The organism is Novosphingobium resinovorum (assembly GCF_027922145.1).
In the GTDB taxonomy this organism is placed as follows: Bacteria; Pseudomonadota; Alphaproteobacteria; order Sphingomonadales; family Sphingomonadaceae; genus Novosphingobium; species Novosphingobium resinovorum.
Genome location: NZ_BSFC01000024.1, coordinates 1 through 227427 on the forward strand (window position 1 = coordinate 1; position 227427 = coordinate 227427).

Annotated in this window: 213 protein-coding genes and 5 tRNA genes (1 of these 218 only partly in view); 108 read left to right on the forward strand and 110 right to left on the reverse strand. The window is 65.0% G+C overall.

The features are described 5' to 3' along the window. Window positions 1–398 precede the first annotated feature (398 nt). Entirely contained in the window at window positions 399–602 is a 204-nt protein-coding gene (locus tag PKE80_RS14915; RefSeq protein WP_271183187.1) for a hypothetical protein, read from the forward strand. Window positions 603–744: 142 nt separating this feature from the next. Continuing rightward, window positions 745–1533, forward strand: coding sequence for a tyrosine-protein phosphatase (locus PKE80_RS14920; RefSeq protein ID WP_271183188.1), 789 nt, complete (start codon window positions 745–747; stop codon window positions 1531–1533). A 16-nt stretch (window positions 1534–1549) separates the two neighbouring features. Here the strand turns inward: PKE80_RS14920 and PKE80_RS14925 are convergent, their stop codons facing one another. Further along, on the reverse strand, window positions 1550–2425 hold the full coding sequence (locus PKE80_RS14925) for an alpha/beta fold hydrolase (protein WP_271183189.1): 876 nt from the start codon (window positions 2423–2425) through the stop codon (window positions 1550–1552). Between the two features lie 146 nt (window positions 2426–2571). Here PKE80_RS14925 and trxB point away from each other — a divergent pair, with 146 nt between their 5' ends. After that, window positions 2572–3546 carry a thioredoxin-disulfide reductase gene (gene trxB / locus PKE80_RS14930; protein WP_036522857.1) on the forward strand — a complete coding sequence of 325 codons (975 nt, stop codon included), beginning with the start codon at window positions 2572–2574 and terminating at the stop codon, window positions 3544–3546. A gap of 130 nt (window positions 3547–3676) precedes the next feature. On the opposite strand, the gene PKE80_RS14935 is transcribed toward trxB, so the two are convergent. Both PKE80_RS14935 and PKE80_RS14940 read right to left on the reverse strand, forming a co-directional pair. Next, the gene (locus PKE80_RS14935; RefSeq protein ID WP_271183190.1) at window positions 3677–4222 is read right to left on the reverse strand and encodes a SixA phosphatase family protein; all 546 of its coding nucleotides are present in this window, start codon (window positions 4220–4222) and stop codon (window positions 3677–3679) included. Between the two features lie 23 nt (window positions 4223–4245). Further along, the gene (locus PKE80_RS14940; RefSeq protein ID WP_271183191.1) at window positions 4246–6975 is read right to left on the reverse strand and encodes an ATP-dependent DNA helicase; all 2730 of its coding nucleotides are present in this window, start codon (window positions 6973–6975) and stop codon (window positions 4246–4248) included. A gap of 222 nt (window positions 6976–7197) precedes the next feature. Between PKE80_RS14940 and PKE80_RS14945 the strand changes: the two genes are divergently transcribed. From PKE80_RS14945 to PKE80_RS14960, 4 genes are all read left to right on the forward strand, one after another. Then, complete coding sequence (locus tag PKE80_RS14945) at window positions 7198–7863, forward strand: PadR family transcriptional regulator (protein WP_008832214.1); 666 nt, start codon at window positions 7198–7200, stop codon at window positions 7861–7863. Then, the gene (locus tag PKE80_RS14950; protein WP_008832215.1) at window positions 7860–8150 is read left to right on the forward strand and encodes a DUF2218 domain-containing protein; all 291 of its coding nucleotides are present in this window, start codon (window positions 7860–7862) and stop codon (window positions 8148–8150) included. The genes PKE80_RS14945 and PKE80_RS14950 overlap by 4 nt, the downstream gene beginning before the upstream one ends. Before the next feature lie 231 nt (window positions 8151–8381). Next, window positions 8382–9977, forward strand: coding sequence for a lysine--tRNA ligase (locus PKE80_RS14955; RefSeq protein WP_271183193.1), 1596 nt, complete (start codon window positions 8382–8384; stop codon window positions 9975–9977). Window positions 9978–9992: 15 nt separating this feature from the next. Continuing rightward, window positions 9993–10511 (forward strand): DUF1003 domain-containing protein, encoded by a 519-nt coding sequence (locus PKE80_RS14960; RefSeq protein WP_271183194.1) that lies wholly within the window; start codon window positions 9993–9995, stop codon window positions 10509–10511. A gap of 593 nt (window positions 10512–11104) precedes the next feature. Here the strand turns inward: PKE80_RS14960 and PKE80_RS14965 are convergent. The 4 genes from PKE80_RS14965 to PKE80_RS14980 form a co-directional block, all read right to left on the reverse strand. Next, window positions 11105–11770 carry a 2OG-Fe(II) oxygenase gene (locus PKE80_RS14965; RefSeq protein WP_271183195.1) on the reverse strand — a complete coding sequence of 222 codons (666 nt, stop codon included), beginning with the start codon at window positions 11768–11770 and terminating at the stop codon, window positions 11105–11107. A gap of 134 nt (window positions 11771–11904) precedes the next feature. Beyond that, window positions 11905–12858 (reverse strand): RcnB family protein, encoded by a 954-nt coding sequence (locus PKE80_RS14970; protein ID WP_271183196.1) that lies wholly within the window; start codon window positions 12856–12858, stop codon window positions 11905–11907. Window positions 12859–13043: 185 nt separating this feature from the next. Next, window positions 13044–14723, reverse strand: a complete 1680-nt coding sequence (ettA, locus tag PKE80_RS14975; protein ID WP_008830987.1) for an energy-dependent translational throttle protein EttA — start codon at window positions 14721–14723, stop codon at window positions 13044–13046. 198 nt (window positions 14724–14921) lie between these two features. After that, window positions 14922–15971 (reverse strand): hypothetical protein, encoded by a 1050-nt coding sequence (locus PKE80_RS14980; protein WP_271183197.1) that lies wholly within the window; start codon window positions 15969–15971, stop codon window positions 14922–14924. 245 nt (window positions 15972–16216) lie between these two features. Here PKE80_RS14980 and PKE80_RS14985 point away from each other — a divergent pair, with 245 nt between their 5' ends. After that, window positions 16217–17596: a M28 family peptidase gene (locus PKE80_RS14985; protein ID WP_271183198.1), complete on the forward strand. Its 1380-nt coding sequence runs from the start codon at window positions 16217–16219 to the stop codon at window positions 17594–17596. Between the two features lie 160 nt (window positions 17597–17756). Here the strand turns inward: PKE80_RS14985 and PKE80_RS14990 are convergent, their stop codons facing one another. The 3 genes from PKE80_RS14990 to PKE80_RS15000 form a co-directional block, all read right to left on the reverse strand. Continuing rightward, on the reverse strand, window positions 17757–18629 hold the full coding sequence (locus PKE80_RS14990) for an HpcH/HpaI aldolase/citrate lyase family protein (RefSeq protein ID WP_271183199.1): 873 nt from the start codon (window positions 18627–18629) through the stop codon (window positions 17757–17759). Window positions 18630–18935: 306 nt separating this feature from the next. Continuing rightward, window positions 18936–19799: an SDR family NAD(P)-dependent oxidoreductase gene (locus PKE80_RS14995; RefSeq protein ID WP_271183200.1), complete on the reverse strand. Its 864-nt coding sequence runs from the start codon at window positions 19797–19799 to the stop codon at window positions 18936–18938. Between the two features lie 53 nt (window positions 19800–19852). Beyond that, a complete protein-coding gene (locus PKE80_RS15000; RefSeq protein ID WP_271183201.1) occupies window positions 19853–20500 on the reverse strand; it encodes a TetR/AcrR family transcriptional regulator in 648 nt (215 codons plus the stop codon). 132 nt (window positions 20501–20632) lie between these two features. Between PKE80_RS15000 and PKE80_RS15005 the strand changes: the two genes are divergently transcribed. Both PKE80_RS15005 and PKE80_RS15010 read left to right on the forward strand, forming a co-directional pair. After that, window positions 20633–21982 carry a hypothetical protein gene (locus tag PKE80_RS15005; protein WP_271183202.1) on the forward strand — a complete coding sequence of 450 codons (1350 nt, stop codon included), beginning with the start codon at window positions 20633–20635 and terminating at the stop codon, window positions 21980–21982. Then, window positions 21979–23394: an acyl-CoA reductase gene (locus PKE80_RS15010; protein WP_271183203.1), complete on the forward strand. Its 1416-nt coding sequence runs from the start codon at window positions 21979–21981 to the stop codon at window positions 23392–23394. The genes PKE80_RS15005 and PKE80_RS15010 overlap by 4 nt, the downstream gene beginning before the upstream one ends. 15 nt (window positions 23395–23409) lie before the next feature. On the opposite strand, the gene PKE80_RS15015 is transcribed toward PKE80_RS15010, so the two are convergent. Continuing rightward, window positions 23410–23700: a type II toxin-antitoxin system RelE/ParE family toxin gene (locus tag PKE80_RS15015; RefSeq protein ID WP_271183204.1), complete on the reverse strand. Its 291-nt coding sequence runs from the start codon at window positions 23698–23700 to the stop codon at window positions 23410–23412. Then, on the reverse strand, window positions 23693–23938 hold the full coding sequence (locus PKE80_RS15020) for a type II toxin-antitoxin system ParD family antitoxin (RefSeq protein WP_271183205.1): 246 nt from the start codon (window positions 23936–23938) through the stop codon (window positions 23693–23695). Before PKE80_RS15020 ends, PKE80_RS15015 begins: the two co-directional genes overlap by 8 nt. A 182-nt stretch (window positions 23939–24120) precedes the next feature. On the opposite strand from PKE80_RS15020, the gene PKE80_RS15025 reads away from it, so the two are divergent. The 5 genes from PKE80_RS15025 (at window position 24121) to PKE80_RS15045 (ending at window position 28504) form a co-directional block, all read left to right on the forward strand. After that, window positions 24121–24351, forward strand: a complete 231-nt coding sequence (locus PKE80_RS15025) for a biotin/lipoyl-containing protein (RefSeq protein ID WP_008830979.1) — start codon at window positions 24121–24123, stop codon at window positions 24349–24351. A gap of 41 nt (window positions 24352–24392) precedes the next feature. Beyond that, window positions 24393–24944: a peroxiredoxin gene (locus PKE80_RS15030; protein WP_008830978.1), complete on the forward strand. Its 552-nt coding sequence runs from the start codon at window positions 24393–24395 to the stop codon at window positions 24942–24944. Window positions 24945–25063: 119 nt separating this feature from the next. Further along, window positions 25064–26191 (forward strand): peptide chain release factor 2, encoded by a 1128-nt coding sequence (gene prfB, locus PKE80_RS15035; protein ID WP_036522883.1) that lies wholly within the window; start codon window positions 25064–25066, stop codon window positions 26189–26191. Window positions 26192–26301: 110 nt separating this feature from the next. Further along, complete coding sequence (locus tag PKE80_RS15040; RefSeq protein ID WP_271183206.1) at window positions 26302–27066, forward strand: class I SAM-dependent methyltransferase; 765 nt, start codon at window positions 26302–26304, stop codon at window positions 27064–27066. Window positions 27067–27097: 31 nt separating this feature from the next. Further along, window positions 27098–28504 carry an NAD(P)H-dependent flavin oxidoreductase gene (locus PKE80_RS15045; protein ID WP_008830975.1) on the forward strand — a complete coding sequence of 469 codons (1407 nt, stop codon included), beginning with the start codon at window positions 27098–27100 and terminating at the stop codon, window positions 28502–28504. 21 nt (window positions 28505–28525) lie between these two features. On the opposite strand, the gene PKE80_RS15050 is transcribed toward PKE80_RS15045, so the two are convergent. The 3 genes from PKE80_RS15050 to PKE80_RS15060 all read right to left on the reverse strand — a co-directional run bounded on the left by PKE80_RS15050 (window position 28526) and on the right by PKE80_RS15060 (window position 31515). Then, a complete protein-coding gene (locus tag PKE80_RS15050) occupies window positions 28526–29002 on the reverse strand; it encodes a DUF805 domain-containing protein (protein ID WP_271183207.1) in 477 nt (158 codons plus the stop codon). Between the two features lie 31 nt (window positions 29003–29033). Continuing rightward, on the reverse strand, window positions 29034–30320 hold the full coding sequence (locus PKE80_RS15055) for an ammonium transporter (protein ID WP_271183208.1): 1287 nt from the start codon (window positions 30318–30320) through the stop codon (window positions 29034–29036). 196 nt (window positions 30321–30516) lie between these two features. Further along, complete coding sequence (locus PKE80_RS15060; protein ID WP_271183209.1) at window positions 30517–31515, reverse strand: 2-hydroxyacid dehydrogenase; 999 nt, start codon at window positions 31513–31515, stop codon at window positions 30517–30519. An 83-nt stretch (window positions 31516–31598) separates the two neighbouring features. On the opposite strand from PKE80_RS15060, the gene PKE80_RS15065 reads away from it, so the two are divergent. Then, on the forward strand, window positions 31599–32090 hold the full coding sequence (locus tag PKE80_RS15065; protein WP_271183210.1) for an SH3 domain-containing protein: 492 nt from the start codon (window positions 31599–31601) through the stop codon (window positions 32088–32090). Between the two features lie 4 nt (window positions 32091–32094). On the opposite strand, the gene PKE80_RS15070 is transcribed toward PKE80_RS15065, so the two are convergent. Together PKE80_RS15070 and PKE80_RS15075 are read right to left on the reverse strand one after the other, a co-directional pair. Further along, entirely contained in the window at window positions 32095–34890 is a 2796-nt protein-coding gene (locus PKE80_RS15070) for a bifunctional diguanylate cyclase/phosphodiesterase (RefSeq protein ID WP_271183211.1), read from the reverse strand. Window positions 34891–35167: 277 nt separating this feature from the next. Beyond that, window positions 35168–36361 carry an acetyl-CoA C-acyltransferase gene (locus PKE80_RS15075; protein ID WP_271183212.1) on the reverse strand — a complete coding sequence of 398 codons (1194 nt, stop codon included), beginning with the start codon at window positions 36359–36361 and terminating at the stop codon, window positions 35168–35170. Window positions 36362–36780: 419 nt separating this feature from the next. Here PKE80_RS15075 and PKE80_RS15080 point away from each other — a divergent pair, with 419 nt between their 5' ends. The 21 genes from PKE80_RS15080 to trhO are packed head-to-tail and all read left to right on the forward strand — an operon-like array spanning window position 36781 to window position 56312. Beyond that, window positions 36781–37155 (forward strand): NADH-quinone oxidoreductase subunit A, encoded by a 375-nt coding sequence (locus PKE80_RS15080; protein ID WP_008833064.1) that lies wholly within the window; start codon window positions 36781–36783, stop codon window positions 37153–37155. Window positions 37156–37193: 38 nt separating this feature from the next. Further along, the gene (locus PKE80_RS15085) at window positions 37194–37721 is read left to right on the forward strand and encodes a NuoB/complex I 20 kDa subunit family protein (protein ID WP_197524448.1); all 528 of its coding nucleotides are present in this window, start codon (window positions 37194–37196) and stop codon (window positions 37719–37721) included. A 6-nt stretch (window positions 37722–37727) separates the two neighbouring features. Beyond that, the gene (locus PKE80_RS15090) at window positions 37728–38537 is read left to right on the forward strand and encodes an NADH-quinone oxidoreductase subunit C (RefSeq protein ID WP_271183213.1); all 810 of its coding nucleotides are present in this window, start codon (window positions 37728–37730) and stop codon (window positions 38535–38537) included. Window positions 38538–38539: 2 nt separating this feature from the next. Then, a complete protein-coding gene (locus PKE80_RS15095) occupies window positions 38540–39745 on the forward strand; it encodes an NADH-quinone oxidoreductase subunit D (RefSeq protein WP_036522905.1) in 1206 nt (401 codons plus the stop codon). Continuing rightward, the gene (locus tag PKE80_RS15100) at window positions 39742–40092 is read left to right on the forward strand and encodes a nuclear transport factor 2 family protein (RefSeq protein WP_271183214.1); all 351 of its coding nucleotides are present in this window, start codon (window positions 39742–39744) and stop codon (window positions 40090–40092) included. The genes PKE80_RS15095 and PKE80_RS15100 overlap by 4 nt, the downstream gene beginning before the upstream one ends. A 22-nt stretch (window positions 40093–40114) precedes the next feature. Then, window positions 40115–40318: a hypothetical protein gene (locus PKE80_RS15105; RefSeq protein WP_008833059.1), complete on the forward strand. Its 204-nt coding sequence runs from the start codon at window positions 40115–40117 to the stop codon at window positions 40316–40318. Continuing rightward, window positions 40311–40979 (forward strand): complex I 24 kDa subunit family protein, encoded by a 669-nt coding sequence (locus PKE80_RS15110; protein WP_271183215.1) that lies wholly within the window; start codon window positions 40311–40313, stop codon window positions 40977–40979. The genes PKE80_RS15105 and PKE80_RS15110 overlap by 8 nt, the downstream gene beginning before the upstream one ends. Then, window positions 40979–42289 (forward strand): NADH-quinone oxidoreductase subunit NuoF, encoded by a 1311-nt coding sequence (gene nuoF, locus PKE80_RS15115; RefSeq protein WP_036522913.1) that lies wholly within the window; start codon window positions 40979–40981, stop codon window positions 42287–42289. Before PKE80_RS15110 ends, nuoF begins: the two co-directional genes overlap by 1 nt. Then, a complete protein-coding gene (nuoG, locus tag PKE80_RS15120; protein WP_271183216.1) occupies window positions 42289–44307 on the forward strand; it encodes an NADH-quinone oxidoreductase subunit NuoG in 2019 nt (672 codons plus the stop codon). The genes nuoF and nuoG overlap by 1 nt, the downstream gene beginning before the upstream one ends. Beyond that, window positions 44304–45350 (forward strand): NADH-quinone oxidoreductase subunit NuoH, encoded by a 1047-nt coding sequence (nuoH, locus tag PKE80_RS15125; protein ID WP_036522919.1) that lies wholly within the window; start codon window positions 44304–44306, stop codon window positions 45348–45350. The genes nuoG and nuoH overlap by 4 nt, the downstream gene beginning before the upstream one ends. After that, the gene (gene nuoI, locus PKE80_RS15130; protein WP_008833054.1) at window positions 45347–45832 is read left to right on the forward strand and encodes an NADH-quinone oxidoreductase subunit NuoI; all 486 of its coding nucleotides are present in this window, start codon (window positions 45347–45349) and stop codon (window positions 45830–45832) included. Before nuoH ends, nuoI begins: the two co-directional genes overlap by 4 nt. 28 nt (window positions 45833–45860) lie before the next feature. After that, window positions 45861–46478, forward strand: coding sequence for an NADH-quinone oxidoreductase subunit J (locus PKE80_RS15135; protein WP_008833053.1), 618 nt, complete (start codon window positions 45861–45863; stop codon window positions 46476–46478). After that, window positions 46475–46780: an NADH-quinone oxidoreductase subunit NuoK gene (gene nuoK / locus PKE80_RS15140; protein WP_008833052.1), complete on the forward strand. Its 306-nt coding sequence runs from the start codon at window positions 46475–46477 to the stop codon at window positions 46778–46780. The genes PKE80_RS15135 and nuoK overlap by 4 nt, the downstream gene beginning before the upstream one ends. A 4-nt stretch (window positions 46781–46784) precedes the next feature. After that, on the forward strand, window positions 46785–48902 hold the full coding sequence (gene nuoL, locus PKE80_RS15145) for an NADH-quinone oxidoreductase subunit L (protein ID WP_271183217.1): 2118 nt from the start codon (window positions 46785–46787) through the stop codon (window positions 48900–48902). A gap of 4 nt (window positions 48903–48906) precedes the next feature. Continuing rightward, complete coding sequence (locus PKE80_RS15150) at window positions 48907–50439, forward strand: NADH-quinone oxidoreductase subunit M (RefSeq protein ID WP_037521769.1); 1533 nt, start codon at window positions 48907–48909, stop codon at window positions 50437–50439. Further along, window positions 50439–51902, forward strand: coding sequence for an NADH-quinone oxidoreductase subunit NuoN (gene nuoN, locus PKE80_RS15155; RefSeq protein WP_271183218.1), 1464 nt, complete (start codon window positions 50439–50441; stop codon window positions 51900–51902). The genes PKE80_RS15150 and nuoN overlap by 1 nt, the downstream gene beginning before the upstream one ends. Further along, window positions 51899–52597, forward strand: coding sequence for a biotin--[acetyl-CoA-carboxylase] ligase (locus tag PKE80_RS15160; RefSeq protein WP_271183219.1), 699 nt, complete (start codon window positions 51899–51901; stop codon window positions 52595–52597). Before nuoN ends, PKE80_RS15160 begins: the two co-directional genes overlap by 4 nt. Window positions 52598–52611: 14 nt before the next feature. Continuing rightward, entirely contained in the window at window positions 52612–53391 is a 780-nt protein-coding gene (locus PKE80_RS15165) for a type III pantothenate kinase (protein WP_271183220.1), read from the forward strand. Beyond that, window positions 53388–55013, forward strand: a complete 1626-nt coding sequence (locus PKE80_RS15170) for a ribonuclease J (protein ID WP_271183221.1) — start codon at window positions 53388–53390, stop codon at window positions 55011–55013. The genes PKE80_RS15165 and PKE80_RS15170 overlap by 4 nt, the downstream gene beginning before the upstream one ends. Before the next feature lie 10 nt (window positions 55014–55023). Continuing rightward, complete coding sequence (locus PKE80_RS15175; RefSeq protein ID WP_271183222.1) at window positions 55024–55314, forward strand: DUF1467 family protein; 291 nt, start codon at window positions 55024–55026, stop codon at window positions 55312–55314. 38 nt (window positions 55315–55352) lie between these two features. Then, window positions 55353–56312 (forward strand): oxygen-dependent tRNA uridine(34) hydroxylase TrhO, encoded by a 960-nt coding sequence (gene trhO, locus PKE80_RS15180; protein WP_271183223.1) that lies wholly within the window; start codon window positions 55353–55355, stop codon window positions 56310–56312. Between the two features lie 57 nt (window positions 56313–56369). On the opposite strand, the gene PKE80_RS15185 is transcribed toward trhO, so the two are convergent. Further along, the gene (locus PKE80_RS15185) at window positions 56370–59012 is read right to left on the reverse strand and encodes a coiled-coil domain-containing protein (protein WP_271183224.1); all 2643 of its coding nucleotides are present in this window, start codon (window positions 59010–59012) and stop codon (window positions 56370–56372) included. Window positions 59013–59081: 69 nt separating this feature from the next. On the opposite strand from PKE80_RS15185, the gene PKE80_RS15190 reads away from it, so the two are divergent. From PKE80_RS15190 to PKE80_RS15205, 4 genes are all read left to right on the forward strand, one after another. Next, the gene (locus PKE80_RS15190) at window positions 59082–59384 is read left to right on the forward strand and encodes an Hpt domain-containing protein (protein WP_271183225.1); all 303 of its coding nucleotides are present in this window, start codon (window positions 59082–59084) and stop codon (window positions 59382–59384) included. 89 nt (window positions 59385–59473) lie between these two features. Further along, a complete protein-coding gene (locus PKE80_RS15195) occupies window positions 59474–60655 on the forward strand; it encodes a hypothetical protein (RefSeq protein WP_271183226.1) in 1182 nt (393 codons plus the stop codon). A 35-nt stretch (window positions 60656–60690) separates the two neighbouring features. Then, a complete protein-coding gene (locus PKE80_RS15200; RefSeq protein ID WP_271183227.1) occupies window positions 60691–61626 on the forward strand; it encodes a hypothetical protein in 936 nt (311 codons plus the stop codon). Continuing rightward, window positions 61581–62996 (forward strand): sensor histidine kinase, encoded by a 1416-nt coding sequence (locus tag PKE80_RS15205; RefSeq protein WP_271183228.1) that lies wholly within the window; start codon window positions 61581–61583, stop codon window positions 62994–62996. Before PKE80_RS15200 ends, PKE80_RS15205 begins: the two co-directional genes overlap by 46 nt. 368 nt (window positions 62997–63364) lie before the next feature. Here the strand turns inward: PKE80_RS15205 and PKE80_RS15215 are convergent, their stop codons facing one another. Both PKE80_RS15215 and gltX read right to left on the reverse strand, forming a co-directional pair. Further along, window positions 63365–64648, reverse strand: a complete 1284-nt coding sequence (locus tag PKE80_RS15215) for a citrate synthase (protein ID WP_008833037.1) — start codon at window positions 64646–64648, stop codon at window positions 63365–63367. Window positions 64649–64659: 11 nt separating this feature from the next. Further along, window positions 64660–66111 (reverse strand): glutamate--tRNA ligase, encoded by a 1452-nt coding sequence (gene gltX / locus PKE80_RS15220; RefSeq protein ID WP_271183229.1) that lies wholly within the window; start codon window positions 66109–66111, stop codon window positions 64660–64662. 30 nt (window positions 66112–66141) lie between these two features. Between gltX and PKE80_RS15225 the strand changes: the two genes are divergently transcribed. Continuing rightward, entirely contained in the window at window positions 66142–68361 is a 2220-nt protein-coding gene (locus PKE80_RS15225) for a ComEC/Rec2 family competence protein (RefSeq protein ID WP_271183230.1), read from the forward strand. A gap of 194 nt (window positions 68362–68555) precedes the next feature. On the opposite strand, the gene lexA is transcribed toward PKE80_RS15225, so the two are convergent. The 10 genes from lexA to PKE80_RS15275 all read right to left on the reverse strand — a co-directional run bounded on the left by lexA (window position 68556) and on the right by PKE80_RS15275 (window position 78272). Continuing rightward, the gene (lexA, locus tag PKE80_RS15230; RefSeq protein WP_271183231.1) at window positions 68556–69248 is read right to left on the reverse strand and encodes a transcriptional repressor LexA; all 693 of its coding nucleotides are present in this window, start codon (window positions 69246–69248) and stop codon (window positions 68556–68558) included. Window positions 69249–69367: 119 nt separating this feature from the next. Beyond that, window positions 69368–70570 carry a molybdopterin molybdotransferase MoeA gene (locus PKE80_RS15235; protein ID WP_271183232.1) on the reverse strand — a complete coding sequence of 401 codons (1203 nt, stop codon included), beginning with the start codon at window positions 70568–70570 and terminating at the stop codon, window positions 69368–69370. Next, entirely contained in the window at window positions 70567–71052 is a 486-nt protein-coding gene (moaC, locus tag PKE80_RS15240; protein WP_271183233.1) for a cyclic pyranopterin monophosphate synthase MoaC, read from the reverse strand. The genes PKE80_RS15235 and moaC overlap by 4 nt, the downstream gene beginning before the upstream one ends. Before the next feature lie 16 nt (window positions 71053–71068). Beyond that, window positions 71069–71860, reverse strand: a complete 792-nt coding sequence (gene trpC, locus PKE80_RS15245) for an indole-3-glycerol phosphate synthase TrpC (protein ID WP_271183234.1) — start codon at window positions 71858–71860, stop codon at window positions 71069–71071. A 10-nt stretch (window positions 71861–71870) separates the two neighbouring features. Next, on the reverse strand, window positions 71871–72863 hold the full coding sequence (trpD, locus tag PKE80_RS15250; protein WP_271183235.1) for an anthranilate phosphoribosyltransferase: 993 nt from the start codon (window positions 72861–72863) through the stop codon (window positions 71871–71873). Further along, window positions 72860–73456 carry an anthranilate synthase component II gene (locus PKE80_RS15255; protein ID WP_008833029.1) on the reverse strand — a complete coding sequence of 199 codons (597 nt, stop codon included), beginning with the start codon at window positions 73454–73456 and terminating at the stop codon, window positions 72860–72862. The genes trpD and PKE80_RS15255 overlap by 4 nt, the downstream gene beginning before the upstream one ends. After that, on the reverse strand, window positions 73453–74244 hold the full coding sequence (locus tag PKE80_RS15260; RefSeq protein ID WP_271183236.1) for a phosphodiester glycosidase family protein: 792 nt from the start codon (window positions 74242–74244) through the stop codon (window positions 73453–73455). The genes PKE80_RS15255 and PKE80_RS15260 overlap by 4 nt, the downstream gene beginning before the upstream one ends. Beyond that, a complete protein-coding gene (locus tag PKE80_RS15265; protein WP_271183237.1) occupies window positions 74238–74792 on the reverse strand; it encodes a YcxB family protein in 555 nt (184 codons plus the stop codon). The genes PKE80_RS15260 and PKE80_RS15265 overlap by 7 nt, the downstream gene beginning before the upstream one ends. Next, on the reverse strand, window positions 74789–76300 hold the full coding sequence (locus PKE80_RS15270) for an anthranilate synthase component I family protein (RefSeq protein ID WP_271183238.1): 1512 nt from the start codon (window positions 76298–76300) through the stop codon (window positions 74789–74791). The genes PKE80_RS15265 and PKE80_RS15270 overlap by 4 nt, the downstream gene beginning before the upstream one ends. Before the next feature lie 22 nt (window positions 76301–76322). Further along, on the reverse strand, window positions 76323–78272 hold the full coding sequence (locus PKE80_RS15275) for a peptidylprolyl isomerase (protein WP_271183239.1): 1950 nt from the start codon (window positions 78270–78272) through the stop codon (window positions 76323–76325). Window positions 78273–78600: 328 nt separating this feature from the next. On the opposite strand from PKE80_RS15275, the gene tpiA reads away from it, so the two are divergent. From tpiA to pyrG, 3 genes are all read left to right on the forward strand, one after another. Continuing rightward, window positions 78601–79356 (forward strand): triose-phosphate isomerase, encoded by a 756-nt coding sequence (tpiA, locus tag PKE80_RS15280; RefSeq protein ID WP_271183240.1) that lies wholly within the window; start codon window positions 78601–78603, stop codon window positions 79354–79356. A 128-nt stretch (window positions 79357–79484) separates the two neighbouring features. Next, window positions 79485–79892: a preprotein translocase subunit SecG gene (gene secG, locus PKE80_RS15285; RefSeq protein WP_271183241.1), complete on the forward strand. Its 408-nt coding sequence runs from the start codon at window positions 79485–79487 to the stop codon at window positions 79890–79892. 142 nt (window positions 79893–80034) lie between these two features. Beyond that, window positions 80035–81669, forward strand: a complete 1635-nt coding sequence (pyrG, locus tag PKE80_RS15290) for a CTP synthase (protein WP_271183242.1) — start codon at window positions 80035–80037, stop codon at window positions 81667–81669. Between the two features lie 147 nt (window positions 81670–81816). Here pyrG and PKE80_RS15295 read toward each other — a convergent pair whose 3' ends face one another. Both PKE80_RS15295 and PKE80_RS15300 read right to left on the reverse strand, forming a co-directional pair. Next, window positions 81817–82752 (reverse strand): AEC family transporter, encoded by a 936-nt coding sequence (locus PKE80_RS15295; RefSeq protein ID WP_271183243.1) that lies wholly within the window; start codon window positions 82750–82752, stop codon window positions 81817–81819. A 196-nt stretch (window positions 82753–82948) separates the two neighbouring features. Continuing rightward, window positions 82949–83416 (reverse strand): Hsp20 family protein, encoded by a 468-nt coding sequence (locus PKE80_RS15300; RefSeq protein WP_271183244.1) that lies wholly within the window; start codon window positions 83414–83416, stop codon window positions 82949–82951. Window positions 83417–83566: 150 nt separating this feature from the next. Here PKE80_RS15300 and grxC point away from each other — a divergent pair, with 150 nt between their 5' ends. The 4 genes from grxC (at window position 83567) to PKE80_RS15320 (ending at window position 85284) form a co-directional block, all read left to right on the forward strand. After that, window positions 83567–83830 carry a glutaredoxin 3 gene (grxC, locus tag PKE80_RS15305; RefSeq protein ID WP_271183245.1) on the forward strand — a complete coding sequence of 88 codons (264 nt, stop codon included), beginning with the start codon at window positions 83567–83569 and terminating at the stop codon, window positions 83828–83830. A 4-nt stretch (window positions 83831–83834) separates the two neighbouring features. After that, window positions 83835–84674, forward strand: a complete 840-nt coding sequence (locus PKE80_RS15310) for a carbon-nitrogen hydrolase family protein (RefSeq protein ID WP_271183246.1) — start codon at window positions 83835–83837, stop codon at window positions 84672–84674. Then, window positions 84671–85168 (forward strand): DUF1178 family protein, encoded by a 498-nt coding sequence (locus PKE80_RS15315; protein WP_271183247.1) that lies wholly within the window; start codon window positions 84671–84673, stop codon window positions 85166–85168. The genes PKE80_RS15310 and PKE80_RS15315 overlap by 4 nt, the downstream gene beginning before the upstream one ends. 39 nt (window positions 85169–85207) lie before the next feature. Next, window positions 85208–85284: transfer RNA gene (locus tag PKE80_RS15320), tRNA-Arg, on the forward strand. A gap of 185 nt (window positions 85285–85469) precedes the next feature. Here PKE80_RS15320 and PKE80_RS15325 read toward each other — a convergent pair. Next, window positions 85470–86525: an NAD(P)-dependent alcohol dehydrogenase gene (locus tag PKE80_RS15325; RefSeq protein ID WP_271183248.1), complete on the reverse strand. Its 1056-nt coding sequence runs from the start codon at window positions 86523–86525 to the stop codon at window positions 85470–85472. 349 nt (window positions 86526–86874) lie between these two features. On the opposite strand from PKE80_RS15325, the gene PKE80_RS15330 reads away from it, so the two are divergent. From PKE80_RS15330 to PKE80_RS15340, 3 genes are all read left to right on the forward strand, one after another. After that, window positions 86875–88275 carry a M20/M25/M40 family metallo-hydrolase gene (locus PKE80_RS15330; RefSeq protein WP_271183522.1) on the forward strand — a complete coding sequence of 467 codons (1401 nt, stop codon included), beginning with the start codon at window positions 86875–86877 and terminating at the stop codon, window positions 88273–88275. Between the two features lie 23 nt (window positions 88276–88298). Then, window positions 88299–89558 carry a Xaa-Pro dipeptidase gene (locus PKE80_RS15335; protein WP_271183249.1) on the forward strand — a complete coding sequence of 420 codons (1260 nt, stop codon included), beginning with the start codon at window positions 88299–88301 and terminating at the stop codon, window positions 89556–89558. A 76-nt stretch (window positions 89559–89634) separates the two neighbouring features. After that, window positions 89635–90558 (forward strand): calcium-binding protein, encoded by a 924-nt coding sequence (locus PKE80_RS15340; protein WP_271183250.1) that lies wholly within the window; start codon window positions 89635–89637, stop codon window positions 90556–90558. A 3-nt stretch (window positions 90559–90561) separates the two neighbouring features. Here the strand turns inward: PKE80_RS15340 and PKE80_RS15345 are convergent, their stop codons facing one another. Both PKE80_RS15345 and PKE80_RS15350 read right to left on the reverse strand, forming a co-directional pair. Further along, the gene (locus tag PKE80_RS15345; RefSeq protein WP_271183251.1) at window positions 90562–92187 is read right to left on the reverse strand and encodes a phytoene desaturase family protein; all 1626 of its coding nucleotides are present in this window, start codon (window positions 92185–92187) and stop codon (window positions 90562–90564) included. Continuing rightward, window positions 92184–93353 carry an aromatic ring-hydroxylating oxygenase subunit alpha gene (locus PKE80_RS15350; RefSeq protein ID WP_271183252.1) on the reverse strand — a complete coding sequence of 390 codons (1170 nt, stop codon included), beginning with the start codon at window positions 93351–93353 and terminating at the stop codon, window positions 92184–92186. Before PKE80_RS15350 ends, PKE80_RS15345 begins: the two co-directional genes overlap by 4 nt. Window positions 93354–93389: 36 nt before the next feature. On the opposite strand from PKE80_RS15350, the gene PKE80_RS15355 reads away from it, so the two are divergent. Next, on the forward strand, window positions 93390–93983 hold the full coding sequence (locus tag PKE80_RS15355) for a TetR family transcriptional regulator C-terminal domain-containing protein (RefSeq protein WP_271183253.1): 594 nt from the start codon (window positions 93390–93392) through the stop codon (window positions 93981–93983). Here PKE80_RS15355 and PKE80_RS15360 read toward each other — a convergent pair. The 3 genes from PKE80_RS15360 to PKE80_RS15370 form a co-directional block, all read right to left on the reverse strand. Next, a complete protein-coding gene (locus tag PKE80_RS15360; protein ID WP_271183254.1) occupies window positions 93980–95290 on the reverse strand; it encodes an APC family permease in 1311 nt (436 codons plus the stop codon). The genes PKE80_RS15355 and PKE80_RS15360 overlap by 4 nt on opposite strands. 16 nt (window positions 95291–95306) lie before the next feature. After that, on the reverse strand, window positions 95307–97697 hold the full coding sequence (locus tag PKE80_RS15365) for a TonB-dependent receptor (RefSeq protein WP_271183255.1): 2391 nt from the start codon (window positions 97695–97697) through the stop codon (window positions 95307–95309). 124 nt (window positions 97698–97821) lie between these two features. Beyond that, on the reverse strand, window positions 97822–99612 hold the full coding sequence (locus tag PKE80_RS15370; RefSeq protein ID WP_271183256.1) for a tetratricopeptide repeat-containing sulfotransferase family protein: 1791 nt from the start codon (window positions 99610–99612) through the stop codon (window positions 97822–97824). A gap of 248 nt (window positions 99613–99860) precedes the next feature. Here PKE80_RS15370 and PKE80_RS15375 point away from each other — a divergent pair, with 248 nt between their 5' ends. Both PKE80_RS15375 and PKE80_RS15380 read left to right on the forward strand, forming a co-directional pair. Further along, on the forward strand, window positions 99861–100001 hold the full coding sequence (locus tag PKE80_RS15375; RefSeq protein ID WP_271183257.1) for a hypothetical protein: 141 nt from the start codon (window positions 99861–99863) through the stop codon (window positions 99999–100001). Between the two features lie 162 nt (window positions 100002–100163). Then, entirely contained in the window at window positions 100164–101969 is a 1806-nt protein-coding gene (locus PKE80_RS15380) for a DEAD/DEAH box helicase (RefSeq protein WP_008830304.1), read from the forward strand. Window positions 101970–102195: 226 nt separating this feature from the next. Here PKE80_RS15380 and purL read toward each other — a convergent pair whose 3' ends face one another. Continuing rightward, complete coding sequence (gene purL, locus PKE80_RS15385) at window positions 102196–104355, reverse strand: phosphoribosylformylglycinamidine synthase subunit PurL (protein ID WP_271183258.1); 2160 nt, start codon at window positions 104353–104355, stop codon at window positions 102196–102198. Between the two features lie 170 nt (window positions 104356–104525). On the opposite strand from purL, the gene PKE80_RS15390 reads away from it, so the two are divergent. The 11 genes from PKE80_RS15390 (at window position 104526) to PKE80_RS15440 (ending at window position 113903) form a co-directional block, all read left to right on the forward strand. Then, entirely contained in the window at window positions 104526–104771 is a 246-nt protein-coding gene (locus tag PKE80_RS15390; protein ID WP_008830306.1) for an exodeoxyribonuclease VII small subunit, read from the forward strand. Further along, window positions 104768–105676 carry a polyprenyl synthetase family protein gene (locus PKE80_RS15395; protein WP_051586684.1) on the forward strand — a complete coding sequence of 303 codons (909 nt, stop codon included), beginning with the start codon at window positions 104768–104770 and terminating at the stop codon, window positions 105674–105676. The genes PKE80_RS15390 and PKE80_RS15395 overlap by 4 nt, the downstream gene beginning before the upstream one ends. After that, a complete protein-coding gene (gene coaD, locus PKE80_RS15400; protein ID WP_008830308.1) occupies window positions 105676–106194 on the forward strand; it encodes a pantetheine-phosphate adenylyltransferase in 519 nt (172 codons plus the stop codon). The genes PKE80_RS15395 and coaD overlap by 1 nt, the downstream gene beginning before the upstream one ends. 112 nt (window positions 106195–106306) lie before the next feature. Beyond that, the gene (locus PKE80_RS15405) at window positions 106307–107008 is read left to right on the forward strand and encodes a peptidylprolyl isomerase (RefSeq protein WP_008830309.1); all 702 of its coding nucleotides are present in this window, start codon (window positions 106307–106309) and stop codon (window positions 107006–107008) included. Between the two features lie 215 nt (window positions 107009–107223). Beyond that, the gene (queA, locus tag PKE80_RS15410; RefSeq protein ID WP_271183259.1) at window positions 107224–108252 is read left to right on the forward strand and encodes a tRNA preQ1(34) S-adenosylmethionine ribosyltransferase-isomerase QueA; all 1029 of its coding nucleotides are present in this window, start codon (window positions 107224–107226) and stop codon (window positions 108250–108252) included. Between the two features lie 73 nt (window positions 108253–108325). Then, on the forward strand, window positions 108326–109027 hold the full coding sequence (locus PKE80_RS15415; protein WP_271183260.1) for a thermonuclease family protein: 702 nt from the start codon (window positions 108326–108328) through the stop codon (window positions 109025–109027). A 78-nt stretch (window positions 109028–109105) separates the two neighbouring features. Next, on the forward strand, window positions 109106–110080 hold the full coding sequence (locus PKE80_RS15420) for an ABC transporter ATP-binding protein (RefSeq protein ID WP_271183261.1): 975 nt from the start codon (window positions 109106–109108) through the stop codon (window positions 110078–110080). Continuing rightward, window positions 110077–110850 carry an ABC transporter permease gene (locus PKE80_RS15425; RefSeq protein ID WP_008830313.1) on the forward strand — a complete coding sequence of 258 codons (774 nt, stop codon included), beginning with the start codon at window positions 110077–110079 and terminating at the stop codon, window positions 110848–110850. The genes PKE80_RS15420 and PKE80_RS15425 overlap by 4 nt, the downstream gene beginning before the upstream one ends. Window positions 110851–110874: 24 nt before the next feature. Then, window positions 110875–111903: a DUF481 domain-containing protein gene (locus tag PKE80_RS15430; protein ID WP_271183262.1), complete on the forward strand. Its 1029-nt coding sequence runs from the start codon at window positions 110875–110877 to the stop codon at window positions 111901–111903. Window positions 111904–112072: 169 nt separating this feature from the next. Next, window positions 112073–113203, forward strand: coding sequence for a tRNA guanosine(34) transglycosylase Tgt (tgt, locus tag PKE80_RS15435; protein ID WP_271183263.1), 1131 nt, complete (start codon window positions 112073–112075; stop codon window positions 113201–113203). Window positions 113204–113219: 16 nt separating this feature from the next. After that, complete coding sequence (locus PKE80_RS15440) at window positions 113220–113903, forward strand: pentapeptide repeat-containing protein (RefSeq protein ID WP_271183264.1); 684 nt, start codon at window positions 113220–113222, stop codon at window positions 113901–113903. A gap of 12 nt (window positions 113904–113915) precedes the next feature. Here the strand turns inward: PKE80_RS15440 and PKE80_RS15445 are convergent, their stop codons facing one another. The 7 genes from PKE80_RS15445 to rpiB all read right to left on the reverse strand — a co-directional run bounded on the left by PKE80_RS15445 (window position 113916) and on the right by rpiB (window position 118313). Then, window positions 113916–114110, reverse strand: coding sequence for a hypothetical protein (locus PKE80_RS15445; RefSeq protein ID WP_271183265.1), 195 nt, complete (start codon window positions 114108–114110; stop codon window positions 113916–113918). A gap of 152 nt (window positions 114111–114262) precedes the next feature. Continuing rightward, on the reverse strand, window positions 114263–114877 hold the full coding sequence (rpsD, locus tag PKE80_RS15450) for a 30S ribosomal protein S4 (protein ID WP_271183266.1): 615 nt from the start codon (window positions 114875–114877) through the stop codon (window positions 114263–114265). Between the two features lie 217 nt (window positions 114878–115094). Continuing rightward, window positions 115095–115838, reverse strand: a complete 744-nt coding sequence (locus PKE80_RS15455) for an RNA methyltransferase (protein WP_370423995.1) — start codon at window positions 115836–115838, stop codon at window positions 115095–115097. Window position 115839: 1 nt separating this feature from the next. After that, a complete protein-coding gene (gene nrdR / locus PKE80_RS15460; RefSeq protein ID WP_271183268.1) occupies window positions 115840–116316 on the reverse strand; it encodes a transcriptional regulator NrdR in 477 nt (158 codons plus the stop codon). 14 nt (window positions 116317–116330) lie between these two features. Further along, window positions 116331–116558 carry a hypothetical protein gene (locus PKE80_RS15465; RefSeq protein WP_008831227.1) on the reverse strand — a complete coding sequence of 76 codons (228 nt, stop codon included), beginning with the start codon at window positions 116556–116558 and terminating at the stop codon, window positions 116331–116333. 4 nt (window positions 116559–116562) lie between these two features. Beyond that, window positions 116563–117861: a serine hydroxymethyltransferase gene (gene glyA / locus PKE80_RS15470; protein ID WP_271183269.1), complete on the reverse strand. Its 1299-nt coding sequence runs from the start codon at window positions 117859–117861 to the stop codon at window positions 116563–116565. Window positions 117862–117875: 14 nt separating this feature from the next. Continuing rightward, window positions 117876–118313, reverse strand: a complete 438-nt coding sequence (gene rpiB, locus PKE80_RS15475; RefSeq protein WP_271183270.1) for a ribose 5-phosphate isomerase B — start codon at window positions 118311–118313, stop codon at window positions 117876–117878. 245 nt (window positions 118314–118558) lie between these two features. On the opposite strand from rpiB, the gene PKE80_RS15480 reads away from it, so the two are divergent. Further along, on the forward strand, window positions 118559–118801 hold the full coding sequence (locus PKE80_RS15480) for a hypothetical protein (protein ID WP_271183271.1): 243 nt from the start codon (window positions 118559–118561) through the stop codon (window positions 118799–118801). 159 nt (window positions 118802–118960) lie between these two features. On the opposite strand, the gene rpoD is transcribed toward PKE80_RS15480, so the two are convergent. From rpoD to PKE80_RS15495, 3 genes are all read right to left on the reverse strand, one after another. Then, on the reverse strand, window positions 118961–120991 hold the full coding sequence (gene rpoD / locus PKE80_RS15485; protein WP_211149989.1) for an RNA polymerase sigma factor RpoD: 2031 nt from the start codon (window positions 120989–120991) through the stop codon (window positions 118961–118963). Window positions 120992–121062: 71 nt separating this feature from the next. Then, window positions 121063–122949: a DNA primase gene (gene dnaG / locus PKE80_RS15490; RefSeq protein WP_271183272.1), complete on the reverse strand. Its 1887-nt coding sequence runs from the start codon at window positions 122947–122949 to the stop codon at window positions 121063–121065. Window positions 122950–122972: 23 nt separating this feature from the next. Continuing rightward, window positions 122973–123425 carry a GatB/YqeY domain-containing protein gene (locus PKE80_RS15495; protein WP_271183273.1) on the reverse strand — a complete coding sequence of 151 codons (453 nt, stop codon included), beginning with the start codon at window positions 123423–123425 and terminating at the stop codon, window positions 122973–122975. A 183-nt stretch (window positions 123426–123608) separates the two neighbouring features. Here PKE80_RS15495 and carA point away from each other — a divergent pair, with 183 nt between their 5' ends. The 4 genes from carA (at window position 123609) to greA (ending at window position 129268) form a co-directional block, all read left to right on the forward strand. Further along, a complete protein-coding gene (gene carA, locus PKE80_RS15500) occupies window positions 123609–124775 on the forward strand; it encodes a glutamine-hydrolyzing carbamoyl-phosphate synthase small subunit (RefSeq protein ID WP_271183274.1) in 1167 nt (388 codons plus the stop codon). Between the two features lie 146 nt (window positions 124776–124921). Then, window positions 124922–125308 (forward strand): hypothetical protein, encoded by a 387-nt coding sequence (locus tag PKE80_RS15505; RefSeq protein ID WP_271183275.1) that lies wholly within the window; start codon window positions 124922–124924, stop codon window positions 125306–125308. A gap of 46 nt (window positions 125309–125354) precedes the next feature. Next, window positions 125355–128678, forward strand: coding sequence for a carbamoyl-phosphate synthase large subunit (carB, locus tag PKE80_RS15510; protein ID WP_271183276.1), 3324 nt, complete (start codon window positions 125355–125357; stop codon window positions 128676–128678). Between the two features lie 113 nt (window positions 128679–128791). Next, on the forward strand, window positions 128792–129268 hold the full coding sequence (gene greA / locus PKE80_RS15515; protein WP_008828706.1) for a transcription elongation factor GreA: 477 nt from the start codon (window positions 128792–128794) through the stop codon (window positions 129266–129268). Between the two features lie 64 nt (window positions 129269–129332). Here greA and PKE80_RS15520 read toward each other — a convergent pair whose 3' ends face one another. From PKE80_RS15520 to PKE80_RS15540, 5 genes are all read right to left on the reverse strand, one after another. Further along, window positions 129333–129554, reverse strand: coding sequence for a DUF4170 domain-containing protein (locus tag PKE80_RS15520; protein WP_008828705.1), 222 nt, complete (start codon window positions 129552–129554; stop codon window positions 129333–129335). Between the two features lie 137 nt (window positions 129555–129691). After that, entirely contained in the window at window positions 129692–130243 is a 552-nt protein-coding gene (locus tag PKE80_RS15525; protein ID WP_271183277.1) for a hypothetical protein, read from the reverse strand. Between the two features lie 18 nt (window positions 130244–130261). Then, entirely contained in the window at window positions 130262–130564 is a 303-nt protein-coding gene (locus PKE80_RS15530; protein ID WP_271183278.1) for a hypothetical protein, read from the reverse strand. Between the two features lie 18 nt (window positions 130565–130582). Beyond that, the gene (locus tag PKE80_RS15535; protein ID WP_271183279.1) at window positions 130583–130966 is read right to left on the reverse strand and encodes a phage holin family protein; all 384 of its coding nucleotides are present in this window, start codon (window positions 130964–130966) and stop codon (window positions 130583–130585) included. 35 nt (window positions 130967–131001) lie between these two features. Continuing rightward, window positions 131002–131481, reverse strand: a complete 480-nt coding sequence (locus PKE80_RS15540; RefSeq protein WP_271183280.1) for a DUF883 C-terminal domain-containing protein — start codon at window positions 131479–131481, stop codon at window positions 131002–131004. A 176-nt stretch (window positions 131482–131657) separates the two neighbouring features. On the opposite strand from PKE80_RS15540, the gene eno reads away from it, so the two are divergent. Beyond that, complete coding sequence (gene eno / locus PKE80_RS15545; RefSeq protein ID WP_271183281.1) at window positions 131658–132944, forward strand: phosphopyruvate hydratase; 1287 nt, start codon at window positions 131658–131660, stop codon at window positions 132942–132944. 116 nt (window positions 132945–133060) lie between these two features. Here eno and PKE80_RS15550 read toward each other — a convergent pair whose 3' ends face one another. The 6 genes from PKE80_RS15550 to PKE80_RS15575 form a co-directional block, all read right to left on the reverse strand. Further along, a complete protein-coding gene (locus tag PKE80_RS15550; protein ID WP_008828699.1) occupies window positions 133061–133624 on the reverse strand; it encodes a helix-turn-helix domain-containing protein in 564 nt (187 codons plus the stop codon). A gap of 182 nt (window positions 133625–133806) precedes the next feature. After that, complete coding sequence (locus tag PKE80_RS15555) at window positions 133807–133971, reverse strand: hypothetical protein (protein ID WP_271183282.1); 165 nt, start codon at window positions 133969–133971, stop codon at window positions 133807–133809. Window positions 133972–134313: 342 nt separating this feature from the next. Then, window positions 134314–134736 carry a 6,7-dimethyl-8-ribityllumazine synthase gene (gene ribH, locus PKE80_RS15560; RefSeq protein WP_271183283.1) on the reverse strand — a complete coding sequence of 141 codons (423 nt, stop codon included), beginning with the start codon at window positions 134734–134736 and terminating at the stop codon, window positions 134314–134316. Between the two features lies 1 nt (window position 134737). Beyond that, a complete protein-coding gene (gene ribB / locus PKE80_RS15565) occupies window positions 134738–136051 on the reverse strand; it encodes a 3,4-dihydroxy-2-butanone-4-phosphate synthase (RefSeq protein ID WP_271183284.1) in 1314 nt (437 codons plus the stop codon). Between the two features lie 57 nt (window positions 136052–136108). Next, window positions 136109–136912, reverse strand: coding sequence for a crotonase/enoyl-CoA hydratase family protein (locus tag PKE80_RS15570; RefSeq protein ID WP_271183285.1), 804 nt, complete (start codon window positions 136910–136912; stop codon window positions 136109–136111). A gap of 98 nt (window positions 136913–137010) precedes the next feature. Continuing rightward, window positions 137011–137841 carry a coniferyl-alcohol dehydrogenase gene (locus PKE80_RS15575; RefSeq protein WP_271183286.1) on the reverse strand — a complete coding sequence of 277 codons (831 nt, stop codon included), beginning with the start codon at window positions 137839–137841 and terminating at the stop codon, window positions 137011–137013. Window positions 137842–137865: 24 nt separating this feature from the next. Between PKE80_RS15575 and PKE80_RS15580 the strand changes: the two genes are divergently transcribed. Continuing rightward, window positions 137866–138720: a TetR/AcrR family transcriptional regulator gene (locus tag PKE80_RS15580; protein WP_271183287.1), complete on the forward strand. Its 855-nt coding sequence runs from the start codon at window positions 137866–137868 to the stop codon at window positions 138718–138720. Here the strand turns inward: PKE80_RS15580 and PKE80_RS15585 are convergent. Continuing rightward, the gene (locus PKE80_RS15585; protein WP_271183288.1) at window positions 138704–139699 is read right to left on the reverse strand and encodes a YihY/virulence factor BrkB family protein; all 996 of its coding nucleotides are present in this window, start codon (window positions 139697–139699) and stop codon (window positions 138704–138706) included. The genes PKE80_RS15580 and PKE80_RS15585 overlap by 17 nt on opposite strands. A gap of 185 nt (window positions 139700–139884) precedes the next feature. Between PKE80_RS15585 and PKE80_RS15590 the strand changes: the two genes are divergently transcribed. Genes PKE80_RS15590 through PKE80_RS15605 form a run of 4 tightly spaced genes read left to right on the forward strand, consistent with a single transcriptional unit; the run spans window position 139885 to window position 147036 of the window. After that, complete coding sequence (locus tag PKE80_RS15590; RefSeq protein WP_271183289.1) at window positions 139885–142206, forward strand: BamA/TamA family outer membrane protein; 2322 nt, start codon at window positions 139885–139887, stop codon at window positions 142204–142206. Further along, a complete protein-coding gene (locus tag PKE80_RS15595) occupies window positions 142206–146471 on the forward strand; it encodes a translocation/assembly module TamB domain-containing protein (RefSeq protein WP_271183290.1) in 4266 nt (1421 codons plus the stop codon). The genes PKE80_RS15590 and PKE80_RS15595 overlap by 1 nt, the downstream gene beginning before the upstream one ends. Beyond that, window positions 146471–146662, forward strand: coding sequence for a hypothetical protein (locus PKE80_RS15600; protein ID WP_271183291.1), 192 nt, complete (start codon window positions 146471–146473; stop codon window positions 146660–146662). The genes PKE80_RS15595 and PKE80_RS15600 overlap by 1 nt, the downstream gene beginning before the upstream one ends. 56 nt (window positions 146663–146718) lie before the next feature. Next, a complete protein-coding gene (locus tag PKE80_RS15605) occupies window positions 146719–147036 on the forward strand; it encodes a PilZ domain-containing protein (protein WP_271183292.1) in 318 nt (105 codons plus the stop codon). A gap of 149 nt (window positions 147037–147185) precedes the next feature. Here the strand turns inward: PKE80_RS15605 and PKE80_RS15610 are convergent. The 8 genes from PKE80_RS15610 to PKE80_RS15645 form a co-directional block, all read right to left on the reverse strand. Continuing rightward, window positions 147186–147261 (reverse strand) — tRNA-Lys (locus PKE80_RS15610). Between the two features lie 26 nt (window positions 147262–147287). Continuing rightward, window positions 147288–147363 (reverse strand) — tRNA-Lys (locus tag PKE80_RS15615). 25 nt (window positions 147364–147388) lie between these two features. Continuing rightward, window positions 147389–147464: transfer RNA gene (locus PKE80_RS15620), tRNA-Lys, on the reverse strand. A 102-nt stretch (window positions 147465–147566) separates the two neighbouring features. Continuing rightward, window positions 147567–148679: a rod shape-determining protein RodA gene (gene rodA / locus PKE80_RS15625; RefSeq protein ID WP_008831883.1), complete on the reverse strand. Its 1113-nt coding sequence runs from the start codon at window positions 148677–148679 to the stop codon at window positions 147567–147569. Further along, window positions 148676–150778 (reverse strand): penicillin-binding protein 2, encoded by a 2103-nt coding sequence (gene mrdA / locus PKE80_RS15630; RefSeq protein WP_271183293.1) that lies wholly within the window; start codon window positions 150776–150778, stop codon window positions 148676–148678. The genes rodA and mrdA overlap by 4 nt, the downstream gene beginning before the upstream one ends. Window positions 150779–150788: 10 nt before the next feature. Then, entirely contained in the window at window positions 150789–151337 is a 549-nt protein-coding gene (locus PKE80_RS15635) for a rod shape-determining protein MreD (protein ID WP_271183294.1), read from the reverse strand. Between the two features lie 2 nt (window positions 151338–151339). Beyond that, window positions 151340–152224, reverse strand: coding sequence for a rod shape-determining protein MreC (locus PKE80_RS15640; RefSeq protein ID WP_008831880.1), 885 nt, complete (start codon window positions 152222–152224; stop codon window positions 151340–151342). Window positions 152225–152327: 103 nt separating this feature from the next. Then, a complete protein-coding gene (locus PKE80_RS15645; RefSeq protein ID WP_008831879.1) occupies window positions 152328–153374 on the reverse strand; it encodes a rod shape-determining protein in 1047 nt (348 codons plus the stop codon). A 260-nt stretch (window positions 153375–153634) separates the two neighbouring features. Here PKE80_RS15645 and mutL point away from each other — a divergent pair, with 260 nt between their 5' ends. Further along, entirely contained in the window at window positions 153635–155443 is a 1809-nt protein-coding gene (gene mutL, locus PKE80_RS15650; protein ID WP_271183295.1) for a DNA mismatch repair endonuclease MutL, read from the forward strand. 254 nt (window positions 155444–155697) lie between these two features. On the opposite strand, the gene PKE80_RS15655 is transcribed toward mutL, so the two are convergent. Continuing rightward, the gene (locus tag PKE80_RS15655; protein WP_271183296.1) at window positions 155698–156363 is read right to left on the reverse strand and encodes a carbonic anhydrase; all 666 of its coding nucleotides are present in this window, start codon (window positions 156361–156363) and stop codon (window positions 155698–155700) included. 96 nt (window positions 156364–156459) lie between these two features. Between PKE80_RS15655 and lipA the strand changes: the two genes are divergently transcribed. Together lipA and PKE80_RS15665 are read left to right on the forward strand one after the other, a co-directional pair. Continuing rightward, window positions 156460–157419, forward strand: a complete 960-nt coding sequence (gene lipA, locus PKE80_RS15660) for a lipoyl synthase (protein ID WP_271183297.1) — start codon at window positions 156460–156462, stop codon at window positions 157417–157419. Window positions 157420–157423: 4 nt separating this feature from the next. Next, window positions 157424–157870 carry a type II toxin-antitoxin system RatA family toxin gene (locus tag PKE80_RS15665; RefSeq protein ID WP_008828555.1) on the forward strand — a complete coding sequence of 149 codons (447 nt, stop codon included), beginning with the start codon at window positions 157424–157426 and terminating at the stop codon, window positions 157868–157870. A 131-nt stretch (window positions 157871–158001) separates the two neighbouring features. Here PKE80_RS15665 and PKE80_RS15670 read toward each other — a convergent pair whose 3' ends face one another. From PKE80_RS15670 to PKE80_RS15680, 3 genes are read right to left on the reverse strand one after another with little or no spacing between them, the layout of a single operon-like run. Next, the gene (locus PKE80_RS15670; RefSeq protein ID WP_271183298.1) at window positions 158002–158502 is read right to left on the reverse strand and encodes a CinA family protein; all 501 of its coding nucleotides are present in this window, start codon (window positions 158500–158502) and stop codon (window positions 158002–158004) included. Between the two features lie 2 nt (window positions 158503–158504). Next, complete coding sequence (locus tag PKE80_RS15675) at window positions 158505–159050, reverse strand: hypothetical protein (protein WP_271183299.1); 546 nt, start codon at window positions 159048–159050, stop codon at window positions 158505–158507. Between the two features lie 27 nt (window positions 159051–159077). Next, the gene (locus tag PKE80_RS15680) at window positions 159078–160256 is read right to left on the reverse strand and encodes a bifunctional 2-C-methyl-D-erythritol 4-phosphate cytidylyltransferase/2-C-methyl-D-erythritol 2,4-cyclodiphosphate synthase (RefSeq protein WP_271183300.1); all 1179 of its coding nucleotides are present in this window, start codon (window positions 160254–160256) and stop codon (window positions 159078–159080) included. Between the two features lie 80 nt (window positions 160257–160336). Here PKE80_RS15680 and dusB point away from each other — a divergent pair, with 80 nt between their 5' ends. The 7 genes from dusB to hflX all read left to right on the forward strand — a co-directional run bounded on the left by dusB (window position 160337) and on the right by hflX (window position 169800). Next, entirely contained in the window at window positions 160337–161368 is a 1032-nt protein-coding gene (gene dusB, locus PKE80_RS15685; protein WP_271183301.1) for a tRNA dihydrouridine synthase DusB, read from the forward strand. Further along, on the forward strand, window positions 161365–162483 hold the full coding sequence (locus tag PKE80_RS15690) for a two-component system sensor histidine kinase NtrB (protein ID WP_271183302.1): 1119 nt from the start codon (window positions 161365–161367) through the stop codon (window positions 162481–162483). The genes dusB and PKE80_RS15690 overlap by 4 nt, the downstream gene beginning before the upstream one ends. Beyond that, complete coding sequence (locus tag PKE80_RS15695) at window positions 162480–163907, forward strand: sigma-54-dependent transcriptional regulator (RefSeq protein WP_271183303.1); 1428 nt, start codon at window positions 162480–162482, stop codon at window positions 163905–163907. The genes PKE80_RS15690 and PKE80_RS15695 overlap by 4 nt, the downstream gene beginning before the upstream one ends. Before the next feature lie 111 nt (window positions 163908–164018). Continuing rightward, the gene (locus PKE80_RS15700) at window positions 164019–166214 is read left to right on the forward strand and encodes a sensor histidine kinase (protein ID WP_271183523.1); all 2196 of its coding nucleotides are present in this window, start codon (window positions 164019–164021) and stop codon (window positions 166212–166214) included. 30 nt (window positions 166215–166244) lie between these two features. Beyond that, complete coding sequence (gene ntrX / locus PKE80_RS15705) at window positions 166245–167642, forward strand: nitrogen assimilation response regulator NtrX (RefSeq protein ID WP_271183304.1); 1398 nt, start codon at window positions 166245–166247, stop codon at window positions 167640–167642. 147 nt (window positions 167643–167789) lie between these two features. Next, entirely contained in the window at window positions 167790–168389 is a 600-nt protein-coding gene (gene hfq, locus PKE80_RS15710; protein ID WP_271183305.1) for an RNA chaperone Hfq, read from the forward strand. A gap of 16 nt (window positions 168390–168405) precedes the next feature. Next, complete coding sequence (gene hflX / locus PKE80_RS15715; RefSeq protein WP_271183306.1) at window positions 168406–169800, forward strand: GTPase HflX; 1395 nt, start codon at window positions 168406–168408, stop codon at window positions 169798–169800. A gap of 37 nt (window positions 169801–169837) precedes the next feature. Here hflX and mazG read toward each other — a convergent pair whose 3' ends face one another. From mazG to PKE80_RS15765, 10 genes are all read right to left on the reverse strand, one after another. After that, on the reverse strand, window positions 169838–170611 hold the full coding sequence (gene mazG, locus PKE80_RS15720) for a nucleoside triphosphate pyrophosphohydrolase (RefSeq protein WP_271183307.1): 774 nt from the start codon (window positions 170609–170611) through the stop codon (window positions 169838–169840). Window positions 170612–170654: 43 nt separating this feature from the next. After that, complete coding sequence (locus PKE80_RS15725; RefSeq protein WP_271183308.1) at window positions 170655–170840, reverse strand: hypothetical protein; 186 nt, start codon at window positions 170838–170840, stop codon at window positions 170655–170657. Then, window positions 170837–171619, reverse strand: coding sequence for an MBL fold metallo-hydrolase (locus PKE80_RS15730; RefSeq protein WP_271183309.1), 783 nt, complete (start codon window positions 171617–171619; stop codon window positions 170837–170839). The genes PKE80_RS15725 and PKE80_RS15730 overlap by 4 nt, the downstream gene beginning before the upstream one ends. Beyond that, a complete protein-coding gene (locus PKE80_RS15735; protein WP_271183310.1) occupies window positions 171616–172395 on the reverse strand; it encodes a TatD family hydrolase in 780 nt (259 codons plus the stop codon). The genes PKE80_RS15730 and PKE80_RS15735 overlap by 4 nt, the downstream gene beginning before the upstream one ends. Further along, window positions 172395–173954, reverse strand: coding sequence for a methionine--tRNA ligase (gene metG / locus PKE80_RS15740; RefSeq protein ID WP_271183311.1), 1560 nt, complete (start codon window positions 173952–173954; stop codon window positions 172395–172397). The genes PKE80_RS15735 and metG overlap by 1 nt, the downstream gene beginning before the upstream one ends. A gap of 83 nt (window positions 173955–174037) precedes the next feature. Then, window positions 174038–175012 carry a DNA polymerase III delta subunit-related protein gene (locus tag PKE80_RS15745; protein ID WP_271183312.1) on the reverse strand — a complete coding sequence of 325 codons (975 nt, stop codon included), beginning with the start codon at window positions 175010–175012 and terminating at the stop codon, window positions 174038–174040. After that, window positions 175009–175650 carry a dTMP kinase gene (gene tmk / locus PKE80_RS15750; RefSeq protein WP_271183313.1) on the reverse strand — a complete coding sequence of 214 codons (642 nt, stop codon included), beginning with the start codon at window positions 175648–175650 and terminating at the stop codon, window positions 175009–175011. The genes PKE80_RS15745 and tmk overlap by 4 nt, the downstream gene beginning before the upstream one ends. Further along, entirely contained in the window at window positions 175647–176804 is a 1158-nt protein-coding gene (locus PKE80_RS15755) for a D-alanyl-D-alanine carboxypeptidase family protein (RefSeq protein ID WP_008828664.1), read from the reverse strand. Before PKE80_RS15755 ends, tmk begins: the two co-directional genes overlap by 4 nt. A 59-nt stretch (window positions 176805–176863) precedes the next feature. Continuing rightward, a complete protein-coding gene (locus PKE80_RS15760; RefSeq protein WP_271183314.1) occupies window positions 176864–177865 on the reverse strand; it encodes an SPOR domain-containing protein in 1002 nt (333 codons plus the stop codon). Beyond that, the gene (locus PKE80_RS15765; protein ID WP_271183524.1) at window positions 177849–178856 is read right to left on the reverse strand and encodes a lytic murein transglycosylase; all 1008 of its coding nucleotides are present in this window, start codon (window positions 178854–178856) and stop codon (window positions 177849–177851) included. The genes PKE80_RS15760 and PKE80_RS15765 overlap by 17 nt, the downstream gene beginning before the upstream one ends. Before the next feature lie 161 nt (window positions 178857–179017). Here PKE80_RS15765 and PKE80_RS15770 point away from each other — a divergent pair. Then, window positions 179018–179107: transfer RNA gene (locus PKE80_RS15770), tRNA-Ser, on the forward strand. Window positions 179108–179459: 352 nt separating this feature from the next. Here the strand turns inward: PKE80_RS15770 and acs are convergent. Next, window positions 179460–181409 (reverse strand): acetate--CoA ligase, encoded by a 1950-nt coding sequence (gene acs / locus PKE80_RS15775; RefSeq protein WP_271183315.1) that lies wholly within the window; start codon window positions 181407–181409, stop codon window positions 179460–179462. Between the two features lie 257 nt (window positions 181410–181666). On the opposite strand from acs, the gene PKE80_RS15780 reads away from it, so the two are divergent. After that, window positions 181667–182128 carry a GNAT family N-acetyltransferase gene (locus tag PKE80_RS15780; RefSeq protein WP_271183316.1) on the forward strand — a complete coding sequence of 154 codons (462 nt, stop codon included), beginning with the start codon at window positions 181667–181669 and terminating at the stop codon, window positions 182126–182128. A gap of 85 nt (window positions 182129–182213) precedes the next feature. Then, complete coding sequence (locus tag PKE80_RS15785; protein ID WP_008832722.1) at window positions 182214–182531, forward strand: PilZ domain-containing protein; 318 nt, start codon at window positions 182214–182216, stop codon at window positions 182529–182531. 60 nt (window positions 182532–182591) lie between these two features. Here PKE80_RS15785 and lpdA read toward each other — a convergent pair whose 3' ends face one another. Genes lpdA through PKE80_RS15805 form a run of 4 tightly spaced genes read right to left on the reverse strand, consistent with a single transcriptional unit; the run spans window position 182592 to window position 186099 of the window. Beyond that, window positions 182592–184007 (reverse strand): dihydrolipoyl dehydrogenase, encoded by a 1416-nt coding sequence (gene lpdA, locus PKE80_RS15790; RefSeq protein ID WP_271183317.1) that lies wholly within the window; start codon window positions 184005–184007, stop codon window positions 182592–182594. Window positions 184008–184009: 2 nt separating this feature from the next. Next, on the reverse strand, window positions 184010–184390 hold the full coding sequence (locus tag PKE80_RS15795) for an acyl-CoA thioesterase (protein WP_008832724.1): 381 nt from the start codon (window positions 184388–184390) through the stop codon (window positions 184010–184012). Window position 184391: 1 nt separating this feature from the next. After that, window positions 184392–184781, reverse strand: coding sequence for an acyl-CoA thioesterase (locus PKE80_RS15800; protein ID WP_271183318.1), 390 nt, complete (start codon window positions 184779–184781; stop codon window positions 184392–184394). 1 nt (window position 184782) lies between these two features. Further along, window positions 184783–186099: a pyruvate dehydrogenase complex dihydrolipoamide acetyltransferase gene (locus PKE80_RS15805; RefSeq protein WP_271183319.1), complete on the reverse strand. Its 1317-nt coding sequence runs from the start codon at window positions 186097–186099 to the stop codon at window positions 184783–184785. Between the two features lie 172 nt (window positions 186100–186271). Between PKE80_RS15805 and PKE80_RS15810 the strand changes: the two genes are divergently transcribed. Beyond that, window positions 186272–186727 (forward strand): universal stress protein, encoded by a 456-nt coding sequence (locus PKE80_RS15810; protein WP_008832727.1) that lies wholly within the window; start codon window positions 186272–186274, stop codon window positions 186725–186727. 169 nt (window positions 186728–186896) lie between these two features. Here the strand turns inward: PKE80_RS15810 and rnr are convergent, their stop codons facing one another. From rnr to radA, 9 genes are all read right to left on the reverse strand, one after another. Then, on the reverse strand, window positions 186897–189227 hold the full coding sequence (gene rnr, locus PKE80_RS15815; RefSeq protein WP_271183320.1) for a ribonuclease R: 2331 nt from the start codon (window positions 189225–189227) through the stop codon (window positions 186897–186899). 205 nt (window positions 189228–189432) lie between these two features. Continuing rightward, on the reverse strand, window positions 189433–190017 hold the full coding sequence (locus PKE80_RS15820; protein WP_036523161.1) for a DUF805 domain-containing protein: 585 nt from the start codon (window positions 190015–190017) through the stop codon (window positions 189433–189435). A gap of 34 nt (window positions 190018–190051) precedes the next feature. Then, window positions 190052–191599 carry a proline--tRNA ligase gene (proS, locus tag PKE80_RS15825; RefSeq protein WP_271183321.1) on the reverse strand — a complete coding sequence of 516 codons (1548 nt, stop codon included), beginning with the start codon at window positions 191597–191599 and terminating at the stop codon, window positions 190052–190054. Between the two features lie 156 nt (window positions 191600–191755). After that, a complete protein-coding gene (locus tag PKE80_RS15830) occupies window positions 191756–192193 on the reverse strand; it encodes an NUDIX hydrolase (protein ID WP_271183322.1) in 438 nt (145 codons plus the stop codon). Window positions 192194–192228: 35 nt separating this feature from the next. Continuing rightward, window positions 192229–192789 (reverse strand): polyhydroxyalkanoate synthesis repressor PhaR, encoded by a 561-nt coding sequence (gene phaR, locus PKE80_RS15835; RefSeq protein ID WP_008832732.1) that lies wholly within the window; start codon window positions 192787–192789, stop codon window positions 192229–192231. A 106-nt stretch (window positions 192790–192895) separates the two neighbouring features. Then, window positions 192896–193945, reverse strand: a complete 1050-nt coding sequence (gene alr, locus PKE80_RS15840) for an alanine racemase (RefSeq protein ID WP_271183323.1) — start codon at window positions 193943–193945, stop codon at window positions 192896–192898. 52 nt (window positions 193946–193997) lie between these two features. After that, window positions 193998–194456, reverse strand: a complete 459-nt coding sequence (locus PKE80_RS15845) for an iron-sulfur cluster assembly scaffold protein (RefSeq protein ID WP_271183324.1) — start codon at window positions 194454–194456, stop codon at window positions 193998–194000. After that, window positions 194425–194952, reverse strand: a complete 528-nt coding sequence (locus PKE80_RS15850; RefSeq protein WP_271183325.1) for a CvpA family protein — start codon at window positions 194950–194952, stop codon at window positions 194425–194427. Before PKE80_RS15850 ends, PKE80_RS15845 begins: the two co-directional genes overlap by 32 nt. Before the next feature lie 12 nt (window positions 194953–194964). Continuing rightward, complete coding sequence (gene radA / locus PKE80_RS15855; protein ID WP_271183326.1) at window positions 194965–196332, reverse strand: DNA repair protein RadA; 1368 nt, start codon at window positions 196330–196332, stop codon at window positions 194965–194967. A 69-nt stretch (window positions 196333–196401) separates the two neighbouring features. On the opposite strand from radA, the gene PKE80_RS15860 reads away from it, so the two are divergent. After that, window positions 196402–198726 (forward strand): patatin-like protein, encoded by a 2325-nt coding sequence (locus PKE80_RS15860; protein ID WP_271183327.1) that lies wholly within the window; start codon window positions 196402–196404, stop codon window positions 198724–198726. A 137-nt stretch (window positions 198727–198863) separates the two neighbouring features. Here the strand turns inward: PKE80_RS15860 and dnaJ are convergent, their stop codons facing one another. After that, a complete protein-coding gene (gene dnaJ / locus PKE80_RS15865; RefSeq protein WP_008832738.1) occupies window positions 198864–199988 on the reverse strand; it encodes a molecular chaperone DnaJ in 1125 nt (374 codons plus the stop codon). Between the two features lie 81 nt (window positions 199989–200069). Next, window positions 200070–201974, reverse strand: a complete 1905-nt coding sequence (gene dnaK / locus PKE80_RS15870) for a molecular chaperone DnaK (RefSeq protein WP_036523147.1) — start codon at window positions 201972–201974, stop codon at window positions 200070–200072. A gap of 188 nt (window positions 201975–202162) precedes the next feature. Here dnaK and PKE80_RS15875 point away from each other — a divergent pair, with 188 nt between their 5' ends. Beyond that, window positions 202163–202723, forward strand: coding sequence for a copper chaperone PCu(A)C (locus tag PKE80_RS15875; protein WP_271183328.1), 561 nt, complete (start codon window positions 202163–202165; stop codon window positions 202721–202723). 14 nt (window positions 202724–202737) lie between these two features. Next, the gene (locus PKE80_RS15880) at window positions 202738–203208 is read left to right on the forward strand and encodes a vgr related protein (RefSeq protein ID WP_271183329.1); all 471 of its coding nucleotides are present in this window, start codon (window positions 202738–202740) and stop codon (window positions 203206–203208) included. 187 nt (window positions 203209–203395) lie between these two features. Here the strand turns inward: PKE80_RS15880 and PKE80_RS15885 are convergent, their stop codons facing one another. The 3 genes from PKE80_RS15885 to hrcA form a co-directional block, all read right to left on the reverse strand. Beyond that, window positions 203396–203656, reverse strand: a complete 261-nt coding sequence (locus tag PKE80_RS15885; RefSeq protein WP_008832743.1) for a YMGG-like glycine zipper-containing protein — start codon at window positions 203654–203656, stop codon at window positions 203396–203398. Window positions 203657–203796: 140 nt separating this feature from the next. Further along, window positions 203797–204363, reverse strand: coding sequence for a nucleotide exchange factor GrpE (gene grpE / locus PKE80_RS15890; RefSeq protein ID WP_036523140.1), 567 nt, complete (start codon window positions 204361–204363; stop codon window positions 203797–203799). A 17-nt stretch (window positions 204364–204380) separates the two neighbouring features. Beyond that, window positions 204381–205424, reverse strand: a complete 1044-nt coding sequence (hrcA, locus tag PKE80_RS15895) for a heat-inducible transcriptional repressor HrcA (protein ID WP_008832745.1) — start codon at window positions 205422–205424, stop codon at window positions 204381–204383. 89 nt (window positions 205425–205513) lie between these two features. Between hrcA and rph the strand changes: the two genes are divergently transcribed. The 4 genes from rph to PKE80_RS15915 are packed head-to-tail and all read left to right on the forward strand — an operon-like array spanning window position 205514 to window position 208949. Further along, the gene (rph, locus tag PKE80_RS15900; protein WP_008832746.1) at window positions 205514–206230 is read left to right on the forward strand and encodes a ribonuclease PH; all 717 of its coding nucleotides are present in this window, start codon (window positions 205514–205516) and stop codon (window positions 206228–206230) included. Further along, entirely contained in the window at window positions 206230–206886 is a 657-nt protein-coding gene (gene rdgB / locus PKE80_RS15905; protein ID WP_271183330.1) for an RdgB/HAM1 family non-canonical purine NTP pyrophosphatase, read from the forward strand. The genes rph and rdgB overlap by 1 nt, the downstream gene beginning before the upstream one ends. 12 nt (window positions 206887–206898) lie before the next feature. Further along, a complete protein-coding gene (gene hemW / locus PKE80_RS15910) occupies window positions 206899–208050 on the forward strand; it encodes a radical SAM family heme chaperone HemW (RefSeq protein WP_271183331.1) in 1152 nt (383 codons plus the stop codon). Beyond that, entirely contained in the window at window positions 208050–208949 is a 900-nt protein-coding gene (locus PKE80_RS15915) for a tyrosine recombinase XerC (protein ID WP_271183332.1), read from the forward strand. The genes hemW and PKE80_RS15915 overlap by 1 nt, the downstream gene beginning before the upstream one ends. Here the strand turns inward: PKE80_RS15915 and PKE80_RS15920 are convergent, their stop codons facing one another. The 4 genes from PKE80_RS15920 to rsmI all read right to left on the reverse strand — a co-directional run bounded on the left by PKE80_RS15920 (window position 208950) and on the right by rsmI (window position 211961). After that, entirely contained in the window at window positions 208950–209552 is a 603-nt protein-coding gene (locus PKE80_RS15920; protein WP_271183525.1) for a DedA family protein, read from the reverse strand. Between the two features lie 150 nt (window positions 209553–209702). Then, window positions 209703–210674: a glutathione synthase gene (gene gshB, locus PKE80_RS15925; protein ID WP_271183333.1), complete on the reverse strand. Its 972-nt coding sequence runs from the start codon at window positions 210672–210674 to the stop codon at window positions 209703–209705. 100 nt (window positions 210675–210774) lie between these two features. Continuing rightward, window positions 210775–211137, reverse strand: coding sequence for a YraN family protein (locus PKE80_RS15930; protein ID WP_271183334.1), 363 nt, complete (start codon window positions 211135–211137; stop codon window positions 210775–210777). Continuing rightward, window positions 211134–211961, reverse strand: coding sequence for a 16S rRNA (cytidine(1402)-2'-O)-methyltransferase (gene rsmI, locus PKE80_RS15935; protein ID WP_271183335.1), 828 nt, complete (start codon window positions 211959–211961; stop codon window positions 211134–211136). The genes PKE80_RS15930 and rsmI overlap by 4 nt, the downstream gene beginning before the upstream one ends. 41 nt (window positions 211962–212002) lie before the next feature. Between rsmI and PKE80_RS15940 the strand changes: the two genes are divergently transcribed. The 3 genes from PKE80_RS15940 (at window position 212003) to PKE80_RS15950 (ending at window position 216776) form a co-directional block, all read left to right on the forward strand. Beyond that, entirely contained in the window at window positions 212003–213190 is a 1188-nt protein-coding gene (locus tag PKE80_RS15940; protein ID WP_271183336.1) for a penicillin-binding protein activator, read from the forward strand. A 207-nt stretch (window positions 213191–213397) separates the two neighbouring features. Next, window positions 213398–215407 (forward strand): DNA topoisomerase IV subunit B, encoded by a 2010-nt coding sequence (gene parE / locus PKE80_RS15945; protein WP_271183337.1) that lies wholly within the window; start codon window positions 213398–213400, stop codon window positions 215405–215407. Between the two features lie 112 nt (window positions 215408–215519). Then, the gene (locus tag PKE80_RS15950) at window positions 215520–216776 is read left to right on the forward strand and encodes a serine hydrolase (protein ID WP_271183338.1); all 1257 of its coding nucleotides are present in this window, start codon (window positions 215520–215522) and stop codon (window positions 216774–216776) included. Here PKE80_RS15950 and PKE80_RS15955 read toward each other — a convergent pair. Beyond that, a complete protein-coding gene (locus PKE80_RS15955) occupies window positions 216745–217944 on the reverse strand; it encodes a glycosyltransferase family 87 protein (RefSeq protein WP_271183339.1) in 1200 nt (399 codons plus the stop codon). The two genes, PKE80_RS15950 and PKE80_RS15955, sit on opposite strands and share 32 nt — an antisense overlap. A gap of 126 nt (window positions 217945–218070) precedes the next feature. On the opposite strand from PKE80_RS15955, the gene PKE80_RS15960 reads away from it, so the two are divergent. The 4 genes from PKE80_RS15960 (at window position 218071) to PKE80_RS15975 (ending at window position 221600) form a co-directional block, all read left to right on the forward strand. Then, window positions 218071–218916, forward strand: a complete 846-nt coding sequence (locus PKE80_RS15960) for an AAA family ATPase (protein ID WP_271183340.1) — start codon at window positions 218071–218073, stop codon at window positions 218914–218916. 1 nt (window position 218917) lies between these two features. Further along, window positions 218918–219352 (forward strand): GFA family protein, encoded by a 435-nt coding sequence (locus tag PKE80_RS15965; protein ID WP_271183341.1) that lies wholly within the window; start codon window positions 218918–218920, stop codon window positions 219350–219352. Window positions 219353–219368: 16 nt separating this feature from the next. Continuing rightward, entirely contained in the window at window positions 219369–220253 is an 885-nt protein-coding gene (locus PKE80_RS15970; RefSeq protein ID WP_271183342.1) for a DUF817 domain-containing protein, read from the forward strand. 165 nt (window positions 220254–220418) lie between these two features. Then, the gene (locus PKE80_RS15975; protein ID WP_271183343.1) at window positions 220419–221600 is read left to right on the forward strand and encodes a vWA domain-containing protein; all 1182 of its coding nucleotides are present in this window, start codon (window positions 220419–220421) and stop codon (window positions 221598–221600) included. A gap of 4 nt (window positions 221601–221604) precedes the next feature. Here the strand turns inward: PKE80_RS15975 and PKE80_RS15980 are convergent, their stop codons facing one another. The 3 genes from PKE80_RS15980 to PKE80_RS15990 form a co-directional block, all read right to left on the reverse strand. Continuing rightward, window positions 221605–222477: a class I SAM-dependent methyltransferase gene (locus PKE80_RS15980; RefSeq protein ID WP_271183344.1), complete on the reverse strand. Its 873-nt coding sequence runs from the start codon at window positions 222475–222477 to the stop codon at window positions 221605–221607. Between the two features lie 75 nt (window positions 222478–222552). Continuing rightward, the gene (locus tag PKE80_RS15985; RefSeq protein ID WP_271183345.1) at window positions 222553–223755 is read right to left on the reverse strand and encodes an exo-beta-N-acetylmuramidase NamZ family protein; all 1203 of its coding nucleotides are present in this window, start codon (window positions 223753–223755) and stop codon (window positions 222553–222555) included. Next, a complete protein-coding gene (locus tag PKE80_RS15990; protein ID WP_271183346.1) occupies window positions 223752–224288 on the reverse strand; it encodes a DOMON-like domain-containing protein in 537 nt (178 codons plus the stop codon). The genes PKE80_RS15985 and PKE80_RS15990 overlap by 4 nt, the downstream gene beginning before the upstream one ends. Window positions 224289–224484: 196 nt before the next feature. On the opposite strand from PKE80_RS15990, the gene tyrS reads away from it, so the two are divergent. The 3 genes from tyrS to PKE80_RS16005 form a co-directional block, all read left to right on the forward strand. Further along, window positions 224485–225714: a tyrosine--tRNA ligase gene (gene tyrS, locus PKE80_RS15995; protein ID WP_271183347.1), complete on the forward strand. Its 1230-nt coding sequence runs from the start codon at window positions 224485–224487 to the stop codon at window positions 225712–225714. A gap of 130 nt (window positions 225715–225844) precedes the next feature. Then, entirely contained in the window at window positions 225845–226183 is a 339-nt protein-coding gene (locus tag PKE80_RS16000) for a PilZ domain-containing protein (protein WP_271183348.1), read from the forward strand. A gap of 132 nt (window positions 226184–226315) precedes the next feature. Next, window positions 226316–227427: the 5' portion of an MFS transporter gene (locus tag PKE80_RS16005; RefSeq protein ID WP_271183349.1), read on the forward strand. 175 nt of this gene lie beyond the right edge of the window; 1112 of the gene's 1287 nt are visible here — the first part of the coding sequence; the start codon lies at window positions 226316–226318; its stop codon lies off the right edge, out of view.

The window sequence follows — 227427 nt, forward strand, 5'->3', positions numbered from 1 at the left end:
ATGCGATCGCCTCAATCTACACCGGAAATTACACCACGAGCGCGGACGCTAACGCGAAAACGGCGAACCTACCTTGCGCAACGATTGCAGTTAGTCCCCATTTCCTAGGCTTGGGCGCGTTTTGCACCGCAATAATGCCCACTGCCTTGATGGTGCCGATATTTCACCAATCGGCACGAAAATTACCTTCTGAATGAGTATAATATCGCTGCCGCATTGGGGATTAAAATGATGTGATGCATTCGGGATATTCTGGAACAAAGCGGCGGATTCTGGTAAGAGTTGTCTCAGGAAGCAAATGGGAGTGACGTCAAAAGGCGCACCCTTTCGGGATTGATCTGGGCGAGCAGGACGCGCGGAAGCCGTCTGAGAGCCGCCTCGGCAATTGAGGATGCGTTATGAAGGTCGCTGACGAGAATATCATCCGTTTCGAGCGTATCCATGATGGTGGTCGGGATTTTCCTGCACGACTGTCTGCGGGGATGGTCTATGCCGCACAGCGCATGGACCGCGGTGAAGAGCATGACGGGCGCGGTTTGACGATCGCGATCCTGCTTTGCATGGCCTGCTGGGCGGCACTCGGATACTTCCTGCTCGCCTGATTTCGTAGCGTACCGAGGCATGGTGTGCCTTTCTGTCGCATCACTTCGGCGATCATCCGCTACCCTTGCGTACAGGTCCTCTGTTCCGAATCTCTTCTGCAAGATACGTCTGGAATATGGTATCGGCAGTACGTGAGATAGCGTGAACGTTAGCGACCGTGTCATGCGCTTTGAGGGCGTTCATAATTTCCGCGATGCGGGCGGCTACCCCCTGCAGTCGGGTGGACGGATCAGGTGCAGGACGATCTGGCGCTCTGGCCAGCATTATGGCGCCAGTGATGCGGATCTGGAACGCATCTCGGCTCTGGAACTGGCGAGTGTGTTCGATCTGCGGACCTCGAAGGAGCGCACGGTACACCCATGCCGCCGACCGGCCGGCTTTGCCGCCAGAATCGTAGTCGCGGTCGACCCTGTATTGCGGCATGCCCCGCATCTGGCGGCCGCCCGGACGACCCGTCAGCGGACCGTACAATCGACGCATGACAGCCTGAAGCGCAATTATGAGGGTATCTGCTTCCGACCGGAATTGCAGGTCATGATCCGCCAATGGTTCGACGAACTGGCTCGCGCAAGGGGCCCGAGTCTCGTCAACTGCATGGCAGGCAAGGATCGTACCGGGATCGCGGTCGCCATGCTCCATGCTGCACTTGGCGTGCATCGCGACGATATCATGGCGGACTACTTGCTGACCAACAGCGCTGGCGATGTCGAGGCACGGATCGCTTCCGGAGCGGAGACGATCAGGGCCATCACCGGTCAACTCGACGATGCCGTCCTACGCGTCCTGATGGGTGCGGATGCGGAGTATCTGCACGCGGCCTGGACGGCGATAGAAGACCGTTGCGGCAGCCTCGAAGCCTATCTTGAAGAGGCACTTACCCTTACGCCAACCAAACGCGACCGCCTGCGGGAGGTGCTGGGGGAAAATTGAAGCCGACGGCTCCGGTTCAGTCGAGGAATGCCTTCACGTCGCCCATGAACCGGTCGAACTGGTCGTGGTGCAGCCAGTGTCCGGCGTTCTCGTACTCGATCAGCCGCGCGCTGGGGAAATAGTCCATGCGCCCGTCGCCCGCCGGACTGCTGGCGAAGCTGTCCTTGCCCCACAGCATCAGCGTGGGGCAGGTGATCGCCTGCCACAGCGCGGTGACATGATCGGTCGGCAGGTCCGAGGCGGTCCAGACGTTCAGGTAATTGTCGAACTTCCAGCTCCACGTCCCGTCCTCGTTGCGGGTGGCGCCGTGGATGGTGAGGTGGCGGGCCTGTTCGTCCGTCAGGAAGCCGTTCTCCTCCTTCATGCGCTGGTAGGCGTCGCGCAGGGAGGCGTACTTGCGCACCGTGCGGCCCGAGGCCTTGCGCTTGTCCTCGATCCACTTGCGCAGCCGGTCGCCGGCGCCTTCCTCCTCCTGCTGGCGGCGCAGGCCCGGGGGCGGGCCGAGACCCTCGATGTTGACGAACTTCGTCACCTTCTCCGGATAGAGCCCGGTGAAGCGTGTCGCGATGTTGCCGCCCAGCGAGTGCGCCACGATCGTCACCTGCTCGTGCCCCAGCGTGTGGACCAGCTGCGCGAAGTCGTAGACGAAGGCGTCCATGCCGTAGTGCCCCTCCGGGCTCCACTCGCTGTCGCCGTGGCCGCGCAGGTCCGGACAGATGACGTGCCAGTCGCGGCGCAGTTCCTCGGCCACCCAGTCCCAGCTGCGGCAGTGGTCGCGCCCGCCATGCTGCAGGATCAGCGGCGGGGCATCGGAATTGCCCCAATCGACATAGTGCAGGCGCAGGCGCTGCGAGACGAAACGGTTCGAGGTGGGGCCGAGCTGGTTCTTCATCCTCGTTGGATGGGGACGCGCGCCGCGCAGGTCAATCCAAGGGCGAATTTGCGGGGATGAAAGTAATGCTTTTCCGCCGCAGCGCTTGGCGAGCGAGGCGCAAGGCCCTATCTCGCGGGCCAAGGATTTCACGCGAGAGTTACGAAATGGCGACCACGCACAAGACCCGCATGCTCATCATCGGTTCCGGCCCGGCCGGACTTTCCGCCGCCATCTACGGCGCGCGCGCGGGCATGGAGCCAATCGTCGTGCAGGGCCTGCAGCCCGGCGGCCAGCTGACAATCACCACCGACGTCGAGAACTACCCCGGCTTCCGCGAGGTCATCCAGGGCCCCTGGCTGATGCAGGAGATGGAGGCGCAGGCGGTCCACGTCGGCACCCGCATGATGTGGGACACGATCACCAACGTCGATCTGACCGGCGACACTTTCGTCGCCACCGGTGACGGCGGTGACATCTACGAGGGCGACACCCTCGTCATCGCCACCGGCGCGCAGGCCAAGTGGCTGGGCGTCCCCGGCGAGCAGGAGCTGTCGGGCAAGGGCGTCTCGGCCTGCGCGACCTGCGACGGGTTCTTCTACCGCGGCAAGAAGGTGGTCGTGATCGGCGGCGGCAACACCGCGGTCGAGGAAGCGCTCTACCTCACCAATCATGCGACCGAGGTGGTGCTGGTCCACCGCCGCGATTCGCTGCGTTCGGAGAAGATCCTGCAGGACCGCCTCTTCGCGCATCCCAAGATCACGACGGTCTGGAACAAGAAGGTCGACCGCTTCCTCGCGGGCGAGAACGGCGCCCTGCGCGCCCTCGCGTTGATCGACACCGAGACCGGCGAGCAGAGCGAACTTCTGGCCGACGGCGCCTTCGTCGCGATCGGCCACGCGCCCGCGACCGAGTTGTTCAAGGGCAAGCTGGCGATGGACGACACCGGCTACCTGATCGTCGAGCCGGGCACCCCCAAGACCGCCATCCCCGGCGTCTTCGCGGCGGGCGACGTGTCGGACCATGTCTATCGTCAGGCGATCACCGCTGCGGGCGTGGGCTGCATGGCCGCGCTCGATGCCGAGCGGTATCTGGCGCACAAGCTGCACCTCGCGGGGATTACGGAGACAGTGCAGGGGTGATCTCGAGGGAGCGTTTTCGCTCCCCCATTCGTCATTGCGAGCGAAGCGAAGCAACCCAGGGCGGCCTAATGCTGACCTGGGTTGCTTCGCTTCGCTCGCAATGACGAAAGGGTTATGCGATGACGGAGGGTTATTCCGTCAGGCTCGGCCCGAGCGAAGGATCGAGGTCGCGCGGCCGCACCAGATGCGTCAGCCGCCCGCAGCCTTCGCGAAGCTGCGACCAGCGCTCGATGTCGAGTTCCACCACCGCATAGGCTGCGGTCGGGAACTTGTCCTCCACCACGTCACGCAGGGGGCTGGATCCGTCATCCGGCACGAGGTCGAAGATCAGATCCTCAAGTCCCGGATTATGCCCGACCAGCAGGATCGAGCGCGGGTCCGTTTCCTGATCCTTCAGCACGTCGATCAGCGCCGCCGAACTGGCGAGGTAGATGCGCCGGTCCCAGGTGACCGGCGGCGTCTCGCCTGCCGCTTCCCCGGCCAGTTCGATCGTCTGCGTCACGCGCACGGCGGGCGAGGCGAGGATGTAGCGCCAGCCCACGCCGTGTTCGAGGATGTGCTTGCCCATGACACCCGCACCGACGCGGCCGCGCTTGTTGAGCGGACGGTCGAAGTCGCGCAGCCGGGCGTCGGTCCAGTCCGATTTGGCGTGACGGAAGATGCCGAGGATTTTCATGGGGCGAACTCTACAACAGCGGATCAGGATAGCGACTGCGAGTCTTCCGCCCGGTCCGCTGCGGCTCCTTGAGCATGACCGGCCACGCGCTGTAAAGCCTCCTCCAGCGTAACGCGCCGGATCGGCGTCCCCGCCGGGAAGGCGGAGAGCAGGCGCGAGGGGAACGCGGGCGAGAGCACGACGAAGTGCCCCCGGTCCTCGCGGCTGCGGATGAGGCGGCCGAAAGCCTGCGCCAGCTTGGCGCGGATCAGTGTGTCGTCGTAGGCGCTGCCCCCGCCCGCCAGGCGCCGGGCGCGGTGCAGGATCGTCGGGCGCGGCCAGGGCACTTGCTCCATGACCACGAGGCGCAGGGAGTCGCCCTGCACGTCCACCCCGTCGCGCAAGGCATCGGTGCCCAGCAGTGAGGCGGCGGGATCGTCGCGGAAGATATCGACCAGCGTGCCGGTGTCGATCGGATCGACGTGCTGCGCGTAGAGCGGCAAGCCGCCGCGCGCGAGCCGGTCGGCGATGCGGCCATAGACCGCACGCAGTCGCCGGATCGCCGTGAACAGGCCGAGCACGCCGCCGCGCGAGGCTTCGATCATGCGGCCGAACGCGGCGGAGAGGGCGGGAATGTCGCCCTTGGGCACATCGGTGACGATCAGCACTTCGGCCTGTGTCGCGTAGTCGAACGGGCTCTGGTGGATCGACAGGCGCGGCATCACCTCGATGTTCGGCGCGCCGGAGCGGGCGATGGCCTTGGCCCAGTCCTCGCCGTCGCGCAGCGTGGCCGAAGTCATGACGACGCCGTGTGCCGGTTCGAGCACGATTTGCGCGAAGGGCTTCATCGGATCGAGCCAGCGGCGGTGGATGCCGATGTCGAATTCGCGCGCTTCCGATCGATCGACGGCGAGCCAGTCGACGTATTCGGGATCGGCCGGGCCGCCCATGCGGTCGAGCAGCGATTCCCAGGCGCCGAGGGTATCGACGCGCCATGTCAGCGAATGGCGCGCGCCTTCGATGCGGGCGCGTCCCGGTCCGTCGAGCCAGTCGGGCGGCTCCTCCAGCAGCGCTTCGAGACGCATGCCGAGGCGGATCAGCGGTTGGCGCAGTTCCGCCAGCGCCGCGCGGGCGCCTTGCGCGATCTCGACGAACGAGCCTTCGAGGCTGGCCGCTTCGGTTTCGAGGCCATAGCCCGCTTCCTGCCCGCCGCTTTCGTCGCGGGCGTAGACGGTGGCGCGCACCGCCGCGAGCAGTTCCTCCAGCGGGCCGGAGGCGGCGTTCTCGGCGATGCGGCCCATCCAGCCGTCGCCGGGAAGTGCCTCTGCGGCCTCGCGCGCAGCGGCGATGGCCTTGGCGCCAGCCTCGTCGTAGCTAGCGACGTCGGCAAGGCGGGCTGAGAGGCCACGGCGGCGGCCCTTGGAGGCTTTCTCCGGACCTATCACCCAGCGGCGCAGTTCGATCGCCTCGGCGCCGGTGAGCGCTGCGGCGAAGGTGGAATCGGCGGCGTCGAAGACATGATGGCCTTCGTCGAATACCACGCGAGTCGGGCGTGAAGCGGGGTCACGTCCGCGCGCGGCATTGACCATGACGAGGGCGTGATTGCCGATCACGAGATCGGCGCCGACACTGGCGCGGGTCGCACGCTCGATGAAGCACTTCCGGTAATGCGGGCACCCGGCGTAGACGCATTCGCCGCGTCGGTCGGTCAGCGCCGCGATGCCGCGCTGGCGGAACAGGGTGCCGAGCCAGCCGGGCAGGTCGCCGCCGATCATGTCGCCGTCCTGCGAGTACGCCGCCCAGCGCGCCACCAGTTGCGCGAGGATCGCCGCGCGGCCGTTGAAGCCGCCCTGCAGCGCATCTTCGAGGTTGAGGAGGCACAAGTAGTTCTCGCGCCCCTTGCGCACCACGACCGGGCGGGTGCCGTCGGCGCGGCGCTCGGGCCAGGCGCGGCGGCTTTCGGCGCGGAGCTGGCGCTGCAGCGCCTTGGTATAGGTGGAGACCCAGACGGTGCCGCCTGCCTTCTCGGTCCACAGCGAGGTGGGGGCGAGATAGCCCAGTGTCTTGCCGATGCCGGTGCCCGCCTGCGCCAGCAGCACATGCGGACGGCCCGACCGTTCGCGTGGGGCGAAGGCGTGGGCGGTCTCCACCGCATAGGCGCGCTGGCCGGGGCGCTGCTCGGCGGTGCTGCCGGTGAGGCTGGCGAGGCGCTGCAGGACTTCCTCGTCCTCCAGCACGACCTGCCGAGGCTGGGGGACTTCGGGGGTTTCCTCCCATTCGGGCAGGCGGGTGAACAGCCAGCGCTCGGCACGCTCGGGCTTGCGGATGCGCCCCGTCAGCAGCGTGGCCCAGGGCCAGCGCATCCTCACCAGCGATTGCAACGACGTCCACGCGCCCTCGCGTTCCGACCAGGCGCCGTTCTCGCACATGTCGAGCAGGGCGCCGGCCGCTTCCTGCAGCAGGCGCGGCACATCGGAATCGCCCTCCGGCTCGGCGAGGCCGAGGGCATGGGCAAGGCCCTTGGGCGTCGGCACCACGAAGCGCGCCGGATGGACGAAGGCGTAGAGTTCCAGCAGGTCCAGCCCCGAGAGGTCCGGATAGCCCAGCCGCGTGGCCAGCAGGGGCGCGTTGAGGATCAGCAGCGGCGTGTCAGCGGCGGCCATCACCGCCTCGCCCTTGGAAAGAGGGCGGGTGCCGAGGCCGGTCAGATCCTTCTCGCGCAGCCAGCAGCCGCCATGACTGGCGTGGAGGGCAGGGAGGGGCAGGGCGGCCATGGCCTCTCATTAGGCACGGGGGGCGGAATTGGAAACGCCGGGCTCTCGCGCTCCACGGAAAAAATTACGGCTCGATACAAATTTCCCTCTTGTTGGATTTCACTCAAGTTATATCTTAAGGCCATCATGAAGCATATGGAAAGAATGATGAGCAACTCAGATTGCAACCATGGCCGCGGACGCGGCCGTCACGGTGGAGAACGCCGCTTCGGGCGCGAGGACATGATCTCTGCGATGTCCGAAGGCGCCGAAGACTTGCGCGCGATGCTTGGCCGCCACGGCGGCAGGCACGGCCTGCACGGGCTGGCCCGTGGACCGCTTGGTGGCGGGTTCGGGAAGGGCTTTCCCGGCGGCTTCGGTGGCGGCTTTGAAGGTCGCGGCGGACGCGGTGGTCCTGACGGTCCGCGCGGCGGCGGTCGTCGCAAGCGGTTGTTCGACCAGGCCGAACTGCAGACCCTGCTGCTCGCCCTGATCGTCGAGGCGCCGCGCCACGGCTATGAACTGATCCGCGAGATCGAGGCGCTTTCGGGCGGCGACTATGCGCCGAGCCCGGGCGTGGTCTACCCCGCGCTGATCTACATGGAAGAGACCGGCCTGATCGCCCCCGTCTCCGGCGACAGCGCCCGCAAGGCTTTCGAGGCCACCGCCGAAGGCCGCGCCAAGGCTGGGGCCGATGCGGAGAAGTTCGCCGAACTCAAGGGCCGCCTCGGGGCGCTTGCCGCCCAGCGCGACCGGGTCGATCCGGCGCCGGTGCGCCGGGCCTTTCACGCGCTCAAGACGGCGGTGTTCGACCGGCTCTCGACCGAAGGGGCCGACCGTGACTTCATCCTGCAGATCGCGGATGTCATCGACGAGGCCACCCGCAAGATCGAAAGGATCGAGAAGTGAGCACCATCGCCGCAACCGTGAAGACACCGAATGGCGGCAAGTACGTCCGCCAGCTCTGCAAGCACTGGAGTCACAAGCTGGAAACCGCAGTGGACGGCGATAAGGGAACGGTGACGTTCCCCAATGCCGTCACCGTGATGGACGCCGATGCGGAAGGCATCGCCATCACCATCACCGGCGAGGACCGCGACGCGGTGCAGGGGCTGACCGACGTGGTCGCCCGCCACATCGACCGGTTCGCGTTCCGCGAGGACGCGCTGGTCTACGACTGGGCATGGCGGGACTGAGCGTGCAAGGAGGGGCTGAACGCTCCTCCTCATATGCCGTCATCCCAGCGAAGGCTGGGACCGTTAGCCTGTTATTGCCAACTATCGTCAGGGCGCCCGGCCGAGGGTTGGGCTTTACGCGGCCAGCGGTCCCAGTCTTCGCTGGGATGACGGTGGGTTTTGAGGCTGGGGTACGTGAACTATAGACTCCAGCCTTGCGAAAATCGCGCATTTCGCCTTAGAGCGCGGGCCATGACCGAAAATGCCCTGATCGAAGCCGCACGTGTGTCCAAGGCCTGGCCCTTCCAGGAGGCCCAGAAGCTGCTCAAGCGGTTTCCGCAGGGCAAACCGGACGGCGCACCGGTGCTGTTCGAGACCGGCTATGGTCCCTCGGGCCTGCCGCATATCGGCACGTTCCAGGAAGTGCTGCGCACCACGCTGGTCCGCCGCGCTTACGAGGCGCTGACCGGCGGCGCGCCGACGCGGCTCGTGGCGTTCTCGGACGATATGGACGGGCTGCGCAAGGTGCCCGACAACATTCCCAACGCCGACGTGCTCGCCGCCAACCTCGGCAAGCCGCTCAGCCGCATCCCCGATCCGTTCGGCACGCACGAGAGCTTCGCGCATCACAACAACGCGATGCTGCGCGAATTCCTCGACCGCTTCGGCTTCGATTACGAGTTCGTCTCGGCCAGCGACCGCTACAATTCGGGCGCGTTCGACGCCGCGCTGGCGCGGGTGCTGGAGTGCAACCAGGCGATCCTCGACGTCATGCTGCCCACGCTGCGCGAGGAGCGCCGGCGGACCTATTCGCCGGTGCTGCCGGTCTCGCCCACGACGGGCGTGGTGCTGCAGGTGCCGGTCGAGGTTGTCGACGCGGCGACCGGCATGATCCGCTTCACCGACGAGGACGGCTCGGTCGTCGAGCAGTCGGCGTTTGGCGGTAAGGCCAAGCTGCAGTGGAAGGTCGACTGGGCGATGCGCTGGTTTGCGCTGGGCGTCGATTACGAGATGTGCGGCAAGGATCTGACCGACTCGGTCACCCAGTCGGGCAAGATCGTGCAGGTTCTCGGCGGGCGTAAGCCCGAGGGGCTGATCTACGAACTGTTCCTCGACGAGAACGGCGAGAAGATCTCAAAGTCCAAGGGCAACGGCCTGACCATCGACCAGTGGCTGACCTATGGGACCGAGGAGTCGCTCGGTTTCTACCTGTTCCGCGAGCCCAAGAGCGCCAAGCAGCTCCACGCCGGCGTGATCCCCAAGGCGGTCGACGAATACTGGCAGTTCCGCGGCAACCTCGCGGGCCAAGCGCTCGACAAGCAGCTGGGCAACCCGACCTGGCACCTGCTGCGCGCCAATGGCGACAAGGGCGGCGCGGGCGATGCGGTGCCGGTGACCTTCTCGCTGCTGCTCAACCTCGTCGGCGTGCTCGGCGCGGAAGCGACCGCGGAGCAGGTGTGGTCCTACCTCGGCAACTACGTGGCCGATGCCAGCCCCGAGGCACACCCGGACCTTGCCGAAATGGTTCGCGCCGCGCTCGCCACCAACCGCGACTTCATCGCGCCGACGCTTCAGCGCCGGGCGCCCACGGCCAATGAGGCCGCCGCACTGAAGGACCTCGACTCGCAGCTTGCGGCGCTGGGCGAGGCTTCGGCTGAAGACCTGCAGAACATCGTCTACGAGATCGGCAAGAACGAGGCTTACGGTTTCGAAAACCTGCGCGACTGGTTCAAGGCGCTCTACGAAACGCTGCTCGGTTCGCCGCAGGGGCCGCGCATGGGGAGCTTCATCGCGCTTTACGGCATTCCCGAAACGCGGCTGCTGATCGCCGAGGCTCTTTCGGCCTGACCTGACGGAGACGCGATGCACCGGACCGACCTCACGCCCGAGCAACTCTGCGAGGAACTGCTCGGGCGCAAGCTGACCGACGTGGACGCTGAGGAACGGCGCGTATTGCAGCGCATCGCCTCGGGCCAGGTCATGGGACCGGACGCGCAGGAAGAGGCATCGCTGCATGCCGGCTTCGGCGACCGGCTGGCCGACCGCGTCGCGGCGATCGGCGGTTCTTGGGGCTTCATCATCGCCTTCGGCGTGGTGCTGCTGGGATGGATGCTGGTGAACAGCCGCATCCTCGAGGACTTCGGGCTGCACCCCTTCGATGCCTACCCCTATATCTTCCTGAACCTGATGCTCTCGATGCTGGCGGCGATCCAGGCGCCGGTGATCATGATGAGCCAGAACCGCGCCTCCGACAAGGACCGCATCGCCGCGCGGCACGACTACGAGGTGAACCTGCGCACGCAGCTGGAGATCATCCGCCTGCACAAGCGGATGGATCAGCTGTTCGAGAATCTTGAGCGCCGGGCAGGCGCGGAAACCTGAAATACATAAGAGCCGTCATCCCCGCGAAGGCGGGGACCCAACTGATGCTTGTGCAACACGAGATCACTGGAGATGGGTTCCCGCCTTCGCTGGAATGACGGGTTTTGGTTTGCGCGTACCAGGGTGTGCACCGGACATGCAAAAACACCCGCTGGCGAGTGCGGGCCGTTACGCCGGGGAAATCAACGCATCCGAGAGTGAACATCGGGTCGGCGTCGGGAGCGTCCAAGCTGGGACGCAGGGTTTTGTGTTCCGCAAGCTCGGGCGAACGGCCGGGTAGCAGCGGGCAGCCCGGCTCGACCTGTATTCCATCGGAAAGTCCCATGTGGCCGTCGTTAGGGTTCGCATCGTTATCGGCCGATGGCTATCCGGGATGGTCATCCCAAGTCCTGCCGTGTGTCGCAGGAACGTATGGACGGCTTTTCCGGTAGCTCAGGGACAGTCCGGGTCTTCGAACGGACGCGTGGTTTGCGTAGCTACGGCTTGAAACCGCATCCCGGCCCACGACGCCGACCCGATACACCTCTCCAGCGTGATCATCGCCGGATCGGATGCCGGGCCATATAACCTATTTGGCGATAAATGTCAAGGCGTCACTGCCAGGTCCGCGTGCGGAACCACTTGGTTACGACATACTTCACCCCGCGTACCACCGGGCGCGCCGCATGCATGGTCCAGGGATTCGGCGTGCCATCGGGCAGGGCATTGTTCCATAGCAGCATCGTGCCGGCGCAAGGCGGGATGCTGAGCGCGACCCGGGTGAAGTCGGTCATGCCGCCTTCATCGACGCTGTTGAGATAGATCATGGCGGTCCAGCTGCGCTGCCCTCCGCAGCGTCGCTCGGTTCGCCAGTACCCGGCAGCGGTGTCGAACCAGTCGCAATGTTCGTTGAAGTACTGGCCGCAAAGGTAGCGTTGCCCTTGCGCGGCTTCTGCACATGTGGGCGCAATACCGGTCATGGCGGAAAGGCGCGCATCGAGATTGCGCACGCATTCGTCGGCTTCGTCAAGGTCGCCCGAGTAGCTGGTGCGGTAGCCGGGCCAGAGGCCTTCTTCGACAAGGCTGGAAGGGCAGGCGACGGCATCGATCAGCGTCATCAGGCGCGCACAGGTAGGCGGGGTCAGGAAACCGTCGATGGCGTAGATTTCCGCGCGATCCTCCGGAAAACGGCGCGCCGCGGGTTCTCCGGCCAGTCGTTCGCGTACCACCGCGCCCATGCGGGCGAGAGCCTTGCGGTCGGGATGTGCGGGCTCCGTCATGGCAGCTAGACTATCCGTATCCGCAGATAGTTCAATTGCCCTCGTGAAGTATCGGATTGCCGGATTTCCAGGGGTGATAAGAAAAATCCCGGAGTTTTACCTCCGGGAGTTTTCCGTATCTCTTGTCTGGCAGCTTACCAGAAGAAATCGTAGATCACGTCTACCACTTCGCCGCTATAGATATCGACCAGCATCACGTCGTCGTAGTAACGGACCCAGCGGTAGGGGCCGTAGACCGGTGGCAGGCGGTAAGCCCAAGGATCGTTGATCCAGTAGCGGTTGCCGTAGAACATCGAGCCCAGCGAGAAGCCGATGCTCAGGCGGCGGTAGGAGTAGCCGTTGTACGGCGCGTAATAGCGGCCGATGCGATAGGTGTTGCGATTGCGGTCGCGATAGCGCTGCCAGTCGTAGCGGTTGTCGCGGCGCCAGTCGTTGCGATTCCAGGACTGGTAGCGATCGCCGCGGCCGTTGTCGCGCCAGCCGTTGTTGTTGTTGCGCCAACGATCGTTGTTGTTCCGGCGGTCGTTGTCACGCCAGCGGTCGTTGTCGCCGCGACGGTCGTTGTCCGCGCGCCACGAAGGGTTGCGATCGTTGTCCGGGCGGCGGTCGTTACCTGCCTGCCCATTGCCGGGCCTGCCATCACCGGGTCGGCCATTACCATTCCGCCACGCGTTGTCGCGGTCGCGGTTGTCGTCCCGGCGGACCGCCTGACCGGCGCCGCGATCGTTGTCAGGGCGCTGGTTGTTGCCCTGCCACGACGGGCGGCCCTGCTGCTGGCCGGACGAGGGGCGCGAACCTTGCCAGTTGGGGCGGTCGTCTCCACGCCCCTGCTGCTGGGCGGGGCGTGCCTGAGGCTGGCGCTGCTGCTCGCGCATCTGGCGAAGCTGCGGGCCGATCTCGCTGCGGCCGTTGAGTCGCTGCTGCTGGGGCTGAGGTTGCGGCCGGGACTGCGGACGCTCGGCACGGGCATTGTTGCCGCGCTCACGGCCCTGGTCCTGCGCGAAGCCGGGGCTGGACATCCCCGTGATCGCAATCGCCATGGTGGCGACGGCGATCAGTACACCTGCTTTTCTGTTTTTCGTTGCCATTGTTCCGGTCTCCAAACCGAAGTGCCGGACGGCGAAGCGCGGCTCATCGTTGAACAGGGTGTACCGGATCAGCGCTGTCGCAATGGTGAATGGCGGCGTTGCTCACCGTTAAGTTTCGTAATGTTGCAGCGACAAATAAAGCCGCCGCCCGGTTTCCCGGGCAGCGGCTTTCGAAACAGCGCAAATCAGCGCGTCAGCTTCTTGTACGCCAGCGCGGTCGGACGGTCGGCGGCGTCGCCCAGACGGCGGCGCTTGTCCTCTTCGTAGGCGGCGAAGTTGCCCTCGAACCATTCGACGTGGCTGTTGCCCTCGAACGCGAGGATGTGGGTGGCGAGACGGTCGAGGAAGAAGCGGTCATGGCTGATGACCACGGCGCAGCCCGCGAAGTTCTCGATCGCCTCTTCCAGCGCGCCCAGCGTTTCCACGTCGAGGTCGTTGGTCGGTTCGTCGAGCAGGAGGACGTTGCCACCCTCCTTGAGCATCTTGGCCATGTGGACGCGGTTGCGCTCACCGCCCGACAGCTTGCCGACGTTCTTCTGCTGGTCGGCGCCCTTGAAGTTGAAAGCACCCACATAGGCGCGGGTCGAGGTGTCGTGACCGTTGACCTTCATGTAGTCGAGACCGTCGGAGATTTCCTCCCAAACGTTCTTCTTGGGGTCGAGGTGGTCGCGGCTCTGGTCGACGAAGCCGAGGTGGACGGTCGAGCCCATCTCGATGGTGCCCTCGTCAGGCGTTTCCTTGCCGGTGATGAGCTTGAACAGCGTGGACTTGCCGGCGCCGTTCGGGCCGATGACGCCGACGATGCCGCCCGGCGGCAGGATGAACGAGAGGTTTTCGAACAGCAGCTTGTCGCCGTAGGCCTTCGAGATGTTATTGACCTCGATGACCTTGCCGCCGAGACGCTCGGGCACCTGGATGACGATCTGGGCCTTGCCGGGACGGCGGCCCGACTGCGCTTCCTGCAGCTGCTCGAACTTGCGGATACGCGCCTTGGACTTGGTCTGGCGCGCGGCCGGGGTCTGGCGGATCCACTCGAGTTCTTCCTTGAGCGCCTTGGCGCGGCCGGATTCCTCGCGGTCCTCCTGCTCCATGCGCTTGGACTTCTTCTCGAGGTAGGTCGAGTAGTTGCCCTCATACGGGAAGTACTTCCCGCGATCGAGTTCGAGGATCCAGTTCACCACGTTGTCGAGGAAGTAGCGATCGTGGGTGATCATCAAGACCGCGCCCGCGTATTCCTTGAGGTGGTTTTCCAGCCATTCGACGGATTCGGCGTCGAGGTGGTTGGTCGGTTCGTCGAGCAGCAGGATCGAGGGTTTCTGGATCAGCAGGCGGGTCAGCGCGACGCGGCGCTTTTCACCGCCCGACAGGCTGTTCACCGGCCAGTCGCTCGGCGGGCAGCGCAGGGCCTCCATGGCGATCTCGAGCTGGTTGTCCAGCGTCCAGCCGTCGACCGCGTCGATCTTGCCCTGCAGGTCGCCCATTTCCTCCATGAGTGCGTCGAAATCGACGTCCTCCGGCGGGTCGCCCATGATGTTGGAGATCTCGTTGAAGCGGTCGACCAGATCGGCGGTCTCGCGCGCGCCGTCCTTGACGTTCTCGAGGACGGTCTTGGTCGGATCGAGTTCCGGTTCCTGCTCGAGATAGCCGACGGTGATGTTCTCACCGGGCCAGGCTTCGCCGGTGAAATCGGTGTCGATACCGGCCATGATCTTGATCAGGGTGGATTTACCGGCACCGTTCGGGCCGACGATGCCGATCTTGGCGCCCTGGTAGAACTGCAGCGAGATGTCGCTGAGCACCGGCTTCTGGGCACCGGGGAAGGTCTTGGTCATGCCCTTCATGACATAGGCGTATTGGGCGGCCATGCGGTTCCTCTGGATGGAATTCGAAGTCTGGAAAAGAGTTGGGGCCGCTACTACAGGCCAGAGCACGGATTGCCAAGGGTACGGCAAAGTACCCGCGTCGTCCCGGACTTGATCCGGGACCGGTGGCGGTCTTCAGGCACGAACCATCGCGCAAGGCGCGTGAAGCAACGTGGGCTGGTCAGGGCCAGCGGTCTTGGATCACGTCCGGGATGACGATGCCGCTCTGATCAAGTCACGCAGTGTCCGCGGCAGGAAGGCCAGTCCGGCCATGACGGTCGGTACGCTCAGGATCGCCCAGTAGAAGTTCACCGGCCTTGCGAAGACCGCCAGCAGCAGTGCGATCGTCGCCAGCCACGGCAGCGCGAAGCGGGCCAGCGGCGGTGGCGCTCCCAGGAACCCGAGCAGGCAGAGTAGCACGGCGAGATAGCTGAACGGAGCCGGGATCAGGTGCAGCAACGTCACGTCGGCGATGTCCTGCAGCACCGCGCGGGGCCCGCGCAGACCGTCCCAGCCTTGTGACAGCGTATCGCCGGGAAGCGAGAGCGGCACGACCGCCTGCCGGTGCAGAAGCAATACCACGGCATAGCCTGCAATCAGCGCAGCCCACGCGGCCAGTTCCCGGTATCGGCCGCTCCGCCAAGCCCAGAATGCCGCGAGCAGCACGAAGGGCAGCGCCAGTTCGCGGATCGCCAGCGCCGATGCGGCGGCGAGGAAGGCGGCGGTCGGGAAGGAGGGGGCGGTCAGGCCCTTGACCCGCAGTGCCATGGCCAGCGCCACGAGCACGCCCGCCCACAATTCATGCGACACCGAAAGCCCGGGGCTGGCGACCATCGCGCCGCCGACCAGAATGAGCAGCATGGCCAGCATCCGCTCGCGTCCACTTACCAGCGGCCGCAGCATCGCGAACCATGCGGCGGCGGTGACGGCAAGCAGCACGCAGAGGAGGACATGCACCGTGCGCCAGCCCAGCGCTGCCTCGATCCACGCCAGCGTCGGCAGGCGCACCGTCACGAAGGGGCTGGTCGGAAAGCCGTGCGCGCGCTGGAGGCGGGTGGCGGCATGGTAGTAGCCCTCGCCCCCGGCCACCGCATTGCCGATGTCGTGATAGAGCTGCACGTCGGAATAGCGCCCGTCGCCGCTGATCGCCTCACCGGACTGCGAGGCGCCGATCTTCAGCGTCGCCAGTGCGAGCACCACGAAGAGGGCGATCACGGCGAGGGCCTGAAGACGGGTGAGGGCGGCGAGCATGGCGCGGTTGTGTTCGCTCGGCTTCTCGGCGGCAAGACGAGCCTCGGATTATCCACACGAGTTGATCTGCAAAATCTTCGTCATTGCGAGCGCAGCGAAGCAATCCAGGGCAGTTTCAAGCCGCTCTGCATTGCTTCGCTGCGCTCGCAATGACGAGACTGCGGGGAGATCATCAGGGGGCCGCCGCAATTGGCAGCCGGGACGACGCTTGGCAGCGACGGATCGCTCGGTTAGCACTTGCGCATATGAGCACCCTCCCAGTCCTTCGCGCGGGGCTTCTTGCCGCCGCGCTGTCCGCTGCCGTCCCGGCTTTCGCAACTCCCCAGCAGGGCTCAGGCGTCGCCTGGGACATCGTCGAGGGCCTGACCACCGAGATCGGCCCGCGCATGGCCGGCTCCGAGGCCGAGGCGCGCGCACGCGACTGGGGTTCGGCCAAGCTCAAGGCGCTCGGTTTCCAGAACGTGCGGGTGGAGGAGTTCAAGACCCTCGCCTGGAAGCGCGGTCCCGAGAGCGCGAAGCTGACCGCGCCTTACGCGCAGCCGCTGGCGATCACCGCGCTTGGTTTCTCGGTGCCGACACCCAAGGGCGGGCTGAAGGCTCCGCTGGTCTACTTCCCGACGCTCGATGCGCTGGAAGCGGCGCCCGACGGATCGCTCAAGGGCAAGGTGGCCTTCATCGACCACGCGATGCGCGCGGCGCAGGACGGTTCGGGCTATGGCCCTTACGGCAACGTGCGCCGTCAGGGGCCGACGATCGCCTCGCGCAAGGGCGCGGCGGGCGTGGTGATCCGTTCGGCGGGCACCGACAGCCACCGCAACCCGCATACCGGCGTCACCATCTTTGCCAAGGATGTGCAGCCGATCCCGGCAGGCGCGGTCTCGAACCCCGATGCCGACCTGATCGCCCGCACCGCCGCGAGGGCTGCGGCGGGCGGCAAGCCGATGGCCATCGACTTGACGCTGGAGGGCAAGCCGTTCCCCGATGCGCCTTCGGGCAACGTCATCGCCGACCTGCCGGGGCGCGATCCCTCGTTGCCGATCATCGTTATCGCCTGTCACCTCGACAGTTGGGACCTCGGCACCGGCGCGATCGACGACGCCTCGGGTTGCGCCATCGTGACGGCGGCGGCACTCGCGGCGCAGCAGGGCGGGCAGGCTTTGCGCACGATCCGCGTGCTGTGGTCCGGCAACGAGGAAATGGGCGTCGGAGGCGGCGGCGGTGCGGCCTATGCGCGCATGCACGGGTCGGAGCCCCACGCCGTCGCGATGGAGAGCGACTTCGGCGCTGACAAGGTGTGGGCGGCGAAGTTCAACACCGCCGCCGACAACAAGCCGATGGTGGACAAGGTGAAGGCCGCGCTCTGGCCGATGGGCGTCGTCCCACATGATGGCGAGACCGAGGGCGGGGCCGACGTCGCCGCGATCATCAAGGCGCAGAATCTGGCGGTGATCGATCTCGGGCAGGACGGGATGCACTACTTCGATCTGCACCACACGCCGGACGATACGCTCGACAAGGTCGATCCTGCGGCGTTGCAGCAGAACGTCGATGCCTGGACGGCGGTTTTGAGGGTGATCGCGAATGAGCCTGGGGTGATCGGGAAAGCCGGGGCCAAGAGCGAGTAGCAGTCGGTCTCCACTCCGGTTCTTTCGACGTGCCAGCCTTAAACATTCTTCGTCATCCCCGCGAAAGCGGGGACCCATCTGATGGAACTGCAACAGGCGCCGTCAGGAGATGGGTTCCCGCCTGCGCGGGAATGACGACCCAATGAGAATGATCGTGGCCTCAAACCGAAGCCGCAATTCGCTCCGCCACCGCGACCAGCCGCCGGGCCTGCTCCAGATGCAGCAGTTCGGTCATCTTGCCATCGACCTTGATCGCGCCCTTGCCCTGGTTCTCTGGCAACGCGAACGCCGCGATCACCGAGGCCGCCCAGCCGAGGTCCGCTTCGCTCGGTGAGAACACCGTATTGCAGGGCTCGATCTGCGCGGGATGGATCAGGCTCTTGCCGTCGAAGCCGAACAGCAGCCCCTGCCGCGCCTCCTCCTCGAACACACCTAAATCGCGGAATTCGTTGCAGACGCCGTCGAGCACGGTGACGCCGTGCGCCCGCGCGGCCGCGACCGCCATCGACAGGAACGGCAGGAACGGCGTGCGCTCGGGCACCGACTGCGCGCGCATCTCCTTGGCGAGATCGTTGAGGCCCATGATCCACAGCGACAGCCGCGTCGAACGGGCCTTCGCCGCGATCGGCTCCAGTGCGAAGACGCTCGCGCAAGTCTCTATCATCGCCCAGAGCTGCAGGGTTTCGGGAGCGCCGCTCAGCGCATCCTGCAGCCGGTCGATGTCCTGCGGGCCGTTGACCTTGGGCACCAGCACCGCGTCGGCCTTCGACCCGGCGACGGCGGCAAGGTCCGCCGCGCCCCATTCGGTATCGAGGCCGTTGACGCGGATCGCGACTTCCCGGTGACCGAAGCCGCCTTCCGCGATCGCGGCGACGGCGGCAGCGCGTGCCTCTTGCTTGGCTTCGGGTGCGACTGCGTCCTCGAGGTCGAGGATCACCACGTCGCAGGGCAGGGTGCGCGCCTTGGCGAGAGCCTTGGCATTCGAGGCGGGCAGGTAGAGCGCGCTGCGGCGGGGGCGGTCGATCGAAGTCATCAGGGCAGGTTCCCGTGTCGAGTATGTCGCCGCCTCCTTGCGGCGCGCGGCGCCACGGGGTCAAGCGCGGGCGCCGTGGTTTTTAGGGTATCGACCAACCGCTACGCAAATTCCTCTAGGCCTAAAGAACAATTTGCAATCGTTTGCCTGCTATATACCCTTTATCAGCCGCAAATGGTCGCCCGCGCATCGCGGCCAGGGGCGCGGAGTCCTCTCCCTTCCTCCGCGCCCTGAGCGGTAGCCCATGCGGGTCGCAGACGTCGCCCCGTGACCTGCTCCATCAAGGATCGGGCACGGGGCACTTCCTCAGAGATCGGCGAGAATGCGCTCGCTCTCCTGCCACAACCGCGCGGCCGCCGCGTCGTCGAGCGCCTGCGGGGCCGCCGGAATCTCGGCAAGGTCATGGAAGTAGCGTCCCCCGTTCGTACCCGCCTCGGGCGCGGTGGCGAGCCAGACGATCGTGCGCGCGGACTGCTCGGGCGAGACGAGATCCTGTCCCTTGCCATAAGCCTGCAGCGAGGCTTCGCCGTGGCTCCAGAAATTCGAGCCGACCTTGCCCGGATGCATGGCCTGCGCGGTGATGCCCTTGTCGGCGAGGCGGCTGGCCAGTTCGCGGGTGAACAGCAGGTTGGCGAGCTTGGCCTGGCAATAGGCGGGACCGGTGGCGAAGTCGTCCAGCATCATCAGGTCGTCCCAGCGCATCGCTTTCGCCTGCTCATGCGCGAGCGATGAGACGGCGATCACCCGCACCGTGCCGGGAGGGCTGTCCTGCCCCGCGCGCTCCAGCAGAGGGAGCAGTTCGCGGGTCAGCAGGAAAGGGGCGAGGTGGTTGGCGGCGAAAGTCGCCTCCAGCCCCTCGGAGGACACGTAGAGCCCGTCGCGGATGCCGCCTGCGTTGTTGACGAGGACCTGGACTTTATCGGTCAGGGCCGCGATCTCGCGCGCGACGCGGCGCACGTCGGCCATTTCGGCGAAGTCGCCGCGCAGGAAATCGACTTTGCCGAAGGCGCGCAGTTCCGCTTCGGCGGCATCGCAGCGGGCTGGATCGCGTCCGGTGGCGATGACGTGCCAGCCCATGCGGGCGAACTCCGTCGCGCTGGCCTTGCCGATGCCGGAACTGGCGCCGGTGATCACGACGACGGGTTGCGGCTTCGCGGAATTATCGGACATTTCGGCATTCTCCCCTGCCGCGCCCGACCTTCGCGGGTCGCGGTGTGTCTGGTCTAGCGCGGCTCCGCCCCCTTAAGGAACAGATCGACGGCGAAGCGCACGCGCCGGTCGATGTCTGGTGCGGGCAGCATGTTTCCCGACAGAATGAAGCGCACCGGGCCGCTGACGACCATGCTCATGAACACGTTGGCCGCAAGCATCGCGTCGCCGATGGCGAGACGGCCTACCTCGGTCTCTTCCTCGAGGATCTGCGCGAGGAACCGCACGGTCGGCAGCGCGGCGATGTCGTAATAGGTCTGGAAGATGTCCGGGAAGCGGTAGCTCTCGGTATTGATGAGCCGTTGCAGCTTCGCACCCGCAGGTTCTCCCACCAGTCCGATCCGCAGCATCGCGATGGCAATGAGCGTATCCTCCAGCGTGTCCCTGCGCGTGGCGGCGATCACCTCGGCACCGACCGCGCGGGCCTCGGTGCCGTGGCGGACGGCGGCGCGGAATAGCGCGGCCTTGTCCGGGTACTTCGCATAGACCGTCCGCTTGGTCATGTTCACGTCGGCGGCGATCCCCTCGATCGTGGCGCTTTCGTATCCTTTGTCGAGGAAGTGTTCGAGCGCGGTGTCGAGCAGGGCGACCTGCCGGACCTGGGCCTGTTCGCGCGTGGGGCGTCCAGCCTTGGGGAGCGCAGGGTGCGTGTCTTCGAGCATGATCCCCATGGACCCGATTTGGCTTGCGTCGCCAAGAGGCTCGTGAATAATGAAACGCATAAGGTGTTATTAATCGAGTCGCGATGGACTGTCCAGTCCGTCGCGGCGGCAAGGGAGAGGAGTAAGGGAAGCATGGGCATTGCTGCGGACAAACTCACTGCGCTGGTCGCTGACCCGGAGCGCTTCGCGTTCTCCGCGGGCGACTTGCGCGAAACCCAGGTTGCCGCGCTGGACGAGCGGTTTCAGGAGCGCCGCGATCGGATCAGGCTGCTCGGCCTGCGCGCCCGCGACGCCGGGATCGACAGCATCGCGCGGATCGAGGACGTGGTGCCGGTGCTGTTTCCGCACACCGCCTACAAGTCCTACCCGGAAAGCTACCTGATGGACGAGCGCTGGGATCGGCTGACCAAGTGGCTCGGCACGGTGTCCGCGCATCCGATCGAGGGTATATCGCTGGACGGGATCGACGGCATCGACGACTGGATCGCGCGGCTGGCGGAGCAGGGGCATTTCATCTCCTGCTCCAGCGGCACCACCGGCAAGTCGGCGATGCTGATCGCCTCGCAGAAGGACATGGACTGGTCGCGGATCGATACCGTCAACGTCTTCGCCTGGGGCTCGGGCGTGGTGCCGGCGCAGGACCGGCTGATCATCGGCTGCGCTCCCGTGGCGACGGTGCCCAAGAACGCGGCGATCGCGCAGGCGCAGTACGAGGCTTTCGCCAATCCCGAGTGGCCGCGCTGGGCCTATCCGGTGCCGCCGATCACGGTCGGTTCGCTGACGGCGATGGTGGTCATGCGCAAGAAGATCGCCGAGGGCACCGCCCGTCCGGACGAGATCGCCGCCTTCGAGGAAACATCGGCCGAGCGCGCGCGGCTGGTCGCCGATGCGGTGCCCGCGACGGCGCAGTTCATCATCGAGAACCGTCACCGCAAGCTCCAGCTTTCGGGGCTGTGGAACGGGCTGTGGCAGGTCGCCAAGGCCGTGCGCGACGCGGGCTACGGGCGTGAGGACTTCAACCCGGACAACTCGATCTACGTCGGCGGGGGGCTCAAGCGCGCGCAGCTTCCGGCGGACTACCAGGACTATGTGTTCGAGACGTTCAACATCCCGGCGGACCGGCATTTCCAGAACTATTCGATGCAGGAACTGAACTCCGGCATGCCGAAGTGCCGAGAGGGCGGGCGCTATCACGTGCCGCCGTGGATCGTGCCGGTGCTGCTCGACAAGTCGGGTGACGAGGCGCTTCCCCATGCGGGCGGCGAACAGGAAGGGCGCGCGGCGTTCTTCGACCTCTCGCTCGACGGACGCTGGGGTGGCGTCATCACCGGCGACAGGATTTCGCTGGACCATTCCCCTTGCGCCTGCGGGAACCACGGCCCGTCGATCCGCGACGACATCGCCCGTTATGCGGATCTGGAAGGCGACGACAAGATCGGCTGCGCGGGCACGGTCGACGCTTATGTGCGAGGTGTGGCATGAACGAGATCGCACAGCCTGAGGTCAGCGAAGACCTCGTCTCCGCCCCGTTCTTCCTGCGCGGCGAGGTGCTGCACGGGACCGACGTGATCCAGACGTCGCGCGACCTCGGCGTCACGTTCGCCACGCCGCGCATTCCCTTCGATCGCGCGGTGCCGCCGCGCACCGAAGTGCCGCCGCTCCTCAACGTACCGCTGGCCGAGATCATCGACTTCCTCGTCGAGACCGGCCAGCGCCTGCTCGCCAGCGACAACGACCACATGCAGGAATGCATCGAGCGCATGTGCCGCACGCATATCCTGCCCCGCGCCGTCGTCGAGAATACCGCGCGTCATGCGGCGGCCTATCTCGACAAGCGGGTGCTGATGGCCGAAGTCGAGCAGAACTTCCCCGATCCGCGCGCGCTCGACGAATGGGTGCCGAAGCAGGACTTCACCGGCCGCAAGAGCTTCGTGCGCGCCTTCGCACCGCGCCTGATCCATGTGCTGCCGGGCAATTCTCCCGGCGTCGCGGTGAAGTCGGTGGCGCAGGGGGCGATGGTGAAGGGCATCAACCTGTTCAAGATGAGCAGCGCCGATCCTTTCACCATGGTCGCGATCCTGCGCACCATGGCGGACCTTGATCCGGCGCATCCGATCGTGCGCTCGATGTCCGCGGTCTACTGGCGCGGCGGCGACGATGCGACCGAGCGGGTGCTCTACCGTCCGCAGTACTTCGACAAGATCGTCGCCTGGGGCGGCGGGGACGCGATCAACAACGTCATCAAGTACCTCGGCCCCGGCTTCCAACTGGTGTCCTTCGATCCCAAGACCTCGATCTCGATGGTCGGGCGCGAGGCGCTGGCGGACGAGGAGACGATCGACCGGGTGGCGGACTTGTGCTCGGCGGACGTGATGACACTCAACCAGGAGGCCTGCGTCGCCAGCCGCTTCCAGTTCGTCGAGGGGGACGAGGCGGCGGTAGACCGTTTCTGCGCGCGCCTGCACCATCACGTGGCTCGCCGTGCGGCGGAAAGCGGCGACGTTCGCCCGCTCGATAGGGACATGCGCGAGGCGGTCGAATCGATGACGCTGATGGACGACGAGTACGGCGTCTGGGGCCGCACCGACGGGCGGGGCCTGGTGATCCGCTCGGATGAGCCGGTGGACTTCCACCCGATCAACAAGACCGCCAACGTCGTGCGCGTGGGCAGCCTCGACGATGCGGTGAAGTGGATCAACGTGGCGACGCAGACGGTCGGCTTCTACCCGTTCGACCGCATGGCCGCCTACCGCGACCGCCTCGCCGCCGGGGGCGCGCAGCGCATCGTGCATCTGGGAGAGGCGGGGCCTTCGACCATCGGCAATCCGCACGACGCGATGTATCCGCTCCACCGCTTCGTGCACTGGATGGCGCACGAGGACGGGCGGGGGTAGGCGCTAGATGTGGCCCTAGATGTGACGGGGCGCATCCATGCGATCGTGCAGGATGCGCATCACCGCGACGCCATAGTCGGTCGGCCGGAAATAGAGGACGTGCCTTCCCAATGCCCGTCGCCGGTACCCTGCACGGATGTGGCTGCAATCGCTCGATTGCAGGGGTGCATTTGCCAGATCGGTGCACGCCTGTTCGATCTGATCCACATAAGCGACGGCTTGGGGAACGCCCCATTCGGCAGCGGTATGGTCGAAGATCGCTTCAAGATCGCGTTGGGCTCTCGGGCTAAGCCGGAACTCAGCCATGCTCGGCGATCTTGCGCCGCTTGAAGGCTGTGAAGTCGAAGGGTTCGGGCTCACCGCTTTGTTCGGCTTCGATCAACGCGCTGCGAATGCCTTCGATTTCGCCGGACCGCTCCTGTTCGCGCCGGATGAGATCGCGGATCGCTTCGCTGTCGTTCGTATACCGCCCCGCGCGGACCTGAGAAGCGATCCAGGCATCCTGCTGATCCGTCAGCGTGATCGTCTTGCGTACCGTAGCCATATGCTTTCCGTCATACTATCGGTGCAGTTTAATGCGGGGAGCGCAGGGCTGCAAGTCTCTCTTCAAACCGCAACATCGCCGAGACGGATATGACCGCCCCTCGCTTGCCTGCTGCGGCGAGTGCGCTACCCATCGAACAAACAGCCCGCCACGCCGGGCACGCGAAGGGGATCATAACCACCATGGCCGTCGAAATCCTGCTCCCGAAGATCGGTTTCTCCATGCAGGAGGGCCAGGTCGCCGAATGGCTCGCCGCCGATGGGGCGCAAGTGACCGAAGGCCAGCCGCTGTTCTCGCTGGAGGCGGACAAGTCCACCAACGAGGTCGAATCCCCCGCCACCGGCACGCTCAAGATCGTCACGCAGACGGGCGAGACTTACGAAGTCGGCACCGTTCTCGGCTGGATCGAGTAACTGGCTGGACAGGCGCGGATCGTCGGGTCACTATCCGCGCCATGAACCGCCTTCTTACCGCTGTCGCCGCCTTCGGGCTCCTCGCCGTTTCGGGCACCGCGCATGCCAGTCTCGCGGTCGGCGCGAAGGCGCCGCAGTTCGCGGCCAAGGGCGCCAAGGCGGGCAAGGAAGTCGACTTCGATCTCGCCAAGGCGCTGAAGAAGGGGCCGGTCGTGCTCTACTTCTATCCCAAGGCATTCACGCAGGGCTGCACGCTGGAGGCCCACGCCTTCGCCGAAGCCACGCCCGAGTTCGCGCAGCTTGGCGCAACCGTGGTGGGCATGTCGGCGGACGACCTGCCGACGCTCAAGAAATTCTCGACCGAGGAATGCCGCGACAAGTTCGCGGTCGCCACCGCCAGCCCCAAGGTGACCAAGGATTACGACGTCGCACTCACCCGGCCGGGCGTCCCGGCAGGCATGACCCAGCGCGTCAGCTACGTCATCGACCAGAGCGGCCACGTCGCCTTCGTCCACTCCGACATGGACTACCGCGAACACGTCACGATGACGCTGGCGGCGGTCAAGGCGATGAAGGCCAAGCGCCCCGGTTGAACCCGGCCCCTTGCGCCGAACCGCCTGAGCGCCACTTTACAAACAGCCGTACTGCGCTAAGCGGTGCGGCTCGTTTGTTTCAGGCCGGTCGTGATCCCGGCTCATCGGAGATTTTCGCCATGCGTGCCGAGGGGCAGGCCCACATTGTCCGTATCGAGAAGGCCCTCGCGCTGGTCCGCAAGTTCCTCGACTGGGACCGCGCGCTGCGCCGGTTCGACGAGCTGAACGCGCGCGTCGAGGACCCGACCCTTTGGGAAAAGCCCAAGGAGGCCGAGGCGGTCATGAAGGAACGTCGCCGTCTCGAGGCTGCGATCGGCGCGGTGAACTCGATCAGCGCCGAGATGGCCGATGCCGTCGAGTTCGTCGAACTGGGCGAGATGGAAGGCGATGAGGAAACCATCGCCGAGGGCCTGTCGGCGCTCGCCGCGCTGGCCGAGCGCGCCGATCAGGACAAGGTCACCGCGCTGCTCTCGGGTGAGGCGGACGGCAACGACACTTATCTCGAAGTCCACGCGGGTGCCGGCGGTACCGAAAGCCAGGACTGGGCGGAAATCCTTCAGCGCATGTACACGCGCTGGGCGGAGCGCCACGGCTACAAGGTCGAACTGGTCGACTATCACGCGGGCGAAGCGGCGGGCATCAAGAGCTGCACCTTGCTCATCAAGGGCGAGAACGCCTACGGCTATGCCAAGACCGAAAGCGGCGTTCACCGCCTGGTCCGTATCAGCCCCTATGACAGCGCGGCGCGGCGGCACACCAGCTTCTCGTCGGTGTGGGTCTATCCGGTGATCGACGATACCTTCGAGATCGAGATCAACCCGTCCGACCTGAAGATCGACACCTATCGCGCTTCGGGCGCGGGCGGGCAGCACGTCAACACCACCGATTCGGCCGTGCGCATCACGCACCAGCCCTCGGGGATCATCGTCGCCAGCCAGATCGACCGTTCGCAGCACAAGAACCGCGAAATCGCCATGGGCATGCTGAAAGCGCGCATGTTCGAGGCCGAGATGCGCCGCCGCGAGGAAGCCGCCAGCGCCGAACACGCGAGCAAGAGCGACATCGGCTGGGGGCATCAGATCCGCTCCTACGTGCTGCAGCCGTACCAGCAGGTGAAGGACTTGCGCACGGGTGTGGTCTCGACCGCGCCCGACGACGTGCTCGACGGCGCCCTCGATCCGTTCATGGCCGCGGCCCTGTCGCAGCGCGTGACCGGCGAGAAGGTCGAAGTCGAAGACGCCGACTGAAACGTGGCGGCCGTCTCGTCCCGGGACAGTGGCCGGGGCGAGAGGGCATGAATGCGACGGATCTCTTTCAACCGTTTTGCCAATCGCGCGCACAGGCGCTAAGGGGCCGCATGTTTCGCGCGCATACCCTCTTTCCGGCCATGCTGGTGCCTGCTCTGTTGAGTCTGGCCGCCTGCCAGCAGCCTGCTGTCGATGACGGCCGGGAAAAGGGCGCGCCCAAGTTCCCCAAGCCCGATCGCCCCGTTGCGCAAAGCACCTCCAGCACGTTCTCCACCGAAGCCCAGCGCGACAGCGCGGGCGAGGCCAACACGGTAATGGACCTTGCAGGCGTGGCGCCCGGCATGAGCGTGGCCGATCTCGGCGCGGGCGAGGGGTACTACACCGTCCGCCTCTCGCACCGCGTCGGCAAGAAGGGCCGGGTTCTGGGCGAGGATATCGATCGCGGTGCCAACGAACGCCTCGCCACGCGCGTCATGCGCGAGGAACTGGAGAACGTCTCGATCAAGCTGGGCCGCCCGAGCGATCCCAGCCTGCCCGAGAAGAGTTTCGACCGCATCTTCCTGGTCCATATGTACCACGAGGTCGGCGACCCTTACGGTTTCCTCTGGAGGCTGCGCCCGGCGCTGCGTCCCGGCGGTAAGCTGGTGGTCGTGGATGTCGATCGCCCCGCCGGTGGGCATGGCCTGCCGCCTTCGCTGCTTTTCTGCGAATTTGCGTCGGTGGGCTATCGGTTGACGGAATTTGTTCGCAAGCCCGAATTACAGGGCTATTATGCGCAGTTTGAAGTCGCAGGGGCAAGGCCTGCGCCGGCAGATATAAAGCCGTGCCGAATTTCGGGGGTAGCGCCGCCGAAAACCAATGGATCGCAGAGCTGAGCCGCGAAAGCCTGGGGAAAGACGAGAGAAAATGAGTTTCAAGGGTCTCAAGCCGATCATCTATGGTGGCCGTGAAGTCTGGCCGCTGGTCGAAGGCGGCAAGGGCGTCGCCGCGACGAACCACATGAGTTCGGGCGCGTGGGCGGCTGCGGGCGGCATCGGCACGGTCAGCGCGGTGAATGCCGACAGCTACGACGCCGAAGGCAAGATCATCCCGCAGATCTACAACGCACTGACCCGCAAAGAACGCCACCAGGAACTGATCGACTACGCCATCGACGGCGCGGTCGAGCAGGTCCGCCGGGCTTTCGACATTTCGGGCGGCAAGGGCGCGATCAACATCAACGTCCTGTGGGAAATGGGCGGCGCGCAGCAGATTCTCGAAGGCGTTCTGGAAAAGACCCGGGGCATGGTCACGGGCGTCACCTGCGGTGCGGGCATGCCTTACAAGCTGTCCGAGATCGCGGCGCGCTTCAACGTCAACTACCTGCCGATCGTCAGCTCCGCGCGTGCGTTTCGCGCGCTGTGGAAGCGTGCCTATCACAAGGTCGCCGACCTGATGGGCGCGGTGGTCTACGAGGATCCGTGGCTGGCGGGCGGTCACAACGGCCTGTCCAACGCCGAAGACCCGCTCAAGCCCGAGGATCCGTATCCCCGCGTCAAGGCCCTGCGCGACACCATGCGCGCGGAAGGCGTGCCGGACAGCGTGCCGATCGTGATGGCGGGCGGCGTCTGGTTCCTGCGTGACTGGAACGAATGGATCGACAACCCGGAACTCGGCTCGATCGCGTTCCAGTACGGCACCCGTCCGCTGCTGACGCACGAGAGCCCGATCCCGCAGGCGTGGAAGGATCATCTGCGCACGCTGGAGCCCGGCGACGTGCTGCTCCACCGCTTCTCGCCCACCGGCTTCTATTCCTCGGCCGTGCGCAACCCGTTCCTGCGCAATCTGGAAGCACGCTCGGAGCGTCAGATCCCCTATTCGAAGGTTGAGGCGGGCGTGCACACCGTACGTCTCGACGTCGGTGTGAAGGGCAAGAACTTCTGGGTCGCCCCCAAGGATCTGGAGCGCGCGCGCACCTGGTCGGCGCAGGGCTTCACCGATGGCCTGCGTACGCCGGACGACACGATCATCTTCGTGAACCCGGCAGAGCGCGACGAAATCCGCAAGGATCAGGCCGACTGCATGGGCTGCCTGTCGCACTGCGGTTTCTCTTCGTGGAAGGACCACGACGACTACACCACTGGCCGCCTTGCCGACCCGCGCAGCTTCTGCATCCAGAAGACGCTGCAGGACATCGCCCATGGCGGTCCGATCGACGAGAACCTGATGTTCGCGGGTCACGCGGCCTACAAGTTCAAGCAGGACCCGTTCTATTCGAATGGCTTCACGCCGACCGTGAAGGAACTGGTCGATCGTATCCTGACCGGCGACTGATCGGACAGGACAACGCGGCTTTCAAGCGGCCGGTACGGAGCGATCCGTGCCGGCCATTGTCGTTTCGGAGCGGGACGGCCAGGCGACCATTGCAAGGAAGCTGGCGACGGCGGGCAAGGTCAGCAGCCAGTCGACATAGCTGAGCACGGCCTCGATCGCGCTGCGCACGCTCCATCCGGCAAGGATGCCGACGAGTTCCAGCAGCAGCATGCGGGCGACGAGGATCAGCAGAGGGGCGCTCCACCAGCCGCTTCGGCCGAGGTCGTGGAAGCGGCGGATCGACAGGGCGAACAGGGGCAGGGCGACCTTCACCTGTACGCCCAGCATGACGGCGCGCAGGACAGGGCTGGGATCGAGCCAACTCGTCGCCAGGGCCAGCACTGCGACCGGGATCTGCGAAATCAGGATGTAGGTGACGAACTCGCGGCGGTCGGCCTTGCCGCGAAAGTCCAGGGAGCGGGCGACACTGCGGCCAGCCTGCCGGAAATAGGTGATCATCGCCGCATTTCCGGTTTTGCGGGGGTGAGAGTCAATCGAAATTCCATGCCCGTTCGCCGTGGGTGGCGCCGTCCAGCCCTTCGCGCTCGGCATCCTCCGACACGCGCATGGGGAACGCCAGTGAGGCCATGAGCGCGAGGATCACCGTGCCGACGAGCGACCATACCGCGACCACCAGCACGCCTATCCCCTGCGCCGCAAGTTGCGCGACCGGATTCATGTCGTCGCCATATCCCACGCCGCCCAAGCTTTCGGACAGAAACACGGCGAGCAGCAGCGATCCTAAGATGCCGCCTATGCCCTGTATCGCAAAGACGCCGAGCGCATCGTCGATGAGCAGTTTACGTCGGACGAGCAGCGCCGCGAAGTGGCAGATGATGCCCCCCAGCGCTCCCAGCAGCAGGGCAGAGCCCGGCGATACGAAGCCGGCTGCCGGAGCGAGTGTCGCCAAACCTGCCATAGCGCCGGTCGCAAAGCCGGTCGCGGTGGACCTGCCGGCAGTCAGCCGCTCGACCAGCAACCATGTCATGGCGGCGGCGGCGGAGCCCACGTGCATCGCGATGATGGCTGCGGCGGCATCGTCGTTGGCGGCGATGGCGGAGCCGCCACTCAGCGCCAGCCAGCCGATCCACAGCAGCGCCATGCCCGCAATGGACAATGCCGGGCTCTGGGGTGCGACAACCCCTTGCGTGACGCCCTTGCGCCGCCCTAGCATCACTGCGACGACCAGCGCCGATACGCCCGCAGTCACGTTGACGACGATGCCGCCCGCCCAGTCGAGCGTCCCCACGCCGACGGCAAGCCAGCCTCCACCCCACAACCAGTGTGCGACGGGGGCATAGACGACGAGGCCCCACAGTGCGGCGAAGGTGACGATCCATCCGAACCGCGCGCGTTCCGCTCCGGCGCCGACGAACAGGGCCGGAGCGAGGGTAGCTAAGACCATCTGATACAGGGCATAGGCGCTTTCCGGAACGTTGGTTCCCGTACGCACGTTGCCCAATGAGATCAGCATCCAGGCATTGCCCTTGCCCAGCCAGCCGCCCGCCACGTCGCCGAACGCGATAGTATAGCCGACGATGATCCAGACCATCGAAGCCGCAGCGAAAATTGCCCCGCACTGGACCAGGATGGAAAGCGCGTTCTTTGCGCGCACTTGTCCCGCGTAGAAGAGTGCAAGGCCCGGCAATGCCAGCAGGGCAAGCACCGAGGCGGCGAGCATCCACGAAGTGTCGCCCCCGTCCGCGACGTCGAGTCGTCCATCCTGCGCGAAGCTGACCGTTGGTGTAAATGCGGTGCCCAAGACCGCGAAGGCCATCGATAGTGGCAAGCTGGCAGCCATTGTCGAACGCCTGATCATCGCGCCGTCATTCCCCATGAGATTCGCCGCAGCGATAGCGGGCGAACCCTTTACGGGGGGTTAGATCAGGAAACTAATTCGGTACAAGCGATTGCAATCCCGAAGTGGATTGATGCCCGGGGTTTGAAGCATTGGTACTTCAGGAATCGAGGCTTCAGGCCGGGTCGGGCAGCACCATGTCGGGCGGGCGGTGACCATCGACCCAGGAACGGATGTTGGTTACGATCTTGTGACCTGCCGCGCCGCGTCCCTCGTAAGTGGCGCTGCCGAGGTGGGGCAGGGCGACGAGGTTGGGCATAGCCAGCAGTCGCGGATCGACTTGCGGTTCGCGTTCGAAAACGTCGAGCGCCGCCGCGATGCGCTCCTGGGACAGTACTTTGACGAGCGCATCCTCGTCGACGAGACGTCCCCGGCTCGTGTTCACGAGACATGCGCCCGGCTTCATCAGGCCAAGGCGGCGGGCATCGATGAGGTGTCTGGTTTCGGGTCCGGCAGGGCAATGCAGCGTCAGGATGTCGGCCTCGGCGACGAGCCGGTCGAGATTGGGCTCGTAGCGGGCAGAGACCATGTTCTCGACCGCCGGGGGCAGCCGATGCCGGTTATGGTAACGGATTTCCAGCCCGAACGCCCGTGCACGGTATGCCACGGCCTGCCCGATCCGTCCCATGCCGACTATGCCTAGTGTCTTGCCGCTGAGGGAATGGCCCAGCATCGAAGACGGTGCCCATCCTTCCCACCGCCCTTCGCGAAGCGTCCGCGCGTTCTCGCTGAAGCGGCGGGAGACGAGTATGATCAGCGCGAGCGTCAGGTCGGCGGTGTCGTCGGTGAACACGCCGGGCGTATTGGTCACGAGAATGCGGTGGGCCCGCGCTGCGGCGAGGTCGATATGGTCGGTGCCCGCACCGAAGCTTGCGATCATGGCGATGCGCTCACCGGCACCGGCGATCATTGCAGCGTCTATCATGTCGGTGACGGTCGGCACCAGCACGTCGCAATCGTGCATAGCCGTCTCCAACTGCACCCGCGTCATCGGCCGGTCGTCGAGGTTGGGGACAAGGTCGAAAAGCTCGGCCATGCGCGCTTCGACCTCCGGCAGCAGCCGTCGCGTGACGATCACGCGGGGACGGGGCGGGAGCGGGCGCGCGGTGTCCATTTCGGGTCATGAGCTAGGCCTTCCACAGGGGCGTGGTCAAGCGCCCTTGATGGGCCTCCTCGCCGCGCGGTAAGATCGCCGCGATGAACCGTCCCGCTTTTTTTTCGTCGCCCTTGCTGCTTGCGACGGCCGTGCTCGGCCTTCTTGCCGCGCAGCCGGCGCGTGCCGCCAATGACGATAAGGTGCCCTACTGGGCCTCGATCGACGCCGAAATTGCGAATTTGCGTGTGGGGCCGGGCGATTCGTATCGCATCGACTGGGTCTATCGACGCCCGCACCTGCCGGTGAAGGTTCTGCGTCGCGAGGGGCCGTGGCGACTGGTGGAGGATCCGGATGGCTCTAAAGGCTGGATGCGCGACCTGCTGCTGTCCCGCCAGAGAGCCGCAATGGTCAAAGACGGCAGCCTGATCGAAATGCGCGCCCAAGGCAACGGTGCGTCCGCCATGCTTTGGCGCGTCGAGCCCGGCGTCGTCGGCCTGCTCGGTGAATGCAAAGAGGGCTGGTGCCCGTTCGACACCGACGGGCACAAGGGTTTCGTGCGCGAGGACCAGCTCTGGGGTACCGGGGCGCCCTGATTGCTCAACTGAGCTGTATGAAGTCGGCTTCTGCGGCAAGTCTGCTTGGCGAAAGGCCCGGCCTGCCGAAGTAGAAGCCCTGCGCCTCGTCGCAGCCCTGTGCCCGAAGCAAGTCCAGTTGCTCGATCGTCTCCACGCCTTCCGCCAGAACCGGCACGTTGAGGCTGTGGCCGAGCGCGAGGACGGCCTTGATGATCGCGCAGGCCTCCACGCTCTGCTGTGAGCGCAGCACGAACGACTTGTCGATCTTGATCTTGTCGAACGGGAACGAGTGCAGCGTGTCGAGCGAGGAATAGCCGGTCCCGAAATCGTCGATCGCGATGCTAACCCCCAGCGTCTTGATCTGGCGCAGGAAATGCAGGGCGCGCAGCTTGTCGGCGATGATCGCGGTCTCGGTGATCTCCAGTTCGAGGCGGCGCGGCGACAGGCCGGTCTCAATCAGGATGTTCTGCACGATCGCCACGAAGTCGTTCTGCAGTAGCTGGATGGGCGAGAGATTCACGGCGACCTTCAGATGCTCCGGCCAGGACCGCGCCTCGCGGCAGGCTTCGCGCATGACCCATTCGCCGACGCGGAAGATCTCGCCGGTCTCCTCGGCGATCGGGATGAATTCGACCGGCGAGACAAGCCCACGCGTCGGGTGGCGCCAGCGCAGCAGGGCCTCGTAGCCGGACAGCCTGCCAGTCGCGAGTTCATGCTGGGGCTGATACAGCACCGTGAGTTCGCCGCGATCGACTGCATGGCGCAGGTCATTGGCGATCTGGCGGCGGGCGCGCGCCGTCTCGTCCATTTCCGGCTCGTAGAAGGCGATGCGTTCGGTGACGCTGCCCTTGGCGCGGTACATGGCAAGGTCGGCGTTGTTGAGCAACTGCTCGCGTCGGGCGCCGTCCTCCGGAAACACCGCGAGGCCGATGCTGCCGCCGAGGTGAAAGGCGTTGTCGTCCGAGCCGAACGGTGTCGCGAAGCACTCTTCGACGCGCCGCAGGAATACATCGAGTTCGTTCCGGTCGCGGAAGCGCTTGGCGGCGGCAAATTCGTCGCCACCAAGGCGTGCGACGATCTCGCCGTCGTCGAGCACATCGACCATGCGCTGGGCGAGATGTTGCAGAGCGGCGTCGCCTGCGGAATGCCCGCGGGTGTCGTTGATTTCCTTGAAGCGGTCGAGGTCGATCATGACTACGGCAAGCTGGTGCCCGAAGTGGCGCGCCTCTTCCAGTTCGGCGTCGATCCAGTGGGCGAAGCTGTTGCGGTTGGGCAGGCCGGTCAGGTTGTCGTGCATCGCCATGTGCGCGATCTTCGCCTCGGAGCGGCGGCGTTCGGTGATGTCGTCGAACGTCACGACGCGCCCACCGCCGGGCATCGCGCGGCTCGTCATCGATACGACGAGGGTTTCGCCGAGGTCGAGGGTGACCGACGCGGCGGCCATGTCGGCGACGGGGCGCGTGAAATGGCGATGCAGGTCATCGCGGCGCCCGCGCGAGGCCGAGCGCCCGGCGGGCGCGGCGAGAACGGCGCCCGCGACGGCTTCGGCCTTCATGCCTGACAGGGAGGTGTCCGGGGCGATTCCCCAGATCGCGTTGAAGCGCGGATTGGCAATGCGCAGGCGGCCGTCCGCGTCGAACAGGCACAGGCCCTGGTGCATGTTGGCCAGCGCCGCGTCGAGGTGGCCCGTCATTTCACGAACGCGGTCCTCGTCCTCCTTGAACCGCGTCATGTCCCGGGTGATCTTGGCGAAGCCGATGTGCTCGCCAAGTTCGTTGGCGACCTTCTCTATGGTGACGTGAGCCCAGAAGCGGGTGCCGTCGCGCCGGACGCGCCAGCCCTCGCCGCTGAACTTGCCTGTCTTGGCGGCATCGGCGACGGCGCGGCGGGGCAGGTCGTCGGCCTGATCTTCGGGCGTGTAGAACGCGGCGAGCGGCATGCCTACGGCTTCATCGGAAGAGTAGCCCTTCAGGCGCTGTGCGCCCGCGTTCCAGTTGACCACCTGACCGTCGCGGTCGAGCATGTAGATCGCGCAGTCGGTGATGCCCTTGACGAGAATGCTCATGTCGCGCTCGGTCGCATGGAGAACCAGACGGGCTCGGCGGGCGATGCTCAGGACCGCGATGCTGATGGCGAGCAGGGCGAGCGATCCGGCGCTGATAGCGGCTGCCATGCTGTCGGGGGAGAGCAGGGTGCCGCCGTGCAGGTCGAGCGGCGCGGGCGTCAACTGCATCGCGGCCATGCCGGTGAAGTGCAGCGACACGATCGAGAGGGCCAGCAGGCCCGCAGCCGCCAGCGCGCTGAGAATCGAACGCCCCTTGACCGAAAGCGCGAGGGCGGGGCAGGCGGGCAGCACCGCGAAGAGCAGCGACACCGCGACGAAGGCGGGACGCCAGTGGATGTCGGCGGGAAACTCGATCGCGGACATGCCGATGTAGTGCATCGCGATGACGCCCGAGCCCGCGAGCAGGCCGGCAAGCGCGAAACCCTTGCGATGCGGCAGGGCGAGGGAGACCGCGAACGACAGCGAGGTCATGACCACCGCGATGAGCAGCGAGATCACGGTGGCGGGAACATGATATCCCACGACCAGTCCCGGGCCGTAGCCGAGCATCGCGACGAAGTGCGTTGCCCAGACGCCGAAGCCGATGGCGCTGCCCGCACCCACGATCCAATGGCACGCAGCCGATCCCGACAAGTGGCGGGCATGACGCAGCAACTGCACCGCGCACAGGGTGGAGACGACGCAGATCGCGGCTGCCAGCAGGACAAACCATCTGTCATGCTGATCGTGAATGCACAGCAGAACGTCGAACATCGGCAACCCTAGTCATCAGAAACCTGATGGCTGTTAGGGTTGATTGGTTAACACGGGCCTAACTCTGTTCCCGCAGTGAGGTCATGTCTGACTGAAACACCGTTCGTCATCCCCGCGAAGGCGGGGACCCAGCTGATGCCGGTGCAACAGGAACTGTCAGGAGAGGGGTTCCCGACTTCGCGGGGATGACGATGACACGGATCGCCCACCACAAGACACGCCGCGCGTTAGGAAATGCCCCCTGCCCGGGTTGCGGGCAGAGGGCATTTCCTTGTCGTCAGGCCAGTTCGACCGCGATCGCCGTGGCTTCGCCGCCACCGATGCAGAGGCTGGCGACGCCCTTCTTGAGGCCCTTTTCCTTGAGCGCGTTGATGAGCGTCACGATGATGCGCGTGCCCGAAGCACCGATCGGATGGCCGAGCGCGGTGGCGCCGCCGTGGATGTTGACCTTGTCATGCGGGATGCCGAGGTCGTGCATCGCGAACATGGCAACGCAGGCGAAGGCTTCGTTGACTTCGAACAGGTCGACGTCGGCGAGGTTCCAGCCCACCTTCTCGACCAACTTGGTGATTGCGCCGACCGGGGCGGTGGTGAACTTGGCCGGCTCCTGCGCGTGAGCCTCGACGCCGACGACGGTAGCCACCGGCGTCAGGCCCTTGGCATCGGCCACGCTCTTGCGCGTCAGCACCACGGCGGCCGCGCCGTCCGAGATCGAGCTGGAGCTGGCGGCGGTGATCGTGCCGTCCTTGGCGAAGGCGGCGCGCAGGGTGCGGATCTTGTCCGGATTGCCCTTGGGCGGCTGCTCGTCGGTGTCGACGATGACTTCGCCCTTGCGCGTCTTCACGGTGACGGGGACGATCTCTGCGGCGAAGGCGCCCGAGGTGATCGCTTCCTGCGCGCGGCGCAGCGACTCGATCGAGTAATCGTCCTGGTTCTCGCGGGTCAGCTGGTATTCGTCGGCGGTGACTTGCGCGAACGAGCCCATCGAGCCGCCTTCGTAGGCGTCTTCCAGACCGTCGAGGAACATGTGGTCGTAGATCGTGTCATGACCGGCGCGTGCGCCCGAACGGTGCTTCTTCGAAAGATACGGGGCGTTGGTCATCGATTCCATGCCGCCCGCGATCACCACGTCGAGCGAACCGGCGGCCAGTGCCTCGGCGCCCATGATCACGGTCTGCATGCCCGAGCCGCAGACCTTGTTGACGGTGGTAGCCTGCACCGACTTGGGCAGGCCGGCCTTCAGCGCGGCCTGGCGGGCAGGGGCCTGGCCGAGACCAGCGGGCAGCACGCAGCCCATGTAGATTCGCTCGATGTCCTCGCCCGCGACGCCAGCGCGCTCGACGGCGGCCTTCACCGCGGTCGCGCCGAGGTCGGTCGCCGATACGTCCGCCAGCACGCCCTGCAGACCGCCCATGGGGGTGCGCGCATAAGAGAGGATGACGATCGGGTCGGAAGCCGAAATCTGGGCCATTGGCATACCTTTCACACTGATGACTGTTCTAGTTGACGAATGGGATAATGTTGCGCTGCGTCAATTGCAATGATGCGACAGTACGAGGCGCCTCTACACCGTCCCGCCGGTTTCCTCCGGAGATGGGAAGCTCCGCCCGATTGCCAAGATATGTCCGCCGCGTTTCGCGAACAATTCGCAATAAACCGGTTGCACGAAGCGACTTGACGATTGCGTCAGGCGCCTCGGGGTGGGCAAGCGCCGGGAAACTGCGGGATTGGACACTTTGTCGTGTTGCAATGCAATGCGAATGGCGGATTATTGTGCCGGGATACCCTTGCGAGGCGCGGTGGGCTGGCCTAAGGACGCGCCAACTTGACGGGCTCACCATGACATATTCGAGTCCGCCAACGTCGCATTCGCGGTAAGAGGCAAGAACATTGACCGATCTGTCGCAATACCTGCCGATCCTCATCTTCCTGGTGATCGCGCTTGGGCTTTCGTCCGTGATCGTGTTCCTTCCGCTGGGCGTTGCCCGGCTGACCGGCACGCACCAGCCCAGCGCAGACAAGAACAGCGAATATGAGTGCGGCTTCCCCGCCTTCGAAGATCCGCGCAGCCAGTTCGACGTGCGATTCTACCTGGTGGCGATCCTCTTCATCATCTTCGACCTCGAAGCTGCCTTCCTGTTCCCCTGGGCCGTGTCGCTCAAGCTGACGGGCTGGGCCGGTTGGACGACGATGATGGTATTCCTGGGCGAACTGGCCATCGGCCTCGCCTATGCCTGGAAAAAGGGAGCTTTGGACTGGGAATGAGCACGCTCGTTAACTCGGCGGGCCAGCCTCTGGCCCCGATGTCGCCGGTCGGCGGCGCGATCACCGCGCCCGACCAGTCGTTTTTCAAGGATCTCAATCAGGAAGTGTCCGACAAGGGCTTCTTGGTCACCTCGACCGAGGAACTGTTCCAGTGGGCCCGTACGGGTTCGCTGTGGTGGATGACTTTCGGCCTCGCGTGCTGCGCGGTCGAGATGATTCACGTCAACATGCCCCGCTACGACATGGAGCGCTTCGGCGCCGCGCCGCGCGCTTCCCCGCGCCAGTCGGACGTGATGATCGTGGCAGGCACGCTCTGCAACAAGATGGCCCCCGCGCTCCGCAAGGTCTACGACCAGATGTCGGAGCCGAAGTACGTCATCTCGATGGGCAGCTGCGCCAACGGCGGCGGCTACTATCACTACAGCTACTCGGTGGTGCGCGGCTGCGACCGCATCGTGCCCGTCGACATCTACGTGCCGGGTTGCCCGCCGACTGCCGAAGCGCTGCTTTATGGCGTGATGCAGTTGCAGCGGAAGATCCGCCGCGTGGGCACCGTCGAGAGGTAAGGCCAGATGCCCGTTCTGCATTCCGCTCCGAAGATCGCCTCGAACGAGGGCGTCCTCGACGCTCTCGTCGCCGCGCTGGGCCCCAAGGTCGTCTCCGCGAAGGAGGAGCATGGCGAAATCGTGCTCACTATCGCGCGAGACGAGATCGAGAACGCGCTGCGCATCCTGCGCGACGATCACGAATACCAGCAGATGATGGAAATGGCCGGCGTCGATTATCCGTCGCGTCCTGAGCGTTTCGAAGTCGTCTACATGCTGCTTTCGGTCACCAAGAACCATCGTATCATGGCGAAGGTGACGGCGGCCGAGCACACCCCGGTCCCGACGATCACCACGCTGTGGCCGAACGCCGGCTGGCTGGAACGCGAAGTGTTCGACATGTACGGCGTGATCTTCGCCGGCAACAAGGACTTGCGCCGCATCCTCACCGACTACGGTTTCGAGGGCCACCCGTTCCGCAAGGACTTCCCGCTCACCGGCTACCAGGAACTGCGCTATTCCGAAGAGGACAAGCGCGTTGTGTACGAGCCGGTCAGCCTCGCGCAGGATCTGCGCCAGTTCGACTTCATGAGCCCGTGGGAAGGCGCCGACTACATCCTTCCGGGTGACGAGAAGGCGCCTGCGCCTGCCGCTCCGGCTGCGGCTCCGACGCCCAAGGCGACCGAGAGCAAGGCCGACACCGGCGCCGGTGAAAAGGCGAACGAAAAGGCTGTCGAAAAGGAATCCGCACCCGCTCCGGCCAAGACCGAAGACGGGAAGGCCCCTGAGGCGCCCAAGGAAACCGAAAGCCGTCCGGACAAGGGAGACGTCAAGTGAGCATGCTGCTTGAACAGTCGCCCACCACCGGCGACGAGGTCATCACCAACTACACGATCAACTTCGGTCCCCAGCATCCGGCGGCCCACGGCGTTCTGCGCATGGTCATGGAACTGGACGGCGAGATCATCGAGCGGATCGATCCGCACGTCGGCCTGCTCCATCGCGGCACCGAAAAGCTGATCGAGCACAAGACGTACCTCCAGGCGCTGCCGTACTTCGACCGCCTGGATTACTGCTCGCCGCTCGGCATGGAGCACTCCTACGTGCTCGCGATCGAGAAGCTGCTGAACCTCGAGGTTCCGCTGCGCGCCCAGTACCTTCGCGTGCTGTTCGCCGAGCTGACCCGCATCTGCAACCACATGATGAACATGGGTTCGCACATCATGGACATCGGCGCGATGACGCCGAACCTGTGGCTGTTCGAAATCCGCGAGGATTGCCTCAACTTCTTCGAGCGCGCCTCGGGCGCCCGCATGCACTCGGCCTGGTTCCGTCCCGGCGGCGTGCATCAGGACGTGCCGCTCAAGCTGCTGACCGACATCGCCGACTGGCTCGACACGCGCCTGCCGGAACTGTTCGAGGACGCGCTGAGCCTCGTCGCCGACAACCGCATCTTCAAGCAGCGCAACGTCGATATCGCCACGGTGTCGAAGGAAGACGCGCTGGCATGGGGCTTCTCCGGCCCGATGATCCGCGGTTCGGGCATCGCCTGGGATATCCGCAAGGCGCAGCCCTACGACGTCTATGACCGCATGGACTTCGAGGTTCCCGTCGGCACCAGCGGCGACTGCTACGACCGCTTCATGTGCCGTGCCGAGGAAGTGCGCCAGTCTGCCCGCATCATGAAGCAGTGCCTGCGCGAAATGCCCGAAGGTCCGGTGGCTTCCACCGACCGCAAGGTCGTTCCGCCCAAGCGCGCCGAGATGAAGTCCTCGATGGAATCGCTGATCCATCACTTCAAGCTCTACACCGAAGGCTTCCACGTTCCGGCGGGCGAAGTCTACGTCGCGACCGAAAGCCCCAAGGGCGAATTCGGCGTCTATCTCGTGTCGGACGGCTCGAACAAGCCGTACCGCTGCAAGATTCGCCCGACCGCGTTCAGCCACCTGCAGGCGATGGACTTCATGTCCAAGGGGCACATGCTGCCGGACGCCACGGCGATCCTGGGCGCCATGGACATCGTGTTCGGGGAGTGCGACCGTTGAGCAATCTCGACACCGCCAAGGCCATGATCGCGGCCTACAACGCGCAGGACGTCGATACGTACGTCTCGTACATGACCGATGAGGCCTGCGAGGCGAACTATCGCGGCGCCGTCGTGCGCGAAGGCAAGGAGGGCACCCGTTCGGGCCTCGCCGCCGCTTTCGCCAAGTGGCCGCAGAACAAGGCCGAGATCGTCGAAGCCTCGCAGATCGGCGCTTACGTGCTGATGCGCGAGCACGTGACGCGCGGCCCTGCGAGCGACGGTTCGGAACTCGTGGACCCGTTCGACGTGATCGCGGTCTACAGCTTCGAAGGCGACAAGTGTTCGCGCGTCGAATTCATTCGTTGATGATCGCAAAGGGGTGGGACCTGTGACGAAGTTCAACACTGTAGAAATGATCCGTATCTGGGCGACCCTCACGGGTCTGTTCCTCGTCGGGCTCTACTTCGTCGTTCTTTGGCTCGGGATCGCTCCCTCGCCGATGATCGCCATGCTGGCGACTGCCATCGGCGGCTTCGAGATTTTCTTTTTCGGCCAGGATCAGTGGCTGAAGCGCAGAGGTAAGCATGGCTGACCGCTATATCGAACCCGATACGCCCGAATTGCGGGCCCGTTGGGGTAATTTTGCCTGGACCGAGGCGAACGCCGCCAAGGCCAAGGACATCGTCGCGCGCTATCCCGAAGGGCGCCAGCGCTCGGCGGTGATGCCGCTGCTCGACCTTGCCCAGCGCCAGGTCGGTGCCGAAGAGAACACGCAGGGCTGGCTGCCGATCCCGGTGATGGAATACATCGCCGAGTACCTCGCCATGCCGGTCATCCGCGTGGTCGAGGTCGCCTCGTTCTACACGATGTACAACATCGCGCCGATCGGTCGTTTCCACGTTCAGGTCTGCGGCACCACCCCGTGCATGCTGCGCGGTTCGGACGATCTGCTGGCGACCTGCAAGTCGCGCGGCATGAAGAAGGGCCACATCTCGGCCGACGGCCTCTGGTCGTTCACCGAGGTCGAGTGCATGGGCAACTGCGCCTCGGCCCCGATGGTCCAGATCAACGACGACAATTACGAGGACCTGACCTCGGACCGCCTGAACGCCGTGCTCGACGCACTGGCGCGCGGCGAGACGCCGAAGGCAGGCACGCAGGACCCGGCACGTCACACCGTGGAACCGGTGGGCGAGCCGACCAACCTCGTCGCCATGATGACCGAAAACCATGACTATCGGAGCGAGTGGTAATGGCTCTCCTCGATAAGGATCGCATCTTCACCAACCTCTACGGCTTCCAGCCGTGGAACCTGAAGGAAGCGCAGGCGCGCGGCGCCTGGGACAACACCAAGGACCTGATCGCGCGCGGCCGTGACGCCATCATCGACGAGATGAAGGCTTCGGGTCTGCGCGGGCGCGGCGGTGCGGGCTTCCCCACCGGCATGAAGTGGTCCTTCATGCCCAAGCAGCCGCCGCTCGACCAGAACGGCAACCCCAAGCCCAGTTTCCTCGTGATCAACGCGGACGAATCCGAGCCGGGTTCGTGCAAGGACCGCGAGATCATGCGCCACGATCCGCACCTTCTGTTCGAAGGCGCTCTGGTGGCCGGTTTCGCGATGGGCGCGCGCGCGGCCTACATCTACATCCGCGGCGAATACATCCGCGAGGCCGAAGTGCTCTTCGCCGCGCGTGAGGAAGCCTATGCGGCGGGCCTGCTGGGCAAGAACGCGGCGGGTTCGGGCTACGACTTCGACGTCTTCGTCCATCGCGGCGCAGGCGCTTACATCTGCGGCGAAGAAACCGCGATGATCGAGAGCCTCGAAGGCAAGAAGGGCCAGCCCCGCCTGAAGCCGCCGTTCCCGGCCGGCGCGGGCCTCTACGGCTGCCCGACCACGGTGAACAACGTGGAATCGATCGCGGTTGCGCCCACCATCCTGCGTCGCGGCGCTTCGTGGTTCTCCTCCTTCGGGCGTGAGAACAACAAGGGCACCAAGCTCTTCCAGATCAGCGGGCACGTGAACCGTCCCTGCGTGGTCGAGGAAGAGATGTCGATCCCGTTCAGCGAACTGATCGAGCGTCATTGCGGCGGCATTCGCGGCGGCCGCGACAACCTGCTGGCGGTGATCCCCGGCGGTTCGTCGGTGCCGCTGGTGCCGTCCGCCGACATCTGGGACGCGCCGATGGACTTCGACGGCCTAAAGGCGGTTGGCTCGGGCCTCGGCACTGCCGCCGTCATCGTCATGGACAAGTCCACCGACATCGTCCGCGCTATTTCGCGCCTCTCGTACTTCTACAAGCATGAAAGCTGCGGCCAGTGCACCCCGTGCCGTGAAGGCACGGGCTGGATGTGGCGCGTGATGGAACGCCTGCGCACCGGCGACGCGCATGTCGAGGAAATCGACATGCTCCAGCAGGTCACCAAGCAGGTCGAAGGCCACACCATCTGCGCGCTCGGTGACGCAGCCGCGTGGCCGATCCAGGGCCTCATCAAGCACTTCCGTCCCGAGATCGAGCGCCGCATCGAAGCGCGCCACGGCTCGCTGCAAGAGGCTGCAGAATAATGCCTAAGGTAAAAGTAGACGGCGTCGAGATCGAGGTTCCTGCAGGCGCCACCGTGCTGCAGGCCGCCGAACTCGCCGGCAAGGAAATCCCGCGCTTCTGCTATCACGAGCGCCTGAGCATTGCCGGCAACTGCCGCATGTGCCTGGTTGAAGTGAAGCCCGGACCGCCCAAGCCGCAGGCAAGCTGCGCGCTTCCCGCCACCGAAGGCCAGGAGATCCGCACGGATTCCGAAATGGTCAAGAAGGCGCGGGAAGGGGTGATGGAATTCCTTCTCATCAATCACCCGCTCGATTGCCCGATCTGCGATCAGGGCGGCGAGTGCGACCTGCAGGACCAGTCGGTCGCCTACGGTCGCGGCGGTTCGCGGTATCACGAGCACAAGCGCGCGGTAACCGAGAAGTACATGGGCCCGCTCATCAAGACCACGATGACGCGCTGCATCCACTGCACCCGCTGCGTGCGCTTCTCGGAAGAGATCGCCGGCGTGGACGAGATCGGCGCGCTCTATCGCGGCGAGACGATGCAGATCACGACCTATCTGGAGAAGGCCGCGCATCACGAGATGTCGGCCAACGTGATCGACCTGTGCCCGGTCGGCGCGCTCACCAGCCGTCCTTATGCGTTCGAAGCGCGTCCCTGGGAGCTGAAGAAGACGCTCTCGATCGACGTCTCCGACGCGACCGGCGCCAACATCCGCATCGACGCGCGTGGCCGCGAAGTGCTCCGCGCACTTCCGCGCAACAACGACGACGTGAACGAGGAATGGCTGAGCGACAAGGCGCGCTTCCAGGTCGACGGCCTGACCAAGCGCCGCCTCGACAAGCCGTTCCTGCGCCGTGACGGCAAGCTGGTCCAGGCCACCTGGAACGAGGCCTTCGCCGCTCTGTCGACCCTGAACCCCGGCGCCTCGATTGCGGCTGTCGCGGGCGACATGGTCGATTGCGAGACGATGTTTGCCGCCAAGGCACTCGTCGGTGCGCTCGGCTCGAGCCTGCTCGAAGGCCGCCAGACCGGCATGGACTACGACACGTCGAGCCTGGCCGCCGTCAACTTCAACACCACCTTCAACGACATCGAGACGGCTGACGCCATCCTGATCGTCGGCTCGATGGTTCGCTGGGAAGCGCCGACGGTCAATGTCCGTCTGCGCAAGGCCGTGAAGCGCGGCGCCAAGGTGTTCCTCATCGGTCCGGAGTGGGAAACCACCTTCGGCGGCGAGTTCCTCGGCGAAGACCTCTCGCTGATCGGCAACCTGCCGGGCCACGTCGCGGACACCCTTTCGGGCGCCAAGCGTCCGGCGGTGATCCTGGGCGGCGCGGCTCTTGGCCGTGGCGGTCTGGAAGCCGGCCTTGCCCTGGCAGGCCAGCTCAACCTCGTCCGCACGCTGGAAGACGGCACCGCCTGGAACGGTTTCAACGTCCTGCACATGGCGGCTTCGCGCATGGGCGGCCTGATGCTCGGCTACGCGCAGAAGGGCGGCATCGCCGACCTCGCCGCCGCCAAGCCCAAGGTGCTGATCTCGCTCGGCGCCGACGAAGTGGACTATACGAAGTTCGCGGACTCGATGATCGTCTACATCGGCCACCACGGTGACAAGGCGGCCCACGCTGCCGATGTGATCCTGCCCGCCTCGGCCTACACCGAGAAGGCCGGCACTTACGTCAACACCGAAGGCCGCGTGCAGTTCGCCGACAAGGCCGTCTTCGCGCCCGGCGACGCGCGTGAGGACTGGACGATCCTGCGCGCGCTGGCCGATGCCTTCGGCGTTTCGGTCGGCTTCGACAGCTTCGATCAGCTTCGCGCTGCCATGGTCGCCTCGGTCCCGGCGCTCGGCGTCGAGGGTCTGGCGGACTACGGCGCGGCTCTGCCCGCGGGCGGTGGTTCGGCTTCGGGCGCGATCGCTTATCCGATCAAGGACTTCTACATGACCAACCCGATCGCGCGCGCCAGCGCGACGATGCAGCGTTGCTCGGCCGAGCTGCTGCACGGTGAAGAGTTCGCGGAGGCCGCGGAATGACTTCGTTCTTCCAGTCCCTCGGGATGCCCTTCGAAGGGGCATGGCTCCTCTCCACCATCTGCGGCATCCTGTTGATCGCGCTGCCGCTGATGCTGGCCGTCGCGATGATCATCTACGTCGACCGCAAGATCTGGGCTGCCATGGCGCTGCGCCGTGGTCCCAACGTCGTCGGTCCGTTCGGTCTGCTGCAGTCCTTCGCGGACGGCCTGAAGGTCTTCCTTCAGGAAACCATCATCCCCTCGGCTGCGAACAAGGGCATCTTCCTGATCGCGCCGGTCGTCACCTTTACCGTGGCGCTGATGGCCTGGGCGGTGATCCCGTTCAATTCGAACGCGATCTTGGCCAACATCAACATCGGCCTGCTCTACGTCCTCGCGATCAGCTCGCTGGGCGTCTACGGCACGATCATGGCGGGCTGGGCTTCGAACTCGAAGTACCCGTTCTTCTCGGCGATGCGCGCCTCGGCGCAGATGATTTCCTACGAAGTCTCGATCGGTTTCATCCTGATCTGCGTCGTCCTGTGGGCCGGTACGTTCAACATGAACGGCATCGTCCTGGCGCAGAAGGGCCACGTTTTCGGCATCATCAACGGCTTCGTCGCGAACCCGCTGCTGTTCCCGATGTGGGTGATGTTCCTGGTGTCGAGCCTTGCGGAAACGCAGCGTGCGCCGTTCGATCTTACCGAAGCGGAATCCGAACTCGTCGCCGGTTACCAGACCGAATATTCGTCGATGGCCTTCGCCGCCTACTGGCTGGGTGAATATGCCAACGTGCTCCTGATGTGCGCGCTCAACGCGACGCTGTTCTGGGGTGGCTGGCTGCCGCCGCTCGATATTCCGGTGCTCTACCTGATCCCGGGCTTCGTGTGGTTCCTGCTCAAGATCTTCTTCTTCTTCTTCGTGTTCAGCTGGGTCAAGGCGACGGTGCCCCGTTACCGTTACGACCAGCTGATGCGCCTGGGCTGGAAGGTCTTCCTCCCCGTTTCGCTCGCTTTCGTTGTGATCGTCAGCGGCTACCTCATGGCTACCGGACACTTCGCATGACCGTCGCATACCTCATAAAGAGCTTCACGCTCTGGGAGTTCGTGAAGGCGCACTGGCTGACCTTGAAGTATTTCTTCAAGCCCAAGGCGACGATCAACTACCCGTTCGAGAAGAACCCGCTTTCGCCCCGCTTCCGCGGCGAGCACGCCCTGCGCCGTTATCCCAACGGCGAGGAACGCTGCATCGCCTGCAAGCTGTGCGAAGCGATCTGTCCGGCGCAGGCGATCACCATTGAGGCGGCGCCGCGAGTGGACGGTTCGCGCCGCACCACGCGCTACGACATCGACATGACCAAGTGCATCTACTGCGGCTTCTGCCAGGAAGCTTGCCCGGTCGATGCCATCGTCGAAGGGCCGAACTTCGAATACGCGACCGAAACGCGCGAAGAACTGCTTTACGACAAGGCCAAGCTGCTGGCGAACGGGGACAAGTGGGAGCGTGCTATCGCCGCGAACCTTGAAGCCGACGCGCCGTACCGTTAACCGGCGCGCGCAAGGAAACGGGCTTCCCATGATCCATATTATCGCCTTCTACCTCTTCGCGGTGATGACGGTGGCCTCCGGCGCCATCACCATCCTCTCGCGCAACCCGGTGCATTCGGTGCTCTGGCTGATCCTGGCGTTCTTCAACGCCGCCGGCCTGATGGTGCTGACCGGCGCCGAGTTCATCGCGGCGCTGCTGGTCATCGTCTACGTTGGTGCGGTCGCGGTGCTGTTCCTGTTCGTCGTCATGATGCTCGACATCGACTTCGCCGAACTGCGCGCCGGTTTCGTCCGCTACTTCCCGTTCGGGGCGCTGGTGGCCATCGTGCTGCTGGCCGAGATCGTGCTGGGCATCGGTGCCTACCGCGCCGGTAACCTGGAACTGGGCACGCCGGATGGTACTGCTGCAACGGCTGCGGGTCTCTCGAACATCGAGGCGATCGGCGGACTGCTTTACAGCCGCTACCTGTTCCTGTTCGAGGCCGCGGGCGTCATCCTGCTCGTCGCCATGATCGGTGCCATCGTGCTGACCCACCGCCAGCGTAACGACACGCGCGGCCAGAAAATCAGCAAGCAGAACCAGCGCCGTCCGCAGGACGCGACGGTCAACGTCAAGCCTGAAATCGGCAAGGGGGTCTCGCTGTGATCGGCGTCGAACATTACGTGGTCGTGAGCTCGATCCTCTTCGTGCTCGGCGTCCTCGGCATCTTCATCAACCGCAAGAACATCATCGTCATCCTGATGTCGATCGAACTGATCCTGCTTGCGGTGAACATCAACCTCGTCGCGTTCAGCGCCTTCCTGCACGACCTGACTGGCCAGATCTTCGCCATGTTCGTGCTGACGGTGGCAGCCGGCGAGGCCGCAGTGGGGCTTGCTATCCTCGTGATCTACTTCCGTGGCCGCGGCACCATCGCCGTCGACGACGTCAACCGGATGAAGGGGTAAGTCCGTGTCGATCTACCTCATCGTCTTTCTGCCGCTGCTGGCGTCGATCCTTGCCGGGTTCGCGAACAAGTCGCTCGGCTTCGTCGTGCCCAAGGTGCTGACGACCGGCGCGCTGTTCATCGCCTGCGGATTGTCCTGGCCGATCTTCATTGCCTTCCTGACCGGCAGCGCTGAAGCCAGCGTCTTCCCGGTTCTGAAGTGGGTCGCTTCGGGCACGATGACCTTCGACTGGGCTCTGCGCGTGGATACGCTCACCGCCGTCATGCTCGTGGTCATCACTTCGGTCTCGGCGCTCGTGCACCTCTATTCGTGGGGCTACATGAGCGAGGAGCCGGATCAGCCGCGCTTCTTCGCGTACCTTTCGCTGTTCACCTTCGCCATGCTCATGCTGGTGACGGCGGACAACCTGGTGCAGATGTTCTTCGGTTGGGAAGGCGTGGGCCTGGCCTCGTACCTCCTGATCGGCTTCTGGTTCCGCAAGCCTTCGGCCGGCGCCGCCGCGATCAAGGCCTTCGTGGTCAACCGCGTCGGTGACCTCGGCTTCATGCTCGGCATCTTCGGTACCTACCTGGTGTTCGGCACTGTCTCGATCCCCGAGATCCTGCACGCCGCGCCGACGATGGCCGGTTCGACCATCGGCTTCCTCGGCCACCGGTTCGACACCATGACGGTGCTGTGCCTGCTGCTGTTCGTGGGCGCGATGGGCAAGTCGGCGCAGCTTGGCCTGCACACCTGGCTTCCGGACGCGATGGAAGGCCCGACCCCGGTGTCGGCGCTGATCCACGCTGCCACGATGGTCACCGCGGGCGTCTTCATGGTCTGCCGTCTTTCGCCGATGTTCGAGCAGAGCGAGACCGCGATGCACGTCGTCGCCGTGGTCGGTGCCTGCACCTGCTTCTTCGCCGCCACGATCGGCTGCACGCAGTGGGACATCAAGCGCGTCATCGCCTATTCGACCTGTTCGCAGCTGGGCTACATGTTCTTCGCAGCGGGTTCGGGCGCGTTCGGTGCGGCCATGTTCCACCTGTTCACGCACGCCTTCTTCAAGGCCCTGCTGTTCCTCTGCGCCGGTTCGGTCATCCATGCGATGCACCACGAGCAGGACATGCGCTTCTACGGCGGTCTACGTAAGAAGATCCCGATCACCTTCTGGACGATGACGGCGGGTACGCTGGCCATCACCGGTGTCGGCATCGCCGGTGTGATCGGCTTCGCGGGCTTCTACTCGAAGGACGCGATCCTCGAAGCGGCCTTCGGTTCGGGCAGCCAGGTGGGCACTTTCGCCTTCTGGATGGGCATCTTCGCCGCTCTGATGACGAGCTTCTATTCGTGGCGCCTGGTCTTCCTGACCTTCTTCGGCAAGCCGCGCTGGAACCAGTCGGAGCACGTCCAGCACGCCGTTCATGACGCCCATGGTCACGGCCATGACGATCATGCCCACGACGCGCACGGTCATGATGACGCGCATGCTCATGACGACCACGCGCACGATGACCATGCCCACGCACCTGCCGATCTCGGCATGCGCGGTCCGGACTACGGCGACCATGGCGACGGCACGGGTGGTTACCACCCGCACGAAAGCCCGCTGGTGATGCTGCTGCCGCTGCTGATCCTGTCGGTCGGCGCCGTCGCTGCCGGTTTCGTCTTCAACCATACCTTCGTCTCCGAAGGCGAGGGCGAGTTCTGGAAGGGCGCGCTGGTGTTCCACGAGCACCTGATCCACGCCATGCACGGTGTTCCGATGTGGGTGAAGTGGGCGCCGTTCACGGTCATGGCCATCGGCTTCGTCACCGCCTGGTACGGCTACATCAAGAACACCGCGTTCCCGAAGGCGGTCGCCGACCAGCTCGGCCCGGTCCACACCTTCGTCTACCGCAAGTGGATGTTCGACGAGCTCTACAACACCATCTTCGTCAAGCCTGCCTTCTGGCTGGGCGGCGTGTTCTGGAAGGTGCTCGATATCGGCATCATCGACCGCTTCGGTCCCGACGGTGCGGCGGCTGTCGTCGCCAAGGGTTCGACTTACGCGCAGAAAGTCCAATCGGGCTATCTCTACAGCTACGCTCTTGTCATGCTGCTGGGCCTTGTCGGCGCCATCAGCTGGGTGATCGCGGGATAAGATGATGACTGGTTTTCCGATCCTCAGCCTGATGCTGCTGGTGCCGCTCCTCGGCGCACTGGCATGCCTCTTCCTCGAAGCGAAAGCGGCGCGCACCGTCGCGCTGCTCGCAACCCTCGTCGATCTCGTCCTCGGCATCGCCCTGTGGATGAACTTCGACGTGGGCGGCGCCCAGTGGCAGTTCACCGAGCGCCTGAACATCTTCTCGGGCTTCACTTACGCCCTCGGCATCGACGGCATCGCCCTGCTGCTCATCATGCTCTCGGTTTTCCTCATGCCGATCTGCATCGGCGCGAGCCGTTCGATCGAGAAGCGCGTGGGCGAATACATGGCCGCCTTCCTGCTCGTCGAAGTGTTCATGCTCGGCGTGTTCATGGCGCAGGACATGTACCTGTTCTACATGTTCTTCGAAGCCGGCCTGATCCCGATGTATCTCATCATCGGCATCTGGGGCGGTGCGGACCGCATCTACGCTTCGTACAAGTTCTTCCTCTACACGCTGCTCGGCTCGGTGCTGATGCTCGTCGCGATGCTGTGGATGGTCCACACCGCCGGGACCAGCGACATCCCGACGCTGATGGCCTACGACTTCGACCCGCATGTCCAGACCTGGCTGTGGCTCGCCTTCTTCGCCAGCTTCGCGGTGAAGATGCCGATGTGGCCGGTCCACACCTGGCTTCCGGCGGCGCACGTTCAGGCGCCGACGGGCGGCTCGGTCATCCTGGCGGGCGTGCTGCTGAAGATGGGCGGCTACGGCTTCATCCGCTTCTCGCTGCCGATGTTCCCCGAAGCCTCGGTCTATTTCGGACCGCTGGTGTGGGGCCTGTCGATGGCCGCCGTCGTCATCACCTCGCTGATCGCGCTGGTGCAGAGCGACATGAAGAAGCTGATCGCCTATTCGTCGGTCGCGCACATGGCGATCGTCACCATCGGCCTGTTCGCCTTCAACGTGCAGGGCCTCGAAGGCTCGATGCTGGTGATGCTCAGCCACGGTCTGGTCGCAGGCGCGCTGTTCCTGTGCGTCGGCGTCATCTACGACCGCCTGCACACCCGCGAGATCAGCCGTTACGGCGGGCTCGCGATCAACATGCCGCGCTACGCCGTGTTCTTCCTGCTGTTCACGATGGCCTCGATCGGCCTGCCGGGCACCAGCGGGTTCGTCGGTGAATTCCTGAGCCTCGGCGGCATCTATCAGGTCTCGACCTGGACGGCGCTGATCTGCACCACCGGCATCATCCTGGGCGCGGCGTACATGCTGTACCTCTACCGCCGGGTCGTGTTCGGCGAGCAGAAGAACGCCGATGCCGCCGCGATGCCCGACCTCGACGCCCGCGAACTGGCGATGGTCATCCCGCTTGCGCTCGCCGCGCTATGGATGGGCGTCTACCCCGAGAGCTTCATCGCTCCGATGCGTGCCGACATCGCCGCGCTCGACGCGCGCCTCGCCCGTGCCAAGCCGGCCGGTGACAGCGCGCCTACACCTGGAAAAGCTAAGCCTGCGCACGAAGAAGCCGCTGCGCATGGGGGGTCACACTGATGGACTGGTCGCACTCCCTGCGCTTAATCGCGCCGGAAGAAACGCTGAGCATTGCAGGTCTGATCCTGCTTCTGATCGCCGCCTGGGGTGGTGACAAGGCAAGCCGCCTGATCTCGATCCTCGCCGTCACGGCGCTGGTCGGCGCCGCGTTCCTCGTCGCCCCCGCGCTGTGCGGCGGCCACATGGGCCCGGACTACTCCGCCTTCTTCGGCCAGGTTCACGCCGATGCCTTCTCGGCCTTCGGCAAGATCCTGATCTACCTTTCGGCCGCCGCCACGCTCGTCGTCGCGCCTGCCTTCTTCGAGCGCCTCGGCGCGATGCGGGCCGAGTTCCCGATCCTCGTGATCTTCGCGGCGGTCGGCAGCGGCATGATGGTGTCGGCGGGCGATCTGCTGGCGCTCTACATCGGCCTCGAAATGAACTCGCTGGCCGCTTACGTGCTGGCCGCCTTCGTGCGGACCGACGGACGCTCGGCGGAAGCGGGCCTCAAGTACTTCGTGCTGGGCGCGCTGGCCTCGGGCATCCTGCTGTTCGGCATGAGCCTGACTTACGGCTTCACCGGCACCACCTCGTTCGCGGGCATCAATGCGGCGCTTAGCGGTGGTCTGTCCAACGGCGCACTGTTCGGCATCGTCTTCATGCTGGCGGGCCTCGCCTTCAAGATCAGCGCCGTGCCGTTCCACATGTGGACGCCGGACGTCTACGAAGGCGCGCCGACCCCGGTGACGAAGTTCTTCGCCACTTCGGGCAAGGTCGCGGCCATCGGCCTGACCATGCGCGTGATGCTGGATGCGTTCGGCGACCAGTCGGACGCATGGCGCCAGATCATCGTCTTCGTGGCGCTTGCCTCGATCGTGGTTGGTGCGCTGGGTGCGATCGGCCAGAAGAACATCAAGCGCCTGATGGCCTATTCGTCGATCAACAACGTCGGCTTCATCCTCGTGGGCCTCGCTGCGGCGAACCCGCAGGGTGCTTCGGCGATGCTGTTCTACCTCGTGATCTACGTCGCGATGACCGTCGCGGGCTTCGTCACCGTGCTGATGCTGCGGGACGAAAATGGCGAGAACGTCGAGGAAATCGGCCAGTACGCGGGTCTCTCGCGCACCCGTCCGGGCCTTGCCGCCGCGCTGGCATTCGTGATGTTCAGCCTTGCCGGTATCCCGCCGATGTTCGGCTTCTGGGGCAAGTTCCTGGTCTTCAAGGCTGCCGTCGATGCTAACATGATGCCGCTTGCGGCGATCGGTTTCGCGGCCTCGGTGATCGGCGCGTTCTACTACCTGAAGGTCGTCAAGGTCATCTACTTCGATGAGCCGGTCGATGCCATCAAGTGGAAGAGCGACGTGTGGCACAAGGCGATCCTCGGCGTGACCTGCCTGTTCATCTCGCCGCTGGGCTATCTGCTGAGCGGATGGCTGCAGGGCCTGACGGACACCGCCGCGACTGCGCTGTTCCACACGCTTTGATCGAAACCGTAGCAGAAACGGGGTCCACCAACGCGGACCTCGCGCAGCGGCTCTCCGGCGGTGAATACCTGCCAGAGGGCCGCTGGCTCGTTGCGGACCGGCAGAATGCGGGCAGGGGGCGCCTCGGGCGCGTCTGGGATGACGGTGCGGGCAATTTCATGGGCTCGACCGTGGTGCGCATCGCGCCCGGCGATCCATCACCTGCCACGCTGGCGCTGCTGACGGGCCTTGCGGTTCATGAGGCGCTCTCGCGCTTCGTCAGTGCCGGCCTGATGCTCAAGTGGCCGAACGACCTGCTACTTCACGAAGCCAAGGTCGCGGGCATCCTGCTGGAAATGGTATCAGGCGTGGTCATCGTCGGCATCGGCGTGAACCTCGTCCATGCGCCCGAAGTCCCGGGCCGGCGGACCGCTGCGCTGGGCGATCTGGCCCCGAGCCGCGATATCTTCGCCGAGGCGCTGGCTGCCAGCTTCGACACCGAACTGCAGCGTTGGCGCTCGGTCGGCCTTGCCCCGCTGCTGCGTCGCTGGCAGAGTGCGGCGCACCCGCAGGGAACCCCGCTTCGGGTGCTTCCGCCCGGTGAAGACGCGGTCGAAGGTGCGTTCGCGGGACTGGCGGAGGACGGAAACCTCCGCCTCGCCCTGCTTGACGGATCGATCCGGACGATCCACGCGGGTGACGTCCTGCTCGTATGAGGAACTGAAAGAGCATGCTGCTCGCTATCGACGCCGGCAATACCAATGTCGTCTTCGCGCTGCTGGAAGGTCGCACGATCAAGGGCCGCTGGCGCATCGCCACCGATCCGCGCCGCACGGGCGACGAATATGCCGTCTGGCTGATGCAACTGCTCGCCATTCGCGGCGTGAAGGCGCAGGAAGTCACGCAGATCGTGATTTCTACCGTTGTCCCCCGCGCGCTGCACAACCTCGAGATACTGGCCCGCCATTACTTCGAGATCGAACCGCTGATCGCCGGGCAGGGCAAGGCCGAGTACGGCATCGACATCGACGTGGAACAGCCCAGTTCGCTCGGCGCCGACCGGGCGGTGAACGCCATCGCCGCGCACGACAAGCATGCGGGCGACCTCATCGTCGTCGATTTCGGCACCGCGACCACCTTCGACGTGATAGACTTCAACGGCGCCTACAAGGGCGGCATCATCGCGCCGGGCATCAACCTCTCGCTCGATGCGCTGGTGGGCAATACGGCCAAGCTGCCGCGCATCGCCATCGCCGCGCCCAAGAGCACCAGCGTCGTCGGCCGCAACACCGAGGACCAGATGCTGATCGGCGTCTTCTGGGGCTACGTCGCGATGATGGAGGGCCTGATCGCCCGCATCCGCGCCGAGATCGGCCGCCCAGCCAAGGTCATCGCCACGGGCGGCCTCGCCGTCCTGTTCGACGAGGCCACCAATATCTTCGACGCGGTCGATGCCGATCTCACGATAGACGGCCTCGCCATCATTGCCGAAAGGGCAGCTTTTAAGTGATTCCCGGTAAGGAACTTTTGTTTTGTGCGCTCGGCGGTTCGGGCGAAATCGGCATGAACGTCAATCTCTACGGCTGTCAGGGCAAGTGGCTGATGGTCGATCTGGGGATGACGTTCTCCGGCAACGAATATCCCGGCGTCGATCTGGTCTTCGCCGACCTCGACTTCATCGAGAACGAGCGTGAGAACCTTCTCGGCATCGTCCTGACCCATGCCCATGAGGACCATATCGGCGCGGTCCCGTACTTCGCCGAGGAACTGGGCGTGCCGCTTTATGCGACGCCGTTCACCGCCAAACTGGTTGCCGCCAAGCTGGAAGAGGCGGGCATCCTCGACCGGGTCGAACTCAACGTGGTCGATGATCTGGAGAACTTCCAGATCGGCCCGTTCGGCATCCGCTACGTGCCGCTGGCGCACTCGATCGCCGAAGGCAACGCGCTGCTGATCGAGACGCCTTATGGCCGCATCTTCCACACCGGCGACTGGAAGCTGGACGACGAGCCGCAAGTCGGCACCCCGGCGACGCAGGCCGAACTGACCGCCATTGGCGACGAGGGCGTTCTGGCTCTCGTCTGCGATTCCACCAACGTGTTCAATCCTGAGGCTTCCGGTTCGGAAGGCGACGTCTACCGGGGCCTGCTGGCCGAAGTGAAGAAGCACAAGGGCCGCCGCGTGCTGGTGACGACTTTCGCCTCCAACGTCGCGCGCCTGCAGACGCTGGGCGATGTCGCGAAGAAGACCGGCCGCCAGCTGTGCGTCGCGGGCCGCTCGCTCGACCGCATCATCCAGACCGGCCAGTCCTGCGGCTATCTCAAGGACTTGCCCGACCTCGTCGATCCCGACACCGCGATGGACCTGCCGCGCGGCGACGTGCTTATCGTTGCCACCGGGGGGCAGGGGGAACCGCGCGCGGCACTCGCCCGCGTGGCCGAGGGCAACCATCCGATCAAGCTCGACAAGGGCGACGTGGTGCTGTTCTCCAGCCGCCAGATCCCCGGCAACGAAATCCAGATCGGCCGCATCCAGAACCGTCTGGCGGAGCAGGGCGTCATCGTCGTCACCGACCGCCAGAGCGAAATACACGTCTCCGGCCATCCGGGCCGGCCGGAACTGGAAGCGCTCTATTCGTGGATCAGACCGCAGATCCTGCTGCCGGTGCATGGCGAAATCCGCCACATGAAGGAACAAGCTCGCCTCGGCGTTGCCAGCGGCATTCCCAAGGCGATCTTCCAGAAGAACGGCGATCTCGTGCGTCTTGCGCCCAATCATCCGGGCAAGTTCGGCGAAGTGCGCGCGGGCCGTTTGGTGCTCGACGGCGACATCATCGCGCCCGCTGACGGCGAGGCGATCATCATGCGCCGTCGTATCGCCTTCAACGGCGTCGTCTCGGTGGCGGCCGATCGCAAGGGCCATGTCGAGATTTCCGCGCTGGGCCTGCCGCTCGACGAGGACTACGCCGGGTTCGTCGAGGAAGCCAGGCGCGATGTTGCCGAGGCGCTGAAGCGCGCGGGCAAGGCGGATCGCGATACGCGCTCCGAAGCCGCGCGCCTTGCCGCGCGCCGCGCCGCGACCCGCTGGTCGGGCAAGAAGCCGCAAGTGCAGGTGCTGCTGCTGGAGGATTGATGCGATGGCGATGAACTGGACCTCCATGATCGCGATCTATGCGCTGTTCTGGGTGCTGAGTGCGTTCGTTGTCCTCCCTGTCGGGCTGCGCACGCCGGACGAGGTGGAGGGCCATGTCATCGAGAAGGGCCACGCCACGAGCGCGCCGGTGAACTTCCGCCCGAAGCTGGTCGCCCGGCGGGCGACCATCGTGGCGGTGGTGCTTTTCGGGCTCTACTACGCCAATTATGCGAACGGGTGGATCACCGTGGACGACGTGAACCTGTTCGGGACGCCGCCGGTCAAGGATCTCGGCTACTGAGCTTTGGCTTTGGCGTCGTTCCGCGCTAGAGGCACGCCATGGAACCACTGGATACCAACGCGCGGCGTCTGTGCGTGGCGGCGCTTTACTGCTTCACCCGTTTCGACGACCCCGCCGAGCTGAAGATGCCGCTCGAGGCACTGTGTCACACGCACGGCATTCGCGGCACGCTGCTGCTGGCGGGTGAGGGGATCAACGGGACTATCGCCGGGACCGAGGCGGGCGTCGCCGCGATCGTTGCGCATGTGCGCGGACTACCGGGCTGCGCTGGGGTGGACGTCAAGTTCTCCGACGCGCCGCACATGCCGTTCCATCGTATGAAAGTGCGGATCAAGCGCGAGATCGTAACGATGGGGCAGCCGGATATCGATCCGTTGGCGACCGTGGGCACGTACGTCGAGCCGCAGGACTGGAATGCACTGATCTCCGATCCGGATACGATCGTGATCGATACTCGAAACGACTACGAAGTGGCGGTAGGTACTTTCGCCGGAGCGATCGACCCTCAAACCGAGACATTTCGGGAGTTTCCCGAATGGTTCCGCGCCGAGCGCGAGAGGTTGCTGGGGCAGGGGAAGCCGCCGAAGGTGGCGATGTTCTGTACCGGCGGCATCCGCTGCGAGAAGTCGACGGCTTTCCTCAAGCAAGAAGGCGTCGAGGAGGTCTATCACCTCAAGGGCGGGATTCTGAAATATCTGGAAACCGTGCCGCAGGAGCAGAGCTTGTGGGAGGGCGAATGCTTCGTCTTCGATCAGCGCGTGACCATCGGGCACGGACTGGTCCAGGGCACCTACGAACTGTGCCACGCCTGTCGCCGCCCGATCAGTGCGGAGGACAGCAAATCCGAACTCTACGAGATCGGTGTGAGTTGTCCCGCTTGCCATGGCGAGCGCACTGACGAACAGCGTGCTGCCTATCGCGAGCGGGAAAGGCAGGAGAAACTTGCCTCAGCCCGGGGCGCGGCGCATGTCGGTGCGGTCTACCGGGATGCGAATTGATCATTCAGCCGTAGGGGCCGGAACGCGATTGAATGCAATCGCGTTCCGGGGCCAAACTTAGCCCCGCAGACGCTCGATGCCTTGCGCAAGTGCCACGTAGAGCTTGCCCATGTCCGAGGACAGGAGCGTCACGCCCAGCGCATTGCCGTCGCGGGTCGAGAGGACCTGCCGCAGGATCGACTCGAAGTCGTGGATGTATCGGCTGACGTTGGCGCGGAAGGCATCGTCGCGCTCGAAGATTTGCTGGATTGCCTTGATTTCTCCTGCATCGAGGAGGCTCACGGCTCGACGGGTGAAAATGCCTCGATCACCGCGCAAGTAGGCGGCCCAGGCGCTGTCGGCGATGTCACTCGACAGCACCGTAGCGATGTCGATCGCGTTCGAATTGAGCGATTCCGTGATGAAGGCGGCGCGGCGGGCGAAGTCGTTGTCGACTTGCTCCTCGGCCTTCTCGCGGGCCTGCGTGACGCGGCCCTCGAGATTGCCGACGAGATCGTCGACCTTGGTGATCTGCTCGCGCAGTTGGGTCGTCGCTTCACGGGTGACGCCCGAGGCATGGGCTACCGCCTGTTCGAGCTGACCCGAGATTTCCGCGACTTTGCCGCGCATGGCCTTTTCAATGGCTGCGGCGCTCTCGTCGGCCAAGGTCTCGGCGATCCGTGTGATGCGTTCGGCGCTGTCTTCCTCGATCGCGGAAACCGTCTCGTCGAGGGTCGTACCCAAGGCGGCGAGTGCACCGATCAGCGCGCCGCCTGCCTTGTCCGCAGCGGTCTGGGTGGCCGTGTCGATCTCGCCGAGCGTGTCCTGAAGCCGTCCGAGCAGCGCGGCATGATCCGCTCCACGCGCCGAGATCTGAGCCTGCGCCTGAGTGAGGCCGCCTATGAGCGCATCGAGATCGCGCCCCGATACCCCGATTTCGGCGGCAACGTCCTCGCCACCCTGCGCGGCTTCACGCAGTTGCGCCAGAACCGCGCCGAGCCCGTCCTGAATTCGGCGGAGGCGATCTTCCGATACGGCGAGCGCCTCGGGAAGCGTGCTGCCGGTCTGGCGGGCGCTCGCCTGGATCAGTTCCAGCAGGCGAACGCTATCCTCGGTAAGTTTTTCCACTTCGGTGTCGGTCGCCGCCAGTGTCGCGCGCGCGGCCGTCAGACGGTCGGTCAGCACCGAGAGGCTGGTCGAAAGGCGATCTTCGACTTCCCCGGTCTGCGCGGTGATGGTTTCGATGCGAGCCTCAAAGCGGCCAAGTTCCCCGGTCACTGCGGCCGCACGTTCGGCAAGGGCGGCGGCCTGAATGCGGTGACGTTCCAGACGTTCGGCAATCGATGCGTCAAGTTCGCCCAGCATATGATCGATGCGGGCGATGGCGTGGCGTTCCTGCTCGACCTGGCGTGACTGCCGCTCCTCGGCCTCCATGGCCAGGCGCTCAGCGCGCAGGCCGATCGACTCATCGATCTGGCACGCATCCGTCGCGATCCCGGCAAGGCGCCCTTCGAGCGCTTCGATCGCGGTCTGCTGGGCCTCGGCAATGGCGATACCGGCGGCCGTCTGCTCCTCGGACAGTTCGGATAGCGAAGCCCGCAAATTCGCCGTTGCGCGCTCTTCGGCCTGTCGCAAGGCGCGCGAGACGACATCGCTTTCGTCACGCAGAGCGCTGAGGCGGGCGCGCAACGAAGTGAGGCTTTCCGCCTCTTGCCTGTCCAGCTGCTGACGCCCCTGGTCGATTTCGTCCGTCAGCGCCTTGGCGCGGGTACGAATCGCCGCGAGCGCATTGATCTCATGCTTGTCGAGGCGGTTGCGGAAATCCTCACCGCGCTCGTCGAGCGCGATGAAGCGTGCGGCTACGACCTGTTCGAGCTGCTCGCTGCGCGCGTTGAAGCCGTCGAGCGTCTCGTTGACCTGATCGCGCAGTACCGAAACCTGACGGGTGCTGGCCGAACCGAACTCGTTCAGTCGGTTGAAGCCGTTGATCATGTCCTCGAGCTGGGCATGAGCAGTGCGGCCGGCATTGGCGATGTTGTTGGTTACATCCTTTGCCGAGCTGGCAATGACCGGCAGTTGGCCGCGCAGCTTCTCCATGTTGTCGAGGGCTGCGGTGCTGACTGAACTGATCGAATCGACGCGCGCGCCATTGTCACGCACGAGTTCCTGCAGGCGCTCGGCATTCTGGGAAAGGCGTTCGGCGGCGAGGCGTCCCAGCGTTTCGAGGTCGCGCGTCTGGGCTGCGATGAACTCTCGGGCCAGGCTCAGTTCGCGGTTCACGGTGGTGAGTCGTCGTTCGAGGAGGGCCGATTCGGTCGAAAGTGCGTGAGCGACGTGGCCGAAGCGTCGACCCTCGCGCGTGCTGTGACGCATCGTGATCAGCCAACCGAGGCCGATCAACAGGACGGGCACGCTCCACTGCATAACGAGCGCCGGAATCTCGGCCAAAGGCAGGCCCGTTCTGAATGCGGGCAGGCTAGCGAAGACGAACAGACCGCTCCATGCGACAATGAGAGCTCCGGCTACGGCGGGCGCGAGCCATTCGTTGCCGGAAGCCGATGCGAGCAGCTCCTCGCCGCCATCGGACGCAACCCAGGCGTCGTCCCAGGTTTCGGACGCTTCCGTCTCGATTGCTGATTCGGCCGCGATTGCCGGCGCATCGGCCTCCGACGTCTCGCCGTTGCCTGCGCCGAATGCGATGATCCTGTTTTCCCCAACCATCCGGCGAGAATACCACGTGCACCGGGCCGATAAACCCCGGTTTAAGACTTCCGAGATTAAGCTGGGGAAATGGCGTATGAAGCTGGAGCCCTCGAAGCCACTCTTGCCGCTGCGGCGGGTGGCGACCCCGTGCTGATCGCGGAGTTGCGCGCGGCCTATATCGAGGGGGTCGGCCGGCAGGTTGATCTGCTGGAGCGGGCCCGCTGCGACGGCAACTGGGTGATCGCCGCCACGCGGTTGAAGGGCCTTGCCGCGAGCTTCCATTCGATGCGATTGCTGGAAATGGCGCAGGATGCGCTGGACGCTGCACCAGGCGAACCGACCGTGGTGCGTCGCCTCAAGTCCTATCTGACGGAGTTTTCCGGAACCTGATCCGCCGCTTTGGCTTGGCACTTGGCGTGGACCTGCCTACATCTTGCCGGGGTGCTGGAGTTTCTAATTTGCGCATAGCATTGTTGGCCATGACGGAGCCTGCGGCGTCGGGGCAGCCGTTCCCGCGCGCATTCCTGCGCGTTGCGGGCGCGAGCGTCGCGCAGCATCAGCTCGGCATGGCGCTTGCGCTCGAATGCCAGCGTGTCATCTGCATGGCGCGCGGCACCTCGCCGGAACTGATCGCGCTTCAGCATGATGCGGAGGACGCCGGACTACAGTTCGCCATCGCGACCGGAGCCGGACAACTTGCCGGGCTGGTTACGGCCGGAGATGAACTGATCGCGGTTTCGGAGGGCCTTTTCGCCGATCCTACCGCTGCGGCCAGCTTGCTGGAGGGGCGGGCTCCCGTCGTGCTGGTCCAGCCGGTCGAGGGCGCTCTTGCGGCAGGTTTTGAGCGCATCGACATCAACCGCGCCACGGCGGGACTGATGCGTGTACCGGGTACACTGGTCGAGCGGCTGCACGAATTACCGCTCGACGTGGACGCTATTTCGGCGCTGACACGCATTGCGCTTCAGTCCGGTATCGCCATGCACGAGGTGCCGGCGGCAGCCCGCGCCGGTTCCGGCTGGCGCATGGTACGCAGCGAGGCGGAAGCCTATGCACTGGAAGACGAGTGGATGCGCACGCGTTTCGTGCAGGACGGTCCGCGCACTCCCGGGCGCGCTATCGCGCGTTTCGCGGTTCTGAGCTTTGGCTCTTCGCTGCTGCATGCAGGCAATGCCAGCAATGTCGTATCCGCAGCTGTGCTGGTCGCGCTCGTCATCGCGGTGGGGGCGGGCTGGTTTGGATTGTTGTGGTGCGCCTTCGCGTTCCTGGCGGTGGCATGGCTGCTGGTGGAGGCCAGTCGCCTGCTGCGCGCAGCGGAGCGACATGCGTTGGGACAGGCTTGTCCTGCGATCCCGCGCGCGGATGCCTTGGTCTGGCTGGTCGACGTGGCCTTCGCCGCGCTGATCCTGTTGGACACGCCCCGCTTTCCAGGAGAACCCGTGCTGGCGTGGCTGAGCACTCCGGCAATTCTGATGATGCTTCTGGTGCTGCTGCCACGCATCGCCATCGGGCGCTTCGCCGGTTTCTTTGCGGACCGGGCATTGCTCGGCGTGGTCCTCGCATTCGCTTCGGGCTTCGGACAGGTTCTTCTTGTCGTCAGGCTTCTTTCGGCCGGTCTCGCGGCTGCGGCACTCGTGTTGCCGCGGCGGCGCGACGGATAACCTCGAATTAACCAGATGCCGGTTAGAAGGGTCATATGATCGATCAGGCCGTTCATCCGGCGAATACGCAAGCCGCAGAGGCAGCGCTGCGACGCGACCTCGTGCGCGGCGACGCGGCGGCGGCTTCCGCGCTGCCGATGCTACGCTATCTCGTTGCGGCTGATCAGAGCGCTGCGCTGAGCGAGGAAATCCTGGCGAGGGTCAGGGGCATTTTGTCGGACATCGCCGGTCAATTGCTCGATGCCCTGATAGGCACCGCGGACCGGCGTGCCCATGCGCCTGATGAAATCGCGGTGCTGACCCGCGCCTTCCTCGACGACGCAGCCCTGCTTGCGCATGTCCATGCTGTTGCGCTGGAATGGCAGTTGACGGAGCGACTGCAGGAGCGGCTCGCCCTCGATCCTGTCGCGTCTCCGTTCGTGCGGGACAGGATCGCATCCGGCGACGCTTCGGCGCATGGGTTCCTATCCGCGCAAGCGCGGTGGAGCCAAGGACAACGCCGCATGGCACTTTCTGTGGCGGAATTGCCCGAGGCCGTGCTCGAAGCGGTGCTCGCCATCCTGCGCGCGCTGGTCGGTGCCGAGCCGGCGCTCTCCGAACGCGCCTCCGCTGTGGAACGGGAGGTGCGAAGCAGCCATGCTGCGGTTTCCAACCGGCTCATATGGGCCGAGCGCATGGTCGCCGATCTTGACCCGGCGGTGGCATTATCGATCTCGCAATGCGGCGTCACATTGTTCCTGTCTGCGCTTGCATTGGCCTCTGGACAGGTGCGCGATGCGACAGTCATGGCGACATTGCCTGACCAGCAGGCGCGACTGGCTTTGACGCTGCTTGCTGCGGGGGCGCCCGCCGATGTTACCGAAGAACAAATCCGGATGATTCACGGAGGGACGAAACTTCCGGTGGGCCTCGCGGGGATCGAGGAATGGCGCGCGGCATCGATCCTGACGAATGGCGCGACTGCGCAATGACCCTTGGTGACGGCACCATACTCGCCCGCGCCGCATGCGACGCGCATGATCGCCTGCTCAGCGCTGACGAACCCCTGTTCGGACTTCAGCGCCGGTGCGGCGGCGAAGTGCCCGGCATTGTCGCGATTCCCGAACTGCTCGACCTCGTGCGCGGTGCGCGCCAGACGCGCTGTCCCGTCGCGCAAGTCATCAGGGCGCAGGACGACAGCGATGCGATATCGTTCTGGGTCGAGGTGGAGCCGGAGGAGGAGGGGTGCTCGATCCGCGTGCGCAGTTGGCAGACTGCCGCTCTGGTTTCTGAGGAAGGCGCCTCAGGCGAGAGCCGGCGGAGAGTAACTGACCGGCATGTCACCGAACTTTGCGCGTGGCTTGATGCCGGCCAGCGCCTGATTGCGGTAGCCAGTGATTCTCCGGAACTCGCGCAAGTCGTCACGGCCATGGAGGGTGGCATCGGGCATTGCTGGACCGATTTCCTGCAGCCCGAGAATGTGACACATCAGCAGCCACTGCACTGGCGTCTGCTCGATGGAGCGCCGGTGATCGTCCCCGGTTCATCGCGGTCCTGGCGTGTCTCGCTCGTGCCCCAGATCAAGCCTGGCTTCGAGCCGTCGGGCTTCGAATTGCTGCTGTTGTCGGACGAGGCTGCTTCGGGCTGGGTGCCTGCCGTGCCCGATCCCATTCCGGTCCAGCGTCGCGGGTTGGTCGGGCAGGATCTGGCGCCGGTTCTCAGACAGCCGATTGCGCGGATCGTCGCGAATGCCGAGACAATTCGCACACGGCTGGCAGGACCACTGCCCGATGCCTACGCGGAATATGCTGGCGAGATCGCAAGCGCAGGCAAGCTGTTGCTGGACCTGCTGGAGGACATGGCTGACCTTGAAGTCGTCGAAGACGACAGCTTTTCCACCAATCCCGATTTTATAGATCTTGCCGAGGTGGCCCGACAGGCCGCCGGTATCCTGGGCGTCCGGGCACGGGAAAAGGGCATCGTGATCGTGTCGCCGCCATCGGATGATCATGCTCCGGCGCTCGCGGAGTTCCGGCGCGTGCTGCAGGTTCTCCTCAATCTCATCGGCAATGCCATCCGCTATTCACCGAATGGATCGCGTGTGGATGTTCATGTCGAGGTAGAAGGTGTCCATGCCCGTGCGATCGTGGCAGATCAGGGGCCGGGCCTCAACGTCAGCGACCAGGCTCGCGTGTTCGAGAAATTCGAGCGTTTGGGACGTAGTGGTGACGGGGGTTCCGGTCTGGGCCTCTATATCTCGCGGCGACTGGCGCGCGCGATGGGCGGTGATTTGCTGATCGAGAGTGTCCCGGGCGAAGGGGCCCGGTTCATCCTTGAAGTCCCGCGCGACACCGAAGCCTGATCTGCGTCTAGCATCTGCGGCCCAACCACACCACGATACCGCCGACCATCGCGAAAACCGCGCCGCGCACGGCCCAGGCACGATCGGCAATCATGACGCTGTCGGCGGGCCACTTCAGTACGCCGGTTCCTTGCAGGACAACGAAAATCCCTGCTGCCATTGCCAGGAGGCCAAGGATAGTAGCCAGGATTCTCACAATTGGCATTAACGTGCGCCCCCATTTGAACATGCAGGTTGCGCTTCGGATGCGGCGGGATTGTGGCGGGCAGGCTCAAATGGGGCAAACTTCAGGCTCGGCGCAACGAAAAAGGCCCCCGCATTCGCGAGGGCCTTCGTTCGGGTAACCCGCGACTGCGCGCGGATGAACCTCAGCGCTTGTCGAGCGGCACGTAGTCGCGCTGCGTCGGGCCGGTGTAGAGCTGGCGCGGGCGACCGATCTTCTGGCCGGGATCGGAGATCATTTCGTTCCACTGCGCGACCCAGCCCACGGTACGGGCGAGGGCGAAGAGCACGGTGAACATGGTGGTCGGGAAGCCGATCGCCGAAAGGATGATGCCCGAGTAGAAGTCCACGTTCGGGAACAGCTTCTTCTCCGCGAAGTAGGGATCGCTGAGCGCGATCTCTTCGAGGCGCAGCGCGGTCTCGAACAGCGGATCGGTGACGTTGAGGGCTTCGAACACTTCGCGCAGAGTCGACTGCATGACCGTCGCGCGCGGGTCGTAGTTCTTGTAGACGCGGTGACCGAAGCCCATCAGGCGGAACGGATCGCTCTTGTCCTTGGCGCGGTCGATGTAGTGCTGGATGCGATCGGGGGTGCCGATCTCCTTGAGCATGTTGAGCGCGGCTTCGTTCGCGCCGCCATGCGCAGGGCCCCACAGGCAGGCGATGCCCGCTGCGATGCACGCGAAGGGGTTCGCGCCCGACGAACCGGCAAGACGCACGGTCGAGGTCGAGGCGTTCTGCTCGTGATCGGCGTGGAGGATGAAGATGCGGTCCATCGCCTTTTCGACCGCCGGAACCACCTCGTACTCTTCCGCGGGCACGCCGAAGGTCATGCGCAGGAAGTTGCCGGTGTAGCTCAGCTTGTTGTCCGGATAGAGGAACGGCTGGCCGACCGAGTACTTGTAGGCCATCGCCGCGATCGTCGGCATCTTGGCGATCAGGCGGTGCGAGCTGATCTTGCGATGCTCGGGGTCGGCGATGTCGGTCGAATCGTGGTAAAACGCGGAAAGCGCGCCGACCACGCCGCACATGATCGCCATCGGGTGCGCGTCGCGGCGGAAACCGCGATAGAACGTCGCCAGCTGCTCGTGCAGCATGGTGTGGCGCGTGATGGTGTTCTCGAACGTGGCAAGCTCGTCCTTGCTGGGCAGTTCACCATTCAGCAGCAGGTAGCTCGTTTCCATGAACGAGGAGTTCTCTGCCAGCTGGCCGATCGGATAGCCGCGGTGCAGCAGAACGCCTTCGTCGCCGTCGATGTAGGTCAGCGCCGACTCGCAGCTCGCGGTCGAGGTAAAGCCCGGATCGAACGTGAATGCGCCCGTCTGGCCGTAGAGCTTGCGGATGTCGATGACGTCCGGACCCACGCTTCCCTTGAGAACGGGATAGTCGTGTTCCGCGCCGCCGACGCTCAGTTTAGCCTGATCACCCACCAATTATCTCCTTATGACTGCGACCCGGCGGGAACCTGAGCCTGTTCGCCGATGCGCGCGAGGCTCTCTTCCCGTCCGAGCAATACCAGTACGTCGAATATCCCCGGCGAGGTCGTCTGACCCGTCAGGGCTGCCCGCAAGGGTTGCGCGAGCTTGCCGAGACCCAGTCCCAGGTCTTCGGCCATTGCCTTCAGGTTGGCTTCCAATGCCTCGAGAGTCCAGTCGGCCTGGCCGGACAGGCGCTCATGGATCGCGGCGAGGCGCTCGCGCCCCTCGTCGGTCAGGAGCGCCAGCGCCTTCTCGCTCATGGCGAGCGGACGCTGGGCGAAGAGGAAGGCAGAGCCTTCTGCAAGTTCGTTGAGGTCCTTGGCACGGACCTTGAGCACGGGCATCGCGCGGACCAGCAGGTCGGCAGGGCCATCGCCGTCGACGCCTTCAAGGCGCGCTTCGACGAGGCCCGCAAGCCGCACATCGTCGGCCTCGCGCAGATAATGCCCGTTGAGATTCTGGAGCTTGGCAAGGTCGAAGCGCGAGGGGCTCTTGCCCACATCGACCATGTCGAACCATTCGATCGCCTGCTCGCGGCTGATGATCTCCTCATCGCCGTGGCCCCAGCCGAGGCGCAGCAGGTAGTTGAACACGGCCTCGGGCAGCAGGCCCATCTCGTCGCGATAGGCATCGACGCCCAGCGCGCCGTGGCGCTTGGACAGCTTGGCGCCGTCCGAGCCGTGGATCAGCGGCACGTGGCCGTAGACCGGCACGTCCCAGCCCATGCCGTTGATGACGACGAGCTGGCGGAAGGCGTTGTTCAGGTGATCGTCGCCGCGCAGGACGTGGGTGACGCCCATGTCGTTGTCGTCCACCACCACGGCCAGCATGTAAGTCGGGGTGCCGTCGCCGCGCAGGATGACGAAGTCGTCGATTTCCTCGTTCTGCACGGTGACCGTGCCCTGCACGAGATCCTCGATCGTCGTCGAACCCTCACGCGGGGCCTTGACGCGCACCACCCAGGAACGGTCGGCCGGCCAGGTCGCGGGATCGGCATCGCGCCATTCGCTGTCGATGCGGAACGGGCGGCGTTCTTCCTGCGCCTTCTGGCGGCGCTCGGCGAGTTCTTCCTGTGTCAGGTAGCAGCGATAGGCGTGGCCGTTTTCCATCAGCTGCGCGGCGACTTCGGCATGACGGTCCGAGCGGGCGAACTGGAACACCGGCGCCTCGTCACCGTCGAGGCCCAGCCAGGACAAGCCGTCGAAGATCGCGTCGATCGCGGGTTCGGTCGAACGGGCGCGATCGGTATCCTCGATACGCAGCAGATACTTGCCGCCATGACGGCGCGCGAACAGCCAGTTGAACAGTGCCGTACGAGCGCCACCGATATGAAGGTAACCGGTCGGCGAAGGAGCAAAGCGCGTTACGACGGCCTTTTTGCCAGTCGCTTCGCCCGATGCACTGCCGCTTGCCATCTACCCGACCTTCCTGTCCTATTGGCGACCATGGGAACCCCGGTCGCAATCTGTGAAATTCCGTCTCCGGGAGGCCCCGGGACCGCTGCATTGCAGCATGGGCCATGGACCGCCGAGGGCCTCTTGTCGAGGGTTTTGGCAGTCGTCGAGCGATTTCTTTCCAATGCCGGATTCGAACGGACTCCATGGCTCACCGTAGCCTTTGCAAGCGGCATAATTGCGTGGTTTTGGCTATCTTCCGTGCTGTCGTGGATCGGCTTCTGCTGCGGCTTGATTGCAGTTTCTGCAACTTGTTATGCGTCCTTTCCTTTGCGGAGCAGTTATCCGCATTTCAGCCGGGCAATCATGGTATTGCCCTTGCTGGCGGTCGCGGGCTGCCTTGCGGTTTGGGTGCGGTCGGAAATCGTCGGCCAGCCGGCAATCGAAAGGCCTGTAGCGGGCAGTTTCATCGCGCGGGTCCTTGCTATCGAATCGCAGCCTGCGCTTGATCGCGATCGCCTGCTGCTGGCCATGCGCGATCCGATAAGAGGTGTGCCCATTAAGGTCAGGCTCAACGTTCCCGGCAAGCGTTCCGCGGCGGGGATCGGTAGGGGGGATCTCGTAGCATTCAGGGCGCGGCTGATGCCGCCGGCGCCGCCCATGCTTCCGGGCGCATACAACTTTGCGCGAACAGCCTGGTTTGCCGGCATTGCCGCTACCGGATCGGTCGTGGGAGACGTGAAGGTCGTCCGGGAATTCAGCGCAGGCGCATGGGCACTATCGGATATACGTCAGACGCTAACGGATCATATTCGCGTTCGCATCGGGGAAGAGCGCGCAGGTATTGCCGCGGCATTCGTCACCGGTGATCGCGGAAATATTTCGGAGGCCGATGATCAGGCCATGCGCGATTCGGGGCTGGCGCATCTGTTGTCGATAAGTGGGCTTCATGTCAGCGCGATGGTGGGGGCAGTGTACCTCGTGGCCATCCGATTACTGGCGCTTTCCTCATGGATGGCGCTCCGGGTGAGGTTGCCGGTAATCGCGGCCGGCGCAGGAGCCCTCGCCGGTGTAGCTTACACCCTTTTGTCCGGTTCTGAAGTCCCTACAGTCAGATCATGCATCGGGGCATTGCTGGTGCTGTTCGCGCTCGCCCTTGGGCGTGAGCCCTTGTCCTTGCGCATGCTGGCGGTTGCAGCGTTCTGCGTTCTTCTGCTGTGGCCCGAGGCAGTAATGGGGCCCAGTTTTCAGTTGAGCTTCGGAGCGGTTCTGGCGCTTATCGCAGTCAGCACATCGGAACCGGTGCGCCATTTCCTTGGGCCGCGTGACGAAGGGATGATCGCAAGAGCAATGCGCCATATCGCTCTATTGCTTTTGACCGGCGCGGTAATCGATCTGGCACTCATGCCTATCGGCCTGTACCATTTCCACCGCGCCGGCGTATATGGAGCGCTGGCCAATGTGGTCGCGATCCCGTGGTCGACCTTCATCGTCATGCCGTTGCTGGCTAGCGCATTGATCCTCGACATCGCCGGGCTGGGAGGGCCTTTCTGGTGGCTGGCGGGCGTTTCGGTGGATGTGCTTGTCGGACTGGCACATTGGTTCGCTTCAAGACCGGGGGCGGTCAACCTGCTGCCGGGTACCGACGCCTGGGCATTCATGCTTTTTGTGTCGGGCGGGCTTTGGCTCGGTCTATGGACCGGCCGCATCCGCTGGGCGGGGTTTCCCATTGCCGCGATCGGTGTGCTTTTGCTCGCGATGGCCCCGCCTGCAGATATATTGGTATCGGGCGACGGTCGCCATGTCGGCCTTGTCGAAAACGGCGGAAATCAGTTGTTCTTACTCAGGGACAGCAAAGGAGGCTATGCCCGGGACAATCTGATGGAGTTCGCGGGGATAGAAGCGGAACCCGCCACGCTTGATAAGTGGCCAGGCGCAAGGTGCAACCCGGACTTCTGTAAGGTGCCGATTGAGCGATCGGGGAAAGTCTGGCACCTGCTGATGTCGCGTGGACGCGATTCCGTCGCGGAACGTTCGCTTGTTGCAGCATGTGAGCACAGCGACATTGTCATCTCAGATCGCTGGTTACCACGTAGCTGCCGCCCGCGCTGGTACAAGGCCGATCGTGGATCTTTGGCTAATACGGGAGGATTGGCCGTTTATCTGGGCAAGGGGCGCATCGATACTGTGGCTCAGACGCAGGGCGCACACGGCTGGTGGCATTCCTCACCATTTCATGTCCGTGAGAATGGACCTTCAACCACCAACTAGCGAACTAAGCGTGGTTCTTCCGGCGCGTGAGGACTTTCATAGTCCAATCCGAAGCCGGATTTTGCCTAATATACCGGATTTGACCTAATATGATTGCCGCAATGCGTATCGCAAGAAACTCCGGCACGGATCAAAACCGTCCGGAGTAAGTCGCGCTACTTGCCACAACGATGGTGAATCGGACTGGAAAAGTTTTAATTATACCGACGAAGCAGGCCAGCGAGCTTGCCCTGGACTTCCACTTCATCCGGGCCATATATCTGCGGTTCGTAAGCGGCGTTTGCAGGATCTAGGCGAACCATTCCAGCTTCACGTCGCAGGTATTTCAACGTGGCTTCTTCGCCACGGATGAGAGCCACCACGATCTCGCCATCCCGGGCAGCATTCGTGCGCTTAACTAGCGCGAAATCGCCATCCAGAATGCCGGCTTCGATCATGGAATCACCGGAGACCTCCAGCGCATAGTGTTCGCCCGAACCGAGCAGCGCAGCCGGGACAGGCAGGGTCGATTGCCCTTCCAGTGCCTCGATCGGAACGCCTGCCGCGATACGACCGTGCAGTGGAATCTCGATCACGTCATTCGCCGCTTCTACGGCGGGACGAGGTGCCTGAAGAGGGGGCACCCCATGATTGCTATTGGCAGCGGATGGACGTGGCGCCTTGCTGCCCGTATCATCCGGTTGACGCAAGACTTCCAAAGCGCGCGCACGGTTGGGAAGGCGGCGAATGAAGCCTCGCTCCTCCAGCGCCGAAATCAGTCGGTGAACACCGGACTTCGACTTGAGATCAAGGGCTTCCTTCATCTCCTCAAAGCTGGGAGAGATGCCGCTTTCTTCAAGCCGTGCCTGGATGAACCGGAGCAATTCGTGCTGCTTGCGAGTCAACATGGTCGCTGCCTTTTCGTGACCTTCGAACCAGGCAAGTCCTGATCCCGCTTGTTCTCGTAGTGAACAATGGGGGAACAATCAAGCAACCAATTGAACTCAATTCAAGCAATGCCGTCATTCTAGAGCAGGAAAATCCGAACTTCGTCTCCTGCAGCCGCCGGCGCGGCCATTGCCGCGCGATCTACCAGCACATTGCTTGCGGCCAGAGAGGACAGGGCGCCGCTGTCCTGCAGTGCATTGACGGTCACGCTTTCGCCATCCCACCAACCGCGAAGAAACTCACGGCGGCGACCGTTGGCGCGCAGCGGCATACTTAGCCTAGCGGCCAGCCGCATTGGCAATGGCCTCGCGGCACCCTGCATCGCTCGCAGGAGAGGAAGCAGAAAATGGTAGGCCGTAACGTAGCTGGAGACCGGATTTCCGGGTAGTCCCAGTATGATCTGTCGCCGTCCCGTCAGTTCGCGCGTGGCGACGAGGATGGGTTTGCCGGGCTTGATCGCCACGCGCCAGAAATCGATGCTCGCGCCCCAGCGTTCGAGTGCCGGGCGGATGAGGTCGTGATCGCCGACAGAAGCGCCGCCGCTTGTCACGATGAGATCGACGTCGTCGGATGCCTCGAAAGCGCGCGTGATCGTGTCGATATCATCCGGTACAGGTCCGACCCGCTTCGCATCGACACCCAGCGCTGAAGCCATAGCCGCCAGCATGACGCCGTTGCTTGCGGGAATCTGATGGGTTGCGCAGCATTCCGGGTTTTCAGCGAGTTCATCGCCGCTGTCGATCACGGCCAGCCGCGGTGTGCGATGGACAGGCAGGTGCGTATGGCCCGAAGCGATTGCCAACGCCATTTGCGCCGGAGTGATGCGCGCGCCCGGCAGCATGATTTCCGTCCCCGTGACGAAATCCATTCCGCGATGTCTGATATGCTTGTGCGCGGGATCGGGTGCTTCACCCGACAACGTCAGGATTTCGGCATCTCTAGCAAGGTCTTCCTGGAGAATGACTGCCGCCGCATCGACCGGCAATATTGCGCCCGTTGAAATGCGTACGGCTTCGCCGGTGGAGAGGGCGCCGACATGGGGATGTCCGGCGGCGCTCTCTCCGATCACTCGCCAGGGGCCCTGCAAGTCTCCGGCCGTCACTGCATAGCCATCCATCGCAGACAGGTTGGCCGGTGGCTGCGTGCGTCGGGCATATAGCGGTTCTGCGAGATACCGGTTGTATGCGCCCTCGATATCGACTCGCTCTATCGGAAGGGGTGTGGCCAACGCCAGCAATCGAGCCTGTGCGTCCTCGAGCGAGAGCGGCGCCGATTTGTTCATTCGGCCCACCCGTCCAGTTTCCAGTGGCCCGACTTGCCGCCGATCTTTTCTACAAGGCGGATGTCACTGATGACCATGCTCTTGTCGAGCGCCTTGGCCATGTCGTAAATTGTCACAAGTGCGATGGAAGTCGCTGTTATTGCTTCGATTTCAACGCCGGTTTTTCCCGTCAAGGATGCTCGGGCAATTACCTTTATCGCGTTGTCTTCGAACGAGAACTCCAGATTTACGGCATCCAGCGCGAGAGGGTGACACATCGGAATGAGTTCTGCCGTGCGCTTCGCCGCCATTATGCCAGCGATCCGCGCAGTACCTAGAACGTCACCCTTGGGCGCATTTCCAGCGCGAACGGCGGCGAGGGCGTCCTCGCTCATCGAAATCCGACCGGAAGCTATGGCAGTGCGCTGTGTTTCGGCCTTGGCACCAACGTCGACCATGCGGGCGTTGCCGTTGGCGTCGATATGCGTGAGGGACTTGTTCATCGCAACCCCATGGGCATTACGTTCCGGTGAGAAGGGCGCGCGTCGCCGCTTCTATATCATTTTTGCGCATCAGGCTTTCGCCCACCAGGAAGGTGCGGGCACCGCAAGATGACAGGCGCTCCAGGTCGGCGTGGACGTTTATCCCGCTTTCGCTGACCAGCAAGGTGCCTTCGGGCGCCTGCGGGGCCAGTCGCTCAGTGGTCGCGATGTCGGTAGCGAAGCGCCGCAGATCACGATTGTTCACACCGATAAGACGTGATTTCAAAAGGCTTGCACGTTCCATCTCATGTTCATTGTGAACTTCGACCAGGCAGTCGAGACCGCGCTCGATAGCCGCGGATTCGATTTCCGCCATCAACACGTCGTCCAGCGCAGCGACGATGATGAGGATGGCATCCGCACCGATCGCGCGCGCTTCCGCCACCTGCCATGGATCGACCATGAAGTCCTTGCGGATGATCGGAAGGTTACAGGCGGCACGGGCCTCGACGAGGAAATCCTCATGTCCCTGAAAATAGGGAGCGTCGGTCAGCACGGACAAGCATGCGGCACCGCCTCTCTCGTAGGCGACAGCATGTTCTGCGGGGCGAAAATCGCTTCTGATCAGTCCCTTGGAGGGTGAAGCTTTTTTGATTTCCGCGATGAGCGCATAGCCCGTTTCCGCCTTGGCGCGTAACGCAGCTTCAAAACCGCGAGGATGCGTCTGCGCGGCGGCGCGCGCATCGAGGTCCGCTATGGTAGCGAGAGCCTTGCGGGCGGCGACTTCCTTGCGCTTGGTGTCGCAGATTTCAATGAGCTTGTCGGACATCAGTTCCTCGTCACGCGCGGGTTGCCGCGATCCAGCAGTCGAGCAGAGCCTTGGCCAAGCCCTTGTCGATCGTTTCTGCCGCTTCTTCGACGCCCTCGGTCCAGCTATCGACTTCGCCTGCCACGAGAAGGGCACCTGCGGCGTTGAGTAGAACGGCGTCGCGGTAGGCGCCGGGCGCGCCCATCAGCAGATCGTTGAGCGCGCGGGCATTGTAGGCTGGGTCACCGCCGCGAATGGCGTCGACCGAAGCCAGCGGGAGGCCGGCATCCTGGGGGGCGACGCGCCGCATGGACAGTTCATGGCCGCGAATCTCGGCGACTTCGTTGCCGCCTGCGAGGCTCAACTCGTCGAGGCCCTCGTCGCCGGAAATGACCATCGAGTGCTCGGTGCCAAGCCGCAGCAGGGCATCGGCGTAGATCGGCACGTAGGCCGGGCGTGCGATGCCGACTAGCTGGCGCGAGACTTGCGCCGGGTTCGCCAGCGGCCCCATCAGGTTGAAGATCGTGCGGCGGCCTAGCGACTTGCGCAGCGGCATCAGCCGACCCATCGTCGGGTGGTGGCGCGCGGCGAACAGGAAGCCGATGCCGATTTCGGCGAGCGTGGATTCTGCAGTCTCGACGGCGCGGTCGAGGTTCAGCCCCATCGCTTCGAGGGTATCGGCGGCGCCCGCTTTGGAACTGGCAGCGCGGTTACCATGCTTGGCGACGGGGACGCCCGCAGCCGCGACCACCAGAGAAACGGCGGTCGAGACGTTGAGGGTGTGGAAGCCGTCGCCGCCGGTGCCGCAGACGTCGATGGCGCCTGCGGGCGCCTTCACCGGGATCATCCGCTCACGCATGGCGCGAGCCGCGCCCGCGATTTCGCTGGCGGTCTCGCCGCGATCCGACAAGGCGACGAGGAACTCGGCGATTTCGGATTCGGGCATTTCGCCGTCGAGGATTGCGGCGAAGGCTGCTTGGGCCTCGTCCTCGGCGATCGGGTGGAGAGGGTCGGGAAGGGTCATGCGCTCAGCCGTTCCGGCAGTTTGGCCTCGATACCGCAAGTGCGCAGGAAGTTCGCGAGCATGGCATGGCCGTGCTGGGTGGCGATGCTTTCCGGATGGAACTGGACGCCGTGGATCGGCAGGCTCGCATGGCGGAAGCCCATGACATGGCCGTCGTCCGAGCGGGCGTTCACCACCAGCGTCTCGGGAATGTCCTCGACGATCAGCGAGTGATAGCGCGTCGCGGTGAAGGGCGAGGGCAGCCCGGCGAAGACTCCGGTGCCGTCATGCGTGACCGGCGAGGTCTTGCCGTGCATCAGGCCACCGCGCACGACCTTGCCGCCGAAATACTGGCCGATCGACTGATGGCCGAGGCACACGCCGAGGAGCGGCATCCCCGCATCCGCCGCCGCGCCGACGAGGTCGAGGCTGATGCCAGCCTCGTTGGGGGTGCAGGGGCCGGGCGATATCAGGAAGCCTTTCGCGCCGCTGGAAATGGCCTGGCCTGCGCTGAGCGCGTCGTTGCGCACGACCTCCACTTCGGCGCCCAGTTCCATCACGTAATGGACCAGGTTCCAGGTGAAGCTGTCGTAATTGTCGATGACGAGGATCATGACTTCGCCTTTGCGCTTTTCTCGACGACGATCAAGGGGCCGAGCGGAGGGCCGCCGTCGACGCGGCCATGCTCGGGGTCCCAGAGCGAGGATACGCTGCCGTCGAGGAACAGCGCATTGTCGCATTTCAGGGCGTCGCGGAAATAGCGCGCGAGCTTGCCGAAGGATACCGGCTCGTCGGAAATGACGAAGTGGGCGCGGCCCTTGTCATCGATGCCGACGCCGTTGCGCAGTTTCAGCGACTTGCCGTCCTCGTCGATCTTGGGATGCAGCTTGCCGGAGATGACCAGCATCGGCCCGGACTGGGTGCCGAAGTCGGGACGGTCGGTGACGGACTTTGCGAAGTCGTCGCTGGCGCGGACATGCCAGTTACCCGCTGCGTCTCCGTAGAAGACGCCGTTGGGGCTGAGGTGGAAGTTGCCCCAGCCTTCGTTGGTGTTTAGCGCGTGCTGCTTCTCGCCGTTCTCGACGTAGTAGCCGATCGGCTTGCCATCGGCGTCGAACATGCCGCCGTTCATCGCGAAGGCAACTTCGTGGCTGCGCGCCGGGCGGTCCACCGCGAGTTGCGAGAGGCTGCGATACGGCGCGCCGCCCTTGGGGCCGAGGACGGTGTGGATGGTGTGACGACCCGGCACGGCGGTGCAGTGCGTGAAGCTGGCACCCTCGAAGCTCGCGCCCTGGCATGGCGGCGGGGGCGGGGCCGAGGGCTTGGCGGCGGGTTCTTCGGAGGAGCAGGCGGCGAGGAAGATCAAGGCAGGCGCCGTCACGCAGTGGCGCAGGCTCACCATCGTGATTTCACGCCGTTCGCGGTAAGGCTCTGCCGCAGGGCCTCCAGCGTGCCGGTTGCGATCTGGTACTTGGGAAAGGCGTAGTACATCTGGCTGGTACGCAGCAGAAGGAGCATGTGTTCGTCCTCCCACCATCTGACGAGATCCGACCATTCGTGGGTACTGGTGCCGAACCGGTTGGAAATTTCAAGCCTGTCTGGGCCGAAATCGACCGTGGTGCGGACGCCATCGATCTTGAGTTCGCGGTAGGCCTTGCGTGCGCTACGGGGAAGGCGCCAGAAGATGAGGATTAGTAATATCAACCCGACCAAAGCCGCTGCCGAGAGGAGGCCAAGGGCTATGTTCCGGATCAATACGATCGGATCGATAATTCCTGCATCCACAATATCGGGAATGGCGAAGAGTAGGGCATAGAAAAGGGCGATGGCACCTCCGACCCGCAGTGCTCCCCTCCACAACCAGTTGCGGCGCAGGAACAGCCGATTGGATGCGAGATAGTCTTCGAACGACAGGGTAAATGCGAAGCTGTCGTTCGTCGCTGAAGTCACTGCCCGAACCCGGGTTCCCCGGCGACGCGGATCGCTTCGCGTGCGGCGGCGAAGAGGGCGCCGCTCTTGGCTTCGCATTCGCGCTGTTCGTAGGCCGGGTCGCTGTCCGCCACGATGCCCGCACCCGCCTGCACGTGCAGGACACCGTCTTTGAGCAACCCGGTGCGCAGGACGATGCAGCTGTCCACCGAGCCGTCCGGCGCGAAGTAGCCGACGCCGCCCGCGTAAGGGCCGCGCGTCTCGGGCTCCAGTTCGGCGATGACCTCGCAGGCACGGACCTTGGGCGCGCCCGAGACGGTGCCTGCTGGGAACCCCGCGAAGACCGCGTCGATGGCATCGTGCTTCGCGGTGTCGAGCTGGCCGACCACGTTCGAGACGATGTGCATGACGTGGCTGTAGCGCTCGATTGTGTAGCTGTCGGTGACCTCGACGGTGCCTGCAGCGGCGACGCGGCCGACGTCGTTGCGGCCGAGGTCGAGCAGCATCAGGTGCTCGGCGCGTTCCTTGGGATCGGCGAGGAGGCCGGCTTCGTTGGCCTTGTCCTCGGCCGGGCTGGCGCCGCGCGGACGGGTGCCCGCGATCGGGCGGATGGTGACTTCGCCGTCACGCACGCGCACCAGGATTTCCGGGCTGGAGCCGACCAGCGCGAAGCCGGGCAGGTCGAGGAAATAGAGGAACGGCGAGGGGTTCACGCGCCGCAGGCTGCGGTAGAGCGCCAGCGGCGGGAGCGGGAATTCGCAAGTGAAGCGCTGGGCCAGCACGACCTGGAAAATGTCGCCCGCCTCGATGTAGTCCTTCGCGCGCAGGGCCATCGCCTTGTAGTCTTCCGGCGCGACGACGGGCGTGCGCACCGGCTCGGCGAGATCGGTGGCGACGGGCACGACGGGTGCAGGGGCGGCGAGGCGGCGCAGGGCTTCGTCGATGCGCTCGGCGGCGCGGTCGACGGCCAGAGCGGCGTCACCCGTTTCCGGCCACACCGGCGCAACGCAGAACAGTTCGTCCGATAGCCGGTCGAAGATCAGGATCAGCGACGGGCGCACGAACAGCATGTCGGGCACTTCGAGAGGGCTTTGCGGCGCGCGCGGCAGCTTCTCGACAAGGCCGATCGTCTCGTAGCCGAAGTAGCCGACGAGGCAGGCGAGAGCCTTGGGCAGCGCGACCGGAACCTCGCAGCGGCAGGTCTCGACCAGCGCGCGCAGTTCGGCGAGGGTGCCGCCGCCGAGCGGTGCGAACGCCTCGCGGTCGGCCTGCCATGCGCGGTTGATCTCGCAGGCCTCGCCGCTCGCGCGGAACACGAGGTCCGGGTCGAGGCCGAGCAGGCTGTAGCGCCCGCGCGTCTCGCCGCCTTCGACCGATTCGAGCAGGAAGTCGCCGCGCCCGTCCTCGATCAGCTTGAGGGCGGCGCCAACCGGCGTCTCTGTGTCGGCGACGAGCTTGCGCCAGACCAGCGCGGGTTTGCCCTGCGCCAGCTGCTCAAGCGTCGCCTTGCGATCGAATTCGCGCTCCATTGCTGCCACCCCTCGCTTCGGCTCAGTTGGCGGCGGCGGTGCCGGCGAGCTGGTCGCGCACGGCGGTGATGGCATCGTCGTGACGCTTCACGCCGACGTCCTTGCGCATCGCGGCACCGAGCGCGGAGGCGTAGCTCTGGCCGAGCTGCTGGCCGAGTTCGGTCTGGGCACGGCGGATCATGTCGGGCGAATCGATCGTGGCGGGCACGATGTCCTTGAGCTGGACGACGAACCAGCCGCGCTCACCTTCGGCCGACTGCACCTTCACGGTGTTCTTGGCCATGTGGAACATCAGCGAGACCGGCGGCGGCACCTGACGGCCCGACTGCAGCGCGGCGGCCAGGGTCGGGCGCGACATCGAGACCTGCTGCGGCGCGGGCAGCTTTTTGCCCGAGGCAGCCATGACCTGCTCGATCGACTGGCCCTTGCGGATCGCGGCCTGCATCTTGAGCGCGGCGGCCTTGGCGGCCTTCGAACCGGCGTCGATGGCCCAGGCGAGCTTCACGTCGTTCTGGATCTGCGCCAGCGGAGCCGGGGCGGACGCCTGGATGTCGGTGACGTCGTAGATCGCGAAGGACTTGCCCTTTTCGATCTCGGCGACCTGCGGCTGTTCCTGGCCCATTTCGAACGCGGTCTTGAGGAGCGGCTGCAATTCGGCGGGCATCGTTTCGCCGGGCTTCATGTAGACTTGCCCATCAGCGGTCAGTGACGGGGTCTGCTTGACCTCGGCGCCGAGCGACTTGGCGACTTCGGCGAGGTTGGAGCCGCCCGAAAGCTGCGCGTCGATCTTCGAGAAGGCGTCGCTGTAGGACTTGCGGGTCTTTTCCTCGGCGATCTGCTTGGTGAGGTCACCCTTCACTTCGGCAAGGGTCTTGGCCGGGGTCTTGATCTCCTCGTCGACGCGGATGACGTGCCAGCCGAGCACGCTCTTCTGCGGTGCGGCCAGCTTGCCGACCGGCGCGGCGAAGACGGCCTGCGCGACGGCGGCCGAGAACTGGCGCGAGAGATCCACGCGGCTGAACGATTCGAGCTTCGCGGCGGACAGGCCCTTTTCCGAAGCGGCGGCTTCGAGCGATTTGCCCTTCTCGACTTCGGCGACGATGGCCTTGGCGGCCGGCTCGGTCGGCACGACCAGCTGCGTGATGCGGCGATCGTCCTTGGCGGCATAGGTGGCCTTGTTCGCCTCGAAGCGCGCGGCGATCTCGGCGTCGGTCGGTGCGGCCGGGGCCGGGATCTTGTCGGCGCTGACGAGCGCATAGCGGATCGTGCGACGCTCGGGGCGGACGAACTGGCCGGTGTGCGCCTTGTAGAAGGTGGTGAGTTCGGCCTGGGTCGGCTGCTTGTCGGGCGCGAAGAGCAGCGAGGGCAGGGCGACCACGGTGCCGCTGCGGGTCTCGCTGAGCAGCGAGGCGTAACGCTTCGCGGCATATTCGGACATGACCGAGCCGATCTGCGCGGGCACGACCAGTTCCTGCGCGATCATGTTCTTGCGAATGTCCTCGCGCAGGGCCTGTTCGGAGAGGCCCTGCTGGGCGAGGGCTTGGCGGAACACGTTCTGGTCGAACTTGCCGTCGACGCCCTGGAACGCGGGGATCTGCGTCAGTTCGCTGTCGACGAGGCGGTCGCTGAGGACAACGCCGTGCTTCTCGCCGTAGACGGCGAAAGCGACGCCGTCGATCAGGCTGTCCAGCACCTGCTGGAGGCCGCCCTCGGCGATCAGCTGCTTCATCGTCGCGGTCGGGCTCTGCTGCTTGACCCGCTCGAGGCCGCGCTTGGCGCCGAGGCTGAGTTCGTCGGTGGTCACCTTTTCGCCGCCGACAGTGGCGACGGCAACTCCGGGAGCCGCGCTGCCGGACCCGCCGAGGCCCGCGATATCGCCACTGGCGAACGCGAGGGCGATGAGGCCGAGAACGACGAGGCCGACGATCGCGCCGACCTTGGACTTCAGAAACGAGCGGAAGAAATGGAGCATGAACCGTGCCGATCAGCAGAATATTGGCGCGAAACGGTGAGGCTTCGCATGTAAACGGCGCAGGCTTTAGGGGGCCTTCGCGCATCCTGCAATGCCGCTTGCGCAAGCCTTGGGCAAAAGCCGCGAGGTGGCATTACTACGACACCGGTGGAGAATCCCGGCGCTTAACCATCCATGAATTTTGACAAGCGATGCTCTGGTGCCCTAGCTGCCCGGCGACAGCGACGACCTGATTCCCGGTTCCGCGGCAACGGCATTACCGGAAATCTGCGAGGGGGACCCGCGGGGGAGTTCCCGAAGGTTCGCCGAGATCGATCAAAGGATTGAAATGGCTGGATTGCCTTACATCGTCGGAAATTGGAAAATGAACGGCACGCGCGCCATGCTGAACGAGGCGCGCGCAATCGATCGTTCCGCCCAGCGTTTCCCCAAGGTGCAGGTCGGACTGGCGCCGCCCTCGACCCTGATCTTCCGCATGCGGGACGCGGTCGAATTGATCGGCGTCGGCGGGCAGGACTGCCATGCGAAGGAAAACGGCGCTTATACGGGTGACGTTTCCGCACCGATGCTCAAGGATGCAGGCGCCGATTTCACGATCGTCGGCCATTCGGAGCGCCGTGAATACCACGGCGAAAGCGACGCGGACGTCAACGCCAAGGCGCAGGCCGCGCTTTCGGCCGGTCTGGCGGTGATCCTGTGCGTCGGCGAAACCGAGGCCCAGCGCGATGCGGGCGATGCCGAGGGCGTGGTCACCGCGCAGCTCGAAGGTTCCTGCCCCATCGTGGACGGCGCGCCGGAAAAGCTCTCGGTCGCCTATGAGCCGGTATGGGCCATCGGCACCGGCCGGGTGCCTTCGGTGGCGGACGTGGCAGCCATGCACAAGGCGATTCGCGCCAAGCTGGTCGCCATCTACGGTGATGCTGGTGCGGATGTCCGCATTCTCTACGGCGGTTCGGTTAAGGCCGACAACGCGGCCGAACTCCTTGCGGTGCCGGATGTCGGCGGCGCTCTGGTCGGCGGTGCGAGCCTGACGGCCGAGAGCTTCCTGGCGATCGTCGGCGCGGCGGCTTCGCTCGCGGAGTAAGTCCGATCCATGCGCCGTCCTGCGGGGCGGCGCAGCAATAAAGTTGCCGGGTTGCGCGCTCGCCTGCGAGCGCCTATCTGCCCGGTCAAGAAAGCGGGGTATGTCCCCGCAATAAGGCTGAGACGAAGATGTTCCTTTTCCTGACCGTGGTGCAGGCTCTGGTTGCCGCCATGCTGGTGGGCGTGATCCTGGTGCAGAAGTCCGAAGGCGGCGGCCTCGGCGTCGGCGGCAGCCCCTCGGGCCTGATGTCGGCACGGGGCGCGGCCAACTTCCTGACCCGCGCGACCGGCGTTCTGGCGACGGTCTTCGTGGTGCTGAGCATCGGTCTTGCCGCTCTCGCCGTCAATGAGACGAGCGGCCGCGACATCGACACCTCGCTCCAGCGCAACACCGCTCCTGCGCAGACCGCTCCGGTCCAGCCTGCCGATCCGCTCGGCGGCGCGGCCAACCCGGCAGCTCCGGCTGCACCCCAGCAGGGTGCGCCCGCCGGCGACTCGGTTCCGACCGATCCGCTTGGTGGTGCTGCCAAGCAGTAATCCCTGCAGGCGCTTTCGAGCGCCTCACCGTAATCGGAATGCCGTCTGGCGCAGTCAGACGGCATTTCCATGTGTTTGATCTGTGGAATGAGGCTCCGGGCGCTTGCCTGAGGGCCCCCATGCAATTTAAGGCCCGATTCCCATGGCGCGGCATATTTTCATCACCGGCGGCGTGGTCTCCTCGCTGGGCAAGGGTCTCATGGCGGCGAGCCTCGCGGCTCTGCTGCAGGCGCGTGGCTACAAGGTCCGCATTCGCAAGTTCGACCCCTACCTGAACGTCGATCCGGGCACGATGAGCCCGTACCAGCACGGCGAAGTCTTCGTGACCGACGACGGCGCCGAGACGGACCTCGACCTCGGCCACTACGAGCGCTTCACCGGCGTCTCGGGCCGCAAGGCCGACAATATCACCTCGGGTCGCATCTACCAGGACATCATCGCCAAGGAGCGCCGCGGCGACTACCTCGGCGCGACCGTGCAGGTGATCCCGCACGTCACCGACGCGATCAAGGACTTCGCGCTCACCGAGACCGAGGATCTCGACTTCGTGCTGTGCGAGATCGGCGGCACCGTCGGCGATATCGAGGGCCTGCCCTTCGTCGAGGCGATGCGCCAGCTGCGCAACGAACTCGGCCGTGAGGGCACCTGCTTCGTCCACGTCACGCTGGTCCCCTACATCGCCGCTGCCGGCGAACTGAAAACCAAGCCGACCCAGCACTCGGTGCGCGAACTGACCGGCCTCGGCATCCAGCCCGACATCCTGCTGTGCCGCTGCGACCGCGAGCTGCCCGAGAGCGAGCGCCGCAAGATCGCGCTGTTTTGCAACGTGCGCCCGCAGGCGGTTATCCAGGCGCTCGACGCGCCCAACATCTACGCCGTGCCGCTGCAGTACCACCGCGAGGGCCTCGACGCCGAAGTCCTGCACCACTTCGGCATGCTGGAATCGGCCAAGGCGCCGGTGCTTGAGCGCTGGGACGACATCACCGACCGCTACCAGAACCCCGAGGGCGAAGTGACCATCGGCGTCGTCGGCAAGTACATCGGCCTGCAGGACGCCTACAAGTCGCTGAACGAAGCGCTCGTCCACGGCGGCATGGCCAACCGCGTGAAGGTCAACGTGCGCTGGATCGACGCGGAAATCTTCGAGAAGGAAGATTCCGAGATCGCCGCCGCGCTCGAACCGATGCACGGCATCCTCGTCCCGGGCGGCTTCGGCGAGCGCGGCACCGAGGGTAAGATCGCGTCGGTCCGCTTCGCGCGTGAACGTCAGGTGCCGTTCTTCGGCATCTGCCTCGGCATGCAGATGGCCTGCATCGAGGGCGCGCGCTCGGCGGGCATTGCCAAGGCCAGCTCCACCGAATTCGGCCCGACCGAGGAACCCGTCGTCGGCATCATCACCGAGTGGATGACCGAGGACGGCCTGCAGACCCGCGCCGAGGGCGGCGACCTTGGCGGCACCATGCGCCTTGGCGCCTACACCGCCGCGCTCTCGCCCAACAGCCACGTCGCGGCGATCTACGGCTCGACCGAGATCAGCGAGCGCCACCGCCACCGCTACGAAGTCAACGGTTCGTATCGCGAGGCGCTGGAAGGCAATGGCCTGATCTTCTCCGGCATGTCGCCCGACGGCCTGCTCCCGGAGATCGTCGAGCGCCCGGACCACCCGTTCTTCGTCGGCGTGCAGTTCCACCCGGAACTCAAGTCGCGCCCGTTCGAGCCGCACCCGCTGTTCGCGGGCTTCATTGCCGCAGCGTTGCGGCAGGCCCGTCTGGTCTGAGCTGCCGGGGCTGAGCAGTTCGCGGTTCCGGATTGATTTCGGAACCGCCGCTCGTTCGCGGCAGATGCATGCGGCGCAGAACGCCTGAAGGCTCCAGTCGTAATTGCGAGCACAGCGAAGCAATGACGAAGGATGGGCCGCCTGAAGTCAGCCGATCGTCGTCAGGTAAGCCGACACCGTCATGATCGACAGCACGGTCGAGATCAGGATCACCCGCGCAGTGACGCTCGCTTCACGGCCGTAGAATTCGGCGAGCATGAAAGGCCCGGTCCCGGTCGGCAGCATCGCCAGCAGTACGGCTGCATGAAGCGCGGGGGTGTCGAGCGGAAACAGGGTCACGGCCAGCACCCAGGCCAGCAGCGGATGCACCGCCAGCTTCAGGGCGACGAGGATGGCCGTGAGCGGACCGGCGCCCGCAGCCGCCTCGCGCTTCTCGCCAAGGAACAGGCCGAGGCCGACCAATGCCGCCGGGGATGCCGCGCCGCCCAGCAATTTCAGGAAGACTTCGACGGGTCCAGGCACGGCCATCCCACTCGTCGGGAAGAAGCACGCGACGACGGGGGCGACGATGAGCGGGTTGGTCGCCAGCGACTTGCCGACTTTGGCGGCGACCCGCAACGGATGGCTGCCGACGTGGAGGCGGATCTCGATCAGCACGATCGCGCCTGCAAAGAGCACGCAGGCGACGACGATCGTGGAGATCAGCGTCAGCGTGTTGCTCCATGGCCCGAGCGCGGCGAGCAGCAGCGGGAAGCCGAGGAAGCCGGTGTTGGGATAGCTCGCGGCGAGCCCCAGCACCGGCCCATCGGCCTCGAAGCCCGAATGCCGGGCATGGGCGGCGACCGTCAGCGCGAAGATCGCCATCGTGCTGAGGGTGAACACCGCGACGAAGTGGGGTTGCCACAATTCGTGCCAGCTGGATCTGGCGACGATGTCGAACAGCAGCGCGGGCAGGGCAAGGTAGACGACGAAGCGGTTGAGTTCGCTGGTTGCCTGCGGCCCCATCACGCCGATGCGCCGAACCAGCCAGCCTGCGAAGATCAGCGAGAAGACGGGCAGGACGATCCCGAGGATCGCGGTCATGAGCAATGGTTCCGCAACATGGTCGCCGGGCTAACGACCCGCACGACGCGGCGCGAGGATTAATCGGACGGCTGCCGTGCTTTCTCTGCAATCGCGCATGCAAAAGGGTCGGCCCGGATAAACGGGCCGACCCCAAATGCCGTATCCGGTATGTCGCGCAAAGGGACGGAAAAGCGCAACGTGCGGACGACGACGGTTATGCTGCGGCGGTAGTGTCCTCACCAGTCTCGACGACGGTGAGCTTGTTGCCTCCGATGGCGACCTTCTTCGGCTTCATCGCCTCGGGCACTTCGCGCACGAGGTCGATCACGAGGAGGCCGTCGGCAAGGTCGGCGCTATCGACCCGCACGTAGTCGGCCAGTTCGAAGCGACGCTCGAACCCGCGCTGGGCGATGCCGACGTGCAGCATTTCGCCGTCGGTGGCCTCGTCGGGCTTGTGACCCTTCACGACCAGCAGGTTCGCCTGCGCGGTGATGTCGATGTCGGCCGGCTTGAAGCCCGCGACCGCGAGGGTGATGCGGTAGCCGTCCTGACTGCGCCGTTCGATGTTGAAGGGCGGGTACTTGTCGCCCGCGTTGGCGCGCGCCTGGTTCTCGATCATGTCGAAAAGGCGGTCGAAGCCGACCATGGTGCGGCGATAGGGCGAGAAATCGATACGGTTCATGACAAAAATCCTCCAATGAGCAATCTTCGTGTGATGAGGCCCGCGATGCGGCGCCTCGTTCTGTGAGCCATCCCCTTGGCGGGCCATGACTCGCATTCCTAGATATGCTAGCCGCCCCACCTTTCAAGGGGCGCTGGAATGGAGTTTGGCATGAGCCAGCCTAAGATCGAGATCTACACCAAGTGGGGCTGCCCCTACTGCGTCGCCGCCAAGTCGCTGCTGGACAAGAAGGGCGTTGCCTACGAGGAATACGACCTCACCATGGGCGGCCCCAAGCGGACCGAGATGCTGGAGCGCGTCCCCGGCGCGACGACGGTGCCGCAGATCCTGATCGACGACCGCGCCTATGGCGGTTTCGACGACATCAATGCGCTCGACCGCGAGGGCAAGCTCGATCCGGTGCTGGGGCTCTGAACACATGACCCGCGCGGCGCTCTTCCAGATGACGACCGGCATCGATCCGCAGGCCAATGCGGCCGCGATCGTCGATGCGATCGTGCAGGCGCGGGCAGGCAGCGCGGCGATGCTGTTCACGCCCGAGATGTCCGGCCTGCTCGACCGCAAGCGCGACCGCGCGCGCGCGGCGATCCGGGGCGAGGGGGACGACGTCGTCCTCGCCGCCGTGCGCGAGGCGGCGCGGCGCGAGGGCATCTGGGTCCACATGGGATCGCTGGCCATCGCGCGCGAGGATGGCAAATGGGCCAACCGGGCCTTCGTGATCGACGATGCCGGTGAAATACGCGCGCGCTACGACAAGCTGCACATGTTCGACGTAGACCTCGCCACTGGCGAGAGCTGGCGCGAATCGAACGCCTACACGGCGGGCGAGGAAGTCGTCACCGTCGAGACGCCGCTCGGGCGCCTCGGGCTGGCGATCTGCTACGACGTGCGCTTTCCGGCGCTGTTCGAGGCACTGGGCCGCGCGGGTTGCGACGTGATCGCCATTCCCGCCGCCTTCACCGTGCCTACCGGAAAGGCGCACTGGCACCTGATGCAACGCGCCCGCGCGGTCGAGGCGAGCGCTTATGTCCTGTCGGCCGCGCAAGTCGGCCGGCACGAGGACGGGCGCGAGACTTACGGCCACTCGCTGGGCATCGACCCCTGGGGCGAAGTCCTGCTCGATATGGGCGGGGCGGATGACGGTGGGAGCGCCGGGGTAGGCTTCGTCGATCTCGATCCGGCGCGGACGGCCGAAGTGCGCGCCCAGCTTCCGAGCCTTGCCAACCGCCGCGCCATCGCCGGACAGCCTGCGTCATGATCGTCTACGACCTGGAATGCCGCGAGGGCGCGCATCGTTTCGAAGGCTGGTTCAAGTCCTCGGACGACTACGTGCGCCAGCAGGAGCGCGGACTGGTTACCTGCCCGCATTGCGGCTCGGGCGATGTCGTCAAGGCCGTCCAGGCCCCGCGCCTCGCGCGCAAGGGCAATCAGCTGCCCGAAGCCGCGCCGCCCGCCCGCGCAAAGCCCCCGGCACCCGGCACGCCTGCAGCTCCCGTGGCCAACGCACCGCTGCCGCCTCAGGCCGCCGAACTGATGCAGGCCCTGGCGACGATGCAGGCCGAGGCGCTCAAGTCCTCGCGCTATGTGGGGCAGGATTTCGCCAAGGACGCCCGCGCCATGCACTATGGCGAGCGCGATGCCGAAATCATCCACGGGCAGGCAACCGCAACCGAGGCGAAGGAACTGATCGAAGAGGGGATCGGCCTGATGCCGCTGCTGTTTCCGGTCGTGCCGCCCGAGCAGGCGAACTGATTGCAAAGCCGCCACGCAGCCGCTAGGAGGCCCCGGAGTGCGCCCGTAGCTCAGCCGGATAGAGCACCAGATTCCTAATCTGGGGGCCATGGGTTCGAATCCCGTCGGGCGCACCACTCTCTCCCAGAGCGCAATGACATTGGATTGAACCCGCACGCCGTCATTGCGAGCGTAGCGAAGCAATCCAGGGCACCACTGAGCGCCCTGGATTGCTTCGCTACGCTCGCAATGACGTGCGATGTAAAGTCATCGTGGCTCGGCAAACGGCCGCCTTCTTGTGGAGGCGGCCGTTGCCTTGAAATCAGGCCGCGTCCAGCGAGGCGCTGTCGATCACGAAGCGATAGCGCACGTCGCTGCGCGTCATGCGTTCGTAGGCGTCCTCGATCTGCTGGATGTCGATCATCTCGACGTCCGAGACGATGCCGTGCTCGGCGCAGAAATCGAGCATCTCTTGCGTCTCTGCAATGCCGCCGATCAGCGAGCCCGCGATCGTCTTGCGGCCGAAGATCAGGCCGCCGACACTGGGCGAGGGGTGCGGATGCTCCGGCACGCCCAGCATGACCAGCGCGCCGTCGCGCTTGAGCAGGCCGATGTAAGTGTCGAGGTCGTGGCTCGCCGCAACCGAGTCGATGATCAGGTCGAAAGTGCCGGTGTGCGCGGCCATTTCCTCGGCCTCGCGGCTGACCACCGCGCTGTCGGCGCCGAGGTCGATCGCGTCCTTGCGCTTGGCGGGCGTCGAGGTGAAGGCGACGACTTCGGCCCCCATGGCATGCGCGATCTTGATCGCCATATGGCCGAGACCGCCGATGCCGACGACGCCGACCTTCTTGCCCGGACCGGCGTTCCAGTGACGCAGCGGCGAGTATGTGGTGATGCCCGCGCAGAGCAGCGGTGCGACGGCGGCAAGCTGCTCCGCCGGGTGGCTGATCGAGAGCACGAAGCCCTGATCGACGACGATCGCGCGCGAATAGCCGCCCATGGTGTGGCCGGGCGCGTCCGGCGTCGCACCGTTGTAGGTGCCGACGAAGCCGTTCTCGCAATACTGCTCCAGGTTGTCGTTGCACGAGCCGCAGTGGCCGCAACTGTCGACCATGCAGCCGACGCCGACGATGTCGCCCACCTTGAAGCGGCTGACTTCGCCGCCCACCGCGCTGACGGTGCCGACGATTTCGTGACCGGGAACGCAAGGGTAGAGCGTGCCGCCCCACTCGCTGCGCACGGTGTGCAGGTCCGAGTGGCATACACCGCAATAGCTGATCTCGATCGCGACGTCGCAGGGTCCCGGCTCGCGCCGTTCGATGGTCAGGGCTTCGAGAGGCTTGTCGCCCGCATGGGCGCCATAAGCGTTGACTTGCATGGAATGTCCTTGCTGTCGGAAGAAACTGGAATTGGGATCGGCCGAGATGCCGCATGTGCGAGATAGGCGCTCATCGCGCCAGCGATTAGTGCATGCTTTCTTCACGTAGCGATGAGTGATGCTCACTATGGCGCGACAACTTCACCCCCACCCCGTCATTGCGAGCGCAGCGAAGCAATCCAAGGCGGTGTAACTCTGCCCTGGATTGCTTCGCTGCGCTCGCAATGACGAAGGGTGGCGGGCGGGATTGCGCAGGCCCCGGTCGCTCGACAGGATAGCCCTCTCGCGCTCGCGGCGATTCTTTGTCGGCGCGACCGTGCAAGACACCAAGTTCAGGGGCTTCATCACGATGCGCTTTTCGATCCCGGTCCTGCTTTCTCTCGGCGCCAGCCTGCTCGCATCGAGTACCGCGCAGGCGAAAGGCCATCCCGAGGCGGAAGCGCAAGTGCTCGACCTGTCGAAGCGCGCCATCGCGCTGCGCTCGGTGCAGGGTCCGGGCAACAAGACCGGCGAAGTCGCGGCGCTGTTCCGCGATGCGCTGCTGAAAGCCGGGTGGACCGCCAGCGACATCGAGATCGTGCCGCTCGGCGACACCGCCTACCTGATCGCGACGTGGAAGGGCAGCGACCCCGGCCTCAAGCCCCTCGTCATTTCCGCGCACATGGACGTGGTCGAGGCGAAACCGGAGGACTGGGAGCGCGATCCCTTCACGCCGGTGGTGGAGAACGGCTATCTCTTCGGGCGCGGCGCCAGCGACACCAAGTTCGAGGCGGCGCTGGCGCTGTCCTCGGTGATCGAACTGCGGCGCGAAGGGTTCCGGCCGAAACGCAGCATCGTCATCGCCTATTCGGGCGACGAGGAGACGACCATGGATACCTCCAAGGTCATCGCCGAGCGGCTGAAGGGCGCGGAACTGGTGCTCAACGTCGACGGCTCCTCGGGCACGCTGTCGGAGGCGGGCAAGCCGCTCTACTGGAGCTGGCAGGGGGCCGAGAAGACTTACGTGGACTACAAGGTCGAGGTGACGAACCCCGGCGGTCACAGCTCCGCGCCACGGCCCGATAACGCGATCGTGCAACTGGCGCAGGCGATGGAACGGATCGGCGCCTATCGCTTCAAGCCCGAACTCAACGACGTGACGCGCCAGTACTGGATCGGCGCCGCGAAGATCGAGCCCGACCCCAAGCTCGCGGCGGCAATGAAGGCCTTCGTTGCCAATCCGAACGATCCGGCAGCGCTGCAGGTGCTGCGCGCCAATCCCGCGACGGTCGGGCGCGTGTCGACGACTTGCGTGCCGACGATGATCTCGGGCGGCCATGCCCAGAACGCGCTGCCGCAGAGCGCGACGGCCAACATCAACTGCCGTATCTTCCCCGGCCACACCCGGCCCGAGATCATGGCGGAACTGGAGAATGTGGCGGCGATGCCCGCGGCGAAGTTCACCGACGTGACCGGCGACGATTCGGTCGAGGCGCCCGCATCGCCGGTGCGGCCGGACTTCGTGGCGGCAGTGGGCAAGGCGGTAAAGGCGGCCTGGGGGCCGGTGCCGATCATCCCCTCGCAGTCCTCGGGTGCTTCGGACTCGATGTGGTATCGCGCGCTCGGCGTGCCGAGCTATGGCGCCAGCGCCTCGATGATCCGGGACTCCGACGAATTCGCCCATGGCCTCAACGAGCGCATCGGCCTGCTGAACATCGCGCCGGGCGTGGTCTACTACACCACCTTGCTGACGGACCTCGCGAGCAAGTGAGGGCGGCGGCGCTCGCTGCGGCTTTGGCTCCGCTGGTTCTGGCGGGGCTAAGCGTTCCGGCGAGCGCGGCATCGGTCTACGTCAGGGCAGGGCGCTTGCTCGACGTGGAGAGCGGCACTGCGAGCACCGGACAATGCGTGCTGGTCGAGGGTGAGCGGGTCGCACGGGTGGAGCCTTGCGCCGCGCCGCCGCCGGGTGCCGAAACGCTCGACTGGTCGGCCTATACCGTGCTGCCGGGCTTGATCGATCTTCATACGCACCTTGCCGATACCGGGCAGAGCGCGGATGTCGCCGCGCCGCTCAAGACCTCGCCGCAACTGACGGCGCTGATCGGCGCGCACAATGCGAAAGTGACGCTGGAGGCGGGCTTCACCACGGTGCGCGATGTCGGCACCTATCGCGGGCTGACTGACGTGGCCTTGCGTGATGCCATTGCGCAGGGGCTGGTGCCGGGGCCGCGCATGTTCGTCGCGGGTGCCTACATCACGTCGCCGGGCGGCGGCGGCGAACTCAACGGCGTCGTGCCGAACGACCAGCTTCCCGCCGACATGCGCCTCGGCGTCGTTCACAATGCCGGTGAAGCGCGCGAGAAGGCGCAGTACCTGTTCGATCACGGCGCCGACTTCATCAAGATGATCGCCACCGGCGCCGTCCTCGCCATTGGCACCGAGCCGGGACAGATCGAACTGAGCGACGACGAGATGCGCGCCGTCGTGGACGTCGCGAAGGCGCATGGCAGCTACGCGACCGCCCATGCCCACGGCACGGCGGGCATCAAGGCGGCGATCCGCTCCGGCGTACACAGCATCGAACACGCCAGCCTGATCGACGATGAGGGCCTCGCCATGGCGAAGAAGGCGGGCGTCTGGCTGGTCATGGACATCTACGACGGCGACTGGATCGACGAGCAGGGTACGCGCGAAGGCTGGCCGCAGGAATACCTGCGCAAGAACCGCGAGACGACGCAGCAGCAACGCGACGGCTTCGCCAAGGCAGTGAAGCTGGGGGTCAGGCTCGGCTTCGGGACCGACGCGGGTGTCTATCCGCATGGGCTGAACGCACGGCAGTTCGCGTACATGGTCCGCTATGGCATGACCCCGGCGCAGGCGATCCGGTCGGCGACGATCGATGCCGCCGCCCTGATCGGGCATGAGAAGGAACTGGGCTCGATCGCACCGGGCAAGTTCGCCGACATGATCGCGGTGACGGGCGATCCGCTGTCCGCTGTGCGCGTGCTGGAACAGGTTGCTTACGTGATGAAGGCCGGTGCCGTAGCGAAGTGAGCGGAATCCGCTGCTTTGCTACCCCTGAGTACCGCTTGAGTGCCGTTGAGTGCCGTTATGTAACCGGGAGGTCAGCTTGGTAGCAGCAGTGTTTTCACGCAGGCAGGTGGCGGCCGGTCTGGCGGTCTTGCCGCTGGTTCCGGCGACCGTGCACGCAGTGCCCTCGCGGCTCGACAGGGTGATGGTGCAGGGCAGGCCGCAGGATACGGGTTCGCTCTACAAGGTGCGCAACATATTGCCGGCGCTGGATAAACTTGGCGGCTTGCGGCGGATGCGATGCCGGGAGCCCTATGCCGGGACGCCCGGGTGGAATACCTACCTTGGGCTTGCCCGGCAGGGGGTGACATTCTGCCTCACCCTCTCCGGTCGGGAAATCGCAAAGACGATCGCCGACCTCAAGGCCTTCGTCATCCAGGCGCCCGGTGCGATATGGGCGGTCGAGTTCCCGAACGAGCCCGACCTCAATCCCGTGAACTACAACGGCGTGCATGATTCCCGGTTGGGATTTCGGACAGGTAATGCTCCGGTATTAATGTCCTATATCAAGGACTTCACGGCATCATTTAAGGCGGAATCCAGTCTGAAAACGATCCCCCTCATCGCGAGCAACGACTTCATGCAAGCGGAGCAGGCCCCTTTCACGACCTACGGCAATGCCCATATCTACCCCAAGCCCGCCACTGTCGTGGCGGACCGCCTGACGAGCTTCGGCGAGAAAATAGCAGTTGGTCGCCACACACACGGCGTGATTACCGAATGGGGCCGCACAACGGGCGGTGGTGCAAAAAACGTGACTTCTCCGCCGGTTTCACTGGAGCAGCAGGCCATCTTGCTCGCCTCGGATCTGGCGGCGGCCCTCGATCGCCCGTTGATCCGCGCGATCAGCATTTACGAGCTGTTTTCCTGGGCCGGGACCAGTGAGATGAACAACTTCGGCCTGTTCAACGCCGACCTGACCCCGCGACCCGCAGTCGCCGCGATCCGTGCCGTCATCGGCTGAAATTCAGCGAAAACGCCGGTACATCCCGCCGAAACCCAGCGCCATTCCGCGACTGTCGGCAATGACCTCATGGGCGCAATTATGCCCCGGAGCCCCGGTCACGCCGCCGCCGGGATGTGTTCCCGCGCCGCACATGTAGAGCCCCTTGATCGGCCCCCGATACGCGCCATGCCCCAGCACCGGCCGCGCCGACCACATCTGGTCGAGCGTCAGATTCCCGTGCATGATGTCTCCGCCGACCAGCCCGAATTTGCGCTCCAGCCCCTTGGGACTGAGCACCTGTCGTCCCAGGATCGAGGCGCGGAAGCCCGGTGCATGCGCCTCCACCGTGTCGATAATGGCATCGGCGGCCTTGTCCTCCTCCATGTCCCAGTCGCGTCCATCGGGTAGTTCGGGCGCGAATTGCTGGCAGAACAGGCTGGCGACATGCTGGCCCGGAGGGGCGAGGCTGTCGTCCACGGTAGAGGGGATCAGCATCTCGACGATAGGCTTGCGCGACCAGCCGAACTGCTTGGCGTCGATGAAGGCGCGGTCCATGTAGTCGAGGGTCGGGGCGATGATGATGCCGGACTGATGATGCTCGCCCGGTTCGGGAAGGCACGTAAATCGAGGCAGTTCGGATAGCGCCACGTTCATCCGGAACGTGCCGCTTCCCGCCTTGAAGCCCTTCATCCGGCGCCGGAAATCGGCGTCTAGGTCGGCAGCTGCGATCATCCGGTCGTAGAGCAGTTTCGGCCCGACATTGGCGATGATGCGCGGCGCCGCGATCTCCTCGCCGCTTTCCAGGCGAACGCCGGCGACCTTGCCGCTATCCACCAGCACTTGCGCGACCGGTGCCTCCAGGCTGATCTCGACGCCGAGATCGCGGCAGACCTTGGCCATGATCTGCGTGATCGCGCCCATGCCACCGACCGAGTGGCCCCAGGCCCCCTTCTTGCCGTTCACCTCGCCGAAGACATGGTGCAGCAGGACGTAGGCACTGCCGGGCGTGTCAGGCGAGGCATAGTTGCCGACCACCGCATCGAACCCGAACGCGGCCTTGACCGCCTCACTCTCGAACCAGCTGTCGAGCAAGCTGCGGGCCGACTTGGTGAACAGGTCGAGCACATCGCGCTGGGCTTCCATCGACAGGCCCGCCAGCTTGCGCCCTTGCACGGCCGCATCGACCAGCGCACGCCAGCCGCCGCCCACCTCGGGCGGGGTCCTGAGGGCAAGGTCGCGCAGCACCTCGGCGACGCCTTCGAGAGCGTCGTAATAGGCCGGGAGTACCTCGGCGTCATGGGCCGAAAAGCGGCGGAATTCCGCTTGCGTGCGCTCCAGTCCGCCGCCGAGCTTGAGGTAGCCGCCATCCTCCTGGGGCAGCAGGTTGCTGATCGGCCGCTCGATTACGCGGTAGCCGTGGTCGGCAAGGCGCATGTCGGCGATCACTTTGGGCTGCAACAGACTGACCGTGTAGCTGGCGACCGAATTGCGGAATCCCGGGTGGAATTCCTCCGTCACGGCAGCCCCGCCGACAACGTCGCGCCGCTCGAGAATGCGCACCTTGAGCCCCGCCCGGGCGAGGTAGAAGGCGCAAGTCAGGCCATTATGGCCACCGCCGATGATGAGTGCGTCGTAGCGGTCGGTCATGCGGTCCTGCTCCAGCCGGGCGCGGGGGAATGTTCGGAACGGGCGGCGGGGATGATCTGCCGCAGCCGCCTGCAGAAATGGCGCAGGCAGACCTCCTTGTCGGAGAGCGGCCCAATCGAGAAACTGCGCGAGGCCATGCCAGCCTGCACACGGGTAATGAGTGCGGTGTCTTCCGCATTTACTTCGCGGTTAATGCGCCAGTTGAGGTAGCGCGCGGCCTTCATCTCGCGCCGGTCATCGTCGAGAACGTAGCTGATCTCGCGGATCACGCTGGCGGTCGGGCTGACCGGAAGCCACTGCATGAAATCGACCTGGTCAGGATAGATGTCGAAGGCGACGTTCGGCCAGAGCTTGAAGTAAAGCCAGTGACGCTGCCGCTCCGGCGGGAGGTGCGGCACAGGCGGAAGCAAGCGCTGGTACATGCGCTCCGACCAGTTGGGAGAGGGGGCATCAATCAGGTCGCCCCACATGCGATCGACGTTCGCCTCCGCTTCGACGCCATAGCTGCGGCCAAACAGACGGGTGAGGCCGGGATGGGCGACCGGAATGTGAAGTCCGTCCGAGTAATTGTCGCCGATGTTCTTCCAGTTAACCTCACGCGGGCGCATGGTCACCCGGCCGAGCGCTTTCAGGTCATGAAAGCTATAAGGCGCGACCATATGTTCGTAAGGTGTCATCATCTGCGCCACCGTCGGGCCGCCGTCATCGACCAGCCGCACGAACACGAAGCCGCGCCATACCTCGATCTGGATGGATGACAGCCCGAGACCGGCCTTGTCGAAAACAGGGTAGCTCGCGCTGTCGGGTACGCCGGCGAGCCGGCCGTCGAGGTCGTAGGTCCATGCATGATAGGGACAGACCAGCTTTCGCGCGCAGCCGCTGGCACCGTCGACGATGCGCGAGCCGCGATGGCGGCAGACGTTGGTGAAGGCGCGCAGCACCCTGTCCGTGCCGCGCACCACCATCACGCTTTCGCCGATGTAGTCCAGGGTGTGCCAGTCGCCAGGGCTTGGAATGTCGCTCTCATGGCAGACGATCTGCCAGCTCGGGGCGAAGACGCGCTCCTTCTCGGCCTCGAAGAATTCGGTGTCGGAATAGGTCCACGCAGGCAGGCTCCAGCCTTCCAGCGGGTCGGTCATGGGGGCGTCGGCGACTTGCGTTGCCATGGCGTGCTCCTTGCTATACGATCGTATAGCAATACTATGGCCGAGCATCAATCCTTTACGCGGGAGCATCCCGACGAGCGTCGCCAGAGCCTGGTAGAAGCCACGGCGAGGTGCCTTGCCCGTCATGGCGTGGCAGGAACTTCGGTGCGGGCAATCTGCGCCGAGGCCGGGGTATCTCCGGGATTGCTGAGGCATTACTTCGCCGGTGTCGGCGATGCGATCGCCCAGGCCTATCGCTGGACCGGAAGTCGCGTGGGCGAGGCGCTGGCAGATGCCGTGGCAGCCGCGGGTGAGAATCCGCGCGCGCGGCTTCTGGCTTATCTGTCGGCGAACTTCCGGTCGCCGATCGCCGATCCGGAACTGCTCGCGACATGGCTCGCGTTCTGGAGCATGACGCCGGTGAACGACGGCATCGGCGCGTTGCACCAGCAAATCTACGGTGAGTTCAGGAACGGCATCGAGGAACTGGTCCTGGCGGTTAAGCCGGATTTGGGTGATGCTCGATTGCCGGCGGTGGCCTTGACTGCTTTGATCGACGGGCTCTGGCTGGAACTGAGCCTCGGGCAGGCGCCCTTCACGCCGGAAGAAGCGGAGGGCCTTGTCGAGAAGTGGCTCGATGCTCTGCTTTAGTCTGTGCTCTGGTCCTCGCGGCGGCTCCAAAGCCGGATCGGCAGACCCGAGACCATGAGAATGAAGCTCATTCCGCTTGCCGCGATGCCCGCACCCCACAACGCCCATAACGCATAGCCCGCGCCCAGTACGGCGAGCGGACGGCAGACCCGCAGCCTCCATGCCGCCAGTGCGCAGGCGAGATAGAGCCAGAGGGTCGCCGAAGTGGACAGCAACAGGAGGTATTCGAACAGGCCGCGCATGGAGCGCAATCCGTTCATGACCACGAAAAGCATAGTGATAGCCGTGGACACGAGAAGCGCGCGTCGCGGCGTTCCTCTTGCGTCGGTGGCCATGAACCAGCGCGGGAGCAGTCTGCGCGCTGCCATGTCCCGTGACAGTTCGGCTTCGAGCAGGGTCCAGCCGTTGAGTGCGCCGACGCAACTGACCACCGCGAAGAGCGTCACCATGGCCGCCGCCGTCCCGTTCCAGTAACGGTTGACGAACGTGGCGAACGGGGCTGGGGAGGCGGCAGCCATGCTCATCGGCAGGAGCATGGCGATGGCGGAACAGACCGCGAGGTACAGCAGGCCGGTCAGGCCCGTTCCCCAGAGGGTGGCACGGGATATGTTCGCTTCCGGATTACGAACCCGCGCCGCGACGATGCTGGCGGATTCGAAACCCAGCAATGCCCACAATGTGAGCGTTGCCGCCGCATTGATCGAGCCGGGCGAAATCGGCACGGCATCGACCGGCAGCACTTCCGCCTCGCCGCCGACAAACAGTCTTGCGGCAATGACGATCACGACAAGCAGCGGCACGATCTTGATGGCGACGGTCGCGATCTGGAAGCCTCCCGCAGTTCGCACGCCTTGCAGATTGACCAGCGTGGTCAGCCAGAGGAGCGCGATCGCTGTGAGTGCGGGCACGAATTCGGCGCTCGCGAGTGAGGGGGCTATGCTCGACATGTAGCTGACGGCGGCAACGGCGATCGTGGCTACCGCGGTCCAGATCGAAACCAGGTATATCCAACTTATGAAGAACCCGGTGGTCTGCCCGAATGCGGCCGAGACGAACCCCGAAGGACTGCCGGCTTCCGGGAATTCCCGGGTCAGGCGGGTGATCACGTAAGCCAGAACAAGAACGCCCGCCGTGGTCACGATCCATCCGACCACGGCGTTCCAGCCGAAAGGGGCCAGGCTGGCAGGCAGCAGGAAGACGCCCGAACCGATCATGTTGCCCATGACCAACGCCATGGCGGCAGAAAGCCCGAGGCGCGCCCTGCCTGCGCCGTCTATCTTTCCGGATAGGCGGGGTTCGTCTTCCACCTCTTTTGGCAAGAGATCAGAAATCCCGACCGACCTTGAGGCCGATTACCCGAGGCCTGATGACATAATCATAAAACACGCCCCCGGTCTCGCTGATGCCCAGTGGATCGCCGCAGGTCGTTTCGAGACATTGGACCGAACTGTTGATGACACCGTTACTGTCGAACAGATTGTTCGCATATATTTCAAAGCGCCATACATCATTCTTAATGCCGAGACTGAAGTCCGCCGTGGTATAGGCGCCGAATCCACCCTTGATTGCGTTTTCAGCATCGCGCAAGTCGCTGCGGCGCTTTCCGATGTAATTGACGGCGCCCTGGACGTGGCCGGTCCAGCCGCCGATCGGGAACTCGTACCGGGCAAGGGCATTGGCCTTGAAGCGCGCAGTGATCGGCAAGTGCGTTCCCGCTTGCGCCAGCCGGGTATTCTCGCCTTCGGGGATCGAGCAGTCGAAAGTGGCGTTGGCGATAAGGCAGAAGTCCTTTGTGATCTTTGCGTCGTTGTAGCTGCCCGAAGCATTGAGGGTCAGGCCGGCCTTGCGATAGCCCATGTCGAACTCGACGCCGTAGATCCGCGCTTCGCCAGCGTTGCGGATGAGGGTCAGGCCGTTTTCCCCGAGGAAGGACAACTGGATGTTGCTCCAGTCCTCGCGGAACATGGCGTAGTTGAAGTGGAACGCGCCCATCTGGCTCTTCCACCCGAATTCGTAGTTGTCGAGCGTGTCAGGTGCATAAGGCGGCTGGCCGCCGCGACGGTTGATGCCGCCGGGACGGAAGCCGCGCGACCAGGTAGCGTAGACCAGCCAGTTAGGAGTCAGCTTGTAGGTCAGGTTGGCCTTGTAGATCGATCCGGTATCGGAGGTTTTCGCATCAAGATTGGTGCACGGCGAACCGCTGACTTTCGCATCCTCGAAACAGGCGGCGACACCGGTGCGCGACGAGTATCCGTCGCTGTAGCCGAAGAAACCGACGAGCGAGTTCTTGTACTTGTAGACGCGCAGGCCTCCGGTAGCGGTAAGCTGGTCGGTGATGTCGAAGCTCAGTTCACCGAACGCGGCATAGTCACGGTCGATGCGCCTCTGACGGGTCAGCCAGATGTCGCTTTCGGTGCCGGGCACCGTGATCGCATCGGCAATGCCGTCGATGATGTAGTTCTGCGTGATCTGGTGAACCTGCCGCTGCGCGAACAGGCCGGCGATCAGGCGCAGGCGGTTTTCCTGCGGTGAACTGATACGCAGTTCACCGAACTGACGCCGGTATTTGTCACGGCCCTTGATGTACTGGTTCGGGCTGACCAGGTCGCCGGCATTGTCATACAGATATGCGCCAGAACCGTAGAGCGCGTCATAGAAGTACGAGTAGTCCGAATAATCGGATTCCGTGCGGTCCTTGCGGTTGAGGACGCCTCCCGTCGCGACGAGGTCCCAGTTGCCGATCTTGCCTTCAATGGTCAGGGCAGCTTGATACCATTCGTCCTTGCTGCTCTCGGGGTTGTACTGGACGGTCTGCAGTTTCTTGCTGACTGCGCTTGAGCGCTCCTGCGCAAAGCTGCCGTTGACCTTCTGGACCTGCCCCATGAGCGTGGGGGTGATCGTCCAGTCGTCATCCAGTTCGATGCCGAGCGCCATGCGCGCGCCATATGTATCGACGTCGTTGTAGTTTTTTTCGACGAGATCGGCGTTGGTCTGGGTGATGCCGGAAACGGGGTATGTCCGGCTGCCCGCGACATTGTCGATGTATCCGCCGTCATGACGATACCAGCCGACGACGCGCAGCGCGGAGCGATCTGAAAGCTTGAAGTTCAGGAACCCTTGCGCGACGCCGCCGACGTCTCCGTGAGCGACGGAGTTCAGTTCCATGTCGACTGCGCCGTAAGTGCCCGAATAGTCCGGCTTGTTGGTCACGATCTTGATCGTACCCGCCATCGAACTCGCGCCATAGAGGGTGCCTTGCGGTCCTGCCAGCGCCTCGATCCGCGCGATGTCGTAGGCATGGATGTCAAGCGCGCCCTGGATGGTCGTGATCGGCATTTCGTCGAGATAGGTGCCCACCGTCGGCAGCGGCCCGGAGTGATTGGCGTTCTCACCCGATGCGACACCCCGGAAGTAGACCTGGCTGAAGCCCGGCTGGGTGGTCTGGATCGTAAGGGAGGGAATGTTCTTGACCGCGTCCTGAAGTTCCTTGACCTGCAACTCGCGCAGTTTTTCGCCTCCCAGAGCCGTGATTGCGATCGGCACATCCTGGAGATTTTCGGTCCGCTTCTGGGCTGTGACAAGGATTATGCCGTCTTCTTCGACGGCAGGAGCGCCTTGCGCCAACGCAGGTTGCGCTGCAGCGATGGCCGATGATCCAAGCAGCGCGACGACGACGCTGCGGCGACAACCCAAACGCGATGAATTCACCCGCATTCCCCTGTAATTGCCTGATTGGGAAGCGGCCACAATTCATGAGCTTTGACAATAGGTCCACCGTGCAACGTCGATTGTGCGCTGCACTGTATGACATTTTCGCCACAATTATTGACGTTGCGGATCAGCGCTTGGCGTAAGTTTCGGGTAGATCGCCTAGAGCATCGCGCAACGGCCCAAGCCAGGCATTGTAGGCAAGCCACTGATCGACGCCGTCGCGATTGATCGGGCGACGGACCTGCTCGCTCGATGCCGTGCGCACCGCACGGTCATTGAGATGGAATTGGAGGCAATTTTCCTCGAAATCGAGCGAGAGATGGGTGAGAAGCGCACGCACTTCAGCTTCCGGGTCATCCAGAAGTCGTTCGTGAATGACCCGGTGTACCCGGCCGGGCATGACGGTGTCGTAATGGGCCATGGCGCGCACGTAATCGGCGTAGTAGCGGCCGATGTGCCCAAGGTCGTAGGAGAACGCTTGTCCTTTTGCGAAATGCTGCCGGAAATTGGAGAAGCAGCAGTCCAGCGGCGCGCGGCGGGCATCGATAATCCGGGCGTTCGGAAGGATCGCGGTGATGAAGCCTGCGTAAGCCCAGTTGTTGGGAAGCTTGTCGATGTAGAAGGGCTTGCCGGTCTTGCGCTGGATGCGCGTGCGCTCGATGAATTCGGCGCCCAGTTCGGCGAGGCGCGCCGGTGGCATCGTGGCCAGCGCCGCTGGCCAGTCCCGGCTGTTGCCAGCGTAGGTTTGTGCCTCGCGCATGGCCATGGCGGGAATGTCCGGGAGTTCCATCGTGCCTTCCACTTGCGAATGGCTCGAGAGAATCTGTTCGATGAGGGTGGAGCCGGCGCGCGGCAGGCCGAGGATGAAGATCGGGTCGGGGCAGGGATGGCCCGTGCCCTCCAGTCGGCCGAGCAGGTCGGGCGTCACCGTCGCGATAACGGCGTCCACCTGTGCGCTCACGACGTTCGGGTCGAAATCGAGCTGATCGCGCCGGAGGCGGTTCCCCGTCGTATAGTGCCGGAAGGCAAGCTCCGCCACATTGCGGTCGTCGAACGCCTTGCCGAGTGCGAAGTGCAGGTGCAGGCGGTCGTCGTCGGACAGGGCTTCGTCCGTCAATGCGGCTTCCATTGCGGCGACGTCGATAGCCTCGAACCGCCAGGTCTTGAGGTTCGCAAGGCTCCACCACACCTCGCCGAGGCTCGGCTCGATGGCGATCGCGTGCCGATAGGCGGAGACGCTCTCGGTCTGTTCGCCGAGCGTTTTCAGGATGTGCCCGTAGCTCATCCATAGTCGGGCATGATCCGGGAAAGTTTCGGTCAGGTCTGCATAGATGTGCCGCGCCTCCGCGTAATCGCCGATCCGGCCAAGCGCTGCTGCGCGCAAGTTGAGATCGCCAGCCTGCGCTCCGCCTTGCGTGATCACCTCGTCAAGCACGCCCACCGCTTCGGCAAAACGGTTCTGCCGATAGAGGGAGATCGCGAGATTTGCCCGTGCGGCCGTGAATCCGGGCGCCAGTTCAAGTGCGCGGCGCAGCAGCTTTTCCGCGTCGCGATAGCGGCCGATACGGCCTGCCAGTTCTGCCATCATGCGGATCGCCGCAACATCCGTGGGCTGTTCGCGCAGTCTATTTCGTAGACCGGCTTCAGCGACCGGCAGGTCACCGGTGAGCAGAGCCCGGGCTATAGCGACGAGATCCGGATCATGTGATGAGGCTCGAATGGCTTCCCCTTCGGCAAGCATCGCTTCTTCATTGCGTCCCAAGGCCCTCAGTGCCCGTCCGAGCAATCGATAGGCCGAAGCATTGTGCGGCTCGTGCAGTACCGCGTTGCGCAAGACCGGCAGGGCACGCCCGGGGTCGGCAGCCACGAGGGCGGCAATGGAAGCGGGGGGCGGGGCTGCGTCGGCGGAGCGGTTCATCTGCTGCCGATTATGGGCAAGTCGCGCAATCACCTCAAGCACGCCTGTCGAGGCTTCGAGCCCTTGTGCGTCTTTCAAGATTGTGACAGCCTCACGAGTGACTTGATCGCCGTGAACGGGATCGTTAGCCGGGCGCTCCGCAAGCCGGGCTGACAACTCCAAGGGTGAATTTCATGCGCTTAAGCACTGTACGCAAAGGCATTTTTCGGACCCGGTTGCCGGGGCTCGGAGAGTGCGCCCGCGTCGATATGAGCGCGGGCGACGCCGCGCCGTTTCTGGAGCGGGAGATGTACGTCTTGCTTGGCTTCGAGCCGAGTTTCGATCAGTTGCCAGAGCAATGCGCCGATACGAAGCCGGCGGCCCGTTCGCTCTGGGCCGGGCAGTTCTAGTCCGTCATTCAACACGAATCGTCGCAGGATTGAAATTCGAGCGCGCAAATCTGCGCGCTTTGGTCTATGGGCCGCGCAACAGGTGCGCCCGAGGGCCGCCACGCAGCCCTCCCTATGCTCTTTGAAAGCCGCCTTGATGCGGCAGGACTCGTTGACCCCATAATGACTTTTCCGCAGATTCCCGCGCCTCTCGCCGAAGCTCTCACCGGCCATGGCTATGAAACCCTGACCCCCGTTCAGGCTGCCGTGACCGAATCGGAGGCGCACGGCCGCGACCTCGTCGTCTCGGCGCAGACCGGTTCGGGTAAGACTGTCGCTTTTGGCCTCGCCATGGCGGACGAACTGCTTGCCGATGACGAACTGGCTTTTGCGGTCAAGCCGCTGGCGCTGGCCATCGCGCCGACGCGCGAACTGGCACAGCAGGTCAGCCGCGAGCTGGAATGGCTCTATGCCAAGACCCATGCCCGTATCGTCACCTGCGTCGGCGGCATGGATCCGGTGAAGGAACGCAAGCAGCTGGAGCGTGGCGCGGCGATCGTCGTCGGCACGCCGGGACGTCTGCGCGATCACCTCGAGCGCGGCAAGCTCGACCTCTCGGCTTTGCGCGCAGTCGTGCTCGACGAAGCTGACGAAATGCTCGACATGGGCTTCCGCGAAGACCTCGAGGAACTGCTCGACGCCACGCCGGAAACCCGCCGCACGCTACTGTTCTCGGCGACCATGCCGCGCCCGATCGAGGCGCTTGCCCAGCGTTACCAGAAGAACGCTCTGCGCATCTCCACGGTCGGCGAGAACCGCGGCCATGGCGACATCGCCTACAAGGCGGTGACCGTCGCCCCTTCGGACATCGAGCATGCGGTGGTGAACCTGCTGCGCTTCTACGATGCCGAGACCGCGATCCTTTTCTGCGCCACGCGCGACAACGTGAAGCACCTGCACGCCACTCTGGTTGAGCGGGGCTTCTCCGCTGTGGCGCTTTCGGGCGAGCATTCCCAGAACGAACGCAACAACGCGCTGCAGGCGCTACGTGACCGCCGCGCCAAGGTCTGTGTCGCCACCGACGTCGCCGCGCGCGGCATCGATCTGCCTTCGCTCAGCCTCGTCGTCCACGTCGAGATTCCGCGCGATGCCGAGACCCTGCAGCACCGTTCGGGCCGTACCGGCCGTGCGGGCAAGAAGGGCACGGCGGTCCTGCTGGTGCCTTATCCGCGCCGCCGCCGCGTCGAGATGATGCTGCGCGGGGCGCGCATCGAGGCAGAGTGGGGCGAGGCTCCGACGCCCGAAGCGATCCGCGCGCAGGACCGTGACCGTCTGCTCGAAAAGCTGCTGGCCCCCGTCGAAGTCGAGGACGACGACCGCGAACTGGCGAAGGTCGTGCTGGAAACGCTGAGCGCCGAGGACGTCGCCGCCGCGCTTGTGCGCGCGCACCGCGCCGCGATGCCGCAGCCCGAGGAACTGCTCGGCAATTCGCCCGAATCCCGCCAGAAGCGCGAGCGTCCGGGCTTCGACGACGTCGTCTGGTTCCGCATGAACGTGGGCCGCGACGAGCGGGCCGAAGCGCGCTGGATCCTGCCGGTGCTGTGCCGCCGCGGCCATGTCACCCGCGATGCGGTCGGCCAGATTCGCATCAACGGTGACCAGACCTACTTCCAGATCCCTGCCGCGCAGGCCGAGCAGTTCGAACGCGCCGTCGCCCGCACCGCGCGTGAAGACGGTGAGTACGAAGCCACCATCCTCATCGAGCGTGCGCCTGATGCGCCGCGTGACGCCGCCCGTCACCGCAGCCGCGACCGCGAAGGCCCGCAGGGTCGTGGCCGCCGTCCGCACGGCAATGGTCCGCGTTCCGATGGTCCCGGCGGCGAAGGTTCCGCCCCGTATCGCGCGCGCCCGACCGGTCCGCGTCAGGACCGTCCGGCGGGTGGCGGCGGCGGCAAGCCGTTCCACAAGAAGCCGAAGAAGAGCTGGTAAGGTACTGAAAACACGGGGGGCGACCCTTCGGCAAGCTCAGGGTGAGCGGGGTTGGTGTAAACCGCCCCGTTCCTGAGGTGGCGCGAGTTCGAAGGCAAACCTCCCGTCACCGCTCAGGCGGAGCTTGTCGAAGCCCCATCGGCCAGACGCGAAGCAAAAGAAAACCCCGGCCGCTCCTTCGAGCGCCGGGGTTTTCTTTTGTCCCGAAGGGCCGGGGGAAGGGCGCTCAGCCCTCCATCCAGTCCTTGAAGAATGCCTCGTTGGCTTCACGCAGCGCGGCGATCTCCACGCCTGCAACGGCAGTGCCGCCGACGGTGCCGATCTTCACCGCTTCCGGCAGGACAGTCCCCGCAGGCGCGGTCACGACATAGCGCGACTGGTCCTCGCCGAACGCCTGCGCGGTGGTGAGGTCCGCGTCCAGCGTGCAGCCGAGGCCGCTTGCCAGCGCCATCTCGGCCAGCGCGACGATCAGGCCACCGTCGCTGACGTCATGGACCGCCGTGACCTTGCCTGCGCCGATCCAGCCGCGGACCATGCCGCCGTTGTGGGCTTCGGCCTTCAGGTCGACCTTCGGTGCATCACCGGCTTCATGGCCTGCGATGTCCTTGAGCCAGAGCGACTGACCAAGGTGCGTTCCTTCGCCGCCGAGCAGGAAGATTTCCTCGCCTTCGGCCTTGAACGCCACGGTGGCCATCTGGTCGTGGTCGGCGAGGATGCCGACGCCGCCGATCGCCGGGGTCGGCAGGATCGCAGAGCCGCCGCCGGTCGCCTTCGATTCGTTGTAGAGCGAGACGTTGCCCGAGACGATCGGGTAGTCCAGCGCGCGGCACGCATCGCCCATGCCGTTCAGGCAGCCGACGATCTGCGCCATGATCTCGGGGCGCTGCGGGTTGGCGAAGTTGAGGCAGTTGGTGATCGCCAGCGGCAACCCGCCGACCGCGCTGATGTTGCGGTAGGTTTCGGCGACCGCCTGCTTCCCGCCCTCGTAAGGGTCGGCGTAGCAGTAGCGGGGCGAGCAATCGGTGCTGATCGCCAGCGCCTTCTTCGTGCCGTGGACGCGCACGACGGCCGCATCGCCGCCGGACTTCTGCATCGTGTCCGCGCCAACCTGGCTGTCGTACTGCTCCCAGATCCACTTGCGCGACGCAAGGTCCGCGCCGCCCATCAGCTTGATGAGGTCGGCGCCGAGATCGGTGCTTTCCGGCACCTCGCCGAGCGCCGGGACGGCTGCCCAGGCCTTGTATTCCTCAGGCGAGACGTAGGGGCGCTCGTACTCCGGCGCATCGTCGGCGAGGGGGCCGAGCGGAATGTCGCAGACCACTTCGCCGTCGAATTCCAGCACCATGTGGCCGGTGTCGGTGACTTCGCCGATGACCGCGAAGTCCAGTTCCCACTTCTTGAAGATGGCCTCGGCCATGGCTTCCTTGCCGGGCTGGAGCACCATGAGCATGCGCTCCTGGCTTTCGCTCAGCATCATTTCGTAAGGCGTCATCGCCTCTTCGCGGCAGGGTACCTTGTTCATGTTCAGGCGAATGCCGGCGCCGCCCTTGCTGGCCATCTCGACCGACGAGGAGGTGAGGCCCGCCGCGCCCATGTCCTGGATCGCGACGATCGCGTCGGTCGCCATCAGTTCGAGGCACGCCTCGATCAGCAGCTTCTCGACGAAGGGATCGCCGACCTGCACGGTGGGGCGCTTTTCGTCGATGTCGTCGCCGAAATCGGCCGAGGCCATGGTGGCGCCGTGGATGCCGTCACGGCCGGTCTTGGAGCCGACGTAGACGATCGGGTTACCCAGGCCGGTGGCGGCGCAGTAGAAGATCTTGTTCGTATCGGCGACGCCGACGGTCATCGCGTTGACGAGGATGTTGCCGTCGTAAGCCTTGTGGAAGTTGGTCTCGCCGCCCACCGTGGGCACGCCCACGCAGTTGCCGTAGCCGCCGATGCCCGCGACCACGCCCTTGACCAGATGCTTCATCTTCGGGTGGTCCGGACGGCCGAAGCGCAGGGCGTTCATGTTCGCCACGGGCCGCGCGCCCATCGTGAAGACGTCGCGCAGGATGCCGCCGACGCCGGTCGCAGCCCCTTGATAAGGCTCAATATAGCTGGGGTGGTTGTGGCTTTCCATCTTGAAGATGGCGGCCTGGCCATCGCCGATGTCGATCACGCCGGCGTTCTCGCCAGGGCCGCAGATCACCCAGGGCGCCTCGGTGGGGAGCTTCTTGAGGTGGAAGCGGCTCGACTTGTACGAGCAGTGCTCCGACCACATCACCGAGAAAATGCCGAGTTCCACGAGGTTCGGCTCGCGGCCCAGCGCATTCAGGACGCGCTCGTATTCTTCGGGATTGAGGCCATGCGCCTCGACGACGTCAGGGGTGATTCCGCTCATGGGGGAGCCCTTAGCCGCGTCTTTCCGGCTGCGCCAGAGCGTATGGACATAACGGCACTCAACGGCACCTAAAGGGGGTCTAGCTATACCAGAGTGGCCGATACCCCCTGGTGACGGGTAAATACTGCCGCCACCTTGACCGTTACTGCGCCGAGCGCCATTGCTTGCCCATGGAATCCGAAACTTCGACCATCGACACGCTCAGCTTCGAGGATGCACTGCGCGCGCTGGAAACCATCGTGCGCCAGCTCGAAAGCGGCGACGTGCCGCTGGAAGATTCGATCTCGCTCTATGAAAAGGGCGAGAAGCTGCGCCAGCACTGCCAGAAGCGCCTCGACGCCGCGCAAGCGCGGATCGAGCGTATCGTCGCCGGGCCGGACGGCGCGGCGGCGGGCACCCAGCCTTTCGACCTGTGACCGAAGTGGCCGCGCCCGATTCGCTGCTGGCCGAGGGCCTCGCGCGGATCGCCGAGGAGATCGACGGCGCCTTCGACGCGCTGCTCGCCGTTCCCGACGATGCCCGCGCGAAGCTGGTGGAGGCGATGCGCTATGCCGCGATCGGCGGAGGCAAGCGGCTGCGTCCGCTGCTGCTCGCCAGCGTCGCCGAGATGTACGGCGTCCAGCGCGAAGCCGCGATCCGGGCGGGCATCGCCATCGAATCGATCCACGTCTATTCGCTGATCCACGATGACCTGCCGTGCATGGACGATGACGCCCTGCGCCATGGCAAGCCGACGCTGCATCTGGCGTTCGACGAAGCCACTGCCGTGCTTGCAGGCGATTCGCTGCACGCCTTCGCTTTCGAGGTCCTGTCCGATCCGGCGACCACGCCCGATCCCTTTACCCGCATCGAACTCGTCCGCACGCTCGGCCACGCCAGCGGCGCGCAGGGCATGGCGGGCGGGCAGATGATGGACCTCGTCGCCGAAACCAGCGAGTTCGACCTGCAGACCGTCACCCGCCTGCAACAGCTCAAGACCGGCGCGCTGCTTGGCGCGGCGGTGGAGATGGGCGCGATCCTCGGCCGCATTCCGCCGGAGGGGCGCACGCATCTGCGCGGCTATGCCCGCGACATCGGGCTGGCTTTCCAGATCGCCGATGATCTCATCGACCACGAGGGCGACGCCGCTCTTGCGGGCAAGGCCGTGGGCAAGGACGCGGCGGCGGGCAAGGAAACCTTCGTCTCGCTGCTCGGCCCCGAACGCGCCCGCGAACAGGCGCGCATGCTGGTCGAGCAAGCCGTCGGCCATCTCGCCCAGCATGGGAAGGAAGCCGACCTGCTTCGCGCCGTTGCGCGCTATATCATCGAGAGGGATCACTGATGGCTTCGGCTGAGCGTATCGGCGTCTACCCCGGCACTTTCGACCCGATCACGCTGGGCCATGCCGACATCATCCGGCGCGGCGCCAAGCTGGTCGACAAGCTGATCATCGGCGTCACCACCAACCCGTCGAAGAACCCGCTGTTCACGCCGGACGAGCGCATGGCCATGGTCGAGCGCGAGGTCGCGGCGATGGGGATCGACAACGTCAGCGTCGTCGGCTTCAATGCGCTGCTGATGAAGTTCGCCCAGAAGCAGGGCGCCAGCGTGATCGTGCGCGGCCTGCGCGCGGTGGCGGACTTTGAATACGAATACCAGATGGCCGGGATGAACCAGCAGCTCAATTCCACCATCGAGACGGTGTTTCTGATGGCGGACGTCAGCCTGCAGCCGATCGCGTCCAAGCTGGTCAAGGAAATCGCGATGTTCGGGGGCGACATCGTGAAGTTCGTCAGCCCGGCGGTACGTGAGGACGTCGTCGGGCGGATCGCGCAAAACGGACTATTGGGGGACTACTGAGCTTGCGCGGATGGGCGGGTCCGCGTGGAAATCATTCATTGTGCCGACAGCGGGGGCGCTTTATCGCGTCCGATTACGCGGCTCGGCCGTTCATTGCCCAGGTGACAGATACATGAAGTTTCGCCTTCCCCTGACCGCGCTGATGCTCGGCGCCGCCCTCGTCGCGGCCCCGGCCATCGCGAAGGACAAGGACAAAAAGGACGAGGCAGCGGCCACGCCGACGCCTCCGCCCCTGCCGACCACGATCGACACCGACATCACGCATGAGCCCGAGAACGTGCTCCTGCTCGACTTGTCGGACGGCGGCCGCGTCGCCATTCGCATGATGCCGCAGTGGGCTCCGCACCATGTCGAGCGGGTCAAGACGCTGGCGGCGCAGGGCTTCTACAACGGCCAGATCTTCCACCGCGTGATCGACGGATTCATGGCGCAGACGGGCGATCCGACCGGCACCGGGCAGGGCGGCTCTCAGCTTCCCGACCTTCAGGCCGAATTCAACACGATGCCGCACCTCCGCGGCACCGTTTCGATGGCGCGCACCAACGACCCGAACAGCGCCAACAGCCAGTTCTTCATCGTGTTCTATCCGCGCTTCGCGCTGGACAAGAAGTACACGGTGTTCGGCCGTGTGATCTCGGGCATGCAGTACGTCGATGCGATCCATCGCGGCGAGCCGCCCGAGGACCCGACGAAGATCGTCCAGGCCTCGCTGGCATCGGAGAACAAGCCTGCTCCGGCCGCGCCGGTGGCTCCGGCGGCGCCAACGCTGAAGGCGCCTTCGATTTCGGACCTGAACAACTCCAAGTCCAACTAAGTTCCTCGCGCCCTCCCGCACTCGATGTGTGAGAGCGCGACCATCAAACCAGGTTCGTCATCCCCGCGAAGGCGGGGACCCATCTGACGCCCGTTCGACAGGCACCGGCAGGAGATGGGTTCCCGCCTTCGCGGGAATGACGGTGCGGGGGACGCCGCCACCACGCTGAAGGCTCGCGCCTTGCCCGCAGCCCCGCTCTGGTCTAGCGCGCCGCCATGCGCGTAGACCTCTTCGACTTCGACCTTCCGCCCGAGAGCATCGCCCTGCGTCCGGCGCGTCCGCGCGATGCGGCGAAGATGCTGGTGGTGGACGGCAACACTCCCTTCGCCGACCATCACGTCCGCGACCTGCCTGCTCAACTGCGCGCAGGCGATGTCCTCGTCTTCAACGACACCCGCGTCATCCCCGCCCAGCTTGAGGGCACGCGCGGAGAAGCGCGCATCGGCGCCACGCTCCACAAGCGTATCGACCTTCGCCGCTGGCAGGCGTTCGTGCGCAACGCCAAGCGTTTGCGCGAGGGCGATCGCATCGCTTTCCCGGCCGACGTCACCGCGATCTCCGAAAGCCGCTTGCCCGACGGCAGCTGGACCCTCGCCTTCGAGGGCGACGAGCCCGTGGAAGTCCTGCTCGAACGTGCGGGCCGCATGCCGCTGCCGCCCTACATCGCGGGGAAGCGCCCCACCGACGAGGCCGACGCGAGCGACTACCAGACGATGTTCGCGCGCGAGAAGGGCGCCGTCGCCGCACCCACGGCGGCGCTGCACTTCACCCCCGAACTGGTCGAGGCGCTGGACGCGGCGGGCGTGGCGCGCGAGACACTGACGCTCCACGTCGGCGCAGGCACCTTCCTGCCGGTGAAGGCCGACGACACCGTGGACCACCAGATGCACGCCGAGTTCGGCCGCATCGACCAGGCCACCGCCGACCGCCTCAACGCCGCGCGCGCTGCCGGTGGCCGGGTGATCGCGGTGGGCACCACCTCGCTGCGCCTGCTCGAAAGCGCTACCGGCGAAGACGGCGTGATCCGCCCGTTCGAGGGCGATACCGCGATCTTCATCACCCCGGGCTACCGCTTCCGCGCGATCGATGGGCTGATGACCAACTTCCACCTGCCCAAGTCCACCCTGATGATGCTCGTCTCGGCGCTGATGGGGCTGGAGAAGATGCAGGCGGTCTACGCGCATGCGATCGCAAACGGCTATCGCTTCTACAGCTACGGGGATTCCTCGCTGCTGCTTCCGTGACTTGCGTGGTTACGGGAAAGTTACGGATGGCTGTTAAATTGCTGTAAGCCTTTGCGGCGCACTGTCGGCCCCAATGCCCGGGAAGGTCCGGGCGCATGGGGGCGGCCACATGAAATCCTGGATATTGCCGGCATTGCTGGTCGCGGCGGTGTCTCCCGCATCGGCGGAGGACTTCGCGGGCGCAGGCCGGGCGGTGGATGGCGACTCGCTGTTCGTCGGCGGGCGTGAGGTGCGGCTGTTCGGCATCGATGCGCCCGAATATCGGCAGACCTGCCGCGTGAACTGGAGCAACTGGAGTTGCGGCTCCGACGCAGCCGCTGCCTTGCGCGCCATGGTCGATACCCGGCAACTGACCTGCTCCTCCCGCGACCGCGATGTCTATGGCCGGACGGTCGCAAGCTGCCGGGCAGGAGGGGTGGATCTTGCGGCGGCGATGCTGGAAAAGGGGCTGGCGATTGCGCTCGACAACGCGCCTGCCAGCTATGCCGCGCTTGCCGATCACAGCAAGGCGCAGCGCGCGGGCATCTGGGGTTCCGAGTTCGATGCCCCGGCCGTCTATCGCGCCGCCAATCCCCGAAATTCCGGAGCGCGCGTGGTATCCGCAACCGTGCCGCGCCCGGTTGTGGCGCGGTCGATTCCTCCCGGGGCGTTCCGCAGCTGCGCGGAGGCGCGTGCCGCCGGTGCCGCGCCCATGCGGCGCGGGCAGCCGGGTTACAACCCGCAACTCGACGGCGATGACGACGGGATCGCCTGCGAGCCCTATCGGCGGCGCTGATCTCCTCAACGCCGCATTGCAAAAGATACTGCGTCCGGGGGCTTGGAACCGGAACGTTTCGGCCCCATTCATGCGGCTATGCAGCCTATCCTCGAAATCAGCGGCCTGACGAAAACTTACGCAGGCGGTTTCACGGCGCTCAAAGGCGTCGATCTGACCATCAACAAGGGCGAGATTTTCGCCCTCCTCGGGCCGAACGGCGCTGGCAAGACCACGCTGATCGGCGCGGTCTGCGGGATGGTCCGGCCGACCTCGGGCACGATCACCGCGTTCGGCGAGGACATGGGCCGCCACTGGCGCACCTTGCGCAAGCGCGTCGGCCTCGTCCCGCAGGAACTGGCGACCGACATGTTCGAGCCGGTGCTGCGCTCGGTCAACCATTCGCGCGGGCTCTTCGGCCTCGCCCCCAACCCGGCGCTGGTCGAGGACATCCTCAAGGCGCTCAGCCTCTGGGAAAAGCGGGGCGAGCAGATCCGCAATCTCTCCGGCGGCATGAAGCGCCGCGTGCTGATCGCCAAGGCGCTGGCGCACGAACCCGAACTGCTGTTCCTCGACGAGCCCACCGCAGGCGTCGACGTCGAACTGCGCCGCGACATGTGGAAGCAGATCGCCCTCCTGCGCGAGCGCGGCACCACCGTGATTCTCACCACCCACTACATCGAGGAAGCCGAGGAAATGGCCGACCGCGTCGGCATCATCCGCAAGGGCGAAATCCTGATGGTGGACGAAAAGGCGGCGATGATGGAACGCCTGGGCCGCACCGAAGCGCTGATCTCGCTCGCGCAGCCGCTGGCCGAAGTTCCCGCCGGGATCGCGGCATTCCCCGTGACGCTTTCCGAGGACGGCCGCACGGTCGTCTATCGCGGCGGCGGCGGGGAGGGGGCGTCTGCGGGCACCGCCGAAGTCGCCGAACTGACCAAGGCCCTGACCCGCGCCGGGATCGACTACACCGCGATCGACATCCACGAATCGAGCCTGGAGGACATCTTCGTGAACCTGCTCGAAGGCCCTGATGCCCCAAGCTCTGCGCCTGTTCAGGAGACTGCGGCATGAGCCTGTTCAACGCCCGCTCCGCCTGGACCATTTACAGGCAGGAACTGATGCGCGCCTTCCGCACGGCGATGCAGTCGATCCTCGCGCCGGTGCTGACCACCACGCTCTACTTCGTCGTCTTCGGTGCCGCGATCGGCGGCCAGATGAAGAGCGGCGTCGACGGCCTCAACTACGGCGCCTTCATCGTCCCGGGCCTGCTGCTGCTGACGATCCTGGGTGAAAGCGTCTCCAACGCCAGCTTCGGCATCTACATGCCGCGCTTCACCGGCGCGATCTACGAGCTGCTCTCCGCGCCCGTGGGCGTCGCTGAAACCCTCGTCGGCTTCGTCGGCGCGGCGGCGACCAAGTCGCTGATACTCGCCGCGATCATCCTCGCGACGGCCAGCTTCTTCGTCGATTACTCGATCGCGCATCCGGTCTATGCGTTCTTCTTCGTGCTGCTGGTTTCCGCCAGTTTCTCGCTGTTCGGCTTCATCCTCGGTATCTGGGCGGACAGCTTCGAGAAGCTGACGATCGTGCCGCTGCTGATCCTCACCCCGCTGACGTTCCTGGGTGGCACCTTTTACTCGATCGACATGCTGCCCGAGCCCTGGCGGCAGGTGGCGATGGCGAACCCGGTGGTCTACCTCGTGAACGGGCTGCGCTGGACGTTCTACGGCAGTTCCGACGTTCCGATCGCGCTGTCGCTCGGCCTGACGCTGCTGTTCCTCGTCCTCTGCGTCGGATTCATCACATGGATCTTCAAGAGCGGGTGGCGTTTGCGCACGTGACGCGTTAGCGTTTGCAGCATGACGATGCTCCGACCGGTCCTCTCCGGCCTTCCCGTTATGCTGCTTGCCGTTCCCGCCCATGCGCAAGTGCACCAGTTCGACGAGCCGCTCGTTCTGGTCCCGCTCCCGCCGCCGCCGCTGGTGCTCGACCTGCCGGATTATCCCGAGTTCGTGCTTTACGTGAAGGCCGAGCGTCCTCGCCTGCCACTGCCGGTTCGCGCGCTGCTGGAAGCCGCGATGAAGACCGACGACAGCGCCTCGGTCTCGGCGCTGGTCAAGTTTGCGCAGCAGACCCAGCCTTACGACAAGGACGAGATCCGCGACATGCAGCGGGCCTACAACGACCGCCGCGCCAAGGAGATCGCCGCCAAGACCGAGGCGGAACTGGCCCGCATCCGTGCCTCCGGCGTGCTGGAGCTGTGGAAGGGCCAGATCGAGGTCGGCGCCTTCCGCTCCACCGGCAACACCGACAACTTCGGTGTCACCGCCGCGCTCAAGCTCAACCGCAAGGGTATCAAGTGGGAGCACATGATCCAGGCCAATGCCGACTATCAGGAAGATCGCGGCACGATCACGCGCGAGCAGTATTCGGCGAGTTATCAGCCGCGCTATACCCTGAACGACGGGTTCTTCACGTATGGCCGCACCCAGTACGAGCGCGACCGCATCCAGGGCTTCGAGGACCGCTACACGCTCTCGGGCGGTCTCGGTTACCGGGTGCTCAACCGTCCCGGCATGACGCTGGCGCTGGAAGCAGGTCCGGCGTTCCGTGCCACCAATTACGTCGACGACGTCGACCAGACGACGTGGTCGATGCTGACCTCGCTTGATTTCGACTGGACGATCAACCCGACGATCAAGCTGTCGCAGGATATCAGCAGCTACGTCGGTTCGGACAACAACACCTTCACCTCGATGACCGCGATCGAGGCGGGGATGATGAAGGGTCTCAAGGCCAAGCTGTCCTACTCGATCGAGCATGAGACCCGGCCGCCGAGCGGTTCGCTCAAGACCGACACGATCTCGCGCTTCTCGCTGGTCTACGGGTTCTGATCTTCTCCCTTCCTCTCGTCATTGCGAGCGTAGCGAAGCAATCCAGGGCGGTTTGCGCGGCCCTGGATTGCTTCGCTGTGCTCGCAATGACGAATGGGGAAATCCGGCGACGAAGTCGGTAGTTATCGGATGTTTCCACGAGGGCTGAAAATGCTCTAAGGGCGGCGCCATGAAGCCTCGTTTCCAGTTTTCCATCCACGCCACAGACGGCAAGGCCCGTACCGGCACCATCCAGATGCGTCGCGGTGAAATCCGCACGCCCGCTTTCATGCCGGTCGGCACCGCCGCCACCGTCAAGGCCATGAAGCCGCAGGACGTGCGCGCCACTGGCGCCGACATCCTGCTCGGCAATACCTATCACTTGATGCTGCGCCCCGGCGCCGAGCGCGTCGCGCGCCTCGGTGGCCTGCACAAGTTCATGAACTGGGACCGCCCGATCCTGACCGACAGCGGCGGCTATCAGGTCATGAGCCTGTCGGATCTGCGCAAGATCACCGAGGAAGGCGTGACTTTCGCCAGCCACATCGACGGCTCGCGCCACATGCTCAGCCCCGAGCGGTCGATGGAGATCCAGCGCCTGCTCGGCTCCGACATCGTCATGTGTTTCGACGAGTGCCCCAAGATCGACCAGCCCCGCGACGTCATCGCCCGCTCTATGGAAATGTCGATGCGCTGGGCGAAGCGTAGCCGCGACGCCTTCGACACCGGCGGCGCGCATGCGGAAAGTTCCGCCCTGTTCGGCATCCAGCAAGGCGCGCTCGACGAAGGCCTGCGCAAGACCAGCGCCGATGCCCTCAGCGAGGTCGGCTTCGACGGCTACGCGATCGGCGGCCTTGCCGTGGGCGAGGGACAGGAGGCGATGTTCGCCACGCTGGAATTCGCCCCCGGCCAGCTTCCCGCCGACCGTCCGCGCTACCTGATGGGCGTGGGCAAGCCCGACGACCTCGTCGGCGCGGTGGAGCGCGGCGTCGATATGTTCGACTGCGTGCTGCCGACCCGCTCGGGCCGCAACGGGCAGGCGTTCACCTGGAACGGCCCGCTCAACATGCGCAACGCCCGTCACGCCGAAGACACCGGCCCGATCGACGAGCGCTGCAAGTGCCCGACCTGCGGTACGTACACCCGCGCCTACATCCACCACCTCATCAAGTCCGGCGAGATGTTGGGCGCGATGCTGCTGACCGAGCACAACCTCTCGTTCTATCAGCAACTGATGCAGGGCATGCGCGATGCGATCGCCGAACAGCGCTTCGCGGCGTTCGCGGCCGATTTCCGGCGGGACTATTTCCGCAAGGAATGATCGGTCGGAGCGGAGCATGGACGACAGTACCGACACCATCGTTCGCGACCGGACACTGACGCGCGCCGACTTCGAGCGGCTGCCCGCTTCCGTGCGCCATCTGGTCGGTTGCGATCTGGATGAGGCGCAACTCAGCGGGCTTGACCTGTGGGGCTGGACGTTCGAGGCCTGCAGCCTGCGCCGGACCGATTTGAGCAGGGCCAAGCTCGACGGCACGACCTGGAAGTCCTGCAGGGCCGCTTTCGTCGACTTTTCCGGGAGCGACCTCGACGGCGCCAGTTTTCATGCCAGCGATTTCAACAATGTTTCGTTCCGGCGCGCTTCGCTGGCTTCGGCGAGGATAATTCGGTGCAAGTTGACGGGTGCCGATTTGTCGGATGCTGCGTCTCTCGACACCGTCTTCGAGGAGACCCTGCTGGTCAGCGCGCGCCTGCCTCGCCATTCGTTCCGGGGTGCGACGCTGCAGCAGGTTGATTTTTCGCAGGCTGATCTGAGCCGCTGCGATTTCCGGCAAGCGGCATTGCTGGACTGCAGCCTGCGCGATGCGGATTTGACCGGGGCGCGGTTCGACGGCGCCGATCTGCGTGGGGCTGACCTGGGTGGTCTGCGTCTGGTCGATGCTAGCTTGTTCCGTGGCGCGATCATCTCGCGCATGCAGGCAAGCCAGATTCTCGGCGAACTGGGGATCAGCGTCCGCTAAGCTGAAGCGCGGTCACGCAGCGACGGGTTTGCCCGGTGCGTCTTCGCCGTGCATGGTTTCCAGCACCGTCTCGACATAGGCGACGAAGCGGCCGGTCATTTCGTCGAGAAATCCGGCGCCGATCTCGCAGGCATGGCGCTGCGCTGTCCTGAGATCATTGTACCATTTACCGGTGCGGTGCGGAGTGATGAAACGGTAGCGAGTCATGATGCTAGGCTAATGCCCGATCTCGGCGGCAGTTCCCTTACAAGTGCTGCAAATCGTGTAATTTTTCGTGTCGTTTGAACAGTTCGAAACACATAAGAAAAAGGCGGCCCCGAAGGACCGCCTTTTCTTGTTTCCGTTGCCGGAGAACCGGATCAGCGCGAGTAGAACTCGACGACCAGGTTTGGTTCCATCTTCACCGGGTAGGGCACTTCGTCGAGCGTGGGAACGCGAACGAAGGTCACCTTGTCGGTGCCGTCCTGGGCGACGTAGTCGGGAACTTCGCGCTCGGGCAGGTTCTGCGCTTCGAGAACGAGAGCCATTTCCTTGGCCTTGTTGCCCAGGGTGATGATGTCACCGACCTTCACGCGACGCGAGGCGATGTTGCACTTCACGCCGTTGACGCGGATGTGGCCGTGCGAAACGATCTGGCGGGCCGAGAAGATCGTAGGCGCGAACTTGGCGCGGTACACGATCATGTCGAGGCGCTGTTCCAGCAGGCCGATCAGGTTCTGGCTGGTGTCGCCCTTCATGGCCGACGCTTCCTGGTAGGTGCGCTTGAACTGCTTCTCGGTCACGTCGCCGTAGTAGCCCTTGAGCTTCTGCTTGGCGCGCAGCTGCAGACCGTAGTCCGAAACCTTGCTCTTGCGGCGCTGGCCGTGCTGGCCCGGCCCGTAGCTGCGGCGGTTGACCGAACTCTTGGGACGGCCCCAGATGTTCTCGCCCATGCGGCGGTCGAGTTTGTACTTCGAGCTTTGACGCTTCGACATAATGTCGTCCTTCAATCTGCTTGCCGTGCAGCCGATGTGGTGCACGATCCATGTTTCTCCCGGAGCGCACCATCCGGCCTATTCTGCCGGATGCGGCCGCCGCTTCACCGAGAGTGCGGGGCCGAATGGACGTGCTGCGAAGACGCAGGCGCCACGTGAAGCCGGGCCCTTAGCGGGTTCGGGCGACGTGTCAAGGGAAAGCGCCCGAAATGCCGGTTCAGTCGATGTTACGAGGCCGCCGGTTGCCGCCCAGCGCGCTCAGAACGCCGCGCATGGTGCGCACTTCGAGGCTGTTCCAGCCCGGTTTGGTGAGCATGTTGCGCAAGGTCCGGCGCGTGGCGGCGGAGCGGCTCTCCGGGTAGAAGTACTTGGTCGGCTCCAGCACTTTCTCGAACTGCTGGATCATGCCTTCCAGTTCGTCCTGCGGGGCCGGGGGGAGCAGTTCCTCAACCGTCGGCTGCGCCAATGCGGCGCCCTTCGACCATTCGTAGGCGCACAGGATCACCGCCTGCGCCAGGTTGAGCGAGGCGAACTCGGGGTTGATCGGCACCGTCAGGATCGCGCGGGCGAGGGCAACGTCGTCCGTCTCCAGTCCCGAGCGCTCCGGCCCGAACACGTAGGCCGAGCGGGCCGTCGCCGCGTAGACCTCGCGCGCGGCCTCCTCGGGCGTGACGACCGGCTTGGTGACGCCGCGCTTGCGCACGGTGGTGGCGTAGACGTTGGCGCAGTCGTGCACGGCTTCGGCGAGCGTCTCGAAGACCTCGGCCTTTTCCAGCACGTCGTCGGCACCGGCCGCCGCCGGGCCTGCCGAGGGGTTGGGCCAGCCGTCGCGCGGGGAGACGAGGCGCATCTCGGTCAACCCGAAGTTGAGCATCGCGCGCGCGGCCTTGCCGATGTTCTCGCCCAGTTGCGGGCGCACCAGTACGATTACCGGCTGCTTCACTTCACCAGCCCGCTTCACTTCAATTGACGCCGACATCGCGCACGGTCCCTGCAAATTCCTCGAAATCCTTCGCCTCGTTGAAGGCGCGGTAGACGCTGGCGAAGCGGATGTAGGCGACCGAGTCGAGCTGGCGCAGCCCTTCCATCACCAGTTCGCCGATGACGCGCGATGGCACCTCGTTCTCGCCGATCGTCTCGACCTGGCGCTGCACGCCCGAGACGAGCCGCTCGATCTTCTCGCGGTCGATGCCGCGCTTGCGGCAGGCGAGGGTGACAGACTGCTCGATCTTGGCGCGGTCGAACGGCTCGCGGCGTTCGAGCCCGGCCGCATCGTTGCTCTTGACCACCACGATCTCACGCAGCTGCACGCGTTCGAACGTCGTGAAGCGGGCGCCGCAGCTCGAACACTGGCGGCGGCGACGGATCGCGGTGGCATCCTCGGTCGGGCGGCTGTCCTTGACCTGGGAATCGTCGTGGGCGCAAAAAGGACAGCGCATTCAGCGGGTTACTTTCATTCAGGACGGACGCGCTTGTAGAACTTGTACCCCGCGCCCGCCGCCAGCCCGAGGCCGATGGAGACGAAAGGCAGGAACGCGCCAGCAACCGCGCCCGCAGCGCCCCAGATCAGAACCGGCTTGGTCGAGGGATGGGCCATGCCATCCTTGAGCATTCCGGCGAGTTCCTCGCGGGCATCGCTGACGAAATGGCCGGAGTTCTGGGGGCGCTGCGGGTCGGTCATAGACTTAGTCCTCGTAGATGGGGAAACGATCACACAGCGCTTCAACGCGCGTGCGAACGTTCTGCTCCACCTGAGCGTCACCTGCTTCGCCGCACTTGGCAAGACCGTCGAGAACGTCGGCGACCATGTTGCCGATCTCGCGGAATTCCTCGGGGCCGAAACCGCGGGTGGTGCCGGCGGGCGAACCCACGCGGATGCCGCTGGTCTTCATCGGCGGCAGCGGGTCGAACGGGATGCCGTTCTTGTTGCAGGTGATGCCCGCACGCTCCAGCGCCTCGTCGGCGTCCTTGCCGGTGACGCCCAGCGGCGAGAGGTCGATCAGCGCGAGGTGCGTGTCGGTGCCGCCCGAGACGATCGCGGCGCCGCGCTCCTTGAGGGTGGCTGCCAGAACCTGCGCGTTCTCGATCACGCGCGCGGCGTAGTCCTTGAACTCGGGACGCAGCGCTTCACCGAAGGCGACGGCCTTGGCGGCGACGACGTGCATCAGCGGGCCGCCCTGAAGGCCGGGGAACACCGCCGAGTTGATCTTCTTGGCCAGCGCCTCGTCGTTGGTGAGGATCATGCCGCCGCGCGGACCGCGCAGGGTCTTGTGCGTGGTGGTGGTGGCGATGTGCGCATGCGGGAACGGCGAGGGGTGCAGACCGGCCGCTACCAGCCCTGCGAAGTGCGCCATGTCGACCTGGAAGATGGCGCCGACGGCATCGGCGATCTCGCGCATGCGCTTGAAGTCGATGATACGCGGATAGGCCGAGCCGCCCGCGATGATCAGCTTGGGGTTGTGCTCGCGGGCCAGCGCCTCGACCTGGTCATAGTCGATCAGGTGGGTGTCCTTGGTCACGCCGTACTGCACGGCGTTGAACCACTTGCCCGACAGTGCGGCCTTGGCGCCGTGGGTGAGGTGGCCACCCGCGTCGAGGCTCATGCCCATGACGGTGTCGCCGGGCTTGACGGTGGCGAGCAGGACCGCACCGTTGGCCTGCGCGCCCGAGTGGGGCTGGACGTTGGCGAAACCGCAGTCGAACAACTGCTTGGCGCGCTCGATGGCGAGGGTTTCGACTTCGTCCGAAGGCTCGCAGCCCTGGTAGTAGCGCTTGCCGGGGTAGCCCTCGGCGTACTTGTTGGTCAGCACCGAGCCTTGCGCCTCGAGCACGGCCTTGGAGACGATGTTCTCCGAGGCGATCAGCTCGATCTGCTTGCGCTCGCGCTTCAGTTCATGGCCGATCGCGGCAGCGACGGCGGGGTCGCTCTGGGCGATCGTGTCGGTGAAGAAGCCGGGTGAACGGATGGCGGTTTCTACAGTCATGGTTCTTGGCTCCTTCAGAAGGACGGATTGGAGAGCTTTTCGACGCGGCCTGCATGGCGGCCGCCGCCGAACTCGGTGGAGAGGAAAGCGTCGAGGCAGGCCTTGGCCATGTCCTCGCCGGTCAGGCGTGCGCCCATGGCGATGACGTTGGCGTCGTTGTGCTCGCGGGCGAGGGCGGCCGAAAGCGGCTCGCCCACCAGCGCGCAGCGGCAGGCGGGATCGCGGTTGACGGCGATCGAGATGCCGATGCCCGAGCCGCAAAGCGCGACGCCGAACTGCACGGTGCCGTCGGCGACGACCGAGGCCAGCTTGTAGCCATAGTCGGGGTAGTCGACGCGGTCGGTGGTTTCGGGGCCGAGGTCGGCGACTTCGTGGCCGGCCTCGATGAGGTATTCGCGCAAAGTCGCCTTGAGGTCGACGGCGGCGTGGTCGGATGCGATCGCGATACGCATGGGAGAGGTGCTTCCTGCCTGCGAGGGATTCGTTTGCGGCTCCCTTAGTCGCGGCTTTGCCATATTGCGAGTCTTGTGGGCACCGCGTTCAGATCGCCCATGGCGCCATGCGGGCAATTTCGCAGCGCATTTGGATGTTTCAACCGCTTGATGCTTGCAAGGGCAAGTTCGAGGGCGCAAGTTCCGGCTCTCGATACACTGGGCTGAAAAGGCTGGATCGATAAGGCCGGAACAAGGGGATTGCCATGAAGCTGACCGTCATGCGCGCATTGAGCCTCGCAGGGGTGCTGGTTCTCGCAGGGTGTCTGGAAACGATGCCCGGGCCGGATCGGCCGCATCGTCCTCGCCCGGAAAAGCCTGCGATCTGCACGCGCGAATACATGCCCGTCTGCGCGGAAAAGCGGCGGCACCGCCAGACTTTCAGCAATGCCTGCATGGCCAAGGCCGAAGGCTTCCGCGTGATCGCCTCCGGGGAATGCCGGCGGTAAGGTGTTTGCTGCCGGGGACAAACCCTCATCGTCATTGCGAGCGGAGCGAAGCAATCAAGGGCGGATTGCGCGGCTCTGGATTGCTTCGCTTCGCTCGCAATGACGAGGTAATAAAAGTGATGAGGTAATAAAAAAGCCCCGCTGAGGCGGGGCTTTCTCTTACTGGTCCAGGAACGAGCGCATCTTGCGCGACCGGCTCGGGTGCTTGAGCTTGCGCAGCGCCTTGGCCTCGATCTGGCGGATACGTTCGCGCGTCACCGAGAACTGCTGGCCGACTTCCTCCAGCGTGTGATCGGTGTTCATGCCGATACCGAAGCGCATGCGCAGCACGCGCTCCTCACGCGGAGTGAGCGAGGCGAGGACGCGGGTGACCGTTTCCTTGAGGTTCGCCTGGATTGCCGCGTCCACGGGAATGATCGCGTTCTTGTCCTCGATGAAGTCTCCGAGGTGCGAATCCTCCTCGTCGCCGATCGGCGTTTCGAGGCTGATCGGCTCCTTGGCGATCTTCATCACCTTGCGCACCTTCTCGAGCGGCATCGACAGACGCTCGGCCATTTCCTCGGGCGTGGGCTCGCGGCCCTGCTCGTGGAGGAACTGACGGCTGGTGCGCACCAGCTTGTTGATCGTCTCGATCATGTGGACCGGGATACGGATCGTGCGGGCCTGATCCGCGATCGAGCGCGTGATCGCCTGCCTGATCCACCAGGTCGCGTACGTCGAGAACTTGTAGCCGCGGCGGTACTCGAACTTGTCGACCGCCTTCATCAGACCGATGTTGCCTTCCTGGATGAGATCCAGGAACTGCAGACCGCGGTTGGTGTACTTCTTGGCGATCGAGATCACCAGACGCAGGTTCGCCTCGACCATTTCCTTCTTGGCGATGCGTGCTTCACGCTCCGCCTTCTGGACCATGTTGACGATGCGGCGGAACTCGGGGAGCGCCATGCCGGTGGCGGCGGCGATGTCCGAGACTTCCAGACGGATACGCTCGACGGGGTCGGCTTCGTTCTCGGCGAAGGCAGCCCACTTCTTGTCCTTCTTGGCGACGTCCGTGATCCACGTATCGTCCAGCTCGCGGCCGACGTAGGATTCGAGGAAGTCGGTGCGCTTCACCTTGTGACGCTCAGCCAGACGCAGCATTTGCCCGCCCAGCGTCGTCAGGCGACGGTTGAATGCGTAGAGGTTATCGACCAGATATTCGATCTTGGTCGCGTGGAACTTGACCGATTCCACCTGCGCCGTGAGGTCTTCACGAAGCTGCTGGTACTGGTCTTCCTTGGCGGCCGGGAAATCGATGCCCAGCGCCAGCGCTTCCAGACGATCGCGCTGCAGGCGCTCGAAAGTCTGGAACAGTTCGGTGATCAGCAGGAACTTCTCAAGCGCTTCCGGCTTGAGGGCCGCTTCCATCTGCGCGAGCGAGAGGGTGTTGTCTTCTTCCTCTTCCTCGGCCTGACGCTTGGGAATCGGGTTGCCGTCCTCGTCGAGTTCCTCGGAGTTGTCCTCGTCGTCGGAATCGTCGTCCTTGAACGAGGGACCGGCGGTCTTCTCGCTGATTTCGCCGTCGTCCTCGCTCTCGCCGTCCTCGCTCAGGGCTTCGGGCGCGGGCTCCTTCGAAAGCATCGCGTCGAGATCTAGGATCTCACGCAGCTGCATCTCGCCGTTGTTGAGCGCTTCGGACCACTGGATAATGGCGTGGAAAGTGATCGGGCTCTCGCACAGGCCCAGGATCATCATGTCGCGGCCTGCTTCGATGCGCTTGGCGATGGCGATTTCGCCCTCGCGGCTGAGCAGCTCGACCGCGCCCATCTCGCGCAGGTACATGCGCACCGGGTCGTCGGTGCGCTCGACCGTTTCCTTCTTCTTCGCGGGATCGACGTTGACGCGCGGCGAGACTTCATCGCCTTCGCTGTCGTCGTTATCGTCTTCCGAATCGCGGTCGTCGTTTTCCTGGCTTTCGGCATCCTCGTCGTTGTCGACGATGTTGACGCCCATCTCGTTCAGAGCCGAGGTGATGTCCTCGATCTGGTCCGAGGACATGTCCTGAGGCAGCGCCTCGTTCAGTTCGTCATAAGTGATGACACCGCGGCGCTTGGCGCGCGCGATCAGCTTCTTGATCGAACCTTCGTTGAGGTCGATCAGCGGTGCGTCCGTACCCTCGTTGTCCGCGCCGTTGGTGTCGTTCTTGCTCATCAGTTCGCCGTTATCCCGTGCCGTCGTGAGTGCATAAACCTGGGGTCCGTAAACCTTGTATAATTATACAATCACGACGCATGTCTGGTTGCCATTTGCCTGAGACGGCTATCGAATTCCAGCTTTCTCTTCAGCAGTCGCTGCTGTTCGGCGAATGCCGAGTCGGAAAGCTCTGATTCGAACCGCGCCGTTGCTTTTGCCAGTGCCGCTTCGAGTACTGGTCGCTCGACGAGGAGGTCGATCGCCTGGGCCAGTTCGGCTGCCGCCTGTTCCTCGCTCGTTTCGGGAATCAGGAAGCCGAATCTAAGCCCTGCGTACTCGGCGGCCTTGGGTTGCACCAGGCCGTTGTCTCGCAATATGGTGGCGAGAACCTCGGTTTCAAGCGCGTCTGCGGCGCCGCAGCAGTCCACCAGTGTCTCGAAGCGCGGATCGAGACCGGGGGTGCGGGCGAGCGCTTCCGCGTGGCGCGCAAGTTGCGCGGGCCAGCGAATGAGCCCGGCGATGATCGCGGCGGAGAGCGCATCGCGGGTGCCTGCGCCTGCGAATCGGGTGTTCAGGCGCTCGATCGATTCGGGCGAGGAGGGGGCAGGGCTCGGCTTGCCGTTCCACTTGCCGCTTCCGCGCTGGTTCTGGCGGGGCTGGAAGTTTCCGCCACCACCTTGCCCTCCACCCTGTTGCCAGCGATTCTCCCGGCGCGGGAAGGCGAATTCGGAATAGCGGTCCTGCAGTTCGCGGCGGTAAAGTCCGGCGATGTCGGGGTGCTGGATCGTCTCGACGTGGGCCATCAAACGGGCCTTGAGACCGGCCTTGTCCTCGGGCGTGTTGAGCGGCACGGCGTCGCGCTCGGCCTCCCACAGCACTTCGACGAGGGACTTCGCCTCGCCGAGAATGTCCTCCATCGCGCGGGAGCCGCGCTGCTTGATGAGGTCGTCGGGGTCCAGCCCCTCGGGCAGGCGGACGATTCGCAGGGAGTGGGCAGGGCGCAGCAGCGGCAGCGCACGGGTGATCGCGCGCATCGCCGCGCGCTGGCCGGCGGCGTCGCCGTCGAAGCACAGGGTCGGCGTCTCGACATGGCGCCAGAGCATCTCGATCTGGTGCTCGGTCAGCGCAGTGCCCAGCGGCGCGACGGCATCGGCGATCCCGGCGGCGGCCAGCGCGATGACGTCCATGTAGCCCTCGACCACCACGATCCGCCCCGACTGGCGCGCGGCGGGCGCGGCGCGGTGCAGGTTGTAGAGCGTGCGGCCCTTGTCGAACAGCGGGGTATCAGGCGAGTTGAGGTACTTGGGCGCATCGGTCTTGCCCTTGGTGAGGATGCGGCCACCGAAGGCGATGACCCGGCCGCGCGCATCCTCGATGGGGAGCATCAGGCGGCCGCGGAACCGGTCGTAGGGATCGCGCTCCTCCACCGCGATGCGCAGGCCTGCCTCGATCAGCATGGCTTCGGGGAAGCGGGAGAGGGCCTCTTTCAGCGCCTGCCGCCCCTCGGGCGCATAGCCGAAGCCAAAGCGCTGCACGGTATGCGCATCGAATCCGCGCGTGGCGAGATAGGCGCGCGCCGCCGCGCCTTCTGCGCCGGACAGGCTGGCCTTGAACCACTCCTGCGCGGCGGCCATCACGTCGTGCAGGCTGTCGCGCTTCTCCGCCGCGCGGGCCATCTGCGGATCGGGTGCGGGGACGTCCATCCCGGCCTCGGCCGCCAGGTCCTTGACCGCGTCCATGAAGGCGAGGCCCTGATGATCGGTCATCCAGCGGATCGCATCGCCATGCGCGCCGCAGCCGAAGCAGTGGTAGAACCCCTTCTCGTCGTTGACGTAGAAGCTGGGCGAGTTCTCGTTATGGAAAGGGCAGCAGGCCCGGTGTTCGCGCCCCGCCTTCTGCAGCCGCACGGAGCGGCCGATCAGCGCGGAAAGCGCGGTGCGGGACCGGAGCTGGTCGAGCCATTGAGGGGTGAGCACGAGACCTGCCGCCTGTCAGCAAATCAGGCCAGCGCCGCCTTCACCCAGCCGCTCGCCTTGGTCATGTCGAGCACGGTGCCGTGGCGGGCCTTCAGTTCGCCCATGACCTTGCCCATGTCCTTCATGCCCGATGCGCCGGTTTCGGCCTTGATCGCCTCGATGGCGGCCATGGTTTCTTCCTCGGACAACTGGGCGGGGAGGAAGGTTTCGATCACTTCCAGCTCGGCCTGTTCCTCGGCGGCCTTTTCGGGGCGGCCGCCCTGCTCGAACAGGGTGATCGATTCGCGGCGCTGCTTCACCATCTTCTGCAGCACGTCGATCACCAGCGCATCGTCGTCGGGCACGGTGTCGGCGGTGCGCAGTTCGATGTCGCGGTCCTTGATCTTTGCAAGGATGAGGCGGACAGTGGCGAGGCGCTGCTTCTCACCAGCCTTCATGGCGGTGATCTGCGCGGCCTTGATCGAATCACGAAGCATGGGTTTTCCTGCAAATGAACTGAGTGAACGGGGTGGTGCGTGTGGCAAAGCTAGCAACCTGCGCGCCGATTTGCACGTGTGCGCCCAAATTGCACCCCCACACCTTGACGCGGTGCACAACCCTCTCTAGCGGCCGCGTCTTAGCACACAACGTTAGAAACGCCGTCAACGGAGCGACCCACCATGGCCGACGCCGCATCTTCGCTTGCGCCCAAACCCGAAGGGGCAACGGGCGTTCTGGTTCTCAGCGACGGACACGTCGTTTGGGGACGTGGTTTCGGTCATGTCGGAGAGTCCGTGGGTGAAGTCTGCTTCAACACCGCGATGACCGGCTACCAGGAAGTCATGACCGACCCGTCCTATGCGGGCCAGATCGTCACTTTCACTTTCCCGCACATCGGCAATGTCGGCGTGAACGAGGAAGACCTCGAATCGCTGGTCGATGGTGCCGTCGGCTGCGTCGTCCGCGAGGACGTGACGCTGCCTTCGAACTTCCGCTCCGCAGGCGGCTACGGCGAGTGGCTGGCGAGCAAGGGCAAGGTTGGCCTCTCGGGCGTCGATACCCGAGCGCTGACCCGCCGTATCCGCAGCGCAGGCGCGCCCAACGCCGTCATCGCCCATGATCCCGAAGGCAACTTCGACATCCCCGCGCTCATCAAGCGGGCGCAGGGATGGCCGGGCCTCGAAGGCATGGACCTTGCCAAGCTGGTCAGCCGCGAAATCCAGCAGGGCTGGGAAGGCTCGACTTGGACACTCGGTGAGGGCTACGGCACTGCCGACGGCGAGACCCGCCCGCACGTCGTCGCGATCGACTACGGCGCCAAGGACAACATTTTCCGCAATCTCGTGAAGGCTGGCGCGCGCGTCACCGTGGTTCCGGCCGAGGCTTCGCTGGAAACCATCCTGTCGCTCGAACCCGCTGGCGTGTTCCTCTCGAACGGCCCCGGCGACCCGGCGGCGACCGGCGCTTATGCCGTGCCCGTGATCGCGGCGCTGCTGGAGCGTGACATGCCGGTCTTCGGCATCTGCCTCGGTCACCAGATGCTCGGCATCGCAGCGGGCGCGAAGACAGCCAAGATGTTCCAGGGCCATCGCGGCGCCAACCATCCGGTCAAGCGCCATGCCGACGGCGTGGTCGAGATCACCTCGATGAACCACGGCTTTGCGGTGGACAACACCTGCCTGCCGGACAATGTCGAGGAAACCCACGTCTCGCTGTTCGACGGCACCAACTGCGGCATCGCGATCAAGGGCAAGCGCGCTTTCGGCGTCCAGTACCACCCCGAGGCGAGCCCCGGCCCGCAGGACAGCTTCTACCTGTTCGAGAAGTTCGTGGGTATGCTCGGCTGATGGTCGCAGCGGGTCAGGCTCCCTTGGCGGTGTTCGCGCCGTCCCACGCATCGGCGATGATTGCCGGTGCGGCCAAGGGAGCTTTCGACCCGGCCCGGCGGATTGCCTATGCATCCAGGCACCTCATAACAAAGAAGGTGCCTGAAATGACTAGCGCAATGTCCGCTCTGATCGACCACATGATCGCCTACTACGTCGCCGGGCCGGCGTCCGAACTCTCGGTCGCGCCGCGCTTCTATCCTTACGGCGAGCTTCAGCTCATCTTCGAGGACAAGGTCTCCGTCGCCGTCCGCAAGTTCGGCCCGAAAGTGCGCAAGCACTCCAAGGAAGCCGGCAAGGCCTTCATCGATCGCATGATCGAGACGGGCGCCTGGTCGACCAACCAGGGCGAGTACGGCGGCTCGATGCACCAGTTCCAGGCCGACCGCTTTCGCGAAGTCATTCGCGCGGAGCAGGACGCCAACCCCATCATCCAGAACGCGAAAGCCGATCCCGACTATTGGGAAAAGGCTTTCGGCGATCTGGTGGCATAAGCCACCGGGTCGCATTACAAGACACACAGGACACCCAGGAAAGCCCATGCCAAAGCGCACCGACATCTCCTCGATCCTCGTAATCGGCGCGGGGCCCATCATCATTGGTCAGGCCTGCGAGTTCGACTATTCGGGCACTCAGGCGATCAAGGCGCTGAAGGAGGACGGTTACCGGGTGATCCTGGTGAACTCGAACCCCGCCACGATCATGACCGACCCGGACATGGCCGACGCCACTTACGTGGAGCCGATCACCCCCGAGGTCGTCGCGCGCATCATCGAGAAGGAGCGGCCCGATGCGGTGCTCCCGACGATGGGCGGCCAGACCGCGCTCAACTGCGCGCTGGCACTGTTCAACGACGGCACGCTGGAGAAGTTCGGCGTCCAGATGATCGGCGCCGACGCCGACGCGATCGACAAAGCCGAGGATCGCCAGCGCTTCCGCGACGCGATGGACAAAATCGGCCTCAACTCGGCGCGTTCGGGCGTGGCGCATACCTTGGACGAGGCTTTCGCGGTGCTTGAGCGCACCGGTCTGCCCTCGATCATCCGCCCCAGCTTCACGATGGGTGGCACCGGCGGCGGCATCGCCTACAACAAGGCCGAGTTCGAGGCGATCGTGCGCTCGGGCCTCGATGCCTCGCCGACCACCGAAGTGCTGATCGAGGAATCGCTGCTCGGCTGGAAGGAATACGAGATGGAGGTCGTGCGCGACCGCCATGACAACTGCATCATCATCTGCTCGATTGAGAACGTCGATCCGATGGGCGTCCACACGGGCGACTCGATCACCGTCGCCCCGGCGCTGACGCTGACCGACAAGGAATACCAGATCATGCGCAACGCCTCGATCGAGGTGCTGCGCGAGATCGGCGTCGAGACTGGCGGTTCCAACGTCCAGTTCGCGGTGAACCCCAAGGACGGCCGCCTGATCGTCATCGAGATGAACCCGCGCGTGTCGCGTTCCTCGGCGCTGGCCTCGAAGGCCACCGGCTTCCCGATCGCGCGCGTCGCCGCCAAGCTGGCGGTCGGCTACACGCTCGACGAGATCATGAACGAGATCACCGGCGCGACGCCCGCCGCGTTCGAGCCGACCATCGACTACGTCGTCACCAAGATCCCGCGCTTCGCCTTCGAGAAGTTCAAGGGCGCCAAGAACGACCTCACCACCGCGATGAAGTCGGTCGGCGAAGTCATGGCGATCGGCCGCAACATCAAGGAATCGATGCAGAAGGCCCTGCGCGGCCTCGAAACCGGCCTTGACGGCTTCAACCGCGTGCCCGCGCTGGAAGGCGCTGGCCGTGACGTCATCACCGCCGCTCTTTCGCGCGCCACGCCGGAACGCCTGCTGCACGCCGCGCAGGCGTTCCGCGAAGGCTTCACCGTGGACGAGATCCACGCGATCGCCCACTACGACAAGTGGTTCCTGCGCCACATCGAGGAGATCATCGCCGAGGAAACCAAGATCCTCGCCGAAGGTCTGCCCAACGATGCGGCGGGCATGCGCAAGCTCAAGGCCATGGGCTTCTCCGACAAGCGCCTTGCCACGCTGGCGGTGCGTTCGGTCGGCGTCGCGGGCGGTCTGGGCGAGACCCAGGCCAAGCGCTCGGGCCTGCTGCATGACGCGCTGCGCGCCATGGCGGGTGCCACCAGCGAGAAGGAAGTGCGCCAGCTTCGCCGCAAGCTGGGCGTCGTCCCCGTTTTCAAGCGCATCGACAGCTGCGCCGCCGAGTTCGAGGCGGTGACGCCCTACATGTACTCGACCTACGAGGCCCCGATCTTCGGCGAGCCCGAGGACGAGGCCATGCCGTCCGACCGCAAGAAGATCGTGATCCTCGGCGGCGGTCCGAACCGGATCGGGCAGGGCATCGAGTTCGACTACTGCTGCGTCCACGCCTGCTTCGCCTTGTCCGAAGCCGGGTACGAGACCATCATGGTCAACTGCAACCCCGAGACGGTTTCGACCGACTACGACACCTCGGACCGTCTCTACTTCGAGCCGCTGACTGCCGAGGACGTGCTGGAAATCCTGCGCGTGGAACAGCAGAGCGGCGAACTCGTCGGCGTGCTGGTGCAGTTCGGCGGCCAGACCCCGCTCAAGCTGGCGCAGGCGCTGGAAGACGAGGGCATTCCGATCCTGGGCACCTCGCCCGACGCGATCGACCTTGCCGAAGACCGCGAGCGGTTCTCGGCGCTCGTCGACAAGCTGGGCCTCAAGCAGCCCGCCAACGGCATCGCCCGCAGCCGCGACGAGGCGGTGAACGTCGCCAATCGCATCGGCTACCCGGTGCTGATGCGCCCCAGCTACGTGCTGGGCGGCCGCGCGATGGAGATCGTCGACAGCGAGCAGCAGCTCGACGACTACATCACCACCGCCGTGCAGGTCTCGGGCGACAGCCCGGTCCTCATCGACCAGTACCTGCGCGACGCCATCGAGTGCGACGTCGATGCCCTGTGCGACGGCGAGCGCGTCGTCGTGGCAGGCGTCATGCAGCACATCGAGGAAGCGGGCATCCACTCGGGCGACAGCGCCTGTACCCTGCCGCCTTACAGCCTGCCGCCCGAGATCATCGCCGAGATGGAGCGTCAGGCCGAAAAGCTGGCGTTCGGCCTCAACGTCAAGGGCCTGATGAACATCCAGTTCGCGGTGAAGGACGGCGAGGTCTACCTCATCGAGGTCAACCCGCGGGCCTCGCGCACGGTGCCGTTCGTCGCCAAGGCGCTGGGCCAGCCGGTCGCCAAGATCGCTGCGCGCGTCATGGCGGGCGAGAAGCTGGACACCTTCCCGCCGTTCAAGCGCGACCTGCCGTACATGGCGGTCAAGGAAGCCGTGTTCCCCTTCAACCGCTTCCCCGGCGTCGATCCGGTGCTCAGCCCCGAGATGAAGTCCACCGGCGAAGTCATGGGAATCGATAGCGATTTTGCCCGCGCCTTCGGCAAGGCGCAGCTTGGCGCCGGCATGAAGCTGCCGGTGGAGGGCACCGTGTTCGTCTCGGTCAAGGACAGCGACAAGCCGGTGATCCTGCCTGCGGTGAAGACGCTGATCGAGCAGGGCTTCCGCATCCTTGCCACCAGTGGCACGCAGAAGTACCTGGCCGAAGCGGGCCTGCAGGTCGATCTCGTCAACAAGGTAGCCGAGGGCCGTCCGCATATCGTCGACAAGATCGTCGATGGCGAGATCGCGCTGATCTTCAACACCACCGAAGGCTGGCAAAGCCTGGTGGACTCCCAGTCGATCCGCGCCTCGGCGCTGACCGGCAAGGTTTCGATCTTCACCACGGCGGCGGCCAGTGTCGCTGCGGCGGAGGCGATCGCGACAATTCGCGGGAGCAAACTTGAAGTGCGATCGTTGCAGGACTACTATAGCTGAAATCGATTTGCCTTCCCCCACATCGCAGCAGATCGGCCCCGCCCGCCTAGGGCGGGGACAGGAAATTAGTCGCAAGACCTTTGGGGGAAGGCCGCAGGAGGAAATGAATTAGAATGGCAAGTGTCGAAAAGCTGCCGATGCTCGCGGAAGGTTACGAGCGGATGACCGCGGACCTCAAGGCGCTGCGCGATGAGCGTCCGCTCATCGTCGACGCCATCGAGGAAGCGCGTGCCCACGGCGATCTTTCGGAAAACGCCGAGTACCACGCCGCCAAGGAGCGCCAGGGCCAGGTCGAGGCGACCATCGCCGACCTCGAGGATAAGATCACGCGCGCGCAGATCATCGATCCCGCGACGTTGTCGGGCGACAAGATCATCTTTGGCGCCACCATCACCCTTCTCGACGATGATGAGAAGCCGGTGAAGTACCAGATCGTCGGCCCTTACGAAGCGGACGCGAAGGTCGGCCGCATCAGCTACAACTCGCCGCTCGGCAAGGCGCTGATCGGCCGCAAGGTCGAGGAAGAGATCGAAGTGACCGTCCCCTCGGGTGACAAGTTCTACTTGGTGCAGAAGATCGAATTCATCTGATCCTCTCCGCTTCAGGATAAAGAAAAAGGCCGGCGTTTCCGCCGGCCTTTTTCGTTTCCGCTGCTCAGGCTGCCGGCAGTTCCGGCTCGAGCAGGCGATGAAGATGCACGATCACGTACTTCATCTCGGCATCGTCGACGGTGCGCTGCGCTGCCGATTTCCAGGCATTCTGGGCCTCGGCGAAATCGGGATAGACACCGACAAGGTCGAGAGCCTTGAGGTCGGTGAATTCGAGGCTGCGCGGATCCTTGACCCGGCCGCCCATTACAAGGTGAAGCTTCTGCATGGGAGAGTGCCGCTTTCCTGCTGGTTGGGAGATAAGCGGCCTATAATTTTGGAGAGGTCAAGGAGCAAGTGCACAAGACGCACCTTGATCGCGCAGTAAGCGAAAAGGTGCGCCGTTAGCTGAAATTCACGAGCCGTTTACGATCTGACACGCTTCTTGAGGTCTTCGGCCATGTGCAGCACCTTAGTCGAGCGGACAGCCGCTGCGTCTCCAAGGCGGTTGGCGGTGTCGGCAGCCGCATCGCCAAGCCTGCTGGCTCGGCGGGCAGTCGCACGGCCGAGGGCACTTGCGGCGCCTACTGCAGCCAGGCCGTACTTTTCGAGATTGAGAATGGCCAGATCGCCGGCCTTTTCAGCGCTGTCCGCGAACTTCGAGGCCTGCTTGCGCGCATCGATGCCGATGTCGTGCGCCTTGTCGCCCGCCTTGCGGCCGAGTACGACGCTGGCGGTGCCGGCTGCCTCCGCGAGGTCCAGCGTGCGCGCGACGATCCGCCTGCTGACGCGGCGCGGCAGGAGGGCGCTCACCGCGACGCCGACGGCGACACCGCCTGCGACGGTCAGTACCGGGTGCCTCTTGACGAAGGCGATGACTTTGTCAGACGGCGTAGGCTCGGCGATCTTCGCGGGCAGGGCGACGACGTTTGCGCCTTTACCGGCAGCGATCGGGGTGGACGACTCGGTCTTGCTCACCTGGCGTTCCTTCTTTGGTCAAGAGACCCGGTCGCGCACGCTGTCCAACAGGCGCTGCGCCAGGTCGATAATGGGATTACGCAAAAACCAAAGCACGAGCGCTGCCAAGGTTCCGCCGATTGCGGCGGGATGCTCCTCGACCACGGCAACGGCCTCATCGAACATCAGCTTCGCCTGATCGAGCGCTTCATCAGCGATCCGGCCGCCGATCCCGCGCTCGTCCATGTCGGCCTTGAAGGCCTGGTAATGTCCGTCGAACTTCGCCTTCGCGGCGTCGCGCGCGGCCCGGTCCGCCAGAACCTGCGCTGCCTGATTGCCCATTCGAGCCCCCGTTTTAGATCAATGGTCCTGAGAACCGCCCGCGATACGCAGCATTCGGCGCAGCCGTGCGTGCGCACTCCAGGCCCCGAATGCGGCAAGCGCAAGCAATACCAGCGTGACGACCGCCATCGCGCCCCACAATCCGAGCAGCGGCCCGAGGGCAATCACCGTGCCGACCACGAAGGCCATCGCGGCAAAGAACACCAGCACCGCCGCCACCACGAGCAGCATGACGATAGTGCGCGTTTCCGACCCGACATATGCAGCGCGCGACTTTTGAAACGCGAGTTCAGCCTGCGCAAAAACCTTCGCTTCATCCGCCAACTGACGCAGATCCTGCGCCAGCGACAGATTCTCGTAATCCTCGGCCGCAGGGGCGAGGGTGGGTGTGGTGTCCTGCATTCTCTCAGGAGGTCAGCTCAGGCGCCGAAGCGCCTTCACTTGCCCCTGAACAGGCGGGAAAGCACGAAGCCGGTCGCGGCCGCGATGCCGAGTGCCTGCCACGGGCTGTTGCGCACGAACGTCTTGGCATCCTCGCCAATATCTTCGATCGACTTCTCGTCCAGCTTGGCTCCGGCGTCGGCCAGCGACTTCGATGCGCTGCGGGCGTAATCGCCGTACTTCACGCCGACCTTCTCGTCGATCAGGGCGGCATTGTCGTCGATCAGCTTGGAGACGCCGACGATCGCCTGACTGGCCTTGGCCTTGCCTTCCTCGGCATAGCCGGCGGCCTTGATCTTGGCATCGGCCGCGAAGGCGCTGGCCTTGTCCTTGGCTTCACCGCTGCGGGTCTTGCATTCGCTCGACACTTCACCGGCGAAAGCCTGTGCACCGGCCTTGGCTTCCTCGACCGCCTTGGAGAAGTGATTCTTGGCGCTTTCGGTGCCGTTTCCGGCGGAGATGGTGGGTTCGACCATGCGATTATCCTTCCTTGTCTATCCTTGGCGCGAATTGGCATCATAAGCCATGTGCGGACAGAGTAACACAACTTGTCGTTCCTTGCTGCAACGCAACTTGTCACGCGAAGTTCCCCTGCTAAGACCGCCTCCGGACGGATGGCGCGTAATGCGCCCGCTTGAGGAGAACCGCAGACATGACCGCGATCATCGACATTCACGGACGGGAAATCCTGGACAGCCGCGGCAACCCCACCGTGGAGGTGGACGTCCTGCTGGAAGACGGCAGCTTCGGCCGCGCGGCAGTGCCCTCGGGCGCATCGACCGGCGCCCACGAAGCGGTGGAACTGCGTGACGGCGACAAGAGCCGTTATCTCGGCAAGGGCGTGCTCAAGGCCGTGGATTCGGTCAACGGTGAGATCGCCGAGGCGCTCGTCGGGCTCGACGCCGAAGACCAGCGCGACCTCGACCTCGCCATGATCGAACTCGACGGCACGCCGAACAAGGCGCGCCTCGGTGCCAACGCCATCCTCGGCGTCAGCATGGCCGCCGCGAAGGCCGCCGCCAATGCGCGCGGCCTGCCGCTCTACTCCTACGTCGGCGGCGTTTCGGCGCATGTCCTGCCGGTGCCGATGATGAACATCATCAATGGCGGCGAGCATGCCGACAACCCGATCGACTTCCAGGAATTCATGGTCATGCCGGTCGGCGCCTCGTCGCTGGCGGAAGCCGCGCGCTGGGGTGCGGAAATCTTCCACACGCTCAAGAAGGGCCTGCACGAGAAGGGCCTCGCCACCGCCGTGGGCGACGAGGGCGGCTTCGCGCCGAACCTTGCCAGCACCCGCGATGCGCTGGACTTCATCATGGCCTCGATCGAGAAGGCAGGCTTCAAGCCGGGCACCGACATCAAGCTCGCGCTCGACTGCGCCTCGACCGAGTTCTTCAAGAACGGCAAGTACGAGATCAGCGGCGAGGGCCTGAGCCTGTCGCCGGTGGCCTTCGCGGACTACCTTGCCGACCTTACCGAAGCCTATCCGATCATCTCGATCGAGGACGGCATGAGCGAGGACGACTTCGAGGGCTGGAAGGCGCTGACCGACAAGATCGGCCACAAGGTGCAGCTGGTGGGCGACGACCTGTTCGTCACCAATCCTGCGCGCCTGACCATGGGCATCGAGAAGGGCCTGGCGAACTCGCTGCTCGTCAAGGTCAACCAGATCGGCACCCTGACCGAGACGCTCGAAGCCGTCTCGATCGCCAACCGCAACGGCTACACCGCCGTCATGTCGCACCGCTCGGGCGAGACCGAGGACGCGACCATCGCCGACCTCGCCGTCGCCACCAATTGCGGCCAGATCAAGACCGGCTCGCTGGCCCGTTCGGACCGGCTCGCCAAGTACAACCAGCTCATCCGCATCGAGGAAGAACTGGGCAAGGCTGCGCGCTATGCGGGCCTGAGCGCGTTCGGTCGCCTGAGCGCCTGAACCTGAAGTGTCGCGGGTGATCGGCGCCGGGGAAATGGCGCCGATCACCCGCTTCCTCCGCACGGCGACCAGCCTGTCCCCCCATGGGGCGAAGAGGTGGCTGGAGGCCGATCGCCTCAGCGTGCGGCGACGCTGTCCCTTGCGGTATCGTCGATCAACACGACGGAGCGGGATGCGGAGGCGAAGTATTCGAGCATCGCGGCATAGCCCCGCGCGCTCAGTTTGACGTAGACCCGGCGCGCGTCCCCGGGATCGGCCTCCCGTACGAGGTGCCCCTGCTTTTCGAGAATCGCGATCCAGCGCAGCGCCGTCGTCGAAGGGACGGCGGAGCCGATGCATGCGCTCGTCACCGAGACGCGGCGGCGCTCCTTGGCAGCGATGAACAGATCGAGCAGTATATCCCAGGCGGGTTCGCCGAACAGTTCTTCCGAGCGGAAAATCTTGGTGCGCCGCCGCCGGTCGTCGTAAGTCTGGCGGGCGAGTTCCACCCAGATCGGGTGATCCTGACTCGCCGTGCCCTTGGGTTCACGGGCTTCCCCGGTGATGGCGAGGCTTTCCAGTATCGCCGAGGGACTCTCTCCGATCTCCAGTTCCCGCGCCATTGCCAGAAGTTCATTGGCGATTCCGATCAGCCGGATCGCTTTCGCCCGATTGCGCATCAACTGGTCCGTGTTCTCCATCGAATAGGATCGCCTGATGCGGGCCGCGCGACTTCCTTCGCGAAAGTCATCGCGGCAATTGTGCCCATCGTTGCGAGAAAAGCAGCAGCGCTCAGCAGGTTATGATCTGCAGTCGCCGCTGTGTTGCTTGATCCGCCACGGACAAATCATAGGCAAACTTCCGAGGAAACGTCTCGCGCAGCTTAATCCGTATCGGACGCTTTACGCGGAATGCCGAATTCCCGGCATAAGGATTCGATGGCAGCTTCGAGGTGGGCGGCAGCGACCATTGCACCGATCTCTTCCAGTTGGCCGAGGTGCATCTCCAGATCGGCGGCCAGCGACTTCGCGATTGCGTCCTTGTTCACCCAAGCGTTCTCCAGCGGGAGGAACCAGTGCGTTCTCCCGGACCCGATACCACGAGCCATGGTTTGCGACCCGCCGGTTTGCCCGGCGTCAGTTGTTTCAGGTTATACATCCGTTTTCGAGCAAAATCGGAGCGACCTGCTCACGAACTACACGACGGACGATAATTGAAAACCGCGAATTCGATGATGTCCTGTAAGTGAACATTATAAAATTGGCGATTAACCGCAGGAGAATTGCGCTGATATGAATGATTTTGAAAGGACTTAAGTGTAATTACTTATTCAATCGGTCACGCGATGCCCTCGGATTATCCGTCGCAGGCATCGCGTGACGATTGGTTTTCAGGCGCCGAAGCGGCCCTTGAGGTCGTAAAGGGCGATAGCTGCCTTGGCTGCCTCGCCGCCCTTGTCCTTCTGTGCTGCATCGGCGCGGACGAGGGCCTGTTCTTCGTTCTCGACAGTCAAAATGCCGTTGCCGATGGCGATGCCGTCCATGGTCAGCGCCATGATGCCGCGGGCCGATTCGCCGGCGACGATCTCGAAGTGATAGGTTTCCCCGCGGATGACGACGCCGATAGCGACGTAACCGTCATAGTCCCCGGTGGCATCGGCCAGCGAGATGGCGGCGGGAATTTCCAGCGCGCCCGGCACCGTGATGACTTCGGCTTGATGGCCTGCTGCCTTGAGCGCGGCCTTGGCGCCCGCGATCAGCATGTCGTTGAGATGGTCGTAGAAACGCGCCTCGATGATGAGGAAACGGGCCATGTCAGTTCGATCCTTCGCTGGTCGGGGCGATGATGGGCCGCTCGCCGACGATGTTGAGTCCGTATCCTTCGAGCGCAACCAGCGAATGGTGCGTGTTGGTCAGCAGGACCATGTCGTGAATGCCCAGTTCCGCCAGGATCTGCGCGCCCACGCCGTAGTCCCTCAATTCCTCGAGGTCCGGGGTGCCGCCATTGCGGAACTCCTGCTTGATGTCCATCACGCGCGACATCAACTTGTTCATCGGACGGTTGATGACCACGATCACGCCCGAACCCTCCTCGCCGATCATTTCCATCGAGCGATGCAGGAGGTCGCCGCGATCGCCGGTGTCCTCGCCGAAGATGTCGGCGAAGAAGGATAGCGTGTGCATGCGCACAAGGGTCGGCTTCGACGGGTCAATGCGACCCTTGACAAGCGCCACGGTCTCATCGCCGGTCGCGCGGTTGAAGTACGAGCGGGCCACCCAGTCGCCGCCATGGCGCGAGTGGAAGCTGATCTCGTTACGCTTCTCGATCATGCGGTCGTGCTTGCGGCGATAGGCGATGAGGTCGCGGATCGTGCCGATCTTCAGGTCGTGCAGGCGTGCGAAGCCGATGAGGTCGTCCATGCGGGCCATGGTGCCGTCCTCCTTCATGATCTCGCAGATCACGCCGGAAGGGTTGAGCCCGGCGAGGCGCGAAATATCGACCGCCGCCTCGGTGTGCCCGGTGCGGACGAGCACGCCGCCGTCGCGGGCGCGCAGCGGGAAGACGTGGCCGGGCGTGACGATGTCGTCGCGCGTCTTAGTGCCGTCGATGGCAACCGAGATGGTGCGCGCACGGTCGCCTGCCGAGATACCGGTGGTAACGCCTTCGCGCGCCTCGATCGAGATGGTGAAGGCGGTCTCATGACGCGTGCCGTTATGGCTGCTCATCAGGTTGAGGCCGAGTTCGTCGACGCGCTGGCTGGTGATCGCGAGGCAGATCAGGCCGCGTCCATGCGTCGCCATGAAGTTGATCGCGGCCGGAGTCGCCATCTGCGCGGGGATGATGAGGTCGCCCTCGTTCTCGCGGTCCTCATCGTCGACGAGGATGAACATGCGGCCGTTGCGGGCCTCGTCGATGATTTCCTCGATCGGTACGAGCACTTCGCGCTCGTCGTTCGAGAAAAGGACGCGCTCCAGCTTGCCAAGGGTTTCGGCAGTGGGGTTCCAGTCATCCTCGGTGCAATCGCGCAGCGTATTGGCGTGGAGGCCGGCGGCGCGCGCCAGGCTGGACTTGCTCATTCCGCCCTCGGTTACGAGCTTGCGGACCTTGTCGATCACATCGGTAGCCATTGTGGTGTTCAATCTCACATTTCAGTGTGATCGAAATAGGCGCGCCTCACATTCGGATCAAGAGCCTTTGAATTGCGGTGGCCGCTTTGCGAGAAAAGCGGCGACGGCTTCCTCGTGGTCGGCCGTGGCGTGGGCGGCGGCCTGCATGGCCGAGGCCATCTCCAGCAGCGTGGCAAGGTCCGCACGGCGGCCTTCCCAAAGCAGTCGCTTGGTCATCCGTACCGCGTGCGGTGGATTGGCAGCGATGCGGCGGGCGAGGGCGCGGGCGGCGTCGAGAAGTTCGGCATCGGGCACCACGCGGCTGACAAGGCCGCAAGCCAGCGCCTCGGCGGCGTCGATCAGATCGCCGGTGAGCGCCATCTCGGCGGCTTTCGACCAGCCGATCACACGCGGCAACAACCATGAGCCGCCGTCGCCAGCAATGAGGCCAAGCTTGACGAAGCTCTCCGCGAACTTCGCGCTCTCGCCGGCGATGCGCAAGTCGCACATGCAGGTGAGGTCGCAGCCCGCGCCCATGGCAGCACCGTTGACGGCGGCTATGATCGGCACTTCCAGCGCCGCGAAGGCGAGCGGGAGCCGCTGGATGCCGCGCTTGTAGGAAAGACGCGTGGCGGCGGGAGACCCGGCGTTGAGGGTGCCGCCGGGCTTCATCTCGTTGATGTTGCCGCCGGAGGAAAAGCCCTTGCCCGCGCCGGTCAGGATGGCGACACGGGCCTGCGGGTCCGTCTCGAGCCGGGCGAGGGCGGCGAGCAGGGCCTCGATGACCTCGGCGTCGGAGATCGGGTTGCGCAGTTCGGGGCGGTTGAGCGTGAGGAGGACGATGCCCTCCTCGTCGATTTCGTACAGCACCGCATCGCTCATCGCCTGTCTTCTTCCGTCCTGTCGCGTCGAAAGCTCAACCTAAAGACCGGCAGCGGTCCCGGATCAAGTCCGGGACGACGACGAGCCATGCATCCTGCTTATGCATCCTGCTTTCGGGCCATCATCTTCGTGATATCGACCTGACCAGTGGCCAAGCCGCCCATGAAGCCGCCGTCCACCGGCAGCACGACGCCATTGACCACGCCTGCGAGGTCGGAGTTGATCAGGACCAGCGGCCCCGCCTGTTCTTCCGGCGTGGTGTAGCGGCCGAGCGGCTCGGCGGCGGCATCGACGACTTCCTTGCCCGAGACGGCGTGGAAGGTCGCCATCATCGGCGTCTGCGTGGGCGAGGGGAGCGAGCAGTTGATGCGGATGCCCTGCTTGATCAGGCGGGCACCCATGAACTGCGTCCAGACGATGACGGCTTCCTTCGAGAACGCATAGCCCTCGCCGACCTGGTCCATGTTCGCCTCGCACCAGTCGAGACCGGCCTGGAAGCCCTGCGTCGCCAGCAGTTGCATGTGGACCGGGATACGGCGGCTCCAGCCGAGGCCGCCCGTCGAGGCGATCGAGACGATCGCGCCCTTGTTCCCCATCAGCGGTACGACCTGCTCGGTCAGGTGACGGGTGCCGAGGAAATTGACCTTCATCGTGTCCATGGACGGAAAACCACCGCCGCCCGGGAGCCCTGCGCAGTTGAACAGCGCGTCGATCTTGCCTCCTACGCCGCTGACGGCGGCCTCGAGGCTGGCCGGATCGCGCAGATCGATCTGCGTGAACGAGGCCATCGGCACGGCGCTTTCCTTGAAGTCGAAGCCGTGGACCTCGGCGCCGAGCGATACCAGCAGCTTCGCGGCGGCCTCGCCCATGCCGGAGAAGCAGCCGCTGACGATTACGCGCTTGCCCTTGTAGCCCAGAACATCACTCATTGGTCGTTCCTTCCTCTCACGGGCGTGGTGCTGGCCGGGGCCGGACCTGCCGTTTCCTTTGCCCGTAGCTATGCGCTGTCGGCGGGTGGGTTCAACCGCCCCGGCGGGTCATCGCGCACACGATGGCAGCCCCTACCTCGCCATCGGCCGCACGTCTTGCTAGGCGTCTTACGAGAACAAACGGCAAAGGCGGCAAGAGTGGCATCGAAAGCGGTGAGAGGGCGAAGGCCAAGCCATCCGGACCGGCGCGAGGAAATCCTTGCAGCGGCCGCTCGCCGCTTTGCCGAGTTCGGCTTCGAGGCGACCACCGTGCGGCAGATTGCCGACGACGTGAACATCCTGTCGGGCAGCCTCTATCACCATTTCGCCACGAAGGAGGAAATGCTCGATTCCATAGTTCGCGATGCGGTTCTCGACCAGAGGGGACGGGCACTGCGCATCGCGGCGCTCGATATCGACGCTGAAGTGCGCTTCGTCACCCTCATTGCAGAGGAACTTGCGGCTCTGGCGGATCGCCTCGAGGCTTATGCCATCATTTTCAGCGAGCGAAAATTCTTCCGTCGCAGCCCGGATTTTCTCTACCTCATGAAAGCCCGCAAGGAAGCGTTCGAAGCCTGGCGCTTCGTTCTGGACGAGGGCGTGTCCTCGGGACAGTTCCATGGCGGAATCGACAGCTATCTGACCGTGTCTACCATCATGCGCATGCTCAATTCCGGTGCCGACTGGTATCGGCATGAGGACGGCTCGCCGCTGGATGCGATGGCAAATTATTCGCTGAAGGCGCTTATCGCGTTCTACTCAGGATTTGCGCTGCGTTCAGTTCGTGCAGCGGGGCGCGGGGAAGCGCCGATCCCTGCGCCCCTCACGCTTCCGGGCTAGCACCGTCCGCGCGTCGCCGCTCGGCCTCGGCGCGATGGTGCTTTCGCCGTTCGAGTTGCCTTGCTGAAGGCACGCCGTCGTCGATCAGATCGGCAAGGACTGCTCCCCTTTCCCCGGCAGGACGCGGGGGGCCGACGGTAGTGTCGCAAAAGGTCTGGCGCTCGATCTCCGCGTTGAGCAGGGCACCGAGAAGTACGCCATATGCGGAAAGGAACAGCCACATCAGGAACACGACAATGGCCGAAAGCGAGCCGTACGTCGCGTTGTAGTCGCTGATGTAGGCTACGTAGAGCGAGAAGCCGAACGAGACTGCCAGCCAGAGCAGCGTCGCCAGCAGTGAGCCGGGTGCGAGCCAGCGCCACTTGGCAGGGCGGCGGTCGGGGCCGTAGCGCATGATCAAGGCGAAGCCGGCGCTGCCAAGCGAGATCGCGGCTACCCAGGTCAGGATCTTGAAGGTCAGTTGGGTGGCGCTCCCGAGGTATACGCTTGTCTCCGTCTGCAGCCACGCGAAGACGCCGCCGGATAGCACGCCGGTCAACGCCAACAGAATCGCCGCGAGCGTTAGTCCACCGGTGCGCAAGGTTCGGGCGACGACGCTGCGCGTCTCGCGCTCTTCGTTGATGATGTTGAGCGCGCTGACCATTCCGCCTGCCGCGCGCATGCCTCCATAGATCGCGAAGAACAACGCGATGACGAGCGCGAGGCCGGTCACTCCGGAGTTGGTGGAGATGATCCGCAGCAACTGCTCTTCCAGAAGGCGGGCGACCTCCGGCGGCACCACGTCGACGATGCTGTCCATTTGCTCACGCACCATGCTGACGTCGGCAACAAGTCCGTAAACCATCACGGTTGCCGCGATCAGCGGGGTCAGGGCAAGAAATGTGTAGAACGCGAGGCCTGCCGAAAGAAGGCCCAGTTCATGGAAGCCAATCATCACGTAGACCCGCTTCACTACCCTGAACCACGCCGCACGCGGCATGGCCAGGGGGGACAGGGCATCCGATCCGGGGACGATTTCCGTTGCGGCGTTGCTTGCCGGCGTTCCGACGCTATTCACTACGAGCCTGTGTGAACGAGGGAACTTTCGCTGTTGCAATGCGATAGGCATTCTCAGGAGGGGCCGGATGTACCGGTTCGGCAAAGGGGTGATTCGTCGCGGTGTCCATGTTCAGGCTAATCGATCATCGGCCGGATCGTTCCCTGTCCCTGCGCCATGGATGTGCCGGCGGTGCGGTTGCCTTGGTCCTTGCACTTGGCATCGCCGTGCCTTCGGGCAGTGCATCGGCGCAAGCGCAACCTTCGGAAGAGGCGGCACCGGCGAACCAGCCCTCCTCGCAGCCTGAAGGCAAGGCAGTCGACCTCGAGGCGGGTCAGGTAAAGGTGCCGGCGCCACCTGCCGACTCTACTTTGCCGCAAGTCGATCCGATCATCCCTGACGGCGAGTTCAATTCCTCCATACCTGCGCTCGACGCCTCAGATGACCTCGAACTCGACAAGCCGCTCGAATCGATCGACGCGTTCGAGCGTCGCATGGCGGAGCAGCAGAGCGGAGCGAAGCCGGCAGAAGGTACCTCCCCTCCCGCTGGAGATCCGGCGCTTGCGGATGGCCAGGCTGTCGAAGAGATCGGCGATGCTCCTGTGCGCGATGCTGAACTGACTGCCCCCTTGCCGCCCATCGACCAGTTCGAGGTTACCCCGGTACAGATCGCCGAAGGAGAGGAAGGTGATAAGGATGTCGAAGTCGGGTATCGCATCGACATCAAGGGGCTCGATCTCGCCGACAAGGAAACGGGTGCCGACCTTGAAAGCCAGTTCAATTCCGCGTCGGCTCTCAAGAAGGGCGATGGCAAGGCGGCCAATTCTGCGATGGTCGCGGCACGGCTGACCGAAGACAGCCAGTTGATGCAGACGGTGCTCGCTTCCGAGGGCTGGTACAGCCCGCAAGTGCGTACACGCATGGACCCGTCGTCCGATCAAGCCGATCCAGGTCTGATCGCAGTCATCCAGGTTAATCCCGGCAAGCGTTACGTGTTCTCCGATATTCAGGTGAAGGCCGACCCGACAGTTCCTTCCGGTCTGATCGCGGACAACTTTCCTCTCAAGGTCGGCGAGCCTATCGTTGCGGAGCGCGTGCAAGGTGCCGAGGCGCGTGTCGCGGTAGCGCTGCCCGAGAATGGCTACCCCTTCGCTGAAGTGGGCCAGCGCGACATCCTGCTGGATCAGGACGCGGGCGACGGCGTCTATACGCTCCCGGTCACGGTCGGGCCGCGCGGCCGCTTTGGCGGTTTCACGACTGATGGCGACATGGCCTTTGATGCCGATCACATTCAAGTGCTCGCACGGTTCAAGCGCGGCGAGCTTTACGACAGCCGCAAGGTCGACGATCTGCGCAAGGCGCTCGTCGCCACGAGCCTTTTCTCGACTGTAGCGGTTGAGCCGCAAAAGACCGGCGAACAGGTCGGCGATGGCACCGAATACGTTACGCTGCACGTCAAGCAGGATGCAGGGCCTCCGCGCACCATCGCCGGATCGCTCGGCTATGCGGCGGGTGAGGGCATCACCGCCCAGGCGACCTGGACCCACCGCAACATGTTCCCGCCCGAGGGTGCCCTGATCGCCCATGCCATCGCCGGTACGCGCCAGCAGGGTGCAGGCGTGACCTTCCGGCGCTCCAACGCGGGCAAGCGTGATCGGACGTTCGAACTCGTCGCCGAGGCCTTCCACAACGATTACGACGCCTACAGCGCCTACACCGGCCGCATCGCGGCGCGCATCGCCCGCGATTCTACACCGATCTGGCAGAAGCGCTATACTTATGCCTTCGGCGTCGAGATGCTCGGTACTGCGGAAACCGATTATGACGCGGCAAGCGGTGGACGCAAACGGCGCACCTACTACGTGGCCGGGCTCAACGGACAAGTCGGGTTCGACACCTCGGATGATCTGCTCAACCCGACCAAGGGTTACCGCCTCACTACGCTCGTGCAGCCCGAGGCGACGGTGCGCGGAGGGTTCGACCCGTACGTCCGCGCCCGGCTGGACGCCTCAACCTACTACCCCTTCAGCGACAGCTTCGTCCTTGCCGGAAGGATGCGCCTCGGCACGATCCAAGGCGCGGGGCTGTTCGATATTGCGCCATCGCGCAGACTCTATGCAGGTGGCGGCGGCTCGGTTCGCGGTTTCGCCTATCAGGCTCTTGGCGAACAGGCGCCTGACGGCAATCCGGTCGGCGGTCGCAGCCTCAACGAAGCTTCGGTCGAGGCGCGCTATCGTTTCGGCAACTACGGAGTCGTCGCCTTCGTCGATGCGGGGCAGGCATATCGCGAGACAATGCCGCAGTTCAATGACTTGCGCTACGGCGTCGGCATTGGCGGCCGCTTCTACACCAACTTCGGACCGATGCGGCTAGACGTGGCTACGCCGATCAACCGGCGCCCGGGCGAGTCGCGCTTCAACCTTTACGTATCGATTGGGCAGGCATTCTGATGGCCGGCCCCGAGGAGAACAACGAAGGCATGCCGCCGCAGCCGGAAACCGAAACCACCGAAGTCGTGGTGCAACAGCCATCCCGCTGGCACCGCGTCCGTGTGAGGGCACTCAAGACTGTTGCCTTCGTGGTGCTGGGCGTCGTCGCCTTCCTTCTCGCGGTGGTTCTCGGGATCAATACGGGGCCGGGACGTCGCTTCGTCGCGGACCAGATCGCCGCGCTCGAGTTCGAGAACGGCATGAAGATCTCCGTCGCAAGGATCGACGGGTCGCTCTACGGCAAGATGATTCTGCGCGGGCTCTCCGTGCGCGACCCGCGTGGCGAGTTTCTATACTCTCCGGAAATCCGCATCGACTGGCGCCCTTTCGCCTACCTTGATAACCACGTGGACGTGCGCAGTGCTACGGCGCAACGGGTGATACTGCGCCGCACGCCGCATTTCCGCGCCACGCCGCCCAGCGACGCGCCTTTGCTGCCCGATCTCGACATCGACTTGGGCGAGCTGCGTATCGACCGCTTCATCGCCGAGCCCCCTGTCTCCGGCCAGAGGCGCATCATGACCGTCGCGGGGCGCGCGCACATCGCCGACGGCCGTGCGCAGGTCAGTGCGAAGGGCGGCACCATCGCCATTGATGGCAAGGGTGGCGGGGACCGGTTCAACGCCGTGCTCGACGCTGTGCCTGAGCGCAATCGTCTTGGTCTCGACGTCGATTTCGACGCACCGAAGGGCGGCCTCATCGCGGGTCTTGCCGGCTTTACGCAGCCGGTCACTCTCAAGCTTGCGGGCAAGGGCGACTGGGCGGCATGGAACGGCAAGCTCGATGCGAACCTAGGCAGCGGCGAACTGGCAAGATTGGCGCTGACGGCGCGGAACGGCACGTTCGTTATCAAGGGGCCGACGCGCTTCGCCCAGATGTTCGCAGGGCCGACCGCCAGCCTTCTCGGGCCGGTCACCAGCGTCGATCTGACCGCAGCGTTCGAGAAGCGCCGCGCCAGACTGTCGGGCATGATTTCCAGCGATGCCTTCACCCTGACTCCGAACGGTCTCGTTGATCTCGGAGAAAACCGGTTCGAGAGCCTCAAGCTCGCATTCGTCCTCCTTAAGCCTGCCGCTCTGGCCGAGAACCTGAGCGGGGCGGGTCTGACCGCCGAGCTAGCCCTTGATGGCGCGTTCACTACGCCCTCGGTCAATTACCAGCTCGCTGCAAGGCGACTGGTGATGAATGACATGGGGCTGGAGAGCCTGACCGCGCGCGGTGCGGCCAAAGTCGATGCAGGGCATATCATGATCCCGGTGGCGGCGAGGGTCGGTCGCATTACCGGCCTCGATACCGTCGCGGGAGGCAAGCTCGACAACGTCACGCTCAATGGTGACCTTGCAATCGAGGGCACGCGCATCCTGTCCGACAACATGCGCCTGCGTTCGAATCGCATCGATGCGGGGCTGATACTCGTCGCCGACGTGAGCAAGGGTCTCTATACCGGTGCAATCGATGGCAAGATCGACAACTATCGTGTCGATAGTGTCGGTATCTTCAATATCCGCACCAACATGGACCTCAAGACCGAGGGACAGGGTTTCGCCTTGCAGGGCACAGTGCGGGCACGGTCTACGAAGCTGCTGAACGAAAGCCTGCAGACCTATCTCGGCGGTAATTTCTCGGCTTCTTCCAACCTGAAGTACGGTTCCGACGGCATCGTGCGCTTTTCCAGTGTACGCATGAATGCGCCTCTTCTGCGGGTTACCGGAGGGCAGGGCAGTTGGTCACCCGATGGACGCATCGCGCTCGCTGCGAATGGTTCGTCGCGCCAGTACGGTGCTCTCGGTGTTCGGGTGACCGGGACCATCCGCAATCCCGATGCACATTTGACGGCGGAGCGACCGGGGCTGGGCATTGGTCTCGCAAATCTGGATGCACGGATCAAAGGTGCACCGGGTGGCTATCGCCTCGACGCCAAGGGAGATACCGATTACGGCCCGTTGCGAGCCGACGTGACGCTCGGGCTCGGCAAGCAGACTTCGGTGCAGATCAACAGTGCCAATCTTTCCGGCGTCGATTTCGCGGGTCGTATCGTCCAAACGCCTGCCGGTCCCTTCGCGGGGCAATTGACGGCCAATGGTAACGGTATAGGCGGGCTCGTGCGGCTGGATGCCGACGGCAAGTACCAAGCGGCCGACTTCAACCTGCGCGCCAAGAACGCGATCTTCGACGGGCCAGCCAAGCTATCCGTCGGCTCTGCCATCGTAGACGGTCGTGCGGTGCTCTACGACCAGCCCTACGTCGTCGCCGACGCGCAGATCGCCGGCACCAGCATCGGCGCGCTCGACCTAGCGGCGGCGCGCGTGCTTGTCGATTATCGCGATGGGCGAGGCAAGGCGAAGGGCCTCATCGAAGGCGTCAGCGGTGTGCCGTTCCGTCTCGGCCTCAACGCCGACATGCAGCCAGAAATGTGGCGGGTGGCGCTGCAGGGCAGGGTCCGCGGCTTGGACGTCAAGACGACCACGCCCGCCCGCATCGTTCCCAAGGATGGCACTTACGAGCTGTTGCCTACCAACATCGCGTTCGGAGGCGGCAGCCTCAAGCTGGCCGGCTCGTACGGCGAAGGCATGAAGGTGCAGAGCCGGATGGAGGGCGTCGATCTCGCCATCCTCAACGCCTTCGCCCCTGGTTACGGTATTGGCGGCAAGGTCAGCGGCAGCCTCGACTTCGAACAGGCGAGCGCAACCGCGTTCCCCCGTGCGGATGCGCGCCTGACGCTCGACAACTTCACCCGTACCAGTTCATCGACCGTAAGCCAGGGTGTCGATATCAGCTTCGTCGGCAAGTTGCTGCCGGACGGAGGTGAAGGTCGCGCAGTGTTCCGTCGTCGAGGTACCGTGATCGGCCGAATGGCGGCGAGCCTGAAGCCGCTGCCGTCGGGTGATGGTCCCTGGATGACGCGCCTGATGGATGCCCCGCTGGGCGGTGGTATTCGCTACAACGGTCCGGCCGAGACCCTGTTCTCGTTCGCGGGGCTGTCCGGGCAGACGCTCACCGGCTCTGTCGGGCTGGCGGCGGACTTTACCTGCCGTGTGTCCAGTCCATGCATCAATGGCGTCGTGCAGGGGCGCGACATGGTCTATGAAAACATCGCCTACGGCACGCGCCTCAGCCGCATGGCGCTGGCAGGCAGGTTCACCGGGGATTCGCTGGAGCTGACCTCGCTGACGGCAAAGGCCGGTGACGGTAACGTCAGCGCCATCGGCCGTGTAAGCCTCGCCGCCGACGCCGGTTATCCGATGGATCTCACCGTAAAGCTCGACCGCGCGCGGCTGGCGCGTAGCGACGCCCTTTCGGCGACCGCAACGGGAAATCTGAGGCTGACCAAAGCGGCGGGCGAGCCTGCGCTACTGGCGGGTGAGATCAAGTTGCCGGAAACCCGTTACCAGATCGTGCGTGAGGGGGCCGCGCAGATTCCGCGCCTTACGGGCGTGCGCTTCAAGCCGCCGGTCGGGCCGCAGCGCATCACCGGCGACGAGTCTGCGCCTGCGGCTGCCAGCGCCTTCGCACTGATCCGTCTCGACTTGCACTTGCGCGCGCCTGAAAAGCTCTACGTGTCCGGAATGGGGTTGGAATCTGAATGGAGTGCGGATTTCAACGTCACCGGTACCAGCGCGGCGCCATCGCTCTCCGGCGACGTCAAGCTGGTGCGTGGTACGCTGGGCTTCGCAGGGCGCTCGTTCCAGTTGAGCGATGGGCTGATCTCGTTCAACGGCGGCTCGACTATCGATCCGACCGTCCAGATCACAGCGACCGACGACATCGAGGACGTCACCGTTAACGTGAACGTCACCGGCCGCGCAATGAACCCACAGATTGACTTCTCCTCCGATCCCAGTCTGCCGGACGACGAAGTGCTTTCCCGCATCCTGTTCGGCAGCTCGATAGCCAACCTTTCGGCCTTGCAGGCGGTGCAACTGGCATCCTCGCTCAATTCCTTGCGCGGCACCGGCGGAGGTTTGAATCCCCTTGGCAAGCTGCGCTCGGCGGCGGGTATCGATCGCCTGCGCATTCTTGGGCCGGATGAACAGTCCGGGCGCGGCACGGCCGTTGCTGCTGGCCAGTATCTGACTGACGACATCTACGTCGAACTTATCACCGACGCGCGTGGCTTTACGGCAACGCAGTTGGAAGTCAGTGTCACGAAGTGGCTGTCGGTGTTGAGCCAGGCTGGCGGCTCTGGCGTGAACAGCCTGAACGTGCGCATCAAGAAGGACTACTGATGCGCGTCGGCCTGATTACTGCGCTTGTGCTTGCGGCCATTCTGGGAGGCTGCAAGCGCGAGCCGACGTTCGAGGAGCGGTATAAGGCGGCGAACAAGACGATCGTGGATCGCGCTAGGCAGATCGATGCGCAGATTGCCGCCACAGGTTCGCCGCCCCTCGAAGAAGACGGTGTCTCGCCAGAGCACTGAAACGTCGGGTTTACTTCTGATTGCTAGGGACGCCTGGGCAAGCAGAAGAGGTCACCATGCTCCCTGAAGTGAACGATCGACTGGCAGGGCGCCGCGCGGTGCTTATGCAGGCGCGCTGCCGCAAGTCGAGCTGGCATGTCTTCCCGGTCGAACTGAGTGACATCTCGCAGGGGGGCTGCAGCATCGTCGGCAGCGCCGAAATTTTTGTCCGCGATGAACCGATCCAGCTGCGAATTGCGAACTTCAAACCCATCGCAGCACACGTGCGTTGGCTGAAAGGCAACAAGGTCGGTGTCGAGTTTCGCAGTGCGCTTGCCGGCAAATTGATCGAAGAATTGGGGCGAGCTTACGGGATCCCGATCCGCACGGGATAGTGTGCGGATCCGGCAGGAGCAGTCAGTTGCCCGCGGGTCTTGCTGCCAAGCGTAGCTAGCCTTGGCGCATCCATGGCCTCTTGGTTATGGGGTGCGTTAGCTGCGTTCCTCGTGAGAAAACGATGGTTGCATCAGTTTGGAGTGGAGGGTGGTGGACGCACTTGGGCTCGAACCAAGGACCCGCTGATTAAGAGTCAGCTGCTCTACCAACTGAGCTATGCGTCCCCACGGGTGTCCGCAGGATTGGTATATGGTGGACGCACTTGGGCTCGAACCAAGGACCCGCTGATTAAGAGTCAGCTGCTCTACCAACTGAGCTATGCGTCCCCACATGGTCTTCGCGGAAACAGGATGGTGGACGCACTTGGGCTCGAACCAAGGACCCGCTGATTAAGAGTCAGCTGCTCTACCAACTGAGCTATGCGTCCACGCTACCTGTCCTCGAAGGGCCTTGCGGCCCCGCCGGTCGGCGGCGGAGAGGTCCCTATAACGGCAGATTTTTACATTGGAAGCGAAAACTTGAAAAAGTTTCAGCCGAGTGAGCCTCTGCCCTGATTCCAACGGTTTACCGCCATGATCGTGCCCAGGCAGATCATGTTGGTGAGCATGGAGGTGCCGCCGTGGCTCATGAAGGGCAGGGGAATTCCGACCACCGGCGCAAGGCCCATGACCATCATCAGGTTGATCATCACGTAGAAGAACATCGTCGCGGTCATGCCCGCCGCCAGCAGGCTGGAGAAGCGGTCGGGCGCGCGACGGGCGACGCCCATGCCCCAGCCGATCACGACGGTGAACACGAAGAGGACGAACAGCCCGCCCATCAGACCCCACTCTTCCGACATGGTCGCGAAGACGAAGTCGGTGTGGGGTTCGGGCAGGTACTGCAGGTGGCTCTGCGTGCCGTTGCCGAAGCCCTTGCCGAAGATGCCGCCCGAGCCGATCGCGATCTTGGACTGCGTGATGTGATAGCCGGTGCCGAGCGGGTCGCCCTCCGGATCCATGAACACCAGCACGCGGTTACGCTGGTAATCGTGGAGCAGCGTGAAGAATGCGATCGGGGCGATGACCATCATGGCACCGCCCGCGCCCAGGAACCACCACAAGGGAAGCCCCGCGAGGAACATCGTCACCACGCCGCCGAAGCATACGGCGGTGGCGGTGCCCAGGTCGGGCTGGATCAGCACGAACAGCGCCGGAACGCCGATCAGCACGCCCGCCGGGACGAGCCCGCGCCAGCTGGCGGTCATGGCGTGCGGCAGCGTCTCGTAGAAGCGCGCGAGCACGAGGACGATCGCGGGTTTCATCAGCTCCGACGGTTGCAACGACATGAAGCCGAGGTTGAGCCAGCGCTGGCTGCCGCCGCCGACCGCGCCGATCAGTTCGACGAGGACCAGCAGGATCAGGATCGCGCCGTAGATGGGATAGGCAGCCATCCGGAACAGGTTGCGGCTCATCCGGGCGATGACCATGGCCATGACCAGGAACACGCAGAAGCGTACCACATGGCTGAGCGCATAAGGCTGCAGGCTGCCGCCGGCTGCCGAGTAGAGCACCGCCGCGCCGAGTCCGACGAGCCCGCAGAGCGGGATGATCATCTGCCAGGGCTGGCGCGAGATCGCCTCGGGAACGATGGAGCGGCTCATTGCGGCGATCCTCCGGCCCCGGGCGAAGTCGCGGGCGTAGCGGTAGGCGAGGGCGCCGGTGCCGGTCGATCGGCCTCGTCGGCAGGCTCGGGCGCGGGCGACTGCGCCTCGCTGATGGGCTGGCGTGGGTCGTCGGGCTGGTCGGCGCCCTGCAGCTTGCGGCGCTCCTCTTCCGGCGAAACCTTGGGAGCGCCGACCCCGTACTGCGCGGAATAGGCGCGGAAGCGGGCGTCGAGGCGCTCCTTGGCGGTGCCGCCCCACTTCGTCTCGAGTTCGGTGAGGACTTCCATGCCCTTCTCCTTGTCGAAGATGTAGGTCAGCACGTCGCGCGCGATCGGATAGGCCGCGCCGGAACCGCCGCCGTGCTCGACGACCACGGAGCAGGCATAGCGCGGGTTATCGGCAGGGGCGAAGCAGATGAAGTGCCCGTGGTCGCGGTGCTTCCACAAGCCGCCTTTGCCGTTGCCGACGTTGAGGCCGACGACCTGCGCCGTACCGGTCTTTCCCGCCAGCTTGATGTCGGGGAACGGCAGGCGTGCGTGAGGGGCCGATCCGGGGCCGTTGGCGACGTCGGACATGGCCTGCCGGATATAGGCGAGATGCTCCTCGGGCACGCCGAGGGATGCCTGCTTCTCATGCTCGTGGCCGTGGATCAGCCTGGGCATGATGATCCGCCCGCTGGCGATGCGCGAGGCCTGGATTGCCTGCTGCAGCGGATTCACGAGGAAGTAGCCCTGTCCGATCGTGGCATTGACCGTGTCGAAGGTCTGCCATTGCTTGTCGTACTTCTTGAGCTTCCAGGCAGGGCTCGGGACCGTACCGTAGGACTGGCCCGCGACCGGCAGCGGGAACTCCTGACCAAGGCCGAGCCGCTTCGCCATGGCCGCGATCGGATCCATGCCGATGCGCTGGGCGAAGTGGTAGAAGTAGACGTCGCAGCTCTGGTAGATGCCCTTGGCCATGTTGACCTGGCCGTGGCCGCGCCGCTGCCAGCAGTGGAACACGCGGTTGCCCACCCGCAGGCCGCCGCCGCAGAAGACGCTTTCGTTTGGATCGAGCCCGGCCTCCATGAACGACAGCGCCACCATCGGCTTGACCGTGGAGCCCGGCGGATAGAGCCCGCGCAGCACCTTGTTGCGCAGAGGCACGTGGTCGTCGTCCGACAGCATCTTCCATTCGAGGCGGCCGATGCCGTCGGAAAAGCTGTTGGGGTCGAAGCTGGGCATCGACGCCATCGCGAGCACGTCGCCGGTCTGGCAGTCCATCACGACGACGGCGGCCGACTCGGGGCCGATGCGCCGGGCCGCGTAGTCCTGGATCGCGGCGTCGATGGTCGTCTTGATGGTCTTGCCCGGAACATCCTCGCGCGTGTCGAGGTCGCGCACGATGCGGCCCGAGGCGGTCACCTCGACGCGCCGCGCGCCGGGAGTGCCGCGCAGATCCTTCTCGTAAAATTTCTCGAGCGCGTCCTTGCCCAGCTTGTAGCCGGGCGTGAGCAGGACGGGGTCGTGGTCCTTCTCGTACTCCTCGGCCGAGGCGGCGCCGACGTAGCCGATGAGGTGGCCCACAGAGGGGCCAGTAGGGTAGAAGCGCGAGTAGCCGCGCTGGGTGACCACGCCGGGAAGGTCCGGCAGGCGCACGCTGACCGAGGCGAAACGCTCCCAATCCAGGCGGGATGCGACCTCGACAGGCGCGAACCCGTGCGAGCGGTCCAGCTTGTCCTGCAGGTCCTGCATCGCGATCGGCGTGAGCGACAGCAGCTTGCCGAGTTCGGCGATGGTGCGCTCGGGATCGCTCATCCGCTCGGGGATCACGTCGACCCGGAAGTCGGCGCGGTTGGAGGCGAGGGGCTGGCCGTGGCGGTCGAGAATCCAGCCGCGACGCGGCGGGATCAGCGACAGGTTGACGCGGTTGCTCTCCGCCTTGAGCTTGTACTTCTCGTTCTCGAAGACCGAGAGGTACGTCATGCGCGCGGCGAGCAGGCAGCCGATGCCGCCCTGGATGCCGCCGACGACGATGGTGCGCCGGTCGAAGCTGTTGCGCAGGGTGCCGTTGGTGACGTGCGGGGCGCGGATCAGACGCCTGAAATTGAACTTCATGAGCTGGACTTCATCGCATGACCACGAAGGGGGTCAGGCGAAGGCGATCCATCAAGGCCACGAAGCGGCCGACGAGCGGGTAGATAATCACGGAAATCACGATCTGGGGCACGATCACATTGAGGGGGGCGCAAGCACCGGCGATGTTCGACACGCCGAGGCAGAGCACGATATACGCCACGATGAGGCCGATCGCCACCAGCCACTCGGTCAGGAAGTTGCGCCAGGGCAGACGTGTCTCGACATGGTCCAGAACGATCGTCGACAAGGACCACAGCAGCACGGCGGTGCCGAACGGCGATCCCGAGAACAGGTCGTCGAACAGGCCGAGCGGGAGTCCGGCCCACATCGGCATCAGGCCGGGGCGCAACTGCCGCCAGGCGATGAACATCAGGAAGCCCAGCGGGGGCAGGACGGGCGCCGACGCGATCAGCACCCAGCCCGGCGCCAGCGATCCCAGCATTACCGTCAGCCACGGAACCCCGCCCGCGATCGTACGCGAGGGCTTGCGGTTGATCCTCTGCTTTACGACCGTGTCGTTGCCGGACAGCAGCGGCACGATCACTCGCTCCCGGGCGCGGGTTCGGCGGGAGGCGGCGGGGGCGGCGGTGCCCAGGCGCGCTCGACGACGACGTAATCGGTGTCGGACGGGTTGCTCAGGACCCGCGCCATCGCACCGTCGCGCAGCAGTTCGGTTATGACCGCCAGCGGTGTGCCGGGGCGATAGAGTCCCCCCGAGCCGGAGGTGACCATCACGTCACCCTTGCGCAGCGGATTGAGGCCGAGGTTGACGAGTCGGATGCGGATCGTGCCGTCGCCGTGTCCTTGCGCAAAGGCGGGCACGCCGTCGCGCGCGCGGCGCACCGGGACGATGCTTTCGGTATCGGTGATGAGCAGCACGCGCGCGCTCGACATGCCGACTTCGAGGACGCGCCCGACGAGGCCCATCGGCGAACGGACGGGCATGCCCTTTACCACGCCCTTGTCGGTCCCCGCGCCCAGCGTCGCGAAGCGGCGGGTGCTGGCGCCGGTGGAACTGACCAGCCGCGCATAGGCGACCGGTCGCCCATCGTCCTCGCGCAAGTCGAGCAACTGCTTGAGGCGGCGGTTCTCGGTTTCGGTGGCCTGCGCCCGCGCGATGCGCACCTTGGCTTCGGCCAGTTCGCGTTCCAGCCGGGCATGCTCGCGTCCCGAGAGGAAGAAGCCACCGATCTCCGCCATGAAGTCCTTGCCAGCGCGCCGCCCGCCGGCGGTCGCCTGCGCAGGCGACTCCGTCAGGTCCGAAGCGGCACCGCGCAGCGCCGAAAACGCATTCGGATTGACCATGGAGACGACGAGCAGACCCAATCCCACCACCGCGCCGAGCACGCCGGCGGTGTACTGGAAGAACGTCGAATATTGCGCCCTGCGCGAAAAGCCGGAGCGCCGATTGGCTGGCGGTGCCATGCGCCATGCACTCCTGTCATTCCCGCGCGGCGGTCCGGTGCAGGATATCCGCCGCGCTTTTCAAGGAGCCCGCACCTCGCACGGCGCGTTGCTCCCTATTCGATCAGGCGGACATCAGGACGCCGCGATAGATCGGGTCTTCCATCGCGCGGCCGGTGCCGAGCGCGACGCAGGACAGCGGATCTTCCGCGACGCTGACGGGCAGGCCGGTTTCTTCGCGCAGATAATCGTCGAGACCCTGGATCAGGGCGCCGCCGCCGGTCAGGACGATGCCCTGGTCGACGATGTCGGCGGCGAGTTCCGGCGCCGTGTTCTCGAGCGCGATGCGCACGCCTTCGATGATCTGTCCGATCGGTTCGGCCAGAGCCTCGGCGATGTTCGCCTGGCTGATGGTGATTTCTTTCGGCACGCCGTTGACGAGATCGCGGCCCTTGATGTGGATCGTCTCGCCGATGCCGTCGGCCGGCATGATGGCGATACCATAGTCCTTCTTGATGCGCTCTGCCGTGGCGTCGCCGATCAGCAGGTTGTGGTGACGGCGGACATAGGAGACGATCGACTCGTCCATCTTGTCACCGCCCACGCGCACCGAAGTGGTGTAGGCGAGGCCGCGCAGCGAGAGCACCGCGACTTCGGTGGTGCCGCCGCCGATGTCGACGACCATCGAGCCGACCGGTTCGGTGACGGGCATGTCGGCGCCGATCGCCGCGGCCATCGGCTCGAGGATCAGGTAGACTTGGCTGGCACCCGCGTTGCTGGCGGCGTCGCGAATGGCGCGGCGCTCCACCGAGGTCGATCCCGAGGGAACGCAGATCACGATCTCGGGGTAGCGGAACAGGTTCTTCTTGCCGTGCACCTTGCGGATGAAGTGCTTGATCATCTCTTCCGCGATTTCGATGTCGGCGATGACGCCGTCGCGCAGCGGGCGGATGGCCTCGATGTTGTCAGGGGTCTTGCCCATCATCATCTTGGCATCGTCACCGACGGCCTTGACCTTCTTCACGCCGTTCAGGGTTTCGATGGCAACGACGGAAGGTTCGTTCAGCACGATTCCGCGATCTTGTACGTAGACCAGCGTATTAGCTGTGCCGAGGTCGATCGCCATGTTCTGGGAGCCGAGTTTGAAGAATCGCGAGAAGGGGCCGGCCATCTAAAATCCGTTTCTTACCAATCGTTTGCCGAATCACTCTCGACATCGACGACCGGGGGTTGCGGGTAGGAGGGCTCCCCTTAGCCCATCGATTCGCGAAAGGCCAAAATTTTGTTCCCGATTCCGGGGGGAAACGCTCATCGCCCGTCTCGAATTAGCGCCGTTTCGTCGCTAGTTTGACCTGCTGCCGCACGATGCGTCCATGACGCCTTCAACGTTCGCATTTTGTCGAGAAGCCCCCAATCTTTGTCGAGACCCTGATGCCCACGATCCGCCGCTTGCCCGAACACCTCGTCAACCGCATCGCCGCCGGCGAAGTGGTCGAACGGCCGGCGTCCGCGCTCAAGGAACTGGTCGAGAACGCCATCGATGCGGGCTCCACGCAGATCACCGTGAGGATCGCCTCGGGCGGCCTCGACATGATCGAGGTGACCGACGACGGCTGCGGCATGCGCCCTGACGAGATCGCGCTGGCTCTGGAGCGCCACGCGACCTCCAAGCTGCCCGACGAGGCGATCGAACTGGTGGCGACGCTCGGCTTTCGGGGGGAAGCGCTTCCCTCGATCGGGTCGGTCGCGCGGCTGACTATCGAGAGCCGTCCGCACGATGCTGACGAGGGTTGGAAGCGCGTGGTCGATCACGGCATGGTCACCGTGGATGCGCCCGCTGCGCTGCCGCCGGGAACGCGCATCCGGGTCGAGGATCTCTTCGGCAAAGTGCCTGCGCGGCGCAAGTTCCTGCGCTCGCCGCGCTCGGAATACGCGGTCTGCCTCGATGTCGTGCGCCGTCTAGCCATGGCGCGGCCCGATGTCGGCTTCGTGCTGGAGCATGACGGGCGCCGCACCATCTCTGTACAACCGCGCGAGGAACTGGCGGCCCGCGTCGCCCGCCTCGTCGCGCGTGAGCTTGCCGAAGACGGCGTGGTCATCGAGGCCGAGCGCGGAACGGCGCGGCTTACCGGGGTGGCGGGCCTGCCGACCTACAACCGCGGCGTGGCGGATCACCAGTACTTGTTCGTCAATGGGCGTCCGGTGCGCGACAAGCTGCTCGTCGGCGCGGTGCGCGGTGCCTACTCCGATATGCTGGCGCGCGATCGCCATGCGGTGCTGGCCCTGTTTCTTGAGATTCCACCTGAGGAAGTGGACGTAAACGTCCATCCCGCCAAGACCGAGGTGCGCTTTCGCGATCCGGCCTTCGTACGTGGTTTCCTGGTCGGCGCGCTGCGGCATGCGCTGGAGGGGGCAGGGCAGAAGAGCGCGCAGCCGCCTCAGGCCGCCGCGATGAACATGTGGCAGGTCGAGCCGGTTGCGCCCGCACCCTCGATCGGCTCGCTGTTCGCGCGCGAATATTCTGCGCCGCGCAGTGACTACCAACCCTCGCGCGTTTCGGAGACGGGCACGGCGTGGCGCTCCTACGAGGCCGAGGTCATGGCCCAGCCCGCCGCGCGCGCCGAAGCGGCCGAAGACGCGAGCGAGGAAGCGCTGCGCTATCCGCTTGGCGTCGCACGCGGGCAGGTGGCGGGGACCTACATCGTCGCCGAAGCGCAAGATGGTCTCGTTATCGTCGACCAGCATGCCGCGCATGAGCGACTCGTGCTGGAAAAGCTCAAGGCAGCGGGCGCCGAAGAGGCGATGAACCGATCGCAGGCGCTGCTGCTGCCCGAAGTCGTCGAAATCGAGGAAGGCGCCTGCGATGCGCTGGAAGACAAGCTCGCAGACCTTGCCCGGCATGGCCTCGTCCTCGAACGCTTCGGACCGGCGGCGATGCTGGTGCGTGCGGTGCCATCAGTGCTGTCTAAAAGCGACGTCGGTGCTTTGGTGCAGGACGTAGCGGACGACCTGGCGTGCAATGGTGATGCTCTGCTGCTGGGGGAGAAGCTCGATCTCGTTCTGGCGACAATGGCCTGCCACGGTTCGGTGCGGGCTGGGCGCTCATTGTCGGTCGCGGAAATGAATGCGTTGTTGCGCGAAATGGAGCGCACGCCGCGCTCCGGCCAATGTAATCATGGCCGCCCTACTTGGGTGAAATTATTGCACGGCGATATAGAAAAGCTGTTCGGCCGGAAGTGAGGCCGCAAGCAATGGCTGCTTTAGCCTCATTGCGCTCGCTCCCGCCATATGGATTTTCTGTTGGCGATGCGAGAACGCCCCCCCTTCGATTATTAGATCATGGTTGTTAGGGTGTTATCTCGTCTCTGTTACCCAAGGCGTGTTTTAACTGCGCTGACCTTCGGCTTGGCATGCATCGGCCGAAAGGTGCCGAAGGTCAGCGTCTCGATGAGGGGTAGGTCGGTGCAGGAGCCGTTCCTGACCGTCCGCTGCAGTCACGTCACCGGCGCAAACTCGCCGCTAGTTTCGTCCAAAAGATGCAGGACGCCATCGGAAATTGCGAAGAATGCGCCACGCAGCTTGAGATCGCCCCGGGCGACCTTGCTTTTGACGCAGGGGAAAGTCATCAGGTTCTCGAGACTGACCTTGACCGCCGCCTGCTCCATCGCGCGCTCGGCGGTGCGGCCCGTGGTGCCATGCTCGTGCGCGACAGGCACGCGGGCTTCGTCCAGCATCGAGATCCAGTCGGCCACGAAACCACCGTGTCCGATCTCCGCGTCCTTGAGGTCCTGCGTCAACGCCGCCTTACAGCCGCCGCACAGGCCGTGGCCCATCACGACCACTTCCTTGACCTTGAGCACCTGCACCGCGAATTCCAGCGCGGCCGAGACGCCGTGGTGGCCGGGCGTCGTCTCGAACGGCGGCACCAGCGCGGCGACGTTGCGCACCACGAAGATCGTGCCGGGATCGACGTCGAAGATCTGGCTGGGATCGACGCGGCTGTCGGAGCAGGCGATGACCATGACCTCGGGCGACTGCCCCTGGCCCAGTTCGTCCCAGCGCGCGCGGTTGGCGCTCCAGCCGGTGCCGCGGAAACGGCGATAACCCTCGATCAGATGGTTCAGCACGCGGTCGTTGGATTCGGGGCTCTGATTAGTCATGGGGGTGGGCTCCGTTGCTGTTTTTCGAACTGATGGTTCGCCATACGCCGGATATTCGGGCTGGCAAGGTTGCGTGCATATGACTATCTGGACGGCATGAACGATCTCTCCTCCGTACCGGTTCCGGAAGAAGCCCCCGCCCGTCAGCGCAAGCCCGACTGGATTCGCGTCAAGGCGCCGACCAGCAAGGGCTACGGCGAGACGCGCCAGCTGATGCGCGATCTCAAGCTCAACACTGTGTGCGAGGAAGCCGCCTGCCCGAACATCGGCGAGTGCTGGACGAAGAAGCACGCGACCGTGATGATTCTGGGCGACACCTGCACCCGCGCTTGCGCGTTCTGCAACGTCAAGACCGGCATGCCCGGCCGCGTCGATGCGGCGGAGCCGGACAACGTCGCCGAGATGGTGCTGAAGACGGGCCTCGAGCACATCGTCGTCACCTCGGTAGACCGCGACGATCTTCCGGACGGCGGCGCCAGCCAGTTTGTCAAGGTGATCCAGGCGGTGCGCGCGGCCTCGCCCGCAACTACGATCGAAATCCTGACGCCCGACTTCCGCAACAAGATGCAGCGCGCGGTCGAGTCGATCGTCCAGGCGCGCCCGGACGTCTACAACCATAACCTCGAGACGGTGCCCCGCCTCTACCCGACCATCCGCCCCGGCGCGCGCTACTACGCCTCGCTGCGGCTGCTGGAGGAAGTGAAGCGCCACGATCCGTCGATCTTCACCAAGTCCGGCATCATGCTCGGCCTCGGCGAAGAGCGTCTGGAAGTCCATCAGGTGATGGACGACATGCGCTGCGCCGACATCGACTTCCTGACCATGGGTCAGTACCTGCGCCCGACGCCCAAGCATGCCGAGGTGAAGGAATTCGTCACCCCGCAGGCGTTCAACGCCTACGGTGCGATCGCGCGGGCCAAAGGCTTCCTGCAGGTGGCGTCCTCGCCGCTGACGCGTTCGAGCTATCATGCCGGCGATGACTTCGCCCAGATGAAGGCCGCGCGCGACGCCAAGCTGGCCAAGATGCAGCCCGTGACGGCGACCTCCGGGGCCTGAACTCATGCCCGGCATTCATGAGACCAAGCGCCTGCCTTACAGCGCGGAGCAGATGTACGACCTCGTCGCCGACGTCGGCCGCTATCAGGAATTCCTGCCCTGGGTCGTCGCGACGCGGGTGAAGTCCGACGACGGCCGCGAGATGATCGCGGACATGCTGGTCGGCTTCAAGGCTCTGCGCGAAAAGTTCACCTCGCGCGTCGAGAAGGAGCGCCCGCGCGTCATCAAGGTCCACTACGTCGATGGTCCGATGCGCGATCTCGACAACGTCTGGACCTTCCATCCGGTCGACGAGACTTCGTGCGACCTTGAGTTCGACGTGAAGTTCACCTTCCGCAACCCGCTGTTCGAGAAACTGGCGGGGCAGTATTTCGACAAGGCATTCCGCAAGATGGTCGCCGCCTTCGAAACCCGTGCGGCGGAACTCTACGGTGTCGCGCAGGCGGGGTGAACCGTCGTCGTCCCGGACTTGATCCGGGACCGCTGGCCGTGAACGACCCCGCTCTCGCTGAAGCGCCCTGACGCGAGTTCCAGCCTGAAGACCGCCAGCGGTCCCGGATCAAGTCCGGGACGACGGGTGACTTACGGCAGCAGCAGTTCCAGAGCCACGATCGCTGCCTGGTGGCGGATTTCCGCCCGGGTCGTACCGTCCAGCAGCTTCTGCTCGGCGTTGACCTCCTCCTCGCCGCGCCGGGCGCAGGCGAAGACCACGGTGCCGACCGGCTTCATCTCGCTGCCGCCATCCGGCCCGGCGATTCCGCTGATCGCGACCGCGACGTCGGCCCGGCTCTTGCCGATCGCGCCCTGAGCCATGGCCCGGGCCGTCGCGGGAGAGACCGCGCCGAACGAATCGATGATGTCGGAGTGGACCCCCAGCATCTCCATCTTGGCTTCGTTCGAATAGGTGACGAAGCCGCGATCAAGCACCGCCGAGGAGCCCGGGATCTCGGTCAGCGCCGCGCAGACGAGGCCGCCTGTGCAGCTTTCGGCCACCGAAACCATGCGGCCGAGTGCCTTGTTCTCCTCGATCACCCTTTGGGCGAGCGCATAGAGGTCTTCCGGGAAGAAGGGATTCGCGGCCATCGTCAGTCCTTGCAAAGCGTCACTTTGCCGAGCTTCGGGTCGGCGCTGCCGGCCACATCCATGCTCAGCGCGATCAGTCCGGCGGTGTTCTCGGGCGGGAGGGGCGAGAGCAGGTCGATCGCGAGGTCCAGCTGCTTGCAGGACTTGGGCGCGATCCGCTGCGAGACGAAGCCCTCCACGAAAACGTCGGCCATCTGGCGCAGCGTGTCGTCGGGAAGGCCGGTCATCATGTTCGAGGACCCGCCGCCGCCCTGCGTATTGAGGGCCTTCAACAACGCGGGCTTGGCCTTGGGCCAGTAGCGGTCCTTCTGCGCGGCGTAGCGGGCGGCAAGGCCCGGTCCCTTGGTGCGCAGGAACGCATCGGCGGGCAGGGAGGGCGCGCAGCGCTTCGCGGTGCCGTTGATCGCCTGCGGCAAGGAATAGGCGATCAGCGAGGTCGCCTCGGCCTTGCTGATGCACATCGGCTCGGCCGCCATCGCGGCGCAGGGCGTCATGGCAAGCGCCAGGGCAAGGGTTCGCGGGCCAAGGATTGAAGACAGTCCACGCATGCAGGAAGTTCCTTTGCGCCCCAACAGTTATACCAGACCGACGCTGACCACCGCCTGCGCCGCGATCCCCTCGCGCCGCCCGGTGAAGCCGAGCTTCTCGGTCGTCGTTGCCTTCACGCTGATCGCGGCGATGTCAACGCCGAGTATGTCCGCAAGCCGTTCGCGCATGGCCTCGCGATGCGGGCCGATCTTAGGCGCTTCGCAGATGATCGTCACGTCGGCGTTGGCGAGGGCGTAGCCCTCATCGGCCACCAGTTTGCCCGCGTGGGCGAGGAAGCGGTCCGAAGCGGCGCCTTTCCACTGTGCGTCGCTGGGGGGGAAATGCTGGCCGATGTCCCCGGCGCCGATCGCGCCGAGCATCGCATCGACGAGCGCGTGGATCGCCACATCGGCGTCGCTATGGCCGGAGAGCCCATGCGTGTGCTCGATCCGTACGCCGCAGAGCCACAGTTCCTCGCCTTCCTCAAGGCGATGGACGTCGTAACCACTGCCGACGCGCACCAGCGGCTTCGAAGCGCCGAAATCGGCGGCGTAGGTGAGTTTGTGCAAGGTTTCGTCCCCTTCGACGAGTGCCACTTCCATGCCCCATGCCTGCGCGACTTGCGCATCGTCTCCGGCATTGGTGGGGCCGTCCCAGTCCCGGTGTGCGGCGAGCACTTCGGCGAAGTGGAAGGCCTGGGGCGTCTGGACCCGACGCAAGTCCTCGCGCCGGGCAGGGGCGCCCATGAGATCGCCCGCCGCATGCGTCAGGCTGTCGGCCACGGGCAGGACCGGAATCGCGCCTTTGTATGCGTCGAGAGCGATCAGCAGGCGTTCGATCACTTCGGCGGGAAGCAGCGGGCGGGCAGCGTCGTGGATCAGAACGCGGTCCGGTTCGGCGCCAGCCAAAACTTCCAGCCCGAGGCGCACCGATTCCTGCCGCGTTGCGCCGCCGGTGGTGAACTGCACGCCCGCAATTCCGGCCAGTACTTCACGGGCGACGGCTTGCGCGCCATCGGGAATGACCACCAGAATCGGCGCGCATCCGGCTGCCGCCAGCGCCTCGACCGAGTGTCGCACGACCGGCTTGCCGCGCCAGCGCGCGAACTGTTTCGGCACCGGCTGACCGGCGCGCAGGCCCTTGCCTGCGGCCACGACTAGCGCGGCAGTACGAATGCCAGTGCGATCACGGGGCGAATTCTGCGGCTCTGAGACGATTTGCGACATTGCCGATGCCGGTAATCGCTTGCCGCATTGAGGGCAATCCACTATGCGCTGCCTGTTTTTTAGGCAGCACTGCACGCATCATGACTCAATTGCCCAATCCTCCGGCACTCAAGCCAATCCAGGTCGGTCCGGTGACGATCGACTGCCCGGTCGTGCTCGCGCCGATGACGGGTGTTTCGGACCTGCCATTCCGCCGGATGGTGCGCGCCTTCGGGTCGGGCCTCAACGTCACCGAGATGATCGCCAGCCCCGCCGCGATCCGCGAGACGCGCGTGTCGCTGCAGAAGGCGATGTGGGACAAGGTCGAGGACCCGGTCTCAATGCAGCTGGTCGGCTGCGACCCTGAACAGATGGGCGAGGCCGCCAAGCTGGTCGAGGATCGCGGCGCCGCGATCATCGACATCAACATGGGCTGCCCGGTGCGCAAGGTCGTCAACGGCGACGCGGGCTCGGCGCTGATGCGGCAGGTGCCGCTGGCGACCAGGCTGATCGAGGCGACCGTCAAGGCGGTGAAGGTCCCGGTCACCGTCAAGATGCGCATGGGCTGGTGTCACGACAGCCTCAACGCCCCCGAACTCGCGCGGATCGCCGAGGATCTGGGCGCGAAGATGATCACCGTCCACGGCCGCACCCGCAACCAGATGTACAAGGGCGAGGCCGATTGGGCCTTCGTCCGCAAGGTCAAGGACGCGGTGTCGATCCCGGTCATCGTCAACGGCGACATCTGCACCGTGCACGATGCCGCGCAGGCGCTGGAGCAGTCCGGCGCGGACGGCCTGATGATCGGTCGCGGGTCCTACGGGCGTCCGTGGTTTCTCTCGCAAGTCATGCAGTGGTGGCGCGGCGAGGCGGTCTCGGCCGATCCCGACATTGCCGGGCAGTACGACATCATCCGTCGCCATTACGAGGACATGCTCGACCACTACGGCGCGGACACCGGCGTCCGGATGGCTCGCAAGCACCTTGGCTGGTACATCAAGGGCGTGCGCGGCTCGGCCGAGTTCAGGAATAAACTGAACTTCATCGCCGATCCTGCTGAAGTCCTTCGTGAAATCGATGAATTCTATGCTCCCTACCGCGGCACCGACGACAGTCAGCTCCGCGCCGCATGAGCCTGGACACCCGGACCGATTTGCCTGACGCCCGGCGGCTGCTGGCGAGCCTGCCGCATGCCGTGCTGCTGCTGGAGAACGGACGGACGATCGCCTGGCTCAACCCGGCGGCGGAGCAGTTCTTCGGCCAGTCCGCCCGGCGCCTCGTCGGGACGCGGCTGCGCGACATCATGTCGATCTCCGACCGCCGCCTGCTGGATCGGCTATCGGATTCCGAGGCGCCGGTCTCCGCACGCGAAATCGTGGTGCAGATCAAGGGCAAGGGCGCGCGGCGGATCGACATCAACGTCGGTCCGGTGGCTGACAGTCCCGGCTGGCAGGTCGTGTCGCTTCACGACAATTCCGCGTCCGAAGCGCTTGGCGACGACTCCGGTGGCCCTGACAACGCGGTCCTGCGCGGCCCCGAGATCATGGCGCACGAGATCAAGAACCCGCTCGCCGGCATTCGCGGCGCAGCGCAGCTTCTCGCGCGCAAGGTCGACGAACGCGACAAGGCGCTGACGGACCTCATTACCGGCGAGGTCGACCGCGTCGCGGGGCTTATCGAGCGGATGCAGAAGCTGAGCGGCCGCACGACGCCGCCGGTGGAACCGTGCAATCTCCACGAGGCAGCCCGCCGCGCCATCGACGTGCTCAACGCGGCCAAGGCGGAGAAGCCGGCGTTCCGTCTGGTCGAGGAGTTCGATCCCTCGCTGCCATCGGTGCTCGGCAGTCCCGACGGGCTGGTGCAGGTGATGATGAACCTGCTCTCCAACGCCGCCGATGCCTGCAAGCACGTCGCCGAGCCGCGCGTGATCATCCGCACCCGCTTCGCCAGCGGCTTGCAGCTTCACACCGGCGATGACGGTGCCCCGCTGCGCCTGCCGATCGAGGTTCGCGTCAGCGACAACGGCCCCGGCATCGATCCGGCCATGCGCGATCATATCTTCGAACCGTTCGTCACCACCAAGAAGTCGGGGCAGGGCCTCGGCCTGCCGCTGGTCCGCAAGCTGGTGCGCGACATGAACGGTCGCATCACCCACGACCGCGACGACGAGAATGGGCTGACGCACTTCCGCATTCACTTGCCGCTCGCCCGCGAGACGCGCAATCGCCCCCGGAGAAAGACGGCATGACGCAGAACGTGCTGCTGGTCGAGGACGACATGTCCATCGCCATCGTCATCACCGCCGCGCTCGAAGCGGAAGGGTTCGGCGTTTCGCACTGCGTCACCATCGCCGAGCGTGACCGGATGCTGGCGGATCGCGGGTTCGCGGCGCTCGTCACCGACGTGATGCTTCCGGACGGTGACGGGATCGAGACGATCGAGCGGGTCCGCGCGCTGCATCCGCACATGCCGATTGTGATTCTCTCGGCCCAGAACACGCTCGATACCGCCGTGCGCGCCACCGATACCGGCGCCTTCGAGTATTTCCCCAAGCCGTTCGACATCGACGAACTGGCGCGTACCGTGCGCCAGGCAGCCGGCACGGCGCAGGGCCTTGCCGCGGACGGCGAGGAGCCGGTCGCGGACGGTCTGCCTCTGGTCGGCCGCAGCGCCGCGATGCAGTCGGTGTTCCGCATGATCACCCGCGTCCTGCGTAACGACCTGACGGTGCTGATCCTGGGCGAATCCGGCACCGGCAAGGAACTTGTGGCCGAAGCGATCCATCAACTCGGCAATCGCCGCGAAGGCCCGTTCATCGCCGTCAACACCGCCGCGATCCCCGCCGAACTGATCGAGAGCGAACTGTTCGGGCATGAGAAGGGCGCCTTCACCGGCGCCGTCGCCCGCCATGTCGGCAAGTTCGAGCAGGCAGCGGGCGGCACCCTCTTCCTCGACGAAATCGGCGACATGCCGATGCAGGCGCAGACCCGCCTGCTGCGCGCCCTTCAGTCGGGCACCGTGCGGCGGGTCGGCGGCCGCGAGGAAATCCGCCTTGACACCCGCATCGTCGCCGCGACAAACAAGGACCTCGAGCCCGAAATCGCCGCCGGGCGCTTCCGCGAGGACTTGTATTACCGGCTCAACGTGGTGCCGATCCACATGCCGCCGCTGCGCGACCGCCGCGACGACATCGACGTGCTGGCCCGCCATTTCCTGCAGCACGCCGCCAACGAAGGCCTCCCGCGTCGCCAGTTGACGAAGGAAGCCGCAGATGTGCTGAGCCGCCAGCCCTGGCGCGGCAATGTGCGCGAGTTGAAGAACTTCATCTACCGCCTCGCCCTGCTGGCGCGCGAGGACGTGATCGATGCCGACGCGGTCTTGCCGCTGCTTGCGCAGGAAGCTTCCACGCCGGTCGAGGATGATGGCGCGTCCGGGGTTTTCGACATCGCCAGCGCCGTGGCTCAATGGCTGATCGCCAGTCGCCCGGCCAGCGGTACGATCTACGACAGCGCCATGGCTGCTTTCGAGCGACCGCTTTTTGCCGAGGTGCTCCGCGAGACGGCTGGAAACCAATTGCGTGCGGCGCAAGCGCTGGGGATTAATCGCAACACCTTGCGCAAGCGTCTCGCCGAACTTGCGCTCGATCCCGAGGAATTCGCTCGTCGTCCCTAGAAGGGCCTTCGTGGATTTGCTCTTGCAGCCGGGTTACACTCCTGTTGTAACAGCGCAACGATGAGTGAAGTTTCCGTCCAGAAGCGTGCCTGGCCCCGATGGTGGCGGCGAATGCAGGTTGCTGCGCGCCGGGCGAATTTCTTTGCGGTCATGGAAGTGCTGTCGGTCGTCGCTTTCCTGGCAATGACGGCGACCACATGGTTCGCGCTCAACGGTAGTGGAGACCGTCGCGAACTCCTGCCCTCGAACCTGACCGCGAGCCTGCTGGTTGGGACGTTGGTGCCCGCGATGGCGATCCTCGTGCTGCTCGGGCGACGCATGGCGCTGCGCCGGGCGGCCGAGCACGCGACCGGTGGCACCGGACAGATGCACGTGCGCCTCGTGTTCATCTTCTCCCTGATCGCTGCAATCCCGACCTTGCTGGTAGTGGTCTTCGCATCCTGGCTGTTCCAGTCAGGCGTCGAGTTCTGGTTTTCCGACAGTTCGCGGGGCCTGCTGGAAAATGCCAACAAGCTGGCGCGGGGTTACTATGAACAGACGCTGCGTGACGTGGGCTACGAGTCGGTGGCGATGGCAACCGACTCGCGCGAAGAACTGAGCCGCAGTCCCGTCGCAAGCCGCGAGTTCCAGGCATTTCTCTCTTTTCACGTCATTCGCCGGAACCTGAGCGGCGCCGCGATCATCCAGATCGACGCTAGCGGAGAGCAACGTACGCCGATCATCGTCGATCCGGACGGTGTTGCGGAGAACAACCGTATCAGCAAGGACGGTCTCGAAAGGCTCGACAAGGGCGAGCCTTATGTCGTCAGCGCGAAAGACAACCGCATCGTAGCCGCTGCCCCGATCGAGCGATCATCGGGGGTCTATCTTCTCGTCGTGCGCAGTTCTGACCTCCTTTCATTGAGCCAGGGCGAGCGGGCCGAGAACATCGTCCAGGCATACGAAGTCCTCACCAATCGCGCGCGGGTGCTGCAGTTGCGTTTCAACGTCGCGCTGTTCGTGGCGTCGCTGGCGCTCGTCGGCTTGTCCGTTTGGTTTGCCCTGCGTTTCGCTGATAGGCAGGTCGAGCCGTTGTACCAGCTCGTGGATGCCGCTCGTCGAGTGGGGGCGGGTAACTATGCCCTGCGGATCGAAGGACGGACCGGTGCCGACGAGATCGGCCTGCTCAACCGCGCCTTCAATCGCATGACTGCGCAGATCGACAAGCAGACGCAGGCCTTGCTCGGCGCGAACCGGCAGTTGCACGAGCGCAGCGTCTTCATCGAGGCCGTACTGGAGTCGGTCACCTCTGGTATCATCTCGCTCGACGGTGAGGGACGGATACTGCTGCTGAATTCGACGGCCCAGAAGCTATTGACCAATCGACCGGAAGATGTGCCCGAAGGCATGCCCATAGCGGAACTAGCACCCTCGATTGCCGCCCTGGTGGAGCAGGGCATGACGGGCGGCATCGTCCAGTACAATCGCGGCGGCGACCTCCTGACCCTTACCGTCAAGACGAGCCGCGATGCCACCGGTCACGTCATCACCTTCGAAGATATTACCCGCCAACTTCTCGACCAGCGCACTGCCGCATGGTCGGACGTGGCACGGCGCATCGCCCACGAGATCAAGAACCCGCTCACCCCGATACAGCTGGCGACAGAGCGCCTCAGTCGTCGCTATCGCAAGCAGATTACCGACAATCCCGAGCTGTTCGAGGACCTGACCAGAACGATCATCCGGCAGGTCGGGGACCTTCGCAAGATGGTCGACGAGTTTTCATCGTTCGCTCGCCTCCCAAAGCCGGTATTCCGGACCGAGGATCCTGTCGCGCTTACGCGCCAGGCCCTGTTCCTCCAGGAAGTAGCGCGCCCGGACATCGACTTCCGTTTCGCCTCAGAGCGCGACATTCGGGTCATCGACTGCGACCGGCATCAATTCGGTCAGGCAATGACAAATGTTCTCAAGAATGCGATCGAAGCCACTGAAGCAAAAGCCAAAGAGGCAGACGAAAAGTATCGCGGTGCAATCGCAGTTGAGGTCGTCGAGCAACACGAGTCGATTCTCGTACGGGTCACCGACAATGGCATCGGCCTTTCGCAAGACAAGGAGCGACTGATCGAACCTTACGTGACTACACGGGAGAAGGGCACCGGGCTCGGCTTGGCGATCGTTAACAAGATCATCGAAGAACACGGCGGTGAAATGACCTTCACCGCCGCGCAAGGGGGGGGCACCACGGTCACCATGCGCTTCGCGCATGACCCGCTGGCCCAGGAAGCAACCAGTTCGGCATCGGTCCGCAAACCGGAAGCCGCGCAATGATCCGTTTTTCCAGCACGAAGAAGATGGCCCATGGCACTTGATATTCTGATCGTCGACGACGAGCGCGACATCCGCGAACTGGTCGCCGGCGTGCTGAGCGACGAAGGTTACGAATGCCGCACGGCAGGCGACAGCGACGCAGCGTTGGCAGCGGTCGATGCCCGGCGGCCGTCACTGGTGCTGCTCGACGTGTGGCTCCACGGCAGCCCGATGGACGGCCTTGAAATCCTGGATGCGATCAAGGCGCGCGAGCCGGAGTTGCCGGTCATCATCTTCTCGGGCCATGGCAACATCGACACCGCCGTCGCGGCGATCAGCCGCGGTGCGGTGGACTTCATCGAAAAGCCTTTCGAGGCGGAGAAGCTCCTTCACCTCGTTGGCCGCGCTACCGAGACCGAGCGCTTGCGCCGAGAGAACGCGCAGCTGCGTCAGGGCGTGTCCATGGGCGAGGAGTTCACCGGTTCCAGCGGCGTCATCAACCAGGTTCGCGCGACGCTCAAGCGCGTTGCCAATACCGGTAGCCGCCTGCTCATTACTGGTCCCGCCGGATCGGGCAAGGAAGTCGCGGCGCGTCTGCTCCACGCCTGGAGCCCGCGCGCGGGCAACGCTTTCGTCAGCGTCAACTCTGCCCGCATCACGCCCGAGCGCTTCGAACAGGAACTGTTTGGCGAGGAAGCGGACGGTACGCTGATTCGTTCGGGCCTGCTCGAAAGCGCCGATGGCGGTACGCTCTATTTCGATGAAGTGGCCGATATGCCGGCTTCGACACAGGCGCGTATCCTGCGGGTTCTGACCGACCAGGCGTTCGTGCGCGTTGGTGGTACCCGCCAGATTCGCGTCGATGTGCGCGTGGTTTCCTCGACTTCGCGCGATCTGGAAAAGGAAATCGCTGAACGCCGATTCCGTGAGGATCTGTTCTACCGCCTCAACGTCGTGCCGATCTCCATCCCGGCGCTGCGTGAACGTCGTGATGACATTCCCGCATTGATCGACCATTTCTTCGCTCGCTATGCCAACGAACAGGGCGTGTCGCCTCCACAGGTGAGCGGCGAGGCGATGACCGCGCTTCAGGCTTACGAGTGGCCCGGCAACGTGCGGCAGCTTCGCAACGTGGTCGAACGCACCGTGATCATGGCCCCGCGTGAGAAACTCGCGAAGATCGAAGCGGACATGCTGCCGCCGGAAATCTTCAACAGTCGGGGCGGGGCTGATGCAGGCGTGACCGTGATGATGAGTGCACCCTTGCGCGAAGCGCGAGAGAGCTTCGAGCGGGAGTATCTGCGTGTCCAGATTCGGCGCTTTTCCGGCAATATCTCCAAGACCGCCGCATTCATCGGGATGGAGCGTTCCGCCCTCCACCGCAAGCTGAAGCTGCTGGGCATGTCCGAGCGTCGCGAGGACGAGACAGACCTCGACGAGACTATCTGATTTGCTGTAACATTTTTGCTACAAAAACCCCGTTTACTGCATTGCAGCAAATGGGTAGTTTCCGATTCGAGAACGGCCCGCGCCAATGGCGGGACCAGATCGCGGACCGCATGCATGGGCGGCCGCCAAAAAGAAGGAGAATACAACATGGCTGGTCGTACCCTTTCCGCGCGTCCTAAAGCTACGCCGGAACCTGAGGCTGAAGAGGCTTCGCCGCCCGCTACCACCGCGCCTGCATCCGTCCCGGCTTCCACTGGCGCGTCGACGGGGAAGGGTGGTCAGAATCTGCAGGACCAGTTCCTGAACCTGCTTCGTAAGAACAAGACCCCGGTCACCATGTTTCTCGTCAAGGGCGTGAAACTGCAGGGTATCGTCACCTGGTTCGATAACTTTTCGATCCTGCTGCGCCGTGATGGGCAGTCGCAGCTTGTCTACAAGCACGCGATCTCGACGATCATGCCGTCGACACCGGTCGATGCACGCCAGTTCGGCAATGGTCCGGAAAATGCCAAGAAGCAGCGTGTGCTGCAGGACGTCTTCCTTTCCAGCATCCGCAACGCCGGCGTGCAGGTGACGATGTTCCTCATCAACGGCGTCATGCTGCAGGGCCGTGTTGCCGCTTACGACCTTTTCTGCATGCTGCTCGAGCGCGAAGGCTACGTGCAGCTGGCCTACAAGCATGCGGTTTCAACGATTCAGCCCGTGACTCCTGTCGATCTTCAGGCGCATGAAGAAGCAGACGACTGAGAGAAGCTGAATCAACTTGAACGATGAACTGAAGGGCGAGGTCACGCGCGGTGCGCGTGCCCTCGTCGTCTATCCGCAGATGAAGGGTTTCAGGGGCGATCGGAGCGATCTGGACCCGGCAGCCCGCCTTGAAGAAGCGAAGGGCTTGGCCCTCGCTATCGGTCTCGAGGTGGTCGAGGCGATGGCCATCGTCATACGCGAGGCGCGCCCAGGTACGCTGTTCGGCGAAGGCCAGATCCAGAACATTGCGACCGCATGTACCCTCGAGGAAGCGGAGCTGATAATCGTCGATGGTTCGCTGTCTGCAATCCAGCAGCGCAACCTCGAAGAAAAGCTCAAGCGCAAGGTTATCGACCGCACGGGGCTGATCCTCGAGATCTTCGGTGAGCGTGCGGCAACCGCTGAGGGCCGCCTGCAAGTGGAGCTCGCACACCTCGACTACCAGGCGGGCCGCCTCGTTCGCAGTTGGACTCACCTCGAGCGCCAGCGCGGCGGCTTCGGCTTCCTCGGCGGTCCCGGCGAAACGCAGATCGAGGCCGACCGTCGTATGATTCGCGACCGCATGGCCAAGATCCGCCGCGAACTGGAGCAGGTGCGCCGCACGCGCGGGCTCCACCGGGATCGGCGTGAGAAGGCGCCGTGGCCGGTAATCGCGCTCGTCGGCTATACCAATGCAGGTAAGTCGACGCTGTTCAACCGGCTGACCGGTGCAGGCGTCATGGCCGAGAACCTTCTGTTCGCCACGCTCGATCCGACCATGCGGGCGATCCGCATGCCGGGTCTCGAAAAGGCGATCCTGTCAGATACCGTGGGTTTCATCTCCGACCTTCCGACGGAGTTGATCGCCGCTTTCCGTGCGACGCTGGAGGAAGTGACCGCCGCGGACGTTATTCTGCATGTGCGCGACATCGCCAATCCTGACACGGAGGCGCAGAAGCGCCAGGTGCTCGATGTACTGGCCGACCTCGGCGTGATCCAGCCGCCGCTCGACGATCGCAAGCAGCGTCAGGCTCCCGCCCTCGACTGGTCGGACGACGAACCCGAAGACGAGCCGGAACCGCAAGTGCCGATCATCGAGGTCTGGAACAAGTGGGACTTGCTCGGCCCTGACCAGGCGCACGAACTTCGCGACGTCGCCGTGCACAGGGAAGGGGAGGTCATCATCCCCGTCTCGGCGCTGACCGGAGAGGGTTGTGAGGCACTTCTTGAGATCGCGAGCCGCAACCTGACGCGCGATTCGAAGCTCTACAGCTTTATCTTGCCAGTCGCTGACGGCCAACGCTTCGCATTCCTTCACGCGCGCGGCGAAGTGGTGTCCGAAGAAGATGCTGGCGAAGGTGAGCAGGGGCCTCAGATGAGGCTTGAAGTACGCTTGTCGGAGCGGGAATTCGGGCGCTTCATGGCGCTTTGAGTGCCGCTATGGTAGCGTCATGTGCCGTGATGCGCGTTTATTCGGCGCGCTTCACGGCCTGCCAGTAACCTTCCTGTTCTTCCAGGGAAAGTGCGGCGAAATCGCGGTTTTCCTGGGCCGAGAGGGTCTCCATCGCGCGGAACCGGCGCTCGAACTTGGCGTTCGCGGCGCGCAGCGCATCCTCGGGCGCGATTCCGTTCAAACGCACGAGATTAACCGCTGCGAACAGCAGATCGCCGGCTTCCTCCAGCCGTTCCGCAGCCCCGGCTTCAGCGAGTTCCTGCATTTCCTCGCGCACCTTGTCCGCGGCTCCGCTCGGATCGGGCCAGTCGAAACCAACCCGCGCCGCACGCTTCTGGAGCTTTTCGGCCCGCATCAGAGCCGGAAGCGAGAGTGCGACGCCGTCGATTGCGCTGGTCGCTCCCTTGGCGACGCGCTCGCTGGCTTTGAGCTTTTCCCAGCGATCAATCTGCGCATCGTCAGAAACGTCGTCACCGAAGATGTGCGGGTGGCGGGCCTCCAATTTGTCCGAGATTGCGGCGGCGACATCGCCAAAAGCGAAATGCCCGAGTTCTTCTGCCATGCGCGCATGAAACACGACCTGTAGCAGCAGGTCGCCAAGTTCTTCGCGCAGGGACGAAAGATCGTCATGCGCGATGGCTTCGGCGACTTCGTAGGCTTCCTCGATCGTATATGGTGCGATCGTCGCGAAAGTCTGCTCCTTGTCCCATTCGCAGCCGTCCTGCGGATCGCGCAGGCGGGCCATTATGGTCAGAAGGCGATCGATCTGCTGGTGTCGGTTCTGTGTCATACCTGAAATGATAATGATGATTATGTAAAGTAGAGGGTGGCGATCATGAGGTGATCTTCAGACCGGACCATTGGATTACCAGCACGAGGCTAATGATGACGGCTGCCCATATGGCTGCAAGGCGCAACGCCTGCCCGCCGCCGAGCCCGCGAATTTGCGGATTGCGCAATGCCAGGACCAAACAGCCGACGATGGAGATCATCGATACGATCATGGCAGTCAAGGTCATGGCGCGATCACCAGTCCATCATAAGCGACCTGCACGTTTGCAGGCACTGAGGCGCTCAGTGTGGCATAGTCCATGCTCTTGTCGAGATGCGTCAGCACGGCCGTGCTGACGCGGCACACTTCAACGAGTTCCAGCGACATGGCCAGATGTGAATGGGTCGGATGCGGTTCGCGGCGCAGGCAATCTACTATCAAGACGTCGCAACCATAGAACAGGTCTATCATTCCGCGTGTAATCTGATTGAAGTCTGTCGCATAACCGATTGATTTACCGTCGGCATCGAACAAAAATCCGGTCGAATCCATACCCCCATGTGGCATCTGGGTATGGCCGACGCGAAAACCTTCGCAAAGGCGTAGCGTGTCCAGATTCTCCAGCGAAATCAACGTTGGATAGCCATGCTGGCCGGCAAAGACGTATCCGAAGCGCTGCCGCAGCCGACGAACCGTTTCGGAATCTGCATAACCCGGAATCGGTCCGGCGCGGCCGTAGCGCAGCGGGCGAAGATCATCGATGCCGTGGCAGTGATCGGCGTGATCGTGCGTCCAGAATACTGCGTCTATGCGATGGATGTCATTCGCAAGGAGCTGCGCGCGCAGATCGGTCGGCGTATCGACCAGAATACGGGCTCCGGCATCGCTTTCGAGCAGGATCGCGACGCGCGTGCGCCGGTTTCGGGGCTCCTTGGGATCGCACAGGCCCCAGTCTGCCCCGTTATTCTCGCCGCCGAGCCGCGGTACTCCGGTGGATGTGCCGCTACCAAGGATCGTCACCTTCACGCGTAATGCGCCTTGGTAAACAGAGCGAAGAAATTGCGCGTCGTCACCTCGCCAAGATGCTCCACGCTGATCCCGCGCAAGGTCGCAACGAAAGCGGCGGTATCGGCCGTGAATGCCGGCTCGCACTTGCGGCCGCGATGTGGGACCGGTGCAAGAAACGGCGAATCGGTCTCCACAAGAAGCCGATCTTCAGGAACTGTTTTTACGAAGTCCTGCAAGTCCTTGGCATTCTTGAACGTCACGATGCCGGAAATACTGATCGTGAGGCCCAGATCGAGGACCTTGCGGCCGAAGTCCGCGCTGGCGGTGAAGCAGTGGATCAGCGCAGGGAAAGCGCCCTTCCCCATTTCCTCCTCAAGAATACGCGCGGTATCACCCTCGGCGTCGCGCGTGTGAATGATGATCGGGAGGCCGGTCTCACGCGCGACGGCGATATGCGTGCGGAACAATGCCTGCTGCACGTCGCGGTCGGACTTGTCGTAATAATAGTCGAGCCCGGTTTCGCCTATGCCGATCACGCGGGGATGGGCCGCGGCTTCGCGCAAGGCGCTCTCGCCGAGATCGGCATGCTGGTCCGCCTCATGCGGATGGATGCCGATCGAAGCCCATACGTCCGGTTCGCGCGCGGCGGTATCGACGACGCGGTCCCATTCCCGTTGCCGGGTCGAGATATTGAGGAACCCCTTGATCCCCGCCGCGCGCGCGCGAGCGAGAACGGCCTGCTGATCCTCGACCAGGCCCTCATACTCGAGATGGCAGTGGGAATCGATCAGCATCAGGCTGCCGCTTCCTCGGGCAATTCAAGGCGGGGGAACACGCCCTGCGGCTTGTCGACCTTGAACCCGGAAGCGACGAGTTCGTCAAACCACCCGGCCTCCGCTAGCGCCGCATAATTCCGGGCATCCGCGCCCTGTCCCATCTGGTCGAGTAACGCGTCGATTGCGGTGGGCACCACGGGCCTTACGGCAAGGGCAAGATCGCGCACGACGCGGAAGAGGGTCATCAGCACCGTCTCCATGCGTGCGGGATCGCTCTTGCGCAGTGCCCAGGGGGCCTGTTCGTCGACATACTGGTTGCAGGCGAAGACGCCGCGCATCCAGGCTTCCAGACCAGTGCTGAAATCGAGGGCGTCAAAGGCCGTACGCAGACCTGAGATGCCCTCGGCTACGGCGGCGAACAGTGCGGTGTCCGCCTCACTATATTCAAGCCCAGACTTCAAATCCCCATCCATGTTCTTGAAAATCATGGATAGGCTGCGCTGCGCTAGATTGCCGAAGCTATTCGCGAGCTCGGCATTGGTGCGGGTGACGATGGCTTCGGCCGACCACGAACCATCTTGTCCGAACGCGACTTCGCGCAGGAAGAAATAGCGCAGCGTATCGACGCCAAAGGTTGCGGCCAGCCCGATCGGATCGGTGACGTTGCCCAGTGACTTCGATTCCTTCTGCCCGCGATTGAGCAGGAAGCCGTGTCCGAAGACCTGCTTGGGCAGGTCCAGGCCTGCGCTCATCAGGAAGGCGGGCCAGTACACGGTGTGGAAGCGAACGATGTCCTTGCCGATCAGGTGAACGTCGGCAGGCCAGAACTTGGCGAAGTCGCCCTGCTCCTCGGGGAAGCCGAGACCGGTGATGTAGTTGGTCAGCGCATCGACCCACACGTACATGACGTGATTATCGCTCCCGGGAACCTTGATCCCCCAGTCGAAGCTGGTGCGTGAGACCGACAAGTCGCGAAGGCCACCTTCGACGAAGCGCTGGATCTCGTTGCGGCGGCTCTCGGGACGGATGAAGTCACCTGAAGCGTAGAGTTCCAGCAATTTGTCCTGATACCTGGATAAGCGAAAAAACCACGATTCCTCAACGGTCCATTCCACCGGAGTGCCCTGAGGCGACAGCTTCGCGCCACCTTCGCCAGCCTGCAGTTCGCTTTCGTCGTAATAAGCTTCGTCGCGGACCGAGTACCAGCCTTCGTAGCGATCGAGATAGAGGTCGCCGTTCGCTTCCATGCGGCGCCACAGTTCCTGAGTGGCGGCGTGGTGGCGCGGCTCAGTCGTGCGGATGAACACGTCATAACCGATATTCAGAATGTCGCACATTTCCTTGAAATACGACGACATTTCATCTGCCAGAGCAGCCGGCGCGGTATCGAGTTCGCGCGCCTTCTGGGCCATCTTCAGCCCATGCTCGTCCGTGCCGGTCTGGAACCGGACGTCGAAACCTTCCGCCTTCTTGAAACGGGCGATCACGTCCGCGGCGATGGCCTCGTAGGCATGGCCGATGTGTGGGCGTCCATTGGGGTAGCTGATGGCGGTAGTAATGTAATAGGGCTCGCCCATACGGCGTCGCGCTTTCCTGGCTGGTGTTTACAGGTCAATATTCAAACACGTTCCGAACTTCCCGCAGGAGTCCGGCGAACGCGCTAGCGTGCCGCTTCTCTAGGCATCGCGGCCGAGGCCAGCAACCCGCCAATTTCCATTATGAGGAGCCCGGCATCGAAATTGTAGGTCGGAGCCTGCGTCGCCAGCTTCGTAAGCGCGCCATAAGCCTCGATAAAGCCGAGTTGGCGATGGCGTGGCGCTTCGCGCAATTGGTGGACGAGGACCGCTCGGGCCAGTTCCAGCGCCGCCAGTTGGCGGTCGCGTGCCGGTCGCCCGCCCATCTCATCAGCAAGGGCGCCGCGAAGGAGGAAATCCGGGTCGCCGCGCTGGAGGATGCGCATCATCAGTTCGTGAACGGCACCGAGGTCATGCTCGACGATATCGAGCGCTACGCCGGGCGACCCTTGGGCAGCTGCGATCGCGGCGGAGCGCGCGGCGGCATCGGCTTGCGGTGCGTCGCGGCGGATGACAGCTTCGAGCTCCTCCCGGTCCAGCGCTGCGAAGCGCAGAACCCGGCACCGGGAACGGATGGTCGGCAGCAGGCGCCCAGGCTGGTGCGTGACGAGCAGGAAATAGGTTCCCGCCGGCGGTTCCTCTAGGGCCTTCAGAAGTGCGTTGACCGCCCCCTTTTCCATGTCGTCGGCAGGGTCGATGATGATCGCGCGGCGATCGCCCAGCGTCGGCTTGGTCGCGAGGCGGCGGATCATGCCGCGTACCTGGTCCACGGTGATGTTGCGCTTGGTCTGGTAGGGCTTGCCTTCAGCCTTCTTCTTTGCCTCGTCGTCGTTGGCGGGAAGGTGGTCTAGGATGTGGATGTCGGGATGGCTCTCGACATCGAGCACCGGGGCGCCGGGCTGACGGACCAGTTCGGCAGCGGCGGCGCGAGCGAACGCGCGCTTTCCGAGGCCCTTGCCGCCACTCAGCAGCCAGGCGTGGTGCATACGCTCGGACGCGATGGCGGCGAGCCATTCCTGCCACGCGGCATCCTGGCCGATAAAGGGCTTGTCCATGTTCACCCCAGCAACGGCGCCAGTGCAGCGAGGACCTGCGCTTGCGTGTCGTAAGGGTTTCCATCCCCGTCGACCCGGGCGAAGCGGGCGGGCTCTGCGTCGGCGAAGGCAGAAAACGCGCTGGCCACACGGGCATGGTAGGCGGCATCCCGGCCGCCGATACGGTCGCTGCCGTCGGTGTCGCGCAGGGCGAGCCTTTGCACGGCCACCGCCGGGGTTACCTCGATCAGCAGCGTCAGATCGGGCAGCAGGCCGTCGCTACCAATGGCGTGAAGGGCGGCGATGTCGCTGTCAGACAATCCGCCACCACCACCCTGATAGGCGCGGCTCGAATCGAGATAGCGATCGCAGATGACCCATGCGCCGCGTGCCAGTGCCGGGCGGATCAGGCGGTGGACGTGGTCGGACCGTGCGGCGGCGAACAGCAACGCCTCGGCACGCGGGTTCCAGCTTTCGCCGCCATCGCCCTCGACGCCATTGAGCAACAGGGCGCGGATTGCCTCCGCGCCCGGCGTTCCGCCCGGCTCGCGGGTGGTGACCACCTCCAGGCCAAGCCCACGCAGGGCTTCGGCCAGTAGTCGGGCCTGGGTGGACTTGCCCGCCCCTTCCCCGCCCTCGAGCGCGATGAATCGACCCTGCATCATGTGAACAGGTTGATAAGCCCGTTCAGCAGCCTGTCCAGCCATCCGGCAGTCCCCACGTCACGCCCCGCGTAGAGCGGCACGCGGCCCGGTGCGAGCCCGGCGACGCGGATCTCCAGTTCGCCGACCTGCTCGCCCTTGCGGATCGGCGCCTTGATCGGTCCGCTGTAGTGGACGGCAAGCGTGATGCCCGGCTGAGTGCCGCGCGGGATGGTGGCGTGAACCTCGCGGTTGGCGACGAGCGGCAGCGAGCGGGCGTCGCCGCCTTGAACCTTGGCCTGCGCGATCGTCTGGCCCTGGTCGAAGAGGTGGCGGGTGTCCCACGCGGCAAAGCCCCATTCGAGCAGCGCCTTTGCCGCATCGTCGCGCACCTTGGGCAGCGGCGATCCCGCCAGCACCATGACGAGGCGGCGCCCCCCACGCTCGGCCGTGCCGAGAAAGTTGTAGCCAGCCTCGCGGGTATATCCGGTCTTGATGCCGTCCGCGCCGGGCACGACGCCCACCGTCGGGTCGTGGCTGCGCATGTGGACGTCACGCCAGATCCAGTGCTTGTGACCGGAAAACTCGCGGTAAAGATCAGGATAGCGCGTGATCATCGCATCGGCGAGGCGCACCAGATCGCTGGCGGTGACGTAGGTGTTGCCCTCGTCCATCCAGCCGTTGGGCGTGTTGTAGTGACTGCGCGTCATGCCGAGGCGCCGCGCGGCGTCGTTCATCTTCGCCGCCCAGCCCTGCACGCTGCCCGCATAGCCCTCGCCCAGCACGACGGCGGCATCGTTCGCCGAAGCGGTCATGATGCCATGGAGCAGGTCGCGCGTGGTCGGCCTGTCCTTGGTCGTGATGTACATGTTGGTGCCCTTGGCGAACCATTCCTTCTCGGTCTCGGGTCGCTCCTGGAACTGGCGGTCCATGCGGAGACGGCCCGCGCCGATTTCCTCGAAGGCGACGTAAGCGGTCATCACCTTGGTCACCGAGGCGGGCAGGAAGGGCGTATCGGGATGTTTCTGCGCCAGCACCTGGCCGGAGCCGAGATCGACCAGCAGACTTACCGGGATCGGCGCAACCTGCGGCGGCGGGGCCGGGATGGAGGCGGCCGAGGCACTCGCCGGTATGGTCACGGCCAGTGCCAGCTTCACGATATTGGAAAACGACTTCAAGACCCGACTTCTCCCGCGCGCCTGTCGGCGTCTGGCTGCGCGCGGGAGACGTTTCAGGTTCAGTCCGCGCCGAGGATTCGGGCATCCCTATAGCCCGCGCCTTTCGCCTTCTCCAGCGCCGGCGCGGCTTTTGCACGGTTCGCGTAAGGACCGAGCCGCACGCGCCAGAACTTGCCTGCCGGGGACATGCTGCCACCGAGTTGCGCGGCGACCTTGCGAGCCGAGGATTCGGAGGAAAACGCGGCTACCTGTACGTAAGTCGAGCCCTTATCGGCAGGTTTGAGCGCTTCCGGTTTGGGCTTCGCCGCCGGAGCAGCGGGCTTCGGAGCGGGGGCCTTGGGCGGCGAAGGGGGCACCGTTTGCGACGGGCGGGCGGCGGGCCGTACGGCCGGGGCGACGGATGCGGGCCTGGCTACCTTCGGTGCCGCTGCCGGCTTCGCGGCCGGAGCCTTGACTATCGCAGGCGGTTCTCCCGCAGGCATTGCCGGCGGCGTGGAAGGCGGCGGGACCAGCGGCGACTGGTCCGCCAGCTTGCGGCGCAGGACCTTGAGCAGTCCTTCGGGCGTTTCCATGCGCTCCGGCGCCCGGCCGCCGGCCCGAAGGAGCGCGCGCTCCTGCTCCGGCGGATTGACGCGGCGTACCCGCACTTGCGCCCTGGCGCCAGGAGCGAGACCGAGCTGCGCCGAAGCATCGGCCGACAGTTCGATGAGTGCATCGTTTACCATCGGGCCGCGCCTCTCGATCCGCACGAGGATGGTGCGGCCGGTGTCGAGCGCGGTCACTTCTGCATAGCTGGGCAAAGGCAAAGTCTTGTGCGCGGCGGTCACGCCGGTGCCTTCGCCGGTGATGACGCCGCCGACCGCGTCGTAGTTGAGCTGGTCGGTCGGCGTCCAGACGGTGCTGCCGACGGTGAAGGGTTCGCCGACGACGACCGGATAATCGGCGGCAGGCCCCGTAGCAGGAGCAGCGACCTGCGGAGTGCGGGAAGCGGCCAAGGCCCCTCCCGAACCGAGCAGGATCAGCGCCGCAAGCGGCAGGGCATGGTTAACGGGCAATCTCATCTGCAAGCAACCCCACGGACATGGCGTAGTAGTTCGAGCAGTTGTACTGGAGGATCACCCGATAATTACCGGTTAACAGATAAGCCGGAGTGCCCGGACCGTCGGGCTGGAACAGCGAGGCGAGGACATCGCCGCCGATCGCGCCCTGCGGCGCCACGCCAAGGGCGCGCCATTGCGAAACCGGCTTCCACTGCGAATGGCGCGCATGAACTGCGGCGCATGACGGCGACGACAACTTCGTCGCATAGGCGTTTACGTTGAACCCGGACGGCAGGCTGGCCCGCACGCCCCAGGGCTCACCGGTGCGCCAACCGGCGTCGCGGAAATAATTCGCGATCGAGGCCAGCGTGTCGGCCGAACTGGAGAAGATATCCGCCCGCCCGTCCCCGTCGCCATCGACGGCGAGGCGCAAGTAGACGCTCGGCAGGAACTGGGGATACCCGAAGGCCCCTGCCCAGCTGCCCTTGAGTTGCGAACGCGGCACGCCCCGGTCGACCATCTTCATCAGCGCGATAAGCTCGCTCTCGAACAGCTCGCGGCGGCGCCCTTCCCAGGCCAGCGTCGCCAGCGAGCGCGCGAGGTCGAAGTCGCCTGTGTAGCTGCCGAAATTGGTCTCATGCCCCCAGATCGCGAAGAGAATCGGCGCGGGCACGCCATACCGCCGCTCGATCTGCGGCAGGATCGAGGCAAGTGAAGTATAGCGCGACTTGCCGCGCGCCACGATCGAACTGCCCACGTGCTGCGCGATATAAGGCGCCAGTGGCGGCGGCGCCCCGCGGCTGCCGGGCTGCGAGGTATCGAGCGCGATGACCCTCTCGTTGGGCGTGAGGCCGGTCAGCACGCTGGTGATGGCGGCTTCGCTCACACCTTGGGATCGGGCATGCGAGGCGACCGTGCGCAAGTAATCGGGAAAGGACTCCGGCTGCGCGCAGGCCTGCGCGGCGGGAAGCGCAAGCACGATGGCGAAGACGGGAAGACGCAGGGATCGCATGAAGGTTGCAAAGGTCATCGCGAGGAAACTTCGCACAAAGCGGTCCGGTTGCAAATGGCCCGCTGCGCCTCATCGTGGACAGTCGCCGCAAGCCCGATGCCCTTCACCGAGCATCAACCCCTTGCGCCCGCGCCACTTTGGGCTATGCGCAGGAATAGAGCGGACAGGTGGCCGAGTGGTTTAAGGCAGCGGTCTTGAAAACCGCCGTGGGTGCAAGCTCACCGTGGGTTCGAATCCCACCCTGTCCGCCACTTGCTTTCGTCATCCGCTATCGCCGCCTTTGCTCTGTCTCTCGATGCGCCACTTGTGACGAGCAAGCCGCGTGATCGGTCGGGAGCAGCGGCGGCAATCGCTGCGATAGTGCGAGCCATCCCATTCAACCGAACGGCGAGGGCGATGGCGATTGAACAAACAGAAAAAGCGCCCGAAAGCCACGCTTAGCCCCCATACATGCAGAAAATTGAGACCAGATAATTCGCCGCCCCCTTCAGGCTCAACGAAACAAATCCGTCGCATTTCTCCGTGCATTTGCGGAAGAGCAAGGCGCCGCGAATAGTGAGAGCCTGCGCCATTCGGCGCGGGCTCTCATCGTTGCGTCTCAGTTCAGGCGCTGACGGGTTGGGGCCGGTTTGCCAGCAGGTTGTCGACCACCGACGGATCAGCCAGCGTCGAGGTATCCCCCAAGTTGGAGACGTCGTTCTCGCCGATCTTGCGCAGGATGCGGCGCATGATCTTCCCCGAGCGGGTCTTGGGCAGGCCCGGTGCGAACTGGATTACGTCTGGCGTGGCGATCGGGCCGATCTCGTGGCGCACCCACGCGATGAGTTCCTTGCGCAAGGCGTCGTCGGGCTCAACTTCGGCGTTGCAGGTGACGAAAGCGTAGATGCCCTGCCCCTTGATCTCGTGCGGCATGCCTACAACCGCCGCTTCCGCCACCTTGGGGTGAGCGACGAGTGCGCTTTCGATCTCCGCGGTGCCCATGCGATGCCCGGAGACGTTGATGACATCGTCGATGCGGCCGGTGATCCAGTAGTAGCCGTCCTCGTCCCGGCGGCAGCCGTCACCGGTGAAGTACGTGCCCTTGAAGGTGCTGAAATAGGTCTGGAAGAAGCGCTCGTGATCGCCCCAGACGGTGCGCATCTGGCCGGGCCAGCTGTCTGTGATGACGAGGCAGCCATCGCCCGGCCCCTCGATCTCCTTGCCGTCGTTGTCGAGCAGTTTCGGCTGCACGCCGAACATCGGGCGGGTGGCGGAGCCGGGCTTGAGCGGGGTCGCGCCGGGAAGCGGTGAGATCATCACGCCGCCGGTCTCGGTCTGCCACCAAGTATCGACGATCGGGCAACGCCCCTCGCCCACGACCTCGTGATACCAGGACCATGCCTCCGGGTTGATCGGCTCGCCTACCGAGCCGAGGAGGCGCAGCGACTGGCGGCTGGTCTTCTTCACCCAGTCGTCGCCTTCGCGCATGAGCGCACGCAGAGCGGTGGGGGCACCGTAGAAAATCTCGACGCCGAACTTGTCGACGACCTGCCAGAAACGGCTGGGATCGGGGAAGTTGGGGACGCCTTCGAACATCACGGTGGTCGCACCGTTCATCAGCGGGCCGTAGACGACGTAGCTGTGGCCGGTGACCCACCCGATGTCGGCCGCGCACCAGTAGATCTGGCCGGGGCGGTAGTCGAAGACGTACTCGTGGGTCATTGAGGCCCATACCGAATAGCCGCCGGTGGTGTGCAACACGCCCTTGGGCTTTCCGGTGGAGCCCGAAGTGTAGAGGATGAACAGCGGGTCTTCCGCGCTCATTTCGACCGGCTCGCATTCGGCGGCCTGGTCGGCGATGGCCGAGGCCCAGTCGATGTCGCGACCCTCGGCCATCGGTACGCCGGACTTGGTGTGCGCGAGGACGATCACGCTGTCGACGCCGGGACAGGCCTTGAGCGCCTCATCGACATTGGCCTTGAGCGGGACTTTCTTACCCCCGCGCAGGCCCTCGTCGGCAGTGAGGACGACGCGGCTGTCGCAATCCTGGATGCGGCCCGCCAGCGCGTCCGGCGAGAACCCGGCGAAGACGATCGAGTGGATTGCGCCGATCCGCGCGCAGGCCAGCATGGCAACGGCCGCTTCCGGCACCATCGGCAGGTAGAGAGTGACGCGCTCACCCTTCCGGACGCCGCGCGCCTTGAGGAGATTGGCCAAGCGGCAGACCTGCTCGTGCAACTGGCGGTAAGTGATGCGGCGCTCGGGAGCGGTAGGACTGTCCGGCTCCCACAGGATCGCGATCTGGTCGCCACGCTCCACGAGATGACGGTCGAGGCAGTTGGCCGAGAGGTTCAGGGTGCCGTCGGTGAACCACGAAATGCCGAAATCCTCTTCGTGGAAGCTGGTCTGCTTTACCACGCTGAAGGGCTTGATCCAGTCTATCCGCCGCGCTTCCTCACGCCAGAACGCTTCGGGCTCGGAAACCGACCTTTCGTACATCTCCTGATAGCGGGCATCGTCGATCAGGGCGTTCCGGCTCCACTCGGCGGGAACGGGATAGACGGCCTCGGCCATGCGGATTCTCCTCTCATATCGTAGGGTCGGGCTCTCCCGGCCTTGCATGTTGCATAGCACAATGGACCCGGGCCGTTCCCATTGGACAATGGTAGAACGGGCCGGGCGGAATCTCGTGCCGTTTCGACGAAGATGGCGGGCGATCTGATCTCGATCAAGGTGCATCGCATGATCGCGGTCTAGAGATTCGGCATTCCATCGAAAGGTACGCCTTCCATGATCGTCACCCTCCCCACCCGTTCGGGCATGACCTCGACGTGCGCCCGGCGACCGAGGCGGATGCACCCGCGCTGACCGATTTCTTCGCCCGCGTGACGGACGAGGATCGCCGCTTCCGTTTCCTGTCGGCGACCGAGCACGTCGGGCCGGTATTGCTGGAGCCGCTGGTCCACGCCGACCACTTCCGGACCGAATCGTGGGTCGGGATCAACCAGGCCAGCGGGCAGATCGTCGCGTCGGGGCTGTTGGCTTGTGACGGACCGCTGGATACCGGCGAGATCGCCATTTCGGTCTGCGGCAATCACCGCGGCAAAGGGATCGGCTGGGCCATGCTCGATTACCTCTCGGCCCAGGCCAAGGTCCGTGGCTGTCGCCGCGCCATTTCCATCGAGAGCCGTGACAATCGCGCCGCCATCGACCTCGAACGCGAAAGGGGCTTCAGGCCTGAACCGTTCGACGGCGATCCCGGGCTGGTCGTACTGGAAAAGACCTTCCGCTGAATAGGGTGGCAGCGTACGCGCGCCCGAATGCTAACGCGCTGGTAACCTGTTTTGCGGCATGGGGTTCTCCCCCCAAGGAGACCCCATGCGCGATTCCCTCAAGCCCGGCCCGGCCGAAAGTCGGACCCCTCGTTCCGCACGCGTCGGCGTGTCGATCCTGTGCGAGGTGCGTCAGGGAACCCGTCCGTGGAAACCGGCGCGACTGGAGGACTTGTCGCCCGGAGGCTTCCGCATCGGCATGTTGCCCGATGCCCGGATGGAAGTGCCGCTGCGTATCCGCATCCCCGGCCTGCAGTTGCTAAGCGCACGCATCTGCTGGGTGCGCGAAGGCGCCGTCGGTTGCGAATTCGCCGAGCCCCTGCACGTGGCCGTGTTCGAGCATATCGTGCGCGCCGCCGGCTGATACGAAAAAGGGCGGACCTTGCGGCCCGCCCTCTTCGTTTTTCCAGACCTTGCGGCGCGATCAGATGTGGATCGCGCGGCCGTAGGCGGCGAGGGTCGCCTCGTGCATCGTCTCCGAGATCGTCGGGTGCGGGAACACGGTGTTCATCAGTTCCGCCTCGGTGGTCTCCAGCGTCTTGCCGACGACGTAGCCCTGGATCATCTCGGTCACTTCGGCGCCGATCATGTGGGCACCGAGCAGCTCGCCGGTCTTGGCATCGAACACGGTCTTCACGAAGCCTTCCGGCTCGCCCAGCGCGATCGCCTTGCCGTTGCCGATGAACGGGAAAGTGCCGGCCTTGACCTCGTAGCCCTCTTCCTTGGCCTTGGCTTCCGTCAGGCCGACCGAGGCGATCTGCGGGTGGCAGTAGGTGCAGCCCGGAATGTTGCGGCGGTCCAGAGCGTGCGGGTGCACTTCCTTGTTGCCCAGTTCCTTGGCGATCGATTCGGCGGTGGTAACGCCTTCATGGCTGGCCTTGTGGGCAAGCCACGGACCCTTCACGCAGTCGCCGATCGCCCAGACGCCGGGGACGTTGGTGCGGCCATAGTCGTCCACCTTGACGAAGAACTTCTCGTCCGGCTCGATCTTGAGTTCTTCCAGGCCGATGTTCTCGACGTTCGGGACGATGCCGATGGCGACGATGACGTGGCTGAATTCCTGCGTCTCTTCCTTGCCGCCCTTCGGGGTGATCTTGACCGAGACGCCCTTGTCCGAAGCCTTGACGTCGCTCGCCTTGGCGCCGGTGAGGATCTTCATCCCCTGCTTGGTCAGCGCCTTTTCGAGGAAGGCCGAGACGTCCTTGTCCTCGACCGGGACGATGCGGTCCATCATCTCCACGACCGTCACGTCGACGCCCATGTCGTTGTAGAAGCTGGCGAACTCGATGCCGATCGCGCCCGAGCCGAGGACCAGCAGCTTCGTCGGCATTTCCTTGGGCGTCATCGCATGGCGGTAGGTCCAGATGCGGTTGCCGTCCGACTTGGCGCCGGGCAGTTCGCGCGCACGGGCGCCGGTGGCGATGATGATGTGCTTGGCCGAGAGGGTTTCGGCACCCTTCTCGCCGGTCACTTCCAGCTTGCCCGGAGCCACCAGCTTGCCGGTGCCCATGTGGACGGTGATCTTGTTCTTCTTCATCAGGTGCGTGACGCCCTGATTGAGCTGCTTGGCCACGCCGCGCGAGCGCTTGACGATCGCGTCGAGGTCGGCGGTGATGTTTTCCGCCGCGAGGCCATAGTCCTTGGCGTGCTTCATGTGGTGCAGGATCTCGGCCGAGCGCAGCAGCGCCTTGGTCGGGATGCAGCCCCAGTTGAGGCAGATGCCGCCGAGCAGTTCGCGCTCGACGATGGCGGTCTTGAGGCCAAGCTGCGCGCTGCGGATCGCCGCGACATAGCCGCCGGGGCCGGAACCGAGAACGATGACGTCGTAAGAATCAGCCACTCTTAACTCTCCTGTTCGATCGCGCGGGGGCGGCCCGCGTCGTCGATTGCGACGAAGGTGAAGACCGCTTCGGTCACCTTCACCTGTTCTTCTTCATGCCGGTGGCGCCGCCAGGCCTCGATGCCGATGGTCATCGAGGAGCGGCCCACTTTCCTGAGTTCACCGTAGACGCTGACTTCGTCGCCCACCTTGACCGGCTTGTGGAACTGCATGCCGTCCATCGCGATGGTGACCGCGCGGCCATGCGAGTGGCGCGCGGCGATCAGGCCGGCGCCCATGTCCATCAGGCTCATCAGCCAGCCACCGAAGATGTCGCCATAAGCATTGGCATCGGCGGGCATCGCGGTGATGCGGATGACGGGTTCGCGGTATTCTTCCGCCATTTCAGACGATCTCCGAAGTCGCGGCGATGGGCCTGGGGCGGTCGTTTTCATCCAGCGTCACGAATGTGAACAGCCCGGTGGCGACTTCCACCTGATGCTCGCTCGCCCGCGCCCGGCCAAAGCCGCGCGTGGCGATCGTCATCGAAGTGCGCCCCGTCCGCTGCACGCTCGCATAGACGTTGAGTTCGTCGCCCACGAGCATGACGCCGGGAAAGGTGAAGTCGGTCGCCCCCACCACCACGGCCTTGTGGCCGGTGCGGCGGGTGACCAGCGAGGCGGCGCCAAGGGCAAGCTGGCTCATCAGCCAGCCGCCGAAAACGCCGCCATAGGGGTTGAGGTCGGTGGGCATCGCGGTGACGCGGATGACCAGCTCTCCGGCCTCGAACTCCATATCAGGCGATCATGCTCAGCGGGTTCTCGACGAACTCGCGGAACGCGGCCATCAGGCGCGCGCCGTCGGCGCCGTCGACGGCACGATGATCGAAGCTGCCCGTCGCACTCATCACAGTCGCCACTCCCAGCGACCCGTCTGGCATGACCCAGGGGCGCTTGTCGCCTGCCCCAATGGCGAGGATGGTCGACTGCGGCGGGTTGATCACGGCCGAGAACGACTTGATGCCCATCATGCCCATGTTCGAGATCGAGGCGGTGCCGCCTTGGTACTCGTCGGGCTTGAGCTTGCCTTCCTTGGCGCGGCTCGCGAGATCCTTGGTCGCCTTGGCGATGGCCGAGAACGACTTCTCGTTGGCGGCGGTGACGATCGGGGTGATGAGACCGCCGGGGATCGACACGGCGACCGAGATGTCGGCGCGCTCGTACTTGATCAGTTCGTTGCCCGCGAACGTCACGTTGCACTCGGGCACCGCGACCAGCGCCATGCCGAGCGCCTTGACCAGCATGTCGTTGACCGAGACCTTCACGCCCTGCTTCTCCAGCGTGGCGTTGATCTGCGAGCGCAGTTCCAGCAGCTTGTCGAGCTGAACATCGACGCTGAGGTAGATGTGCGGCGCTTCCTGCTTCGACTGGGCGAGGCGGCGGGCGATGGTCTTGCGCATGCCCGAAAGCTTCTCGACCGAGTGCGGCACGCGGGCATCGAGCAGGGCGCGGGTCTCGTCGGCCATTTCGACCGAAGAGGTCGCGGCAGCGACGGGAGCAGCGGCCGGGGCCGAAGCTGCGGGCGCCGGAGCCGCCTTCTTGGCGGTGCCGCCCTGTGCGGCCTCGACGTCGGCCTTGACGATGCGGCCATTGGGGCCGGAGCCGGCGACGCCCGAGAGGTCCACGCCCTTGGCATCGGCGATGCGCTTGGCGAGTGGGGTGGCGACGACGCGATCACCCGAAGCTGCGGCCTTCGGCGCGGCTGCGGGAGCGGGCTTGGTTTCAGCCTTGGCTTCGGCCTTCGGAGCCTCTTCCTTGGCGGCGGCCTTCGGGGCTGCGGCCTTGGGTGCGTCGATCGCCGAGGCGTCCTCGCCCTCTTCGACCAGCACGGCGATGACGGTGCCGACCTTGACGCCTTCGGTGCCCTCGGCGACGCTGATCTTGCCGATCACGCCTTCATCGACGGCTTCGAATTCCATGGTCGCCTTGTCGGTCTCGATCTCGGCCATGATGTCGCCGGAGGAGACGGTATCGCCTTCCTTGACCAGCCATTTGGCCAGTTTGCCCTCTTCCATGGTGGGGGACAGGGCGGGCATCTTGATCTCGATGGGCATGGAAACTGTACGTTCCTTATTGTCCGTAGGGAGGCCGCTTTCGGGCGCTGGCCCCTTCCTTGGACGGCTTGAGCGTTGCGTTCAAGAACCTTGCAGTTTCTTTTTTCGCAACAGTGGTGGCTTGTCTTGCAGGCTTCGCGTATCGATAAGCCGGTTGGAGAGGGAACCACCCATGCGCATCTACCTGGTGATCGTCGACGAGAGCGAGGAAGCGCTCGTCGCCCTGCAGTTCGCGGCCCGCCGCGCGGCCAAGACCGACGGTGCGCTGCACCTTCTGGCGCTCGTCCCGCCGCAGCCCTTCAACGCCTTCGCGGGGGTTCAGGCGACCATCGAGGAAGAAGCCCGCGCCCGCGCCGAGACGCTGGTGACGGCGGCGGCCGGAAACCTTTTGTCGCAAGGCGCAAAGATGCCGGTCATCTCCGTTCACATGGGAGAAGACATCAAGATCGTGCGCAAATATCTGGAGGAGCACCCCGAGGTTTCGGCGCTGGTGCTCGGCGCGGCGAAGGAAGGCGGACCGGGCGCTCTGGTCGCGCACTTCACCGGGCCGGGCATGGCGCATATGACCTGCCCGGTGTTCGTGGTCCCCGGCGGGCTCGATGCCGAGGCGATCGAACGGTTGAGTTGAGCGGCACTGGGCGGCACCTAACGGCACTCAAGGGTGCCACAAACGGTCCATTGCCCCACACAACTTCGTCATTGCGAGCGTAGCGAAGCAATCCAGGGCGGTTTGCTCTGCCCTGGATTGCTTCGCTACGCTCGCAATGACGATGAGGGGCTGGATCGAGTGAGGGGCGTTACCGCTTGCCCCGCCCCTGATGCCGGATGTTCTTCGGCCGCCCACGCTGGCCGACGAAGTGCTTGCCCTTGTGCTTGAGCGCCGGAGCATTCCCGCGCGGTTCGATCCGGCCGCCGCCGTCGGGCAGCTCATACTTGAGCGCGCCGGTCAGCGCATTGGCCTCCGCCAGTCGCAGCTTGAGGATCTGGCCGATCGAGAAGACCGTGCCCGTCTCGTCGCCGACCAGCACTTTGGCTTTCTCATCGAACGTGAACCGTTCGTCCCCTAGCGTCGAGACCGGCACCAGCCCGTCGCCGCCGAGGCCGACGATGGTGGCGAAGAAGCCGAACTTCTGGACGCCGGTGATGCGCGTGTCGAACACTTCGCCCACGCGGCTCGCCAGCCAGGCGGCGACGTAGCGGTCGATCGTTTCGCGCTCGGCTTCCATGGCGCGGCGCTCGGCCTGGCTGATCGCGTCGCTGACGCGGCCGAGGTCTTCGCGGTCACGCTCCGACAGGCCCGACAGCGCCGGAATGTCGGCTTTTGGCTTCGGCTGCTCCAGCCCATAGGCATCGACCAATGCGCGGTGTACCAGAAGGTCCGCATAACGCCGGATCGGCGAGGTGAAGTGCGCGTAGGACGCCAGCGCCAACCCGAAGTGGCCGGCATTGGCGGGGCCGTAATAGGCCTGCGTCTGGCTGCGCAGGACCGCTTCCATGATGAGCGCCTTCTCGGTCTCGTCGGTCACGTCCTTGAGCATGCGGTTGAACAGGCTGGGCGTGATGACCTGCCCCATCGCCAGCTTCTTGCCGAACGTCGCGAGGTAGTCCTTGAGCGCCATCAGCTTCTCGCGGCTCGGCGTCTCGTGGATGCGGTAGACGACGGGCGCGGTCTTGGCCTCCAGCGCCTTGGCGGCGGCGACGTTGGCGGCGATCATGAAGTCCTCGACGACGCGGTGCGCGTCGAGCCGCTCGCGGATCGCGATCTCGGTGATGCGGCCCTTCTCGTCCAGCTTCACGCGGCGCTCGGGCAGTTCGAGTTCCAGCGGATCGCGGTTGGCGCGCGCGGTGGCGAGTGCCTTCCACGCGGCCCACAGATTGGTCAGGTGCTCGGCCGCGCGGCCCTCGTCGATGCGCGCCTGCGCTTCTTCGTAGGCGATCACTTCGTCGATGCGCACGATCGCGCGGGTGAAGCGCCAGTCGGTGATCTTGCCCTCGGCGTCGATCTTCATGTGGCAGGCCATCGCCGCGCGGTCCTCGCCCGAGCGCAGCGAACAGACGTCGGCGCTGAGCACTTCGGGCAGCATCGGCACGACGCGGTCGGGGAAGTAGACCGAGTTGCCGCGCCGCCGCGCCTCGCGGTCGATTTGGCCGCCGGGGCGGACGTAGAACGACACGTCGGCGATGGCGACGAGCGCATCGAAGCCGCCCTGCCCGTCCGGGGCCGCCCAGATCGCGTCGTCATGATCGCGCGCGTCGGAGGGATCGATGGCGACGATCGGCAGGTGCCGCAGGTCTTCGCGGTGCTCGGCGCTGAGCGGCAGCTTGGCCGAAACCTGCGCCTCTTCCAGCACTTCCTCGATGAAGTGGTTGGGAATGCCGTGCTTGTGGATGGCGATCAGGCTGAACGACTTGGGCGCCAGCGGTTCGCCCAGCACTTCGGTCACCTTGACCGAAGGCCGCGCCGAACGGCCGATCGGCACGCCGAGCACGAGTTCGCCCGCCTTCGCCTCGCCAAGATCGGAGATCGGCGAGGAATTGCGGATGCGCTTGTCGACCGGGGCCAGGCAGGGCTTGCCGCCGCCGTCGATCTCGACGACGCCGAGGATCTGGTCGGCGCGCAGTTCCAGCTTCTTCATCGGGAAGGCGCGCCAGCCGGTAGCGCTTTCCTCGGTGCGCGACAGCACGCGGTCGCCCTTGCGCAGCGCCGAGCCGCGCCCCTTCTCGATCAGGCGGATGCGCGGCGGCGGGGTGGCGTCATCGGGCTGCCAGGTATCGGGGACGGCGATCGCCTCTCCCTCGTCGATGTCGATCACGCGCAGGACGGTGACCTTGGGCAACCCGCCCATCTTGTGGAAGGCGGTGCGCTTGCCGTCGATCAGGCCCTCTTCGGCCATGTCCTTGAGCAGCGCCTTGAGTTGGATCTTTTCATTGCCCTTGAGGCCAAAATGGCGCGAGATTTCGCGCTTGCCCGCAGGCTCCGTCGCGTTCTGGATGAAGTCGAGGATCTGCTTGCGGGTGGGCAGTCCCGGCGTGGGACGATCCTTTGCCGAACGATCCTTGACCGGACGGTTGACGGTGAGCCGATTGCCAGAGGTTCGGTTATTGGCGGGGCGGTTGTTTGCGGGCATTCCTCGCAGATGCCCCCTGCAGCCGTGCAATGCAATCTCGCAGGCGCGAATTGCCCCCGGAAGCTCCGGGTTCACCCCGCCTCATCGCCACCCGTCTCGTCATTGCGAGCGCAGCGAAGCAATCCAGGGCGGTTTACGTGGCTCTGGATTGCTTCGCTGCGCTCGCAATGACGAAATAGAGAGATGCAATGACGAACTGTGGCCCTCAGATGTGATCGGGCTCCGCACCGTAACGGTTGGCTCCGTCGCTCGAGGGCCAGACGCCGAACACGATGATGAGCAGCAGCGGCACATAGCCGAGCATGCCGTTCATCATCACGCTGGCCTGCGCCTCCTGCAGCTTCACCATGTCGCCGCTCTGGGCGATGATCATCATCTCGGCGACCTTGTCGACCGAAGCGACCGCCATGCCCAGCGCCGCGAACTGGATCAGCGCCGTCAGCCCGGCGATCCAGCCCGGCTTGTCGGAATCGTGCAGCCGCCGCGTGAACGAGGCGACCAGCAGACCGGTCAGCACGAGTGTGCTGGCGACGGAAGCCCAGACCGAAGTGCGCATCATCCCCGAAAGGCGGCTGAACATGCGCTTCTGCATCTCGGCTTCGCTCAGCCCCTGCTTCGCAGCCTCGAACACGTCGGCCATCATCGGTGCCGTCATCACCATCGAGATCACGATGGAAATCACGATCTGGATGATCGCCAGGAACAGGAAATAGAACCAGAAGGCCGAGCGACCCTCGCGTCCCTTGAAGTTGGTCAGGTTCGCGAGGTTGTATTTAATCGCTGCGATCATCCGGAGCCCCCGTGTGAAATCAGTAAGACCCCATTCAGTAGGATCGGGCGACGTATATCTTCTCCACGGCGCCACGTCCCGTGAAAATGCAGTTACCGGTCGCGGGTTCGGCGCCCAGCGGCGTATTGCGCATGGTGAGCTTAAGGCCCTTGAGCTTCTGAACCACCGCTTCGAGTTCATCACCGGTCGGGCGCGCCCACTCGACTTCGACCCAGCCCGGATAGCGCTTGTCGTCAGAGAAGAACGCCGCGAGTTCATCGAAGCTGGATGCCTTCGAGATGTTCGCGTCGCGCCTGGCCTTGGCTTCGGCGTGGAGCGAGACCTGGATGTCCTCGATCTCGGCCGAAGCGCGGGCCACGAACTCGTCCTTGGCGAGGCCGACGAAGTTCGCCTTGCCCGCCTCGGTCCACAGCTTGTCGCGGCGCAGCATCGAGACCTGACCGCCCGCCGCATCGCGCCCACCGATCTCGAGGATCAGCGGCACGCCCTTCTTGACCCAGGCCCAGCGCTTCTGCGTGGCCTTGCCGGGGCGCTTGTCGAGCAGCACGCGCACGCTTTCGCCAAGGGCCGACTGGCCGACGAGGGCCTTGCGCAGTTCCTCGCAGTAGGCGAGCAGCGCGTCGTCCTCGGGCGTGTCGCGCAGCATCGGCAGGATGACGATCTGGTGCGGCGCCACGGCGGGCGGCACGCGCAGGCCGTCGTCGTCGCCGTGCGTCATGATGAGACCGCCGATCATGCGGGTCGAGGTGCCCCAACTGGTCGTGTGGGCATACTGCTGCGTGCCCTCGCGGTCTTGGAAGGTGATGCCCGCCGCATGGGCGAAACCGGTGCCGAGATAATGCGAAGTGCCTGCCTGCAGCGCCTTGCCGTCCTGCATCATCGCCTCGATCGAATAGGTCGCGACGGCGCCGGGGAAGCGCTCGTTCTCGGGCTTTTCACCGGCGATGACGGGCATCGCCAGCTCGGTCTCGGCGAAGTCGCGGTACATTTCGAGCGCGCGCAGCGTCTCGGCCATCGCATCGTCCCGGTCGGCGTGAGCGGTGTGGCCTTCCTGCCAGAGGAATTCGCTGGTGCGCAGGAACATGCGGGTGCGCATTTCCCAGCGCACCACGTTGGCCCACTGGTTGACCATCAGCGGCAGGTCGCGCCACGACTGCACCCAGCGCGCCATCGCTTGGCCGATCACGGTTTCGGAAGTGGGGCGCACGATCAGCGGCTCTTCCAGCTTCGCCTCGGGATCGGGCACGAGGCCGCCCTTGCCGTCGCCGACGAGGCGGTGATGGGTGACGACCGCCATCTCCTTGGCGAAGCCCTCGACGTGCTCGGCTTCCTTGGCGAAGTAGGAGAGCGGGATGAACAGCGGGAAGTAGCAGTTCTGCACGCCCGCGGCCTTGATGCGGTCGTCCATCAGGCGCTGGATGCGTTCCCACACGCCGTAGCCCCACGGCTTGATGACCATGCAGCCGCGCACGCCCGATTCCTCGGCCATTTCGGCTTCAGAGATGACTTCCTGATACCACTGGGCGAAATCGTCTTCGCGCTTGGTGGAGAGGGCGTGGCGGATCGCGGTCTTCTGATTCATGGCGCGCCTGTTAGCGGGACTTGGCGCAAGGTTCAAATGAATGGCGACACGCTCGGCACGACCCTTCGACAGGCTCAGGGTGAGCCGGGGGGTAGTGCAAACCTCCAAAACCCGCTCAGGCTGAGCTTGTCGAAGCCCCCGAAAGCCCGCGCGACCTTAGAACATCTCAGCGAGATCTTCCGGAAAATACGGTTCCTCCAGCGCGGCCAATGCCGCGCGGTCGAACCAGCGCCAGCTGCGCATCACCGAGCGTTCCAGTTCGGTGTGGCCGCCGGTATCGATCGCCTCGGGATCGGCGCCCGCAGGCGTGCGTACGCGGAAATAGCGCTCGTCGGCCGTCACCGGCACGCCTTCGATGGTGATGAAATCGGCGATCCGCTGCGCCACCTGCGGCCCCGGCTCTGCAACGAAGCCGGTTTCCTCCAGCAGTTCGCGCCTTGCCGCATCCTCGTAGCTTTCGCCGGGATCGACCGCCCCGCCCGGCGTGCACCAGAACGGGGGACGGTCGGGCGGGTCGAACCGGAACAGCAGTACGCGCTCAGCCGGATCGAGCAGGATGATACGCGCGGCAGGGCGAGCGACGCGGGAGGTCATCACTTCGCCTCTTCGGCCTGCTTACTTGCCCGCAATTATTTACCCAGCGCGTCGAGGCGCTTCTGGATTTCAGCCATCTGGTCGCGCAGCGCGGAGAGATCGCCTGCATCCTCCGCGGGCGGCGCCTTGGTTTCCGGCTGCTTTTCCGCGCCGGGCATGAAGGCGGAGGACGCAGCGCGAAACATCGCCATGTTCTGCTCAGCCAGCTTGGCGAGCGGATTATTGCCCAGGCTGTCCTCGAACGCCTTGGCGAGCTTCGCCTGGTTGGCGCGGAAGTTCTCCATCGAGGCTTCCAGATAGTGCGGGATCAGCGACTGCATCTGGTTGCCGTACATGCTGATGAGTTCGCGCAGGAAGTTGACGGGAAGCATCTGCTCGCCGTTCGATTCCTCTTCCATGATGATCTGGGTGAGGATCGTGTGCGTGATGTCGGCGCCGGTCTTGGCGTCGAGAACCTTGTAGTCCACCCCTTCGCGCGTCATCTTCGAGAGATGATCGAGCGTGATGTAGCTTGACGAACGGGTATTGTAGAGCCGCCGGTTAGCGTACTTTTTGATGATTACGGTGTTGTCTTCGCCAGACGCCGTTTCAGTCATTTCCAGTCCCCATTTGCCGGATAGTTAAGTTACCATTCCGGGATATCGCATTGCAACACAAATTGCTGCGCAGCAAAAGAGGAAATCGGCGGAAATTCCGCGATTTTCAGCGCCCGAACCGCCTGCCGAGCAACGTCAGCAGCTCATATTGCGACAGCCCCGTGGTTACCGCGGCCTGAGGCAGCGCATAGTCCGCCGTGATCCAGTCGCCCTCCGCCACGTCGGGAGCATGGGTGAGGTCGACGACGGTGAGGTCCATGCTCACCCGGCCGAGTACCGGCAGAATCGTTCCTGCAGCGCAAAAGCGTCCCTTGCCGGACCAGCACCGCAAATAGCCGTCGGCATAGCCGAGGGCGATCGTCCCTACCCGCATTGCGGCAGGCGCGGTGAACGTCGCGTTGTAGCCGATGGTCTCGCCCGCTTCGACATGACGGACCTGCAGGATCGCGGTCTGCGGGCGAACGACCTGGCGCAGCATGGGCGCCATCTCCGGCCGGGGCACTCCGCCGTAAAGGGCAATGCCGGGGCGGGTCAGATCGCCGTGATAGGCCTCGCCCAGCGCGATGCCGCCGCTGTTGGCGAGGCTTGCCCGCTTGTGGCGAACCCGCGTGCGGGCATCGTTCCAGCGTTCGCACTGGATGGCGTTGAGCGACGTGTCTTCCTCGGCGGCCACGAGATGCGAGAGCAGGACGTCGATCTTGAGCTGTGCCAGCATCGGCTCGCCCAGTTGGTCCAGCGTCACGCCCAGACGGTTCATCCCGGTATCGACCATCAGGTCGCAGCGCCCGCCTCCGGCGTCGATCCAGCGCCGCGCCTGTTCGAGCGAGTTGATGACCGGCTTCACGTCCGTCGCCTGCGCATAAGCGGCGTCCTGCGGCGTCAGCGGTCCGTGGAGAACAGACAGCGAGCCGGGGCTCGCCACTTCAAGTACCGCGCGGACTTCCAACCAGTGCGCCACGAAGAAATCGTCACATCCAGCGGCTTGCAGCACAGGTACGACCTTGTGCACGCCAAGGCCGTAGGCATCCGCCTTGACCGCCGCCCCTGCCCGCGCGCCGCCCGACATGCGGTCGAGTGCGCGCCAGTTGGATTGCAGCGCGTCATGGTCGAGGTCCAGGCGGAGCGCCGGAGCGGGCAGGTCGGAATACGAAGTCACGTGATGGCCCATAGACCCAGCTGTCGTGCCGGGGCAACTCGGCTGCAGTCGCTCAGATGCGGGAGATCGCCTCGACCGCCGCATCCCATGGCAGCAGGACCGCACCGTGCCGCGCAGGATAGTCCCGCGCGGCGGAGATCGCGGCGAATCCGGGCCATTGCGGCAATGCGCCCTCGCCTGCCAGCCACGCTACCACGGCGGCGCGCGTCGCAAGGATGTCCTTGACGGACGCGCCCGGTGCATTGCGGGCGAAGATGGCGGCAGATGCCTGCCCGATCGCGCAGGCATGGCTGCGCAGCCCGACGCGCGCGATCGCACCGGCATCGTCGAAGGCGAGGCCCAGCGCTATCGTGCTGCCGCAACTGCGCGAACGGGCTTCGCCGCGCAGGGGCAAGTCGTCGGTCAGCGGATGACGGGCCAGTTCGATCGCGAGTGCGAGAACGTCCGGCGTATAAAGTACGGCCGTGGACACGCCGGTCTTACTGCGCTTCGTGCGCTGCTGCGGCCGCATGGGCCTCGGCACGGCGTTCGGCGATGAGCTGGACCAGCGCTTCGCTGCTGGCGTTGATGAAGGGGTAGGTACGGGCCTGCGTGATCCATTCGGGACGGCCGCCGATGCCCCAGATCGTATCGTAGCCCAAGACCAGCACCGAGAAGCCCAGCACGATCACGATGACGCCCTTCACCGCGCCGAACCCGAAGCCCAGCACCCGGTCGATCGGGCCGAGCACGGAGGCGCGGCTCTTGGCGCCGGCCCACTTGGCCACCAGCTTCACCGCCAGGAACGGAATGCCCAGCAGCAGCGCGAAGGCCAGCACTGCCGCTCCCGAATCCGAACTGATGTAAGCGCCGAGCACCGCCGTCAGCGGCGTGTGGAAAAGGCGGATGGCGAAGATGGCGAAAATCCACGCCGCCAGTGCAAGGATTTCCTGCACGAAGCCGCGAATGAAGCCGGTAATGGCGCCGAGTCCCACGAACAGGAGAACGGCAATGTCGAAGCCAGTCATAGACCGGCAGAATTAGGCATCGGACAGGATGCGGTCAACGAGGTTGGGCAGCATCGTGAGGCCAGAAAACGACAGGCCCTTTTCCGGCACGGGTCCGTTCGACGGACCGAACGCCTTCGAGAACCCCAGCTTGGCGGATTCGCGCTGCCGGATCGAAGCATGAGCCACCGGCCTGATCTCTCCGGCGAGCGAAACTTCGCCGAACCACACGGCATCGGTGGAGAGCGGCTTGTCGCCCAGCGCGGATACCAGCGCCGCCGCCACCGCGAGATCGGCGGCCGGGTCGCCGAGTCGGTAGCCGCCCGCGACGTTGAGATAGACTTCCGCGTTCGAGAAACTGAGCCCGCAGCGCGCTTCCAGCACCGCCAGCAACATTGCCATACGGCCCGAATCCCAGCCCACGACCGCGCGGCGAGGCGTGGCACCACTCTGCAACCGCACGATCAGCGCCTGGATTTCGACGAGTACGGGCCGTGTGCCCTCCATCGCCGGAAACACCGCGCTTCCCGCCATCGGTTCTTCGCGGCCCGAAAGGAACAGCATCGAGGGGTTACCGACTTCGGCGAGGCCCGAGCCCTCCATCGAGAACACACCGATCTCGTCCACCGGGCCGAAGCGGTTCTTGATCGAGCGCAGGATGCGATACTGGTGGCTGCGCTCACCCTCGAAACTCATGACGACGTCGACCATGTGCTCCAGCACGCGCGGGCCCGCGATGTTGCCGTCCTTGGTCACGTGGCCGACGAGGACCAAAGTAACATCGTTCTCCTTCGCATAGCGAATCAGTTCGAACGCGCAGCCGCGCACCTGGCTGACAGTGCCCGGCGCGCCCTCGATCTGGTCGGAGTGCATCGTCTGGATCGAATCGATCACCAGCAGCGAGGGCTTGTCCATCATTCCTAGCGTGGTGAGAATGTCGCGTACCGAGGTCGCCGCCGCCAGCTGGATCGGCGCCTTTGACAGACCGAGACGCTCGGCACGCAGACGCACTTGCCCGGCCGCTTCCTCACCGCTCACGTAGACGGAAAGCCCGCCCTTAATCGCTACATTCGCCGAAACCTGCAGCAGCAGCGTGGACTTGCCGATGCCCGGATCACCGCCCATCAGGATCGCCGAGCCGGGTACGAGCCCGCCGCCCAGAGCACGGTCGAATTCCGAGATGCCAGTCGTCTGCCGCTTGGGCACTTCACCCGGCGCGTCGAGCGGGGTGAACCGGATCGGCCGGCCGGCCGAAGACAAGTCGTGCTTGGCGGAGAAGATCGTCTGCGGCGCGTCCTCTGCCAGCGTGTTCCATTCCCCGCAGTCGGGGCACTGGCCTTGCCACCGGGTGGAGACGCCGCCGCAGGATTGGCACACATATCGACGCTTGGGTTTAGCCATGCCGCCCGCGTAAACGGAACGGAATGAGAACGCAATTGCCAATCCTGTAACCCTCGGTAAGATACCGATATGCAGCAAAAAGAACTGCGGATCGCTCTGGTCTGTTACGGAGGCGTCAGCCTCGCCGTGTACATGCACGGCGTCACCAAGGAGCTGTGGAAGGCCCTGCAGGCGAGCCGCGCCGCCTGGGCCGATCTGCCTGGCGAAGCCGGCTTGCAAGGCAGCCCGGCGGTCTATCTCGACTTGCTGCGCAGGCTTGAAAGCAGCGGCAATCTCAAGCTGCGGATACTGGCCGACATTGCCGCCGGGGCCAGCGCGGGCGGGATCAACTCGCTGTTCCTCGCGCAGGCCATTCATTCGGGCCAGTCGCTGGAGCCACTGACCGACTTGTGGCTGGAGACGGCCGACGTCGACGTGCTGCTCGATCCTGACGCCCGCCCCGGCTCGCGTGCGGCCAAGTTCTGGGCCAGCCCTCTGGTGACGTACCTGCTTCATCGGCCGGGCAACGCCGTCAGTGCGAGCGTGGCCCCGGAAACACGGACGGAAGTTCGCGAGAAGCTCTCACGCCTGATCCGCTCGCGGTGGTTCGAGCCGCCGTTCAGTGGCATCGGATTTTCGAGGCTGCTGCACCGCGCTCTGACCGCCATGGCCGAAACTCCGGCCGGACCGCCGCTGTTGCCGGAGCACCATCCGCTCGACGTGTTCCTGACCTCGACCGACTTCAAGGGGCATCTGGAAACGCTGCGGCTCCATTCGCCGCAGCAAGTGCTGGAAAGCGAACACCGGATGACCTTCGGCTTTCACGTCAAGGCGGGCGCTGAGGGAGCGCCGCTGGCGCCCTTGCCGGAACTGGTGATGGCGGCCCGGGCTTCGGCCAGTTTCCCCGGCGCCTTCCCGCCGCTGCAGATCGGCGAGATCGACCGGCTGGTGGACGAACAGGGCGGGACATGGCTGACGCGCGATGCCTTCCTCGCGCGGATCATGCCCGAACATGCGCGCCGCGGCGACCTGGACTGCGTATCGCTGATCGACGGGGCGGTGCTGGTCAATGCGCCTTTCGCCGATGCCATGCATGCCCTGCGGGACCGACCCGCCGCGCGCGAAGTGGATCGCCGCTTCGTCTACGTCGATCCGACACCCGATCATCTCGGCGCGGAAATGCGGCGCGATGCGAGCCTGCCGGGCTTTTTCTCGGTGATCTTCGGCTCGCTCTCCGCGATCCCCCGCGAGCAGCCTATCCGCGACAATCTGGAGGCGCTGGAAGCCCGCTCGCGCGAGATGGCGTCGCTGCGCGAGATCGTGCTGGCCCTGCGGCCGGAGATAGAGGAGACGGTGGACCGCCTGTTCGGGCACACCTTCTTCCTCGACCGCCCTACCCCCAAGCGGCTCGCGGCATGGCGCGCCAAGGCGCAGGGGGCGGCTTTCGAGCAGGCGGGGTTCGCCTATCACGGCTACGCGCAGGTCAAGTTCAGCGGTATCACCGCGATGATGGCCCGGATGGTGCTGGAAGCGGCGCCCGAACTCGACCTGCCTTCTCCGGAAGCGGTGCGGCTAAGGCTGATCGCGCACCTGGCGGCGCAAGGCCTCGACCGGGCGCAGGCATTGCGCGAGGCCGGTTCGCCGATGATGATCGAGTTCTTTCGCAACCACGATCTTGCCTTCCGCATACGGCGCCTGCGCCTGCTTGCTCGGCGCGTGACTCAGGAGTGGGAAGCGGAACCCGATGTCACCGAACAGGACCGCGATGCCGCGCGCACCGCGATCTACAAGGCGCTGTCGCTCTATATCGACCGCGAGCCGCTGGCGGCGCTGGGCGAGGATTTTCCGGCTGTGGCCGCGCGCTTTTTCGAGGAGCCGCAGGCAGTCGTCGATCATTTCGCCGAAGCTCGAAACTTGCTGGAGACCGACAACGCGGTGGACGAGTTGCTGGCAGAAGCCCTCGCCGCGATGCCGCAGGCGCTGCGTCGCAGGGTGCTGCTCGCCTATCTCGGCTTCCCGTTCTACGATACCGTGACCCTGCCGCTGCTGCGCGGCGAGGGCCTGACCGAGTTCGATCCGGTGCGGGTCGATCGCATCTCGCCCGAGGACTGCCACGCGATCCGCGACGGAATTCGCGAGGAGACGTTGCGCGGCAAGGAGTTCTTCAACTTCGGCGCGTTCTTCAGTCGCGGTTACCGGGAGAACGATTACCTGTGGGGGCGCCTGCATGGTGCGGAGCGGATGATGGACCTCATCGCTTCCACGCTCTCGGTCGAACATGCGATGACGCAGCCGGAACTGCTCGGGTTCAAGCGGCGGGCGTTTCTGGCGATCCTCGATGAGGAGAGGCAGCGCCTGCGTGCGGATCCCGAACTGCTGCGCCGGATCAGGCGCGAAGTGTTGGCGGGGAAGTAGGACACCTGAAGGTCGTCATTGCGAGCGCAGCGAAGCAATCCAGGGCAGTCTTGAGCCGCCCTGGATTGCTTCGCTGCGCTCGCAATGACGAGGTGGGGTGAGAAAAGCGGGTGGAGCACGCGTCCCACCCGCCTTAGTCACTCCGTCAGGTCGGTCCAGGCGTCCTTGATGCGGTCGAAGAAGCCCTTTGACTGCGGGCATTCGTCGCCGGTTTCGGTCGACTGCAGCTCGCGCAGGATTTCCTTCTGGCGTGCCGACAGCTTGGTCGGGGTTTCCACTGCGATCTCGATCACGAGGTCGCCGCGGCCGCGGCCCTGCAGCACCGGCATGCCCTCGCCGCGCTTGCGCAACTGCTTGCCGGACTGGATGCCTGCCGGAATGTCGAGCTGGATCGCCTCGCCGTCGATGCCGGGGATCTCGATCGAGCCGCCCAACGCCGCCGTGGTGAAGGTGATCGGCACCTTGGTCACCAGCGTCGTCCCGTCACGCTCGAACACGCGGTGGCGCTTGACGTGGAGGAAGATGTAGAGGTCGCCCGGGGGCGAGCCGAACGGCCCGGCCTCACCCTTGCCGGAGAGGCGGATGCGGGTACCCGAATCGACGCCCGGCGGAATGTCCACTTGCAGCGTCTGCGGCTTGTCCACCCGTCCCTCGCCGCCACACGAGCGACACGGCTTCTCGATTACCTCGCCCCGGCCGTGGCAGGTCGGGCAGGTACGCTCGACCACGAAGAAGCCCTGCTGCGCACGGACCTTGCCGTGGCCGCCGCACATCGAACAGCCGCGCTTGCCGGTGCCGGGCTGTGCGCCCGAACCGTTGCAGGGTTCGCACGATTGCGAGACTTCGATGGTGATCTCGGTGCTCTTGCCCCGGAACGCTTCGTCGAGGCTGACTTCCATGTCGTAGCGCAAGTCGGCGCCGCGCCGCTGCTGCTGACGAGCACCGCCACCGAAGGCGCTGCCGAAGATGGATTCGAAGATGTCGCCGATATCGCCGAAGTCTCCGCCGCCCTGACCGCCGCCTGCGCCCTGCTGGAACGCGGCATGGCCATAGCGATCGTAGGCCGCGCGCTTCTGCGGGTCCTTGAGGCAGTCGTAAGCCTCGCTGATCTGCTTGAAGCGCGCCTCGGAATCGGCGCAGCCCGGGTTCTTGTCCGGGTGGAAGCGCATGGCGAGCTTGCGGTAGGCCGACTTAAGGACCTTGTCGTCCGCAGTGCGCTCTACCTCGAGCAGTTCGTAATAGTCGATTTCAGTCGCTGACACGTGATATTTCCCCGTCGGAATACCTTAACCGCCACCGGCGCGGTTTGCACAGGTGGCGGCCAGGGTTTTCATCAGGACTTGTCAGCCCTTGTTTTCGTCGACTTCCGAGAACTCGGCGTCGACCACGTCGTCGTCGGCCTTGGCGGCTTCCGGCGAAGCAGCGGAAGCCTGCTCCTTCTCGTAGATGGCCTGACCGACCTTCATCGCCACCTGGGTCAGTTCCTGAGCCTTGGCGTTGATTTCGGTGGCGTCGTTGCCTTCCAGAGCGGTCTTGGTCGCGGCGATCGCGGCCTCGACTTCAGCCTTGAGCGAAGCGTCGATCTTGTCGGCGTGCTCGGTCAGCTGCTGCTCGGTCGCGTGGACGAGGCTGTCGGCCTGATTGCGGGCCTCGGCCGATTCGCGGCGCTTCTTGTCCTCTTCGGCGAACTTCTCGGCGTCACGGACCATCTGGTCGATGTCGCTGTCCGAAAGGCCGCCCGAGGCCTGGATGCGGATCTGCTGTTCCTTGCCGGTGCCCTTGTCCTTGGCGGACACGTTCACGAGGCCGTTGGCGTCGATGTCGAAGGTCACTTCGATCTGCGGGACACCACGACGCGCCGCCGGGATGCCGACAAGGTCGAACTGGCCGAGCAGCTTGTTGTCCTGCGCCATCTCGCGCTCGCCCTGGAACACGCGGATCGTCACCGCCTGCTGGTTGTCCTCGGCGGTCGAGTAGACCTGGCTCTTCTTGGTCGGGATCGTCGTGTTGCGGTCGATCATCTTGGTCATGATACCGCCGAGCGTCTCGATGCCCAGCGACAGCGGGGTCACGTCGAGAAGCAGCACGTCCTTGACGTCGCCCTGCAGAACGCCGGCCTGGATCGCCGCGCCCATGGCGACGACTTCGTCCGGGTTCACGCCGGTGTGCGGTTCCTTGCCGAAGAAGTCCTTCACGACTTCACGCACCTTGGGCATGCGGGTCATGCCGCCCACGAGCACGACTTCGTCGATGTCCTTGGCCGAAAGACCGGCATCGGCGATCGCCTTGCGGCAGGGCTCCAGCGTGCGCTGGATCAGGTCGGCGACCATGCGCTCCAGGTCGGAACGGGTGATCGTCTCGACGAGGTGCAGCGGGGTGGTGGCGCCGCCTTCCATGCGCGCGGTGATGAAGGGCAGGTTCACTTCGGTCGTCGCGGTGGACGACAGTTCGATCTTCGCCTTTTCAGCCGCTTCCTTCAGGCGCTGCAGAGCCAGCTTGTCGGTCTTGAGGTCGAGGCCTTCCTTGGCCTTGAACTTGTCCGCCAGCCATTCCACGACCTTCGAGTCGAAGTCTTCACCGCCGAGGAAGGTATCACCGTTGGTCGACTTCACCTCGAACACGCCGTCGCCGATTTCCAGAACCGAGACGTCGAAGGTGCCGCCGCCGAGGTCGTAGACCGCGATGGTCTTGCCGTCCTGCTTGTCGAGGCCGTAGGCCAGCGCCGCCGCGGTCGGCTCGTTGATGATGCGCAGCACTTCGAGACCGGCGATCTGGCCGGCGTCCTTGGTCGCCTGGCGCTGGGCGTCGTTGAAGTACGCAGGCACGGTGATGACCGCCTGCGTGACCGTCTCGCCCAGATACGATTCGGCGGTTTCCTTCATCTTCTGGAGCGTGAAGGCGCTGATCTGCGAGGGCGAGTAATCCTCACCACCGGCCTGGACCCAGGCATCGCCGTTCTTGCCCTTGACGATGTGGTATGGAACCAGCTCGGTGTCCTTCTTGGTCACCGGGTCGTCGAAGCGGCGGCCGATGAGGCGCTTCACCGCGAAGATCGTATTGTTGCCGTTGGTCACGGCCTGGCGCTTTGCAGGCTGCCCGATCAGGCGCTCACCATCCTTGGTGAAAGCGACGATCGAGGGCGTGGTGCGCGCGCCTTCTGAATTCTCGATGACCTTGGGCTTGCCGCCGTCCATGACGGCGACGCAGCTGTTGGTGGTGCCAAGGTCGATACCAATTACTTTAGCCATTATCCCCATTCCTCACGTCAGTGGGTGACACCGTGCGGATCGCCTCCCTTACACAAGGCAAGGCAGCTTGCACGGCTCGGTGACGTTCCAAGTCGTCGAGGCCGGATATAGGTGACGTTTCGCTTGGAACAAGCCTGTGTGAATGGCATTAGGCGCAACGATTCAGAAACGGGGCATAACAAAGGGAAATGCCTGTGACCAAACGTAACCTGCCAGTCGCCCTGATCTGCTCCGTCGCGCTGATGTCCATGGTCGCCGGTTGCGGCAAGACGCCCGACAGCCCGACCGAATCGAACGACGCCACCCTCTCCGGCCCCAACGCCAAGCCCGGCATGGTGGCGAGCGACGGCAAGTTGGTGCTGCCCATCGTCGCGGGCCGTCCAGGCGCAGTCTACTTTACTGTGCGCAATGACGGCGCCGAGCCGGTTACGCTGGCAGGTGTCCATGTCTCCGGCGCAGCCAAGGCGGAGATGCACCAGAGCAACGGCGGCACCATGGCCAAGGTCGACAGCCTGCCGATCGACCCGGGCGCCTCGATGGTCTTCGCGCCGGGCGGCCTTCACGTGATGGTCTTCGACGTCTCGCCCGATCTCAAGCCCGGCGGAAAGGCGGAGCTGACGCTGACCTTCTCCGATGGCGACAAGCTGTCGATGCCGCTGCAGGTCGAGGCCCTGGGGAGCCATACGGGGGGCGGTGGCATGAACCATGAGGGCATGGATCACGGCTCCATGGAAGGAATGCAGCACTGATCGTCGGTCCGGCCGTGGATCAACGGGGCGAGCGGGCGCTGACGGCGGGCGAGGTCGATCTCGTCCGCTCGATCTTCGGGAATGCGGTGGACTGCACGCCGGTGCGTGTCCGTCGCCGCCGATGGTTCCCGTTCCAGCCCGTCAACACGGTCATGGCGCCTTGCGGGCACCTGCACTTCCATCCCCGCAGCGATCTCTATCTGGATGATTTCTCGCGCGCTGCGCCGGGACTGCAGGGGTTGTTCATCCACGAGATGACCCATGTGTGGCAAACCCAGTGCACGGGACGCTGGTATCTGCCTCTGATGCGTCATCCGCTATGTCGTTACGATTATGTGCTGAGGCCGGGCTGGACACTCGATCGCTATGGCATCGAGCAGCAGGCGGAGATCGTGCGGCACGTCTTTCTGCTGCGTGAGGGGCTGCACTTTCCCGGAGCGCCGGAACTGGCAGCCTATCGCGGGATTCTGCCGTTCGGGGCGTAACTATAACGCCATTGCGAGCGCAGCGAAGCAATCCAGGGCAGTTCCACCCCGCTCTGGATTGCTTCGCTGCGCTCGCAATGACGATGTAACTCGCAAAGGCGCATGTAAATCGTAGAACAAGCCTCTACGAAACAGGGCGCAGGCACTTATGCGCCCGCGCCCTGCTCGAATTAACCTGACTGCCTGATCAGCAATCGCGATCCCAGTAACGGTCGCCGCGACGATCATAACGATAGCAGCCGCGATCGTTCTTCTTGGCCTGCGAACCGGCTACGGCACCAGCCGCAGCGCCGATCGCAGCGCCGGTGCCGACGTCACCGCCCGCGATCGCGCCGACGCCCGCGCCGAGCGCACCGCCTGCAAGGGCGCCCTCGCCCGCATAGTTGCTCGCGCAGCCACCGATGCTCAGCGCACCGGCGGCCAGAATGGGAAGGATGAGCTTGCGCATCGATGTTCTCCGAAAATTCTGTAGCCTATGCACAAGTGAACGGAAGCGCGCGCGTGAGGTTCCCCGGCAACAATACGATACGGCCCGCTTCCGGTATTTGCGGAGGCGGGCCGTATGTTCAGCTTAATGGAGAAACCCGATCAGTCCGGCTTCTTGGCCACCGCGACCATGGCCGGGCGCAGCAGGCGGTCCTTGATCATGTAGCCGGCCTGCATTTCCTGCAGGACCGTACCTGGCTCGGCATCCGCCGAGGGAAGCTCGATCATCGCCTGGTGCTGGTTGGGGTCGAGCGGCAGGCCCATGGCGGCGATGCGGGTGATGCCGTGGCTGGCGAAGACCTTGTCGATTTCACGACCGGTGGCCTCGATACCTGCAACGAGGCCCTTGAGCTTGTCATCTTCGCGCAGTTCCGCGGGGATCGCGGTCAGCGCGCGGGCGAGGTTGTCGGACACCGAGAGAATGTCGCGCGCGAAACCGGTCGCGGCATAAGCGCGGGTGTCGGCGATGTCCTTTTCGAGACGGCGGCGCACGTTCTGCGTCTCGGCGCGGGCGTAGAGCACATCCTGCTCGGCCGTCGCCAGCTTCTCGCGCAGCTTCGCGATTTCCTCGTTCTCGCCCTTGGTGTCCACGAAGTCCTCCGGCACGCCCTGAAGTTCCTCTGCCACTGCGGGATCTATGGCGGGCGACTGCGTCTTGTCGTCGGTCATTTGTTCTTTGGTTCCAGCTATCCGATGAGCTTGCCCAGGCTCTGGGCAGTGAAGTCCACCATGGGGACGACGCGCGCATAATTCAACCGAGTCGGGCCGATTACCCCCACCACGCCGACCACCCTGCCCTCACGGTCGCGATAGGGCGAAGCGATGACCGAGGACCCGGAAAGCGCGAAAAGCCGGTTCTCCGAGCCAATGAAGATGCGCGTCGACTGCGCTTCGCGCGCAGTGTCGAGCAGGTCGGCGACCGACTGCTTGTTCTCGAGGTCGTCGAGCAGCGAACGGACGCGTTCGAGGTCGGTCAGCGCGGCCTCGTCGAGCAGGTTGGCCTGCCCGCGCACGATCAGCACCGGCCTTGCAGTGGCATCCTCGCTCCACACGGCGAGACCGCGCTCCACGAGATCGCTGCTGGCGGCATCGAGGGCGGACTTGCCCGAAGCGATTTCGGCGCGCATCGCTCGCGCAGCCTGCGCCAGCGTGCGACCGCCCAGATGCGCGGAGATGTAGTTGGAGGCTTCCTCCAGCGCGCCGGAGGGAAGGCCCATCGGCAGTTCCAGCACGCGGTTCTCGATACCGCCATCTTCGCCCACCAGCACCGCCAGCGCCCGGCCCGGTGCCAGCGGCACGAGTTGCAGGTGCGTGAGTCGCGGCTCCCGGCGCGGCACCATGACCACGCCTGCACCCGACGAGAGGTTCGAAAGCAGGGCGCTGGTAGCCTCCAGCGCCGCTTCGATCGGCCCGGGCGCGGCGATGCGGCGCTCGATGGCCTGCCGTTCTTCGGCGGTGGGTTCGGCCACCTGCATGATGCCGTCCACGAACAGGCGAAGCCCCGCCTCGGTCGGCAGGCGTCCCGCGCTGGTATGCGGCGCGGCGAGCAGGCCCAACCCTTCGAGGTCTGCCAGCACCGAACGGATCGAGGCGGACGACAGGCTCACCCCACCCGGGCCGGCGAGCGTCTTCGAGCCCACCGGCACGCCGGTCGCCAGATACCCCTCAACGACGAGGCGGAAGATGTCGCGGGCGCGGGTGGTCAGTTCGGTGATCGGGGGCGTGGGCATATCGCGTGTCAATCTAGGCAATCCCCTTGAACCCTCAACCCCAATGCGCCTAGGGCGAGCGGGTATTTTCACGACGAGGATTCCCAAGAATGCGCCCTTCCGGCCGTGCACCTGACGAAATGCGTGCCATCGACATCCAGACCGGCTTTACCAAGCACGCGGAAGGCTCTGTCCTGATCTCCTTCGGCGACACCCGCGTGCTGGTCACCGCCTCGGTCGAGGAGAAGGTGCCGCCGTTCCTGCGCGGCAAGGGCGAAGGCTGGGTGACGGCGGAATACTCGATGCTGCCCCGCGCCACGCATACCCGTGGCAGCCGTGAAGCCGCCAAGGGCAAGCAGTCGGGCCGCACGCAGGAAATTCAGCGCCTGATCGGCCGCTCGCTTCGCGCCGTGGTCGACATGAAGAAGCTCGGCGAACGCCAGATCGTGCTCGACTGCGACGTGCTGCAGGCCGATGGTGGCACCCGCACCGCCTCGATCTCGGGCGCCTGGGTGGCGCTGCGCCTTGCCGTCGACAAGCTGATGGCCGACGGCAAGATCAAGGAAGACCCGATCACCGCGCGCGTCGCGGCGATCTCCTGCGGCATCCACCAGGGCACCCCGGTGCTCGACCTCGACTACATCGAGGACAGCGGCGCCGATGCCGACGCCAACTTCGTGCTGATCGAAGGCGGCCTGATCGCCGAAGCACAGGCCACCGCCGAAGGCGCGACGTACGACGAGGAAGGCCTGCTGCGCCTCCTGCGCCTCGCCCGCATCGGCTGCGAGGGCATCTTCGCGGCGCAGGCCAAGGCGGTCGGCCGCTGATGACGCGCAAGCTGGGCGATACGAAGCTGGTCATCGCCACGCACAACGCAGGCAAGCTGCGCGAAATTTCCGCGCTGCTCGCCCCGTTTGGCGTGGACTGCGTCTCGGCGGGCGATCTCGGCCTGCCCGAACCGGAGGAGACCGGCACCACGTTCGTCGAGAACGCGCTGCTCAAGGCCCATGCCGCTGCGAAGGCGGCAGGGCTGCCCGCTCTGGCCGACGACAGCGGCTTGTCGGTGACGGCGCTCGGCGGACGGCCGGGCGTCTATACCGCCGACTGGGCTGAGCGGCAGTGGTTCGAAGGCGAGCCGGGCAAGGATTACAAAGGGCGCGACTGGTACATGGCGATGGGCAAGGTCGAGGGCCTGCTCAGCCAGCAGGGACCGGATGTGGACCGCTCATGCTGGTTCACCAGCGTTTTAGCGATCGCATGGCCCGAGGGCGACGAGGCAATCTACGAGGGGCGGGTGACCGGCACCTTCTCGTGGCCGCCGCGCGGGACGATGGGCTTCGGTTACGACCCCGTCTTCGTGCCTGAAGGACGCGACGTCAGCTTCGCCGAACTCACGGTCGCCGAGAAGCAGACGATCAGCCACCGCGCCGACGCTTTCGCGAAGCTCGTCGCGGACCAGTTCCCCGATCAGTCCACGGCGTGATACGTTAGGCCGATGGCCCGCGCCCTCTACATTCACTGGCCGTTCTGCCTCGCCAAGTGCCCGTATTGCGACTTCAACAGCCATGTCCGCGAGCGTGTCGATCACGCGCGCTGGCAGGACGGGCTGCTCGCCGACATGCGCCATGAGCACGCGCTTGCAGGCGGAGAGCCGCTGGAGTCGATCTTCTTCGGCGGCGGCACGCCCTCGCTGATGCCACCCGCGCTGGTCGCGCGTCTGCTGCAGGAGGCCGAGGCGCTCTGGGGCTTCGCGCCCGGCATCGAGATCACGCTGGAGGGCAATCCCTCCTCGGTCGAGGCGGCCAACTATGCGGCGCTGGCGCAAGTCGGCGTCAACCGCGTGTCGCTGGGCCTGCAGGCGCTGGATGACGCGACGCTGCGCTTCCTTGGCCGCTTGCACGATGCGTCAGAAGGCCTGAAAGCGCTGGAAGTGGCGCAGCGGCATTTCCAGCGCGTCAGCTTCGATCTCATCTATGCGCGTCCCGGCCAGTCGCTGAACGACTGGCGCGCCGAACTGGACCGCGCGCTGGCCTCCGGCACCGGACACCTCTCGCTCTACCAGTTGACCATCGAGCCGGGCACGCGCTTCGAGACGATGGTGCGCAAGGGCGACTTCGTTCCGCTGGACGAGGACGCCTGCGCCGATATGTTCGCGCTCACCCGTGAAGTGACGGTGGCTGCGGGGCTCCCCGCCTACGAGATCAGCAACCACGCCCGTCCCGGCGAGGAAAGCCGCCACAACCTGACCTACTGGCGCTATCAGGACTATTGCGGAATCGGCCCCGGCGCGCATGGACGCCGCGGCGGTGTGGCGACGGTGCGCCATCGGAAGCCGGAGAACTGGCTCGCCGCGATGGCGCAATCCGCGCATGGGATTGTCGAGGAACGCCCTCTCGCCATCCCCGAACAGGCAAGCGAAGCGATGCTGATGGGCCTGCGCCTGCGCGAAGGCGTGGACCTCGGCGCAATGGCGGCGCGCTTCGGCCTGACTGCAGATCAGCTGTGCGATCCCGCCAAGGCCCGGTTCTACGAAGGACAGGGCCTGGTCTGGCGCGACGGCGCGCGCGTCGGCGTTAACGGCGAGGGCATGGTTCTGCTCGACGGGCTGCTGAGCGAACTGGTGCCCGAACAACTGGTCGCAGGCTGATGGCGAACAAGGCCGACCTGCTCGAAGCATGGGGCGGACATCTGGCCGAAGGACGGCGGCGCAGCCCGCATACCGTGCGCGCTTACGTGGCGACGGCGGGGCGCCTGCTCGACAGTCTTGGAGAAAGCGACTGGCACCGGCTGGCCGCCCTCGATGCGGGGGCGCTGCGCGGGCATCTCGCGTCGCGGCGGCAGGACGGGATCGGCAATGTCTCGGCCGCGCGCGAGCTTTCGGCGCTCAAGGCGTTCCTCGTCTTCGCGCGGGAGAAAGCCGGGGTAGCGCAGGCGTCGGCCCCGCGCGTGAAGGGGCCGCGCGTCAAGAAGGGACTACCCCGGCCCGTCACCCCTGACGAAGCGGTGGGGCTTGCGGAAGGGGTCCAGGACGACGCCTCTGAGCCATGGATCGGTGCACGGGACCGGGCGGTGCTGCTGCTGCTCTACGGCGCGGGCCTGCGCATCGCCGAGGCACTTTCGCTGACCGGCGCGGCGCTGCCGCTGGGCGAGACGCTGATGGTCACCGGCAAGGGCGGCAAACAGCGGGTCGTGCCCTTGCTCCCGAAGGTACGCGATGCCGTGATGGACTATCTCGCCAAGTCGCCGTGGCCGGTGGAACGCGATCATGCGCTGTTCCGGGGCGCCAAGGGTGGGCCATTGTCGCAGGGGATGGTGCAGAAGGCAGTGGCGCGGGCGCGGATATGGCTGGGCCTGCCGGCGAGCGCGACCCCGCATGCGCTGCGGCACAGCTTCGCCACGCACCTGCTCGGTGCGGGGGCGGACTTGCGCTCATTGCAGGAACTGCTGGGCCATGCCTCGCTGGGATCGACGCAGATCTATACCAAGGTCGATGCGGCGACGCTGCTCGACGTCTATCGCAATGCCCACCCGCGCGAACGCGACTGACTATTCCGACCGCGGCTTCCAGCGCAGCACCCGCCAGACGTAGAACACTACGGTCACCACCGCGACCGCCAGCGTCGCCCAGCCGAGCCACTGCTCCGCCTGTGCCAGCGTGTTGCCGAGCCACTTGCCGCCGATGATCAGCAGGACATTCCAGATCGCCGCGCCGAAAAAGGTGAAGGCGAAGAACTTCACGTGCCCCATGTGGGCCAGCCCGGCCGGGATCGAGATTACCGAACGGAACATCGGCATGAAGCGGAACACGAAGACCACCCAGTGCCCGTGCCTGCGCAGGAAGCGTCCGGCCACTTCGACATCGTGCCATTCCAGCGTCAGCCAGCGGCCCCAGCGGTCGATGAACGGCCGCAGTCGCTCGTAGCCGAGGCGGTCGGATATCAGGAACAGCACGTAGTTGCCGAGGGTCGAGCCTAAAGTTCCCCAGAACAGCAGAGGCCAGAAATGCATGTCCCCGCGTGCGACGGCGATCCCTCCGAGGCCCATGATGACTTCGGAGGGGATCGGCGGGATGATATTCTCCAGCGCCATGAGGAACATGATGCCGAGATAGCCGCCCTGCCGGATGATTTCGTAGATCCATTCACCCACGATGAGCGACACCCGGTTGTCCTTGCCCTGTCAGGGGGAAGGATAGCGCAGCTTGGAAGCGGAGCTTGACCACCAGCCCCACCCAACTTCGGCTGGGCCGCTGAGCGGCCAAGCCTGCGTATCGCGCCCCTGAAGGGGCAGGAGAAAAGATCACATCGCGGCATGCCGCCTTTCGATCGCATCCCAAATGCGCGCGGCCGTATCTGTGCCGTTGAACCGGTCGATCGCCACGATGCCGGTGGGCGAAGTCACGTTGATTTCCGTCAGCCATTTTCCGCCAATCACGTCGATACCAACGAAAACCAGCCCCCGCGCCTTGAGTTCCGGCCCAAGCGCCGCGCAGATTTCCTCTTCCGCCGAAGTGAGCGTGCTGGCCTCGGCCGAGCCGCCCACCGCGAGGTTGGAACGGAACTCGCCCTCGCCCGGCTTGCGGTTGATGGCGCCCGCGAACTCGCCGTCGACGAGGACGATGCGCTTGTCGCCTTCCGACACGTCGGGGAGGAAGGGCTGGACCATGAACGGCTCGACCCAGGCGTTCTCGAACATCTCGATCAGCGCGCCGAGGTTCGATCCGTCGGCGGGCACGCGGAACACCGCCTTGCCGCCGTTGCCGTGAAGCGGCTTGATCACGAGGTCGCCGGGATGGCGCAAGTTGAACGCCTTCACGTCCTCGATCCGGCGGGCGATGAACGTCGGCGGCATGAACCGCGCGTAGTCGAGCACGAAGACCTTCTCCGGCGCATTGCGCACAGAAGCAGGATCATTGACCACCAGCGTCTTGCCCGCGAGCCTTTCCAGCAGGTGCGTCGCGGTGATGTAGCCGAGGTCGAACGGCGGGTCTTGGCGCATCAGCACCACGTCGATGTCTTCGACGAGGTCGATCAGGCGATACTCGCCGCGCGTGAAGTGATTGCCCTCGACGCGCTGGACGGTGACGGGCGCGCCCCAGCAGGTCAGGCGGCCGCCAGCGCCGTGCGCGGTGTCGTAGGCCAGCGTGCGCACGTCGTAGTGATAGAGGGTGTGCTCCCTCGCCTGCGCGGCGAGCATCAGGGCGAAGCTCGAATCGCCCGCGATCTTGATCGTTTCGAGCGGGTCCATCTGGACGGCGACGCGCAAAGTCATGGCGGATTCGGGCCTTTCGGAGTCGGGGGTACTTTGGTCGGCGGCGGTCTAGCCGCGTTCGCGCCTAGGTGCGACCTCAATCGCGAGTTTCAAGTCCGCGTCAGCCTCCTGGCTGCCAGGCATTGATGATTCGGCGGGGCCAAACCCAAGGCGCGATCAGGATCACGTCGATGCGCTGGTCGTCGCCGGGACGGGCATAGCGGCTCGCTATCAATTGCGCGGCATCGGCCACGCGCCTGAGCCGCCGCTCATCGATGGCCATGGCGAGTTCCGCCTGCGTCGCCCGCCACTTCACCTCGACGAAGCAGACCGTGCGGCCGCGCCGCGCGACGATATCCACCTCGCCCTTGCGGGTCTTCACCCGCCGCCCGACCACGCGCCAGCCGGTGAGCCAGAGGTAGAGCGCGGCGAGCCATTCGCCCCGTCGTCCATGGCGCTCGGCCCGCTTGCGCCGCTCGCTCATTTGAGTTCGAGTGCCCGGGCATAGAGCGTCTTGCGGTCGAGCCCGGTCGCCTTCGCCACCGCCGCTGCCGCCTGCGATGCCTTGGCGGTGGCCAGGGCATCGCGCAGCAGGGCATCGACGTCCACTTCTCCCAACGGTTCCTCTCCGGGCGGTGCGATCAGCAGCACGATCTCGCCCTTGGGCGGGTGCGCGGCGTAGTATTCCGACAGTTCCTGTGGAGAACCGCTGCGGCATTCCTCGAATTTCTTGGTCAGTTCCCGTCCCACGGCAACCTCTCGCCCCGGCAGCACCGAGGCGATCGCGGCCAGCGACGCGTCAAGGCGCGGCGCCGTATCGTAGAAGATCAGCGTGGCGGGAACCTTACCCAGTTCAGCAAGCATGTCCTCGCGCGCCTTGGCCTTGTTCGGCAGGAAACCGGCGAACAGGAAGCGGTCGTTCGGCAGGCCCGAAAGCGTCATCGCCACGACCGCCGCATTCGGCCCCGGCAGGCTGGTTACCGCGATTCCCCGCTCCCTTGCGGTACGCACGAGGCGATAGCCCGGGTCCGAGATCAGCGGTGTCCCCGCATCGCTGACCAGTGCGACCGGCTCTGCTTCCATCAGCGCCAGCAGCCGTTCGCGATCGCCCTCTCCGGCATGGTCGTCGTAGCGTACCAGCTTCTTCTTCAAACCGAGGTGATGCAACAGCTTGCCCGTCACGCGGGTGTCCTCGCAGGCGACTGCGGAGACGCCGCGCAGGGTCTCGATTGCCCTGAGGGTAATGTCCCCCAGGTTGCCAATCGGGGTTGCGACTATGTAAAGGCCCGGCAAGAGTGTGTTTTCCATCGGCCAGACTCATGGCCCAGATACCGAGGGAGCGGCAAGCTATGTTCGACCTTAAAGGGAACGGGCGCCTCAATCGTCGCAGTCTTCTCGCCGCGGCCGCCATGGCTCTGGTCGCCGGTTGTACCGTGGTGCCCAAGGCGCCTCAGCCCGGCCCGCCGCCCGCGCCCACGCCTCCTCCCTCGCAGAGCGAACTGCCGGTGGACAAGGACCGTCACAGCATCGCGCTGCTGGTGCCGATGACCGGCGCCAACGCCGGTGTCGGCCAGGCGATCGCCAATGCCGCCAACATGGCCCTGCTCGACACCGCCGCGAAGAACCTGCGCGTGACGACGTACGACACCAGCGCCAATCCGGCCGAAGCTGCCCGCCGCGCGGTGACGGACGGCAACCAGCTGATCCTCGGCCCGCTGCTCGCCGACGACATCCCGGCCGTCTCGGGCATCGCCAAGGCGGCGAAGGTTCCCGTCATCTCGTTCTCCAATGACGAGCAGGCGGCGAACCGCGATGTCCTCATCATGGGCAACCTGCCCGGCCAGTCGGTGACGCGCACGGTGCAGTACGCCCGTTCGCAGGGCATCTCCACGTTCGGTGCGCTCGTCCCGCGCGGCGACTACGGCGACCGCACCAGTGCGGCGCTGCTGCAGGCGGTACGCGCCAGTGGCGGTTCCGTGATCGCTCTGGAGCCCTACGAACGCAGCGCCGTCTCGATCGCCTCGGCCGCGCAGCGCGTGAAGGCCAAGGGCGGTTTCGACGCCCTGCTGATAGCCGACAGCGGATCGCTCTCGGTTCGTGCCGCCACGGCCTTCAAGGGCGCCGCGAAGACGCCCGGCGTGAAGATCCTCGGCACCGAACTGTGGAGCGGCGAGCGTGACGTCAACGCCTCGGCAGCACTGGCAGGCGCCTGGTATTCGACCGTGTCCGACCAGCGCTTCGCACAGTTCTCCAAGAGCTACCGCGCGCGCTTCGGTAGCCAGCCGTTCCGTATCGCCACGCTCGGCTATGATGCGGTGCTCCTGACCCTTCGCGTCGCGCGCGACTGGAAGCCGGGCACCCGCTTCCCGGCCGATACCCTGCGCGACACCAAGGCGTTTCCCGGTGGCTTCCTCGGCGTGGACGGCGCGTTCCGCTTCACCAAGGGCGGCCTGATCGAGCGCGCGCTGGAAGTGCGTGAGGTCGGCGCGGGCACGGTGAAGGTGGTCAGCCCGGCGCCGGTGAAGTTCGGGGAGTAAGGCTCTGCCCACCCCGTCCGGCTAGGCAGCAAGCTGCCAAGCCTTCCGGCCCTCCCGCAAGCGGGCGGGCAAAAACGACATGAACTCCCCTCCCGCTTGCGGGAGGGGCTGGGGGCGGGCCGGTTCCGACGCGACGCCTCAGACACTGCGGATAAAGCGCAAACCCCTGCTTGCCCCCACGATTCCGCGCGCCCTATAGTGGCCGCTATGTCCGACGACCTCTTCGACAAGCTCCCCGCCGCCACCGGCGAGTCCTATGACGGTTCCGCGATCGAGGTGCTGGAGGGGCTCGAACCCGTCCGCCGCCGTCCGGGCATGTACATCGGCGGCACGGATGAGCGCGCGCTGCACCACCTTGCGGCCGAAGTCCTCGACAACGCGATGGACGAGGCCGTCGCCGGTCACGCCAACCGCATCGAGGTGACGCTGGAAGAGGAGCCCGGCACCGCCGGCCGCATCACCATCACCGACAACGGCCGCGGCATCCCGGTGGACGAGCATCCCAAATTCCCGGGCAAGTCGGCGCTGGAGGTCATCCTCTCCACCCTGCACTCGGGCGGCAAGTTCTCCGGCAAGGCCTACGCCACCTCGGGCGGCCTGCACGGCGTCGGCATCTCGGTGGTCAATGCGCTGTCAGTGAAGACGCGCGTGGAAGTGGCGCGCAACAAGGAACTTTACGCGCAGGAATTCTCTCGCGGCGTGACGCTCGGCCCGATCCAGCGTGTCGGCGCAGCGCCGAACCGGCGCGGCACGGCCGTCACCTTCACGCCCGACACCGAAATCTTCGGCGACCAGAAGTTCAAGCCCGCGCGTCTGTTCAAGCTGGTGCGCTCCAAGGCGTACCTATTCGCAGGCGTCGAAATCCGCTGGAAGTGCGCGCCTGCACTCGCGGTGGACGGGGTTCCGGCGGAGGCGACCTTCCAGTTCCCCGGCGGCCTTGCCGATCACCTTGCCGAGCAGATCGGCACTCGCGAATGCGTGACCACGCAGTTCTTCTCCGGATCACAGGACTTCCCCAAGGGCGAGGACGGCTCCGAACAAGGCCGCGTCGAATGGGCGATCGCCTGGCCGCTCTACTCCGACGGCTCGTACTCGTGGTACTGCAACACCATCCCGACGCCCGACGGCGGCACCCATGAGCAGGGCCTGCGCGGCGCGCTGACCAAGGGCATTCGTGCTTTCGCCGACCTCGTCGGTCAGGCCAAGAAGGCCAAGGACATCACGCCGGACGACGTGGTGACCGGCAGTGAGGTGATGCTCTCGGTCTTCATCCGCGACCCGCAGTTCCAGAGCCAGACCAAAGACCGCCTGACCTCTCCGGAGGCAGCGCGCATGGTCGAAGCGGCGGTGCGCGACCATTTCGACCACTTCCTCACCGACAACCTCGATCGCGGCAAGGCCCTGCTCGGCTCGGTGATGGAGCGCATGGACGAACGCCTGCGCCGCAAGGCGGAGCGCGAGGTCAAGCGCAAGACCGCTACCAACGCCCGCAAGCTGCGCCTCCCCGGCAAGCTAACCGACTGCTCGGGCGAAGGCCACGGCGAAACCGAACTGTTCATCGTCGAGGGCGATTCGGCAGGCGGCTCGGCCAAGCAGGCGCGCGATCGCAAGACGCAGGCGATCCTGCCGATCCGCGGTAAGATCCTCAACGTCGCATCGGCCACGGCCGACAAGATCCGTGCCAACCAGGAAATCGCCGACCTCGGCCTCGCGCTCGGCTGCGGCACGCGCAAGGACTGCAACGCCGACAACTTGCGCTACGACCGCATCGTCATCATGACCGACGCCGACGTCGACGGCGCCCACATCGCCACGCTGCTGATGACGTTCTTCTTCCAGGAGATGCCGGACATCGTGCGGCGCGGGCACCTCTACCTCGCGCAGCCGCCGCTCTACCGCCTGACCTCGGGCGCGACCTCCGCCTACGCCCGCGACGATGCGCACCGTGCCGAACTGGAAGCGACGAAGTTCAAGGGCAAGAAGGTCGAAGTCGGCCGCTTCAAGGGCCTTGGCGAGATGAACCCCGGCCAGTTGCGCGAGACGACGATGAGCCCGGACACCCGTTCCCTGATCCGCATCACCCTGCCGCAGGAGAGCGAGGGCCGATTCGCAGTGAAGGATCTCGTCGACCGCCTGATGGGCCGCAATCCCGAACATCGCTTCCATTTCATCCAGAACCGCGCCGGCGACCTCGACCGCGAACTGATCGACGCCTGACGGATACCGCCCGATGAACATCCGTTGACCTTCATCCCGCCTGCCGTCAGCCTGCCCGCGATGGTCAGGCCGGGGGCAGGCAATGAGCGGATGGCGGGGTTTTCTCAGTTTCGTGCTGGCACTCGTTCTGGGTAGCGGCACGGCACATGCGCAGGACGATACCAAGGCTTTGCTCAAGCAGCGTGTCGCGGAGGTCGTCGCGGTCATGCAGGGCAAGCGCGATGCCGCAGAGACTTTCGACGCCCGCTTCCTGAACGAAGTTCCGGCCGAGCGCCTTCGTGCCCTCACCTCGCAGATCGCGGCGCAGGGCGGTGCGGTGGAAGGATATGCGGACTTCAAGCGCGAACAGCAGCGTTCGGCCACCTTCACCCTGAAACTCGCCAATGGCACCGCGCCCGCCCGGATCGAACTGGGATCGGGCGACAAGCCCCTGGTGGCGGGCTTTCGTATCTTCGCGGTGACGCCTGCAGGCGACAGCCTCGACAAGCTGGATGCGGATTTCGCAGCCTTGCCGGGAAAGGCCGGGTTCGCGGTCTATCGCCTCGGTGATGACGCGCCGGTGCTCGCCAAAGGCCGCGAGGTGACGACACCGTTCGCAGTGGGCTCCTCGTTCAAGCTCTACGTCCTCGCGGCGCTGGCGCGGCAGGTGAAGGAAGGCAAGCGGCGCTGGAGCGACGTCGTGCCCGTATCGGGCAAGTCCTTCCCGAGCGGCACCGTGCACACCCTCCCCGACGGTGCGCCGGTGACGGTGCATACCCTCGCCAGCCTGATGATCTCCATCAGCGACAATACCGCGACCGACATGCTGGTGCGCCTTGCTGGGCAGGAGGCATTGGCACGCGAAGTCCGCCTCGCCCGGCACGCAAGGCCCGAGGCGATGGCGCCGATAATGACGACCGCGCAGCTCTTTGCCCTCAAGCGTGGCGGTGACGCGGTCACGGAGCGGTATGCCAGCGCCTCGCCGCAGGAACGCCAGCGCCAGCTCGATGCGCTGGACCTCTCGCGGGTCTCCGAGGCCGACCCCGGCGAAGTGTTCGGTCATGGCCCGGTAGCGATCGACCGCATCGAATGGTTCGCCTCCCCCGCAGACCTTGCGGGCGTGATGAACGACTTGCGCCGCCTCGACAGCCGCGAGGCGTTCGACATCCTCGCCATCAACCCGGCGATGGATAGCGCCACCGCCCGCACGCGGGCCTACGTGGGCTACAAGGGCGGCTCGGAAGACGGCGTGATGAGCATGACCTGGCTGCTGCAGGGCAAGTCGGGAGCGTGGTCGGTGGTGACGGGAAGCTGGAACGATCTGAAGGCGCCGATCGACAACAAACGCTTCGAAGTGCTCATGCTGCGACTGGCGAAGCTGGCCGGCTGACCCGTCGCCACAGCACTGCAAACAACAGGCCCAGCACGAGCGGCATCACCGGCAGGGCAAGGTTCATCGCCAACGGCCGCGCGAAGGCTGGCGCGGCGAAGGCGAGGAGGATCGCCAGCTTCTCCCACCCGGCGAAGCCGCGGCGCAGCCCCTCCCCCACCAGCCAGAGTAGCGGGAACGCCAGCAGCACCATGTCGTAGTCGAGCACGAAGGGCGTCACCAGCGGCGCTCCGGCGAGGGCGAGGGCGGCCAGACCATCGGACCAACCCCTTCGCCATGCTGCCCGCGCCAACAGGCCCGCTATCACCAGCGCCACCACCGCCTGCACCGTATAGGCAATCGATGTCGCGGCGCCCAGCAGCTTGAGCGCCGCGAAGGGGCTCATCATCTTGGCGTAGCCGACCGCGCCTGCCGCCATGGCCTCCTCGGCGCGGGCACTGGCGGAGAGCCAGCCTGACCAGACCTCGCCACCGAACAGCAGCGCCGAGGCGGCGGCAAGCAGTGCGGCGGTGAGGACGGCTGCGAGGATCGTTCGCCATTGACCGGTGAGCAGCAGCACGATCGGCAGCAGCAGCCCGAACTGCGGCTTGATCGTCGCCAGCCCCAGCAGCACGCCCGCCAGCACCGGCCGCGTGGGCACGAGCCACAATCCAGCCCCGAGCAATCCCGCGACGAGGAACGCCGTCTGGCCGTGCGTCACCACGATCGGCACCGCCGGGAACGCGAGGAGCAGCAGCCACAAAGGAACCGGCACAAAAAACCGGTGCCACCACGCCCGCACGCTCGCGACATAGACCGCCCCCGTCGTCACCAGCCACGCGGCGAGCGCCGGGAAATAGCCCAGCCCGCCGAGCGGCCAGCAGAATGGCAGGAACGAGGGCGGATAGAAGAAGGCGGTGTAACCGCCCTCGGATGCAAAGAAGGCCCTTTGCGCGGCGATATGCGCGGCGCCGTCGTACACGTCCGCGCCTGCCCGAAGCATGTGCCCGACCGTCCAGAAGCTGATGAAATCGCTCCCCAGCAGGAAGCCGTTGCGATCGACACCGCCATGCGAACTCGCCACCAGCCAAGCGAGCATCGCGACATTGAGCAGCGCGAGAATCCGCAAGTAAGCGCCGCAACGCGCCGCGCCCAGCCAGTCCATCTTTCGCAGGAAATCGAGCCCCATGCGCTCTGCTCTGCAACGCTCGCGCGGGGAAGTCCATCGCCTGCCCGTCGTATCCGGATCGATATTGCCTTGCAGCATCGCACCCCATAAGGCTTAATCAAACGGTTAAAGTCACAGGATGAGCCGATGCAGCGTTTCGAAGGCACCAGCAACTACGTCGCCACCGAGGACCTCAAGGTCGCCGTCAATGCCGCCGTGCTGCTGCGCCGCCCGCTGCTGGTGAAGGGCGAGCCCGGCACCGGCAAGACCGTGCTGGCCGAACAGATCGCCGAGGCTCTCGATGCGCCGCTCATCACCTGGAACGTCAAGTCCACCACCAAGGCGCATCAGGGCCTGTATGAATACGACGCCGTCGCCCGCCTGCGCGATGGCCAGCTCGGCGATGCGCGGGTCCACGACATCGGCAACTACATCCGCAAGGGCAAGCTGTGGGAGGCGTTCACCTCGCCGCGCCTGCCGGTCCTGCTGATCGACGAGATCGACAAGGCCGACATCGAGTTTCCCAACGATCTCCTCGCCGAACTCGATCGCATGGCCTTCGACGTCTACGAGACCGGCGAGCATGTCGCCGCCGTCGAGCGCCCGATCGTGGTGATCACCTCGAACAACGAGAAGGACCTGCCCGACGCCTTCCTGCGCCGCTGCTTCTTCCACTATATCCGCTTCCCGGACCGCGAGACGATGGAGGCGATCGTCGACGTTCACTTCCCCGGCATCCAGAAGGTGCTGGTGCGCAAGGCCATGGAGATCTTCTACGACTTACGCGAAGTGCCCGGCCTCAAGAAGAAGCCCTCGACCAGCGAACTGCTCGACTGGCTCAAGCTGCTGATGAACGAGGACATGCCGCTCGACGTGCTGCAGAACAGGGACTCCGCCAAGGCCATCCCGCCGCTGCACGGGGCCTTGCTCAAGAACGAGCAGGACGTGATGATGTTCGAACGACTGGCCTTCATGGCCCGGGGAAACCGCTGAGATGACCGCATCGTATTCGGGGCGCTGCAACTGCGGTGCCGTTACCGTCGAAATCACCGCGGAGCCGGTTGCCACGCGCCAATGCTGGTGCCGCCAGTGCCAGAAGGCCGCCGGTGGCGGCCCGACTCACAACGCGATGTTCCCGACCGACGCGGTGACGCTGACCGGGGATCGCGGCGAGTTCGTCTACGTCGCGGCCAGCGGCAATACGCTGACGCAGGAGTTCTGCGTGGCCTGCGGCAGTCCGGTCCTCGGCCGATCGAGCGCGCGCCCGCAGTTCCGCACCATTCGCATCGGCCTGCTCGAAGGCGACCACGGCGTGAAGCCCGCGATGGCGATCTGGACGGACGACGCACCGGACTGGGCGGTGATCGATCCGGCGCTGGAACGCTGGCCGCAGCAGCCCCCTGCCCCGGCTCCCACGCCGCAGGACTGATCGGCGGCACCGGGTCATGACCGCAGGGCCGACCACGCACACCCGTTTCGCCGTGATCCGCGCGCGGCTCGAGGGCTTCACGCCGCGTCCGGGCTGGCGCGCGTGGGTCTACGAGTTCCTGCTGTTCGGCTTCAAGCAGGGCTGGGCCTGCCTGTTTGGCGGGCTGCTGCTCGCGCTGCTCCTTGGCACGCACCTGTTCTATCCCGACGATGCGCCGCTCGCCCGATACGATTTCCTGACCATCAGTGCGCTGGCCATCCAGTTGGCGATGCTCGCGCTGCGGCTGGAGACGTTGGACGAAGCCAAGGTCATCCTTGCTTTCCACGTCGTCGGCACCGTGATGGAACTGTTCAAGACCTCTGTGGGATCGTGGGAATATCCCGAGGCGGCGATGCTGCGGGTGGGCGGGGTGCCGCTGTTCTCGGGCTTCATGTATGCGGCCGTCGGCAGCTACATCGCCCGCGTCTGGCGTATCTTCGACTTCCGCTTCACCGGCTACCCGCGCGAGGGGCTTTCAGTGGTGCTGGCTTTGGCGATCTACGTCAATTTCTTCGCGCATCACTGGCTGCCCGACTTGCGGCTCGCGCTGTTCGCCATGCTGGCCCTGTGCTTCGCCCGCACCCGCATCTGGTTCCGTGTCTGGCGGGAGGATCGGTGGATGCCGCTGCTGCTCGGCTGGTTCCTCGTCGCGCTGTTCATCTGGTTCGCGGAGAACCTCGCGACGTTCTCGCACGCGTGGATCTACCCGAGCCAGCGCAGCGGCTGGGCGATGGTCCACTTCGGCAAGCTGGGCGCGTGGTATCTGTTGATGTATATTTCCTTCGTGCTGGTCGCGGCCGTGCATCGCCCCAAGTCACGCGTGACGGCCGAGGCATTTTCCTACACCGCGCAGGACCGGTAGCATGCGCCACATGAACTGCCTGCCGCCCCTCTCCAACCTGTCACCTTACGGTGCACCGAAAGGTCACACGGCACTTTTGAAAAGGCCCGGAAAACCGGAGGTTTCGGGAGTAAGGTTACACATTTTCACCGCTCGTTCCGTGTCAACCCGCAGAGGCAGCGCGCCATGTTCCTGAACTTCATCGACGAACTGCGCAGCGCGGGCATTCCGGCCTCGCTCAAGGAGCACCTCGTGCTGCTGGAAGCGCTCGACAAGGACGTGATCGAGCAGACGCCCGAGGCGTTCTACTACCTCAGCCGCGCGACTTTCGTGAAGGACGAGGGCCTGCTGGACCGCTTCGACCAGGTGTTCCGCAAGGTGTTCGAGGGCATTTTCAGCGACTACGGCCAGCAACCCGTCGAGATTCCCGAGGACTGGCTCAAGAAGCTCGCCGAACGCTACTTCTCGGCCGAGGAGATGGAGGCGGTGAAGGCGCTCGGTTCCTGGGACAAGATCATGGAAACGCTGAAGAAGCGACTGGAGGAGCAGGAAAAGCGGCATCAGGGCGGCAACAAGTGGATCGGCACCAACGGCACCTCGCCGTTCGGGCACTCGGGCTACAACCCCGAAGGCGTGCGCATCGGCGGGGAAGGCAAGCAGGGCCGCGCGATCAAGGTCTGGGAAAAGCGCGAGTTCGCCAATCTCGACAACACCCGCGAACTCGGCACCCGCAACATCAAGGTGGCGCTGCGCCGCTTGCGCCGCTTCGCCCGCGAAGGCGCGGCGGAGGAGCTTGATCTCGACGCCACGATCGCGGGCACGGCGAAGCAGGGCTGGCTCGACGTCGTCATGCGGCCGGAGCGGCACAATGCGGTGAAGGTCCTGCTGTTTCTCGACGTCGGCGGCTCGATGGACCCGTTCATCAGGCTGATCGAGGACCTGTTCAGCGCCGCTACGGCGGAGTTCAAGAACATGGAGTTCTTCTACTTCCACAACTGCCTCTACGAAGGCGTATGGAAGGACAACCGCCGCCGCTGGTCGCAGCGCACGCCGACTTGGGACATCCTCCACAAGTACGGCCACGACTACAAGGTGATCTTCGTCGGCGACGCCGCGATGAGCCCCTATGAGATCAGCCATCCCGGCGGCTCGGTGGAGCACATGAACGAGGAAGCGGGCACGGTCTGGCTGAACCGCGTGGTGCAGACCTATCCGGCGACGGTTTGGCTGAACCCCTCGCCGGAGCGGCAATGGGGTTATTCCGGTTCGACTCGCATGATCCGCGAGATCATGGGCGGAGCGATGTACCCGCTGACGCTCGACGGGCTGGACTCGGCCATGCGCGAGTTGACCCGCAAGAAGGGGTGAGCAGTCAGTTCGCAGACGGCTTGCGCGCGGCCAGATAGAGCCAGTCACCCATGCCCACGAGCGGCCCGAGCTTGGCGGCGGGTGCGAACAGGGCCGCATAGGCGAGCCGCTTGGGCATGCGCGCCAGCGTCGCCGGGGCGCCGAAGGTATAGGCGAGGTCGATGTTGCAATGGCGGGTGCCCGCCACCCGGAAGCCCGCGGACTCCACCATCCTCGCCAGCGTCGCCTCCGAGAACTGGAACAGGTGATGCGGCGGCTCGGGATGGGGCCAGTAGTCCAGCCGGTTCGCCAGCGGGTAGGACAGGCGTGGAAACAGCCCGTCGATGTTGGGCGTCGACAGCACCAGCCACCCGCCCGGTGCGAGGAGGTCAAAGGCAGCGCGCAAATCGGCGGAAGGATCGGGGACATGCTCGATCACGTCGAACAGCGTGAGTACGTCGCACGAACCGGGAGCCAGAGTGGTATCGTGCAATGTGCCCCGCTCGATCCCGAGGCCGGTGCGGCGGTGTGCCTCCTCGGCGGATTCGCGCGAGAATTCGATGCCGGAGCAGTCGAATCCGGCTTCGTGGGCAAGCAGCAAGAACTCGCCGGAGGAACAGCCGACGTCGACCAGTCGGCCTGATGCAACGAAGCGCCGCGTGAACTTCAGGTGCCGCGCCGCGATGGTAGCCATCCGGCGTGAGGCGGTGCTGCCGGGATCATGCAGTTCGGAGTGGTAATCGCTCTCCCCCGCCGAGTAGAGCTTGCGCAGCGCATTCTCATCCGGCGGATTGGAAACGTAGGCGAGATCGCATTGAACGCAGCGCACGAGGTCGTAGCCCTTGGCGCGAAACAATGGCTTCGCGCTCGCACTGCCGCACATGTTGCATTCGGTCATGCTGCCCTCCGATCCGAACCACGGGCAATTCCCTAGGTCGGATTGGTGGACGGAGAGTTAACCTCGCCCTGAGCCTCAAGGATAGAGCAGAAGGCCCGCGATTTCCGCGCGCCATGCCGCTTCATCGGCGACGGCGATGGCTTCGAGATCGTCGGGCGTGGAGGCCGGATCGTCCACCCATTCGCGCAGGGCCGGACCGCCGTTGATGACGTCGATGGCCAGGCGCTCGAACTCGTACTCGTACGGGAAGTCGCGCCAGAGCGGATAGTCGGGATAGAGGCGGCGGATCGCCTTGAAGGCCAGCGCCTGCAACCGCCAGGGACGGAATGCATGGTGATCGTAGAACGCACCCTCGGCGTGGATCATCAGGCCATTGCACAGGCTTTTGGCATGCTTGTGGAAGGTCGGCTCGAACCAGCATTCGCGGATGGCGCAGCCCGCCAGCCATTCGGGCGCGAAGGCCTGCATCTCGGCGAGCACCGCCTTGGCGTCGATGTCCGGCGCGCCGAACAGGACTTCGAGCGGGCGCGTGGTGCCGCGTCCTTCGGAGACCGTGGCGCCCTCGATCATCACTGTCCCGGCATAGGCGCGGGCCATGTTGAGATTGGCGGCATTCGGGCTGGGGTTGATCCAGATGCGATCCTGCGGCCAGCCGAAGCCGGGCGCGGCCTCGGGCTCCCAGCCTTCCATCGCGATCACGCGGTAATCGACGTTCAGGCCGAAGCGGCGGATGAACCAGTGGCCCATCTCGCCCAGGGTCAGGCCGTGGCGCATCGGCATCGGCCCGGCGCCGACGAAGCTCTCCTGCCCCGGCAGCAGCGTGGTGCCCTCGATCGGGCGACCGGCGGGGTTGGGCCGATCGAGCACCCACACGCTCTTGCCCTGCGCGGCGGCCTCTTCCAGCAGGTAGAGCAGCGTGGTGACGAAAGTATAGATGCGGCAGCCGAGGTCCTGCAGGTCGAACAGGAAGACGTCGGCGGTGGACATCATCTGGCCCGTCGGACGACGCACTTCGCCGTAGAGGCTGAACACCGGGATGCCGTAAACCGGATCGGTCTCGTCGAGCGTCTCGACCATGTTGTCCTGCTTGTCGCCCTTGAGGCCATGCTGCGGGCCGAAGGCGCTGGTCACGTTGACCCCGGCCGCGATCAGCGCGTCGAGCGAATGGACAAGGCCCTCGGTCACCGAGGCCGGATGGGCGACGAGCGAAACGCGCTTGCCTTCGAGCGGAGCGCGCAGTGCGGGGTCCGCCAGCAGGCGGTCTATACCGAATTTCATGGTGCGCTCGGTGCCGCAATGGTTGCCGTGAAGCAAGCCGGATCGTGGAAGTCGGGTGCATCGCTGCTGTGGGCGAGCGACCAGTAGCTTTTGGTGCCGCCGTGCTCCTCGATCACCGCCGTGAAGCCGCAGCGCCACGGAGCGGGGGGCAGTCCGGCGGCGGGGATCGCGGCGTCGAAGATCGCCATGTCGGTGCCTTGCCGGATCGTGCACTCGGGTTCGCGCGGCATCGGCCTTTCGACCATGCCCTCGCGCCGGGCCGTGAAGTCGTAGACGTTCCAGCGCTCGGAGGGAGAAAGATTGATCTCGGTGTAGCCCGGTCCGTCTCCGTGCTGGAGGAACAGTTCGAAGCAGGTTGTCTGCCACAGGCCATCCGCCCTGCCCTTGCCTGCAAACGGCAGGACGACCAGTTGTGCCGCACCCATGATCTTCCAGCGCGCGCGTAACCACTCGGCGTCATGACCGATGATCCGCGCCTCCAAACTGCGGACGGCGAGCGGAGGATGTGCGGGGTGGAAGACGAGTTCGGTCATAACCACTCGCTATGCGCTGACGGGGCCGTGTGGCAATGCGGTTCCGGCGATATGCGGCGTCCCGGACGTGTGCCGGGACCGGAGGCTGTCTTCAGGCAATCCCGGATCAGGTCGGGGACGACGGCGGCAGACCATCCATTTATTTCCCCCCCTCCCCGTGCTAGGCGCGCGCTTCCCTTAAAACGAAGCGGAACCGATGACCTACAATTCGACCCTGCTGCGCCTCCTCGACGAGCGAGGCTACATCCACCAGCTCACCGATGCCGAGGGCCTTGACGCCTACGCCGCGAAGCAGGTGGTGCCGGGGTATATCGGCTTCGACCCGACGGCGCCTTCGCTGCACGTCGGGCACCTCGTCTCGATCATGATGCTGCGCCAGTTGCAGCGCGCCGGGCACAAGCCGATCGTCCTGATGGGCGGCGGCACCGGCAAGATCGGCGACCCCAGCTTCAAGGACGAAGCGCGCAAGCTGCTGACCGAGGATCTCATCAAGGAGAACGTCGCCTCGATCCGCCGCGTCTTCGAGCGCTTCCTGACCTTCGGCGACGGCCCCAGCGACGCGATCATGGTCGACAACGCCGACTGGCTCGACAAGCTGGAATACATCCCGTTCCTGCGCGACATCGGGCAGCACTTCTCGATCAACCGGATGCTCAGCTTCGACTCGGTCAAGCTGCGGCTCGATCGCGAGCAGTCTCTCAGCTTCCTCGAATTCAACTACATGATCCTGCAGGCCTATGACTTCCTGGAACTGTCGCGCAAGGCGGGTTGCCGCCTGCAGATGGGCGGCTCGGACCAGTGGGGCAACATCGTCAACGGCGTCGAACTCTCGCGCCGCGTCGACGGCACGCAGGTCTACGGCCTGACGACGCCGCTGCTCACCAATGCCGACGGCACCAAGATGGGCAAGACGGTCGGCGGAGCGGTGTGGCTGAACGAGGACCAGCTTTCGCACTTCGACTACTGGCAGTTCTGGCGCAACACCGACGACCGCGACGTCGGCAAGCGCCTGCGCCTGTTCACCGACCTGCCACTGGACGAGATCGAGCGCCTCGAAGCCCTTGAAGGCAACGAAATCAACGCCGCCAAGATCGTTCTCGCCAACGAAGCGACGAAGCTGTGCCGCGGTGAAGAAGCCGCGAAGTCCGCCGAAGCCACCGCGCAGGCGACCTTCGCGGGCGGCGGCATGGGCGGCGACCTGCCGACCATCGAAGTCGGCGCCGACGGCATCCGCCTCGGCGCGGCCTGCGTGGAACTCGGCTTCGTCGCCTCCAATGGCGAGGCCAAGCGCAAGATCGCCGAAGGCGCCGTGCGTCTCGACGACGTGGCGATGGACGATCCCACCCTGCTCATCACGTTGGCCAGCGGGGAAAGCCGCAAGCTCAGTGTCGGCAAGAAAAAGCACGGCGTCATCAAGGGTATCTGACAACTCAGTCCGCCGACTCCTGCCCGGGCTCCTTCGGGCTGTCCTTCCGGGCAGGGTCGGCGGAATTAACTGCTTGTTTGCCATTTGAGCCTAGAGTTCTTCGACGGCAAAGATCAAAAGGCATGAAACCATGAGTGCAGGAGCGCAGCTCACTGTAACCGACAAACGGCGCGCAGCGCGTCATCCCGTCGATTACACCGTGATCGCCGAGCACCGCCAACTCGGCGACCTCGATCTGCACATCGTCAACATCTCCGCCCAAGGCTTCATGATTCAAGGCGAAATGGCGCTGGAGCGCGGTGAACGCCTTGTTATGCGGCTGCCCGTAGTGGGCCGGATAGAGGCCCACATGATCTGGACTCACGAGGGCCGATCCGGTTTCCAGTTCGAGCGCATAATCCGTGTCGATGACTTTCTGAAACTGGTCGATACACTGCAGCCTAATCCCCGCCTGCGCCCTCGCCGATAATCAATTCGCAATATCCCCGTTCGACGAAACCGCCCGAGCCCTGCGCCAAGTCCATCTATTGAGAAAATCAAAGAAGAAAAATCAATATAGGCATGTCTTGGCAAGGGGAGGCCACGCTGCCATGCAGCCCGCGTGAGTCTCCCCCATCCTTCTCCCGACGGCGCCCCCACTTCGCCGCTCCAGATCGCCGACTACCGCAAGTTCTGGCTGGCCCGCTTCTTCGCGGTGCTGGCGACGACGGGTACGGTCGTCATCATCGGCTACCAGCTCTACGACGTCGCCCGAACCGACTACGCCATGTCGATCACGCAGGCCTCGTTCCAGCTGGGCCTGCTCGGTTTCGCACAGTTCCTGCCGGTGTTCCTGCTGACCCCGGTGGCGGGCGTCGTCGCCGACCGTTTCGACCGCCGCAAGGTCGCCGGAACAGCCGCCCTGCTAGACATGTGCGTCGCGCTGGGCCTCGGCATCGTCACCACGCTGGAAATCCGCAGCCTGCCGGTGCTCTATGCCTTCGCGGTGATGCACGGCATGGTCCGCGTATTCATCAGCCCGGCCATGTCGGCGATCGCGCCCAACATCGTGCCGCCCAAGCTGATCCCGCGCGCGATCGGCTTCAACTCGATCGCGATGCAGGCGGGCACGATCATCGGCCCTGCCGCCTACGGTTTCATGTTCGCGGCCCACCACGCCCTGCCCTACTGGTGCTCGGCGCTGTTCACGCTGGGCGCCTCGATTGCCATCCAGGCGATCCGCCATCTGCCCGCCATCCCGCGCGATCCGGCCAAGGCTCACCCGATCCGCCAGATCGTCGAGGGCTTCCGGTTCGTCTGGAGCGAGCGCTTCCTGTTCGGCTGCATCACGCTCGACCTCTTTGCCGTGCTGCTCGGCGGCGCGACCGCGCTGATGCCGGTCTTCGCCCGCGATCTGCTGCACGTCGGTCCCGAGGGCCTGGGCCAGATGCGCGCGGCGACGGCGGCAGGCGCGGCGGTGGTGGCGTTCTGGCTCTCGTTCCGCCCGCTGCAGTCGAACGTCGGCGTCAAGATGCTGGCGGCCGTCGTGGCCTACGGCGCCGCGACGATCGGCTTCGGCCTCTCGCGCCACTTCCTGTTGTCGCTCGCCTGTCTCGCCTGCCTCGGCGCCGCCGACATGATCTCGGTGTTCATCCGCAGCTCGCTCGTCCAGTTGCGCACGCCCGACACCGTGCGCGGCCGCGTCTCGGCGATTTCCGGTCTCGCCGTCTCGGC

Bases quoted from the DNA above. Each gene is read 5' to 3' on its own strand.
- PKE80_RS15065 (WP_271183210.1), top strand. From the start codon at position 31,599: ATGAACCGTCCCGCTTTTTTTTCGTCGCCCTTGCTGCTTGCGACGGCC.
- PKE80_RS15085 (WP_197524448.1), top strand. From the start codon at position 37,194: ATGTCGCCGGTCGGCGGCGCGATCACCGCGCCCGACCAGTCGTTTTTC.
- PKE80_RS14980 (WP_271183197.1), bottom strand. From the start codon at position 15,971: ATGCTCGCCGCCCTCACCCGTCTTCAGGCCCTCGCCGTGATCGCCCTC.
- acs (WP_271183315.1), bottom strand. From the start codon at position 181,409: ATGGCCGAGGCCGTCTATCCCGTTCCCGCCGAGTGGAGCCGGAACGCC.
- PKE80_RS14935 (WP_271183190.1), bottom strand. From the start codon at position 4,222: ATGAAAATCCTCGGCATCTTCCGTCACGCCAAATCGGACTGGACCGAC.
- PKE80_RS15605 (WP_271183292.1), top strand. From the start codon at position 146,719: ATGCTCCCTGAAGTGAACGATCGACTGGCAGGGCGCCGCGCGGTGCTT.
- PKE80_RS15390 (WP_008830306.1), top strand. From the start codon at position 104,526: ATGGAATCCGAAACTTCGACCATCGACACGCTCAGCTTCGAGGATGCA.
- PKE80_RS15595 (WP_271183290.1), top strand. From the start codon at position 142,206: ATGGCCGGCCCCGAGGAGAACAACGAAGGCATGCCGCCGCAGCCGGAA.
- carB (WP_271183276.1), top strand. From the start codon at position 125,355: ATGCCAAAGCGCACCGACATCTCCTCGATCCTCGTAATCGGCGCGGGG.
- PKE80_RS15375 (WP_271183257.1), top strand. From the start codon at position 99,861: ATGAGCGCGGGCGACGCCGCGCCGTTTCTGGAGCGGGAGATGTACGTC.
- PKE80_RS15735 (WP_271183310.1), bottom strand. From the start codon at position 172,395: ATGCTGATCGATTCCCACTGCCATCTCGAGTATGAGGGCCTGGTCGAG.
- ntrX (WP_271183304.1), top strand. From the start codon at position 166,245: ATGGCACTTGATATTCTGATCGTCGACGACGAGCGCGACATCCGCGAA.
- secG (WP_271183241.1), top strand. From the start codon at position 79,485: ATGTTCCTTTTCCTGACCGTGGTGCAGGCTCTGGTTGCCGCCATGCTG.
- trxB (WP_036522857.1), top strand. From the start codon at position 2,572: ATGGCGACCACGCACAAGACCCGCATGCTCATCATCGGTTCCGGCCCG.
- parE (WP_271183337.1), top strand. From the start codon at position 213,398: ATGTCCGACGACCTCTTCGACAAGCTCCCCGCCGCCACCGGCGAGTCC.
- PKE80_RS15675 (WP_271183299.1), bottom strand. From the start codon at position 159,050: ATGCGTGGACTGTCTTCAATCCTTGGCCCGCGAACCCTTGCCCTGGCG.
- PKE80_RS15315 (WP_271183247.1), top strand. From the start codon at position 84,671: ATGATCGTCTACGACCTGGAATGCCGCGAGGGCGCGCATCGTTTCGAA.
- tyrS (WP_271183347.1), top strand. From the start codon at position 224,485: ATGACCTACAATTCGACCCTGCTGCGCCTCCTCGACGAGCGAGGCTAC.
- PKE80_RS15345 (WP_271183251.1), bottom strand. From the start codon at position 92,187: ATGACCGACCGCTACGACGCACTCATCATCGGCGGTGGCCATAATGGC.
- PKE80_RS15550 (WP_008828699.1), bottom strand. From the start codon at position 133,624: ATGGAGAACACGGACCAGTTGATGCGCAATCGGGCGAAAGCGATCCGG.
- PKE80_RS15690 (WP_271183302.1), top strand. From the start codon at position 161,365: ATGAGCCTGGACACCCGGACCGATTTGCCTGACGCCCGGCGGCTGCTG.
- PKE80_RS15765 (WP_271183524.1), bottom strand. From the start codon at position 178,856: ATGCGATCCCTGCGTCTTCCCGTCTTCGCCATCGTGCTTGCGCTTCCC.
- gshB (WP_271183333.1), bottom strand. From the start codon at position 210,674: ATGACTTTGCGCGTCGCCGTCCAGATGGACCCGCTCGAAACGATCAAG.
- ettA (WP_008830987.1), bottom strand. From the start codon at position 14,723: ATGGCCGCCCAATACGCCTATGTCATGAAGGGCATGACCAAGACCTTC.
- rpiB (WP_271183270.1), bottom strand. From the start codon at position 118,313: ATGCGTATCGCGATCGCATCCGACCACGCCGCCGTCGACCTCAAGGCG.
- tpiA (WP_271183240.1), top strand. From the start codon at position 78,601: ATGGCTGGATTGCCTTACATCGTCGGAAATTGGAAAATGAACGGCACG.
- PKE80_RS15520 (WP_008828705.1), bottom strand. From the start codon at position 129,554: ATGCAGAAGCTTCACCTTGTAATGGGCGGCCGGGTCAAGGATCCGCGC.
- coaD (WP_008830308.1), top strand. From the start codon at position 105,676: ATGGCTTCGGCTGAGCGTATCGGCGTCTACCCCGGCACTTTCGACCCG.
- PKE80_RS15030 (WP_008830978.1), top strand. From the start codon at position 24,393: ATGAACCGCCTTCTTACCGCTGTCGCCGCCTTCGGGCTCCTCGCCGTT.
- mutL (WP_271183295.1), top strand. From the start codon at position 153,635: ATGCCCACGATCCGCCGCTTGCCCGAACACCTCGTCAACCGCATCGCC.
- purL (WP_271183258.1), bottom strand. From the start codon at position 104,355: ATGAGCGGAATCACCCCTGACGTCGTCGAGGCGCATGGCCTCAATCCC.
- PKE80_RS15330 (WP_271183522.1), top strand. From the start codon at position 86,875: ATGCGCTTTTCGATCCCGGTCCTGCTTTCTCTCGGCGCCAGCCTGCTC.
- PKE80_RS15535 (WP_271183279.1), bottom strand. From the start codon at position 130,966: ATGCAGGACACCACACCCACCCTCGCCCCTGCGGCCGAGGATTACGAG.
- lexA (WP_271183231.1), bottom strand. From the start codon at position 69,248: ATGTTGACTCGCAAGCAGCACGAATTGCTCCGGTTCATCCAGGCACGG.
- PKE80_RS15195 (WP_271183226.1), top strand. From the start codon at position 59,474: ATGACGGAGCCTGCGGCGTCGGGGCAGCCGTTCCCGCGCGCATTCCTG.
- PKE80_RS15845 (WP_271183324.1), bottom strand. From the start codon at position 194,456: ATGCGGCCGCAGCAGCGCACGAAGCGCAGTAAGACCGGCGTGTCCACG.
- PKE80_RS15600 (WP_271183291.1), top strand. From the start codon at position 146,471: ATGCGCGTCGGCCTGATTACTGCGCTTGTGCTTGCGGCCATTCTGGGA.
- greA (WP_008828706.1), top strand. From the start codon at position 128,792: ATGGCAAGTGTCGAAAAGCTGCCGATGCTCGCGGAAGGTTACGAGCGG.
- PKE80_RS14945 (WP_008832214.1), top strand. From the start codon at position 7,198: ATGATCTCTGCGATGTCCGAAGGCGCCGAAGACTTGCGCGCGATGCTT.
- PKE80_RS15860 (WP_271183327.1), top strand. From the start codon at position 196,402: ATGCAGCAAAAAGAACTGCGGATCGCTCTGGTCTGTTACGGAGGCGTC.
- hfq (WP_271183305.1), top strand. From the start codon at position 167,790: ATGGCTGGTCGTACCCTTTCCGCGCGTCCTAAAGCTACGCCGGAACCT.
- PKE80_RS15540 (WP_271183280.1), bottom strand. From the start codon at position 131,481: ATGGTCGAACCCACCATCTCCGCCGGAAACGGCACCGAAAGCGCCAAG.
- PKE80_RS14940 (WP_271183191.1), bottom strand. From the start codon at position 6,975: ATGGCCGCCCTGCCCCTCCCTGCCCTCCACGCCAGTCATGGCGGCTGC.
- PKE80_RS15090 (WP_271183213.1), top strand. From the start codon at position 37,728: ATGCCCGTTCTGCATTCCGCTCCGAAGATCGCCTCGAACGAGGGCGTC.
- PKE80_RS15190 (WP_271183225.1), top strand. From the start codon at position 59,082: ATGGCGTATGAAGCTGGAGCCCTCGAAGCCACTCTTGCCGCTGCGGCG.
- PKE80_RS15960 (WP_271183340.1), top strand. From the start codon at position 218,071: ATGCAGCGTTTCGAAGGCACCAGCAACTACGTCGCCACCGAGGACCTC.
- PKE80_RS15680 (WP_271183300.1), bottom strand. From the start codon at position 160,256: ATGTCGCAAATCGTCTCAGAGCCGCAGAATTCGCCCCGTGATCGCACT.
- PKE80_RS15850 (WP_271183325.1), bottom strand. From the start codon at position 194,952: ATGACTGGCTTCGACATTGCCGTTCTCCTGTTCGTGGGACTCGGCGCC.
- PKE80_RS14925 (WP_271183189.1), bottom strand. From the start codon at position 2,425: ATGAAGAACCAGCTCGGCCCCACCTCGAACCGTTTCGTCTCGCAGCGC.
- carA (WP_271183274.1), top strand. From the start codon at position 123,609: ATGGCCGACGCCGCATCTTCGCTTGCGCCCAAACCCGAAGGGGCAACG.
- PKE80_RS15070 (WP_271183211.1), bottom strand. From the start codon at position 34,890: ATGTTCGACGTTCTGCTGTGCATTCACGATCAGCATGACAGATGGTTT.
- rnr (WP_271183320.1), bottom strand. From the start codon at position 189,227: ATGCCCGCAAACAACCGCCCCGCCAATAACCGAACCTCTGGCAATCGG.
- PKE80_RS15205 (WP_271183228.1), top strand. From the start codon at position 61,581: ATGGCGCGCGGCATCGATCCTGACGAATGGCGCGACTGCGCAATGACC.
- PKE80_RS14995 (WP_271183200.1), bottom strand. From the start codon at position 19,799: ATGTCCGATAATTCCGCGAAGCCGCAACCCGTCGTCGTGATCACCGGC.
- PKE80_RS15915 (WP_271183332.1), top strand. From the start codon at position 208,050: ATGGCGAACAAGGCCGACCTGCTCGAAGCATGGGGCGGACATCTGGCC.
- PKE80_RS15440 (WP_271183264.1), top strand. From the start codon at position 113,220: ATGGACGACAGTACCGACACCATCGTTCGCGACCGGACACTGACGCGC.
- PKE80_RS15235 (WP_271183232.1), bottom strand. From the start codon at position 70,570: ATGAACAAATCGGCGCCGCTCTCGCTCGAGGACGCACAGGCTCGATTG.
- proS (WP_271183321.1), bottom strand. From the start codon at position 191,599: ATGAATCAGAAGACCGCGATCCGCCACGCCCTCTCCACCAAGCGCGAA.
- PKE80_RS15955 (WP_271183339.1), bottom strand. From the start codon at position 217,944: ATGGGGCTCGATTTCCTGCGAAAGATGGACTGGCTGGGCGCGGCGCGT.
- PKE80_RS15725 (WP_271183308.1), bottom strand. From the start codon at position 170,840: ATGACCTTGACTGCCATGATCGTATCGATGATCTCCATCGTCGGCTGT.
- PKE80_RS15040 (WP_271183206.1), top strand. From the start codon at position 26,302: ATGTTTCGCGCGCATACCCTCTTTCCGGCCATGCTGGTGCCTGCTCTG.
- PKE80_RS15275 (WP_271183239.1), bottom strand. From the start codon at position 78,272: ATGCTCCATTTCTTCCGCTCGTTTCTGAAGTCCAAGGTCGGCGCGATC.
- rph (WP_008832746.1), top strand. From the start codon at position 205,514: ATGCGCCCTTCCGGCCGTGCACCTGACGAAATGCGTGCCATCGACATC.
- PKE80_RS15050 (WP_271183207.1), bottom strand. From the start codon at position 29,002: ATGATCACCTATTTCCGGCAGGCTGGCCGCAGTGTCGCCCGCTCCCTG.
- nuoG (WP_271183216.1), top strand. From the start codon at position 42,289: ATGCCTAAGGTAAAAGTAGACGGCGTCGAGATCGAGGTTCCTGCAGGC.
- PKE80_RS15645 (WP_008831879.1), bottom strand. From the start codon at position 153,374: ATGGCCGGCCCCTTCTCGCGATTCTTCAAACTCGGCTCCCAGAACATG.
- rpoD (WP_211149989.1), bottom strand. From the start codon at position 120,991: ATGAGCAAGAACGACACCAACGGCGCGGACAACGAGGGTACGGACGCA.
- PKE80_RS15975 (WP_271183343.1), top strand. From the start codon at position 220,419: ATGTTCCTGAACTTCATCGACGAACTGCGCAGCGCGGGCATTCCGGCC.
- PKE80_RS15025 (WP_008830979.1), top strand. From the start codon at position 24,121: ATGGCCGTCGAAATCCTGCTCCCGAAGATCGGTTTCTCCATGCAGGAG.
- PKE80_RS15185 (WP_271183224.1), bottom strand. From the start codon at position 59,012: ATGGTTGGGGAAAACAGGATCATCGCATTCGGCGCAGGCAACGGCGAG.
- PKE80_RS15655 (WP_271183296.1), bottom strand. From the start codon at position 156,363: ATGACTAATCAGAGCCCCGAATCCAACGACCGCGTGCTGAACCATCTG.
- PKE80_RS15810 (WP_008832727.1), top strand. From the start codon at position 186,272: ATGCGCATCTACCTGGTGATCGTCGACGAGAGCGAGGAAGCGCTCGTC.
- nrdR (WP_271183268.1), bottom strand. From the start codon at position 116,316: ATGCGCTGTCCTTTTTGCGCCCACGACGATTCCCAGGTCAAGGACAGC.
- PKE80_RS15985 (WP_271183345.1), bottom strand. From the start codon at position 223,755: ATGAAATTCGGTATAGACCGCCTGCTGGCGGACCCCGCACTGCGCGCT.
- dnaK (WP_036523147.1), bottom strand. From the start codon at position 201,974: ATGGCTAAAGTAATTGGTATCGACCTTGGCACCACCAACAGCTGCGTC.
- PKE80_RS15805 (WP_271183319.1), bottom strand. From the start codon at position 186,099: ATGCCCATCGAGATCAAGATGCCCGCCCTGTCCCCCACCATGGAAGAG.
- PKE80_RS15640 (WP_008831880.1), bottom strand. From the start codon at position 152,224: ATGGCACCGCCAGCCAATCGGCGCTCCGGCTTTTCGCGCAGGGCGCAA.
- ribH (WP_271183283.1), bottom strand. From the start codon at position 134,736: ATGGCCCGTTTCCTCATCATCGAGGCGCGTTTCTACGACCATCTCAAC.
- phaR (WP_008832732.1), bottom strand. From the start codon at position 192,789: ATGACTGAAACGGCGTCTGGCGAAGACAACACCGTAATCATCAAAAAG.
- PKE80_RS15355 (WP_271183253.1), top strand. From the start codon at position 93,390: ATGGCCGAGCATCAATCCTTTACGCGGGAGCATCCCGACGAGCGTCGC.
- trpC (WP_271183234.1), bottom strand. From the start codon at position 71,860: ATGTCCGACAAGCTCATTGAAATCTGCGACACCAAGCGCAAGGAAGTC.
- PKE80_RS15270 (WP_271183238.1), bottom strand. From the start codon at position 76,300: ATGGAGCGCGAATTCGATCGCAAGGCGACGCTTGAGCAGCTGGCGCAG.
- PKE80_RS15700 (WP_271183523.1), top strand. From the start codon at position 164,019: ATGCAGGTTGCTGCGCGCCGGGCGAATTTCTTTGCGGTCATGGAAGTG.
- PKE80_RS14915 (WP_271183187.1), top strand. From the start codon at position 399: ATGAAGGTCGCTGACGAGAATATCATCCGTTTCGAGCGTATCCATGAT.
- PKE80_RS15350 (WP_271183252.1), bottom strand. From the start codon at position 93,353: ATGGCAACGCAAGTCGCCGACGCCCCCATGACCGACCCGCTGGAAGGC.
- PKE80_RS15165 (WP_271183220.1), top strand. From the start codon at position 52,612: ATGCTGCTCGCTATCGACGCCGGCAATACCAATGTCGTCTTCGCGCTG.
- PKE80_RS14965 (WP_271183195.1), bottom strand. From the start codon at position 11,770: ATGACGGAGCCCGCACATCCCGACCGCAAGGCTCTCGCCCGCATGGGC.
- PKE80_RS15785 (WP_008832722.1), top strand. From the start codon at position 182,214: ATGCGCGATTCCCTCAAGCCCGGCCCGGCCGAAAGTCGGACCCCTCGT.
- PKE80_RS14985 (WP_271183198.1), top strand. From the start codon at position 16,217: ATGAGCACCCTCCCAGTCCTTCGCGCGGGGCTTCTTGCCGCCGCGCTG.
- PKE80_RS16000 (WP_271183348.1), top strand. From the start codon at position 225,845: ATGAGTGCAGGAGCGCAGCTCACTGTAACCGACAAACGGCGCGCAGCG.
- gltX (WP_271183229.1), bottom strand. From the start codon at position 66,111: ATGGCAAGCGGCAGTGCATCGGGCGAAGCGACTGGCAAAAAGGCCGTC.
- PKE80_RS15005 (WP_271183202.1), top strand. From the start codon at position 20,633: ATGGGCATTGCTGCGGACAAACTCACTGCGCTGGTCGCTGACCCGGAG.
- nuoN (WP_271183218.1), top strand. From the start codon at position 50,439: ATGGACTGGTCGCACTCCCTGCGCTTAATCGCGCCGGAAGAAACGCTG.
- lipA (WP_271183297.1), top strand. From the start codon at position 156,460: ATGAACGATCTCTCCTCCGTACCGGTTCCGGAAGAAGCCCCCGCCCGT.
- PKE80_RS14955 (WP_271183193.1), top strand. From the start codon at position 8,382: ATGACCGAAAATGCCCTGATCGAAGCCGCACGTGTGTCCAAGGCCTGG.
- PKE80_RS15020 (WP_271183205.1), bottom strand. From the start codon at position 23,938: ATGGCTACGGTACGCAAGACGATCACGCTGACGGATCAGCAGGATGCC.
- PKE80_RS15425 (WP_008830313.1), top strand. From the start codon at position 110,077: ATGAGCCTGTTCAACGCCCGCTCCGCCTGGACCATTTACAGGCAGGAA.
- PKE80_RS15980 (WP_271183344.1), bottom strand. From the start codon at position 222,477: ATGACCGAATGCAACATGTGCGGCAGTGCGAGCGCGAAGCCATTGTTT.
- pyrG (WP_271183242.1), top strand. From the start codon at position 80,035: ATGGCGCGGCATATTTTCATCACCGGCGGCGTGGTCTCCTCGCTGGGC.
- PKE80_RS15885 (WP_008832743.1), bottom strand. From the start codon at position 203,656: ATGCGCAAGCTCATCCTTCCCATTCTGGCCGCCGGTGCGCTGAGCATC.
- PKE80_RS15670 (WP_271183298.1), bottom strand. From the start codon at position 158,502: ATGGCCGCGAATCCCTTCTTCCCGGAAGACCTCTATGCGCTCGCCCAA.
- PKE80_RS15045 (WP_008830975.1), top strand. From the start codon at position 27,098: ATGAGTTTCAAGGGTCTCAAGCCGATCATCTATGGTGGCCGTGAAGTC.
- nuoH (WP_036522919.1), top strand. From the start codon at position 44,304: ATGACTTCGTTCTTCCAGTCCCTCGGGATGCCCTTCGAAGGGGCATGG.
- hrcA (WP_008832745.1), bottom strand. From the start codon at position 205,424: ATGCCCACGCCCCCGATCACCGAACTGACCACCCGCGCCCGCGACATC.
- PKE80_RS15480 (WP_271183271.1), top strand. From the start codon at position 118,559: ATGAAGCTGACCGTCATGCGCGCATTGAGCCTCGCAGGGGTGCTGGTT.
- PKE80_RS15695 (WP_271183303.1), top strand. From the start codon at position 162,480: ATGACGCAGAACGTGCTGCTGGTCGAGGACGACATGTCCATCGCCATC.
- PKE80_RS15875 (WP_271183328.1), top strand. From the start codon at position 202,163: ATGCCTGTGACCAAACGTAACCTGCCAGTCGCCCTGATCTGCTCCGTC.
- PKE80_RS15420 (WP_271183261.1), top strand. From the start codon at position 109,106: ATGCAGCCTATCCTCGAAATCAGCGGCCTGACGAAAACTTACGCAGGC.
- rdgB (WP_271183330.1), top strand. From the start codon at position 206,230: ATGACGCGCAAGCTGGGCGATACGAAGCTGGTCATCGCCACGCACAAC.
- PKE80_RS15015 (WP_271183204.1), bottom strand. From the start codon at position 23,700: ATGGCTGAGTTCCGGCTTAGCCCGAGAGCCCAACGCGATCTTGAAGCG.
- PKE80_RS15175 (WP_271183222.1), top strand. From the start codon at position 55,024: ATGAACTGGACCTCCATGATCGCGATCTATGCGCTGTTCTGGGTGCTG.
- PKE80_RS15310 (WP_271183246.1), top strand. From the start codon at position 83,835: ATGACCCGCGCGGCGCTCTTCCAGATGACGACCGGCATCGATCCGCAG.
- PKE80_RS15325 (WP_271183248.1), bottom strand. From the start codon at position 86,525: ATGCAAGTCAACGCTTATGGCGCCCATGCGGGCGACAAGCCTCTCGAA.
- PKE80_RS15135 (WP_008833053.1), top strand. From the start codon at position 45,861: ATGATCCATATTATCGCCTTCTACCTCTTCGCGGTGATGACGGTGGCC.
- PKE80_RS15095 (WP_036522905.1), top strand. From the start codon at position 38,540: ATGCTGCTTGAACAGTCGCCCACCACCGGCGACGAGGTCATCACCAAC.
- PKE80_RS15000 (WP_271183201.1), bottom strand. From the start codon at position 20,500: ATGCTCGAAGACACGCACCCTGCGCTCCCCAAGGCTGGACGCCCCACG.
- grxC (WP_271183245.1), top strand. From the start codon at position 83,567: ATGAGCCAGCCTAAGATCGAGATCTACACCAAGTGGGGCTGCCCCTAC.
- nuoI (WP_008833054.1), top strand. From the start codon at position 45,347: ATGACCGTCGCATACCTCATAAAGAGCTTCACGCTCTGGGAGTTCGTG.
- PKE80_RS15200 (WP_271183227.1), top strand. From the start codon at position 60,691: ATGATCGATCAGGCCGTTCATCCGGCGAATACGCAAGCCGCAGAGGCA.
- PKE80_RS15820 (WP_036523161.1), bottom strand. From the start codon at position 190,017: ATGATCGCAGCGATTAAATACAACCTCGCGAACCTGACCAACTTCAAG.
- rodA (WP_008831883.1), bottom strand. From the start codon at position 148,679: ATGAGCCGCTCCATCGTTCCCGAGGCGATCTCGCGCCAGCCCTGGCAG.
- queA (WP_271183259.1), top strand. From the start codon at position 107,224: ATGCGCGTAGACCTCTTCGACTTCGACCTTCCGCCCGAGAGCATCGCC.
- PKE80_RS15590 (WP_271183289.1), top strand. From the start codon at position 139,885: ATGTTCAGGCTAATCGATCATCGGCCGGATCGTTCCCTGTCCCTGCGC.
- PKE80_RS15505 (WP_271183275.1), top strand. From the start codon at position 124,922: ATGACTAGCGCAATGTCCGCTCTGATCGACCACATGATCGCCTACTAC.
- PKE80_RS15585 (WP_271183288.1), bottom strand. From the start codon at position 139,699: ATGCCGCGTGCGGCGTGGTTCAGGGTAGTGAAGCGGGTCTACGTGATG.
- mazG (WP_271183307.1), bottom strand. From the start codon at position 170,611: ATGACACAGAACCGACACCAGCAGATCGATCGCCTTCTGACCATAATG.
- PKE80_RS15830 (WP_271183322.1), bottom strand. From the start codon at position 192,193: ATGACCTCCCGCGTCGCTCGCCCTGCCGCGCGTATCATCCTGCTCGAT.
- trhO (WP_271183223.1), top strand. From the start codon at position 55,353: ATGGAACCACTGGATACCAACGCGCGGCGTCTGTGCGTGGCGGCGCTT.
- PKE80_RS15495 (WP_271183273.1), bottom strand. From the start codon at position 123,425: ATGCTTCGTGATTCGATCAAGGCCGCGCAGATCACCGCCATGAAGGCT.
- PKE80_RS15150 (WP_037521769.1), top strand. From the start codon at position 48,907: ATGACTGGTTTTCCGATCCTCAGCCTGATGCTGCTGGTGCCGCTCCTC.
- PKE80_RS15575 (WP_271183286.1), bottom strand. From the start codon at position 137,841: ATGAGTGATGTTCTGGGCTACAAGGGCAAGCGCGTAATCGTCAGCGGC.
- rpsD (WP_271183266.1), bottom strand. From the start codon at position 114,877: ATGTCGAAGCGTCAAAGCTCGAAGTACAAACTCGACCGCCGCATGGGC.
- PKE80_RS15300 (WP_271183244.1), bottom strand. From the start codon at position 83,416: ATGAACCGTATCGATTTCTCGCCCTATCGCCGCACCATGGTCGGCTTC.
- PKE80_RS15530 (WP_271183278.1), bottom strand. From the start codon at position 130,564: ATGGGCAATCAGGCAGCGCAGGTTCTGGCGGACCGGGCCGCGCGCGAC.
- PKE80_RS15370 (WP_271183256.1), bottom strand. From the start codon at position 99,612: ATGAACCGCTCCGCCGACGCAGCCCCGCCCCCCGCTTCCATTGCCGCC.
- PKE80_RS14990 (WP_271183199.1), bottom strand. From the start codon at position 18,629: ATGACTTCGATCGACCGCCCCCGCCGCAGCGCGCTCTACCTGCCCGCC.
- PKE80_RS15430 (WP_271183262.1), top strand. From the start codon at position 110,875: ATGCTCCGACCGGTCCTCTCCGGCCTTCCCGTTATGCTGCTTGCCGTT.
- PKE80_RS15295 (WP_271183243.1), bottom strand. From the start codon at position 82,752: ATGACCGCGATCCTCGGGATCGTCCTGCCCGTCTTCTCGCTGATCTTC.
- dusB (WP_271183301.1), top strand. From the start codon at position 160,337: ATGACTCAATTGCCCAATCCTCCGGCACTCAAGCCAATCCAGGTCGGT.
- PKE80_RS15380 (WP_008830304.1), top strand. From the start codon at position 100,164: ATGACTTTTCCGCAGATTCCCGCGCCTCTCGCCGAAGCTCTCACCGGC.
- PKE80_RS15225 (WP_271183230.1), top strand. From the start codon at position 66,142: ATGGGAACCCCGGTCGCAATCTGTGAAATTCCGTCTCCGGGAGGCCCC.
- glyA (WP_271183269.1), bottom strand. From the start codon at position 117,861: ATGACTGTAGAAACCGCCATCCGTTCACCCGGCTTCTTCACCGACACG.
- PKE80_RS15060 (WP_271183209.1), bottom strand. From the start codon at position 31,515: ATGGACACCGCGCGCCCGCTCCCGCCCCGTCCCCGCGTGATCGTCACG.
- PKE80_RS15940 (WP_271183336.1), top strand. From the start codon at position 212,003: ATGTTCGACCTTAAAGGGAACGGGCGCCTCAATCGTCGCAGTCTTCTC.
- PKE80_RS15010 (WP_271183203.1), top strand. From the start codon at position 21,979: ATGAACGAGATCGCACAGCCTGAGGTCAGCGAAGACCTCGTCTCCGCC.
- PKE80_RS15970 (WP_271183342.1), top strand. From the start codon at position 219,369: ATGACCGCAGGGCCGACCACGCACACCCGTTTCGCCGTGATCCGCGCG.
- PKE80_RS15795 (WP_008832724.1), bottom strand. From the start codon at position 184,390: ATGGCGGAAGAATACCGCGAACCCGTCATCCGCATCACCGCGATGCCC.
- PKE80_RS15055 (WP_271183208.1), bottom strand. From the start codon at position 30,320: ATGGCCTTCGCGGTCTTGGGCACCGCATTTACACCAACGGTCAGCTTC.
- PKE80_RS15990 (WP_271183346.1), bottom strand. From the start codon at position 224,288: ATGACCGAACTCGTCTTCCACCCCGCACATCCTCCGCTCGCCGTCCGC.
- PKE80_RS15075 (WP_271183212.1), bottom strand. From the start codon at position 36,361: ATGGCCCAGATTTCGGCTTCCGACCCGATCGTCATCCTCTCTTATGCG.
- metG (WP_271183311.1), bottom strand. From the start codon at position 173,954: ATGGGCGAGCCCTATTACATTACTACCGCCATCAGCTACCCCAATGGA.
- hemW (WP_271183331.1), top strand. From the start codon at position 206,899: ATGGCCCGCGCCCTCTACATTCACTGGCCGTTCTGCCTCGCCAAGTGC.
- PKE80_RS14960 (WP_271183194.1), top strand. From the start codon at position 9,993: ATGCACCGGACCGACCTCACGCCCGAGCAACTCTGCGAGGAACTGCTC.
- radA (WP_271183326.1), bottom strand. From the start codon at position 196,332: ATGGCTAAACCCAAGCGTCGATATGTGTGCCAATCCTGCGGCGGCGTC.
- PKE80_RS15255 (WP_008833029.1), bottom strand. From the start codon at position 73,456: ATGATCCTCGTCATCGACAATTACGACAGCTTCACCTGGAACCTGGTC.
- PKE80_RS15965 (WP_271183341.1), top strand. From the start codon at position 218,918: ATGACCGCATCGTATTCGGGGCGCTGCAACTGCGGTGCCGTTACCGTC.
- PKE80_RS15930 (WP_271183334.1), bottom strand. From the start codon at position 211,137: ATGAGCGAGCGGCGCAAGCGGGCCGAGCGCCATGGACGACGGGGCGAA.
- PKE80_RS15365 (WP_271183255.1), bottom strand. From the start codon at position 97,697: ATGCGGGTGAATTCATCGCGTTTGGGTTGTCGCCGCAGCGTCGTCGTC.
- PKE80_RS15800 (WP_271183318.1), bottom strand. From the start codon at position 184,781: ATGGAGTTCGAGGCCGGAGAGCTGGTCATCCGCGTCACCGCGATGCCC.
- mrdA (WP_271183293.1), bottom strand. From the start codon at position 150,778: ATGAAGTTCAATTTCAGGCGTCTGATCCGCGCCCCGCACGTCACCAAC.
- PKE80_RS15415 (WP_271183260.1), top strand. From the start codon at position 108,326: ATGCCCGGGAAGGTCCGGGCGCATGGGGGCGGCCACATGAAATCCTGG.
- grpE (WP_036523140.1), bottom strand. From the start codon at position 204,363: ATGACCGACGACAAGACGCAGTCGCCCGCCATAGATCCCGCAGTGGCA.
- tmk (WP_271183313.1), bottom strand. From the start codon at position 175,650: ATGATGCAGGGTCGATTCATCGCGCTCGAGGGCGGGGAAGGGGCGGGC.
- prfB (WP_036522883.1), top strand. From the start codon at position 25,064: ATGCGTGCCGAGGGGCAGGCCCACATTGTCCGTATCGAGAAGGCCCTC.
- tgt (WP_271183263.1), top strand. From the start codon at position 112,073: ATGAAGCCTCGTTTCCAGTTTTCCATCCACGCCACAGACGGCAAGGCC.
- ribB (WP_271183284.1), bottom strand. From the start codon at position 136,051: ATGGCTACCGATGTGATCGACAAGGTCCGCAAGCTCGTAACCGAGGGC.
- PKE80_RS15465 (WP_008831227.1), bottom strand. From the start codon at position 116,558: ATGACCGACCCGCAGCGCCCCCAGAACTCCGGCCATTTCGTCAGCGAT.
- PKE80_RS15405 (WP_008830309.1), top strand. From the start codon at position 106,307: ATGAAGTTTCGCCTTCCCCTGACCGCGCTGATGCTCGGCGCCGCCCTC.
- PKE80_RS15760 (WP_271183314.1), bottom strand. From the start codon at position 177,865: ATGAGATTGCCCGTTAACCATGCCCTGCCGCTTGCGGCGCTGATCCTG.
- trpD (WP_271183235.1), bottom strand. From the start codon at position 72,863: ATGACCCTTCCCGACCCTCTCCACCCGATCGCCGAGGACGAGGCCCAA.
- PKE80_RS14970 (WP_271183196.1), bottom strand. From the start codon at position 12,858: ATGGCAACGAAAAACAGAAAAGCAGGTGTACTGATCGCCGTCGCCACC.
- nuoF (WP_036522913.1), top strand. From the start codon at position 40,979: ATGGCTCTCCTCGATAAGGATCGCATCTTCACCAACCTCTACGGCTTC.
- PKE80_RS15665 (WP_008828555.1), top strand. From the start codon at position 157,424: ATGCCCGGCATTCATGAGACCAAGCGCCTGCCTTACAGCGCGGAGCAG.
- rsmI (WP_271183335.1), bottom strand. From the start codon at position 211,961: ATGGAAAACACACTCTTGCCGGGCCTTTACATAGTCGCAACCCCGATT.
- PKE80_RS15570 (WP_271183285.1), bottom strand. From the start codon at position 136,912: ATGAGCGATGCGGTGCTGTACGAAATCGACGAGGAGGGCATCGTCCTC.
- eno (WP_271183281.1), top strand. From the start codon at position 131,658: ATGACCGCGATCATCGACATTCACGGACGGGAAATCCTGGACAGCCGC.
- moaC (WP_271183233.1), bottom strand. From the start codon at position 71,052: ATGAACAAGTCCCTCACGCATATCGACGCCAACGGCAACGCCCGCATG.
- PKE80_RS15445 (WP_271183265.1), bottom strand. From the start codon at position 114,110: ATGACTCGCTACCGTTTCATCACTCCGCACCGCACCGGTAAATGGTAC.
- PKE80_RS15110 (WP_271183215.1), top strand. From the start codon at position 40,311: ATGGCTGACCGCTATATCGAACCCGATACGCCCGAATTGCGGGCCCGT.
- PKE80_RS15260 (WP_271183236.1), bottom strand. From the start codon at position 74,244: ATGGTGAGCCTGCGCCACTGCGTGACGGCGCCTGCCTTGATCTTCCTC.